199 protein-coding genes and 3 pseudogenes (2 of these 202 only partly in view) are annotated in these 230,686 nt (G+C 56.6%); 112 read left to right on the forward strand and 90 right to left on the reverse strand.

Annotation, left to right across the window (positions count from 1 at the left end):
• Both NYE85_RS15570 and zntB read left to right on the forward strand, forming a co-directional pair.
• On the forward strand, positions 1-985 hold the 3' portion of the coding sequence (locus tag NYE85_RS15570; RefSeq protein ID WP_259005639.1) for an ABC transporter substrate-binding protein. The gene continues 647 nt to the left of window position 1, outside the view; only the last 985 of its 1,632 coding nucleotides appear in the window; the start codon falls outside the window, past its left edge; the stop codon is at positions 983-985.
• Positions 986-1,042: 57 nt separating this feature from the next.
• Positions 1,043-2,026 carry a zinc transporter ZntB gene (gene zntB, locus NYE85_RS15575; RefSeq protein ID WP_259005640.1) on the forward strand — a complete coding sequence of 328 codons (984 nt, stop codon included), beginning with the start codon at positions 1,043-1,045 and terminating at the stop codon, positions 2,024-2,026.
• 244 nt (positions 2,027-2,270) lie between these two features.
• On the opposite strand, the gene NYE85_RS15580 is transcribed toward zntB, so the two are convergent.
• The 3 genes from NYE85_RS15580 to nifJ form a co-directional block, all read right to left on the reverse strand.
• Complete coding sequence (locus tag NYE85_RS15580; protein WP_259005641.1) at positions 2,271-2,669, reverse strand: VOC family protein; 399 nt, start codon at positions 2,667-2,669, stop codon at positions 2,271-2,273.
• Positions 2,670-2,812: 143 nt separating this feature from the next.
• Entirely contained in the window at positions 2,813-3,751 is a 939-nt protein-coding gene (ttcA, locus tag NYE85_RS15585) for a tRNA 2-thiocytidine(32) synthetase TtcA (protein WP_259005642.1), read from the reverse strand.
• A gap of 235 nt (positions 3,752-3,986) precedes the next feature.
• Positions 3,987-7,520: a pyruvate:ferredoxin (flavodoxin) oxidoreductase gene (nifJ, locus tag NYE85_RS15590; RefSeq protein WP_259005643.1), complete on the reverse strand. Its 3,534-nt coding sequence runs from the start codon at positions 7,518-7,520 to the stop codon at positions 3,987-3,989.
• A gap of 231 nt (positions 7,521-7,751) precedes the next feature.
• Here nifJ and NYE85_RS15595 point away from each other — a divergent pair, with 231 nt between their 5' ends.
• Positions 7,752-8,084: an SMR family transporter gene (locus NYE85_RS15595; protein ID WP_259005644.1), complete on the forward strand. Its 333-nt coding sequence runs from the start codon at positions 7,752-7,754 to the stop codon at positions 8,082-8,084.
• A gap of 342 nt (positions 8,085-8,426) precedes the next feature.
• Positions 8,427-8,687 carry a DUF333 domain-containing protein gene (locus tag NYE85_RS15600; RefSeq protein WP_004962659.1) on the forward strand — a complete coding sequence of 87 codons (261 nt, stop codon included), beginning with the start codon at positions 8,427-8,429 and terminating at the stop codon, positions 8,685-8,687.
• 35 nt (positions 8,688-8,722) lie between these two features.
• Here NYE85_RS15600 and hslJ read toward each other — a convergent pair whose 3' ends face one another.
• Together hslJ and NYE85_RS15610 are read right to left on the reverse strand one after the other, a co-directional pair.
• Positions 8,723-9,160: a heat shock protein HslJ gene (gene hslJ, locus NYE85_RS15605; RefSeq protein ID WP_259005645.1), complete on the reverse strand. Its 438-nt coding sequence runs from the start codon at positions 9,158-9,160 to the stop codon at positions 8,723-8,725.
• A gap of 11 nt (positions 9,161-9,171) precedes the next feature.
• Positions 9,172-10,164 carry a 2-hydroxyacid dehydrogenase gene (locus NYE85_RS15610; RefSeq protein WP_259005646.1) on the reverse strand — a complete coding sequence of 331 codons (993 nt, stop codon included), beginning with the start codon at positions 10,162-10,164 and terminating at the stop codon, positions 9,172-9,174.
• Positions 10,165-10,684: 520 nt separating this feature from the next.
• On the opposite strand from NYE85_RS15610, the gene NYE85_RS15615 reads away from it, so the two are divergent.
• From NYE85_RS15615 to NYE85_RS15625, 3 genes are read left to right on the forward strand one after another with little or no spacing between them, the layout of a single operon-like run.
• Positions 10,685-13,297 carry a YdbH family protein gene (locus NYE85_RS15615; RefSeq protein ID WP_259005647.1) on the forward strand — a complete coding sequence of 871 codons (2,613 nt, stop codon included), beginning with the start codon at positions 10,685-10,687 and terminating at the stop codon, positions 13,295-13,297.
• Positions 13,294-13,491, forward strand: coding sequence for a YnbE family lipoprotein (locus NYE85_RS15620; RefSeq protein ID WP_259005648.1), 198 nt, complete (start codon positions 13,294-13,296; stop codon positions 13,489-13,491). Before NYE85_RS15615 ends, NYE85_RS15620 begins: the two co-directional genes overlap by 4 nt.
• Positions 13,492-13,502: 11 nt before the next feature.
• A complete protein-coding gene (locus NYE85_RS15625) occupies positions 13,503-13,826 on the forward strand; it encodes a YdbL family protein (protein ID WP_259005649.1) in 324 nt (107 codons plus the stop codon).
• Positions 13,827-14,095: 269 nt separating this feature from the next.
• On the opposite strand, the gene azoR is transcribed toward NYE85_RS15625, so the two are convergent.
• The gene (gene azoR, locus NYE85_RS15630) at positions 14,096-14,701 is read right to left on the reverse strand and encodes an FMN-dependent NADH-azoreductase (protein WP_259005650.1); all 606 of its coding nucleotides are present in this window, start codon (positions 14,699-14,701) and stop codon (positions 14,096-14,098) included.
• Positions 14,702-14,965: 264 nt separating this feature from the next.
• Here azoR and hrpA point away from each other — a divergent pair, with 264 nt between their 5' ends.
• On the forward strand, positions 14,966-18,853 hold the full coding sequence (gene hrpA, locus NYE85_RS15635; protein ID WP_259005651.1) for an ATP-dependent RNA helicase HrpA: 3,888 nt from the start codon (positions 14,966-14,968) through the stop codon (positions 18,851-18,853).
• A 48-nt stretch (positions 18,854-18,901) separates the two neighbouring features.
• Here hrpA and NYE85_RS15640 read toward each other — a convergent pair whose 3' ends face one another.
• The 4 genes and pseudogenes from NYE85_RS15640 to NYE85_RS15655 form a co-directional block, all read right to left on the reverse strand.
• Positions 18,902-19,723: a serine protease gene (locus NYE85_RS15640; RefSeq protein WP_259005652.1), complete on the reverse strand. Its 822-nt coding sequence runs from the start codon at positions 19,721-19,723 to the stop codon at positions 18,902-18,904.
• A 270-nt stretch (positions 19,724-19,993) separates the two neighbouring features.
• Entirely contained in the window at positions 19,994-20,269 is a 276-nt protein-coding gene (asr, locus tag NYE85_RS15645; RefSeq protein ID WP_259005653.1) for an acid resistance repetitive basic protein Asr, read from the reverse strand.
• Between the two features lie 273 nt (positions 20,270-20,542).
• Complete coding sequence (locus tag NYE85_RS15650) at positions 20,543-21,577, reverse strand: DUF3472 domain-containing protein (RefSeq protein ID WP_259005654.1); 1,035 nt, start codon at positions 21,575-21,577, stop codon at positions 20,543-20,545.
• A gap of 163 nt (positions 21,578-21,740) precedes the next feature.
• Positions 21,741-21,929, reverse strand: a pseudogene (locus NYE85_RS15655) (Tn3 family transposase); the annotation flags it as partial.
• Between the two features lie 201 nt (positions 21,930-22,130).
• On the opposite strand from NYE85_RS15655, the gene NYE85_RS15660 reads away from it, so the two are divergent.
• A complete protein-coding gene (locus NYE85_RS15660; protein WP_259005655.1) occupies positions 22,131-22,493 on the forward strand; it encodes a hypothetical protein in 363 nt (120 codons plus the stop codon).
• A gap of 743 nt (positions 22,494-23,236) precedes the next feature.
• On the opposite strand, the gene NYE85_RS15665 is transcribed toward NYE85_RS15660, so the two are convergent.
• Genes NYE85_RS15665 through folM form a run of 4 tightly spaced genes read right to left on the reverse strand, consistent with a single transcriptional unit; the run spans position 23,237 to position 27,573 of the window.
• Positions 23,237-24,733, reverse strand: coding sequence for a carboxypeptidase M32 (locus NYE85_RS15665; protein WP_259005656.1), 1,497 nt, complete (start codon positions 24,731-24,733; stop codon positions 23,237-23,239).
• Positions 24,734-24,759: 26 nt separating this feature from the next.
• Positions 24,760-26,070 (reverse strand): two-component system sensor histidine kinase RstB, encoded by a 1,311-nt coding sequence (rstB, locus tag NYE85_RS15670; protein WP_259005657.1) that lies wholly within the window; start codon positions 26,068-26,070, stop codon positions 24,760-24,762.
• Positions 26,067-26,792: a two-component system response regulator RstA gene (rstA, locus tag NYE85_RS15675; RefSeq protein WP_259005658.1), complete on the reverse strand. Its 726-nt coding sequence runs from the start codon at positions 26,790-26,792 to the stop codon at positions 26,067-26,069. Before rstA ends, rstB begins: the two co-directional genes overlap by 4 nt.
• A gap of 58 nt (positions 26,793-26,850) precedes the next feature.
• Positions 26,851-27,573, reverse strand: a complete 723-nt coding sequence (gene folM / locus NYE85_RS15680; RefSeq protein ID WP_259005659.1) for a dihydromonapterin reductase — start codon at positions 27,571-27,573, stop codon at positions 26,851-26,853.
• A 131-nt stretch (positions 27,574-27,704) separates the two neighbouring features.
• Between folM and NYE85_RS15685 the strand changes: the two genes are divergently transcribed.
• Positions 27,705-28,112, forward strand: a complete 408-nt coding sequence (locus NYE85_RS15685) for a hypothetical protein (RefSeq protein ID WP_259005660.1) — start codon at positions 27,705-27,707, stop codon at positions 28,110-28,112.
• 27 nt (positions 28,113-28,139) lie between these two features.
• Here the strand turns inward: NYE85_RS15685 and NYE85_RS15690 are convergent, their stop codons facing one another.
• Entirely contained in the window at positions 28,140-29,531 is a 1,392-nt protein-coding gene (locus NYE85_RS15690) for an amino acid permease (RefSeq protein ID WP_259005661.1), read from the reverse strand.
• A 243-nt stretch (positions 29,532-29,774) separates the two neighbouring features.
• On the reverse strand, positions 29,775-30,725 hold the full coding sequence (ydgH, locus tag NYE85_RS15695) for a DUF1471 family protein YdgH (RefSeq protein ID WP_259005662.1): 951 nt from the start codon (positions 30,723-30,725) through the stop codon (positions 29,775-29,777).
• A gap of 530 nt (positions 30,726-31,255) precedes the next feature.
• Between ydgH and pntA the strand changes: the two genes are divergently transcribed.
• From pntA to fabV, 3 genes are all read left to right on the forward strand, one after another.
• On the forward strand, positions 31,256-32,785 hold the full coding sequence (gene pntA, locus NYE85_RS15700; RefSeq protein ID WP_259005663.1) for a Re/Si-specific NAD(P)(+) transhydrogenase subunit alpha: 1,530 nt from the start codon (positions 31,256-31,258) through the stop codon (positions 32,783-32,785).
• Positions 32,786-32,795: 10 nt separating this feature from the next.
• Positions 32,796-34,184, forward strand: a complete 1,389-nt coding sequence (gene pntB / locus NYE85_RS15705) for a Re/Si-specific NAD(P)(+) transhydrogenase subunit beta (RefSeq protein WP_259005664.1) — start codon at positions 32,796-32,798, stop codon at positions 34,182-34,184.
• A gap of 236 nt (positions 34,185-34,420) precedes the next feature.
• On the forward strand, positions 34,421-35,614 hold the full coding sequence (fabV, locus tag NYE85_RS15710) for an enoyl-ACP reductase FabV (RefSeq protein WP_259005665.1): 1,194 nt from the start codon (positions 34,421-34,423) through the stop codon (positions 35,612-35,614).
• Positions 35,615-35,706: 92 nt separating this feature from the next.
• Here the strand turns inward: fabV and uspE are convergent, their stop codons facing one another.
• From uspE to ogt, 3 genes are all read right to left on the reverse strand, one after another.
• The gene (uspE, locus tag NYE85_RS15715; protein ID WP_259005666.1) at positions 35,707-36,669 is read right to left on the reverse strand and encodes a universal stress protein UspE; all 963 of its coding nucleotides are present in this window, start codon (positions 36,667-36,669) and stop codon (positions 35,707-35,709) included.
• Between the two features lie 126 nt (positions 36,670-36,795).
• A complete protein-coding gene (locus tag NYE85_RS15720; RefSeq protein ID WP_004962724.1) occupies positions 36,796-37,560 on the reverse strand; it encodes an FNR family transcription factor in 765 nt (254 codons plus the stop codon).
• A gap of 350 nt (positions 37,561-37,910) precedes the next feature.
• Positions 37,911-38,435 (reverse strand): methylated-DNA--[protein]-cysteine S-methyltransferase, encoded by a 525-nt coding sequence (ogt, locus tag NYE85_RS15725; protein ID WP_259005667.1) that lies wholly within the window; start codon positions 38,433-38,435, stop codon positions 37,911-37,913.
• Positions 38,436-38,709: 274 nt separating this feature from the next.
• Here ogt and NYE85_RS15730 point away from each other — a divergent pair, with 274 nt between their 5' ends.
• From NYE85_RS15730 to NYE85_RS15740, 3 genes are all read left to right on the forward strand, one after another.
• The gene (locus NYE85_RS15730) at positions 38,710-40,431 is read left to right on the forward strand and encodes a lysophospholipid acyltransferase family protein (RefSeq protein WP_259005668.1); all 1,722 of its coding nucleotides are present in this window, start codon (positions 38,710-38,712) and stop codon (positions 40,429-40,431) included.
• A gap of 93 nt (positions 40,432-40,524) precedes the next feature.
• Positions 40,525-41,307 (forward strand): N-formylglutamate amidohydrolase, encoded by a 783-nt coding sequence (locus tag NYE85_RS15735; protein WP_259005669.1) that lies wholly within the window; start codon positions 40,525-40,527, stop codon positions 41,305-41,307.
• Between the two features lie 73 nt (positions 41,308-41,380).
• A complete protein-coding gene (locus NYE85_RS15740; protein WP_259005670.1) occupies positions 41,381-42,100 on the forward strand; it encodes a flagellar brake protein in 720 nt (239 codons plus the stop codon).
• 39 nt (positions 42,101-42,139) lie between these two features.
• Here NYE85_RS15740 and NYE85_RS15745 read toward each other — a convergent pair whose 3' ends face one another.
• From NYE85_RS15745 to NYE85_RS15755, 3 genes are read right to left on the reverse strand one after another with little or no spacing between them, the layout of a single operon-like run.
• Positions 42,140-42,979 carry a PfkB family carbohydrate kinase gene (locus NYE85_RS15745; RefSeq protein WP_259005671.1) on the reverse strand — a complete coding sequence of 280 codons (840 nt, stop codon included), beginning with the start codon at positions 42,977-42,979 and terminating at the stop codon, positions 42,140-42,142.
• 3 nt (positions 42,980-42,982) lie between these two features.
• Entirely contained in the window at positions 42,983-43,696 is a 714-nt protein-coding gene (locus NYE85_RS15750; protein WP_259005672.1) for a glutamine amidotransferase, read from the reverse strand.
• Positions 43,693-43,950: a hypothetical protein gene (locus tag NYE85_RS15755; protein WP_259005673.1), complete on the reverse strand. Its 258-nt coding sequence runs from the start codon at positions 43,948-43,950 to the stop codon at positions 43,693-43,695. The genes NYE85_RS15750 and NYE85_RS15755 overlap by 4 nt, the downstream gene beginning before the upstream one ends.
• A gap of 68 nt (positions 43,951-44,018) precedes the next feature.
• On the opposite strand from NYE85_RS15755, the gene NYE85_RS15760 reads away from it, so the two are divergent.
• The gene (locus NYE85_RS15760) at positions 44,019-45,320 is read left to right on the forward strand and encodes an aminotransferase class I/II-fold pyridoxal phosphate-dependent enzyme (RefSeq protein ID WP_259005674.1); all 1,302 of its coding nucleotides are present in this window, start codon (positions 44,019-44,021) and stop codon (positions 45,318-45,320) included.
• 37 nt (positions 45,321-45,357) lie between these two features.
• On the opposite strand, the gene pbpG is transcribed toward NYE85_RS15760, so the two are convergent.
• Positions 45,358-46,182: a D-alanyl-D-alanine endopeptidase gene (gene pbpG, locus NYE85_RS15765; RefSeq protein ID WP_259005675.1), complete on the reverse strand. Its 825-nt coding sequence runs from the start codon at positions 46,180-46,182 to the stop codon at positions 45,358-45,360.
• Positions 46,183-46,364: 182 nt separating this feature from the next.
• Positions 46,365-47,294: a LysR family transcriptional regulator gene (locus NYE85_RS15770; RefSeq protein ID WP_259006344.1), complete on the reverse strand. Its 930-nt coding sequence runs from the start codon at positions 47,292-47,294 to the stop codon at positions 46,365-46,367.
• A 99-nt stretch (positions 47,295-47,393) separates the two neighbouring features.
• On the opposite strand from NYE85_RS15770, the gene NYE85_RS15775 reads away from it, so the two are divergent.
• Positions 47,394-47,963, forward strand: coding sequence for a chromate transporter (locus NYE85_RS15775; RefSeq protein ID WP_259005676.1), 570 nt, complete (start codon positions 47,394-47,396; stop codon positions 47,961-47,963).
• Complete coding sequence (locus tag NYE85_RS15780) at positions 47,960-48,481, forward strand: chromate transporter (RefSeq protein ID WP_259006345.1); 522 nt, start codon at positions 47,960-47,962, stop codon at positions 48,479-48,481. Before NYE85_RS15775 ends, NYE85_RS15780 begins: the two co-directional genes overlap by 4 nt.
• 16 nt (positions 48,482-48,497) lie before the next feature.
• Here the strand turns inward: NYE85_RS15780 and NYE85_RS15785 are convergent, their stop codons facing one another.
• Positions 48,498-49,505: an alpha/beta fold hydrolase gene (locus tag NYE85_RS15785; RefSeq protein ID WP_259005677.1), complete on the reverse strand. Its 1,008-nt coding sequence runs from the start codon at positions 49,503-49,505 to the stop codon at positions 48,498-48,500.
• A 78-nt stretch (positions 49,506-49,583) separates the two neighbouring features.
• Positions 49,584-50,486 carry a DMT family transporter gene (locus tag NYE85_RS15790; protein WP_259005678.1) on the reverse strand — a complete coding sequence of 301 codons (903 nt, stop codon included), beginning with the start codon at positions 50,484-50,486 and terminating at the stop codon, positions 49,584-49,586.
• Positions 50,487-50,654: 168 nt separating this feature from the next.
• Between NYE85_RS15790 and NYE85_RS15795 the strand changes: the two genes are divergently transcribed.
• Positions 50,655-51,527 carry an AraC family transcriptional regulator gene (locus NYE85_RS15795; RefSeq protein WP_259005679.1) on the forward strand — a complete coding sequence of 291 codons (873 nt, stop codon included), beginning with the start codon at positions 50,655-50,657 and terminating at the stop codon, positions 51,525-51,527.
• Positions 51,528-51,529: 2 nt separating this feature from the next.
• Here NYE85_RS15795 and NYE85_RS15800 read toward each other — a convergent pair whose 3' ends face one another.
• Positions 51,530-52,744 carry a glycosyl transferase gene (locus NYE85_RS15800; protein ID WP_259005680.1) on the reverse strand — a complete coding sequence of 405 codons (1,215 nt, stop codon included), beginning with the start codon at positions 52,742-52,744 and terminating at the stop codon, positions 51,530-51,532.
• Positions 52,737-53,564, reverse strand: coding sequence for a mannosyl-3-phosphoglycerate phosphatase-related protein (locus tag NYE85_RS15805; protein WP_259005681.1), 828 nt, complete (start codon positions 53,562-53,564; stop codon positions 52,737-52,739). Before NYE85_RS15805 ends, NYE85_RS15800 begins: the two co-directional genes overlap by 8 nt.
• A gap of 491 nt (positions 53,565-54,055) precedes the next feature.
• Here NYE85_RS15805 and NYE85_RS15810 point away from each other — a divergent pair, with 491 nt between their 5' ends.
• From NYE85_RS15810 to NYE85_RS15840, 7 genes are all read left to right on the forward strand, one after another.
• Positions 54,056-54,928, forward strand: a complete 873-nt coding sequence (locus NYE85_RS15810) for a MurR/RpiR family transcriptional regulator (protein ID WP_259006346.1) — start codon at positions 54,056-54,058, stop codon at positions 54,926-54,928.
• Between the two features lie 18 nt (positions 54,929-54,946).
• The gene (gene ddpX, locus NYE85_RS15815; RefSeq protein ID WP_259005682.1) at positions 54,947-55,507 is read left to right on the forward strand and encodes a D-alanyl-D-alanine dipeptidase; all 561 of its coding nucleotides are present in this window, start codon (positions 54,947-54,949) and stop codon (positions 55,505-55,507) included.
• A 49-nt stretch (positions 55,508-55,556) separates the two neighbouring features.
• Positions 55,557-57,110, forward strand: coding sequence for an ABC transporter substrate-binding protein (locus NYE85_RS15820; protein ID WP_405050677.1), 1,554 nt, complete (start codon positions 55,557-55,559; stop codon positions 57,108-57,110).
• Positions 57,111-57,177: 67 nt separating this feature from the next.
• Positions 57,178-58,194: an ABC transporter permease gene (locus tag NYE85_RS15825; RefSeq protein ID WP_259005683.1), complete on the forward strand. Its 1,017-nt coding sequence runs from the start codon at positions 57,178-57,180 to the stop codon at positions 58,192-58,194.
• Positions 58,194-59,087, forward strand: a complete 894-nt coding sequence (ddpC, locus tag NYE85_RS15830) for a D,D-dipeptide ABC transporter permease (protein WP_259005684.1) — start codon at positions 58,194-58,196, stop codon at positions 59,085-59,087. Before NYE85_RS15825 ends, ddpC begins: the two co-directional genes overlap by 1 nt.
• Positions 59,087-60,091, forward strand: coding sequence for an ABC transporter ATP-binding protein (locus tag NYE85_RS15835; RefSeq protein ID WP_259005685.1), 1,005 nt, complete (start codon positions 59,087-59,089; stop codon positions 60,089-60,091). The genes ddpC and NYE85_RS15835 overlap by 1 nt, the downstream gene beginning before the upstream one ends.
• A complete protein-coding gene (locus NYE85_RS15840; protein WP_259005686.1) occupies positions 60,081-61,028 on the forward strand; it encodes an ABC transporter ATP-binding protein in 948 nt (315 codons plus the stop codon). The genes NYE85_RS15835 and NYE85_RS15840 overlap by 11 nt, the downstream gene beginning before the upstream one ends.
• A gap of 222 nt (positions 61,029-61,250) precedes the next feature.
• Here NYE85_RS15840 and NYE85_RS15845 read toward each other — a convergent pair whose 3' ends face one another.
• Positions 61,251-61,532: a YjcB family protein gene (locus tag NYE85_RS15845; protein WP_259005687.1), complete on the reverse strand. Its 282-nt coding sequence runs from the start codon at positions 61,530-61,532 to the stop codon at positions 61,251-61,253.
• 313 nt (positions 61,533-61,845) lie between these two features.
• On the opposite strand from NYE85_RS15845, the gene mrdA reads away from it, so the two are divergent.
• Both mrdA and NYE85_RS15855 read left to right on the forward strand, forming a co-directional pair.
• Positions 61,846-63,771, forward strand: coding sequence for a penicillin-binding protein 2 (gene mrdA, locus NYE85_RS15850; RefSeq protein WP_259005688.1), 1,926 nt, complete (start codon positions 61,846-61,848; stop codon positions 63,769-63,771).
• Between the two features lie 101 nt (positions 63,772-63,872).
• Positions 63,873-65,591, forward strand: a complete 1,719-nt coding sequence (locus NYE85_RS15855; protein WP_405050678.1) for a penicillin-binding transpeptidase domain-containing protein — start codon at positions 63,873-63,875, stop codon at positions 65,589-65,591.
• A gap of 272 nt (positions 65,592-65,863) precedes the next feature.
• On the opposite strand, the gene osmB is transcribed toward NYE85_RS15855, so the two are convergent.
• The gene (gene osmB / locus NYE85_RS15860) at positions 65,864-66,076 is read right to left on the reverse strand and encodes an osmotically-inducible lipoprotein OsmB (protein WP_259005689.1); all 213 of its coding nucleotides are present in this window, start codon (positions 66,074-66,076) and stop codon (positions 65,864-65,866) included.
• 300 nt (positions 66,077-66,376) lie between these two features.
• Between osmB and NYE85_RS15865 the strand changes: the two genes are divergently transcribed.
• From NYE85_RS15865 to NYE85_RS15890, 6 genes and pseudogenes are all read left to right on the forward strand, one after another.
• The gene (locus NYE85_RS15865) at positions 66,377-66,850 is read left to right on the forward strand and encodes an Rrf2 family transcriptional regulator (RefSeq protein ID WP_259005690.1); all 474 of its coding nucleotides are present in this window, start codon (positions 66,377-66,379) and stop codon (positions 66,848-66,850) included.
• 193 nt (positions 66,851-67,043) lie between these two features.
• Positions 67,044-67,172: pseudogene (locus tag NYE85_RS15870) on the forward strand (AcrZ family multidrug efflux pump-associated protein); the annotation flags it as partial.
• Between the two features lie 412 nt (positions 67,173-67,584).
• Positions 67,585-67,938 (forward strand): DUF1428 domain-containing protein, encoded by a 354-nt coding sequence (locus NYE85_RS15875; protein WP_259005691.1) that lies wholly within the window; start codon positions 67,585-67,587, stop codon positions 67,936-67,938.
• An 11-nt stretch (positions 67,939-67,949) separates the two neighbouring features.
• Positions 67,950-68,426 (forward strand): VOC family protein, encoded by a 477-nt coding sequence (locus tag NYE85_RS15880; RefSeq protein WP_259005692.1) that lies wholly within the window; start codon positions 67,950-67,952, stop codon positions 68,424-68,426.
• Between the two features lie 79 nt (positions 68,427-68,505).
• Positions 68,506-69,846 carry a D-serine ammonia-lyase gene (locus NYE85_RS15885; protein WP_259005693.1) on the forward strand — a complete coding sequence of 447 codons (1,341 nt, stop codon included), beginning with the start codon at positions 68,506-68,508 and terminating at the stop codon, positions 69,844-69,846.
• Between the two features lie 85 nt (positions 69,847-69,931).
• Positions 69,932-70,537: a nitroreductase family protein gene (locus NYE85_RS15890; protein WP_259005694.1), complete on the forward strand. Its 606-nt coding sequence runs from the start codon at positions 69,932-69,934 to the stop codon at positions 70,535-70,537.
• Between the two features lie 47 nt (positions 70,538-70,584).
• On the opposite strand, the gene NYE85_RS15895 is transcribed toward NYE85_RS15890, so the two are convergent.
• Genes NYE85_RS15895 through NYE85_RS15905 form a run of 3 tightly spaced genes read right to left on the reverse strand, consistent with a single transcriptional unit; the run spans position 70,585 to position 76,900 of the window.
• Positions 70,585-72,756 (reverse strand): virulence factor SrfC family protein, encoded by a 2,172-nt coding sequence (locus tag NYE85_RS15895; RefSeq protein ID WP_259005695.1) that lies wholly within the window; start codon positions 72,754-72,756, stop codon positions 70,585-70,587.
• Positions 72,753-75,686 carry a virulence factor SrfB gene (locus NYE85_RS15900; protein ID WP_259005696.1) on the reverse strand — a complete coding sequence of 978 codons (2,934 nt, stop codon included), beginning with the start codon at positions 75,684-75,686 and terminating at the stop codon, positions 72,753-72,755. Before NYE85_RS15900 ends, NYE85_RS15895 begins: the two co-directional genes overlap by 4 nt.
• A complete protein-coding gene (locus NYE85_RS15905) occupies positions 75,686-76,900 on the reverse strand; it encodes an SrfA family protein (RefSeq protein WP_259005697.1) in 1,215 nt (404 codons plus the stop codon). Before NYE85_RS15905 ends, NYE85_RS15900 begins: the two co-directional genes overlap by 1 nt.
• A gap of 184 nt (positions 76,901-77,084) precedes the next feature.
• Here NYE85_RS15905 and NYE85_RS15910 point away from each other — a divergent pair, with 184 nt between their 5' ends.
• Positions 77,085-78,050 (forward strand): diguanylate cyclase, encoded by a 966-nt coding sequence (locus NYE85_RS15910; RefSeq protein WP_259005698.1) that lies wholly within the window; start codon positions 77,085-77,087, stop codon positions 78,048-78,050.
• Positions 78,051-78,060: 10 nt separating this feature from the next.
• On the opposite strand, the gene NYE85_RS15915 is transcribed toward NYE85_RS15910, so the two are convergent.
• Positions 78,061-78,978 carry a LysR family transcriptional regulator gene (locus NYE85_RS15915; RefSeq protein ID WP_259005699.1) on the reverse strand — a complete coding sequence of 306 codons (918 nt, stop codon included), beginning with the start codon at positions 78,976-78,978 and terminating at the stop codon, positions 78,061-78,063.
• A gap of 89 nt (positions 78,979-79,067) precedes the next feature.
• Here NYE85_RS15915 and NYE85_RS15920 point away from each other — a divergent pair, with 89 nt between their 5' ends.
• Complete coding sequence (locus NYE85_RS15920) at positions 79,068-80,012, forward strand: MBL fold metallo-hydrolase (protein ID WP_259005700.1); 945 nt, start codon at positions 79,068-79,070, stop codon at positions 80,010-80,012.
• A 90-nt stretch (positions 80,013-80,102) separates the two neighbouring features.
• Here the strand turns inward: NYE85_RS15920 and NYE85_RS15925 are convergent, their stop codons facing one another.
• The 4 genes from NYE85_RS15925 to ggt all read right to left on the reverse strand — a co-directional run bounded on the left by NYE85_RS15925 (position 80,103) and on the right by ggt (position 83,790).
• Positions 80,103-81,236, reverse strand: coding sequence for a YbdK family carboxylate-amine ligase (locus tag NYE85_RS15925; RefSeq protein WP_259005701.1), 1,134 nt, complete (start codon positions 81,234-81,236; stop codon positions 80,103-80,105).
• A gap of 3 nt (positions 81,237-81,239) precedes the next feature.
• On the reverse strand, positions 81,240-81,785 hold the full coding sequence (locus tag NYE85_RS15930; RefSeq protein WP_259005702.1) for a diguanylate cyclase: 546 nt from the start codon (positions 81,783-81,785) through the stop codon (positions 81,240-81,242).
• On the reverse strand, positions 81,785-81,910 hold the full coding sequence (locus NYE85_RS15935) for a hypothetical protein (RefSeq protein ID WP_259005703.1): 126 nt from the start codon (positions 81,908-81,910) through the stop codon (positions 81,785-81,787). The genes NYE85_RS15930 and NYE85_RS15935 overlap by 1 nt, the downstream gene beginning before the upstream one ends.
• A 206-nt stretch (positions 81,911-82,116) precedes the next feature.
• Positions 82,117-83,790, reverse strand: coding sequence for a gamma-glutamyltransferase (gene ggt / locus NYE85_RS15940; protein WP_259005704.1), 1,674 nt, complete (start codon positions 83,788-83,790; stop codon positions 82,117-82,119).
• 264 nt (positions 83,791-84,054) lie between these two features.
• On the opposite strand from ggt, the gene NYE85_RS15945 reads away from it, so the two are divergent.
• The gene (locus NYE85_RS15945) at positions 84,055-85,779 is read left to right on the forward strand and encodes a sugar phosphorylase (RefSeq protein WP_259005705.1); all 1,725 of its coding nucleotides are present in this window, start codon (positions 84,055-84,057) and stop codon (positions 85,777-85,779) included.
• Positions 85,780-85,786: 7 nt separating this feature from the next.
• Here the strand turns inward: NYE85_RS15945 and aldA are convergent, their stop codons facing one another.
• The 3 genes from aldA to NYE85_RS15960 form a co-directional block, all read right to left on the reverse strand.
• Positions 85,787-87,226 (reverse strand): aldehyde dehydrogenase, encoded by a 1,440-nt coding sequence (aldA, locus tag NYE85_RS15950; RefSeq protein ID WP_259005706.1) that lies wholly within the window; start codon positions 87,224-87,226, stop codon positions 85,787-85,789.
• A gap of 344 nt (positions 87,227-87,570) precedes the next feature.
• Entirely contained in the window at positions 87,571-89,004 is a 1,434-nt protein-coding gene (locus NYE85_RS15955; RefSeq protein ID WP_259005707.1) for an NAD-dependent succinate-semialdehyde dehydrogenase, read from the reverse strand.
• A 10-nt stretch (positions 89,005-89,014) separates the two neighbouring features.
• Entirely contained in the window at positions 89,015-89,698 is a 684-nt protein-coding gene (locus NYE85_RS15960; RefSeq protein ID WP_259006349.1) for a type 1 glutamine amidotransferase domain-containing protein, read from the reverse strand.
• A 196-nt stretch (positions 89,699-89,894) separates the two neighbouring features.
• Between NYE85_RS15960 and NYE85_RS15965 the strand changes: the two genes are divergently transcribed.
• The 5 genes from NYE85_RS15965 (at position 89,895) to NYE85_RS15985 (ending at position 95,218) form a co-directional block, all read left to right on the forward strand.
• Positions 89,895-90,722, forward strand: a complete 828-nt coding sequence (locus NYE85_RS15965) for an AraC family transcriptional regulator (RefSeq protein WP_259005708.1) — start codon at positions 89,895-89,897, stop codon at positions 90,720-90,722.
• A gap of 155 nt (positions 90,723-90,877) precedes the next feature.
• On the forward strand, positions 90,878-91,615 hold the full coding sequence (locus NYE85_RS15970; protein WP_259005709.1) for a class I SAM-dependent methyltransferase: 738 nt from the start codon (positions 90,878-90,880) through the stop codon (positions 91,613-91,615).
• 81 nt (positions 91,616-91,696) lie between these two features.
• Positions 91,697-92,722: a GNAT family N-acetyltransferase gene (locus tag NYE85_RS15975; RefSeq protein WP_259005710.1), complete on the forward strand. Its 1,026-nt coding sequence runs from the start codon at positions 91,697-91,699 to the stop codon at positions 92,720-92,722.
• 46 nt (positions 92,723-92,768) lie between these two features.
• Entirely contained in the window at positions 92,769-94,133 is a 1,365-nt protein-coding gene (locus NYE85_RS15980; protein WP_259005711.1) for an FAD-binding oxidoreductase, read from the forward strand.
• A gap of 119 nt (positions 94,134-94,252) precedes the next feature.
• Positions 94,253-95,218, forward strand: a complete 966-nt coding sequence (locus NYE85_RS15985; protein ID WP_259005712.1) for a DMT family transporter — start codon at positions 94,253-94,255, stop codon at positions 95,216-95,218.
• A 30-nt stretch (positions 95,219-95,248) separates the two neighbouring features.
• Here NYE85_RS15985 and fusA read toward each other — a convergent pair whose 3' ends face one another.
• Positions 95,249-97,354: an elongation factor G gene (gene fusA / locus NYE85_RS15990; protein ID WP_259005713.1), complete on the reverse strand. Its 2,106-nt coding sequence runs from the start codon at positions 97,352-97,354 to the stop codon at positions 95,249-95,251.
• A gap of 558 nt (positions 97,355-97,912) precedes the next feature.
• On the opposite strand from fusA, the gene mgtS reads away from it, so the two are divergent.
• Complete coding sequence (gene mgtS / locus NYE85_RS15995) at positions 97,913-98,005, forward strand: protein MgtS (RefSeq protein WP_147415647.1); 93 nt, start codon at positions 97,913-97,915, stop codon at positions 98,003-98,005.
• A gap of 106 nt (positions 98,006-98,111) precedes the next feature.
• Complete coding sequence (locus tag NYE85_RS16000; RefSeq protein ID WP_259005714.1) at positions 98,112-98,303, forward strand: hypothetical protein; 192 nt, start codon at positions 98,112-98,114, stop codon at positions 98,301-98,303.
• A 213-nt stretch (positions 98,304-98,516) separates the two neighbouring features.
• On the opposite strand, the gene NYE85_RS16005 is transcribed toward NYE85_RS16000, so the two are convergent.
• Complete coding sequence (locus NYE85_RS16005; RefSeq protein WP_259005715.1) at positions 98,517-99,026, reverse strand: Rrf2 family transcriptional regulator; 510 nt, start codon at positions 99,024-99,026, stop codon at positions 98,517-98,519.
• A 130-nt stretch (positions 99,027-99,156) separates the two neighbouring features.
• Here NYE85_RS16005 and NYE85_RS16010 point away from each other — a divergent pair, with 130 nt between their 5' ends.
• Together NYE85_RS16010 and NYE85_RS16015 are read left to right on the forward strand one after the other, a co-directional pair.
• Entirely contained in the window at positions 99,157-100,359 is a 1,203-nt protein-coding gene (locus NYE85_RS16010) for an NAD(P)/FAD-dependent oxidoreductase (protein WP_259005716.1), read from the forward strand.
• A 549-nt stretch (positions 100,360-100,908) separates the two neighbouring features.
• A complete protein-coding gene (locus tag NYE85_RS16015) occupies positions 100,909-103,332 on the forward strand; it encodes a DUF3772 domain-containing protein (RefSeq protein ID WP_259005717.1) in 2,424 nt (807 codons plus the stop codon).
• A gap of 169 nt (positions 103,333-103,501) precedes the next feature.
• Here NYE85_RS16015 and NYE85_RS16020 read toward each other — a convergent pair whose 3' ends face one another.
• Positions 103,502-105,025, reverse strand: coding sequence for an aldehyde dehydrogenase family protein (locus tag NYE85_RS16020; protein WP_259006350.1), 1,524 nt, complete (start codon positions 105,023-105,025; stop codon positions 103,502-103,504).
• Between the two features lie 273 nt (positions 105,026-105,298).
• Between NYE85_RS16020 and NYE85_RS16025 the strand changes: the two genes are divergently transcribed.
• Entirely contained in the window at positions 105,299-107,107 is a 1,809-nt protein-coding gene (locus NYE85_RS16025) for a sigma-54-dependent Fis family transcriptional regulator (RefSeq protein WP_259005718.1), read from the forward strand.
• Positions 107,108-107,121: 14 nt separating this feature from the next.
• Here the strand turns inward: NYE85_RS16025 and NYE85_RS16030 are convergent, their stop codons facing one another.
• Positions 107,122-108,015 (reverse strand): LysR family transcriptional regulator, encoded by an 894-nt coding sequence (locus tag NYE85_RS16030; protein ID WP_259005719.1) that lies wholly within the window; start codon positions 108,013-108,015, stop codon positions 107,122-107,124.
• A gap of 129 nt (positions 108,016-108,144) precedes the next feature.
• Between NYE85_RS16030 and NYE85_RS16035 the strand changes: the two genes are divergently transcribed.
• Positions 108,145-109,026, forward strand: a complete 882-nt coding sequence (locus NYE85_RS16035) for an MBL fold metallo-hydrolase (RefSeq protein ID WP_259005721.1) — start codon at positions 108,145-108,147, stop codon at positions 109,024-109,026.
• Positions 109,027-109,040: 14 nt separating this feature from the next.
• Positions 109,041-110,015 carry an alpha/beta hydrolase gene (locus NYE85_RS16040; protein WP_259005722.1) on the forward strand — a complete coding sequence of 325 codons (975 nt, stop codon included), beginning with the start codon at positions 109,041-109,043 and terminating at the stop codon, positions 110,013-110,015.
• A gap of 133 nt (positions 110,016-110,148) precedes the next feature.
• On the opposite strand, the gene NYE85_RS16045 is transcribed toward NYE85_RS16040, so the two are convergent.
• From NYE85_RS16045 to NYE85_RS16085, 9 genes are all read right to left on the reverse strand, one after another.
• Positions 110,149-112,584, reverse strand: coding sequence for a glucose/quinate/shikimate family membrane-bound PQQ-dependent dehydrogenase (locus tag NYE85_RS16045; RefSeq protein ID WP_259005723.1), 2,436 nt, complete (start codon positions 112,582-112,584; stop codon positions 110,149-110,151).
• A 198-nt stretch (positions 112,585-112,782) separates the two neighbouring features.
• Positions 112,783-115,110: a pyrroloquinoline quinone biosynthesis protein PqqF gene (gene pqqF, locus NYE85_RS16050; protein WP_259005724.1), complete on the reverse strand. Its 2,328-nt coding sequence runs from the start codon at positions 115,108-115,110 to the stop codon at positions 112,783-112,785.
• Position 115,111: 1 nt separating this feature from the next.
• Entirely contained in the window at positions 115,112-116,251 is a 1,140-nt protein-coding gene (gene pqqE, locus NYE85_RS16055) for a pyrroloquinoline quinone biosynthesis protein PqqE (RefSeq protein WP_259005725.1), read from the reverse strand.
• Positions 116,244-116,522: a pyrroloquinoline quinone biosynthesis peptide chaperone PqqD gene (gene pqqD / locus NYE85_RS16060; RefSeq protein WP_259005726.1), complete on the reverse strand. Its 279-nt coding sequence runs from the start codon at positions 116,520-116,522 to the stop codon at positions 116,244-116,246. The genes pqqE and pqqD overlap by 8 nt, the downstream gene beginning before the upstream one ends.
• Positions 116,522-117,277, reverse strand: coding sequence for a pyrroloquinoline-quinone synthase PqqC (gene pqqC, locus NYE85_RS16065; RefSeq protein WP_259005727.1), 756 nt, complete (start codon positions 117,275-117,277; stop codon positions 116,522-116,524). Before pqqC ends, pqqD begins: the two co-directional genes overlap by 1 nt.
• Positions 117,278-117,286: 9 nt before the next feature.
• Complete coding sequence (gene pqqB, locus NYE85_RS16070) at positions 117,287-118,198, reverse strand: pyrroloquinoline quinone biosynthesis protein PqqB (RefSeq protein ID WP_259005728.1); 912 nt, start codon at positions 118,196-118,198, stop codon at positions 117,287-117,289.
• A 142-nt stretch (positions 118,199-118,340) separates the two neighbouring features.
• Entirely contained in the window at positions 118,341-118,418 is a 78-nt protein-coding gene (gene pqqA, locus NYE85_RS16075) for a pyrroloquinoline quinone precursor peptide PqqA (RefSeq protein WP_004937827.1), read from the reverse strand.
• 114 nt (positions 118,419-118,532) lie between these two features.
• Positions 118,533-119,582 carry a dipeptidase gene (locus tag NYE85_RS16080; RefSeq protein WP_259005729.1) on the reverse strand — a complete coding sequence of 350 codons (1,050 nt, stop codon included), beginning with the start codon at positions 119,580-119,582 and terminating at the stop codon, positions 118,533-118,535.
• 70 nt (positions 119,583-119,652) lie between these two features.
• Positions 119,653-122,040: a glucose/quinate/shikimate family membrane-bound PQQ-dependent dehydrogenase gene (locus NYE85_RS16085; protein WP_259005730.1), complete on the reverse strand. Its 2,388-nt coding sequence runs from the start codon at positions 122,038-122,040 to the stop codon at positions 119,653-119,655.
• A 539-nt stretch (positions 122,041-122,579) separates the two neighbouring features.
• Between NYE85_RS16085 and NYE85_RS16090 the strand changes: the two genes are divergently transcribed.
• The 8 genes from NYE85_RS16090 to NYE85_RS16125 all read left to right on the forward strand — a co-directional run bounded on the left by NYE85_RS16090 (position 122,580) and on the right by NYE85_RS16125 (position 130,995).
• The gene (locus NYE85_RS16090; RefSeq protein WP_259005731.1) at positions 122,580-123,020 is read left to right on the forward strand and encodes a DUF2231 domain-containing protein; all 441 of its coding nucleotides are present in this window, start codon (positions 122,580-122,582) and stop codon (positions 123,018-123,020) included.
• Positions 123,017-124,318, forward strand: a complete 1,302-nt coding sequence (locus tag NYE85_RS16095; protein ID WP_259005732.1) for a sorbosone dehydrogenase family protein — start codon at positions 123,017-123,019, stop codon at positions 124,316-124,318. The genes NYE85_RS16090 and NYE85_RS16095 overlap by 4 nt, the downstream gene beginning before the upstream one ends.
• A gap of 294 nt (positions 124,319-124,612) precedes the next feature.
• Complete coding sequence (locus NYE85_RS16100; RefSeq protein WP_259005733.1) at positions 124,613-125,767, forward strand: mandelate racemase family protein; 1,155 nt, start codon at positions 124,613-124,615, stop codon at positions 125,765-125,767.
• A 33-nt stretch (positions 125,768-125,800) separates the two neighbouring features.
• Entirely contained in the window at positions 125,801-127,432 is a 1,632-nt protein-coding gene (locus NYE85_RS16105; RefSeq protein ID WP_259005734.1) for an ABC transporter substrate-binding protein, read from the forward strand.
• The gene (locus NYE85_RS16110) at positions 127,429-128,466 is read left to right on the forward strand and encodes an ABC transporter permease (protein WP_259005735.1); all 1,038 of its coding nucleotides are present in this window, start codon (positions 127,429-127,431) and stop codon (positions 128,464-128,466) included. Before NYE85_RS16105 ends, NYE85_RS16110 begins: the two co-directional genes overlap by 4 nt.
• Positions 128,463-129,368: an ABC transporter permease gene (locus NYE85_RS16115; RefSeq protein WP_259005736.1), complete on the forward strand. Its 906-nt coding sequence runs from the start codon at positions 128,463-128,465 to the stop codon at positions 129,366-129,368. Before NYE85_RS16110 ends, NYE85_RS16115 begins: the two co-directional genes overlap by 4 nt.
• The gene (locus NYE85_RS16120) at positions 129,340-130,203 is read left to right on the forward strand and encodes an ABC transporter ATP-binding protein (protein ID WP_259005737.1); all 864 of its coding nucleotides are present in this window, start codon (positions 129,340-129,342) and stop codon (positions 130,201-130,203) included. Before NYE85_RS16115 ends, NYE85_RS16120 begins: the two co-directional genes overlap by 29 nt.
• 18 nt (positions 130,204-130,221) lie before the next feature.
• Entirely contained in the window at positions 130,222-130,995 is a 774-nt protein-coding gene (locus tag NYE85_RS16125; RefSeq protein ID WP_259006351.1) for an ABC transporter ATP-binding protein, read from the forward strand.
• 94 nt (positions 130,996-131,089) lie between these two features.
• On the opposite strand, the gene NYE85_RS16130 is transcribed toward NYE85_RS16125, so the two are convergent.
• Entirely contained in the window at positions 131,090-131,875 is a 786-nt protein-coding gene (locus NYE85_RS16130) for a helix-turn-helix domain-containing protein (protein ID WP_259005738.1), read from the reverse strand.
• A gap of 101 nt (positions 131,876-131,976) precedes the next feature.
• Here NYE85_RS16130 and NYE85_RS16135 point away from each other — a divergent pair, with 101 nt between their 5' ends.
• Positions 131,977-133,104 carry an MFS transporter gene (locus NYE85_RS16135; RefSeq protein ID WP_259005739.1) on the forward strand — a complete coding sequence of 376 codons (1,128 nt, stop codon included), beginning with the start codon at positions 131,977-131,979 and terminating at the stop codon, positions 133,102-133,104.
• 124 nt (positions 133,105-133,228) lie between these two features.
• Here NYE85_RS16135 and NYE85_RS16140 read toward each other — a convergent pair whose 3' ends face one another.
• Positions 133,229-134,116 (reverse strand): LysR family transcriptional regulator, encoded by an 888-nt coding sequence (locus tag NYE85_RS16140; RefSeq protein ID WP_259005740.1) that lies wholly within the window; start codon positions 134,114-134,116, stop codon positions 133,229-133,231.
• Positions 134,117-134,218: 102 nt separating this feature from the next.
• On the opposite strand from NYE85_RS16140, the gene NYE85_RS16145 reads away from it, so the two are divergent.
• Positions 134,219-134,815, forward strand: a complete 597-nt coding sequence (locus tag NYE85_RS16145; RefSeq protein WP_259005741.1) for a short chain dehydrogenase — start codon at positions 134,219-134,221, stop codon at positions 134,813-134,815.
• A 103-nt stretch (positions 134,816-134,918) separates the two neighbouring features.
• A complete protein-coding gene (locus NYE85_RS16150) occupies positions 134,919-136,040 on the forward strand; it encodes an ABC transporter substrate-binding protein (RefSeq protein WP_259005742.1) in 1,122 nt (373 codons plus the stop codon).
• Positions 136,041-136,098: 58 nt separating this feature from the next.
• Here the strand turns inward: NYE85_RS16150 and NYE85_RS16155 are convergent, their stop codons facing one another.
• A complete protein-coding gene (locus tag NYE85_RS16155) occupies positions 136,099-136,575 on the reverse strand; it encodes an Hsp20 family protein (protein WP_259005743.1) in 477 nt (158 codons plus the stop codon).
• 148 nt (positions 136,576-136,723) lie between these two features.
• Here NYE85_RS16155 and NYE85_RS16160 point away from each other — a divergent pair, with 148 nt between their 5' ends.
• Complete coding sequence (locus tag NYE85_RS16160; protein WP_259005744.1) at positions 136,724-137,521, forward strand: aminoglycoside adenylyltransferase family protein; 798 nt, start codon at positions 136,724-136,726, stop codon at positions 137,519-137,521.
• Positions 137,522-137,544: 23 nt separating this feature from the next.
• On the opposite strand, the gene NYE85_RS16165 is transcribed toward NYE85_RS16160, so the two are convergent.
• Together NYE85_RS16165 and NYE85_RS16170 are read right to left on the reverse strand one after the other, a co-directional pair.
• Complete coding sequence (locus NYE85_RS16165) at positions 137,545-137,832, reverse strand: DUF1330 domain-containing protein (protein ID WP_259005745.1); 288 nt, start codon at positions 137,830-137,832, stop codon at positions 137,545-137,547.
• 1 nt (position 137,833) lies between these two features.
• A complete protein-coding gene (locus NYE85_RS16170) occupies positions 137,834-138,511 on the reverse strand; it encodes a GntR family transcriptional regulator (protein ID WP_259005746.1) in 678 nt (225 codons plus the stop codon).
• Positions 138,512-138,993: 482 nt separating this feature from the next.
• Between NYE85_RS16170 and NYE85_RS16175 the strand changes: the two genes are divergently transcribed.
• The 6 genes from NYE85_RS16175 (at position 138,994) to NYE85_RS16200 (ending at position 145,476) form a co-directional block, all read left to right on the forward strand.
• Positions 138,994-139,596: an amino acid synthesis family protein gene (locus NYE85_RS16175; RefSeq protein WP_259005747.1), complete on the forward strand. Its 603-nt coding sequence runs from the start codon at positions 138,994-138,996 to the stop codon at positions 139,594-139,596.
• Entirely contained in the window at positions 139,568-140,410 is an 843-nt protein-coding gene (locus tag NYE85_RS16180) for an alpha/beta fold hydrolase (protein ID WP_259005748.1), read from the forward strand. The genes NYE85_RS16175 and NYE85_RS16180 overlap by 29 nt, the downstream gene beginning before the upstream one ends.
• Positions 140,397-141,326: a flavin reductase family protein gene (locus NYE85_RS16185; protein WP_259005749.1), complete on the forward strand. Its 930-nt coding sequence runs from the start codon at positions 140,397-140,399 to the stop codon at positions 141,324-141,326. The genes NYE85_RS16180 and NYE85_RS16185 overlap by 14 nt, the downstream gene beginning before the upstream one ends.
• A 19-nt stretch (positions 141,327-141,345) precedes the next feature.
• Positions 141,346-142,383, forward strand: a complete 1,038-nt coding sequence (locus tag NYE85_RS16190) for an LLM class flavin-dependent oxidoreductase (protein WP_259005750.1) — start codon at positions 141,346-141,348, stop codon at positions 142,381-142,383.
• Positions 142,384-142,392: 9 nt separating this feature from the next.
• Positions 142,393-143,859, forward strand: coding sequence for an aldehyde dehydrogenase (locus NYE85_RS16195; protein ID WP_259005751.1), 1,467 nt, complete (start codon positions 142,393-142,395; stop codon positions 143,857-143,859).
• Positions 143,860-144,060: 201 nt separating this feature from the next.
• Positions 144,061-145,476: a cytosine permease gene (locus tag NYE85_RS16200; RefSeq protein WP_259005752.1), complete on the forward strand. Its 1,416-nt coding sequence runs from the start codon at positions 144,061-144,063 to the stop codon at positions 145,474-145,476.
• Between the two features lie 145 nt (positions 145,477-145,621).
• Here NYE85_RS16200 and NYE85_RS16205 read toward each other — a convergent pair whose 3' ends face one another.
• Complete coding sequence (locus NYE85_RS16205; protein ID WP_259005753.1) at positions 145,622-147,124, reverse strand: 8-oxoguanine deaminase; 1,503 nt, start codon at positions 147,122-147,124, stop codon at positions 145,622-145,624.
• A 500-nt stretch (positions 147,125-147,624) separates the two neighbouring features.
• Here NYE85_RS16205 and NYE85_RS16210 point away from each other — a divergent pair, with 500 nt between their 5' ends.
• On the forward strand, positions 147,625-150,645 hold the full coding sequence (locus tag NYE85_RS16210) for an autotransporter outer membrane beta-barrel domain-containing protein (RefSeq protein WP_259005754.1): 3,021 nt from the start codon (positions 147,625-147,627) through the stop codon (positions 150,643-150,645).
• A gap of 101 nt (positions 150,646-150,746) precedes the next feature.
• Here NYE85_RS16210 and NYE85_RS16215 read toward each other — a convergent pair whose 3' ends face one another.
• Entirely contained in the window at positions 150,747-152,192 is a 1,446-nt protein-coding gene (locus tag NYE85_RS16215; protein ID WP_259005755.1) for an MFS transporter, read from the reverse strand.
• 133 nt (positions 152,193-152,325) lie between these two features.
• Between NYE85_RS16215 and NYE85_RS16220 the strand changes: the two genes are divergently transcribed.
• Positions 152,326-153,270 (forward strand): LysR family transcriptional regulator, encoded by a 945-nt coding sequence (locus NYE85_RS16220; protein ID WP_259005756.1) that lies wholly within the window; start codon positions 152,326-152,328, stop codon positions 153,268-153,270.
• Positions 153,271-153,503: 233 nt separating this feature from the next.
• Here the strand turns inward: NYE85_RS16220 and NYE85_RS16225 are convergent, their stop codons facing one another.
• Positions 153,504-154,976 (reverse strand): aspartate aminotransferase family protein, encoded by a 1,473-nt coding sequence (locus NYE85_RS16225; RefSeq protein ID WP_259005757.1) that lies wholly within the window; start codon positions 154,974-154,976, stop codon positions 153,504-153,506.
• A 16-nt stretch (positions 154,977-154,992) separates the two neighbouring features.
• Positions 154,993-156,375 (reverse strand): diaminobutyrate--2-oxoglutarate transaminase, encoded by a 1,383-nt coding sequence (locus tag NYE85_RS16230; RefSeq protein ID WP_259005758.1) that lies wholly within the window; start codon positions 156,373-156,375, stop codon positions 154,993-154,995.
• 527 nt (positions 156,376-156,902) lie between these two features.
• Here NYE85_RS16230 and NYE85_RS16235 point away from each other — a divergent pair.
• From NYE85_RS16235 to NYE85_RS16315, 17 genes are all read left to right on the forward strand, one after another.
• On the forward strand, positions 156,903-158,363 hold the full coding sequence (locus NYE85_RS16235) for an NAD-dependent succinate-semialdehyde dehydrogenase (RefSeq protein WP_259005759.1): 1,461 nt from the start codon (positions 156,903-156,905) through the stop codon (positions 158,361-158,363).
• Between the two features lie 368 nt (positions 158,364-158,731).
• Positions 158,732-160,201, forward strand: a complete 1,470-nt coding sequence (locus tag NYE85_RS16240) for an aldehyde dehydrogenase (protein WP_259005760.1) — start codon at positions 158,732-158,734, stop codon at positions 160,199-160,201.
• 21 nt (positions 160,202-160,222) lie between these two features.
• Entirely contained in the window at positions 160,223-160,891 is a 669-nt protein-coding gene (locus NYE85_RS16245; protein ID WP_259005761.1) for a haloacid dehalogenase type II, read from the forward strand.
• 19 nt (positions 160,892-160,910) lie between these two features.
• Complete coding sequence (locus NYE85_RS16250; protein WP_259005762.1) at positions 160,911-162,188, forward strand: FAD-binding oxidoreductase; 1,278 nt, start codon at positions 160,911-160,913, stop codon at positions 162,186-162,188.
• Between the two features lie 31 nt (positions 162,189-162,219).
• The gene (locus tag NYE85_RS16255) at positions 162,220-163,824 is read left to right on the forward strand and encodes an ABC transporter substrate-binding protein (RefSeq protein WP_259005763.1); all 1,605 of its coding nucleotides are present in this window, start codon (positions 162,220-162,222) and stop codon (positions 163,822-163,824) included.
• Positions 163,825-163,845: 21 nt separating this feature from the next.
• On the forward strand, positions 163,846-164,799 hold the full coding sequence (locus NYE85_RS16260; protein ID WP_259005765.1) for an ABC transporter permease: 954 nt from the start codon (positions 163,846-163,848) through the stop codon (positions 164,797-164,799).
• Positions 164,799-165,650: an ABC transporter permease gene (locus NYE85_RS16265; protein ID WP_259005766.1), complete on the forward strand. Its 852-nt coding sequence runs from the start codon at positions 164,799-164,801 to the stop codon at positions 165,648-165,650. The genes NYE85_RS16260 and NYE85_RS16265 overlap by 1 nt, the downstream gene beginning before the upstream one ends.
• Positions 165,647-167,311 (forward strand): ABC transporter ATP-binding protein, encoded by a 1,665-nt coding sequence (locus NYE85_RS16270; protein WP_259005767.1) that lies wholly within the window; start codon positions 165,647-165,649, stop codon positions 167,309-167,311. The genes NYE85_RS16265 and NYE85_RS16270 overlap by 4 nt, the downstream gene beginning before the upstream one ends.
• Positions 167,312-167,376: 65 nt before the next feature.
• The gene (locus NYE85_RS16275) at positions 167,377-168,708 is read left to right on the forward strand and encodes an FAD-binding oxidoreductase (RefSeq protein ID WP_259005768.1); all 1,332 of its coding nucleotides are present in this window, start codon (positions 167,377-167,379) and stop codon (positions 168,706-168,708) included.
• 11 nt (positions 168,709-168,719) lie between these two features.
• The gene (locus NYE85_RS16280; protein WP_259005769.1) at positions 168,720-169,562 is read left to right on the forward strand and encodes a GNAT family N-acetyltransferase; all 843 of its coding nucleotides are present in this window, start codon (positions 168,720-168,722) and stop codon (positions 169,560-169,562) included.
• The gene (locus tag NYE85_RS16285; protein WP_259005770.1) at positions 169,562-170,488 is read left to right on the forward strand and encodes a glyoxylate/hydroxypyruvate reductase A; all 927 of its coding nucleotides are present in this window, start codon (positions 169,562-169,564) and stop codon (positions 170,486-170,488) included. Before NYE85_RS16280 ends, NYE85_RS16285 begins: the two co-directional genes overlap by 1 nt.
• Entirely contained in the window at positions 170,489-171,622 is a 1,134-nt protein-coding gene (locus NYE85_RS16290) for a M20 aminoacylase family protein (protein ID WP_259005771.1), read from the forward strand.
• A gap of 118 nt (positions 171,623-171,740) precedes the next feature.
• Positions 171,741-173,057 (forward strand): 4-aminobutyrate--2-oxoglutarate transaminase, encoded by a 1,317-nt coding sequence (gene gabT, locus NYE85_RS16295; RefSeq protein WP_259005772.1) that lies wholly within the window; start codon positions 171,741-171,743, stop codon positions 173,055-173,057.
• A gap of 138 nt (positions 173,058-173,195) precedes the next feature.
• A complete protein-coding gene (locus NYE85_RS16300) occupies positions 173,196-173,702 on the forward strand; it encodes an Lrp/AsnC family transcriptional regulator (RefSeq protein WP_259005773.1) in 507 nt (168 codons plus the stop codon).
• Between the two features lie 183 nt (positions 173,703-173,885).
• Positions 173,886-174,353 (forward strand): GNAT family N-acetyltransferase, encoded by a 468-nt coding sequence (locus NYE85_RS16305; RefSeq protein ID WP_259005774.1) that lies wholly within the window; start codon positions 173,886-173,888, stop codon positions 174,351-174,353.
• The gene (locus tag NYE85_RS16310; protein ID WP_259005775.1) at positions 174,350-176,410 is read left to right on the forward strand and encodes a hydantoinase/oxoprolinase family protein; all 2,061 of its coding nucleotides are present in this window, start codon (positions 174,350-174,352) and stop codon (positions 176,408-176,410) included. The genes NYE85_RS16305 and NYE85_RS16310 overlap by 4 nt, the downstream gene beginning before the upstream one ends.
• Entirely contained in the window at positions 176,400-178,391 is a 1,992-nt protein-coding gene (locus NYE85_RS16315) for a hydantoinase B/oxoprolinase family protein (protein WP_259005776.1), read from the forward strand. Before NYE85_RS16310 ends, NYE85_RS16315 begins: the two co-directional genes overlap by 11 nt.
• Positions 178,392-178,807: 416 nt before the next feature.
• Here NYE85_RS16315 and NYE85_RS16325 read toward each other — a convergent pair whose 3' ends face one another.
• Together NYE85_RS16325 and NYE85_RS16330 are read right to left on the reverse strand one after the other, a co-directional pair.
• Entirely contained in the window at positions 178,808-179,677 is an 870-nt protein-coding gene (locus tag NYE85_RS16325) for a hypothetical protein (protein WP_259005777.1), read from the reverse strand.
• Positions 179,610-179,873, reverse strand: a complete 264-nt coding sequence (locus tag NYE85_RS16330) for a hypothetical protein (protein ID WP_259005778.1) — start codon at positions 179,871-179,873, stop codon at positions 179,610-179,612. The genes NYE85_RS16325 and NYE85_RS16330 overlap by 68 nt, the downstream gene beginning before the upstream one ends.
• A gap of 856 nt (positions 179,874-180,729) precedes the next feature.
• On the opposite strand from NYE85_RS16330, the gene NYE85_RS16335 reads away from it, so the two are divergent.
• A complete protein-coding gene (locus NYE85_RS16335; RefSeq protein WP_259005779.1) occupies positions 180,730-181,131 on the forward strand; it encodes an integrase in 402 nt (133 codons plus the stop codon).
• Between the two features lie 317 nt (positions 181,132-181,448).
• Here NYE85_RS16335 and NYE85_RS16340 read toward each other — a convergent pair whose 3' ends face one another.
• The 3 genes from NYE85_RS16340 to NYE85_RS16345 form a co-directional block, all read right to left on the reverse strand.
• The gene (locus tag NYE85_RS16340; RefSeq protein WP_259005780.1) at positions 181,449-183,683 is read right to left on the reverse strand and encodes a KAP family NTPase; all 2,235 of its coding nucleotides are present in this window, start codon (positions 183,681-183,683) and stop codon (positions 181,449-181,451) included.
• Between the two features lie 179 nt (positions 183,684-183,862).
• Complete coding sequence (locus NYE85_RS22810; RefSeq protein ID WP_405050690.1) at positions 183,863-184,054, reverse strand: GNAT family N-acetyltransferase; 192 nt, start codon at positions 184,052-184,054, stop codon at positions 183,863-183,865.
• A 279-nt stretch (positions 184,055-184,333) separates the two neighbouring features.
• A complete protein-coding gene (locus NYE85_RS16345) occupies positions 184,334-185,257 on the reverse strand; it encodes an alpha/beta hydrolase (protein WP_259005781.1) in 924 nt (307 codons plus the stop codon).
• A 137-nt stretch (positions 185,258-185,394) separates the two neighbouring features.
• On the opposite strand from NYE85_RS16345, the gene NYE85_RS16350 reads away from it, so the two are divergent.
• Positions 185,395-186,294 carry a LysR family transcriptional regulator gene (locus NYE85_RS16350; RefSeq protein WP_259005782.1) on the forward strand — a complete coding sequence of 300 codons (900 nt, stop codon included), beginning with the start codon at positions 185,395-185,397 and terminating at the stop codon, positions 186,292-186,294.
• Positions 186,291-186,390: pseudogene (locus NYE85_RS22815) on the forward strand (IS5/IS1182 family transposase); the annotation flags it as partial. The gene NYE85_RS16350 and the pseudogene NYE85_RS22815, both read left to right, overlap by 4 nt.
• A gap of 100 nt (positions 186,391-186,490) precedes the next feature.
• Here the strand turns inward: NYE85_RS22815 and NYE85_RS16355 are convergent.
• Positions 186,491-187,432 carry an MBL fold metallo-hydrolase gene (locus NYE85_RS16355; protein WP_259005783.1) on the reverse strand — a complete coding sequence of 314 codons (942 nt, stop codon included), beginning with the start codon at positions 187,430-187,432 and terminating at the stop codon, positions 186,491-186,493.
• An 84-nt stretch (positions 187,433-187,516) separates the two neighbouring features.
• Here NYE85_RS16355 and NYE85_RS16360 point away from each other — a divergent pair, with 84 nt between their 5' ends.
• On the forward strand, positions 187,517-188,416 hold the full coding sequence (locus tag NYE85_RS16360; protein ID WP_259005784.1) for an AraC family transcriptional regulator: 900 nt from the start codon (positions 187,517-187,519) through the stop codon (positions 188,414-188,416).
• Positions 188,417-188,451: 35 nt separating this feature from the next.
• On the opposite strand, the gene NYE85_RS16365 is transcribed toward NYE85_RS16360, so the two are convergent.
• From NYE85_RS16365 to NYE85_RS16380, 5 genes are all read right to left on the reverse strand, one after another.
• Positions 188,452-189,657, reverse strand: a complete 1,206-nt coding sequence (locus NYE85_RS16365; protein ID WP_259005785.1) for an NAD(P)/FAD-dependent oxidoreductase — start codon at positions 189,655-189,657, stop codon at positions 188,452-188,454.
• A 142-nt stretch (positions 189,658-189,799) separates the two neighbouring features.
• A complete protein-coding gene (locus NYE85_RS16370; RefSeq protein WP_259005786.1) occupies positions 189,800-190,552 on the reverse strand; it encodes a glucose 1-dehydrogenase in 753 nt (250 codons plus the stop codon).
• A gap of 31 nt (positions 190,553-190,583) precedes the next feature.
• Positions 190,584-190,931: a MerR family transcriptional regulator gene (locus NYE85_RS16375; protein ID WP_259005787.1), complete on the reverse strand. Its 348-nt coding sequence runs from the start codon at positions 190,929-190,931 to the stop codon at positions 190,584-190,586.
• 211 nt (positions 190,932-191,142) lie between these two features.
• On the reverse strand, positions 191,143-191,217 hold the full coding sequence (locus NYE85_RS22820) for an NUDIX domain-containing protein (RefSeq protein WP_405050691.1): 75 nt from the start codon (positions 191,215-191,217) through the stop codon (positions 191,143-191,145).
• Between the two features lie 213 nt (positions 191,218-191,430).
• Positions 191,431-192,021: a TetR/AcrR family transcriptional regulator gene (locus NYE85_RS16380; protein ID WP_259005788.1), complete on the reverse strand. Its 591-nt coding sequence runs from the start codon at positions 192,019-192,021 to the stop codon at positions 191,431-191,433.
• A gap of 142 nt (positions 192,022-192,163) precedes the next feature.
• Here NYE85_RS16380 and NYE85_RS16385 point away from each other — a divergent pair, with 142 nt between their 5' ends.
• Positions 192,164-192,565, forward strand: coding sequence for a RidA family protein (locus NYE85_RS16385; protein ID WP_259005789.1), 402 nt, complete (start codon positions 192,164-192,166; stop codon positions 192,563-192,565).
• Positions 192,566-192,596: 31 nt separating this feature from the next.
• Here NYE85_RS16385 and yghX read toward each other — a convergent pair whose 3' ends face one another.
• Positions 192,597-193,484, reverse strand: coding sequence for a YghX family hydrolase (gene yghX / locus NYE85_RS16390; RefSeq protein WP_259005790.1), 888 nt, complete (start codon positions 193,482-193,484; stop codon positions 192,597-192,599).
• A gap of 368 nt (positions 193,485-193,852) precedes the next feature.
• On the opposite strand from yghX, the gene NYE85_RS16395 reads away from it, so the two are divergent.
• The 6 genes from NYE85_RS16395 to hpxO all read left to right on the forward strand — a co-directional run bounded on the left by NYE85_RS16395 (position 193,853) and on the right by hpxO (position 197,555).
• Complete coding sequence (locus NYE85_RS16395; RefSeq protein ID WP_004963140.1) at positions 193,853-194,005, forward strand: general stress protein; 153 nt, start codon at positions 193,853-193,855, stop codon at positions 194,003-194,005.
• A gap of 98 nt (positions 194,006-194,103) precedes the next feature.
• Positions 194,104-194,301 (forward strand): hypothetical protein, encoded by a 198-nt coding sequence (locus NYE85_RS16400; RefSeq protein ID WP_259005791.1) that lies wholly within the window; start codon positions 194,104-194,106, stop codon positions 194,299-194,301.
• A gap of 19 nt (positions 194,302-194,320) precedes the next feature.
• Positions 194,321-195,082, forward strand: a complete 762-nt coding sequence (locus NYE85_RS16405; protein WP_259005793.1) for a hypothetical protein — start codon at positions 194,321-194,323, stop codon at positions 195,080-195,082.
• A gap of 179 nt (positions 195,083-195,261) precedes the next feature.
• Positions 195,262-195,609 (forward strand): helix-turn-helix transcriptional regulator, encoded by a 348-nt coding sequence (locus tag NYE85_RS16410; protein WP_259005794.1) that lies wholly within the window; start codon positions 195,262-195,264, stop codon positions 195,607-195,609.
• 3 nt (positions 195,610-195,612) lie between these two features.
• Positions 195,613-196,146: an SRPBCC family protein gene (locus tag NYE85_RS16415; RefSeq protein ID WP_259005796.1), complete on the forward strand. Its 534-nt coding sequence runs from the start codon at positions 195,613-195,615 to the stop codon at positions 196,144-196,146.
• A gap of 251 nt (positions 196,147-196,397) precedes the next feature.
• On the forward strand, positions 196,398-197,555 hold the full coding sequence (gene hpxO / locus NYE85_RS16420) for an FAD-dependent urate hydroxylase HpxO (RefSeq protein WP_259005797.1): 1,158 nt from the start codon (positions 196,398-196,400) through the stop codon (positions 197,553-197,555).
• A 29-nt stretch (positions 197,556-197,584) separates the two neighbouring features.
• Here the strand turns inward: hpxO and NYE85_RS16425 are convergent, their stop codons facing one another.
• The 4 genes from NYE85_RS16425 to NYE85_RS16440 all read right to left on the reverse strand — a co-directional run bounded on the left by NYE85_RS16425 (position 197,585) and on the right by NYE85_RS16440 (position 203,339).
• Positions 197,585-201,133: a molybdopterin-dependent oxidoreductase gene (locus NYE85_RS16425; protein ID WP_259005798.1), complete on the reverse strand. Its 3,549-nt coding sequence runs from the start codon at positions 201,131-201,133 to the stop codon at positions 197,585-197,587.
• Positions 201,126-201,659, reverse strand: coding sequence for a (2Fe-2S)-binding protein (locus NYE85_RS16430; protein ID WP_259005799.1), 534 nt, complete (start codon positions 201,657-201,659; stop codon positions 201,126-201,128). Before NYE85_RS16430 ends, NYE85_RS16425 begins: the two co-directional genes overlap by 8 nt.
• Before the next feature lie 75 nt (positions 201,660-201,734).
• Positions 201,735-202,205: a MarR family winged helix-turn-helix transcriptional regulator gene (locus NYE85_RS16435; RefSeq protein ID WP_259005800.1), complete on the reverse strand. Its 471-nt coding sequence runs from the start codon at positions 202,203-202,205 to the stop codon at positions 201,735-201,737.
• 75 nt (positions 202,206-202,280) lie between these two features.
• Positions 202,281-203,339 (reverse strand): 2,5-dihydroxypyridine 5,6-dioxygenase, encoded by a 1,059-nt coding sequence (locus tag NYE85_RS16440; RefSeq protein WP_259005801.1) that lies wholly within the window; start codon positions 203,337-203,339, stop codon positions 202,281-202,283.
• A 329-nt stretch (positions 203,340-203,668) separates the two neighbouring features.
• On the opposite strand from NYE85_RS16440, the gene NYE85_RS16445 reads away from it, so the two are divergent.
• The 5 genes from NYE85_RS16445 (at position 203,669) to NYE85_RS16465 (ending at position 208,521) form a co-directional block, all read left to right on the forward strand.
• Positions 203,669-204,820, forward strand: coding sequence for an FAD-dependent monooxygenase (locus NYE85_RS16445; protein WP_309600873.1), 1,152 nt, complete (start codon positions 203,669-203,671; stop codon positions 204,818-204,820).
• Complete coding sequence (locus NYE85_RS16450; RefSeq protein WP_259005803.1) at positions 204,817-205,611, forward strand: alpha/beta hydrolase; 795 nt, start codon at positions 204,817-204,819, stop codon at positions 205,609-205,611. Before NYE85_RS16445 ends, NYE85_RS16450 begins: the two co-directional genes overlap by 4 nt.
• 66 nt (positions 205,612-205,677) lie before the next feature.
• Positions 205,678-206,382, forward strand: coding sequence for an Asp/Glu racemase (locus NYE85_RS16455; protein WP_182646447.1), 705 nt, complete (start codon positions 205,678-205,680; stop codon positions 206,380-206,382).
• A 10-nt stretch (positions 206,383-206,392) separates the two neighbouring features.
• On the forward strand, positions 206,393-207,082 hold the full coding sequence (locus NYE85_RS16460) for an N-carbamoylsarcosine amidohydrolase (protein WP_259005804.1): 690 nt from the start codon (positions 206,393-206,395) through the stop codon (positions 207,080-207,082).
• A 128-nt stretch (positions 207,083-207,210) separates the two neighbouring features.
• Positions 207,211-208,521, forward strand: coding sequence for an MFS transporter (locus tag NYE85_RS16465; RefSeq protein WP_259005805.1), 1,311 nt, complete (start codon positions 207,211-207,213; stop codon positions 208,519-208,521).
• A gap of 33 nt (positions 208,522-208,554) precedes the next feature.
• On the opposite strand, the gene NYE85_RS16470 is transcribed toward NYE85_RS16465, so the two are convergent.
• Positions 208,555-208,773 (reverse strand): hypothetical protein, encoded by a 219-nt coding sequence (locus NYE85_RS16470; RefSeq protein ID WP_259005806.1) that lies wholly within the window; start codon positions 208,771-208,773, stop codon positions 208,555-208,557.
• 60 nt (positions 208,774-208,833) lie between these two features.
• On the reverse strand, positions 208,834-211,041 hold the full coding sequence (dcp, locus tag NYE85_RS16475; protein ID WP_259005807.1) for a peptidyl-dipeptidase Dcp: 2,208 nt from the start codon (positions 211,039-211,041) through the stop codon (positions 208,834-208,836).
• Between the two features lie 221 nt (positions 211,042-211,262).
• On the opposite strand from dcp, the gene NYE85_RS16480 reads away from it, so the two are divergent.
• Positions 211,263-211,370: a bacteriocin immunity protein gene (locus NYE85_RS16480; protein ID WP_259006352.1), complete on the forward strand. Its 108-nt coding sequence runs from the start codon at positions 211,263-211,265 to the stop codon at positions 211,368-211,370.
• A 98-nt stretch (positions 211,371-211,468) separates the two neighbouring features.
• On the opposite strand, the gene xdhC is transcribed toward NYE85_RS16480, so the two are convergent.
• The 4 genes from xdhC to guaD are packed head-to-tail and all read right to left on the reverse strand — an operon-like array spanning position 211,469 to position 217,377.
• Entirely contained in the window at positions 211,469-212,242 is a 774-nt protein-coding gene (gene xdhC, locus NYE85_RS16485) for a xanthine dehydrogenase accessory protein XdhC (protein WP_259005808.1), read from the reverse strand.
• Positions 212,242-214,629, reverse strand: coding sequence for a xanthine dehydrogenase molybdopterin binding subunit (xdhB, locus tag NYE85_RS16490; RefSeq protein WP_259005809.1), 2,388 nt, complete (start codon positions 214,627-214,629; stop codon positions 212,242-212,244). The genes xdhC and xdhB overlap by 1 nt, the downstream gene beginning before the upstream one ends.
• A complete protein-coding gene (gene xdhA / locus NYE85_RS16495; RefSeq protein WP_259005810.1) occupies positions 214,622-216,049 on the reverse strand; it encodes a xanthine dehydrogenase small subunit in 1,428 nt (475 codons plus the stop codon). Before xdhA ends, xdhB begins: the two co-directional genes overlap by 8 nt.
• On the reverse strand, positions 216,046-217,377 hold the full coding sequence (gene guaD / locus NYE85_RS16500) for a guanine deaminase (protein WP_259005811.1): 1,332 nt from the start codon (positions 217,375-217,377) through the stop codon (positions 216,046-216,048). The genes xdhA and guaD overlap by 4 nt, the downstream gene beginning before the upstream one ends.
• 673 nt (positions 217,378-218,050) lie before the next feature.
• Here guaD and NYE85_RS16505 point away from each other — a divergent pair.
• From NYE85_RS16505 to ydfG, 4 genes are all read left to right on the forward strand, one after another.
• A complete protein-coding gene (locus NYE85_RS16505) occupies positions 218,051-219,517 on the forward strand; it encodes an MFS transporter (RefSeq protein WP_259005812.1) in 1,467 nt (488 codons plus the stop codon).
• A 3-nt stretch (positions 219,518-219,520) separates the two neighbouring features.
• Positions 219,521-220,579 (forward strand): aldo/keto reductase, encoded by a 1,059-nt coding sequence (locus tag NYE85_RS16510; protein WP_259005813.1) that lies wholly within the window; start codon positions 219,521-219,523, stop codon positions 220,577-220,579.
• Positions 220,580-220,674: 95 nt separating this feature from the next.
• On the forward strand, positions 220,675-221,199 hold the full coding sequence (locus NYE85_RS16515; RefSeq protein ID WP_259005814.1) for a GNAT family N-acetyltransferase: 525 nt from the start codon (positions 220,675-220,677) through the stop codon (positions 221,197-221,199).
• Between the two features lie 72 nt (positions 221,200-221,271).
• Positions 221,272-222,021, forward strand: a complete 750-nt coding sequence (gene ydfG, locus NYE85_RS16520; protein ID WP_259005815.1) for a bifunctional NADP-dependent 3-hydroxy acid dehydrogenase/3-hydroxypropionate dehydrogenase YdfG — start codon at positions 221,272-221,274, stop codon at positions 222,019-222,021.
• A 33-nt stretch (positions 222,022-222,054) separates the two neighbouring features.
• Here the strand turns inward: ydfG and NYE85_RS16525 are convergent, their stop codons facing one another.
• Positions 222,055-222,381, reverse strand: a complete 327-nt coding sequence (locus tag NYE85_RS16525; protein ID WP_259005816.1) for a YnfA family protein — start codon at positions 222,379-222,381, stop codon at positions 222,055-222,057.
• 150 nt (positions 222,382-222,531) lie between these two features.
• On the opposite strand from NYE85_RS16525, the gene NYE85_RS16530 reads away from it, so the two are divergent.
• Together NYE85_RS16530 and NYE85_RS16535 are read left to right on the forward strand one after the other, a co-directional pair.
• Positions 222,532-222,900 carry a DUF1283 family protein gene (locus NYE85_RS16530; RefSeq protein ID WP_259005817.1) on the forward strand — a complete coding sequence of 123 codons (369 nt, stop codon included), beginning with the start codon at positions 222,532-222,534 and terminating at the stop codon, positions 222,898-222,900.
• Positions 222,901-222,988: 88 nt separating this feature from the next.
• Positions 222,989-223,288: a DUF1161 domain-containing protein gene (locus NYE85_RS16535; RefSeq protein ID WP_259005818.1), complete on the forward strand. Its 300-nt coding sequence runs from the start codon at positions 222,989-222,991 to the stop codon at positions 223,286-223,288.
• Positions 223,289-223,316: 28 nt separating this feature from the next.
• On the opposite strand, the gene NYE85_RS16540 is transcribed toward NYE85_RS16535, so the two are convergent.
• Positions 223,317-224,804: an MDR family MFS transporter gene (locus tag NYE85_RS16540; RefSeq protein WP_259005819.1), complete on the reverse strand. Its 1,488-nt coding sequence runs from the start codon at positions 224,802-224,804 to the stop codon at positions 223,317-223,319.
• Between the two features lie 304 nt (positions 224,805-225,108).
• On the opposite strand from NYE85_RS16540, the gene NYE85_RS16545 reads away from it, so the two are divergent.
• Both NYE85_RS16545 and clcB read left to right on the forward strand, forming a co-directional pair.
• Positions 225,109-226,479, forward strand: coding sequence for a cytochrome-c peroxidase (locus NYE85_RS16545; protein WP_259005820.1), 1,371 nt, complete (start codon positions 225,109-225,111; stop codon positions 226,477-226,479).
• Positions 226,480-226,590: 111 nt separating this feature from the next.
• Positions 226,591-227,871 carry a voltage-gated ClC-type chloride channel ClcB gene (gene clcB / locus NYE85_RS16550; protein WP_259005821.1) on the forward strand — a complete coding sequence of 427 codons (1,281 nt, stop codon included), beginning with the start codon at positions 226,591-226,593 and terminating at the stop codon, positions 227,869-227,871.
• On the opposite strand, the gene bioD is transcribed toward clcB, so the two are convergent.
• The 3 genes from bioD to NYE85_RS16565 all read right to left on the reverse strand — a co-directional run.
• Complete coding sequence (gene bioD, locus NYE85_RS16555) at positions 227,868-228,539, reverse strand: dethiobiotin synthase (RefSeq protein ID WP_259005822.1); 672 nt, start codon at positions 228,537-228,539, stop codon at positions 227,868-227,870. The two genes, clcB and bioD, sit on opposite strands and share 4 nt — an antisense overlap.
• A 159-nt stretch (positions 228,540-228,698) precedes the next feature.
• A complete protein-coding gene (locus NYE85_RS16560; RefSeq protein ID WP_259005823.1) occupies positions 228,699-229,916 on the reverse strand; it encodes an ROK family transcriptional regulator in 1,218 nt (405 codons plus the stop codon).
• 139 nt (positions 229,917-230,055) lie between these two features.
• Positions 230,056-230,686: the 3' portion of a LysR family transcriptional regulator gene (locus NYE85_RS16565; RefSeq protein ID WP_259005824.1), read on the reverse strand. The gene runs 290 nt beyond the window's last position; only the last 631 of its 921 coding nucleotides appear in the window; its start codon lies off the right edge, out of view; its stop codon occupies positions 230,056-230,058.

The raw sequence follows: 230,686 nt of genomic DNA on the forward strand, positions 1-230,686 counted from the left end.
CGCCTTCAAGCTACAGCAGCGGGTAGTCAATGAAAAACTGGTATTGGTGCCGAACCAGCACTATTGGGATCATGCGCATACCGTATTGAGCAAAGTCACCTTTGTGCCGATCAATCAGGAGTCCAACGCCACCAAACGTTATCTGGCGGGTGATATTGATATCACCGAGTCATTCCCGAAAAACATGTACCAAAAACTGTTAAAGGACATCCCGGAGCAGGTGTATACGCCGGATCAGCTTGGCACCTATTATTACGCCTTTAATACCCAACGCGCGCCAACCAACGATCTGCGGGTACGCAAGGCCTTGTCCTATGCCATTGACCGCAAGATCATTGCCGAGAAAGTACTGGGTACCGGTGAAAAACCGGCCTATCACTTCACGCCGGACGTCACCGCCGGGTTTAAGCCACTGCAAAGCCTGTTGCAGCAACAGTCGCAGGATGAGCTGGACGCGCAGGCTAAAGCGTTGATGCAGGCGGCAGGCTATGGCCCGGGTAAACCGCTGACGTTGAGGTTGCTGTATAACACCTCGGAAAGCCATCAGAAGATTGCTATTGCAGTGGCCTCGATGTGGAAGAAGAAGCTTGGCGTAGAGGTGAAATTGCAAAACCAGGAATGGAAAACGTATATCGACAGCCGCAATACCGGCAATTTCGATGTGGTGCGCGCATCCTGGGTTGGTGATTACAACGAAGCATCAACCTTCCTGTCGTTGCTCGGCTCCAGCCATAGCGGCAACATCGCCAAATTCCGCAACGCCGATTACGATCGTGTGCTGGAACAGGCCAGCCACCAGAGCCAACCGTCTGCGCTGAATGCCGATTACAACAAGGCAGAGCAGATTATTGCCGATCAGGCACCGATTGCACCGATATATCAATACACCAACGGTAGGCTGATCAAACCCTGGGTGAAGGGCTACCCGATCACCAACCCGGAAGACGTGGCCTACAGCCAGACGATGTACATCATCAAACACTGAGTGACCACGCGTTAATGCGCAGGTTAACGCGAGTAGCAGACAACGAGAGGACACGCAATGGATGTCATTGCCGGCAATGCGCTGCAAGTTACTGACGCGGTCTATGCTTTTCAGCTGGATGGCAAAGGCGGTGTAACGCCGATTGAACCCGACGATAATATCACCTGTGCCACGCCGAGTTGGCTGCATCTGGATTATGCGCATCCCGCCAGCGCGCAGTGGTTGGCCACCACGCCGCTGTTGCCGGATAGCGTACGCGAAGCGCTGTCGGGGGACAGCACGCGACCGCGGGTTACGCGGCAGGGGGATGGCACCATGATCACCCTGCGCGGTATCAACTTCAACGCCAATTCGCGACCGGATCAGTTGGTGACGTTTCGGGTATATATTACCGACAAAATGATTGTTTCGACGCGCCATCGCAAGGTGTATTCGATTGATGAAGTGGTAAATGATTTGCAGTCCGGCGTAGGGCCGACCAACAGCGGCAGCTGGCTGGTGGAGATCTCCGACGGCCTGACCGATCACACCAGTGAATTTATCGAAGATCTGCACGACAAGATTATCGACCTGGAAGACGCGTTGCTCGAGCAGCAAATTCCCGAACGCGGCCAACTGGCGTTGATCCGCAAGCAATTGATTGTGCTGCGCCGTTATATGGCGCCCCAGCGGGATGTGTTTTCACGCCTGGCCAGCGAACGTTTGCCGTGGATGAGTGACGACGACCGGCGGCGGATGCAGGATATCGCCGACCGTCTTGGCCGTGGGCTTGACGATTTGGATGGCAGTATTGCACGTACCGCGATCCTGTCGGATGAAATCACCACCGTTATGGCGGATGCCATGAACCGGCGCACCTATACCATGTCATTGCTGGCGATGGTGTTCCTGCCGACAACCTTCCTCACCGGTTTGTTCGGCGTCAACCTTGGCGGTATTCCGGGCGGCAGCGATCCGCTGGGCTTTGCGGCATTCTGCCTGATGCTGGTGGCGCTGGTGCTTGGCGTGGCCTGGTGGCTCAGGCGCAGCCGTTGGCTGTAGCACCAGGCCAGCTGGACGGTTTGTCTGGCAAAAAGCGAGGTAAACCCTGACAACATTGAGCGATATCAACATTTGCCGGGGCAAAGTGCGGCATGATCTCTCTCGCAGGTGAATGCAACGTCAAGCGATGGGCGTTGCGCTCCATAATTGTCTTACTTTCTTATTTTAGAATTACTGCATAGCATATTTGATTCATACCATGCCGGTTTAAACACCGGCATTTTTTTGCCTGCCGTTCGGCAAATCAGCCGGCAGCTTCATCCCAGAAGCTGGCTTCAATCTTGTGTCCGTCCAGATCGCGCACGAAACAGCCGTAATATTGTGCGCCATAATGTGGCCGAGACCCCGGTGCGCCGTCATCTTGTGCGCCGGCCTGCAGTGCCTGCCGATAAAACTCGTCAACCTGCTGTTTGCTGGTGGCGAAGAAACCGACATGAATGCCGTTGCCGATGGCGGCCGGTTTACCATCGATCGGCGTTTGCAACCAGAACTCCGGGTAATCGCGACCATAACCGATGGCTCCAGGATGTTCCAATACGCGCCGGCAACCTAGCGCGCCAAGCACCCGATCGTAAAAGTCTGCGGCCTGGTCGAAGGCGTTGGTTCCCAACGATACGTGGGACAGGCAAGGGGTGATGTTCATCGTCAATCTCCAGTTAACTGTACAAATAAACAGTATATCCGGTCGCTGATAATGTCAGGTGTTTTTTGCTGGAATTGTGAGCGGGCTCGAAAACAGAACGGCAGGAGGGGCTCCATCGACGCGCCGCCGATGGAGCAGGGTAATTATTTGATTTCCAATACGTTCAGTCGCTGTGGCGCCACGCTGGCGTCATCGGACTCTTCCGGCTGCCAGCCGATAGGCTGCATCGGCAGATCCTCACGGTCGAACGCCAGATCGCCACCGTTGATGACTTCGCTGCCGTGATGTATGCCCTTGAAATCGAAAAGTTCGGTATCACACAGGTGTGACGGCACCACGTTCTGCATGGCGCTGAACATGGTTTCGATACGGCCAGGATAACGTTTGTCCCAATCGCGCAGCATATCGCCAACCACCTGGCGTTGCAGGTTCGGTTGTGAACCGCACAGGTTGCAGGGGATAATCGGATATTCTTTGGCGATAGCGAAACGCTCGATGTCTTTCTCACGGCAATAGGCCAGCGGACGGATCACCACGTGCTTGCCGTCGTCGCTCATCAGCTTTGGCGGCATGCCTTTCATTTTCCCACCGTAGAACATATTGAGGAACAGCGTTTGCAATATGTCATCGCGGTGATGGCCAAGCGCGATTTTTGTCGCTCCGAGTTCGCTGGCGGTGCGGTACAGAATACCGCGGCGCAGGCGTGAACACAGCGAGCAGGTGGTTTTGCCTTCAGGAATTTTCTCTTTTACGATGCCGTAGGTGTTTTCTTCGACGATTTTATATTCGACGCCCAGACCGTCCAGATAGGCCGGTAAAATGTGTTCCGGGAACCCTGGCTGTTTCTGATCGAGGTTGACCGCAATCAGCGAGAAATTGATCGGCGCGCTTTGCTGGAGGTTGCGCAGAATTTCCAACATGGTGTAGCTGTCTTTACCGCCGGACAGGCAAACCATGATGCGGTCGCCTTCTTCAATCATATTGTAATCGGCAATCGCTTCGCCGACGTTGCGGCGCAGGCGTTTTTGCAACTTGTTGAGGTTGTACTGCTCTTTTTGACTAACTGATTGTTTATCTGACATTTAAATCGTGCTCGTTCTCATGTTGGGGCTCTATTGGCGCAGCGTTTTTTTCGTTGGCAAGTTTAGCATTCATCAGTGTGATTCGTTCATGATTCATTGCATCAATCAACACGCCATAGAGATGTGGCGTGTATGGTACGGATTGCACGGACGAATGCCAGCCGTTTTAACTATTGCGCTGTTTTATCCCTGTCAACGATCGGACTGACGCGCCCGGCAGCATGCCTATGCGCGGTCATTCGGCGGTGGATTTCTCCGCCTTGCCGGCCAGCAGGCTCAGAAAGTCGTATTTTGCCTTCAGTTGCTGTTCCGCTTCCTGGTACAAGGCGTCGGCGACTTCCGGTTGCTGGCTGTTCAGGCGCCGGAAGCGCTGTTCCTTGAGCAGGGTAGCGCTCAATTCGCTGTTCGGCGGGCGTGAATCTAGAGCCAGAGCTGCTTTACCGGCTTCTGCGCGCCGCGGATCGAACCGATACAGCGGCCAGAAACCGGTGGCGGTCAACTGCTTCATTTGATCGTGGCTGAGCGCCAGATCATAACCGTGTTCTTCGCACGGACTGTAGGCAATGATCAATGACGGTCCAGGATAGGCTTCAGCCTCCTGAATGGCTTTTACCGTTTGGTTGAGCTGTGCGCCGAGCGAGATTTGCGCCACGTAGACGTGGCCATACATCATCATGCTGACCCCCAGATCTTTGCGCGCCTTGCGTTTGCCATGCTCGCCGAACTTGGTTACCGCACCGAGCGGGGTGGCTTTCGACTGCTGGCCGCCGGTGTTGGAATAGCACTGGGTATCCAGCACCAGCACATTGACGTTTTCCGTCAGGCTCAGTACGTGATCCAGGCCGCCGAAGCCGATGTCATAAGCCCAGCCGTCACCGCCGATAAGCCAGATGGATTTGTCCACCAGATAATCGGCATCACAGGCCAACTGCCGTGCGTCTTCGCCCTCAATGTTAGCCAGCAGGCTGCGTAAGGTGGCAATTTGCTGGCGGCGTGGTTCTGGCGCAATGTCGGTCAGTTGTAACCCATTGACCAGTTCAACCGGCAACCGCGGCGCCAGCGTTTCCAGCAGCCGCAGTACGCGCTGGCGATGCTGGTCGACCGTCAGGCGGAAACCCAGGCCGAATTCGGCGTTGTCTTCAAATAACGAGTTGGCCCATGCCGGCCCGCGCCCTTGCGCATTGGTAGTATATGGCGTGGTCGGCAGATTGCCGCCGTAGATCGATGAGCAGCCGGTGGCGTTGGCAATCAGCAGCCGGTCGCCGTACAGCTGAGTCAGCAGTTTGATATAAGGGGTTTCGCCACATCCGGAGCAGGCACCGGAATATTCGAACAGCGGGGTAATCAGCTGAGAGGTGCGAATGTCGATACGTTCAAGCTGCGCCGGATCGATTTCCGGCAGTTGCAGGAAGAAATCATAATTGGCTTTTTCGACCGCCAGGTTGTCCAGTCGCGATGCCATATTGATCGCTTTAATCGACGGATCCTGCCGGTCTTTGGCTGGGCAGACCTCCACGCACAGATTACAGCCGGTGCAGTCTTCCGGCGCGACTTGCAAAAGATACTTCTGGCCTCGCATATCGCGCGCCTTGACGTCCAGCGATTGCAGACCGGCAGGCGCATCGGCGATGGACTCGGGCGTAACCACTTTGGCACGAATGGCCGAATGGGGGCAGGCGGCGACGCAGTGGTTGCACTGGGTGCACAGTTCGGCTTGCCAGATCGGCACCTGTTCGGCAATGTTGCGCTTTTCCCACCGGGTGGTACCGACCGGCCAGGTGCCGTCTGGCGGGAACGCGGAAACCGGCAGGCTGTCTCCCAGCCCGGCCAGCATGGCGGCGGTGACCGTTTTGACAAAATCTGGCGCGGTGTCGGCAACCACCGGCGGACGCATCGCGCTGTGCGGGTCGACCGATTGCAGCGGGATTTCCTGTAGTGCCTGACGCGTTGCCGCCAGCGCTTGCCAGTTGCGTTCGACAATATCCGCTCCCTTGCTGGCGTAGCTGTGTGCAATAGCATCTTGCAGTTGCTGCAGTGCGACATCGCTCGGCAGAATTTGTGTCAATTGGAAGAACGCCATTTGCATCACGGTATTGATACGAGCGCCGAGCCGGCATTCACGCGCCAGTCTGGCGGCGTTGACAATATAGAAACGCGCCTGGCGCTGACACAGCAGAGCCTGTACTTCCTGGGGCAGCCGCGCCCATACCTCATCGGCATCGTATGGCGTATTCAGCAGGAAAATGCCACCGGGTTTGAGCCGCTCTACCATCTGGTACTTGTCGATAAATTGCGCCTGATGGCACCCGATGAAATCGGCCTGCGCAACCAGATAAGCCGAATTTATTGGCCGTTCGCTGACCCGCAGGTGCGACACCGTCAGACCGCCAGCCTTTTTGGAGTCATAGACGAAATAGCCCTGGGCAAACAGCGGGGTCGCGTTGCCAATGATTTTGATGTTGTTTTTGGTAGCCGACACGCTACCGTCGCTGCCCAGGCCATAGAACAGTGCTTCCAGCGTGGCGTGCGAGGCAGGCTGCTGTTCGCCGATTGGCAGCGACAGGCCGCTGATGTCGTCGAAAATACCGACCGTGAAGCGCGGCCGCGGATCGGTCAGCGCCAATTCGGCAAACACCGCCAGCGCGCAGTCTGGAGCAAATTCTTTTGACGAGAGACCATAACGTCCGCCGATGACCCGCGGCAGAGCGGAGCGCTCACCACGACTGTAAGCCTCGGCCAATGCGGTCATGACGTCCAGATACAGCGGTTCGGCCAGGGCGCCTGGTTCTTTGGTGCGATCCAGTACGGCAATGTTTCGCGCGCTGACGGGCAGCGCCTCAAGCAGATCGGCAGCGTAGAATGGCCGATACAGCCGTACCTTCACCATGCCGACTTTCTCGCCGCGCGCCAACAGGATGTCGATAGCCTCTTCGCAGGTGCCGACAGCGGAACCCATCAACACCACCACGCGCTCGGCCTGAGGATGGCCGTAATAGTCAAACGGCTGATAGTGGCGGCCGGTCAGTTCGGCGAATTTTTGCATGGCGTTGCCAACGTGTTCGCGAGTTTGGCTGTACCATGGATTGGTGGCCTCGCGCGCCTGGAAATAGGTATCCGGGTTGGCGGAGGTGCCGCGTACTACCGGACGCTCCGGCGACAGCGCCCGACCACGATGGGCATCAATAGCCTTCTGCGGCAGCATCTGGCGCAGCGTATCGTCACTCAGCGGCGCAATCTTGTTGATTTCGTGGGAGGTACGGAAACCATCAAAGAAATGAATAAATGGAATACGACTATTGAGGGTCGCCGTCTGGGCAATCAGCGCAAAATCCTGCGCTTCCTGTACCGAGCTGGCGCACAGCATGGCGCAGCCGGTTTGCCGAACCGCCATTACGTCGGAATGATCGCCAAAGATCGACAGCGCGTGGGTGGCTACGGTACGGGCCGCCACGTGCAGTACAAATGGCGTGAGTTCACCGGCCAGTTTATACAGCGTAGGGATCATGAGCAGCAATCCCTGCGATGAGGTGAACGACGTCGACAATGCTCCGGTTTGCAAGGCGCCGTGTACGGTGGCAATAGCACCGCCTTCGGACTGCATTTCCACCACGCGCGGTACGTCGCCCCAAATGTTTTTGCGCCGATCGCCAGACCAGGCGTCGGCCTGTTCGGCCATGGTCGAGCTGGGGGTAATAGGGTAAATTGCGATAACTTCATTGGTGCGATAAGCCACCGACGCAACGGCATTGTTGCCATCTGTAGTGATCATTTTCATTGCCTATATCAATAACGTCGTAGTCATCGGCAAAGTCTAGCAGAGGCTATTTGGCTCGCTTTATCATGATTGTGTGACGTGGCTTTTAGTGCGTGGCCGCAGTTGTAAATTTATATTTCTCAACGCCAGAGGATTATTTTGCGGATAAATATCATCGCCGGTTAACGCCAATTTATTTAAACGCTGTCATAATAGCCAGACACCAATTAATGCAAGAGCACAACAATGAACGGATTTATCTATTTAACCATGGCGATTATCGCCGAAGTGATTGCCACTACCATGCTCAAGGCCTCTGAAGGGTTTACCCGGCTGTGGCCGTCGTTGGTGGTCGTGATCGGCTATGGCGTGGCTTTCTGGGGATTGTCGATGGTGGTAAAAACCATGCCATTGGGTATCGTTTATGCCATCTGGTCGGGAATGGGTATTGTGCTGGTGTCTATTGCGGCGGTGTTTGTGTATAACCAGAAATTGGATTGGCCGGCAATTATTGGCATGGGGTTAATAATCGCCGGGGTTTTGGTGATTAATTTGTTATCAAAAACCAGCGCGCATTGATTATTATTTTTCTATTGTCTAACGTCGTTGATTTAAGCGGGCGCTGCTGGCGCGAGTCTCGTTACCCCTGACGCTGATGGGGAGCGGGCGGAACGGCGTGAGACAGCGAACATCGGCTTGCGGCTATGAACTGGGGGCGGCAGCGGTGATGGCCACAACGGCCGGATACGCTGCCATCACCGGTTGCCGTGTGGTGAAAAATTAATCTGATAATTGCCGATTTATATTCTCATTATTTAACCAACAGGCTAGATTAAATAAGTTTGTTGCAACATTTAATATACCTGTCCACCAAGAGACTCGGTTGTTACCACGGCACAATGACGGATTCAGGAGAAAACAATGGCAATGCACAACGGGTGGCTGGCTGGCGCCGTTCTGGTATTGGCTGCATGCAGCAGCAATAACGATGAACCGCAACAGCAGGGGACTAGCGCCAAAATCAATCATTTACCTACCAGTGCGCACTGCGCGAACGTGGGCGGTACCACCACGATTGCTCATCTGCTCAATGGCGAGACGGTGAGAATGTGTCAAATGCCGGACGGCAAGCAATGTGAGGAGTGGGCGCTAGGCCAGGGAGCCTGTTCTGGCGCCGGGTGAGGCTAACCCAGGCTGAATTCAGCCTGGGTTAGCAATCATTGCACCCAGTCTTTCAGGGTATACACCAGCGTGTGCGTGCTGTCGCTCAGCGTCAATTGCTGCTGTTGCAGTGTGACCTGTGCGCCATTGTGCAGCATCTGAGTAATGATGCCGTCCCATTGGTTACGTTGCGCATCGCTGCACAGCATGCGAGTCATCGCCAGGTTTTTTACCGTCAGCGCACCGTGTTGCAATTGCCCGAAGCCTGAAAAACGGTTGCACATGGTGCCCGATACATGCAGCCGCTCACCGAATTCAATGCTGGGTCCCCGGCCCCGTGTGGCGTTGGCCGCCACACCGTCAACGCTTTGCAGCACAAAGTTGTGATGTTGCAGATCGCTGACGACCACCGTCGACGGCGCCGACTCTGTCGATGGCATGGCACAGCCGCCCAATAGCATGCTGGCCAACGCCAGTGGTAATAACCGGCTCATTCCTCTCTCCTTCAGCCATTCAACTGATTGGCGCAGGGTTCACCGCGCGACAGTTGATCGACGTTTTTAAGCGTGGTTTCAGAAATACTGGTCAGCGCTTCTTCCGTCAGGAACGCCTGATGGCCAGTAAACAGCACGTTATGGCAGGCCGAGAGACGGCGGAAAATATCATCCTGAATCACGTCGTTGGATTTGTCTTCAAAGAACAGGTCTCGCTCGTTTTCATATACGTCCATCCCCAGCGCGCCAATTTTCTGCTGTTTCAGCGCGTCGATGGCCGCCGAAGAGTCAACCAGTCCGCCGCGGCTGGTATTGATCACCATCACGCCGTCTTTCATCATCGAAAACGCCTCGGCGTCGAGCAAATGATGGTTTTCTGCGGTCAACGGGCAGTGCAGGGTAATGACGTCGGACTGGGCGTACAGCGTTTTCAGATCGACATACTCGGCGCCCAGTTCCAGCGCTTGGGCGCTGGGATAGGGATCATAGGCCAGCAGCTTCATGCCGAAGCCTTTCAGGATACGCATGGTTGCCACGCCGATTTTACCGGTACCGATCACCCCGGCGGTGCGGTTATGCATATTGAAACCGATCAGGCCTTCCAGCGAGAAGTTGGCGTCGCGGGTACGCTGGTAGGCGCGATGAATACGGCGATTCAGACACATCATCAGGCCGACGGCGTGTTCGGCCACCGCTTCTGGCGAATAGGCCGGCACGCGTACCACCTCTATGCCCAGCTCTTTCGCCGCGTCCAGATCGACATTGTTAAAACCGGCACAGCGCAGCGCAAGGATTTTGACACCCTGGGCTGCCAGCTCTTCCAGCACTTCACGGCTGCCATCGTCATTAACGAAGATGCAAACGGCTTTGCAGCCAGAGGCGGTTTTGGCGGTTTTCTTGCTGAGCAGAAAGTCAAAAAATTCCAGCTCGAAACCAAACTGCTGGTTTACCAGCTCAAGATATTTACGGTCATACTGTTTAGTGCTGTATATCGCCAGTTTCATCGTGGTTTCTCCACCGTTGATTTAGGCTAAGTTTAAAGGGATTTCCCATTTTTGACAAATACTTAGCATCATTGCGCGCCGGCGTTGAGCGGCGAGGTGCCCAATAGCGATCGCCCAGGTAAATATAAGCGTAGCAACGGCCGCGACGGATGGCACAGACGGAATGAGCCGGATGGAAGGCAAAAAAATCCCCACGTAACCGGTGGGGGCAATAGGCTTTTTCACATATATCCGCAGTAGCGAGATGCGCGAATATACAACTTACTTATAATAATCATTGCAAGCCTATTAATCATTGTGCGTAACCACAATAATAAAAGTCTGAAACAACAGTGGGCCACGCGGATAATATGTAAGAAAAATCGATCAAAGCAGAATTGCCATCGGTGGAATGCGCCGAATTCATCGCTGGAAAGAGCGGTTGCCTTTGCGCCGCCGCAAATTCGTGACATCATTATTGTCCTTTCTGGCATACACTTAACCGCGGGCGTGGCGTACTCAGGACTGAAACAATCATTTAATGACTAAGCGATTGAAAGTATTCATAGGGATTGTGGCTTGCATGGTGATCCTGCCGATGGCCATTTGGCAAACGCTGCCGCAATGGTTGCCACGGCTGGTGGCTCATTGGCTGCCGACGGGCAGCCAGCTTGTGATTAAAGGGCCGCTGCAATGGCAGCAGGCTGGTTTGTCGCTGGCAGGGGTGCAGTTGAAGGCGCAGGATTGCCTGTTGGCCGACGTCGGGCCAACACGCCTGCGTTACAACGCTGGCCGATGGCAACTGGCCAGTGACCAGGTCAGTGTCGACACCGCCTGCCTGTCCTCGCTGCCTGCCGGTGATACCAATGACGCCGCGCTGGCGCTGGATAAACTGCAACAGCAATTACCGCAGTTGGAGATGACCGTCGGCGAACTGAAGCTTCTGCCGTGGCAACGCTACGCTGGCAAATTGCAACTAGGCTCTACGGCTAATGGCCAGCGGCTGCATTACACCGGCAAAAATCTTAGCCTCGACGCCACATTGGATCGGCAACAGCGGCTCACCGTTCGTCAACTGACCGTGGTGCCCCCAAATAGCAGTGAACCGTTACGTCTAAGCGGGCAAGTTGCCATTCCTCTCGATCTGCACAGCATGCCGCAGTACGGCGCGCTACAGGGCGAAATGCAGACCGGCTACCTGGATAAACCATTGCTGATGGAAGTGCGCTGGCAACAGCGTCAGGGCGTGGTGACGCTAACCGAAAAGGGCGACGCTCGGCCGCTGGCGACGCTGCCATGGGCGGTTGATGCCCATCAGATCAGTATTTCCAAGGGGCAATGGCGTTGGCCATATATTGACCAACCGCTGAATGGTGGCATCAGCGTTGCATTGCATGACTGGAGCAAGGGGTTCGATGAAACCCAGATCAGTGCGCGACTCAATGTCATCACCGCCGGTCACAACGGCAAAGGCAATGCGGTGCTGACGCTCGGGCCGGGCACCCTCGGTCTGACGCAGAGCGATCTCGGTTTCCAGTTGACCGGCCAGGCCAATTTGGCGGATTACTCATTGACTGCATCAATCCCCGGCATCCTCAGCGGCTCGATCCTCAATCCGACCCTGGTACTGCAACCCGGTTCGCTATTGCGCGCCTGGGGCAATGCCACGCCGGAAATGCGGCTTGAAGAAGCGCGCCTGCCACTGGCCGGGCTGAAGGTGACCGCCGCCGGAATCACCGGTCGTTTGCAGGCGATCATCCGCGCCAGCGATGACTATTGGGGGCGGGTTAAGCTGCATCTGGACGGTAAGGCGCAGGAGTTCTGGCCCGATCACGGCCATTGGCAATGGCGCTATTGGGGGAGCGGCGACATGCCTCCGCTGCTGGCGGCATGGGACGTGGCCGGTAACGGCAGCTGGCATGACGGCGCGCTGACGCTTGAGCGCCTTTCCACCGGATTCGACAAGTTGAAATACGGCATGGTCACGGTCAATGCGCCGCGTTTGACGTTGAATAAACCGCTGCGCTGGCAACGTGACGAGACGCAGCCGGCATTTGATGGCGAGCTGAAACTGGTGGCCGACAGCGTCAGATTCACCGACGGCGGGCATTTACCGCCGTCGACCCTCAACCTGCAACTCAAGGGCAGCGATCCGAACAATTTCCAGTGGCAGGGCAAGCTGAATGCGCAGGAAATAGGGCCTATTGCGCTGCGCGGCCGTTGGGACGGCGAGCGACTGCGTGGCGAAGGCTGGTGGCCAAAGCAGCGATTGGCGGTGTTCCAACCGCTGATTTCACCGGATTTGAATATTGCTTTGCGCGACGGTGAGTTTTATGCCCAGACGGCGTTTTCTGCTGCTCGGGTGCAAGGCTTTGAGGCCGGCGGCCACTGGGTGGTCAGCGATGGCGGGATGTGGCTGAAAGACGGCGAAATGAGCGGGCTGGATTTTGTCATGTCGTACCGGCTTAAAAATCATCTGTGGCAGCTTGGCGCCAAACAGCCGGTGACGCTGCGGATTAAATCGCTGAGCAACCTGTTTGATATGCAGAACATTACCGCCGATCTGCAGGGAACCTATCCTTATAGCGAAGATTTGCCACTGACGCTCAGTAACCTTGGCGTTGATATGCTCAACGGCCATATCAGCCTGTCGGCGCTGCGTGTCCCACAGCATGACGCCGCGGTGCTGAAACTGGACAATGTCGATCTCAGCGCGCTGTTTACCGTATTGAAGCCTAAACAGTTTGCCATGTCCGGGCGGGTCGATGGCGAGCTGCCGTTATACCTTAACCACCCCAAATGGCTGGTGCGCGACGGCTGGATCGCCAATGCCGGCACCCTGACGCTGCGACTGGACAAGGATATGGCGGATGCCATTGCCAGTAACAATCTGGCGACCGGCGCGGCGATTGACTGGTTGCGCTATATGGAAATCAACCGTTCGCAGGCTCGGGTCGATCTGGATAACCTGGGCGAGCTGAGGCTGGAAGCGAAAATCGACGGGGTCAATCCGCTGAAAAGTGCCAAACGAGAAGTTATTCTGAACTATAGCCATCAGGAAAACGTGTTTCAGCTGTGGCGCAGCCTGCGCTTTGGCGACAATTTACAGGAGTGGCTGGAGCAGGCACTCGCAGAACCTGGGGAACAACCATGAGAATCATCACCGGGCCAGTATTGGCCGCCGTGGTCAGCACTTTTTTGCTTAACGGATGCGTGCCGCGTATTGAAGTGGCGACGCCGAAAGAACCGATTACCATCAACATGAATGTCAAAATAGAACATGAAATCCACATCAAAGTGGACAAGGACGTGGAAACCATGCTGAAAAACCGCAGCGATTTGTTCTAGGAGCCGACAAAATGAAAAAAAGAATGTTATTGCTGATGGCTATCGGTGGATTATTCAGCAGCATGGCGATGGCGTTAACGCTGGATGAAGCCAAAACCCAGGGGCGTCTGGGAGAAACGCTGAGCGGTTATGTCGCGCCGTTAAAGCAGGATGCGCAAACGCTGGAACTGGTCTCCCGCATCAATAACGGGCGTAGCGAACAGTATCAGCAGGTAGCGGAGGCCAATCACATCACCATTGACCAGGTGGCACGCATGGCCGGGCAGAAACTGGTGGCGCGTGCGCAACCAGGCGAGTATGTCCGTGGCATCAATGGCCAGTGGCTAAAAAAATAACCCAACCCGCTTATGCCGCACGCATGAGGATTGGCGGCCTGCAGCCGGCAAACCTGTCGCGTACCAATGATAAATCCGTTGGCGAACCACGCACTGGCCGACGGCGGGGCGTTAGGCAGGCAACGCACCGGTAATCCCCGGCAACGTCACGTTATGGCAGGCAAAAAAAACCGCTCAGGCTTGGCTGAACGGCATGATATTTTGCGGGCAATCTGCGGCGCTGATGTGGTCGCTATTGACACAACAGCGGCTGGCGCGCCGGGCTGATATTAGGCGGTAACCACCTGTGCCAGTAGCGCTTTGGCGTCTTCCTGCGCTTTGGTTGCCACGTCCGGGCCGTAGGCGATGCCTTCGGCAAACACGAACTCAACCTCGGTAATGCCGATAAAGCCCAGGAACAGGCGCAGGTATGGTTCAACCAGATCGGTCGGCGTACCTTTGTGAATGCCGCCGCGGCTGGTCAGGATAATGGCGCGTTTGCCTTTCACCAGGCCTTCCGGGCCGTTTTCGGTGTAACGGAAGGTCACGCCGGCACGGGCAATCAGGTCAAAATAGTTCTTCAACTGGGTCGGGATGTTGAAATTGTACATTGGCGCCGCCATAACGATGGTGTCGTTGGCCTGCAGTTCGGCGATCAGCTCGTCGGACAGTGCCAGCGCTTCCTGCTGACGTGGCGTCAACGGGGCGTCGGAAGGGCGCAGTGCGCCAACCAGTTCGCCGTCCAGCACTGGGATCGGGTTGGCCGCCAGGTCACGCACGGTGATGGTATCGCCGCCGTGGGTTTGGTTCCATTGCTCAATGAAAAAGTCGGCCAATTGGTTAGACTGAGAATAGGTCGCCAGGATGCTTGATTTGAGTACCAGTACGTTGCTCATCGGTAATTCCTTAATGACAGTGAAATCAGGACTCGGTGTCCCTCGCATGGATTACACTCTAGGCATCTTTTTCCAACAGGGATAGCGGAATATTTCGAGATCTTTGTTCGATTTTATTGAATAACTTGCCGCAGGCTAACCAGAGGAATTATGGGCAGAAAACAGCTTGTGATACCCTGTGCATCTATTGCTGAAAAATAGCTAAAATCATTCTATACCGTTACCGGCAGCGCGCCCGGCAGCGTGAAACAAGGAATACCGAACGTGAAATCTTCGCTCGCGGCATTATCATCCCAATTGGATGATCTGATGCTCCGTGATCAACAGCGTCTCCGGCGTCGGCTGCTTGGCGCACGAAAAGTCAAAAATCCCGAAGCTCTGCAGGCCATCGCCGCCGAGCTCGAACACGATATCGCCGTCGCCTTGCAGAAAGTGCAATCGCGTGCCGCCTCATGTCCAAGCATCAGCTATCCGGCGAATCTGCCGGTCAGTCAGAAAAAGCAGGAGATCCTCAAGGCGATCCGCGACCATCAGGTGGTGATCGTTGCCGGGGAAACCGGTTCGGGCAAAACCACCCAGCTACCTAAGATGTGTCTGGAACTGGGTCGTGGCGTCAAAGGGCTGATCGGCCATACTCAGCCGCGCCGGCTGGCGGCGCGCACCGTCGCCAACCGCATTGCCGACGAGCTGGACACACCGCTCGGTGGCAGCGTCGGCTATAAAGTGCGTTTTAACGATCAGGTGGGGGAGCAGTCGCTGGTCAAACTGATGACCGACGGTATCCTGCTGGCAGAAATCCAGCAGGATCGGCTGTTGATGCAATACGACACGCTGATTATCGATGAAGCGCATGAACGCAGCCTGAATATTGATTTCATACTCGGTTATCTACGCGAACTGTTGCCCAAACGCCCGGATTTAAAGGTGATCATTACCTCGGCAACCATCGATCCCCAGCGTTTTTCCCGCCACTTCAACAATGCGCCGATCGTCGAGGTTTCCGGACGTACCTATCCGGTTGAAGTGCGTTATCGACCGGTGGTTGACGACGCCGATGACGGCGAGCGCGATCAGTTACAGGCAATTTTTGATGCGGTAGACGAACTGGGGCGTGCCGGACCGGGGGATATCCTGATCTTTATGAGCGGTGAGCGTGAAATTCGCGACACCGCCGATGCGCTCAACCGACTCAATCTGCCGCACACCGAGGTGTTACCGCTGTATGCACGGCTGTCGAACAGCGAGCAGAACCGGGTCTTCCAGTCACACCATGGCCGTCGCATCGTGCTGGCGACCAACGTTGCGGAAACTTCACTCACCGTACCGGGCATCAAATACGTGATCGATCCCGGCACTGCGCGCATTAGCCGCTACAGTTTCCGTACCAAGGTGCAGCGTCTGCCGATAGAACCGATTTCTCAGGCGTCGGCCAACCAGCGTAAAGGGCGTTGCGGCCGTGTTTCGGAAGGGATTTGCATTCGCCTGTATTCGGAGCAGGATTTCTTGTCGCGGCCGGCGTTTACCGACCCGGAAATCCTGCGAACCAACCTGGCGTCGGTCATTTTGCAGATGACCTCGCTTGGGCTTGGCGATATTGCCGCATTCCCGTTCGTTGAAGCGCCGGATAAGCGCAATATTCAGGATGGTGTCCGACTGCTGGAAGAGCTCGGCGCGATCAATACGCTGGAAAACGGTCATTACCAACTGACGCAACAAGGGCGTCAGTTGGCGCAGTTACCGATCGATCCGCGTCTGGCCCGCATGGTGCTGGAGGCGCGTAACAGCGGCAGCGTACGCGAAATAATGATCATCACCGCAGCGCTGTCGATTCAGGATCCGCGTGAACGGCCGATGGACAAACAGCAGGCCTCCGACGAGAAGCACCGACGCTTTGCCGACAAGGATTCGGATTTCATCGCTTTCGTCAACCTGTGGAACTACCTGCAAGAACAGCAGAAAGCGCTGTCATCCAGCCAGTTCCGCCGGCTGTGCCGCACCGACTACCTCAACTATTTGCGGGTGCGCGAATGGCAGGACATCTATACCCAGCTTCGTCAGGTGGTGAAGGAACTGGGCTTGCCGATCAACAGCGAGCCGTCTGATTACCGCAGCGTGCATCTGGCGCTGTTGACCGGTTTACTGTCACATATCGGCCAGAAAGATGCCGACAAACAGGAGTACAGCGGAGCGCGCAATGCGCGTTTTGCCATTTTCCCCGGTTCCGGGCTGTTCAAGAAGCCGCCGAAATGGGTGATGGTGGCGGAACTGGTGGAAACCAGCAAGCTGTGGGGGCGCATTGCCGCCCGCATCGAACCGGAATGGATCGAACCGCTGGCACAGCATTTGGTCAAGCATCATTACAGTGAGCCGCATTGGTCGAAATCGCAGGGGGCGGTAATGGCCAGCGAAAAAGTGACGCTATTCGGCCTGCCGATCGTCGCCGCGCGGCAGGTCAATTACAGCAACCTCGATCCGTTGCTGTGTCGTGAGCTGTTTATTCGTCATGCGCTGGTCGAAGGGGATTGGCAGACGCGCCACGCGTTCTTCAGTGCCAACCTTAAACTGCGCGCCGAAGTAGAAGAGCTGGAACATAAATCACGCCGGCGCGATATTCTGGTGGATGACGAGACGTTATTCAGCTTCTACGACCGGCGTATTCCGTCGGACGTGGTCTCGGGGCGTCACTTTGATCGCTGGTGGAAACAGACTGCCCGGCAGCAGCCGGAGTTGCTCAACTTTGAAAAAGAGATGTTGATCAAGCAGGGGGCCAACCAGATCAGCGCGTTGGATTACCCGAACTTCTGGCATCAGGGCAATCTCAAGCTGCGGCTGACCTATCAGTTTGAACCGGGCACCGATGCGGATGGCGTCACGGTGCACATTCCGCTGGCAATCCTCAATCAGGTTGACGATGCGGGCTTTGAATGGCAAATCCCCGGCATTCGGCGCGAACTGGTGATTGCGTTGATCAAATCGCTGCCCAAGCCGGTCCGCCGTAACTTTGTTCCCGCGCCAAACTATGCCGAAGCCTTCCTTGGCCGTGCTACGCCGCTGGAAATGCCGCTGCTGGATTCACTGGAGCGTGAACTGCGGCGCATGACCGGGGTGACGGTGTCACGTGATGATTGGCAATGGGATCAGGTCGCCGAACATCTCAAGATGACTTTCCGCGTGGTGGGTGACAAACACCAGACGCTGCGTGAGGGTAAGGACCTGGCGGCGTTGAAACTGCAACTGAAAGAAAAAGTGCAGGAAACGCTGTCGGCGGTGGCGGACGACGGGCTTGAGCAAAGCGATCTGCATATCTGGAGCTTTGGTAAATTGCCCGAGTTTTATGAGCAGAAGCGCGGTGGTTATTCGGTAAAGGCCTATCCGGCGCTGGTCGATGAAAAAGACAGCGTGGCGATCCGCCTGTTTGACAGTGAACAGGAACAACGGCAGGCCATGTGGCGCGGTACACGCCGTTTGCTGCTGCTTAATGTGCCGTCGCCCATCAAGTACCTGCATGAGAAACTACCGAACAAGGCCAAACTGGGACTCTATTTTAACCCGTACGGCAAAGTACTGGATTTGATTGACGACTGCATTTCCTGCGGTATCGACAAGCTGATCGCTGAAAACGGCGGCCCGGTGTGGCAGGAGCAGGATTTTGCCCGCTTGCAGGAGCGAATTCGTGCCGATTTGAACGAAACGGTGGTTAACGTCGCCAAGCAGGTGGAACAGATCCTGACCACGGTGTTCAATATCAACAAGCGATTGAAAGGGCGGGTAGACATGTCGCTGGCCCTGGCGCTGTCGGACATTAAAACTCAGCTGGGCGGATTGATCTATCGCGGTTTCGTCACCAATAACGGCTGGAAGCGTTTGCCGGACACGCTGCGTTATCTGCAGGCCATCGAACGTCGTCTGGAGAAGCTGGCGATCGATCCGCATCGCGACCGTGCGCAGATGTTGCGGGTTGAGCAGGTGCAGCAGGCCTGGCAGCAATGGCTGAACAAACTGCCGCCAAAGCGCCGTGAGGACGACGAAGTCAAGGAGGTGCGTTGGATGATTGAAGAACTGCGCGTGAGCCTGTTTGCCCAGCAGCTAGGAACACCGTATCCGATTTCCGACAAGCGTATCTTGCAGACCATTGAGCAGCTATCGGCCTAGATAACAGGGCATATGGCCACGCAGCCGGTAGCCGTTACCGGCTGCGCGTTATTTTTTTGCCGCTAGGGTGCGTAACTGTTGATAAATGGCGGTGACCGCCAATGCCCGATTATCTGCGCGGTATCGGTCTTTCGCCGCCGGTGCCGAGCTTTGGATGGCGATCAGTCGCCAGCCGTCAGCAGTTTTCAGCAACAGCGGAGAACCGCTGTCGCCCGGCAGCGTATCGCACTGGTGCGATAACACCCCTTGCTGCGCCCAGCCGGTAACTTTGCAATTCTGATGGCTGTAAAGATCGTCCAAATGATCTTCCGGATAACCGGCCTGGGTAATCAGCCGCCTGGCCTGTTTCATCGCTTGCGTCAGGGCTTTGTTGTCACCTTGCCACAGCGGTAACGGCTTGATCGGCAGCGGTGCGGGGTCCCTCAGGCGGATAAGGGCAAAATCATAGGCTGCCGCCGAGGGGGGAACAATCCAGCCGTCACCGTCCGGTTTGAGTTTTTTACCCAGCCGCGGATCAACCAGCGTTTCGATGTTTTCGGTTTGATAAGCCCAGCCATGATGCTGAGCGATAAAGCGCAGCGCTATCGCCTTGTCCAGGGCGCCAGGCGGTGCTAGCACACAGTGTCCTGCGGTCAACGCCAAATGTGTGGATATCAGCGTAGCGGTACACAGGTTACCGCTGGCGGTTTCTAACTGGCCAATTGCCTGCCAGGGCCAGCCATTGGTATCGCTGACTTTGATGCGATCATCTTTGCCGAAAAACAGACGGGTTTGCTCGGCCATCGACGTATCGGAAGGGCTATCAGCCCGAACTGTCCAGGTCATCACAAGCGGAAATGAGCACAACAACATTAACACGGATCTGCGCATAGATCTTTCGCCTGATAAATACGGGTCATCCATAAACTTATTGAATGTTCACTATAGACTGAAATCATCATTCTGGGGATGGTCGTTAATTGATTTTTCAATAAATTCTTATGCGTTACGACAGGAAAATCACAGATAAAAAATGGTGGCGATCAGCCCGCAGACAATCAGGGCAACCAAGATGATTTCGAATAAATAACGACGCAGCATCAATGAGAACCCCTGATAAAAAACACCCGGCGAACCGGGTGTGAAACAAGGTGGCTGAGGTTAGGCTGCCGGTGCGCTGGCCGCTTTTTTATGGCTGGCTTTTTTATGCTGCTTTTTGGCTGCCTGGGCTTTCTGAGCTGGCGCTTTTTTAGCGCTGGCCTTCACCTGCTTCTTGGCGGCCTGCGCTTTCTGCTCGGTGGTTTTCTTGGCATGGTGTTTGGTGACGTGCGACGATTTAGCCGGTGCGCTATGCGCGGTGGTAGCCGCGTCGGCAGCAAACGCCACAGAAGACAAACCCATTGCAGCGGCGACAACCAGAGCTAATACTTTTTTCATTATTACATCCTCAAATGACAGTTTATCTATCAACCCACTACGGGGCCGGTGAAAAAATCATAGAGCAATGCGTCGGGGCGTTCCGTGAGTGATTGGTTTCGGCGTGTAACGGTATGTATAGCAGGGCAGGCTCGCTACGGTGCTTGATGTTCGCGGCGCGACATTGACGCCGGGGTGGAACGGCCATTACGTAATTACCTTTGTAATGAAACGAAACCGCCAACCTATCGTTGGTAATCTAACGGTTGACGGTATTCCAAGCTTAATAAAGGGCTAATTCTCTTCGTTAGGATCAATAATTTCCCAACTGCTACCATTGGACATATACATCAACTGCTGCCCCTTGTTTACCTGCGTAATACCTCCGTTGACATGAACCGATGAGCTATAACCAGCACGATGATCGACAAAAATTGATTTCCATTTGACCGCGTAGGGCGGCGGGAAATGAATATTCGGTGCCCATGAGCCGTCCTGTGAGTAAATAACTGCCAAATCATGGTTGTGTAACGTTTCAGCGAGGGTATCTGCGGCCAAATTGCTACCGTTGACAATTGATACCCTAGGCGCACTTGGCGAAGCTACAGCCCCAAGATTACTGACCGTATTGATGCAGGCGTCATCATTACATGCTGCTTGAACCACATAGGGATCATTGCAGTTTCCATAGGTATGGGTTCGCTGCTCGGCCTTTGTTTTATCGTCGCCTATGGGATTTAGAAAAATCGAGCTTTGTGCCCCCATCACATAACAGGAGGAAAGTTGGCCATTCCCTTGGGAATATTCCTCAACGAAGCCGGAAGAGGAGTGCAACTTACCGAATGAATCTGGCACTTCGATCACGCCTACCGTGGTCGTTGTGCCATCCATCAGATCGGTCACTACCCCTGTCACCAGGTTGCCATTTTTGGAAACATCCAATTTGTATTGATGTCCGACTTTCCACGAGATCTCAATTTGGCATTGTACCCCTGAACCTTCGTGACTGAAGTAGTTACATTCACCGCCTTTCCACCCTGTTGCCTGCCAGATAGAGTAATTAAAGGCGTGAACTCTATTGCCTCTATTTTGTAAACCAATATACCCACCATCTCCCTGTTTGAAAAAGAACTGGTTGGCCCAGTAATAATGAGAGTCTTTCCCCCCATCGTTATTTACCTGCTGAAAAAAAGATAATTTATTAAACTCTGCATTGTCAGGCCACGTATGTTCTACCGAAACAATGCCACCCGCTACAACGGCATGAGTTAGCGGACTTATCAACAATAATAAAGGTACTGCCGAGGCTTTGGTGATTTTATAACGCATGGCTTTTGCTCTTTATTTGATAATGGTGGTTGTTAGATGAAGTTACATTTATTCCGAGTAATATGAAAATATTGGCTCGAGCAGACAGTATTGAAATCAGTAACTAATGTACACTAAAGTTTTCTCTTTAATGAGTGATGAAATATATGAAAATTATGTACTCGAAGGAATAATGACCGAGCATATTGATATGTCTGTGGCAAAGTGGTGAGAGGTGTGCGATATCTTTATCATTCAGGGGCTCATCCTGTGCCCGGAGATGATCCAGGGCAGTCTGAATATAAATAGTGTTCCATAACACAACGGTGTTAGTAACCAGATCCAGAGCTCCCAGTTGGTCTTCCTGACTGTCGGTATCGCTCCAGAAAACTAAGCTTTGATCCATGATGCTTTATTCATTAAATATCCTTAACTTAAACTTAACGTAAACAAAAAATATATAATTATTATACCTTTCCAATCTAGGCTTGATTCTTCTCGAAAAGAGAGCTATTGATGGGTGAATTTACAAAAGCTTACACAAGGTTAACTAAATAATCAAAAGGAGTTGTTTATGAAAGTTATTGATTCTTCAATGTTAAGTTTTGTTTCTGGTGGCCGAGGCAACAATGGCGGTGACCGTGTTGATAATGGTGGCCGTAGTGCTTCAACTAACTATGGTGGCCAGGCTAATGGTTTTGTTAGCAATACGTCAGCTGCCGGCCAGGGGTTAGGCCAAGGGGATTGTTCAAACGGCGTAGCCAGTGGTGTTCTTGGTGGTATTGCTTCCAGAACTCTTGTCGGATTTGGTATAGGCCTTGCTGCTGGGACTATCGGAGGCGGCTGTTTCAAAGACGCAGGAAACAATAACAGCAGTAGCAAGGGCGGCAACAGCAATTGTGGTAATGGTGGGATCGGCGGTTCCTGTACTCGCTGATTAGATTATATGATTGTTAGAGTCACTGGCAATGACTCTAATTCTTAAGACAAAAGGTGATGATATGAATAGTGATAAGAAATGGTATTATGTGTATGCACTAATATCGCTTCTAATTATTCCTTTGCTTTATCGTAGTGTCGGGATTTTTAGCTATTGGTATTATGAGATCCCAAAAGAATTATCATTACTGATTTTGTTTTTTGTTGTACCAGTTGGAACTTATGTTTGCGTAAAAAAAATTATAGTAGCCATTAAATTCATATTGGCAACTAACAACAATGGGAATTGACGCTGCCATTCTGGCGGACTTTGGAGTGAACATATCAAAAACAGGCAATTACACAATTTTAATTACTGGCTCAACGAAAACTCACGTTAGCAATATCTTCTTCCTCTCACGCCTCTTTTAATGGCCGAAAAGGCCCTCTGGTCACCAGTATAGAGTCCAGCCCCATTATGCCGTCAACAAATCGTTAAACACCAGCGTTGCGCTGAGCCGGCGTTTGATAGATTGTTGGGATATAACGCTACCGGTACCGCCATCAGGAAACATTGCTAACGTGAGTTTTCGCTAGTGAGCGTCAAATTCCTATAAACAAAATCTATTTTAGTTACAACATACATATAAGGACGAGTTAACCACGCATCTGCAACCACAGCGATGGCAAAAACGATCGAGAGCCATGAAACTACGCGGGTCATGCAAGAGGGAATGGCGCGGAAAGCCCGCGCCAGAGGGGTTACAGGTAACGACTTTCCAGATGTTGGCGGAAATAGCGTGGATTAAGCGATTCACCGGTGGCATTGGCAATCAACGTTTGCGTCGGGAAGCGACTGCCGTGACGCCAGATATGTTGTTGCAGCCAGTGGAACAGAGCGCTGAGGTCGCCGCGCGCAATGTCATCGCTCAAATTCGGCAACGCATTGCGAATGGCGGCGAACAGCTGTGCGGCGTACATTGCCCCCAGCGTATAGGTAGGGAAGTAGCCAAACGCGCCGTCGGTCCAGTGAATGTCCTGCATACAGCCGTTGCGGTAATCGCCAACGGTGTCCAGACCAAGATACTGACGCATTTTCTCATTCCATAGCGCCGGAATGTCGTTGACCTCGATATCGCCTTCAATCAGGGCCTTTTCGATTTCGTAGCGCAAAATCACATGGGCTGGGTAACTGACTTCATCAGCATCAACGCGGATCAAGCCTTGTTTTACGCGCTGATTGAGGCGAATGAAATTGCCTTCCTCCAGTGCCGGCTGGTCGCCAAACTGGGCGACCACCAACGGCCGCAGGATCTTCAGGAAGTCGCTACTGCGCGCCAACTGCATTTCAAACAATAGGCTTTGCGATTCATGAATCGCGGTGGAACGCGCCTGCGCTACCGGTTGTCCCAGCCACTCACGCGGCAGATTTTGTTCATAACGGGCGTGACCGGTTTCATGAACGATGCCGAGCAGCGCGGTGAGGAATTCCTTGTCGTTATAGCGGGTAGTGATACGCACGTCTTCAGGCACGCCACCGCAGAAGGGGTGGGCGCTGACGTCGACCCGGCCAGCGTCAAAATTGAACCCCAGCAATTTCATGACGCTCAGGCTCAGTTTGCGTTGGGTGTCGACATCGAATGGGCCTTGCGGCATCAGGCAGGGTTCCTGCGCCTGTTTGGCGACCACTTTTTGTAGTAAATCCGGCAGCCAGGTTTTCAGGTCGCCAAAAATACGTTCGAGATCGCTGCCGCGCATGCCAGGTTCGAACAAATTGAGCAGCGCATCGTAACGACTACTGCCGTTGGCCTGGGCACGAATCTGCGCTTCTTCGCGGCTGAGTTTTACCACCTCGCGCAGATTGTCGGCAAATCCCTGCCAATCATTGGCCGGGCGCTGTGAGCGCCAGGCATGCTCGCAGCGGGCGCCGGCCAGCGACTTGGCCTCGACCAGCCATTCAGGTACCAGCACGGCGTTGTCGTAGTGGCGGCGCATTTCCAGCAGGTTGGCGCGGTCGACATCGTCCAGGGATTCCTGCTGGGCGTACTCGAGCAACTGGCCGGTTTTTTCGGCGGTCAACAGCTGATGCTGCAGTACGCTCAGTTCCGCCAGCGCTTGCGAACGCGCCTTGCTGCCCCCGGGCGGCATCATGGTTTGCATGTCCCAGCCAGCAATGGCGGAGAGGTGGCCGAAACGCGACAAACGGCTGAATAAGCCACGTAACTGGTGATAGGCGGATGAAGTCTGTGCAGATGTCATGTCTCAGCTCCTGAATAGCGATCCGGTCAGCTCAACTGCGGATCGGTCTTGAGTAATAACGGGTATTTAACTGGCCAACAGAAACGGAAACGCGCGCCGCCGAGCGGGCTGGCGTCTACCTGTACCTGGCCCTGATAGGCCAGCGCAATGGAGTGCACGATCGCCAACCCCAGACCGCAGCCGCCGGTGGCACGATCGCGGCTGGGATCGAGTCGAACAAACGGTTCGAATACCCGCAACCGCTCCTCCGGCGGGATCCCCGGGCCGTCATCCTCGACCTGCAGGCAGGCAATATCACCGTCGAACCACAGGCCAATGCGCAGCCGTTGCTGCGAATAGCGCAGCGCATTATTGACAAGATTGTCCAGCACGCGCTCCATCAGGCGCAGGTCAACGCCGCCGAAATCGCCACAATGCGGTATATCCAGCTCGATGTCGCGCTGCGGGTGTATCACGCGAATATCCTCGACCTTGTCCTGCAACCAACCGGGCAGATCCAGCGGTTCGATATTGAGGGATACCTGCGGACGATCGAGGCGCGCATAGGTCAGTAACTCGTCAATCAGCGACTCCAACTGGCTGATATCGCGGTTGAGCGCCTGTTGTTCGACCTCGGCAAGGTTATCACTCATCGCCAAGCGGTAGCGCAAGCGTACCAATGGGGTGCGCAGTTCATGGGCAATGCCGTCGATCAACTGTTTTTTGCTGGCGATCAGGGTGTTGATGTTGTCCGCCATTTGATTGAACGCCACTCCCAATCGGTTGAGACTCGATGTGGGATCGAAATGGGTACGTTCATCCAGGTGGCCGGCACCGAGCCGCTGAGCGGCATTCTCCAATTTGAGTAAATCCTGCCAGTGCGGGCGCATCCACAGGAATACCGGCAGCGCCAGCGACAGGCCGATAAACAGCAGCAATGCCAAATCGAGTAGCCGCATCTGGTGCAGGTAAAACAGATAGGGGATGGGGCCGACGACCAAGACATAGTGGCTGCGCGGGATGCGCTGCATAAAGGTGTATTGATCGTCCAGTGCGATGATCTCGCCCAGTCGCAGCCGCTTTTGCATCTCTGCACTGAGTTTTTGCTTGCCTAATGGTTCGATGTGCAGCTGGAATGACAGGTTCAAATCCAGCGTATCGATGGTTTTGTTCCAGTCCTTCAGCGGGATCTCACGCAGTTCGCTACGCATCAGATACAGCGAGCTTTTCATCAGATCATCCATCGACTGACGCCCGGCGCGTTCGGCGGTTACCTTATAGACCAGCCCGACCAGCATTGCCATCACCAGAAAGCAGACGAACAGCAGCAGAAAGAACTGAACGAAGAGTTTCCTCATTGCTGCGCCGACTCCCAGGCATTGGGGGCGAACAGATAGCCTTTGTTGCGCACCGTCTTGATACGAAACGGCTCCAGCGCGTTGTCATAAAGTTTGCGTCGCAGACGGGAAATCGCCACGTCGATGCTGCGATCCATACCGTCATAGCTTACGCCGCGCAGGTTTTTCAGCAACGCTTCGCGATCCATGATTTGCCCGGCGTGGGTTGCCAGCTCCCACAGCAAATCGAAGTCAGAGGTGGACAGGGTGACGCTTTCATTCGCCAGCGTCACCTGGCGGTTGACCGGGTCGATGCACAGCAGGCCAAAATGCAGCGCGTTATGCTGAGTCAACGGTGGCGCGCCGTCTTCTTTCGTCTGCCCGCCATGCTGGCGCAGGTGCAGGCGCAATCGCGCCAACAGTACCGCCGGCGGAGTGGTTTTAAGTATGTAATCGTTGGCACCCATTTCCAATGACAGGATATGGTTCATGTCGCTATCGAGCGAGGTGAGCAGCACGATAGGGCCAGGGAAGATCGGTCGCAGATCGCGGCACAGCGTCATGCCGTCTTTGCCGGGCAGCATGATGTCTAGCAGCACCAGATCCGGCTGCTCTTGTTCAATCCGCGCCTGGGCGGTGTCACCGCGCGCCTCCACTAGCACGTCGATGTCATGTTTACCCAGATAGGCAGCAATCAGTTTGCCGACGTCCTCGTCGTCTTCTACAAAAACAATTTTGTGCATTATTTAGGCTTATCAACAAGGCGGGCACGGCATCACGCGCCGTGCCGGACCGTAGGGTTCAACGTAGTGGACGCCCGCCATCCACGCCATGGGTGCGGCCGGTGACATAGCGACTGGCCAGCAGGTAATTTACCAGCTCGACCACTTCGCCTTCGCCAGGGGCTACCTTCATTAATGACTTTTCCAGCGCCTGCTGGCGATAGGCGTGATCGTCGCCAGGATTAAAAATGATCAACGAGGGGGCGATGGCGTTGACCTTGACTTCCGGGGCCAGCTTGCGGGCGAACGAGCGCGTCATATTATCCAGCGCCGCCTTACTGGCGGCGTAGGCAATATGTTTATCGCTGCCTTTTTCCACCACATAGTCCGTCAGGTGAATGATATCCGCCCCGGCCTGGCCTTGCCCACGCAGGCAGGACTCCAGTAACTGATTGAGCAGATAGGGGGTATATACGTGTATTTGCAGCATCGCGGCCATGGTTTGCTCCGGCGGCGTTTGCGGCGATTCGGCCAGCCAGGCGCTGGCGTTGTGGATCACCGCGCGCAATTTTGCCGTGGTTTGCTTCACCCGATCGGCAAACTGATAAATGCCATCGTGGCTGGAAAAGTCGCCCTGAATGCAAATCGCGCCCAGCGCTTTCAGCTCCGCCAACGCCGGATAATCGCTACGGTAGGCAATAATCACCGGCACATCGCGCTGCAAAAAGGATTTGGCCAGCGCCAGTCCAATCCGGCGGGCGCCGCCTGTGATCAGTACCGGCGCCGAGTGTGTATGTTCCATCGTTTAAAGCTCCTGCACAGGCTGGCAAACAATAGGGGAATTATGCCATTATACGGCAGAAAGTCGTTATAGCTTCGCATCGATTATCCATTTCAGGATGTTATACACTGGCCAAGAGAGGAATTGAGGGGATGAGCAACAGCCACCTTGCATCCGTCGCGCACAGTGAGAAAATCTGCTTTGATTACATGGATTTTCTGTCATCATCGTGCAAGAAGCACTGGCGCTTTATAGATGCAATTTATGGTGTGATGCCTATTTTTGGCATGGTATTGAAATCGCGCGTGGTAACTACGCAGACGCGGAAAGAGCATTTGAAAGAGCTGGCTTTGCAGGTGGTTTCCACGCAGGTCAGCGACGAAACCAACATCATTCGTCTTATCGATCTGGCGCAGCAACAGGGGCTGGCGGTATTTGATATCCAGTTACCGTATGCGTTAGACAAAAATCAGCTGGCGGCGATTCAGCAGGAATGTGCCGATCGGGTGGTGGTGACGCAGGTAGGCGAGCGCATTACCATTGCTGCGCAAAAAAAATGACCGGGTATTCACCCGGCCTTTTTTATCTTATTGCATCATAAACCAACCGGCGGGCACCGTGGCTATCAATAGCAGGAAAATACTGCTTTTCTCCAGCCTGCTCAGCAGCTTGACGCCATCATGCCCGCGTCTGGCATAGATAAACACCAGCAGACCCGGCGCATACAGCAGTACCGACATCAGCAGGTGCATCAGCCCCGATGCGTACAGCAGCCAGATCCCATACAGACAGGCGCCGCTGGCGGCAAATATCAGCCGCGTGTCATTACGCTTAAGCGCGACTTTAAACAGGAATGCGCCGACCAGAAAATAGGGCACCAGGATCATTTCCGAGGCGATGGTCAGCAGCGAATTGTAATTGCTGCCGGTCAGCCAGATCAGCACCAGCGCCGCCTGCACTGCACCGTTGGTCAGCCACAATGACGCCGACGGGGCATGGTTTTTGTTTTGCTTGCAAAAGATTTTTGGAAACGCGCCGTGCTGCGCCGCCAGCAGTGGCACTTCTGCCGCCATAATGGTCCAGCTCAGGTAGGCACCGCAAACGGAAATGATCAGTCCGGCGGCGATAATCACGTCGCCCCAGGGACCGATCAGATCGACCATCAGCACCGCCATTGACGGGTTGCGCATCTGCGCCAGTTCGCTGCGCGGTACCACGCCGAGCGCCAGCAAGGTTACCAGCAGGTAGACCCCCAGCGCCGAAACCACCGCCAGCATGGTGGCTAGGCCCACGTCTTTTTTATGCCGCGCCCGTGCAGAAACCACCACCGCGCCTTCTACGCCGATAAACACCCACAGGGTAATCAGCATGGTATCCTTGACCTGTTCCCATACTGGTTTGCCGAGTACGATACCGTGGAAGTCGAGAGTGAAGACGTCCATATTGAAGGCCATTGCCGCCAGTACCGCGAACAGTCCCAGCGGTAATAGCTTGGCCAAGGTTGCGGCCAGGTTGATGCTGGCCGCGGTCTGTACGCCACGCAGCACCAGGCCGTGAACCACCCACAGCAACAGTGATTCGCCAATCAGCGCTTGCCAGGTGTTGCCATCGCCGAGAATCACCTCGCCGCCGCGATCGGTGAAAATACTCAATGCGGCAAAGACGATCACCAGATAGGAGACGTTGGCGATGACCGCACACAGCCAATAACCCCAGGCGGAACAGAAGCCCACCAGCTCGCCAAAACCTTCTTTGGCATAGGTAAAAATACCGCCATCAAGATCGGGGCGCAGCCGCGTCAGCAGCAGCATGGCGAACGCCAGGAATAAAATGCCAACGCCGGTGATGCCCCAGCCAAGCAATAATGCCGCCGGGCTGGCCACCTCCGCCATATTCTGGGGCAGGCTGAACACTCCGGCGCCAAGCATTGAGCTGAGCACCAGAGCGGTTAACGCGGTTAGACCTAATTTTTTTTCCAATGACGATTCCCGAATACAGAATAAACAGCTGGCGAGCGCCTATTGAACAGCAAGAACGCAATGAGATTAATTGCGAGCAGAGACAATAGCCCTGAATTTGGCGCGAATTTTACGGATGGAAGCTGCGGGATGCAATGATTGAATATGCGCAATCGGCAAAAAATTATTCAGTTGATTCTGAAAATAGCGCTAAAAAAATCGGGCAGCGCGATGGCTGCCCGTGGTGTCCCGACGCTGCGCGGATTATTTGAACAAATCGGCACTGACGGTCAGGTTGCCGCCGCTCTTGTTCTGCCATTGGCGTGTGACGTGATAGTACTTGGCACCTTTGGCCGCTGCGCGTTTGGCGACTTCGGTCGAAACGTCGGTCATGCTGTTGAAATGGCCGGTAAAGGTCACTGAATCAAACGGCTGCATTTGCGCGGCAGTAACGTTGTTCACTTCCTGAATCTTGGTACCGTCAGGTAACGTTACAGTGTAGCGTTGTCCGGTAGACGACTGGGTTTCAAAGAAACGACCCACGTCGCGGCTTGGCGAACCGGAAGAGGCGACGCCAGGGATCTCCACCTGCGCGGCAGCGGCGCCGCCAGCGGCCAGCGCTGCCTTGCCGGCTTCAGAGTCGGCCGGAATGGCATCCGGGCTTTGCACTACGCGTTTCGGGGCGTCGGCCTTGTAAATATAGGCGGTGACGTATTGGTTGCCGCCCTGGTTGGCGTCAACCTGGCGTACGATAAAGAAGGACGCGGCGCCTTTTTTGCTGGCTGCTTTTGAAATGGCGTCGTTGACGTCAGGCTGGCTGCGGAAGAAACCGCTAACGCTGACGGTATCGTAAGGTTCCAGCAGATAAGCCTGATCTTTCGGCAGTTCTTTAACGCCGTTGAACTCGCGATAATTCTGGTCTTTGCTCACTTCCGGCGCATCTTTATGATAGATGTCTGCGGTGACGCGCCAGTTGCCGCCATTGTTGGCGTTATTGATGTCTTGAATATAGAAGGCGTCGGCGCCCAGTTTGTCTGCACGGCGGGATACTGCGTCGGCGGCTTCATTGATGGCAATAAAGCGCCCGGTAATCGTGATGCGATCAAACGGCTTGATGGCCGCTGCTTTTTCAGGTGTCAACTCTTGCGCCGCATGAGCAGAGAGCGCAGTGAGTGTAAACAAGGCTGACGCGATGATCGTGGTCTTCAGCTTCATAAAAAATCCTTTCGCCTAGCGCATTAACGTTTATAACGTGCTGAACTGTTGATGTGTCATTCAGCCGTTGATTATTACATGTATTCTTGGCAGGTGTCTCAGCAATTTATGTCATAGCGTGCGACAAATCTGTTTACTCCACCGGGGTCTGTTTGGCAAATAAATTCCATAAGTTTCGATAATAAAGCGTTTAGCGAGATAAGCGTTAATTATTCACAATTTTATAACTTTTATGCGCCAATGAGGCGCGACTGCCGAAACTGCGTCAGCCATAGCCAACAGAAACAATGCGATTTTCCACGCCCTTAAGGCCAATCTCTGACGAAAAATTGCGGTGTGTCATGGTCTGGAGTGAATTTTTATGTAAAAACTGACGGATTGGCCCAAGCAACAATGGATCATCGATTCTATTTTCAGTAGGTTATAGATAGCGCTGTCAGTTATGGCCGACAACGGCGACTCACGCCCTGACGGCCGGCGCTATCGCTATGGGTAGGACGATAAAAAAACATAATTCGGAAGGGAACATTATGCGTATTGGTGTACCAAGAGAACGGTTGGCCAATGAAGCCCGCGTTGCTGCAACGCCGAAAACGGTGGAGCAGTTGCTGAAACTGGGCTTTAGTGTCGCGATTGAACGCGATGCGGGTAAATTGGCAAGCTTTGACGATGTCGCTTATGAAGCCGCTGGGGCGACGATTACCGATAACGCCGACGTCTGGCAAGCGGATCTGATTTTGAAGGTCAACGCACCACAGGATGATGAAATCGTCCTGATGCGTGAAGGCAGCACGTTGGTGAGCTTTATCTGGCCGGCGCAAAATCCGGAACTGATCGAGAAACTCGCGGCACGCAACGTGACGGCGCTGGCGATGGATTCCGTGCCGCGTATTTCGCGCGCACAATCGATGGACGCGCTGAGTTCAATGGCCAACATTGCCGGCTATCGCGCTATTGTCGAAGCGGCACACGAATTTGGCCGTTTCTTTACCGGCCAGATCACCGCCGCCGGCAAGGTACCGCCGGCCAAGGTGATGATCATTGGTGCCGGGGTGGCCGGCCTGGCGGCGATCGGTGCGGCAGGCAGCCTGGGGGCGATCGTGCGCGCCTTCGACACCCGTCCGGAAGTCAAGGAACAGGTACAGAGCATGGGCGCCGAATTCCTTGAGCTGGATTTCGAAGAGGAAGCCGGCAGCGGGGATGGCTATGCCAAAGTGATGTCCGAGGCGTTTATCAAGGCAGAAATGGCGCTGTTCGCCGCACAGGCGGAAGAAGTCGATATCATCGTTACCACCGCACTGATCCCCGGCAAACCGGCGCCGGTGCTGATCACCAAAGAAATGGTGGCCTCGATGAAGCCCGGTAGCGTTATTGTCGATCTGGCGGCGCAAACCGGTGGCAACTGCGAGCTGACCGTGGCCGATCGGGTTACCGTGACCGACAACGGCGTGAAGATCATCGGTTATACCGACTTGCCAAGCCGCTTGCCGACCCAATCCTCGCAGCTGTACGGCACCAACCTGGTTAACCTCCTCAAGCTGCTGTCAAAAGAGAAAAACGGCGAAATCGACATCGACTTCGATGATACCGTGATTCGCGGCGTTACCGTGGTACGCGAAGGCGAAGTGACCTGGCCGGCGCCGCCAATCCAGGTTTCCGCCCAGCCGAAACAGGCACAGCCGGCGGCACCGATTGTTAAAGAAGAGAAAAAACCGCTGTCGCCGTGGCTCAAGTACGGACCGATCGCGCTGGCCATCATTCTGTTCGGCTGGTTGGCAGATGCTGCGCCAAAAGAGTTCTTGTCGCACTTTACGGTGTTTGCGCTGGCCTGCGTGGTTGGCTACTACGTAGTATGGAACGTCAGCCATGCATTACATACCCCTTTGATGTCGGTCACCAACGCGATTTCAGGGATTATCGTCGTCGGTGCGTTATTGCAGATTGACCATGGCGGCTGGGTGAGCTTCTTCTCCTTTATCGCCGTGCTGATTGCCAGCATCAATATTTTCGGTGGATTCACCGTCACTCAGCGCATGCTGAAGATGTTCCGTAAGAACTAAGGGGTAACACATGTCTGGAGGATTGGTTACAGCTGCATACATTGTTGCCGCTATCCTGTTTATTTTCAGCCTTGCCGGGCTGTCGCGTCATGAAACCTCGAAGCAGGGTAACCTGTTCGGCGTTGCCGGTATGGCGATCGCGTTGATCGCGACCATTCTCGGGCCGGATTCCGGTAACGTTGGCTGGATTATCATTGCGATGATTATCGGCGGGTCGATCGGCATCTATCTGGCGAAAAAGGTAGAAATGACCGAAATGCCCGAACTGGTGGCGATGCTGCACAGCTTCGTCGGCCTGGCGGCGGTGCTGGTTGGCTTCAACAGCTATCTGGATCATGGCACCGCGATGGAGCCGGTGATGGAAAACATCCATCTGACCGAAGTGTTCCTCGGTATCTTCATCGGTGCTGTCACCTTTACCGGCTCGATCGTGGCGTTTGGCAAACTGCGCGGCATTATCTCTTCCAAGCCGTTGATGTTACCGAATCGCCATAAATTGAACCTGGCGGCGCTGGTAATTTCCTTCCTGTTGCTGGTGGTGTTCGTGCGTACCGACAGCCTTGGGCTGGAAGTAGTGGCCTTGTTGTTGATGACGGTGATTGCCCTGGCGTTCGGCTGGCATCTGGTGGCGTCTATCGGCGGCGCCGATATGCCGGTGGTGGTGTCAATGCTCAACTCATACTCCGGTTGGGCGGCAGCGGCGGCGGGTTTCATGCTGAGCAACGATCTGCTGATCGTCACTGGCGCGCTGGTCGGTTCCTCCGGCGCCATCCTGTCTTATATCATGTGCAAGGCAATGAACCGTTCGTTTATCAGCGTGATTGCCGGCGGTTTCGGTACTGACGGTTCTTCCACCGGCGATGCCGAAGAAATGGGGGAATACCGCGAAACCACCGCGGAAGAGGTGGCCGAGATGCTGCGCAATTCTTCCTCGGTGATCATCACGCCAGGGTATGGCATGGCGGTGGCGCAGGCGCAATATCCGGTGGCGGAAATTACCGAAAAACTGCGCGCGCGCGGTATCAAGGTGCGTTTTGGCATCCATCCGGTGGCCGGTCGCTTGCCGGGTCATATGAACGTATTGCTGGCTGAGGCCAAGGTTCCGTATGACGTGGTATTGGAAATGGATGAAATCAACGATGATTTCGCTGATACCGATACCGTGCTGGTGATTGGTGCCAACGACACGGTCAACCCGGCGGCGCTGGAGGATCCTCGCAGTCCGATTGCCGGCATGCCGGTGCTGGAAGTGTGGAAAGCGCAGAATGTGATCGCCTTTAAGCGCTCGATGAATACCGGCTATGCCGGGGTTCAGAACCCGCTGTTCTTTAAAGAAAATACCCAGATGCTGTTTGGCGATGCCAAGGCCAGCGTTGAGGCAATCAAGAACGCATTGTAAAGACCTAACTGGTCTGCATGTTGCCAATGCCGTTCAGTTAACGCTGAACGGCATTTTTATTTTACTTTCGGGTGATTAATTTTAGCGCTGGCGCGTCGACTGCCGGGTAATTTGTGCGGAATATCATGCAAAATAGGCTATAAATTATGCAACCCAACACATCAGATGACAATTTGGCGCCATAATGCGGTATCTTATCTCCCGATTTCATCCATTTAACGGATCCTAGACCCACTATGATTATCAAACCTAAGGTTCGCGGTTTTATCTGCACCACCACACATCCGGTGGGCTGTGAAGCCAATGTACGTCGTCAGATTGCCTATACCAAGCAGCAAGGCACCATCGCCAATGGCCCTAAACGCGTGCTGGTTATCGGTGCTTCCACCGGTTACGGCCTGGCTTCCCGTATTGCTGCCGCTTTCGGCAGCGGCGCTGCTACCATCGGCGTCTTCTTTGAAAAGGCCGGTACCGAAAGCAAACCGGCCACCGCTGGTTGGTACAATTCCGCCGCGTTTGATAAAGCAGCCAAAGAAGAAGGTCTGTACGCCAAGAGCGTCAATGGGGATGCTTTCTCCAACGAATGTCGCGCCAAGGTTATCGAACTGATCAAACAGGATCTTGGCCAGATCGATCTGGTGGTATATTCCCTGGCATCACCGGTACGTAAAATGCCGGACACCGGCGAAGTGGTGCGCTCGGCGCTGAAACCGATTGGCGAGGTTTATACCACTACGGCGATCGACACCAATAAAGACCAAATCGTTACCGCAACGGTTGAGCCTGCCAACGAAGAAGAAATCCAGAACACCATCACCGTGATGGGCGGCCAGGACTGGGAGTTGTGGATGTCCGCTCTGGAAGAAGCCAACGTGCTGTCTGAAGGCGCCAAGTCCGTAGCATATTCCTACATTGGCACCGACTTGACCTGGCCAATTTACTGGCACGGTACGCTGGGCCGTGCCAAAGAAGATCTGGACCGCGCAGCTACCGCCATTCGTGGCGATCTGGCTGCCAAAGGCGGCACTGCCCACGTAGCGGTGTTGAAATCAGTGGTAACGCAGGCGTCTTCTGCTATCCCGGTGATGCCGCTGTATATCTCGATGGCCTTCAAAATCATGAAGGAAAAGGGCATCCACGAAGGTTGTATGGAACAGGTCTACCGCATGATGCGTACCCGCCTGTACGGCGACGACCTGGCGCTGGACGACCACGCCCGTATCCGCATGGATGATTGGGAGCTGCGCGACGACGTGCAACAGGCCTGTAAGGATCTGTGGCCGTTAATCACCTCGGAAAACCTCAGTGAGCTGACTGACTACACCGCCTACAAACAGGAGTTCCTACGTTTGTTCGGTTTCGGTCTGGAAGAGGTGGATTACGAGGCGGATGTCAATCCGGACGTGCGTTTCGACGTGGTCGAGCTGTAATTCAGCCTATCGTGACAGCAATAAAAAAACAGGGCCTTTATGGCCCTGTTTTTTATTCTTGTTGGCGAAGCGTGCTATGGCTGACCTGCGGCTCAATCTTCATCATCGTGCTCGTCGTCTTCATCGGCCTCGATGGGGCAGTTGAAGTCCTCCGGTTTGATCACCAGTAAATCGCATTTCAGATGATCGATCACATGCTCAGCCGTATTGCCGATAAAGGCAGCAGAAATACCGGTACGCCCAAGGGTGCCCAACACTACCACGCCGGCTTGCAGATGCTCGGCCAGGTCCGGGATTACCTCTTCCGGCAGGCCTTTTTCTACGTGGGTAAATTCTTCGTTGATGCCGAATTTCTGTCTGAGAGCCTTCATGGCGATCAGATGCTGGCCGCGAATGGCGTCGTTATAGACGCTGGGATCAAAATCCGGCAGTTCGATTGCAATATTGATGGGAGTAACCGGGTAGGCACCGACCAGATGGACCTCGGTTTGGTTGACGTTTTGCGCCAGTTCAACCGTTTCTTGTACCAATTTTAGATTAAGTGGGTCGTGGTAGGGTTCTTCACTAGACAGGTTAACCGCCACCACCGCTTTGCCGCCTTCCGGCCAGGGCTGGTCTTTCACCATCCACACCGGGCACGGACATTTACGTAGCAAATGCCAATCGGTCGGGGTAAAAATCACCGATTCCAGCCGATCGTGCTGGTGCGCCATTTTCAGCAACAAATCATGTTGCCCGTTTAACACTTCCTGAATAATGGCTTCAAACGGCCGGTTATGCCACACCACTTTGACTTCGATAGGAACGCCTTCTTCGAGGTAGAAGCGGCATTGTTCGTTTATCCACGCGGCACGTTGGCTAATGACGCCTTGCCGCATCGCCGTTCGTTCATCCGGGGAAAGCAGGGTGGTCATTTCGTAAGAGAAATCATAGATTGGCAGGAAGGCTTTAATCCGCCCGCCATTCCGCTTCACCAGATACACCGCACGGCGCAACGCCGGTTGGTCATCCTGGTTGGGGTCAATAGCCACCAGAAGATTCTGATACTTCGCCATAGGGCCTCCTTACAGCTGCAAATTAACAGTCTGTTAATTTACAGAGTAACCCAACATTGAAAAACAGAACAGGGCAGAGATGAGCCGGATCAATAATTTCAGTTAATTGTTGATCCGGCGAAGAGATTAGGCGCTAACGCTAACGTTGATTCGCGGCGTACCGGCCAGCACTGAAAGCGCATCGACGTTTTCAATGGTAATGTATTTACCTTTTACGCTGAGGATTTCGCTTTTTTGGAAACGCCCCAACAGACGACTGATGGTTTCAACCGTCAACCCCAGGTAATTACCTATGTCGCCACGCGTCATGGTCAGGCGGAACTCGCGTGGAGAAAAACCACGTTCGGCAAAGCGTCGGGAAAGGTTATAAACAAATGCGGCCAGACGTTCTTCTGCATTTTTCTTCGACAACAGCAAAATCATGTCCTGATCGCCTTTGATCTCACCGCTCATCAAACGCATGATTTGTTGACGTAAATTAGGCATTTTGCCTGATAGATCGTCCAGCGTTTCGAACGGGATCTCGCAAACCATCGAGGTCTCCAATGCCTGAGCAAAACTGGGGTGCTTTAAGCCACCGATGGCATCAAAGCCCACCAGATCGCCGGCCAGATGGAAACCGGTAATTTGCTCATCGCCTTGCTCGGTGATGGTGTAGCTTTTTATGGTTCCGGAGCGGATTGCGTACAGGGACTTCAATTCATCACCGGCCTTGAACAGCGTTTGGCCTTTTTGAATTGGTTTTTTCCTTTCGATAATGTTGTCGAGCTGATCGAGCTCGTGTGCATTAAGAGTGAAAGGGATACACAGTTGGCTGATGCTACAGTCCTGGCAGTGGATCGCACAGCCACCAGACTGAATACGACGTATCGCGCGTTTTTCCGGGATCATAGATTACGCTCATGCAGTAATTGATATGAGTCAATTTTAACATCTTTTGAGGCAGGTTATAAGTGTGACAATAGTAAGAATAGGGGTATTGTGTCGCTATTTTACACGCAACTGGCGATTTTTATTCTTAGGTAAATAAGAAAAAGCTTATTTATCCGTCATTCAACCTATCCGCTACGGCATACCGTGGCGAGCATCGGTCGCCGCAACCTCGGCAGAGTAAAAAGCATGCTGCGTCAATATCCGCCATTGACGGTATTTGCTGGCCGGAGAATAACGCGATGCTCTCCGGCCATGAGTAAACGGCTGCGGTTTGCCGCTCCAGGCTGTGCGTTGGCATTGTCGATGGGTTAGAGCAGCGCCGCCGGCAAATAGCCTTCATGCTGCAACAACCACTGTTTGCGTTGCACGCCGCCAGCATAGCCGGTGAGCGCCCCTTGAGAACCGATCACCCGGTGGCAGGGTACCACGATGCTGATCGGGTTGGATCCATTCGCCATGCCCACAGCGCGAGAGGCGGTGGGGCGGCCAATGCGCCTGGCCAGCTCGCCATAGGTGATAATCTCGCCGCAGGGGATCTGCCGTAGCTGGTGCCAGACGGTTCGCTGAAACTCGGTGCCAGCGGTCATCACCGGCACCTGATTAATCGCGCCGAGTTCGCCGTCGAAGTAGCGCTGCATGATGTCGGTCAGGCCACCGGGATTGCGCTGCGTCTGCAATTGGAAACGATCGGTGCGGTAGTGGGTATTCAGCAGCTTCATCAGGCGCGCCTCATGCTCGGTCCAATCAACGGCGCGCAGGCGGCCCTGTTCATCGGCTATCAACACCAACTCACCTACCGGTGTCGCCATACGGTCAATTAAAAAAGTTTGCATGTGATCACTCCTTTATGTTGATGCCCTGATTATTGCATGAAAAGTGGCGTATGGATGGCGGATTTCGGACATCAAGCTGCCGGGCTGTGGCTAGCCCATGGGCCAACATCAGGCCATATGCAGCACCTTTAACTATAATCATCGTGTCTTTGTGCTTTTGCCCTTCGGCCAACGACGTCATGCAATGAGGTTTAATCTTTCTGTCATCTGATTGACATGTCGCAGTCACGCCGCTGGCTTAAGTTTTCTGCGAATAGGCCAAGGAGAGAACACGATGTTTAGTTTGGACACCTTGTTGCAAGACGCATTTCCACATCGCAATCCCCCCGCCTGGCAGCGTAGCCTGCTGAGAAATCTGCTTTTTGAAAAAGAATTTAAACAGTTTGCCGCCGATTACCCACACTTGAAAGGCTTTGATCTGATTGAGCAAGTGGTGGACTACTTCAAGTTGAGCTGTGAACTGGTCGACGGCGATTTAGAAAACATCCCCAGCCAGGGGCCAGTGGTACTGGTTGCCAATCATCCGATTGGCTCGCTTGACGGCCTGGTACTATTGCGCGCGGTGGCGGCAGTGCGCCGCGACGTCAAGGTGGTTGCCAGCCAAATCCTCAGTTATATCGAACCGCTGCGCAGCCTGTTTGTACCGGTCGACAATGTGGAATACAAAACCAACCGTCGGCAAATCGAAGCCATGCAGGCTCAGTTGGATAATCAAGGCGTCTTGATTGTGTTTCCGGCCGGGGAAGTGTCGCGTATCAGTCCACAGGGCATCCGCGATGGTCACTGGCATACCGGATTTTTGCGGCTGGCGGCCAAGGCGCGTGCGCCTATCGTGCCAATTCATATCAGCGCACGTAACAGTAATCTGTTCTATTTTGCCTCGCTGGTTTACCGCCCATTATCGACGCTGCTGCTGGTACGCGAAATGTTTCAGCAGCAGGGCGGTCGCATAAAACTACGCATCGGCGGGCGTATTCCGTTTGCCAGTTGGCATGACGGTCATACCAGCGCCCATGAGCTGGCCGAACGCTTCCGCCGTCATGTCTATCGGCTGGGCCAGGGAAAACCGGGGCTGTTTGCCAGCGAATCGCCGATTGCATTGCCGGAAAACCGCCTGGAACTGCGCAAGGCGTTGTCGGCCTGTGAGCAACTGGGCAAGACGCCGGACGGTAAAATAATTTTCCTCTACCGTCGTCATGATGAAACCCGCTCGCCGATCCTGCGTGAACTGGGTCGCCTGCGTGAAATCGCCTTTCGTGCCGTGGGAGAAGGTTCTGGCCGGCGGCGCGATCTGGACAGTTATGACGATGACTATTATCACCTGGTGCTGTGGGATGAAGATGAGCTGGACATCGTTGGCGCCTACCGTTTTATTCCCACCGCCGAGCAGTTGGCGAACAAGGGGTTGGAAGGCATCTACAGCAACAGCCTGTTTCATTACGATCGCGATATGGCGCCGATTCTGGAACAGGGCATCGAACTGGGGCGCAGCTTCATTCAACCTGCCTATTGGGGCAAACGCGGGCTGGATTACCTATGGCTTGGGATCGGCGCCTATCTGGCAAAATATCCGCAGTATCGCTATCTGTTCGGGCCGGTATCGATTTCCGGTGGTATGCCGGTGGCGGCACGCGATCTGCTGATTGCCTTCTATCGGTTGTATTTCTCTTCCAACAGCGCGCTGGCGCAGTCTCGACAACCGTATCCGGCGTCCTTGCCGCAGGTGCTGGCGCAATTTTCCGGCGATGATTATCAGGCGGATCTGGTGCGATTGAAAAGCCTGCTGAGCAATATCGGCTGTTCAATTCCGACGCTCTACAAACAATACTCCGAATTATGCGAACCGGGCGGCGTACAGTTTATCGATTTTGGCACCGATCCGGCATTCAACAATTGTATCGACGGTCTGGTACTGGTGGATCTGCTGCGCTTGAAGCCGGCACGCTACCAGCGTTATATCGCGGTGCATCAACCTGCTGAATCCACGCTGGCCTGAATTGGTAGTTATATTATTTTGTTATAAGCCAAGATTTGGGGCTAACGGCGGGAAAACGCTACGCTTTACGTTTTGCCACCGTTGGAGATTTGCATGACACAAGCGTGTTTTCCCACCATCTTGTCCGCAGATGAGCCGCCACCGGCGGCCATTGTCAATCAACAGGGCGGGTCGCCGTTTCTATTACTCTGTGACCACGCCTGCAACTCATTGCCTCACAGCCTGGGAGATCTGGGGCTGCCACCCGGTGAAATAGAACGCCATATTGGCTGGGATATCGGCGCGCTGGGTGTCTCGACCCACCTGAGTGAATATCTGGATGCCACCTTGGTGCATCAGCGCTATTCTCGGTTGGTGATTGACTGCAACCGCTCACCGGCGGTGGAAAGTTCGATTCCCCAGATTTCCGAGCTGACACCGGTACCAGGCAATATGCACCTCGATCCAATGGACAGCCTGGCGCGGCAGCAAACGTTTTTCTTCCCTTATCATCAGGCAATTGAACAGGTTATCGATGGCCGTCTGGCGCGGCAGCAGCCGACGATTGTGATTGCCATGCACAGTTTTACGCCGGTGTATAAAGGCATCCCACGTAAATGGCAAATTGGCCTGCTGTATAATCGTCAGCCGGTATTTGCCGAACTGTTGGCCAGGGTACTGCACGACGAAGGCAACCTGCTGGTCGGGCTAAATGAGCCTTATATCATGACTGATGACACGGACTACACCTTACCGGTACACGCTGAACAGCGGGGTTTACCCTATGTCGGCATTGAGATTCGCCAGGATCTGATCGGTGATGTTTACGGTCAGCAAGCGTGGGCTGAACGCCTGGCCCGCCTGTTACCGGTGGCCAGTCGGCATCTGGGAATTTGACTTTAAGATTATTCCCAGAGATTATTGCCGCCAGGAAATTGTTAACGGCAATGGAACAAGTCAGGAGAGACGAATGGAGCACACTGATAACGGATTGTTTATCAAGCAGGAGCGGTTTGAAGTGCTGGCGATATTGCGTGATATCTATAAACAACGGACCCCGTTGCGCGTCGCCAACCAACAGCAACAGTGCTTCCACAGCCAGATATTGAGCGTTGGCGCTGACAGCATCGTATTTGATTGCACCAATGACAGCGCATGTGCGCCCGGTGAGTATCGCGTAATCATTGAAAGCCAGGACGCAAAAATAGAGTTTTTGCTCGATCAGGCGGAAATTACGCAGCATCAGCATATACAGGCTATTTCTTCACGCTTGCCCAAAGAGTTGGTTTATATCCAACGACGCCGACAATTCCGCATTACCACGCCTTATTGGCGCCAGTTCCTGTGTAGTGGCAACTATCCCGATGGTTCGCCGTTCCAGTTACGCATTCACGATCTGTCCGTTGGGGGCGTTGGGCTGCGGCTGGACGGTCCGGTGCCGCCATGCCTGGAATCCGGCGTCGTCTTCAGTAAAGTACAGCTGGATTTGGGCGATTACGGCAAATTCAAGGTGAATCTGGAGTTGATCGCCGCCGGCGATGAAAGGGTTGAATGCGAGGAGACGGGGGACGTAAAGCACTTTACCCGTCTGTCTTGCCGCTTTGTGAGCACCAGCGTGCTCACCGCGCGCAAGATCCACAGCGCGGTGATCGCCTTTGAACTGGATTTCAACAAAAAGAAGAAGCGCTGAGAGGAAGGGCGCCGTTTTAGCGCCCGGTTCTGCCTGGCATTACTGTAGCGCGCGCAGGCTGCCGATTTCCTCCCAGTCGTTGAGTGCCGCATCGGTCAGCACCTTGCAGACCTCTCCGCTGGCTGACAACACCGCGGAGCTGATATCCTCGCCGGCCAGCAGATGGCTGGTCAATAATGCAGTGAACAGATCGCCGGTGCCCTTGACGCTGGCATTGATCTTGGGGTGGGTAAAACTGCGGACTTCCTGTGGCGTGACCAGCAGCAGACCCACTTCGCCATCGTTTTGTGCAATACCCGGCGCGCTGGTCACCAATACCCAGCCGGTATGCCGATTCAGCAAACCCTGCGCGGCAGCGACGGCATGTTCGCGGCTGTGCAGCGGCTGGCCACACAGCTGTTCCAGTTCAAAACCGTTAGGCGTAATGCCGTTTGCCAAATGCAGGAACGGCGAGCGGTAACAGTCTACCAGCCGTTTGTCGACATAAACCCCTTCGCCATAATCGCCCATCACCGGGTCGATGATCAGCATGATATCCGGATTACATTCGCGGACACGCAGCAGCCAGTTTTCCAGCACCTGGCACTGCATGGCGCTGCCCAAATAGCCAACGATCACCGCTCTGGCGTGTTGCGCAACGCCGCGAGCGAGCAAATCGTCCAAAAAGCCGCTGAACCAATCGATGGGGATCGCACCGCCGCTCGGTGCACCGTAATAAGGAGGGCAACCGAAGAGCACGCTGGGCAGCTGCAATGCCTCCAGACCCTTTTTCAACAAGGCGCGATAGGCAATTCCGTTGCCGACGCTGCCATAGATCACCTGCGACTGGATGGTAATGACGTCAATCAGCGGCGGGCGCAGTTTGGAGACGTATTGCATGCGTTATTTCCTTTTTTCTATGATATCCAGCCAACGGGTAAACACCCGTTGGGCGCGCCGTTCGAGTTCGACACCGTATTGTGCGGCCTGATCGCGAATATGCTGCGGCGCGATGCCGGCAAGATCCAGTTCACAGGCGTGACCAATCAGCCAGCGCTCCAGATCGTGGCGGTCGGCTTCCAGGTGGAATTGTAAACCAAGCGCGAAATCCTGATAGCTGAACGCCTGGTGGCGGCACGCTGCGGTGCTTGCCAGACATTGCGCCCCCTCGGGGATGGTAAACATATCGCCGTGCCAATGCAGCACCGGCGTGTCAGCCAGCGGCGCCAGCAGGTTATCTTCGCCGCCGGCCAGCGACAGCGGGGCGTAGCCAATTTCTTTAATACCCAATGACACCACCTCTGCGCCCAGCGCCTTGGCCATGACCTGAGCGCCAAGGCATATGCCCAGCGTGGGCCGCCGCTGTTGCAAACGTTGGCTGGCCAGCGTCAGTTCATGGTTAAGAAAATCATGATCGTGCTGGCCGGCAAAGTGGCTGGCGCCGCTGATGGGCCCGCCGAGGATCACCAGCAGATCGGTGGTTCCATTGTCGATAGTCTGCAGATTGTCGCGTCCTGCGTCGTAATAGTCGATCTGATATCCACGCAGGGAAAGCAGATTGCCAAGGATACCGAGATTTTCAAAATGGACATGGCGAATGGCAACGGCTTTTTTCATGAGGATTGTACCTTGCTGTTGGAAACAGAGGGTTGCAGGATTAACGATTCGCCAAGCAGGGTGATGCCCTGATTACCGCTTTGATACAGCATCCGGCGTTCCTTAACCTGATTGATCTGGACCTGATAGCCTTGCTCAGCGGGGAATAGGGCGCAGGCCTGTTGTAACTGGCTGGCGGCCCATGGCGTCATCAGGTGTAACTGGGCGAACGCTTTTCCGGCGTGCTGAATATCGAGAACGAAATGTTTTTCCATTGATGCCCCTTACCCCCATGATCGGAAACTGCTACCCTTATTTGAACTAATACAAAAAGGTATTATGTATGAGTCAATTGTATGCAAAAGGCAGCAGCGCTGTCCAGATAGCCGAGCAGATCGCCGGGCAAATCAAATCCGGAGCGTTGCAAGCGGGGGATTTACTGCCGCCGGTACGCCAACTGGCGCAACAGCTGGGCGTAAACCCCAATACCGTCGCCAGCGGCTATGGCAAATTGCGTGATGCCGGGCTGGTAGCCACTCGCGGGCGTGCCGGAACGGTGGTGCTGGAACAGCCGCTGCAGGCGGTACGCCAGGCGATGGTGGTGCCACCGGGCATGCGGGACCTGGCCAGCGGCAATCTGAACGCCGACTTGCTGCCTACGCTGACGCTGTCAGCACAAGAGGTTTTCCCGCAGCGGCAGGGATATGACATGCAGGGAGATTCTCCAGCGTTGCTGCAGATAGCCGGGGAATGGATTGAACTGCAAGGAATGAAGGTCGACGATTTGGCGGTATTCTCCGGCGCGCTGGACGCAATCGAAAAAGCGTTGCGCTGTCATGCGCCGCCTGGTGCGGCGGTATGGGTCGAGGACCCGTGTTGGCCACCGTTACTCACGCTGTTGCGCCATCTACGTTTGAAGCCCTTGCCTCTGCCGCTCGACGAGCAGGGGTGCTGCCTGCCGGGATCCGCAGCGGAACGCGGTTGCGCGGTGATCTTGACGCCGCGGGCGCAAAATCCCACCGGCATTGCGCTCGGCGCGGTGCGAGCCGCCGAATGGCGGGCGTTTCTGGCACGACAACCGGATTGTCTGGCGATCGTTGACGACTTCTGGGGGCCGCTGTCCCAACAGCCGCTGCACCTGCCGTTTGACGGCCAGGACGGGCTGTATATTCACTCGGTGAGCAAGTATCTTGGCCCGGATGTGCGCATTGCGCTGGCCTGCGGCAATGTGACGCTGTTGCAGGCGATGCGCGCCGATCGGTACATTCGCGAGCGTTGGGTCAGCCATATCTTGCAGCAGATCGCCGCCAAATTGTGGCTGCAGGTACAGCAGCAGGGCGTGCTGGCGCGCGCCCAGGGCGAATACCAACGGCGGCGCGACAGGCTGACAGCGTTGTTGCAGCAACGCTGTGGCCTACGGCTGCCGCAGGGTGAGGGGCTGCACCTGTGGCTGCCGGTACGCTCCGAGGCTATCGCCAGCCAAATCATGGCACAGCGCGGCTGGCTGGTACAAAGCGGCGAGCCGTTCCGGTTGAAAAGTAGCCCGGCTATCCGCGTTAGCCTGGCTAACGTGACCGAGCAGCAACTGGAGGCGCTGGCGCAGGATCTTTGCGCTGCCGTCAATGCCCAGGCTCAGGTCAATTGAAGGTGGCCGCTATCCCTGCGGTGCGTGACCGGCTGGCTCAAGATGCCAACCACTGTTTCAGACGAATGGCATCGCTATAGTGACCGTAGCGCTGTTGCGATCCGAGCAGGATCATGATCACCGGCTGGCCTTTGATCACCGTTCTCATTATCAGACAATGGCCGGCTTCATTGGTGAATCCGGTTTTTTGCAACTGGATTTTCCAGCTTGGGTTATTGATCAAACCGTTGGAACTACGATAAACCAACTGCCCGCGGCCGGGATGCACGATTTGCCGTTTGTCGGTGCTGAAGCGCCGAATACTCTGGTAGCGGTAGGCCTTGTTGATCATTTTCAGCAGATCGCGCGCGGTCGACACGTTGCGCGGCGTTAACCCGGTCGGATCGTAAAAGCGGGTGTGCGCCATGCCGAGGGCGCGGGCTTTCTGATTCATCTTGGCGACAAACGCCTTGCGGCCGCCGGGGTAATAACGGCTCAGCGCCGCGGCGGCGCGGTTTTCCGACGACATCAGCGCGATGTGCAGCATATCGCGGCGGCTGAGTGTGGAACCTACCGTCAGCCGCGAGTGGGTATGTTTCAATAAATCACGATCGGCGGCGGTGACCTTCACCCGGTTGCCCATCGGGCGTTTGTTGTCCAGCACCACCATTGCGGTCATCAGTTTGCTCAACGAGGCGATCGGCATGCGACGGTTGGCCTGCTTCTGGTACAGCGTTTTGCCATTGTTGGCATTAACCACCAAAACGGCACGTGAATGCAGCGCCTGTGGGGCGGAGGCATGGGCAGCGCCACACAGCCACAGCTGGCTGAAGAGGGCGAAGAGAACCAATGGACGACGAAAAAGGGTGTTCAGCAATGACATGGCAACCGTAATATTCACTGTAAGTGGTTAAAACTATTGCGCCAAGAGTCTGAACAGCAAATGTGGAGAAAATACGGCGGCCACGGCAGATTCTGTGTCAAATCATGTCTGTCGCCAACCAGTCACGGAGTGGCCTGCGTCATCAGCGGCCGGCTCTGCGCTGCCGCAGCAGCCAGAGGCCCCTACGGCGCCGCCAGCCGCTGCTCCTCGCCGAGCGCCTCGGTAACCAGATCGCGAAAACGGCTGACGATCGGCGATTGCTGGTAATGGCGCAGCGCAAGGTACAACGGGGCGCACAGTTCATCTGCGTCGCTGATGGCGCGATACACTATGCCATCGCCACCCAGACGGCGCATCGACGCCGGCACAATCGATAACCCCAGTCCGGCGGCCACCAGGCTAAGTGTGGCAGGCAGGCGCGGGGCTTCCTGTACGATGCGCGGGCTGAATCCGGCGCGATGGCAAGCGGCGAGGATCGCGTCATACAAGCCTTGTCCTGCCGGGCGTCGATAGAGAATAAACGCCTCATTGGCCAGGGCCGCCAACGACAGCGGTGATTGGTCGGCCAGCGCCAGAGGGTGCCCGATCGGTAATGCCACCAGCATGCTTTCCTGCAGTACCGGTTCAATACTCAGGCCGGGAATACCGCGCAGCGGTGAGCGCACGAATGCGGCATCAAGCCGCTGGTCAATCAGCGCATCCATCAATTCGCCGCTGCCCGCTTCCTCCAGTACGGTAGCAATGCCCGGCAAAACTTCCCGATAGCGGCGCAGCAGATTGGGTACAAACGGGTGCAGCGCCGCCGAACTGGTAAAGCCGATGGCGATATGTCCCTGCTCGCCACGCGCCGCGCGGCGTACCGCCTCGCTGAGCTTTTCCGCCCGCGCCAGTAGCGCCCGGGCTTCATCGAACAGTACATTGCCGGCTTCTGTAGGGCGCACGCCACGCGGCAAACGCTGCAATAGCTGTACGCCCAGTTGTTGCTCCAGACCTTGCAATAACCGGGTCAGCGGCGGCTGCTGGATAAACAGCCGCTCCGCGGCGCGAGTAATATTGCCTTCCTCAATCACGGTAACAAACGCTTTCAGGCGGCGCAGTTCGATCATATTCATACTCATAGGGTATCGTTATGGTGTTTGAAATGCATTAGACATCATGTCATGAGCGCGCGCATCATACCAGTCAGCAAAAATGGCGCTGTGAGAATGACAATGTCCCAATCAAACCTGTTAAAAAACAATGAAGTAAGTGCAATGCCGAGCAATCTTGAACTTTTTTATGGATTTTTAACCCTTGGGTTGATCGGCTTTGGCGGCGTATTGCCACTGGCGCACCGGATGCTGGTAGAAGATCGCCGCTGGCTGAGCGGTGAGCAGTTCACTGAACTGCTGGGGCTGTGTCAGTTTTTGCCCGGCGGTAACGTAATCAATCTTTCCGTGGCGGTCGGTATGGAGTTTCGCGGCCTGCGTGGCGCCTGCTGTGCGCTGTTGGGGTTGATTTGCGCTCCCACTGCGATAGTGGTCGGGTTGGGAGTGGTTTATAGCCGTTTTCAGCATAATGCCGACGTGCAACATGTGTTCGCCGGGCTGGCAGCGGCGGCGGCCGGCCTGTTGCTGTCTACCGCACTGAAAATGCTGATACCGCTGCGCGGGCGTTGGCTGGCATTGACGGTAGTAGCGCTCTGCCTGATGGCCATTGCCTGGCTGAGATTGCCGCTGTTACCGACCATGCTGGTATTGGCGCCACTCAGCATCCTGCTGGCATGGAGAAAATGGCTATGATCCCAGTGTTGATTTCCTTGGCGCTTATCTTCACCGAGCTCTCGCTGATGGCGTTCGGTGGCGGTTTTACCATCTTGCCGGAAATGCAGCGTCAGGTGGTAGAAGTGCATCAGTGGATGGATGCGCAGGAGTTTAACGCCCTGTTTGCCATGGCGCAGGCTGCGCCCGGGCCCAACATGATGATTGTACCGCTGATCGGCTGGCACGTTGCCGGCTGGGCCGGGCTGCTGGTATCGTCGATTGCCAAGTTCGGCCCATCGTCGATAGTCACGCTGCTGGTGATGGGGGTTTGGAAACGCTTTAAGGATCGGCCATGGCGGCGCAACGTACAGGCGGGGCTGGTGCCGGTGACCGTCGGACTGGTGGCAGCCAGCGGCGTATTGATTGCCGAGTCGTCTGCCACCGACTGGCGCCTGGCCCTGCTGATCGTTATCGCCACCGCCGCCGGCATCAACAAACGTCTTCATCCGTTGTGGGTGCTGGCCGGCGGGGCGGTATTGGGCTTGCTGTTCGCCTGAACCAGGCGCGCTGCCGTCAGCGGGCGCTCAGTGCCTTCAACAGTGCCTGGTTGAATTTCTCCGGTTCCTCCATCTGCGGCGCGTGCCCCATGCCGGGGAACTCGACCAGGGTGGCATGTGGAATCAGCTGCGCTACCTGTTTGCCCAGCACGTTGTAATGGCCGAGCTGCGCCTTGACCTCCGGCGGAGCGATATCGCTGCCGATGGCGGTGGTATCGGCAGTGCCGATCATCAGCGTGGTCGGCGTCTGCAGGTCCTTGAATTCATAATAGACCGGCTGGGTAAAGATCATGTCGTAGATTAGCGCCGAGTTCCACGCCACCCGCTGTTTGCCCGGACCGTTGTTCAGGCCGGCGAGCATATCCACCCAGCGATCGTACTGCGGCTTCCAGCGACCAACGTAGTAGGTTTTCAATTCGTACTGCTTGATGCCTTCGGCCGAGGTTTTCAGTTCACGCTGGTACCATTGATCGATGCTACGCCACGGTACGCCTTTGGCTTTCCAGTCTTCCAGCCCAATAGGGTTGATCATCACCAGCCGCTGGGTGGCTTGCGGGTACATCAATGCATAACGGGTCGCCAGCATGCCGCCCGTCGAATGCCCAATCACCGTCACCTTGTCGATTTTCAGTTTTTCCAGCAGCGCGTGGGTATTTTGCGCCAGTTGCTGGAAGCTGTACTGATAATAGGAGGGCTTGGTGGAAGTGCAAAACCCTATCTGATCCGGCGCGATCACCCGGTAGCCGGCACGGCTTAGCCCCTTGATGGTGTCTTCCCAGGTTGCGCCGCAGAAATTTTTGCCGTGCATCAGCACCACCGTCTGACCGTTCGCCTCCCCGCTGGGTGCCACGTCCATATAGCCCATGCTCAACGATTGGTTTTGCGAACTGAAGGTGAATTTTTGCAGCGGATAAGGGTAGTGGAAGCCTTCCAGCTCCTGACCGTATTTTGCGGCGTCGTCGGCGGCGGCGCCAAAGGAAATCAAAGCGCCCAACAGCAGGGCGCAACGGGAAATTCTCAGCATTCTGAAGTCCTTATAAAAAAGCCAACAAGACCCTGAGTATAATGCCTCACTGCGGGTTGTCTGCCAGTATATGGCTTATCAGGCGCTTTTTCGCCGTAATAGCGCAAAGTGGCGCGGTTTTGAAAACATCACCAGGTTACCCAGCAGGATCAGGCACAGTCCAAGCACCGCGTTCGGGCGCCATTGATAGCCTTCGTACAGGGTGGAAATGGTCAATGCCACCAGTGGGAACAGCAGGGTACTGTAGGCCGCCGCGCCGGAGCCGATACGTCCCAGCAGGCTGAAATAGGCGGCGAAGGCGATCACCGAACCAAAAATGGCCAGATAGAATAACGAAGCCAGATACCGGCTATCCCAGCTAATCTGTAGCGATGATCCTTGGGCTACGGCAACCGCGCCCATCAATAGCGCGCCGTAAGTCATGGCATACGTATTGGTTGACAGTATATCCAGCCCGCGCCGCTGGTGCCGGCTGCTGATCATATTACCCAGCGAAAATCCGTAGGTGCCCAGCGCGCTCAGACCGATGCCCTTCAGCAGTTCCGGTGCCGGTTGACTGGCCGCCAGATCGTGCCAGAACAGGGCGACGATACCGGTCAGTCCCAGCAGCGCGGCGGGCAGCAGCGTCGGGCTGGGGCGTTGGCGGAAGAAGAAAATGCTGTTGAGCGCGTTGAACAGCACCGCCATGGAAAAGATCACCGACTCCAGGCCACTGCTGATATAGCCGGCTGCCTGATAAAAGCAATAAAAGTTGAAGCCGAATACACAGCCACCCTGCAACAGGCAAAACAGGTGGTCGCGCATGCTGATGCTGCGCAGCCGGCGCAGCAGCAGCAGCGCAACCCACATCGTCAGCGCGGCCAGCAGAAAGCGGTAGCTGATGGATAGCGCAATGGCGACCGCTCCTTCCTGCTGAAGGGTAATGGCAATCCAGGTAGTGCCCCAGATCAGCACCACGGCAAGGTAAAGCAACGCGTTCATGTATCGCACTCCAGAATAAAGAGTGCCGATTATCCACCGTGCCCGAGCCTGCGGCTTTCAACGGGTTGCGCCACTTGCATATTCTTGCGCATTTTTGCTCCGGGCGGCTGGTGCGCCTGAGTGGCAGGCTTTAAACTGACACGGTTTTTACTGCGTGCGGGGCAGATTATGTCGAAATACCAGGCGTTTGAAACGCTAAGGCAACACAAGGCCCGGTTGCATCATCATCTGCTGCTGGGGTCTGGCGTAGAGCTGGCGGCCTGGTCGAACTGCGACGATCGCATCACCCAGGAAAGCGCCGATCACCATACGCTGAGCCTGTACGTGGCCGACGGTTATGAATGCTACCAAAAAGTGCCCGGCGGCTGGCGCAATGGCGGTGGGCCCGATCGTTTCTGTATTATGCCGCGCCAGTATGAATCGACCTGGGACGTGCGTAGCGATCTGTCATTTGTGCATCTCTATTGCACCGATCGCCATCTGCGCCAACTGGTTGAACAAACCTGGGATCGCAGCCCGTCCTCGATCAACGTCGAACAAAGAGCCTTTGGCGAAGATGCGCAAATTACGCTGCTGTACCGCCAGTTTCTGCTTAATGCGGATTGGCAGGATCGTGCCAATCATCTGGCGTTGAGCAGCGCCAGCAGTATGCTGATGGCGCATTTGATCCAGCATTACACCCATCTGCAATGGCGGTTGCCAACGGTGCGCGGCGGGCTGGCGCCAGCGGTGCTCAAGCGGGTAACCGATTTTGTCACCAGCCATCTGGATCAACCGTTGCTGTTGGTCGATCTGGCGGCGCTGGCGGGCTTGAGCGAATTCCATTTCGCCCGGATGTTCAAGCATGATACCGGCCTGGCTCCGCATCAATATGTGATGCGGGCCAGGCTGCAGCAGGCGGAAAGGCTGCTGCGTCATAGCCCGTTGCCGTTAACGCAGATCGCGCTGGAGTGCGGTTTCAGCTCTGCCAGTCATTTCAGTAACCGCTTCAGGCAGGCCTATGGCCACACGCCGCAATCGCTGCGCCGAGCGCGCGATTAGCGTTACGCATTATCCTCTTCCACCGCAGCGTATAGCCGTTGCAGAATATCCGGAAAGGCCGATTGTACCCGGTTCCAGCTCGGTACAAACGGTTTGTTCTCGCCGGGGTTTTCAGTAAACGCCTGTCCGGCGTGGGAAATGACGTTCGAAAACAGTTCGACCGCCGACTCTTCGCTGTGACGATCGAAGGTGAGCCCGTTCATTTTTGCGTCGTGTTCAAAGGCGTCGATCATATCCAGTGCGGTGCGGTAATAGGTGGCGCGCAGCACGCGGAATGAATCCGCAGTCACGTTGACGCCTTGAATGGCCAATTTGCGATACAGCGCTTTGGTAATATCCGCTGCCATACGTTGCAGACCACCGTTCGGATCGTTTTCCGACACCGGCTGATGCTTATGGTCATAATTGTCGGCGATATCCACCTGACAAATACGGTTGGTCGCGGTATTGCGGTGTATTTCCGACAGTACGCCGATCTCCAGCCCCCAGTCGCTGGGAATACGCAGGTTATTGAGGATATGGCTACGCATGGCGAATTCGCCGGAAAGCGGGTAGCGGTAGCTGCGTAGATACTCGAGGAAATCAGAGTTGCCATACACTTTTTGCAATGATTTCAATAGCGGAAATACCAGCAAGCGACCGACCCGGCCATTCAGTTTGCCATTGGCGACGCGGGCATAATAGCCTTTGCAGAAGTCGTAGTGAAAATGGGGGTTGGCTACCGGATACAGCAGGCGAGCCAGCATCTGACGATCATAAGTGACGATGTCACAATCATGCAGCGCGACGCAGCTGCTGCGACGCGACGCCAGCGTATAGCCGACGCAGAACCAGACATTACGGCCTTTACCCGGTTCGCTGGGGGCCAGTCCTTCACTGCCCAGCTGTTTGGCAATGGCCTGCAAGCGCGGGCCATCGTTCCACAGAATTCGATGTCGTTGCGGCAGCCGCGAGAAGAACGCTTTGGCATGTTCGAACTGCTGGCGGTCGGCGCGATCCAATCCGATGACGATTTCCTCCAGATAGGGTACCTGCGCCAACGTGTTGATAATGTTGTCCAGCGCCGGTCCTTCCAGTTCCGAATACAGCGAAGGCAATATCAATCCCATGGTGTTGCGGCCGGAAAAGACTTGCAGCTCATACTCCAGCTCTGCCAAATCGCGCCGAGTGAGATTATGGAAATTGGTAATGATGCCATCCTGATAAAAGTCACTCATGTTCAATTCTCCCGTCTTCACTGCCCATCAGAAAATGATCCAGTCCTTCGCGCCAGCCTGCCGGCCCCGGTTGGCGCGTGCGGTATAGCTGACCGGGAAAATCCCCAGGCAGCGCCAGCGGCCCGGTTTGCTGCCCGCGGATCAGCACCGCGTAATCGGTCGCATGCAATAAGGAAATATCGTTTGGCCCATCGCCGAGACTGAGCGTGGTGAAAGGTTGGCACCGTTGCCATTGATAGTATTTGGTCAGCCAGCGAGCGGCATTGCCTTTGCTGACCTCGCGGCCCATCACGTGGTAAAAGCGACCGCCGCGCGTCAAGGTCAGATTGCGCAGGGCTAACAGCGTCTGGAACGTCTCCAGCTGCTGGTCGCTGCCAGACCAGCGGATAGGCTCGGAGCCGGCGCGCTGGCGCGCCAAATGTGCTTCGGACAACCTCAGTCCGGTCCACTCGGCCACGGTTGCGTCGTCGACGTCGGCAAAACCGCTGAAGGCAAAGCCGGTTTGTCGGCGCAGTTCAGCCAGTTCCGCCAGCAGGCTGGGGTACTCCGCGCCGAACAGTTGCGTGTCCTGTTGCCAGTCGGCAGGAAACACAATCTGCGCACCGTTTTCGGCAATGAACGGCAGTGCGCCCAAACCGAGTTGCTGTTGCAGTTGCAGCACCTCTGCCGCTGTTTTGCTGGTGGTGACGATCACCGGCACCTTGGCCTGCGCCAGTCGATCCAGCCACGGTTTTGCGGCATCCCAACGGTAGCTGTGATGATCCAGCAGCGATCCGTCCAGGTCGGTAAAAATAAGCAGGTCGGCAAGTGATTTACGCATTTCATCTCCATTCTATTGCGAGGCCGTCGCGAATAAATAGGCGGATTACTTTGTGATGACGTCAGGCAGGGGGCATAACAGCGGATAAACATAGCGCGAGAACGATGATGATGTTGTGCCTCCTTACCCAGATATTTGTGAATGACGTCACAATTAACCCTAACGGCTAATCATCAAATGCGCAAGTCAGCCGCCGTGGCGCTCTGTGGTTATACCGCCGGCAAATAACGTGATCGGTTACCCAATTATGCAACTGCGCGCCGTTATGGTGCATGTCGCTCCTCGCATTGTGCGATTGTTGTGCAATAGTTATCAGTTAATGGCAATTATGTTAACCATCGCTTCCAGCGCCGTGCGCCCGGTATGCCGTCTGGCGCGTTAATTCCTTGAGCTTTTTATTATTGGCACAGGCCATGCATGGTGTTTGGCACCGCCTGTTAGATAACTAACAGGAAGCCTGAAACTGACAACCAGACAACAGCGGGCGGACTCTGATGAAACATCCGGACGTTATGGCACAAATCGAAGCATCGTTTGCGCTGCAAACCCCGACCGGCAAGCGCATTGCCGGCTATTTGCTGGCGAATCTGGCGCAGATACCGTTTGAAACCGCTGACAGTATTGCGCGCAGCACTGCCACCAGCGGCATTTCGGTGGGGCGCTATTTACGCAGTCTGGGCTACCGCAATCTTGACGATTTGAAACGCACGCTACGCGAGCAGAGCAGCGCGCTACCTCAGCCGTGGGGGGTGACCGATCGGCTGGGCGCCTATCGCCAGCGCAGGGCGCTGCCCGAGCAGCAAAAGTTGCGCCAGGCGTTGACGCTGGAGCTGGAGGCGATCGAATACGTCTATCAACTGGCGGGCAGCGACGCTTTTGCCAGCGTCAGCCGCCAACTGGCGCTGGCGGAGGCGGTATTTGTTATTGGCATTCAATCGACACGCGGTATAGCCAACGCGTTCTATAGCCACCTGGAGTATCTGCGGCCGCGGGTGTATTACGCCGATGGCCAATCTGGTACCTACGTCGAGTCGCTGAACTCGGAGTTTTCTGCGCCATATCTGGTGCTGACCGATACCCGAGCCTATTCGACCATGGCGCAAAAATACTGCCAGGCGGCCAGCGCTCGGGGGCTGCGACTGGCACTTATTACCGACATTTACTGCCCGTGGGCACGAGATTATCCGGTGGATTTACTGCAGGTGAAAACCGACACCGGCCAGTTCTGGGATTCGCCGGCGCCGCTGGGCTGTCTGTTCAATCTGTTACTGTCGGCAGTGGTCGAGCTTGGTGGAACCGCCGTAGAACAACGTTTGGCGCAAAACCGCAGGCTACAGAAAGAATTGGGGCAATTCGAATCTTAATCGAAATGGAATATTTAAATGAGTGACAACGTAACTTTAATCGATCTGGCGCAGCAGTTTCCGAGCTTGGATATCGACCTCAAATACGCCAGCGCAGACAACCTGACCGGCAGACCGATTTATTGCCAGGCACGCTGCCTGCTGCACCCGGCAGCCGTGCCTGGCTTGGAACGCAGTATCAACGTTGCGCGTCTGGCAGGTTTTACCCTGCGGGTGCTGGATGCCTATCGACCGCAGCAGGCGCAGGCGCTGCTGTGGCAAGCATGCCCAGACTCGCGTTACGTCACCGATACCCACATCGGTTCGCACCACAGCCGTGGGGTGGCGCTGGACGTCACCTTGCTGGATCACGCCGGCCACGCGCTGGATATGGGCACCGCGTTTGACGAGATGAACCCGCGTTCCCATCCGTTTTATCCCGATCTGCCGCCACAGGTGCAGTGCAACCGACTGCTGCTGAATGCGGTGATGGCCGCCGGGGGATTTATCGGCATCGCCAGCGAATGGTGGCACTTTGAACTGCCTAACGCCATGGCTTTTCCGTTGCTCAGTGACCGCTTCGCCTGTTTTAGCGACTGACGGTTTACCCCATTAAAACAACGATAGACCACTTCATCAGGAGCGTTTTATGAACACCATCAACTACGCCGCTCTGGCAACCGGCATTATGCTGAGCCTGACGACGCTCGGTACGGTACAGGCGGCAGTGCCCAAAGACATGCTGGCGATCGGCAAGGCGGCGGATCCACAGACGCTCGACCCGGCGGTCACCATCGACAACAACGACTGGACGGTAACCTATCCGGCCTATCAACGGCTGGTGCAGTACAAAGCCGAAAACGGCAAAGGTTCGACAGAGGTCGAAGGGGAACTTGCAGCCAGTTGGAGCGCCTCGGACGATCGGCGTGAATGGACCTTCAAACTGAAACCTGGCAACCGTTTTGACGACGGCAGCGAAGTCACCGCCGACGCGGTGAAGTGGTCGTTTGAGCGGCTGCTGAAGATTGGGCAGGGGCCGTCAGAAGCTTTTCCCAAGGATATGCAGGTGACGGCAGTGGATCCGCTGACGGTCAAGTTCACGCTGAAAACGCCGTTCGCACCGTTCCTGTATACGCTGGCCAATGACGGTGCCGGCATCGTCAACCCGGCAATCGCCAAGGCCAACCCGGCAGACGAAGGCAAGGCGTGGTTGGCAAACCACACCGCCGGTTCCGGCGCCTATCGGCTCGAACGCTGGCAGAAAGGCCAGCAACTTATCCTGGTGCCGAACCCGCATTACGCCGGCCCAAAACCGGCCTTCAAACGGGTGGCAGTGAAAATCATCGGCGAGAGCGCAACCCGCCGCCTGCAGCTGACGCGCGGCGACCTGGACATTGCCGAGTCGCTGCCGATCGACCAGTTGGCGGCGTTGAAAAGTGAAAACAGGGTGACGGTAGCCGATTATCCTTCGCTGCGTGTGACTTATCTGTATCTGAATAATGGCAAGGCACCGCTCAATCAGGTGGATCTGCGACGGGCTATTTCCTACGCGGTGGATTATCAGGGCATGGTGAAGGGCATTCTTGGCGGCAACGGCAAGCAGATGCGTGGCCCGATCCCGGAAGGCATGTGGGGATATGACGCCAACGCGCAGCAATATTCGCTGGATGTCGACAAGGCTAAAACGCTGCTGAGTCATCTGCCGGAAAAACCGGCGTCGCTCAGTTTGCTGTACTCGGTCAATGACCCGAACTGGGAGGCGATCGCACTGTCGGTGCAGGCCAATCTGGCGGCGATTGGCTTAAACGTCAAACTGGAAAAACTGGCGAACGCCACCATGCGCGATCGCATTGGCCAGGGGAATTATGACATCGCCATCGGCAACTGGAGTCCGGATTTTGCCGACCCGTACATGTTTATGAATTACTGGTTCGAATCGGACAAGAAAGGGTTGCCGGGCAACCGCGCGTTCTACAGCAATCCACAGGTTGACGCGCTGTTGCGCAAGGCAGTGTCGGTAGCCGATCAGACCGTTCGTACCGGTGACTATCAGGCCGCGCAGAAAATCGTCATCGACCAGGCGGCGTACGTTTACCTGTTCCAAAAGAACTATCAGGTAGCGATTAACAAGCAGGTTCAGGGGTTCGTCTTCAATCCAATGCTGGAGCAGGTCTTCAACGTGGCCACCATGAGCAAGCAGTAATGCGCGTCGAGTGAATGGCAAGGCCGGGACCAACGGCCTTGCCTGTGAAAGCCGGAGGAGAATGAGCATGAACGTTTGGAGCCTTATCCGACAGCGCTGCTGGGGACTGGTGCTGGTGATGTTTGGCGTTTGCGTGATCACGTTTGTCATTTCGCACCTGATCCCCGGCGATCCGGCACGCTTGCTGGCCGGCGACCGCGCCAGCGACGAAATCGTGCAACACATACGTCAGCAACTGGGGCTGGATCGGCCGCTGTATATCCAGTTTGGCCGCTATCTGTGGGATTTACTGCACGGCGATCTGGGCAGTTCAATCCGTACCGGGCGACCGGTACTGGATGATTTACGGACCTTTTTCCCCGCCACGCTGGAATTGGCGTTCTGTGCTTTGCTGCTGGCAATAGTGGTTGGCATACCGCTTGGCGTGCTGTCGGCGGTGTATCGCAACAAGTGGCCGGATCATCTGGTGCGGCTGCTGTCGGTAACCGGGATTTCGACCCCGGCGTTCTGGCTGGGGTTAGGAGCGATCGTGGTGTTTTACGGCCAGCTTAACCTGCTACCCGGTGGCGGTCGACTGGATGACTGGCTGGAGCCACCGCGACATATCAGCGGTTTTTATCTGCTTGATTCACTGCTGACCGGCAATAGTGAGGTTTTCTGGAGCAGCCTGCAGCACCTGATCCTGCCGGCGGTCACACTGGCGTTCGTCCACCTTGGCGTGGTCGCACGGCAGATACGCTCGGCCATGCTGGAACAGTTGGGCGAAGACTATATCCGTACCGCGCGCGCCAATGGCTTGTCGCGTTGGCGGGTGATCCTGTGCCATGCGCTGCCCAACGCGCTAATCCCGTCGGTGACGGTACTGGGACTGGCGTTGGGGGATTTGCTGTACGGCGCGGTATTGACTGAAACGGTGTTCTCCTGGCCGGGCATGGGCGCCTACGTGGTCGATTCTATCCAGGCGCTGGACTTCCCGGCGGTGATGGGCTTTGCCGTGGTGGTGTCGTTCGCCTATGTGGTGGTGAATTTAATCGTCGATCTGCTGTATCTGTGGATCGACCCGAGAATGGGGCGCGAGGAATAATGACCATGACTCAATTTGGGCAGCCAGCGGCTGCCGACGCCACACCGCGCTTTGTCGGTCTGCGGCGAGGTTGGTATCGGGTGCGGCGCAGTCCGTTGACGCTGCTCGGGGCGGCGATCATGTTGACGGTAATGCTGCTGATGGTGTTTTCATCCTGGATGACGCCGTATGACCCGGATGCGGTCAACCTCACCGCACGACTGCTGCCGCCGTCGGGCCAGCATTGGTTCGGTACCGACGAGGTTGGCCGTGATTTATTCAGCCGCGTGCTGGTTGGCAGTCAGCAGTCGGTGGCGGCCGGGCTGGCAGTGGTGCTGCTGGCCGGTAGCACGGGTTCGCTGCTGGGCTGTTTTTCCGGCGTGATCGGTGGCCGCGTCGATGCCTTGATCATGCGTGGGATGGATATCATGCTGTCGGTGCCGTCGCTGGTGTTGACCATGGCGTTGGCGGCGGCGCTGGGGCCGAGCCTGTTCAACGCCATGCTGGCGATAGCGATAGTCAGGATCCCTTTCTACGTGCGGCTGGCGCGCGGCCAGACGCTGACCCTGCGCCACCAGGCCTACATGCAGGCAGCGCGCACCTTTGGCGCCTCGCGCTGGCATATGATCGGCTGGCATGTGCTGCGTAACGCATTGCCGCCGCTGGTGGTGCAGGCCTCACTGGATATCGGCACCGCGATCCTGATGGCCGCCACGCTGGGCTTTATTGGCCTCGGTGCGCAACAACCAACGGCAGAATGGGGCGCAATGGTCGCCAACGGCCGCAACTTCGTGCTTGACCAATGGTGGTATTGCGCCTTTCCCGGTACGGCGATCCTGATTACCGCCACCGGCTTCAATCTGTTCGGCGACGGTCTGCGCGATCTGCTGGATCCTAAATCTCGGGGGCGTTGATGAATGAAAGCACGGTGTTAACCATCGACCAACTGCAACTGGAGTTTCCGGTGTACGGCGGCAGCGTCAATGCATTGAACCGCGTGTCATTATCGGTCAATGCCGGCGAAATCGTTGGCGTAGTCGGCGAGTCAGGATCGGGAAAATCGGTAACGGCAATGATGATTATGCGACTGCTGGCGGATGAGAGTTACCGTGTCACTGGCGGCCGGCTCAACGTGCTTGGCACCGATGTGCTGAACGCCAGCGAGCGTGAAATGCGCCGGTTGCGCGGGGCGCGAGTCTCCATGATATTCCAGGAACCCATGAGCGCGCTGAACCCGACACGCACCATTGGCCGGCAAATGTGCGAAGTTATCCGTTTGCACCAACGCCTGTCGGCAGAGCAGGCTCGTCATAAGGCGCTGGCGTTGCTGGCTGACATGCAAATTGCCGATGCCGAACGGGTAATGGCGCGTTATCCGTTTGAACTTTCCGGCGGTATGCGTCAGCGGGTGCTAATCGCCATGGCATTCTCCTGCGAACCGCAACTGATTATCGCTGACGAACCGACCACCGCGCTGGATGTCACCGTGCAGCGCCAGGTATTGCGGCTATTACAGCAGAAAGCGCGCGCCAGCGGCACCGCAGTGTTGTTTATTACCCATGATATGGCGGTAGTTTCGCAACTGTGCGACCGGGTGTATGTGATGTACGCTGGTCATGTGATTGAAAGCGGCGCCACCGACGCGGTGATTAACCATCCCAGTCACCCTTATTCCATCGGCTTGCTGTTGGCGGCACCGGAGCGCGGTCAGCCCCGCAGCCTGTTGCAGGCGATCCCCGGCACGGTGCCGAACCTCAGCGCCTTACCGGCGGGCTGCGCCTTCAGCAACCGCTGTGCCTATGCCAGCGCGCAATGCCGCCAACCGCCACGTCTGGCACCGTTGCCCAACAGGCCGGGCCAGCAGGCGGCCTGCTGGCATCCGCAAAACGTCAATCTGGAGGTTGGTGATGAACGCTGAAGCCTTGTTGGAACTGCGCGATATACGCCTGCGTTTTCCGGCAGCATATAACTGGCGTGGTAAACCCACCGAATTCGTCCATGCGCTGAACGGCCTCGATCTGCAAATCGTGCGTGGAGAAACCTTGGGCATCGTCGGCGAGTCAGGCTGTGGCAAGAGCACCCTGGCACAGCTGCTGATGGGACTGCTGAAACCCAGCAGCGGCGAGCTGCGCCGCCAGCGGACCGGCGGCGCGTCGTTGGCAGGCGGCATGCAGATGGTCTTTCAGGATCCGCAGTCATCGCTCGATCCGCGACTACCGGTATGGCGCATCATTACCGAACCGGTGTATGTACAGCAACGCACCGGTGTTGCCCAGCGCCGGGCGTTGGCGGCAGATCTGGCGCAGCAGGTTGGCATTCGGCCGGAGTATCTCGACCGATTGCCGCATGAATTTTCCGGCGGCCAGCGTCAGCGTATTTCGATTGCTCGTGCACTATCGTCGCAGCCCGATGTGCTGGTGCTGGATGAGCCGACCTCCGCGCTGGATATTTCGGTACAGGCGCAAATCCTCAATCTGCTGGTCGAACTGCAACGTCGGCGCAATTTGACCTATGTACTGATCTCGCACAACGTGTCGGTAATACGGCATATGAGCGATCGGGTGGCAGTGATGTACCTGGGGCAAATTGTCGAACTGGGGACGGCCGAAACGGTATTGCAGCATCCACGGCATCCATACACCCGGCTATTGCTGGATTCGGTGCCGCGCGCCGGGCGTTCTCTGGCCGACAGCGCCATCGAAGATCGCAAAGGGGAATTGCCGGCTAATCGATGTCTGCCGTCGGGCTGTTATTTTCGCGAGCGTTGCCCGTTCGCCGGGGCCGGCTGCGAGCAGGCGCAGGAGCTGCGAATGCAACAGGCCGGCTCGGCGGTACGCTGCCATAAGGCGGTATAATCGGCTGATGGCACGGGGAGATGGTAGATTTTCGAATATGGCACCAGCGAGATTGAATGCCAAGCCAGGTGCTGCGGGCATCGGTAGAGCAACACCGCCGGGGAGGCTACGGTCAGCGGGCCGCATCTGGCGCCCGTCAGCGCTTTTCGGCCGTTGCCGGATGCGATAGCCTGCGGTTGATCCGATGCGCCGAAAATCCCCGCCCTTTAGGGGGGAGGATGTTCAAGGCATCGGATAATCGGTCGGCGTTTTGCTCATCACCTCAATGAAGACATCTTTGGTGACTGACCAAAAATGCGACATGCCTTCCATGGTGATGGTAATGCCCATCAGACCCATGACAAACCAGATGGCGGTAAACAGCCCCAGACTGCTGAACATGAACGCCATACCGTTGCGGCTGGCTTTACGACAAACAACGTTTAATTGACTGGCGAAAAACATCATTACGGCGCTCAGCAACTCCCAGCGCATCATGATGAAACCCGTAGCTATGGCACTCATCGAACTTATTCCTTTGCTGCAAAAGCCGCGTCCGGCCGTCTTGCTTCGCCATGGCGATAAGACAGGGCTGTGGCGGTAACCGAAGTGATTAATGTGATCTGCGTCACATTCTAGCATCGTATTTGTCTGTCGCTCAATGGCCGAACAGCAGCAAACCGCGTTGGTGGCAATATGCAAACATGCTGAAACATTTCTGCCACATCATTAGCAACCTTTTAATGGGGTCAATCGATCAATAACGTTATCCTCGGTCGCTTTTCAATCCCTTGTTTTTACTCGGGGAACCGGAAGTCAGACAGGTAACGATCCACGCATGGCCCTATTAAAAGAAAAAATTCGCGACCATTCCGCCGAGGAAATGCTGTTCATTCGCCGCGCTGCGGTGGCGCTACTGTTGGTAGTGACCTGTTTCGGCGTGCTGATCTTCAATCTGTACCGTTTGCAGGTGAAACAGCATGACTTTTACCAGACGCGTTCAAACCAGAACGACATCAAAACGCTGCCGATCGCGCCAAGCCGCGGGTTGATTTTCGACCGCAACGGTATCCCGTTGGTGCGCAACGTTACTCTGTACCAGATTCAGGTGGTACCGAGCAAAATCGCCAATATGACAGCGTTGCTCCAGTCGCTGACGCCAATCGTCGATCTGACGCCGAAAGATATCGAGGCCTTTCGCGATGAGATGCGCCACAACAGCCGCTACAAACCGGTGACGCTGAAGACTGAACTCACCGATAGCGAAGTGGCGCGTTTCGCGGTAAACCAATACCGTTTTAACGGCGTCAGCGTCGAAAGTTATCAGCAGCGGCAATATCCATACGGCGCGCAGCTGGCGCACGTGGTTGGTTATGTATCGAAAATCAACGACCGCGATGTGAAACGGCTGGAAAAAGCCGGCGAAGCCGAAAACTACGCCGCCGATCACAACATCGGCAAACAGGGTATCGAGGGCTTCTATGAGACGCAGCTGCACGGTACTACCGGCTATCAGGAAGTAGAGGTGGATAATCACGGGCGCATTATACGACTGTTGAAGGAACAGCCACCGCAGGCCGGCAAAAATATCTACCTGACGCTCGATCTGCACCTGCAGCAATACATCGAATCATTGCTGAAAGGCCAGCGGGCGGCAGTGGTGGTGGAAGATCCGCGCGACGGCGGCATATTGGCGATGGTATCCAGCCCAAGCTACGATCCCAACCCGTTCGTCAAAGGCATCAGTTATCCAGCTTATAAATCGCTGTTGGGGAACCCGGACCTGCCGCTGATCAACCGGGTTACGCAAGGGCTGTACCCGCCGGCCTCCACGGTGAAACCATATATGGCACTGTCTGCGCTGTTCAGTGGCGTTATCACGCCGTCCACCACCTATTTCGGTGCGCCGACCTGGACGTTGCCGGGTACCAAGCGCCGTTACCGCGACTGGCTGAAAAGCGGCCACGGTATGCTAAACGTCACCAAAGCGATTGAGGAGTCTGCCGATACCTTCTTTTATCAGGTCGCCTACGATCTGGGTATTGACCGTATTCATTTTTGGCTCAGCCAATTCGGCTACGGCAAATCCACCGGTATCGATCTCAACGAGGAATACGGCGGACTGTTGCCCAGCCGCGCCTGGAAGCAACGGGTGCATAAAAAAGTCTGGTATCAGGGTGACACCATTTCGGTGGGGATTGGGCAGGGCTACTGGGTGGCGACGCCAATCCAGATGGTCAAGGCGCTGACCACGCTACTCAATAACGGCAAAGTCAAAAAACCGCACCTGCTGTATGCCATGCGACGCGGCAATCGGGTAAGTCGTTATCAGCCAGAGGCGCATGCAGCGCAGGTCGGTGATGCCAATTCGCCGTACTGGGGTATCGTGCGCAACGGCATGTACGGCATGGCGAACTTGCCTAACGGTACCGGCTATAAGCTGTTTCATACCGCGCCGTATCAGATTGCGGCCAAGTCCGGTACCTCGCAGGTGTTTGGCCTGAAGGAAAACCAGACCTATAACGCCAAGATGATCCCCGTGCGGCTGCGCGACCATATTTTCTATACGCTGTTTGCCCCCTACAAAAATCCACGAGTCGCCATGGCGCTGATCCTGGAAAACGGCGGCGGCGATGGTGTGGTGGCCGGGCCGACGGCGCGCGCAATCCTTGACCATATTTTTGACCCGGCCAATGCGCCGCCGGCCGGCGAGCCGGAAAAGGCCAGAGTACCGTTAAGCGACAGTGTCGATGTGCAACAATAAACGCGTTTGCTGGTACTTTCTTACAAACTGACATTATTCGCCAGATTTTGTACGCTTAGACTGCATCGACAAATAATCCCAATAAAAACGCAGGGTTAACAGTGGCAGCATCAACCAAAAAACGGAGCAAGACCTATTCTTCAGCGCGCTTTGGCTGGATTTGCGCGGGTATTCTGGTGTGTTTATTCCTGCTGATGTTTCGGGTGGGCTATCTGCAATTGATGGAGCACCAGCAGTTGACCAATCAGGCCGACCAGCGCTCGGTACGCACGCAGGTGATCCCGACCAATCGCGCCATGATTACCGACCGTAATAATGAAGCGCTGGCGGTTAGCGTATCGTCGAAGGACATTGTGCTGGATCCGAAGCACATCATTGACAGCCAGACCAATACCGACGATGCGCGCTGGCAGAGTATGGCTAACGTGTTGAAAATGCCGCTGGCCGACATCCAGGCGCTGATCCGCCACAACGCACGCAAGCGCTTTGTCTACCTGGCTCGCAAGGTAGAGGACGAAAATGCCGCCTACATCCAAAAGCTCCATCTGACCGGCGTCAGCAGCGAACAGGACTTTAGCCGTTTTTATCCGATGGGGCAGGATGCGGCGGGGCTGATCGGCATCGTTGGCCAGGACAACCAGGGGTTGGAAGGGATTGAACTGGGATTCAACCACTTGCTGCAAGGCAAAAACGGCCTGCGGGTCTATCAGAAAGACGGCAGCGGGGCGGTGATCAACGTGCTGAAAACCGTCGATCCGGTGCCACCGCCGAACGTAACGCTGAGTATCGACAAGTTTATTCAATACGTACTGTTTGCCCAGATCCGTGATGGGGTAATCGCCAACCAGGCCGATTCCGGCTGTGCGGTACTGGTCAAGGTCAACACCGGTGAAGTGCTCGGCATGGCCAGTTATCCGACCTTCAACCCTAACAACTATGCCAATACGCCAGCAAAAGATATTCGCAATGTCTGCAGCAGCGACAGCTTTGAACCGGGGTCGACCGTGAAGCCGGTGGTGGTGATGGTAGGGCTCAATCGCCATCTGATTCAGCCGGATACCGTGCTGGACACCACGCCGTATCGGGTTAATGGCCACCTGATCCGCGACGTCGGCCATTGGTCAAAACTGACCATTACCGGCGTACTGCAAAAATCCAGCGATATCGCGGTGTCACACATTGCATTGGCGATGCCGGCCACGGTGCTGCCAGCGGTGTACCAAAGCTTTGGCCTGGGGAAACCGACCGAACTGGGCATCGGCAATGAAAGCAGTGGCTATCTGCCGCTGCACCGCACCCGCTGGGCCGATATTGAACGTGCAACATTTTCCTTTGGTTACGGGCTGCGTGTGACACCGCTGCAAATGGCGCGCGAATATGCGGCGATTGGCGCATTTGGCGTGTATCGTCCGCTGTCGATCACCAAGATCACACCGCCAGTGGTGGGGCAGCGCGTGATGCCGGAATCGGTAGTCAGATCGGTCGTGCACATGATGGAGAGTGACGCTTTGCCGGGCGGCAGCGGCGTCAGCGCCGCGGTACCGGGTTATCGTCTGGCGATTAAAACCGGCACTGCCGAAAAGATGGGTGACAACGGCAAATACGACGGCGGCTACATCAACTATACCGCCGGTGTGGCGCCGGCCAGCGATCCTCAGGTAGCGCTGGTGGTGATGGTTAACAACCCGAAGGCCGGCAAGCACTTCGGTGGCTCGGTTGCCGGCCCGGTGTTCGGCAAGATTATGGCTCAGGTGCTTGAACACATGAACATTCTGCCTGACGCCCAGCCGCTGAATGTGGTCTCGCACATCAAAGGATAGCAACGTTGAGGCCGGCAAACTGCGGTTACCGGCCTCAACATGGCAGCCCATGTCGTGACGGCCGGCAAATAACAGCGATCGGCAGGGGAATTTCAACCATTGCCGCCGAATAATTAACTTCAATAAGAATAAGCTGAGAAGAGGGTATTTATCAGGTTGTAAGCAGCAGAATGAACAGGCGAGGAATATTTATCCTCGCGTCGACTATTCTGGTACAAATAATAGCCGACACGAGGTGATTAATTAACGCCAATGGCGTATCGGTTTGGAGATTAACGGCTGGTCTGGTGACCAATGATGCCGCCCAGCGCGGCGCCACCCAGTGTACCCAGCGTGCTGCCGTCGGTGAGTACCGCACCGCCCAGTGCGCCGATACCGGCACCGACCGCGGTATTACGATCGCGATGAGACATATTGCCACACGCGGTTACGGACAGCGTTGACAGAATTAATACAGCTACGCCAGCGGTACGTTTAATGTTCATATTATTTCCTGGTTAAAGTGATGCACTGATAAACAAACTGCATCAGATTATTACTATGGTAAAAGTTGAGATGAATGTATTCCGCTGCATAGAAATAAAATAGGGAAATATTCTTAATTTTTTTGCTTTCGTTGTCTGCTGGCTGCAAGTCGGCAAAAATTGCCAGCTATCGCACGAAAAGCTAACGCAAAGCGGGCAGTTGATTGACTTTCCCTCAGCCGCTATTCACTATGTGGTCTACTCTGTCACATATATGTCATTCTTATCTGGTCATAAGAACAACTTTTAGCAGGTGCTGGCGTGTCAACTTCAACCCGTTTTGCCGTTGCGATCCACATACTTACCAATATTACGCTGTTTCGCGGCCTGGCGGTGCGTTCGGAAGATATTGCCCGCAGCGTGAATACCAATCCGACGGTAGTACGGCGTATTCTCGGTGCGCTGGCAGACGCCGGTTTGACACATTCGCAAATGGGGCAAGGCGGTGGGGCGCTGCTGGCCAAACCGGCCAGTGAGATCACCTTGCGCGACATTTATCATGCGGTAGAAGATCAACCCTATTTCCCGTTGCATCGCTCAAAACCCAACGACGAATGCTACATTGGCCATGCCATCATCCCGGTGCTCGAAGCGGAGTTCGCCCGCATCAGCCGGCAAATGGAGGCCTCGCTGGCGCAAACTTCGCTGGCGGATATCGTCGGCAAGGTCGAAGCCTGCGCAGGTTATCCGTTCGTACCGTGCGAATGCATCAATCAGCCTGATACCCACCACTAAACTTTTCTCGTCGCTACAGGTCAGAGAGCACTTTTTTGCATTGTTTTAATGTAACTGTGTAAGTTACATTGATCCACGTCAAAAGTGTGACCACTTTCGTCACAGAAAGACCTTCCCTTATTTAGCTCTAAAAGACCTCAGGGAAATCCTTCTCTGCGGGAGAGGTTTTTTGGTACATGACCAGGAGACGACGATGATTGAGATGTTAGAAAGCCTGGCGATGGTAGTTATTCTGGTGCCGGTGATGGTAGCGGTGTTGCTGGGCGCGATTTATGGCCTGGGTGAGCTGTTTAACCTGATCTCACATGCCGGCAAGAAAAAGCAAGATCGCGCCCCAGCCGTTGCGGCACAAGCCAAACCTATGGCCGCGCCGCAGGCCAAGCCGATCGATCTGGCTACCAACGCCGAAGCATAACCGGCAACGCGGTAATATCAACGCCGCTACGTCACATACGATTCTAAAAGGGCTGAACCGAGGTTCAGCCCTTTTTTATTGCCTCATCTGCGCTGGCACACTCTGACCAAAACCTGATTACGCGGTACAAGGCGCTGTGCGGCGCTGGGGCCGCATAACTGGCGTTAACGACTTGATTCTTCATGGGGCAGCATTTGCTGCGGTGCGCGGTGATAGTTTTTATCCGTTACTATTTTCATCAGCGTCTAAAATTGTAGGGGGCGTTGGCGCCGTGCCGACGCCATAACCCGATCGTCGTTGACGATCGAGGAGCCAGTCAATGAACTACGTAGACGGTTTTGTGGTGGCGGTACCTGCGGCTAACCAGGAGGCCTATCGCCAGATGGCAGCGGAAGCAGCACCCCTGTTTAAAGAGTTTGGCGCGTTGCGGGTGGTAGAGTGCTGGGGTGATGACGTGCCGGAAGGTGAAGTCACCGATTTTCGCGGCGCGGTAAAGGCCACGTCAGATGAGGTGGTGGTATTTAGCTGGATAGAATACCCGTCAAAGGAGGTGCGCGACGCTGCCAACCAGAAAATGATGTCCGATCCTCGCATGCAGGCCTTTGCCGACCGCATGCCGTTTGATGGTCAGCGTATGATTTTTGGCGGTTTCACCACGCTGTTGGATGAATAGCAGGGGGGAACATGAGCAAAATCACGCAACAATTGTGGTTTGAAAAAGACATGGAAGCTGCGCTGCACCGTTATACCACGCTGATCCCCGGTTCGGCGGTGCAATGGCGCACCACCTTGCCGGCGGATTCGCCTTCCGGCCCGGCAGGACGTGTGACGATTGCCGGTTTCACCCTGGGCGACCAGCGTTATCTGGCATTCGAAGCCGGCAAGCTGGACAGCTTCAACCACAGTTTTTCCATTAGCGTCGAGTGTACCGACCAGGCAGAGATCGACCGGTTGTGGCATGGGTTGGGCGACGACGGGGTGTTTGAGCAATGCGGCTGGTTGCGCGATCGCTGGGGGCTGAGCTGGCAAATCGTGCCCAAATGCCTTGGCGAATGGGTCTACGGAGCAGACCGCGAAAAAGCCAGACGGGTGGCTGAAGCGATGCTTGGCATGGTTAAACTGGACATCGCCGGGCTGGAAGCCGCCGCGCGTGGCGAATAACCACCGCGGGCAGTCCGCTTGCGCCACGGCGTGCTTTACGCCATGCTGATTTCCCGTGTAATGCAAGCAGGAAGCCCCGATGAAACAGTCCGAGATCAATGCGCTGATTGCCGAGTATCCGCTGGTTGCCCAACTGATGGCATTAGAGCCGGTCAGCTGGTTTAACCCACGTTCAACCACGCTGGCCGCAGGGTTACCGTTTGTTGGCCTCGGCGCGGAGGACGTTGCGCAGGCTTCCCGGCGATTGGCGCGTTTCGCACCCTATATCAGCCGGGCGTTTCCACAGACCCGCGCGGACGGCGGTATCATTGAATCGCCATTGACTGCCATTAGCGCCATGCAGCAGGCGCTGAACGCGCACTACGGGCTGACCTTGCCCGGTCGATTGTTATTGAAGCAAGACAGCCACCTGCCAATTTCCGGCTCTATCAAGGCGCGCGGCGGCATTTATGAAGTGTTGACCCATGCGGAAATGCTGGCCGTCGGTGCCGGTCTGCTAAAACCGGATGACGACTATGCCAGGCTGTTTTCCGACGATTTCCGCCATTTCTTCAGCCAATATCGTATAGCCGTTGGCTCTACCGGCAATCTGGGGCTGTCGATCGGCATTATCAGCGCCAAACTGGGCTTTGGCGTTACCGTACATATGTCGGCCGACGCCCGCGCCTGGAAGAAGCAAAAACTGCGCGAACATGGCGTCGAGGTGATCGAGTATGCGCAGGACTATGGCGTGGCGGTGGAACAGGGGCGCCGGCAGGCGGCCAACGATCCGCACTGTTTCTTTATTGACGACGAAAATTCGCAAACCCTGTTTCTCGGCTACGCGGTAGCCGGCGAACGGCTGAAACACCAGTTTATGCAGCAGGGAATTACGGTGGATCAACAACATCCGCTGTTCGTTTACCTGCCGTGCGGCGTCGGCGGTGGGCCTGGCGGGGTGGCATTTGGTTTGAAACTGGCGTTCGGCGATTACGTGCACTGCTTCTTTGCCGAGCCGACCCATTCTCCCTGCATGTTATTGGGCATCTATACCGGGCTGCACGACGGCATCGCGGTGCAGGATCTGGGGATCGACAACGTTACGGCCGCCGATGGACTGGCGGTCGGCCGCGCTTCCGGGTTTGTCGGCCGCGCCATGGAGCGCCTGCTGGACGGTTGTTATACCCTGAGCGATAGCGAAATGTACCGCCTGCTGGGGGAATTGGATCGGCAACAGCAGATCCGCCTGGAACCATCGGCGTTGGCGGGGATGCCGGGGCCGTGGCGGGTAGCGGCCGAACACCAGTGGCTGGCGCAGCGCGGTCTGGATGCTGCCAGGATGAGTCAGGCAACTCACGTGGTCTGGGCGACCGGTGGCGGCATGGTGCCAGATAGCGAAATGGCCACCTATCTGGCGCAGGCGGCCAGGCAGCTGGAATGACGAAAAGTGCCATTTAGCCCCCCAGGGCTGGACAGACGCGATCAACTGATGAAAATACTCACAGACACCAGACCTAAGGAAAATCATGAATACGCTTGATGCCATTGCCCAACGCCGGGCGACCAAACAGTTTGATAGCCAACACCAGATGACGCTGGCAGAGAAAAAAGCGCTGTTGAACATTGCACTGCAAAATGCGCCTAGCGCGTTCAATCTGCAGCATTGGCGGCCGCTGCTGGTTGAAGATGCGGCGCAGCGCGCAGCGATCCGCGAAGTTGCCTGGAACCAGGCCCAGGTTACCGATGCGTCGATGCTGGTGGTGCTGTGCGGTGATTTATCCAGTTGGCAATCACAGGTAAAAACCATTTGGGGTGGGGCGGCCGAGCCGGTGCAACAGTTTATGTATCCGGCCATCGACCAGTATTATCGCGACAAACCGCAGGTGCAGCGTGATGAAATCATGCGCAGCAGCGGTATTTTTGCCCAGACGCTGATGCTGGCAGCCAAGGCGCAGGGTTATGACTCCTGCCCGATGGACGGTTTTGATTTTGAGGCGGTCGGCGCGCTGATCAACAAACCGGATCACTACCAGATCGCGCTGATGATAGCGATCGGCAAAGGCGTCAGCGAACCGTACCCGCGCATCGGCAAACTGCCTCTCGATCAACTGGTTGGCATCGATCGTTTCTGATCGCCTATCTCAACGGTATCGGGCAATTTGCCCGATACCGCTTTACATTACGCCAACGCTTCTCTCAGCGCCGCCAGGCGTGCGCGCAGCGGGTTATCCAGCGAGTTGGCTGCATCATGACCCTCATTTTGCTCGATCAGGGTATTCAACCCCACCAGCCAGTCATAGATATAAAACGCCGCGCCGTTGACCGGCGTTGCCGGCAGCTGCGTTAAACGAGCCGGATGGGCAGCATCCATCTGGGCTGGAGAGACAAAGATCGGCTGCCCCTGATGGATGCGACTGGCCGGACGCTGTGATGCTGGCAGATGTTGGAACCCCAGCCAGGCGACAAAATCACCCAGAACGCTTAATGCCTGAGATATTTGCCGATCGGCAGTGCCTCCTGCCGCCGCCAGACTGTGGCGCAACTGGGCCGCCAGATCCAGACGAAAAGCGGCGTTAATCAGTTCATCTACCAGTAGATTCAGCGTGGTTTGCTCCAGCGCCAGCAGCTTGCGCACTGCGCCATGGAATGGCAAGGCGCGTAAATGGCAGATCCAGTCAGCGAACAGCGCATCGGCAAACGCGTGATTGTCTGGCGTAACGTTTTGGCGGTGTGAGGCGTTGGTCAACAGATCCAACTCCACGCCAATACTGAACCGATCGTCGACCGCTGGCCCGATGCTGCCCGCTTGTCGCTGCAAACGGCGTAGCCGATCGCGGTCTGGCAACAGACGCTCCAGCAGTTCGCCGTGTACGCCGGTTCTGGCTTGCAGGGCCTTGAGCAGGTACTGGGCGGTTTGTCGTTTCTGCCGCCCCTGGCTCTCGGCCGATTGATGCCAACCGCCGAGCAACGTTTCGCGCACCTCGCGTCGCAGCGCCTGCAACAGCCCGGCAATACGCTGACGCTGCATCTCTCCCTTGGCCGCTGCGGCCAGATAGGCGAGCATTCGCCGAGCGTCGCTGGCATCTAGTGCCAATAGCGATCCCCACTGGGCGCCGCTGGCACTGACATAACGCTGCACGGCGTCGTCCAGCATTTTTTGTCTGGCCGAAGCGCGCCGCTGGCTAAAGACCCACATCAGATCCGGCTTGCCGTCGCCGCACAGCGGCGGTTGCTCACCCTGCTGGCGCTGCTGCCAATCGGTTAGCGCTTTGCCGACCTCGGCAACGTCCTGATGCCGGGTGGCAGTGGAGCCTACCAGCAACAGCTGCGGTTGGCGGCGGTCGGTGCAATACTCCAGCAGACAGGCCCGTTTGGCCTGCATCAGCCGCCGTATTGGCGTCGAGGTGTCGCCGCCTGCGCCGGCAGGAATATCCAGAATATCGACCGGTTCGCTAAACGGATCGTTTTCAACCGGTTGGCTGAGACACAGTTCAATGCTCAGCAAGGCCAGTTCGGCCAATGAAAACGCCCGGCGTTCGGCATCATCGTTATCCAGCGTCTGAATCTGCACGCGTCTGTCCTGCGGGCTATTGAGATGCGCGGCCAGGTTCCCGTCAATGATGCCATTGAGGTACGGCAGTTCACCCGCAGGTAACTGGATATGCCGGCTGCCGAGGCCGTGTAACGAGTGGGCCAGTTGGCGATATAGCCCGGTCAGCTGTGGCTGACTGTTCCACAACGGAGCAAACAGCTGGGCACGCCGATCAATATCCAGATAGGGCGCCAGGGCGGTTGCGGCCAACCAGAAGGCATTGGCAGGGGGCGTTTGTGGCCGATGGCGTAACAGCGCTTCCCGCAGTGACGTTACGCAGCATGGCGACATTCCCGCCACTGGCAGCGTTTGACGCTGCGGCTTTAACGCTGCCAGTTGCTGATTGAGCCGTTGCTCGTCCAGCGCCGGCGCGCCGGCGGTAATGAACAGCAGTTTGATCAAATCGGCCTCGGCCAACAGCGTGAGGCGTGGCGCGGCGATTGTCGCACAATGACGGTAACGGAGGATCAGCGTCGGTGGTGCAACCTGCATCGCCTGGCGTCCCAGAATGCCAGCCAGTGATGCATTTTCTGCCTGAACGCGACCGTAAATGCCGATGCTGAAAACATCGCTGGCCGCCTGCGCCAGACTGCCGGCGTCGCGTTGGCTGCGGTGCAACGCCAGATGCAGACGGTCGGCCTCGATAGCCAGCCGCGTTGAGTGCTGCCGGGCGTGGTTCAACCAGTCGGCAATATTGCCAATCGTAAGTGCGGTGTGCTGTGCCTGCTGCACCAGGGTATTGGTGGTTAGTGGATTCATGTGTTGAAGACGCTCCCGCTGTCGATCCAATAGTGCGTCGCGCCGGTACCGCCGGCGGCCAGGGTATTAAGCCTGAGTTGCAACTGTTGCAAGGGAACCGGTGTGCCATCCGCCAGTACGGCATCCGCCAGTTCAAAGCGTTCACCGTCCACCACCCGCAGCCGTAGATGCAAAACGTCGTTGCTGGCCAGGCGACGTGCCAACTGCCCGTCGGCGATGCTCAGACTGTACAGTGGAGTTGCCGGCCAGCGATCGTTGTCTAACTGCCGAAACCCCAGTTGTAACGGACCTCGCAGAGCAAAACGCTCTGCGGAGAGCATAAACTCGGCCGCATCCAGATCGATGTCACGGTAATAGACGTTATCGGCGGTGAGCGCCTGCCGTGTATCAAGCATGCCGAGATAGCGAATGGTGCTATAAGGCTGAAAATCACCAGCCTTGAAGTAGAAACTGCCCAGGCGCAGATCGAGCGCCAGCAGGCAGAGCATCGCGCCAACCGCCGCGGTAGATTTTGGATTTTCAATCTTGCCCTGATGGTGGAATGGATACCAGCTGCTGGTGTGGTAACCGTCCAAGGGAACGATGCGGTTGGCCGGCAGCGGCTGCAAATGGCGCAGCAACGCCTGCACGCCCGGCAGGCGGCACGGGCGTCCGCTGAGCAGCAATACATCACAGTTGTAATGTGCGACCACTTCCGCCAACGCGCGCAGACAGGCAGCGATGCGCATCTTGCCGCTCAGGAATGCCGCGTGCAGTTGATGCAGCGGCAGCAACAGCGGCGTTTGCAGAATATCGAATGTGGCGGCGTCAGCCGGTAGCTGGCGTTGAGTTTCACCGTTGACGAAGGTCAGTACGCCGGAGGTGGGCATCTGGGGTAACAGTTCGCCAAAGGTTGCCGCCAGCTCCGCATGCCGATCCAGCGGATCGTATTGCTCATAGGCCTGTAAAATGACGTGACCGAGCGGTATAAACAGCTGCAAGGCCGTTTGCTGTCGACGGGCGGATAACCCGTCCAGACGGCCCTGGTTGCCGAACAGTTTGTCCATCAGCGCCGACGGTTGCGCGACGCCAGCCTGCTGCAGTGCCCGTTGTACCGCCGGCAGCAGGTATTGCTGGATCACATCGAGCAGAATATCGTCGCCGGCCATCTTAAAACCTTCGCGAAACAGCAGGTTTGGCACGATTTTCACGTTATGCCCCACACCGTCGTCGAGAGAAAACTGGGTAATGGCTAAATCGCTGGTACCGCCACCAATGTCAATCGAGGCGATGCGCAGCGCGTTACCGTGCTGCTGGCGGTCCGGTCGCGCCATACTGGCAAAAAACGCCGCGCTGTGGCCGGAAAAATTCAACTGTGTCTCATTGTAGAGATACACCAGTTGACCACAGGTGGCCTCATCCCAATTCATGTGCACCTGCGGCACCGGCAGTTTACCTGCGTTTTGCTGCGCCGGGCTGGTGAAGGGCGCATCCTGCGGGTGCCAGCCTTGTGCTTTCCACACCAGGCCAATGGCATCGTGCATACGGCGGCGGAACAGTTCACGCTCTGGTTTCGGCATCGCGCAGGGCAGCGTGAGAATAATATTACGCAACCGCCGCGGCGCGTTGCCGTGTGGCATTTTCAACCGTTGGCCAACGCTGTTGATTTGCATCAGCACCTGCGCCAGCAGTTCGCTGAGCATCAGCGTCATGATCGCGCTACGGCTGTAGCTGGCGCTGAACACCGGCAGCCGTTGCTCGGCCGCCAGGTTAAACAGTGGCTGCCCTTCATCGTTGATCAAATGCGCCAGCGGCGCGGCAGCGGCCATCGGTTCCTGCGGCGCATTGAAGCGCCAGCCATGGGGATAGCGTTCCTCGTCCCACAGATAACGGCGTGGACTGGAAAGGCCGGTTACGCCTTCTGTACCTTGGCGCTGGGCCGCCAGTCGACAGGCTTCTCTGCCGACGCGTATCATCGACGGCCAGCAAAATGCCTGTTCACGCCCACTCTGGAATGAAAACTGCGCTTTGCCAAACTCGGCCGGTGCAAACTCGGCACGGCTGTCAAACTGCGCCTGGTACAGGTACTGCGGTTTCGCCAGGTCGCGCAGTTGCAGTTCGTAGGTCTGTTTTAGTCCGTCACTTTCCTCTGGATGATCCTCAACCATAATGCCGCAGGTATGCGAGTTGCCGACGTCAAGGATCAGATCGACAGCTACCGCCGGCGCCTGTGCTGACGGGGCGATCAGTTTGATTTGCGGCAATGGCAGGCGTTCGCCGAGTATCGCCAGCAGGTTAAGGTAGTGTGCCTGATATTCAAACAGCTTTAGCGCATTACGTAGCGCTGCTTCGCTGCGTTGCTCGAGGGTAACGGCCTGCTGAACAAACGTTTCCCGCAGCCAGCCGTCAACCCAGGTCAGATCGAGAAACGGGTCAAGATCGCGGCCATGGTACGCCAGGGCGAAACTCAACCCGGCGTTGACGTCATGATCGGTGGGTGCCAGCGCCGCTTCGTCGGTGCTCAGCACCTGGGTGTCAAACGCCAGGGTGATACGCCAGCGGTTACCGTCACTATCGGTATCTTCCAGCCGGGTAATGCGCAGCCGCGCCCAATTATCCGGTCCTGCCAGCACGCCACTCGCAGGGTTGATGCGCAAGAACGGCAGCGGCAACCATTGGTTGTTCAGCAGGTGGAGTGAGTATTCCAGCGGAAAACGGAATTCCGGCCGTACCATTTCCGGCGCCTCTCCAGGCGCATTGGCCAGCAGATGCCTGCCATGCGCTGCGTCGAACGCCAGCCGCAGCAGTGGGCCGTTGGCGGTTTTGCGCACAAACGCGCCGGGCAGTTCCGGCAGGACGGTAGCGGCGGGCAAACCAAAATCAAGGAATTGAATGCCGCTGTCTTGAATCAGCGTGACTCGTGCGGGGTAATCGGTCAAAGTCGCCAGCATTATTTTTTCTCGCGCGTCATCATCATGGGGTAGTTGGCCTGGTCGCCATAACGGCCGATACATTGCGCAGGGGCGTCGTCGCCCATCGGCGTACAGACCAGCTCAGGCAGTTGATAGCGTGAACCGTCGCTGCACCGGGCCCGAGTACGGCTGTTGATCACCAGATTGCCGGATTGCATCAGCCCGGCCTCAACCTTGACGCTGCAACGCACTCCGTCGGCCTGCGTCAGATTGGCCGTTCCTTTGCCGTGGTACAGCCGATAGCGCAGAGTGGGCAGTTTACCGGTCAGCGGGCTGTCGACCGCCGGCCGCGCGCGCCATTTACCGTCAAGAAAACGGCTGGATCCGGCTCTGACCGCTACCGTAGGCATAACCAGCGCATTTTTATCGTGCGGCGCGGCGATCTGGGGCGCAGGCGTCATCACCGTGGCAGTTGCCAGCGGTAGTTGAAGCGGCGCTAGCACAACGGTTTTTTTGCCTGGCGACGCTGGCGCCACGCTGGCCGTCACCGTGACGGCAGCGGGCGCAGACGGCCAGTTGCGCAACGCCAGCGTTATTGCCAGCGCCAACAGGACGGCCAACGCCAGGAGCCAACGCCAAAGTCGGCTGATGCTCCTCATCCTGGGAGCGACAACCGCCGCCGTTGCCGGCGCGGACGGGATACTCTCGGATGGCGAGGGAGCCATGGCTGCTGGCTGCGGCAGGTCGGTATGTCGGATGGCCGTCTCTTGCGGCACTGGACGCAGACAGGCAAAGATATCGTCGTGCATCGAACCCTCTTGGCGGTTGAAGCCCCAAAAGGTCAGCACCGGTTTGCCATCCAGCAGAAAAACGTACTGGGCGTCGGGAACCTGCAAAACATGGTCGAGCAGGGCAGCGAACAGCCTGTGCGCCGGATTGGCGGATGCCAATGCCCGCTGGCTCAGCATCACGACCGCGCTGCGGCCGGCGTCGAGGGCCTGCAATGCAGACTGACGCTGCACCGGGCTGGCGGCTTGCCAACTGGTTACCGCCCCGGCGAAAGGGGCATACCAGTCGATGCGATCGCCGGCTTGATTAACTTGAGGAATGGCCAGCATCTGCGCTAGCGCAGGCTGATTTTGCAGGCGCAGCGCTTCGCGCAGCGGATGCGCCAGGGTATAAACCGGTTGCCCATTTTCCCCCAGGGCCACCACGTCGTGCAAACTGCCACTGCGTAAAAAGGGTTTTGTCACGCCACCAGAACCTTGGATAAACACAAACGGCGAGTATAAATACCGGCGGTGAAATCAAAGCCGGGAGCAAAGGCTAAAAGCGCCATCTGTTTTATCCATCAGCGTGATGGCATTATGTGTGGCACTACCATCAGATAGATTCTGGGGTTCTATACTTGCTTGATGACCTTACACGGAGTTTGAGATGAAAACACCCGATCTGCCAGACAATGAAGCGTTGCGGGTGCAGGCTCTACATGCCTTGAAGGTGCTGGATACCGCGGCGGAAGAACGTTTTGATCGCATTACCCGCATGGCGCGGCGTTTGTTTCGAGTACCGATTGCGCTGGTTACGCTGGTTGACGAAAATCGACAGTGGTTCAAGTCCAACTGCGGATTAAGCGCGCAGGAGACGTCGCGCGACATATCTTTTTGCGGCCACGCGATCCTTGGTGATGACATTTTGATGATCCCTGACACGTTGCAGGATCCGCGCTTTGCCGACAATCCGCTGGTGACCGCGACGCCGCACATTCGTTTTTACGCCGGCTGCCCGTTAAGCTACACGCAGGATCTCAAGCTCGGTACGCTATGCCTGATTGACGACAAGCCTCGGCAATTCGACGACGAAGACGCCAATACCTTGCGTGATTTGGCCGCCATGGTCGAGGCCGAGCTGCGTTCATTCCAGGCGTCGACCAGCGACGAACTGACCGGTATTTCCAACCGACGTGGCTTTCAGTTCCTGTCGCGCTACAGCCTGAATGATTGTCAGCGGCACCAGGTCAGCGCCAGTCTGGTGTTTATCGATCTGGATAAATTCAAACAGATCAACGATAACTACGGCCATCACGCTGGCGATCGGGCGCTGGTGACCTTTGCTGGTCTGCTGAAGAGCGTTTTCCGTGATGTTGACATCATCGCCCGCTTCGGCGGCGACGAGTTTGTAGTGCTGGTTGCCGGCAAGAAACGATTCGAAACCGAACGGGACGTTAACCGGCTGCAACAGCAGCTGGAGCAAAGCAATGCCATGCGCACGGAGCCTTACCAGCTGGGTTTTTCCTACGGTATCGTCGAGTTTGAACCGCAGCAACCGCAGGAGATTGATGCGCTGCTGGCTGCCGGTGATGCCCTGATGTATCAACTGAAAAAAACCAAAGCACATCGCTGAAGCCTGGCTGTCACTGCGCCAGTAGTTGCGCCAGACTGCTGCGCAACCATTGCAATGCCGGATCCTGCTCGCGACGACGATGCCACAGCATGGCGACCTCAAACTTTGCGATTTCCAGCGGCAGTGCGCTGGCGCAAAGGCCAAAATGCTGACGCCAACCGGGTTCCAGACCATCCGGTACGGTGGCGAAAGTTGGCGTACGTTGTAGCATCAGCGGTAATGCCGCAAAGTGCGGCGTGGTGTAACGCACCCGCCGCCGGTGACCCAACGAGGCCAGTTGACGATCAATAATGCTGCTGTTGGCGCCGCGATAGGACACCAGCAGGTGCTCACCGCGCGTGTAGTCCTCCAGCGTCAATGGCAGCCTGGGCTGCCATTGCGCCGGATGCCAGAAGGTTTTGTAGCCCATCACCGCCAATACCTGCCGCCGCAGTCCCTGTGCGGCACCGTCCGCCACCGAGATGGCCAGATCGATGCGATCCTGCTCCAGGGCTTCGCCATCCTGAAACGGATCGGTTGCCACCACGTCGAGGGTGATACCTGGGGCATGCTGATGCAGCAGTTCGAACAGCGGCGGCATCAACCAGCTTTCCACCCAGTCGGTGATACCGAGACGAAAGCTATGCTGCGAGCTGGCTGGCGAGAAGCGCGGTTGCCGAAACAGTACCTGCTGCATAGTTTCCATCAGCGGCGTCAGCTCACGCACCAGAACGTGGGCGCGCGGCGTCGGATCCATACCGTTGGCCGAACGTACGAACAGCGGATCGTCGAACATGGCACGCAGCCGCGCCAAGGCACCACTGACCGCCGGTTGACCAAGAAACAGTTTCTCAGCGGCGCGGGATACGCTGCGTTCCCGATACAGCACCAGCAGAACCGTCAATAAATTCAGGTCGATACGGCTAAAATCATTTTCTCTGATATTCATAATCAATCTAATCGATTTGAATGATGTAATTGGACAGTACGATAATCTCTGCCACCGTTAAAGTGGTATTTTTTATTAACAGGATGGCTATGAAAGCATATTTAGTACTGTCTGCCGGCTTGCTGCTGGCAATCTCGCAGACCAACGCTGCCGATACGCATCAGCAGGCGCCGGGATATTATCGTATGGCATTGGGCAAGCTGACGGTGACCGCTGTTTCCGACGGAACCATCACGCTGCCGCTGGAGAAATTGTTGCTGCCGATCGATGAGCAACGTTTAAAACAGCGAATGGCCGAAGACGCGATGACGCCGCAAGCGGAAACCTCAATCAATACCTTCGTGATCGATGACGGCAAACAGCGCGTTCTGGTCGATACCGGCGCGGGGCAGCTGTTCGGGAACAACGGTGGCCATCTGTTAGCCAACCTGAAAGCGGCCGGTTATCCGGCGGAAAGCATCAATGCCGTATTGGTGACCCACGTGCACGGCGATCATTCCGGTGGCCTGACGCTCAATGGCAAACCGGCATTCCCCAATGCCGAGGTCTATGTCGACAAACACGATCCTGATTTCTGGCTGGATAACGCCAACCAAAGCAAAGTGGAAGCGGGGCAGCGCCATACCTTTAAACAATCTGCCGATGTGTTAAAGCCGATTATCGCCGCCGGAAAATTGAAAACCTTTAGCGCGCCTGCCACCTTGCCACTGGGCATACAGGCGCAGGCGGCCTATGGGCATACCCCGGGCAGCGTAACCTACCGGGTAGAAAGCGCGGGGCAAACGCTGGTGCTGTGGGGGGATATCATCCATGCCAAGGCGGTGCAGATGCCTGAGCCGAAGGTGGCGATTCATTTCGACGTCGATCGTCAGCAGGCCATCGCGACCCGCGAGCGTATTTTGGCGCAGGCCGCCAAACAGGGCTATTGGGTGGCTGCGGCACATATTGCCTTCCCCGGTTTGGGTCATGTGCAAGCCCAGGGTCAGGGTTACCGCTGGGTGCCGGCAAATTACAGCACCCAGTTAACACCGTAATCCGCCATAGTGGCAGTGCAGCACGCAGCCTGCCCGCCGTGACGCTTCGGGGCCGTGCCGGCGGCCCCGTTTTTCCCATCCCGGCGCCTGTCAGGCACCAATCGCCACGTTCCGGTTGTCCGCACCGCTGGTCAGCAGCGCCATCATGGTCTGGATGATGCAGCTTTCGCTGTAACCCGCCTGAGCCATGCCGCGAATGCGGTCAGCATCGTTTTCGCCGTGCATGACATATTGCTTCAGGTAATCCAGTACCTCGATGTCACGACCGCTGGCGTAGTGATACAAGCGTTGCAGGGTAAACAGCAGGTGGCGCGACAGTTCGGTTTTTTCTGCTGTCTGACAGTCGATGTACGGCGCATTGAAGCCATAGCGCTGGGCGCAGAAGGTATTGCAGGTGACGGCAGAATGATAGGACTGTGGCAGCGGCCGGCGTTCATCGAGCAGATATTTCACCAACAGCTGCGCATAACCGCTGAGCATGCAGGCATGATAAATCGACAATGGCGTATCGCAGACGCGGATCTCTACCGTACCGAAGTCGGGCTTCGGCCGGATTTCCCAATAAATATCCTTCAGGCATTGTATGATCCCCAGCCGCGTTGCGGTGTCGACATACTGGTTAAACTGTTGCCAATTGTGGATATTCTCAATGTAGCCGAAGGTGTGGAACGAGTTCAGCGCACTGAAACGGGAGCTGGCAAAGCGTGTATCAACCGACTGGTAATAAGGCGACGAGGCACTCAGGGCGATAAAGTGTGGCAGGTAGGGGATCAGCGCGTGGCAGAGATAAATGGCATCATCGCCGCTTTCAACACCGACGTGAATATGTTGGCCGAAGACGCAGGACAGTTTCGCTAAAAAGCCCAGATGCTCGTACACCTCCTGATAACGTTCGGTAGGGGTAATGCATTGTTCTTTCCAATCGCTGGTTAGATGGCGCCCCCCGCCGCATAGTCCACAGTGATGACTGGCGGCTACATCCGACAGCTGGCTGGCAATGGTGCTCAATTCATCGTACAGGGTAAATGGGTTTTTATGCACCGTCGAATTAATTTCTATGGTTGACAGCGTCAGCTCTTCCTTTATATTTTTTTCATTATTCACGGCCTTTATAATTTCCAGACCTTTTTGCGAAAGATCGCAGCTGGTCAAATCAATCAGCTGTAATTCTAATTCGGTGCCCAAAGTGTAATCTGGCGAGGGATTAAACGGAATAAACGGCATGATTTACCTCTTTCGCAAGGTGCGAACAAATTCTTCGATATAGGGAATAATAACCAGCAGTAATATTGCCGTGAACAGCGTCAGCATATAACTGGTCGGCAATGGCGGTGTTTTCCAGCGCAGCGAAAAGTCGGCTGGTCTGTCGGCCATGCCAAACAGAGCGGTGAAATCCTGCCAGTTTAACGAGATCACCATCAGCATCGCCATTAACGGGATCATCTCCAGGAAACTGTGAATATGCTGTTCTAACGGTGTTACTTCCCGTTGGTCCACCGCGTAGCTTACATCCCACAGCGCCGTGGCCTCATGAACAAAAAAAGCGACTATCATCAACAAGATAATCAGACTGTTGATCTCAAGGAAAATGGCGGCCAGCAACGGAATACCGACTTCGACAAACATCATCAAATGCAGCAGCGACTCCTTGGTACCGCTGGTTTTCTCTATTTCAGTCGCGCGGTGGCATGCCCAATCGGCGATGCCAGCCAATAACCATAATGGCATAACGAAATATAGCAGCATCGCCAGCGTCGGGTCGCCCGTAGTCATTATTTCACCTGCTTGTCACCGGATTCTGGCGCGTGGTGATAATCATCCTTTTCCCGCTTTGGCGAAGCGGCTGGTGGGGTGTTTTTTTCCGGCTTCTTCTGCTGATTGGTGTGATGGTTCATCATTAACCTCCGACTAATCGATATATTAATTAGTCTTATAAGATTAGCCTAATATAAAAAATAATCTTTTGCAGACACAAAAAAATACAGATAAGCGGGGCAATGTTAATGATAGTGGACATATGTTAATTATAAATTAAATAACGATGTCTAAATATTTCAACAGCAGCGCCGGGCATTGCTCATCCCCGGCGCAATCAATCCGCAAACTAGCGCTCAACTACCCGTCCAGTGCCCCGTCCGCGCGGATCGGAAGCGGTTTCAGGCGTCGTGCCATTGACGCGGATCGCCTGAATATCCCCCATGTTCCAGCCCTGATCCTCCAGGGTATAACCCAGCGCGGTTAATTGCGCCGCAACCTGACCGGTCAACGGCGCGTAACTGTCGTAGTAGATGGTGTCTTTGGGCAGCAACTGGTGGTGCACGCGCTGCGCCGCTACCGCCTGTTGCAGGGGCAGATGATAGTCGTAGATATTGTTCAGCACCTGAAAGATTGACGTGAAGATGCGCGAACCACCCGGCGTGCCGAGTACCAGCGTCACCTTGCCGTCTCGGGTAACGATGGTCGGACTCATGGACGACAGCATGCGCTTGCCGGGTTCAATGGCATTGGCGTCGCTGCCCACAACGCCAAAGGCGTTTGCCACGCCGGGTTTGGCGCTGAAATCATCCATTTCGTCGTTCAGCAAGAAGCCGGCGCCTTTGACCACCACGCCGCTGCCAAAGTCCCAATTTAGCGTATAGGTATTACTGACCGCGTTACCTTGCGCATCGATAATCGAAAAGTGAGTGGTTTGGTGCGTTTCCAGGCCGGGACGTACTTGTTCGCTGGCGGAGATTGCCTGCGGGTTCACCTCTGCCGCACGTTTTTGCAGATAATCGGCGGCGGTCAGCTTGGCCACCGGCACATCGGTAAAGTCAGGATCGCCCAAATAGTCGGCACGATCGGCAAACACCCGTTTTTCAATTTCCGACAACAAATGGATATAACGTGCCGAGTTGAGCGTGACGCCCTTGAAATCGGCGGCGCGATACTCCTTGATTGCCAGCAACTGCGCCAGAGCGATGCCGCCGGAGCTTGGCAGCGGGGCGGTATAGACGGTATTGCCACGCCAGGCTATCTGCATCGGCTCACGCCACTTGACGCGGTAATCCTTCAGATCGTCAGCGCTGATCAAACCGCCGTCCTGTTGCATCTGTTTCACCAGCAGTTTGGCGGTTTCGCCGCGGTAAAAGTCGTTTGCCCCGCCATCGGCGATTCGTTCAAGGGTGTTTGCCAGTTCTGGCTGTTTAAACAGACTGCCTGGCTTCATGCTGCCAAAGTAGTCACCGAAGTTGGTTTTGCCGGCAAACAGTTTATTGGCATCTTCACGATACTGGTACTGTTGCCTGGCGACGGTAAAGCCCTGCCGGGCGTAGCCAATCGCCGGCGTCAACAGTTCCGCCCAGGGCAGCTTGCCGAACTTCTGGTGCGCTTCCCATAATCCCATCACCGTACCGGGAACCCCGGCGGCCTTGCTGCCAACCAGGCTGAGGTTATCGATCACCTGGCCTTTCTCATCCAGATACATGCCTTTGCTGGCGGCGCTGGGCGCGGTTTCACGATAATCCAGGAAGTAGGGCTTGCCGTCGATATACAGCGTCATAAAGCCGCCGCCACCGATGTTGCCAGCTTCGGGATAGGTTACCGCCAGGGTAAAGGCGGTTGCCACGGCGGCATCCACCGCGTTGCCACCGGCCTTGAGGATCTGTGCCGCGACGTTGGCACCATACTCGTCCGGTGCGGCCACGGCACCGGCGTTAAGTTCAGTAGCAAACAGCGGAGAACTGGCAGTCATGATGGCCGCGCTAAGCGCCATTATTTTAAACAGGCGAATCTGCATAATGGTTCCTTTCTGGTTGTTGTTTATGCTACGGCCACGTGGCTAATGCCTTGTTGCTCAATTATTTCCATCCGATTTTTGCCCCGGCCGCCATAAACAAAATAGCAGCAGTGGCCGTTGACCGCCTGACGCAGGCCGGCAATTTGCCCACCATGAGGCGTCGCTCACAAAGGCAGGCAACCAGGGAAATCTGCCGGGATGTTTTACCTGTTTACCAGAAGCGGTTATAAAGAAAGCTAATGGTTTTGCACAGAAGGAGGGTCTATGGCGTCAGACTTCGAGCAACAGCTACAACAATTGCTGCACAGTTTGTATCCTGCCGAACGACAGCCAGCCTTGATCGCCGACATTTTGGCGTTGATAGAAAAGTGGCGCTTACCTCGTGAACAACTGTCGCAATCGGTCGACGAGAAAACCATTTATCTGATTGCTTACGGCGACGGCCTGTATCAGGACGACGAAAAACCGCTGCGGGTACTGAAACAGTTCGCCGATCGCTGGCTACAAGGCTTAATCAGCGATATTCATCTGTTACCGATGTTTCCCTGGACCTCGGATGACGGTTTTAGCGTGGTGGATTATCGGCGCATCAACCCTGAACTGGGGGACTGGACAGACATCCGCGCGTTAAATCAGCACTATGATTTGATGTTCGACTGCGTAATAAACCATGTTTCCAGTGCCAGCCTGTGGTTTCAGGCTTATCTGCGCGGCGAGGAAAAATACCGGCACTATTTTATCGAGGCCGATCCACAGGCCGATTACCATTCGGTGATGCGCCCACGCGCGTTGCCGCTGCTGACGCCGTATGTCAAAGCCAATCATCAGCGCGTCTATTTGTGGACCACCTTCAGCGAAGATCAGATAGACCTTAATTTTCGGGAACCGGCCGTATTGCTGGAAAGCATCGACATACTGCTGCAATACGCCGCGTCCGGCGGACGGTCGATTCGTCTGGATGCGATAGGCTTTATCTGGAAAGCGGCAGGAACCCCGTGCATTCATTTGCCAGAAGTGCATCAGATCATCAAGCTGTGGCGACTGGTGCTCGATCGCGCCAATACCCATTGTCGCCTGATCACCGAAACCAACGTGCCGCACGGCGAAAACATTCGTTACTTTGGCAACGGTGACGAAGCGCACATGGTGTACCAGTTCCCGTTACCGCCGCTGACGCTGCATGCATTTTTACGCCAGGATACGCGCTGGCTCAATGCCTGGGCGACCCGCCTCAGCGCCGAAACGCAGCCGATCAACACCACCTTTTTCAACTTTCTGGCCAGCCATGACGGCATTGGTCTGCGGCCGACCGAAAGCCTGCTGGACGATGCCGAACGCGCGTTTCTGGTGGCCGAGGTGGAGCGTAAGGAAGGACGAATTTCCTGGCGTAACAACCCCGACGGCAGCAAGTCGCCGTATGAGCTGAACATCAATTATCTGGATGCCCTGTGCGAGCCGGATGACGAGGTCAATACCAAAGCCGACAAGTTCGTAGCCGCACAGTCCATCCTGTTAGCGTTCCGCGGCGTACCGGCGCTGTATTACCATAGTCTGCTCGGTAGCCGCAGCGATCTGGCGGGGGTAGCGCGTTCCGGCATCAACCGGCGCATCAACCGTGAAAAGCTGCAGTTGAAAAGCCTGGAACAACAGTTGGTCGAACCCGGCACGTTGCGGGCAGAAGTGTTCCATCGTCTGCGCCACCTGATTTATTGTCGCCGTACCCAGCCGGCGTTTGCCCCGCAGGCGGCGCAGCGGGTGCTTAAACTCGGCGACGCACTGTTCGGCATTGAGCGAGCCGAACAGCACGGGCAGGAACGCATCAGCTGTGTGGTGAACGTCAGTGCCAAACCTCAAGCGCTGCATTTGCCGCTACCGGGTACCGATCTGATCGCCATGACGGCGTTTGACGGCCGCATGACGTTGCGGCCGTGGCAGGCGGTATGGATCAAACATTCAGCACCTGACGGCCCGCGTTTCGCCACGCTGTAATGGTGGATTACTGCAATTGCAGATAGGCCACCTGGGTTTGCAGATATTCTTCCAGGCCGTGGCGGCCATCGGCGCCGCCGATACCGGACTTGCGCCAGCCGGCGTGGAACCCTTGCATCGCTTCAAAGTTTTCACGATTGATGTAGGTTTCGCCGAATTTCAGCTGCTTGAGCGCGCGCATCGCCACATTGAGATCGCGAGTAAAAATGGAGGAGGTGAGGCCGTATTCGCTGTCATTGGCCATGGCGATGGCCTCATCCAGCGTGTCGAAGGTCGCTACCGGCAATACCGGGCCAAACACTTCTTCTTGCATGATCTCCATATCCTGACGAACCTCCGTCAGTAAGGTGGGAGGGAAGAAATAACCGCTGCGCGCGGCACGTTGCCCGCCAAATCGCAGCGTCGCCCCCTGTTCGACGGCGCGTGCCACCTTGTCCTCCACCCGTTGTACCGCCTCTGCGCTGATCAGCGGTCCCATATCCAGCCCGGTTTGCGTATTGGGATCGCCATAGGTCACCCGTTGCAATGCCGCGCTGAGCCGCTCGATGAACTGGGGATAAATTGCCTGTTGCACATAAACGCGTTCGGCGCAGTTGCACACCTGTCCGGTGTTGATCACCCGTGAACTGACGATGGCTTTTACCGCCAAATCCAGATCGGCGTCGGCCATGACGATAGCCGGGGCTTTACCGCCCAGTTCCAGCGACACTTTGGTGACGTTGTCTGCTGCTGCGTGCATGGTGGCGATACCCGCACCGACGCTGCCGGTCAGGCTGACCATACCGACCTTGGCATTGGCCGCCAGCTCCCGACCAACCTCGGGGCCATAGCCCGTCACCAGATTGAATACCCCGCGCGGCAATCCGATCTGATGCACAATCTCGGCAAATATCACCGCGTTGCCCGGCGTCAATTCGCTGGGTTTGATCACGATGGTATTGCCGGTCAGCAGGGCTGGCGCCGCCTTGCGCGCAATCAGGAAGAACGGGAAGTTCCACGGTAAAATGCCGGTGGTGACGCCGATGGCCTTCTTGAACAGCAAAATCGTCTCGTTGGGCCGATCGCTCTGGATAATTTCGCCTTCATAACGGCGCGCCCATTCAGCCATATAATCAAGGTAATCGGCGGTGAACAGCACTTCCACCTTGGCCAGCTCCTGCGTTTTACCGCCTTCGGCGACGATGGTGGCGGTCAGCTCCTCCGCACGCTGACGAATGCCGTTGGCAATGGCGCGCAGCCACTGCCCGCGCTCGACGGCAGGTAACGCCTCCCAATCGGCCTGGGCGGCGGCGGCGGCATCAATCGCCTGTTTCGCGTGCTCGGCGCTGCCTTGAGGGATCTGCATAATGATCTGTTCGGTCGACGGATTGATGACGTCGATCCAGCGATCGTCAAGGTTGGCGATAAATTCGCCATTAATATACATGCGTTTTTGATTCAGGGTCATGGTAGCGCTCCGCAGGGTCTTGTTAATTTATTGTTATATTAACGGGGTTGCTGCGTTAAAAACCTTTCTATCACTGCCATCTGAGGCCGAAGAGTGGCAAAAAAGGAAGACAAACAAGATCACAGGTGAAGAATGCTCGGACTGGTTTCTACTTTATGGAAACGTTGTACGGTATTACGCCAATCAAGATATAAAGTAATAGCGAACGACGTAGAGCACGCTGGTTCAACCGCTAAAAAAAACGGTTGCGGCGTTTCTCCAGAGAAGGTGGCACTCAGTAAGAACAAAAAACCGGCCAGTATTCACTGGCCGGTTGCGACAGTCATGTTATCAACCGGGCTTGATTAGCGACCGGCGACGGTAACGAAACGTGTTTCGAGATAGGAGTCGATCGCTTCGCTGCCACCTTCAGTGCCATGGCCTGAGTCTTTCACGCCGCCAAATGGCGTTTCCGGCAGGCCAAAACCGATGTGGTTGATGGTCAGCATACCGCTTTCGACATCACGCCCCAGCGCGTTGACGGTAGCAATATTGCGGCTGTACGCGTAGGCGGCCAGGCCATAGGGCAGGCGGTTGGCTTCGGCGATGGCCTCGTCATAATCGTTGAACGGCCGCAGCAGCGCAAGCGGACCAAACGGTTCTTCCGACATGGCGCGCGCATTCAGCGGCACGTCACGCAATACCGTCGGCGCGAAGAAATTGCCTTTGCCCGGCAGACGTTTGCCGCCGGTGGTGACTTTTGCCCCTTGGGCTATCGCGTCTTGCACGAACGCCTCAATGGCATCGACGCTGCGGCCGAGTACCATTGGCCCCATGGTCACGCCGTCGTCCAAACCGTTGCCGACGTTGATTTCACGCACCGCCGCGGTGAATTTTTCGACAAACGCGTCATACACGCCCCGTTGGATCAGGAAACGGGTAGGCGCAATGCACACCTGGCCGGCATTGCGGAACTTGGCGGCTGCCAGTTCTTTCGCCGCCGCATCAAGATCGGCATCTTCAAAGATCAATACCGGCGCGTGTCCGCCCAGCTCCATGGTGGCTTTTTTCATGTGCTGACCAGCCAGTGCCGCCAGGTGTTTGCCGATGCGGGTTGAGCCAGTGAACGAAATCTTGCGGATGGTCGGGTGAGGGATCAGATACTCCGACACCTCCGCCGGCGTGCCGTAAACCAGCGCAATCACTCCGGCTGGGATCCCGGCATCGGCGAAGGCCTGGATCAGCGCGGCCGGCGAAGCCGGGGTCTCCTCCGGCCCCTTGATAACGATCGAGCAACCAGCAGCCAGCGCGGCCGACAGTTTGCGCACGATCTGGTTGATCGGGAAGTTCCACGGCGTAAAGGCCGCCACCGGGCCAACCGGCAGCTTCAGCGTTTGCTGCTGTACGTCCTGCTGGCGTGCCGGAATGATTTGCCCATAGGTACGGCTGGCTTCGCCGGCGAACCAGTCGATCACGTCGGCAGCGCCGAGAACTTCCACTTTGGCCTGCGCCAGCGGTTTACCCTGTTCCTGCGTCATCAGCGTGGCGATCTGCGGTGCACGTTCGCGCAGCAGGGCGGCGGCCTGGCGCATCAGGCTGGCGCGCTGATAGGCCGAGGTTTCACGCCAGATTTTAAAACCGCGCTCGGTAGCGGCCAGCGCCAGATCGAGATCTGCCTGTCCGGCATGGGCGACGTGACCGATGGTTTCGCCGGTCGCCGGGTTGGTAACCGCCAGCGTTTTGCCAGATTGGGCATCACGCCATTCACCATCGATATAAAGTTGTGTATTTGAGTACATTGCTACCTCTTTACTGCTTGTTCACTAGCGCGAGCAGGGCACGCGCCGCTTCGGCGGATGACGCCGGATTCTGTCCGGTGACCAGCAGGCCATCGGTGACGACATAGGAAGCCCAGTCCGCCCCTTTGCTGTAATTGCCGCCCTGTTGCTTGAGCACGTCTTCGACCAGGAACGGGACTACCTCGGTCAGGCCAACGGCGTCTTCTTCGCTGTTGCTAAAGCCGGTCACCGCTTTACCTTGCACCAGCGGCTGGCCGTCCGGCCCTTTAGCGTGACGCAGCACACCCGGTGCATGACAAACCGCTGCCAACGGTTTGTTGGCGGCCAGGGTGGTTTGAATCAGCCCAATGGACGATGGATCTTCCGCCAGATCCCATAAAGGCCCGTGCCCCCCCGGATAAAATACGGCATCAAACTCGCTCGCAACAATCTGCGAGAGTCTGCGGGTTGAGGACAGCGCCGCTACCGCCGGGGCATCATTGACAAAACGGCGGGTATCGTCGGTCTGCGAATCTTCTTCATTGCTTTTCGGATCCAGCGGCGGTTGACCGCCGGCAGGAGATGCCAGCACCAGTTGGGCGCCGGCATCTTTGAAGATGTAATAAGGGGCGGCAAATTCTTCCAGCCAGAATCCGGTTTTCTTGCCAGTGTTACCCAGTTGGTCGTGAGATGTCAGCACCATGAGAATTTTCATCATCGGGTTCCTTCAGTATAAATTAGACCAGTCGTCTAGAGTGACACGTTAGCCACGCTAATTCTAGCCTAGCGGCTTTTTAGCCATGTGGACCGTTCACAAGGTGAACGCGCTACGCAAATTGTGGCCGATTAACTATCATAGTGGCTGTTTATTTCACTTGGCCGCTCGTGACAAGGCAGGATGACCCTAGCCAATGCAAGGTATACCACCGCAGTTTCCGTTCGAAAAAGACAGCGCGCAGTTTCGGCATCTGCCGCAGTTGCCAGGCGTTGAGCTTTATCATGCCCATATCGATCGCTATGCGTTTGAACCGCATACCCATGCCGCCTATGGTATCGGCACGGTGGTGCAGGGCGCCGAACGCTTTCGCTATCGTGGCGTGCAACACCTTGCTGCGCCCGGTTCGCTGGTGTTAATGAACCCCGATGAACTGCATACTGGTGAATCAGCCAGCGAAGGCGGCTGGAACTATCGGATGATCTATCTTGAACCGGCAACGCTGGCACGGCTGAGCGGCGAACAGGGCCTCTGGTTTACCGACGCGGTGCGCGACGATGCGTCGGCGGCACGGCGCATGGCTGCTACCTTGGCCGCGCTGTGGCAGTCACAGGATCCGTTGGCCATCGACGGTCTGCTGCTTGAGGCGATCGCGGCGTTTCGCCCGCATGCGAAGGTGGCTCAACCGCAGCGACAGGAGGGAGCGATCCGCCTGGATAGGGTGCGAGAATACCTCTGGGAAAATCATGCCCAACCCATCACGCTGGATAGCCTGGCGGCACTGGTCGCACTCAGCCCGTATCATTTTCAGCGCAAGTTCAAGGCGCAGTTTCATGTATCCCCGCATCAAATGCTGATGGCGATCCGCCTTTATCAAGCTAAACGACTGCTGACGCAGGGTATGCCAGCCGCGCAGGTGGCCGCAGCGGTCGGTTTGACCGACCAGGCGCATTTGACACGGGCTTTCGCTAGTCGTTACGGCGTCACGCCAGGGCGTTATCAAAAACAAGTTTTCCCAGGTTAATAAGCGAGAGAGTAATACTCATCAGATGAAATAATTACATTCTCAACGAGATAACGATCTGTCATAAATATTTTTTCTTTTTGAAACTGGCAAAGTTTGCAAATTTGAACTGGCCTAACTATAAATTTATACTCATTATCCGATTCGGAGTAAAAATGGAAACCGTTAACAGTCAGAGTCAGTTTGATTCTTTGGCCATTTTTTACGAGCAGATGTTTGAATGGCCTTTTCGCAAACAAATTGAAACGCCTTCCGTAATAGAACAATTGGGGGATGTGTCTTCCCTTAGCATTCTCGATTTCGGCTGCGGCACTGGTCATTATGCCAGATTGTTAAAATCTGCCGGAGCGCGTCACGTCGTCGGATTTGATGTGGCAGGGGGAATGCTGGATTATGCGAGAAAACGCGAGGTGGAAAATCCATTAGGTATCGAGTATATATCAAAAATAACGCCAGAGATGGCGCATCAGTTTGATTTGGTATTGGCAGTGTACGTTTTGCCCTATGCCACCAATTATGAGTTCCTTAAGGAAATGATTGCGGCCATGGCGCGGATGCTTAAGCCCGGAGGGCGCTTGCTGACCTTGCCGCTAAACCCGGAATATAAGATAGAGAAAGAATATTACCTTCCTTACGGTTTCCAACTCAGCGCCAGGCAACCACTGCGGGACGGCAGTGAGGTACTGCTGTCGTTTCCCCAGCAAGCAGGAGCGCCTATCTGCGCCAACTACTGGTCGCGTGACGCAATTGATAGCGCATTGGCCCATAACGGATTTACCGTGACCCGTTGGTGTAACCCACAGGCCGCGTGCGCCACGGATGAAATACCTGAACATTTGCATGCCTATCTAGCACACCCGCATACCGTGTTGGTCGACTGCAAACTCGGCTAAAGGTCATCAAGGAATTCAAAGACCGAACGTCATATTAATTTTACACCGGGGTTGTCATCACTTATAAAGCGAGGCACTCACGTGGAATTTATTACCGACACGCTACACACCCTCACGCAATTAGATGAGGAAGAATACCGCCGTTTTCATACCCAGTGCGGTTCGCCGTTATTTTATGACTGGCGTTTTTTACAAGCGGCAGAGCTTTCCCCGTTACTGTCTGTAAAACAATTTTTTTATCTGACGGTTAGGCTCGAAGGCAAGCTGGTCGCTTTTATACCCGCTTATTTGCAACGGCTGGATGTGGTTGATCCCTTTCATGTACTGGAGCAAAAGGCCGATATACGCAACACTGGTGATGATTATGGTTTATTCAGCCATATAATGCACTGTTTTAATAGCACCGTATTAAGCTTTTCAACGCTAAAAAATATTTATGACAGTCTGTTTATGCGGCTAAAAATGACCGCGGAGCAGGTTGGTGCCCGCTATTCCGGTTTGCTGAATGTCGCCGATTCGCCGCTATTGCCGTTAGCGGCACAAGCCGATTTGAACATCAACTATATGTTCGATCGCTATTATGCCGATTTGACGCACTTCCGCGATTTTGAACATTTTCTTGAAAGCCTGCCTTATGATGGCCGCGGTGAAATGCGCAGGCAAATGCGCAAATTCAATGACAGCGGGGCGGTTGCTTCAATCGTTGCACCGCCATTCGATCAGCGCCTGGAACAGCTCACTGAGCTATGTTTTCAGACCACCGCACGTCATGGTACGCCACAGTATTTCCCGGCGGCGCCTCTGGCGCGCTTCAGCCGGCTTTGTGGCGATCTTATTCGTTTGAATATTATCGAGAAAGATGGCGAATTGCTTGCTGGCATGGTGTGCTTTGAGGAACAGGACACGCTACACCTATGGTCAGCCGGCATGAAGTATGAAGGCCTGGCGTTCAGCCCGTACACCCTGTGTTTTGCCAACGCTTATCAATATGCCTTTCAGCGGCGTCTGAAGCGCCTTGAGGCAGGGCGATTAAACGCCAAAATCAAAACCCGGCTGGGCTTGCAACCATTGCCTCTGTATGCCGTAACCCACCACCCCCATCAGTAATCAGCCCATGAAGCAGCTACTTCAATAACGCACAAAGGTTTCTACTATGACAGAGCTTTCTTTAACCTGCGCAGCAGATGATTATCGTTTATTTTGCTGCCAACTGAGTGGAAAGGTTCGCTCCCGTTATCATGCCGAATATGCTGGCTGGTATCGTCAGGCAAGCTGGAACCAGCGGGATTTTAAACGTTTTCCTGAACTGATTGTGCGCGCGGAATGTCAAGAGGACATCGTTGCCACCGTTAATCTTGCCGGTAAGTATGGCAAAGCGCTGTGTGTTCGCGCCGGGGGACACAGCTATGCCGGCGTTTTCCTGCAAAATGACAGCATCCTGCTGGATATTTCGGCTCTGAATGAGGTGCAGGTAGATACCACTACCGGCATCGCCCGTGTCGAACCCGGCACCACCGGGCGACAATTAATGCAAAAACTGGCGCCATTGGGCCTGGCGTTCCCGACCGGACATGGCGGCGATGTGGCGCTAAGCGGATTTTTACTCGGTGGCGGGCTGGGGATAAATTCTACCGCCTGGGGCGGCATGAGCGTATTCAACGTCACGGCGATTGACGTTGTTACCGCCGACGGCGAGTGCAGGCACGCCAACGCCAGCGAGAACCCCGAGTTGTGGTGGGCGGCGCGCGGTGCCGGGCCAAATGCCTTTTTTGTCATCACCGCGTTCTATCTCCAGTGCTGGCCACATCCGGCGGCGATCACCAGTCATCTCTATAGTTTGCCGGATAAGGCATTGCCGTTACTGTTCGAAATGCTCGACAGTCACCAGTGGGACAAGCAGTTGCAAATCATGATCGTATTGGGCGGCAACCACCAACAGGTGGTGGTCAATACGCTGGCCTTCGCCGATAGCGTCCGCCAGGCGGATGCGCTACAGGCTTTGTTCACCCACCGGATCCAGCGATTCAAACTGGATATTCAATGTTTGGCAACGGAAAAGATGGCGGATTTTGAAGCGATATACCGGCAAAGCGAGCAGGCTCTGGTGTGTTCCCGCTTCCGTACCGATAACCTGTTCACCAATCGGATTCTGGAGGTGAGTGCCATCCTGCGTGAGCAGTTGCCGTCTCAGCCCTCGGCCCAGGGCATGACGATGATTATCTGGCGCGGCGACCAGACGTTTCCCGACGCCGCCTATTCGGCAACCGGACGCTATTTCGTCTCCAGCTATATGCAGTGGGATGATCCGCAACAGGATGAGGCCAACCGGCAATGGTTGAGCCATTGTTATGACCGTTTGGCCCCCTATGCCTGCGGACATTATATCAACGAGTTTGATCTGGAAGGGCGCAGCCATACGGTAGAGCGCTGCTACGCGCCACAACATTGGCAACGTCTGCTGGCGCTGAGGGAACGCTACGATCCAGATGCGGTATTCCCGCGACTTGACACGCAGTAAAACAGCAACCTGATACAATCGGTTAGCGCTCGACGCTGTTAAACTGGCTCCATCAACCGCAACATTTGCCTTGCAGGGCGTGAATACCGTTACGCCCTGCGTATTTTGATGGAGTCGTAATGTTTACTGGTGTGTTATTTGCGCTATCTGCCGGCCTGATGTGGGGGCTTATCTTCGTTGGGCCACTGCTGGTGCCGGATTATCCTGCGGCGTTGCAATCCACCGGGCGCTACCTGGCATTTGGGCTGATTGCCTTACCGTTGGCCTGGCTGGATCGGCGGCGTTTGAAACGCTTGCTACGCCACGACTGGTTAGAAGCGTTGAAGCTGACGGCGATCGGTAATCTGCTGTATTACCTGTGCCTGGCCAGTGCCATTCAGCGTACCGGCGCCCCCGTGTCCACCATGATCATCGGTACCTTGCCGGTGGTGATTTCCGTGACCGCCAATCTGTTTTATGGTCAACATGATGGGCGTCTCGCCTGGCACAAGCTGATGCCGGCGCTGTTGCTGATCGCGCTTGGGCTGGTGCTGGTCAACATTGCCGAACTGCAAGGCAACGCTGTGCCGGTGGATAAATGGCGTTATGGCAGTGGATTAGCGCTGGCGTTGCTGGCGGTAGCGTGCTGGACCTGGTTCCCACTGCGTAACGCCCGCTGGCTACGCGAACACCCAGACCAGCGGCCGACCACCTGGGCGACGGCGCAAGGCCTGGTGACGTTACCGCTGGCGCTGCTGGGGTATCTGCTGATTTGCGGCCAACTGGCGCTGACGCAGCCCGAGTTTGCCTTGCCGTTCGGCCCGCGACCGGTGGTATTCGTCGGCTTGATGCTCGCTCTCGGCCTCTTCTGTTCATGGATCGGTGCATTATGTTGGAACGAAGCCAGTCAGCGACTGCCAACGGTACTGGTAGGGCCGTTGATTGTGTTCGAAATTCTGGCTGGTTTGGCGTATACCTTCATGCTGCGCCAGGCATGGCCGCCGTTGCTGACGGTCTGTGGCATTGGCTGCCTGATCGGCGGGGTGGTTTATGCGATGCGAATTCGGCCAGAGCCGATGGTGGTTTCGTTGAGCGTGGAAAAATAACGCCTGCCGCACGCGGCGGCAGGCTGAGGATCAGCGCTTGTGGTGGTTAACGATCTCTTCGGCCACGTTACGCGGCGCTTCGGCGTAATGGCTGAACTCCATGGTATAGCTAGCCCGCCCCTGTGACATCGAGCGCAGGGTGGTGGAATAGCCAAACATTTCGGACAGCGGTACTTTGGCATGGATTGCCTTACCGCCACCGCCTGGAATATCCTCCATGCCCTGCAACTGGCCGCGCCGTGACGATAAATCCCCCATCACGCCGCCGGCGTACTCTTCCGGCGTCTCGATTTCAACCTTCATGATCGGCTCCAGAATCGCCGGGTCCGCCTGGCGACAGGCGTCTTTGAAGCCGAAGATCGCCGCCATGCGAAACGCCTGCTCGGACGAATCGACATCATGATAAGAGCCAAAGGTCAGATGCACCTTGACGTCCACCACCGGATAACCGGCCAGCACGCCGCTGCCTAACGCTTCCTGAATGCCTTTCTTCACCGCCGGAATATACTCGCCGGGGATCACACCGCCCTTGATCTCATCAAAGAACTCGAAACCTTTGCCGGCATCGTTCGGCTCCACCGTCAGCACTACGTGGCCGTATTGGCCTTTACCGCCGGATTGCCGGACGAATTTGCCTTCAACATCATTGACCTTGCGGCGAATGGTTTCGCGATAGGAAACCTGCGGTTTGCCGGTGGTGGTTTCCACGCCGAACTCGCGCCGCATCCGGTCAACGATGATTTCCAGATGCAGCTCTCCCATGCCGTAAATAAGGGTCTGGCCGGATTCTTCATCGGTACGCACCCGGAACGACGGATCCTCGGAGGACAGACGTTGCAGCGCAATGCCCATTTTCTCCTGATCGCTCTTGGTCTTCGGCTCGATCGCCTGGGCGATCACCGGTTCCGGAAACACCATACGCTCCAGCGTGACAATGGCGCTCGGATCGCACAACGTATCACCAGTAGTCACGTCTTTCAGGCCGACACAGGCGGCAATGTCGCCGGCGTGCAGTTCTTCCACGTCCTTGCGATCGTTGGCGTGCATTTGCACGATGCGGCCAATGCGCTCTTTCTTGCCTTTTACCGGATTGTAAACGCTGCTGCCCTTGGCGAGTACGCCAGAGTAAACGCGCACAAAGGTCAGTTGGCCGACGAACGGATCGGTCATCAATTTAAACGCCAGCGCCGAGAATTTCTCGTTGTCGTCTGCACGGCGGCTGACGATATGGTCGTCTTCGTCGTGGCCTTCCATCGGCGGCACGTCGAGCGGCGAGGGCATCAGTTCGATCACCGCATCCAGCATGCGCTGTACGCCTTTGTTACGGAACGCCGAACCGCACAGCATCGGCTGGATCTCGCCGGCAATGGTGCGCGCACGCAGGCCGGCGGTGATTTCCGCATCACTGAGCGTTTCGCCGCCAAGGTATTTTTCCATCAGTTGCTCAGAACCTTCCGCCGCAGCTTCGACCATTTTTTCGCGCCACTCGTTGGCAGAAGCAACCAGTTCGGCCGGAACGTCTTCAAAGCGGAAGGTCATGCCCTGTGACGCTTCGTCCCAGAAAATGGCCTGCATGCGCAGCAGATCCACCACGCCGCTAAAATGGTCTTCTGCGCCAATCGGAATGACGATCGGCACGGGATTGGCCTTCAGTCGGTCAATCATCATTTGCCGCACGCGGAAGAAGTTGGCGCCAACGCGATCCATCTTGTTAACGAAAGCCAGGCGTGGCACGCGGTATTTATTCGCCTGCCGCCACACGGTTTCCGACTGTGGCTGTACGCCGCCCACCGAGTCATACACCATCACCGCACCATCCAGTACGCGCATCGAACGTTCTACCTCAATGGTGAAATCGACGTGCCCTGGGGTGTCGATGATGTTGATGCGATGTTGCGGATAATCATGTTCCATGCCGTTCCAAAAACAGGTGGTCGCCGCCGAGGTAATGGTGATCCCGCGTTCCTGTTCCTGAGCCATCCAGTCCATCGTTGCGGCGCCGTCATGGACTTCGCCCAGCTTGTGACTGACCCCGGTGTAAAACAGAATCCGCTCGGTCGTCGTGGTTTTGCCGGCATCAATGTGCGCCGAGATGCCGATGTTGCGGTAACGTTCAATAGGGGTAGTGCGTGCCATAATTAACCTTGCTTAGCCGTTTTGGCGTGAGACTCGGCCGCGCGCGGGCAATGCCGCGAACCGATTGCTCCAGTCTTGCAATAACGATAATCCTCAGTGGATTATCTGCCATGCCCGGCGGTGTTTTTGCCAGACATTCACTAATCGTAGTTTACCGCAGTGCTTTTATTAAGCGATGGCTGCAATAGGCGTGATCTGCCGGTAAGCGTGAGCAGCATATGCAGTGAGTGCAGGGCAGCGGAAGTCCTGCGCCAGCTATAGCGTGGGGATATCGCAACCTCGAGTCGTTTGGGCGCATGATAAATGCCGTCATTTGGCATGTACGCCAGAAGCTGGAGTGCTTAAATATACGGCAGAAAAAGGGATAGCATTTTTCAATTACCTCTGCGCTGAACCCTTGTCTCAATAACATCTAAACAAGTTGGCTATTTACCCGCCAAATATAATCCATCGTGCTTATAATGCTGACGCGGAATATTTACCGCGAAGATAAGGAGGCCAGATCCACTATGCGACACCGAGAGGTATTTATCGAAACTATCAACTGAGGAAATAACAATGGGAAACATGAGCGTATTTATCGGGTTCCTGGGTATCATCAGCACCCTCGGGCTGCTGGCGGCGTACCTAAGCACCAAATGGGATGACTAAATGAATCTTAACGATCCACCCAGACCTGTCCTCCCCGGCATAACTGGTTTTATATCGGGGAGGATGCCATAAACCCTCACATACTGCGGTTGCGCAGCCTGATATTATGTTTATCTCACTTCTTGTTCTACTGTACGCAATTCTGATGGTCGCGGTTGGCCTCAACGAAATCTATTGCCGCACCACCGGCAACAGCGCATTCCTGCTAATATTTCTGTTTATTCTTGCTGGCTGTCTGACATTGCTGGCCTTGTTCTGGCGCCTGACCGGCCGGCAGAACCGCAACCCTCGCCGATAATCCGTTTTAAACACTTTCCGCCTGCTGACCACGGCACCGCCGCGACAATAGTCATAGTTGTAATAATCAGCCCATCTACGAGGGCAGCATGGGGAGCAATGACAAGGCACGCAGTATAAATCAGATGCTCGGGCCTTGCCTCTGGCTTGGTACAGAGTGCGGATCCCTGTGGAATTTAAGGCGTTTTTGCAGAGGGAAAATAGCAGCGTATTTTTACGTTTTGCTACGACGCTCACTGATCCACTGTTTGACTTCGACAGTGAAAGTATCTGGCGCTTTACGAAACATACTCCGAACCAGGTCAAGCACGGTATAGCGTGCCAGTTCCTCTTCCATGCGTTTTTGCGCGCTGTCCATCAACGAACGTACGCTGCAAGGTCCGTCGCAAACCCAGGACGGCGGCGCTTCATCAAATAGCGCCAGTCGCTGGCGGATTTCGCGGCATTCGAACATTGATTTCTGCCCGTCAATGGCATGCACAATATCGAGAATGGTGATCAGTTCGCTGGCGCATGCCAGCCGGAACCCACCACCTTTGCCCTCAGTGCTTACCACCAGACCGGCACGCGATAAGCGGGTAAATATTTTTGCCAGATAGTCGTACGGTACGTTTTGCAACTCAGCCAGTTCGCGAACACTCATTTCCCGCGAGTCGCCGTTTGCATCAACCATGCTCATCAGGCTGTGAATACCGTATTCGACACCAGAACTGTAGAACGCCATTTATTACTCCTTTGCTTTCTCTGTGTCAGATGATAGCGCAGATACTCAGAAAGATCTTGTCGTAGTTAACTACGACAAGTATAGTGGCAGTTACCGGGCCGAACGGTCTAAAAATGCAAAAGGGCATAAAATGAAACAACGTATTCTTATTATTGGCAGTGGTTTTGCGGGCATGTGGTCTGCCGTCAGCGCGGCACGTCTGGCACATCTGCAGGGGAACACCTCACTAGAAATCGCCGTGCTGGCCCCGGAACCAACCCTACACGTAAGGCCACGTTTTTATGAGGCTAACGTCGACACCCTGACAGCCGACTTGCAGCCGCTTTTTACCGAGCTGAATATACGATTTATTGCCGGTCATGCCCGGTGTATTGATGACAGTAAGAAGGGCGTCTGGTACAACGCTACCGATTCAGAATCTGCATTTATTTCATACGATAAACTGATTATTGCCAGCGGAAGCCGCCTGTGTTCTCCGGGTATAAAAGGCTTTGCAGAACATGGCTTTGACATTGACCAACTGGGCAGTGCCAAGCGTCTGGAAAATCACCTCAAAACGCTGGCGAAACAGCCGGAAAGCCCGGCCCGTAATACCGTGGTGGTGTGCGGAGGCGGTTTCACCGGTATTGAACTGGCAACCGAACTACCTTCACGCCTGAAAGCGCTTTTTGGCAAAGATTCTACCACCAGAGTAGTCGTAGTTGAGCGTGGTCCTGTCATTGGTGGTCGCTACAGTCAAGCTCTTCGGGATGTCATTTCCAATGCCTCTGACCAACTGGGGATAGAATGGCATCTCAATGCCGGCGTTGAAATGATCGATGAATCCGGTGTTACGCTTCAGGACGGGACCCGTATAGAAACAGCAACCGTAGTCTGGACTGCTGGCGTAAAGGCCAGCCCGTTAGGTGAAAATCTGGTTGCCAGCCGGGACGTTTCAGGCCGTTTTATTGTCACGCAAGAACTGCAAATCCCGGGTTACAGTGATATTTTTGCGACGGGTGACATGGCGCATGCTAAAACCGATGACGACGGTAATACCGCACTGATGACCTGCCAGCACGCTATTCAGTTGGGCAAATTTGCCGGGCATAATGCTGTCGCCAGCTTGATGGGTATCGAAAGTCTACCCTACCGGCAGGTAAACTACGTGACCTGTCTGGATCTCGGAGCCTGGGGTGCCGTGTATACCGAAGGCTGGGATCAACAGGTTAAACTTTTGCGTCAGGAGGCCAAAAAGCTGAAGACAGACATCACAGGTGTGCTCATCTATCCGCCAAAAGCCGATCGCAATGTCGCGTTTGCCGCCGCCGACCCACTGGCTAAGTTCGTCTAGTTTTGCGTAAATCTTTTATTAACGGCTTCGGAACATACTGGTTCCGTTAAGTTTGGAGGGATTGGCAGCCCCCCTGACAGGTCTGCTTTTTGTTGCAGACCGATTGAACTGAAGGTGACAGGACACGCATGCTGAATCCTGACATTAGCCGGGATGCCTTTCGTGATTAATCATCAGCGGTGGTTTTGACCTGCGCGCAACCGTGTTCCGTTGCTTTTGTTGCCGGCCTTTGGCGGCGGCTCAGCCACTCCTATAAGCATGTTATTGATGGCGGTATCACGGCGCGGGTAATCGGGTCGGCCTGTGAAGGGGCTTTAACTGTCGGTGCCAGCCGATCGGCAACGCCGCCCGAGCGAGGCCTTTATCATACGCAATCCGCAAAAGCTGGCGGTGCTGACGCAGGTGTCGATCCGCCAGGCGTGCTGTTAGTGATGTTTTGTCAAGCCTGAAGCAGTTATCATAATCTCGGTTTATTGTTAATAGGCGAGGTGGTGCAAGCCGTCTCGTCTATTTTGTTTGTCTACCATTCCTATTTGAGCATCGAGACTTATGATTAGGCCGTTACAGATTTTCCTGTTGCTGTTTATGCTGATCGGATTACCGTTAACCCCTTTTTGCAGCGTTGCCGCCGAGGCTGAAAAAACCGAGCTGAGTCAGCAGGACATCGCCAGTGCCTTGAAAAACTTCCAGAAAACGCTGGACGGTATCAAACAGCAGGTCTCAAAGGCCACCACCGATAATCAGCTCAGCAAACTGTACGAAAGCACGCAACAACTGGCAGCGGGCACCGAGCGGCTGGCGACCGACCTGCAACCGGTGCAAGAGAAGCTCCAAGGGCAGTTGGAGGTATTGGGGCCGCCGCCGGCACCTGGCGGGTTGGCGGAAACCGCCGCGGTGGCACAGCAGCGCAATTCGCTGAACAACAGCAAGAAGGCGCTGGACGATGCGGTAACCCGTTTGCAGGCGTTCCGCACCGGCGCACAGGATCTGATGCAACAGATCGGCGATTTGCGGCGCGTAGCCTTCAAGACGCAGCTTGCACTCAACTCCGGCAGTATTTTAAGCACGAAATTCTGGTCGCCGGTGGTAGCACCGCAAGCGCAGGATCAACAACGCCTGGCGGAGTTCAGTGCGGAAATCACCAGCGCCTGGGATGCCAGTTGGCAACCGGAGTGGCGCTACGGCACCATCGCGCTGCTGGTTCTGGCCTTTGCCATCTGGTCCTGGGGACGCTACTTTTCGGAACAGCTGCTGGCCTGGTTCAGCATTCGCTACTTGCCGGACGGCCGTTTGCGCCGCAGCTTTACCGCCCTTGGGACGGCGTTTATTACGCTGTTTGGTACCGCGCTGGCGCTGAACCTGTTGTATCAGGCATTTGCTCGCGTACAGCCCTTGCCAACCATGATGCAGGATTTTGCCGACGGTTTTACCCGACTGGCGATTTTCAGCGCGTTGATTGCCGGCTTGGGGCGAGCATTCCTGTCAATACGTCGGCCGTCATGGCGGTTGGCGCTGCTGGATAATCACGTTGCGCAGGGGTTACGTTATTTTTCACCGCTACTGGCGATCCTGGCGCTGGCTTTCGGTACGGTGGAATTAATCAATAACGTGATTGGTGCCAGTCTGGGCACGGCAATTTTCAGCAACGGCCTGGTAGCGGCATTAATGGCGTTGGTGGTATTGGCAATGCCAGTGCGGGCGCACCGCATTCGCCAACGCAGCGAATTGCGAGGCGAACACCTCGCCGAACGCACCATGCTCGGTGGGCTGGTGCAAATCGCCACGGTGATCGCCTCGCTGATCGTGCTGTTGTCGTTGTTGATCGGTTATATCTCGTTCGCCCGCTTCCTGACCTATCAAATCATCTGGATTGCCCTGGTGCTGATGGCATTCTATTTTCTGGTGCTGTTTTCCACCGACGCCTGGAGCGCCATTTTTTCGCCCAATACCGCCAGCGGGCGGGCGCTAAAGCGGTCGTTTAATTTCAGCGATCGGCATTTGGAACAGTTGAGCATCGTTTTCATCGCCACGTTTAAATGCGCGTTGCTGCTGTTGATGATCGTTTCCCTGCTGAACGGCACCTTCGGCACCACCACGCCGAACAGTCTGGTGGAAAAGATCGTCGCCATCATGACTGGTGAAGGGCTGCAACGGTTGCATATCGTGCCCGGCAATCTGATCAATTCCCTGATTTGTCTGATTATCGGTATCTATATCCTGCGTGCTACCCGCCGCTGGCTGAACAACGAACTGTTGCCAAAGACCATCAACGACGTCGGCATTCGCGCTTCGCTGGTAACGCTGTTCAGTAACGTCGGCTACGTATTGGTGATTCTGATCACCCTGGCGGCACTCGGTATTCAGTGGAACAAACTGGCATGGATCGTCAGCGCGCTGTCAGTGGGTATCGGTTTTGGTCTGCAAGAAATCGTCAAAAACTTTATTTCCGGGCTGATCCTGTTAACCGAACGGCCGGTCAAGGTTGGCGATATGATTGGCATTGGTGGCGTAGAAGGGGACGTGCGCCGGATTAACGTGCGAGCCACCGAAATTCAGCTCAGCGACCGCTCGACGATGATTGTGCCGAACTCCCAGCTGATATCGCAAAACGTGCGCAATGCCACCATGGGTAATGCGCAAGGGGTTGTAACCATCGCGCTGACCTTCCCAACCGACATCGATCCGGAACAGGTACGTAATATTCTGCTCAGTGCCTACCACGATTACGAAGCGATACTGGATTCGCCCGCGCCGTACGTGCGTTTTAGCCAGTTGGGACCGGAGGGCATCATTCTCAGCGTTACCGGCTATGTTTCCAGCCCGCGAATTGTCGGCTCAACCAAGAGCGACCTGCTGTTTAACATTCTTAAACTGCTGCGCCAACAACAGGTGCATCTGTCCAGTCCGCAGGAAGTGGTGTTTATGAAACAACAGGCGAAGAGCCTGATCGACGAGGACCAACGCTCATCGTGACTGCATCGGTATCAGGTGGTGGGCAGCGCGTCAGGCAAGGCGGGCAGGCGCGATACGTGCTCGGCCGCCACCTGATTGGCTTGCGCCACCGCCTGAGCCAGGGAGCGGCGCACCGGCGGCCAATGCCCCCTCGCAAAAAGAGGGGGCGGATAGCGTGATCGAAACGGCGTTAAAATAGCCCGAGCGGCTTCACATCGTAGCTAACCAGCAGATTTTTCACTTGCTGGTAATGCGACAGCGCAGCTTTATGCGTTTCGCGGCCGATGCCGGAGTTTTTATAACCGCCAAAGGCGGCATGGGCAGGGTACAGATGGTAGCAGTTGGTCCAGACGCGTCCGGCCTTGATGGCACGCCCCATCCGGTAAGCCAGATTGACGTCACGCGTCCACAGACCGGCACCCAGCCCGAATTCGGTGTCGTTGGCCAATGCCAGCGCTTCGGCTTCATCCTCAAAGGTGGTAACGCCAATCACCGGGCCAAAAATTTCTTCGCGGAAGAAACGCATGCCGTTGTTGCCGGTGATTAACGTCGGCTGCAAATAGAATCCCTGTTGCAGATCTGACTCCTCCTGGCTGGCGCGTTGGCCGCCGGCGAGGATCTTGCCACCTTCGTTTTTCGCAATGTCGATATAGGAAAGGATTTTATCGAACTGCTCCCGAGAGGCCTGCGCGCCGATCATGGTGTCGGTATCAAATGGGTCGCCATGGCGAATGGTTTTCATGCGCGTCAATACCCGCTCAATAAATTCCGGATAGATCGAACGCTGAATCAGTGCACGGGAGGGACAGGTGCAGACTTCGCCCTGGTTGAAGAAACCGAGGATCAGTCCTTCAACCGCTTTATCGATGAAGTCCGGCTCCGCCTGCATGATATCGGCAAAATAGATGTTTGGCGATTTCCCGCCCAGTTCTACCGTACTCGGGATGATATTTTCTGCCGCGCACGACAGGATGTGGCGGCCGACCGGCGTTGAGCCGGTAAAGGCAATTTTTGCAATGCGCTTGCTGCGTGCCAGCGCTTCGCCGGCCTCTGCGCCAAAGCCATGTACCACGTTCAGGACGCCCGGTGGCAACAGATCGCCGATCTGTTCAAGCAACACGCAGATCCCAAGCGGAGTTTGCTCGGCGGGCTTGAGCACGATGCAGTTACCGGCAGCCAATGCCGGAGCCAGTTTCCAGGCGGCCATCAGCAACGGGAAGTTCCAGGGAATGATCTGCCCAACCACCCCCAGTGGTTCATACAGATGATAAGCCACGGTAGTGCTGTCGATTTCTGCCATGCTGCCTTCCTGCGCGCGCAAGCAGCCGGCAAAGTAGCGGAAATGATCGATTGCCAGCGGAATATCGGCGTTTAACGTTTCGCGGATCGGTTTGCCATTATCCCAGGTTTCGGCCAGCGCCAGCAGCTCGAGCTGCGACTCCATGCGGTCGGCAATCGCCAATAAGGTATTGGCACGCGCCTGAACGCTACTGTTGCCCCAATCGGCTGCGGCAGCGTGTGCCGCATCCAGCGCCATTTCGACGTCTTGCCGATTCGAACGGGGAAATTCGCCGATTATCTGTCCGGTGACCGGCGACGTATTGGTAAAATAACCACCGTCTACCGGCTCAACAAATTTGCCTCCAATATAATTGCCATACCGCTGTTTGAAAGAAACGGACGAGCCCGCCAAGCCGGGGTGAACGTATTTCATCATCAATACCTCGCTGCAAAAGTAGGGGTGGCGCTTGAGCGCACGACGTCAGGCCGCAACAGAGATAAGCATTACCTATGCCAAATTGGTGAACCAAGGAGAGGGATTCTTGATATAAACCTAAATATCAATTGGTTGTATTTATAAATGTTTTTTTAACGACGAAAGTAGCGGGCTTGTCATTGCTTAAACTGATTTTTTGTGTCGCGCATCGCAACACATGAGACACAGTCATGATACAAAAAAGCAACACACCGTCTGACGGAGAACCGCATGTTGCCAAAGCCACCGCCGGTCGATGCAGGCTTGCTCCCTGACCATAATAACCGTTGCTTGCCCAGACCGCTGTCAGATTCATGGCGGCGCAGCCAGCTGTACGGTCTGGAACGCAGTGACGATCGCATCCCGTTTGTTCGCCCGCGTATCCTTGATGAGATCCGCGATCGCAACAGCTGGGTAGCGCAACTGGCCCAGCCATTACTGGCGCGCTTTGCCGACGCCATCAATCAGCAACCCTCGGTGTTGGTGATTTCCGACGCCAGCGGCCTGGTGCTGGAAACCTGTGGTAACGGCGGTTTTTTGCATCAGGCATCGCGGTTGTCGCTGTCTCCCGGCAATCTGTGGGGCGAACGTGAACGCGGCACCAATGCCATTGGCACGGCGCTGGCGCTGGGTGAGTTCTGTGAAGTCAACGGCAGTGAGCATTACCTCCAATCCAACGCGGCACTGCGCTGTTCCGCCGTACCGATCTTTCAACCTGATGGTCAGGTTGCCGGCGTGCTGGATATTTCGACCCCGGCGCAAGCACCTTATGGCCAGGCCGGTAGCATCCTTCTTCAGGCGGCACGTCACATTGAACATCAATGGCTAAAAAGTACCGTTACCGCCGGTCACCGGGTGCTGCGATTACATAGAGATGCGCGCTTTCTCGGCAGCGACCACGAACTGGTGCTGGTATTTTGCGACGATCGGCTCAGCGGCGCCAATCGTCTGGCAATGCAGGAATTTCGGCTAACGCCGGCGGCAGTCGGCCATTGCCGCTTCGCCGACCTGTTCCCGGATCTGGCATGCCAGACGGCGGATACCCCGCGTCAGACCCTGGCAGTCAATAACCGACGCTACTACTCATTGCTGGACTCGCCGCCCCGGCAAGCATGGGTGGTGCGTTCACTGCCGCCATCACCGGATCCACAGGCGGCTGACCGGCAAAAGGCGCTGCGCATCCTGAATGCCGGTCTTGCGCTGTGCGTTACCGGGGAAACTGGCTGCGGCAAAGAGCACTTCAGCCGCCAACTGTATCAAGACAGCAAATGGCGGGGTGGGCGTTTTATCGCCATCAACTGCGCAGCATTACCCGAGCAGTTGATTGAATCCGAACTGTTTGGCTATGCACCAGGCGCCTTTACTGGCGCAAGCGCCAAGGGCTATGTTGGTAAAATTCGGGAAGCCGATGGCGGGGTGCTGTTTCTGGACGAAATAGGTGATATGCCACTCAGCGTTCAGACTCGACTGTTACGGGTTCTCCAGGAGAAAACCGTTACCCCGTTGGGCAGCCGTCAGAGGTATAAAGTGGATTTTGCGCTTATTTGTGCCACACACCGATCGCTGGAACAACTGGTTGCGACAGGCGCGTTTCGTGACGATTTACTCTACCGCATTCAGGAGTTCAGCGTGCGCGTGCCACCGCTGAGGGAACGCCCGCAGCGCAAAGTTTTTATTCAGCAGCAGTGGCGCGAGTTGGGAGCAGAACAACGCGGTATCACCTTGACGCCGGAGGTGGTAACCGCGCTGGCTGACCATCCGTGGCCGGGCAACGTGCGGCAATTACTCAGTACGCTGAAGGTGTTGCTGGCTCTGGCGGACGATAACGATGCCGTCATGCTTCATCACCTGCCGGAGCAGTTTCATGCCGCGCACCACAACGCCGAGCCGCCAGTTGCTCAGGCACAGACCGCGCCAGACCTGTTTGACGCCGTCAAACAGGCCAATGGCAACATCAGTCTGGCGGCCAGACGTTTGGGCATTGCGCGCAGCACGCTGTACCGGCAATTGCAGCGAAAGCGCCGCGGGGCGGCAGGCTGAACCAGGCGATCCGGTCAGCGATTAAACAGTTCCCTGATCCAATCGATAAAATAACGCACTTTTGACGCCAGGTGGCGGTTCTCCGGCCAGGCGATATGTACCGCCGCCGGCTCGCACTGCCAGTCGGGCAGGATCGTCACCAGCTCGCCACGGCGTAATGCCTCCTCGGCTAAAAAGCGGTAGGTCGTCACCACCCCCAGACCGGCGCGCGCGGCATGCAATGCCGCATTGGCGTCGTTGACGGCAAACAGCCAGTCGCCATCAAGCGTAACGCGCTCATCCTGCCGCAGCAGTTGGTGAATGAACGGTTTGCCGCTCTGCGGTGACACCACGTGGATCATCTGGTGATCGCGGCGCAGCGCATTGGGATGCATTGGGGTGCCATGGCGTTGCAGATAGTCTGGCGAGGCACAGGTGATCCGCTCCAGCGTGCCTAACGAACGGGCAATCAGCGCATCGTTCATCAGCGCGCCAATCCGCACCACGCAGTCCACCTGGGCTTCGATGGGGTCGATGGCATGATTGGCCAGATTCAGCGTTAACTGAATATCCGGGTAGCGTCGGTAAAAATCGGCTAAATGGGGGATCACTTTATGGTAGGCAAGAGTGTGCGGCATGCTGACATGGATCACGCCACTCGGCGCTTGCCCGGCACCGATCACGCCGCCTTCAAACTGGCGTAGCTGTTCAAGCCATTGTACCGCGCCCAGATAATAGGCGCGGCCTTGCTCGGTCAGCGTCAAACGGCGTGAGGTGCGGTGCAGCAAGGTGATGTTCAGTTGCTGTTCCAATGCCTGGATCTGCCGGGTAACGGTAGATTTTGGCAAATCCAGCAGCGTTGCCGCGCGGCTGAACGCGCCGCTTTCGACCACGCGAATAAATGTCTGCATTGCCGCCAGCTTGTCCATTCCGCGTCCTCTTAATGGATTAATCGTTGCAATTATAGCAATCATGGTTTGCAGATTAGCGGCTTGTTCATTCGCCGCCAGGGTAACAATATGGTGCCATTGTTATCGACAAACAACCACGGAGTTACTATGTCATCCTCCACAAGCTGGAATTTGGGCCGTACCCGCATCACGCGCTTAACCGAGCTGACGATTGACGATCGCCCAGCTTCATTGCTTTTTCCGCAATGGCAGCCAGACGCGGTCAACCAGTCCGCCTCTGGCTTAAGCCAGGCTCACCTCAGCCAGGATAGGCAGCGACTGACCGTCAGTTGCCACAGCTGGCTGGTGCAAACACCAGAGCATACCGTATTGATTGATACCGCCTGCGGTAACGACAAGCTTCGCCCCGACAACCCGCTGTTTGATCGCTTGCAGACCCATTGGCTACAGCAGTTGCGCCAGGCCGGCGTTGAACCGCACCAGGTGGATTACGTGCTGCTGACGCACCTGCACGTCGATCATGTGGGTTGGAATACCCAACTGGTAGAGGGGCAGTGGCGGCCGACGTTCCCCAATGCACGCTACGTATTTTCCGCTGCGGAATACGATTGGTATGCCCATCCCGACAATGTGACCGCCCCCAACCGCGGCTTATTTGACGACAGCGTACAGCCGCTGGTCGATGCCGGTCAGGATTGGCGCTGGCAGCACGGCGACCAACAGCCGATCGCCGGATTCCACTTTCACCGCACGCCGGGGCACAGCTACGACCATCTGTCCTTTTCGCTGCAAACCGATCGCGGCGTGGCGCTGTTTGCCGGCGATGTGATGCACCATCCTATGCAGGTTTATTTCCCGCAGTGGAATTCGGTGTACTGCGAATTTCCCGAACAGGCCCTGGCCTCACGCCGCTGGGCGTTGGAATTTGCCGCTGACCATAACGCCTATTACTTCAGCAGTCATTTCGCCGGAGCCTCGGTCGGGCGTATTGCACGTCAGCACGACGGTTTCATCTGGCAAGAATGTTAATCTCGGGAGAAATCATGACCACTCATTCGATGCTGTTTAGCGAGCGCCGCACCATCCCCAGCGCCAATCCGGCGGTGGCCCTGCATCTGCGACACAAACGCCTGGCCTCGCAGACGCGTTTTGATGCGGCCCATACCGTAGTGCTGATGCATGGCGCCACGTACTCTTCAGGCAGCCTGTTTGATACGCCAATCGACGGTGAATCCTTCCTGGATTATCTGGCACGGGCGGGGTTTGACGTCTGGGCGGTGGATGTCAGCGGCAGCGGCGGTTCAACGCGGCCGCCAGAAATGCAGCAACCCGCCGCGCTGAACCCGCCGCTGGTCACCACCGAACAGGGAGTGCGCGATTTTAGTGACGCCGTCACCTATGTTTTGCAGCATAACCAGCTGACGCAGGTCAACATCATCGGCATGTCATGGGGGGGCAGCGTCACCGGCAGTTTCACCACTCGCAACGCCGACAAGGTACGGCGACTGGGGCTTATCGCACCGCAGTGGTTGAACAACGGCCCCAGCCGCCTGGACAGCGGCGGCGAGTTGGGTGCCTGGCGGCTGGTGACGTTAGCACAGGTGCAACAGCACTGGTTGGCCGGCGTGCCGCAACACAAGCGTGATGACATTATTCCTGATGGGGTGTTCGACGCCTGGGTAGCCAATACCCTGAGTGAAGAGCCTGACGAGGCGCTACGCGCCAGCGGCACGATACGCGTCGCCAACGGCCCGGTACAGGACATCCGCGACTATTGGCGCGCCGACAGGCCTTTCTATCAGCCGGCGGAGATTCGTGTACCGTTGCTGCTGGTGCATGGCGAGTGGGATGTGGATGTACCGTTGCCGGTGGCGCAGGACTGGTTTTTGCACGCTACCGGCGCGCCGTGGAAGCGCTGGCTGGAAATCGGCGAGGCGACGCACATGATGGTGCTGGAAAAAAACCGACGTCAGGTTTTTGCCGCACTGGCCGGTTTTTTGCTGGAAACGCATGACTGAACGGCCAATAGGCAATGGCCAGCGGCCGCTGGCATGACGCTGCGCCTGCCGACAACGACGATGGCATAAGCGGCGCAAAGTAAAAAGCCCGCTGTGGTTGGCAGCGGGCTTTGGCAGCGTTGAACGCCGGGGCTTACTGGTCTAGCGCATAGGCAATCACGTAATCACCGCGATCGGGTGACTGTCGCGCGCCGCCGGCGGAAATCAGAATGTACTGTTTGCCGGTGGTTGGCGAAATATAACTCATCGGACTACCGCCGCTGCCAACCGGCAGGCGTGCTTTCCACAGCTCCTTGCCGGTGGAGGAGTCAAAGGCGCGCAGATAGTAATCCTGGGTGCCGGCAATGAACACCAGACCACCCTGAGTTGCCAGCGTTCCGCCCAGCGTCGGCATGCCGACCGGCATTTGCGCGCGCATTTTGATACCGAACGGTCCGGTATCCTGCACCGTACCCGCCGGTACCTGCCACACCACTTTCTGCGTTTTCAGATCGATGGCCGACAGGGTGCCAAACGGTGGCTTCTGGCATGGAATGCCCAGCGGTGACATAAAGCGGTTTTTATTGACGCCATACGGCGTGCCTTTTAACGGCACCGCGCCCATACCGGTATTGACCGATTCGCCACCGTTGCTGGCTGGGGTATCGGCGTCAGCCTTCTGCGGGATCATCTGCACCCACAGGCCCAGACGCATATCATTGACAAAGATGTAATGATTGTTCGGATCGGTAGACAAGCCGCCCCAGTTCATGCCGCCCAGCGAACCCGGGAAGCTGAGGGACACGTCGGTGTCCGGTGCGGTGAACAGACCGTCATAGCGCATCGATTTAAAGCTGATGCGACACATTAACTGGTCGAACGGCGTGGCGCCCCACATATCCGATTCGGTCAGTTTTTCTGCGCCGATCTGCGGCATGCCAACCGAAAACGGCTGAGTTGCCGAGTACTGTTCACCCGGAATGGTGCGGGTTTTCACCGGCAGTTCTTTCACTTCGGTCAACGGTTTGCCGGTATGGCGATCCAGGACAAAGATCTGCCCGGTTTTACCGCCAAATACCACCGCCGGCTTGCTACTGCCGTCCTTCATCGGGAAATCGACCAGGCTAGGCTGCATCGGCACATCAAAGTCCCACAGATCGTTATGCACGGTCTGATAGACCCATTTCTCCTTGCCGGTGGTGGCATCCAGCGCCAGAATCGACGCACCATACTTGTGATCGAGCGGGGTACGGTTGGCGCCCCACAGATCGACCGACGAACTGCCCATCGGCAGGAACACGGTGTTCATCGCCGGATCGTAGGACATTGGCGCCCACGAGTTGGGGGTACTGCGTACGAACGTCTGGCCAGGTTTCAGCGCCGAGTTCGGGTTTTCATTGCCCGGGTCGAATGCCCAGCGCATTTCACCGGTAATGACGTCAAAGCCGCGCAGTACGCCGCCCGGCATGTCGGTTTGCACGTTGTCGGCAACGCGGCCGCCCACCACCACGGTGCTGCCAGCCAGGGTCGGCGCCGAGGTCAACTGGTATTTTGGATCGGCGGCATCGCCCATGCCGGCTTTCAGATCGACCACGCCATGATTACCAAAATTTGCACAGAACTCGCCGTTATCGGCGTTAATCGCCACCAGACGTGCGTCGATGGTATTCATCAGAATACGACGCTGGCAGCTGTCGCCGGCGGCCAATACCACCGGCGCAGCCGGTGTTGAACCGGGTACCGTAGGCTGCGGCAGTGGTTTGGTGGCGTCAAAATAGGCCAGTCCACGGCAGCGGTTCCATACCTGAGACTTGGCGTTGATTTCGCGCTTCCAGATTTCCTTGCCGCTGTCGGCATCGACTGCGATCACATTGTTGTGCGGCGTACAGAGAAATACGCGGTTGCCGACCTGCAATGGCGTTTGCTGATCTTCCGCGCCGTTGCCGTCCGGGCTCAGTGGCGTATCGCCAGTGTGGAACGTCCAGGCAACTTTCAGTTCCTTGACGTTATCGCGGGTGATCTGATCGAGCGCCACGAAGCGGCTACCGCCCGGGGTATTGCCGTAGTTGTCCCAATCTTTCTGTTGATTGGCCTTATCCACCGGGATCAGCGGCAACTGCGCGTCGCTAAAGGGTACGGTCGGGTGCGGCTGGAACATCTGGATAAAAGTACCCACCATACCGACGGCCAAGACCGCCGACAGCAGATATGACGCTTTTGCCAATGGGGCTTTGCCTTCCGCCTTGCGCAGCGACGGCCAGCTAAGCAACGCCAGCAGCGTCAGGCCGGTTGGCACCATCAGACGCGAAACCAACGGCCAGAAATCGAAGCCTGCATCGAACAGCGACCAGATCAGGGTGCCGACAAACACCAGCAGGAACAGTACAACCGCCGAGGATTTGCCACGGAAGAACTGGATCGCCGCGAGCAGGGTAACCACGCCGGCGATGATAAAGTACCAACTGCCGCCAAGCGCAGCCAATTTGCCGCCGGCAATGGTGAAGAACAGGCCGGTAATCGCCAGGATTATCCCCAGCAAACAGCACCATAATTTACGTTTTATGCCCGTGCGGGCATGCGTTTCAGACATCAGACAGTCTCCGAAGAAATAATATTCATCCTTTTATGCACAACTATGCACAACGCCATGCCGGCCTGTCGATGCCGAAAAAAACGGCAACAGGCCAGACATTAAACAATGTGATGCGCAGATTGTACCATCTGATACATTTTACGGTTAACAAAATGTATCTTTTGGCCGTATGGTTGTGAATATTTCGATCGGATGTTACGGCGCGCGCGTTGACAGCCGCCGCTGCAAGTCGAGTAGCGTGGCGCCATCAATCAGCGTCAGTTCGCTGGCGGGTGGGGGATCTTCCAATAGCATGGTACACGCACGTTGCAACGGTTGCTCACTACGGCGCTGCAAGCTCGGCATCAACGCGGCTTTTGCCTGTGCCAGCTGGCTATCGCTCAGCTGCGCCAGCTCTGTCTGCATCTGCAACAAGAACTGGTCGGTCAATCGTGCCAGTTCGGTAACGCCAAAACGCGGGGATTGCAAGGCAAACAGCAGGCCTTCGCGATCGGCGCAACGGTGAAACGCGCACTGCACCACATAGCCAATATTGCGATCCACGCGCAACTGCTGAAAATAACGCGGCGCATAAAGTTGTGCCAGCAGTCGCAGCGCCAACCTTGGCGTCGCACCGGCCACTGACAGCGGGTAAAACAGCAACAGGGCGTTTTCATCGCCGCTTTCCGTCAGCATCACGCGGCGCTGAGGGGCCAGGTGATAGGGCGCCATGGCAACAATCGGCGCCGGGAAGTCGCTCAGTAAATGCGCCAGCGCATGGTGCAATGCCTGATTGCCGCCATTGAGCGTCGCCTGCCAGCATGGCGACTCCGCACCGCTGGCAGCATTGGCCAACGCCGCCGGCAGTTGCGCCAGCAGGCGCCGTATGGCCAGTTCACCGTGCAGTTGCTGCGCTCGCTGCCAACGGCGCAGCGCATCACGTTCGCTGGCGGCACTGATGGCGTGTAGTGCCTGATTCATTGCCCGCACCCCATGGCAGATCAAGCTCGGATCGCCGGCAAGTTGCAACAGCCAAACGCCATCGATCCGTTCCAGAGCCAAATGTCCCTGACGATGCGCCAGCTCGGCAGCCAGCGGACGCAATGCCGACTGCATCCGGTAGGCGGTCAGATCGTCGAGCGGCGTTTGCGGCGCAGGGCGCAGCAGCAGTACCGGATCGGCCTCGCCGGGCTGAATGTGCCGCAATGCAACGCGGCGTGACGGCAACGCTGGGGGGGATATCGCTACGTCATCGGGAAAGAAGCAAAAGCGCTGTGTCGATGCCGTGGGCCGGTGCGTCGCTGCCGTTGCCAAACGCAACGTAAATCCTTGTGTCGAGCAGTCCGGCGCCTCACCGTGCGCGGCAACCGTCAGGCGGCTGAATGGGGCAGCCAGCAATGCAGCAATGCATTGCTGCCAATCGTCAGCGTCGGTGATCAATGGCAAACCGCAGGCGGCAGCGCGTAGCTGTTCGAGCGGCGGCTGTTGCAACAATGCCTGATTGGCCAACCGGCGATAGTGTTCACGCTGCGCCCGGCGCAATGCCGGCAGCTGTTGCAACCAGGCAAACAGCGCCGCTTCCAGCCGCGCTGCGCCCGGTGGGTTATCGGGGTTGATGACGAATGCCAGCGTCAGCAACAGGCGGTCTTTGCCACAGCGCAGATGCAGCAATTGCGCATCGTCGCAGTATTCTTGCGCGCGTAACCAGGCCAGCAAACTGCCCGGCGCTTCGTCGGTCAATAGGCGATCCAACAGCCGTAACCACGCACGCCGGCTTGCCAACGGGTGATTGAGGGCGAAGCTGAAGCGCAGCTGCGGCACTCCCGGCAGGATAAGGCGCCGATCGCCATCGGCGATTAACGCCGGGCAGGGCAGCGGCGGTGGGACGGTCTGGCCGGTAAGGCTGGCACACAACCGTTCGGCGATGCCGCGCAACGCTGTCAACGGCTGCGGCCCCTGTAGCCACAACGTCATATTACCGGCCTGATAATAACGCGCATGAAACTGGCTCAAAGCGCGGCGCAGCGCCACCATATCGTCGCCAAAGGCTCCACGATGGCCAACGTGAAAGCGATGCATCGCCTCAATGCCGCTGAACGCATGCTGCTGCGCCGCCAGGCACAAGCTGGCGGCATCCGAGCACAGTAAGCGATACTCGGCGTCGATCACCCCGACCTCCTGCGCCAACGCGTCGGACGCCAGCAGAGGGGCAGACAGCATATCCATCAACCGCTCGACCCCGTCCGCCAGGCGGGGTGCATCGATTTCGAAAAAGTAGGCGGTTTGCGTGGCGAGCGTGGTGGCGTTAAGCCGGCCGCCCTGCGCCGGTATCCAGCTCATCAGCCGTTGCCGATCGGGGAAGCGGGCGCTACCCCGAAACAGCATGTGTTCCAGCAGGTGAGCCAGCCCGGGCCAGTCAACGGGAGCCTGATAACTGCCCGCTTCGATGCGCATCAGCGCTGCGGCACGGCTGTCGCCCGGGTCGCTGACCAGATTAACGCGCAGTCCGTTGGCAAGCCGCAGCGAGGCGGTCTGGCGCTGCATGTCAGCCTTTGAAAATCAGCTGGGAGTTGGCACGGTTGCGAAAACGCAGCCCATCGATGCCGATCTGGCTACGGTTGGCTTCTTCGCGCGCTGCCAGGATGGTGCCGTGATGCGCCGACTTGGAACAAACCGGATCGGCGTTGTCGGCGTCGCCGGTCAGCATAAACGCCTGACAGCGGCAGCCGCCGTAATCTTGCTCTTTTTCCGGGCAGGAGCGACACGGCTCAGGCATCCAATCATAGCCGCGATAGCGGTTAAAACCGAAAGAGTGATACCAGATATGCGCCAGATCGTGTTCCAGCACCGACGGGAACTTGACCGGCAGCTGTCGGGCGCTGTGACAGGGTAACGCCATGCCTTCCGGGGTGACGCTGAGGAAAATCGCCCCCCAGCCGCCCATGCAGCCCTTGGGGCGCTCTTCGTAATAGTCGGGGGTGACGAACAACAGATTGGCCAGATTGCCGCTGTCGGCCATTTTTTCGCGGTAGCGCTGCACCACCTGTTCCGCACGGGCGATTTGTTCACGGGTTGGCAGCAGTCCCTCACGGTTGAGATGCGCCCAACCGTAAAACTGGCAGGTAGCCAACTCGACGTCGTCGGCCTCCAGCTGAATAGCCAGTTCGATAATCCGGTCGATCTGATCGATATTGTGCCGATGCAGCACAAAGTTGAGCACCATCGGGTAGCCGAGCGCCTTGACTGCCTTGGCCATCGCCAGTTTCTGCTGGAAGGCCTTGGCTGAGCCAGCCAGCGCGGCGTTCAGCGTTTCATCGCTGGCCTGGAAACTGATTTGAATATGATCCAGACCGGCGTCGGCAAAGGTTTGCAGCTTCTTCTCGGTCAAACCGATGCCCGAGGTGATCAGATTGGTGTAAAAGCCGAGATCGCGGGCGGCGGCGATCAGCTCTGGCAGATCCTTGCGTACCAGCGGCTCACCGCCGGAAAAACCGAGTTGAACGCTACCCATCGCCCGCGCCTGGCGGAAAACCTCGATCCACTGCTCGGTGGTCAGCTCTTTTTCCTGCGCGGCGAAGTCGAGCGGGTTGGAACAGTAGGGGCATTGCAGCGGACAGCGGTACGTCAGCTCCGCCAGCAGCCAGAGCGGCGGATTGACCGCCGGTGTGGTGGTGGTATCAGTCACGGAACATCACCCATTTTTGTTCATAGGCGCGCTGGAAGAATTCCAGCACATCGTCCGCCAGCCCCGGTACGCCGGGGAAACGCGCGTTCAATTGGTCGATAATCTCATTCAACGTCGATGTACCGTTGACCAGTTGCAGGATCATGGCGGCACTCTCGTTCAGTTTGGCCATACCTTCAGGATAGAGAATAACGTGGCTGTGTTGCACCTCTTCCCATTGCAGGCGGTAACCGCGACGGAAAACCGGCGTTTGCTCTCGGCGTAGACTCATCACACCAGCCTCTGGTTATGCCACACCCGCGCGTCGGTCACGCTATGATAAGGCGGGCGGTGCAGGGTATAGGCCATACTCATGGCATCGAGCAGGCTCCACAGAATGTCCAGTTTGAACTGCAGGATTTCCAGCATGCGCTGCTGCTTTTCGGCCGTATCGCAGTATTCCAGCGCCAGCGCCAGTCCGTGCTCAACGTCGCGGTTGGCCTGGCCGAGACGGCTGCGGAAATAGTCATAGCCGTCGGCATCGATCCACGGATAATGCTGCGGCCAGCTGTCGAGACGCGATTGGTGGATTTGCGGCGCGAACAGTTCGGTCAGCGAGCTGCATGCCGCTTCCTGCCAGCAGGCGCGACGGGCAAAGTTGACGTAAGCGTCAACCGCGAAGCGTACGCCCGGCAACACCAGCTCTTCCGATAGCACGGTTTCACGCTTCAGTCCCACGGCTTCGCCAAGACGCAGCCAGGCTTCGATTCCACCCTCGCTGCCGTTATAGCCGTCATGGTCAAGAATGCGCTGTACCCATTTACGCCGGGTTTCCGGCTGTGGGCAGTTGGCCATGATCGCCGCGTCCTTGATCGGGATGCTGGTCTGGTAATAGAAGCGGTTGGCGACCCAGCCCTGGATCTGTTCGCGCGTCGCCTCGCCGTTATGCATGGCGATGTGATACGGATGATGGATATGGTAATACGCGCCTTTCGCACGCAGCGCCGCTTCAAATTCCGGCGGGGACAGCGGTTGTTGTCGTGTCATGGTGTTCACCTACAGTTCGATGTTCATCCCATCCCAGCTCACTTCAATGCCGGCTTGCGTCAGGCTGTGACGTTCCGCAGAGTCTTCGTCCAGGATAGGATTGGTATTATTAATGTGAATCAGGATCTTGCGCTTGGCCGGTAAGGTGGCGAGCAGCGCTGCCAGCCCCTGATCCTCACCCAGCGCCAGATGCCCCATGTCTTTGCCGGTATTGCGGCCGACGCCGGTATTCGCCAGCTCGTTATCGCGCCACAGCGTACCGTCAATCAGCAGGCAGTCCGCCCGTTGCAGCCACGGCAGCAATTGTTCGTCCGGCTCGCCGAGACCTGGCGCATACAGCAGGCTGCTGCCGCGCGCGCGGTCTTCGATGAACAGCGCCACGTTATGCCCCGGTAATGGGCGATGACGGTAGAGAGAATAGGGTGGCGCATTGCTCAGCAGAGGAATGGCGGTAAAACGCAGCGTCGAACACACCGCAACCTGAAAGGCCTCCAGCGGCTCAATCGGCCGGTGGATCAGACCACCGTTCCAGTGGGACAGCATCGGGAATACCGGAAAGCCGGTGCTCAGATCGTCATGGACTTCGCGGGTGCACCACACCTGATGCGGGCACCCTTCACGCAAATTGAGTAAACCCGCGCTGTGGTCAATCTGGCTATCGGTGAGAATGATCGCACCGATGCCGGTACCACGCAGTACCTCGGGGTTATTCAATTCAGGCGAGGCGCGCAGCTGATGGCAAATGTCCGGCGAAGCGTTGCACAGCACCCAATTTTTGCCGTCATCGCTGATGGCAATCGACGATTGGGTACGCGCGGAGGTTTTGATGGTGTTGTTACGCACGCCCTGACAGTTTTTGCAGTTGCAGTTCCATTGAGGAAAACCGCCGCCAGCCGCAGAGCCGAGAACTTTTATCTGCATGTGTAAACCAGAAAAGAGAAAAACAAGAGAGAAAAGGGTTGATGACAATGCCGTCGTGACATCGAGATAACCGCGGGGTGCTCTCGTTGCTACCTGACGTTGCCAGCAAGCCAAGATGCCCGCACGAAGCGGGCATGAGCGATTAGCGGTTGGAAATGTACAGCGTCACTTCCAGGCCCAGACGCAGATCGACGAACTCGGGTTTAGTCCAGGTAGTCATAGTTAGTTCTCCTCTAGTTATTAAGTGCCAAACAAAAATCATTCACATTCGGCGGCGACGATGTTGAAGAAATGTGACGGAGATCGCAACCTCAAAAGGGTAAAAGTTTTTTAGCTATGCGCCCCAGGTGGCGGATAACACCGCCAGCCAATTGCGCCATGCCAGCTTTTCCACCTGCGCCGGGGTAAAGCCGGCCTGCGCCAATGCCTGTAGCAATGAAGGCAGACCGCTCACATCCCCCAGCGTCTGTGGGACATTGACGCCGTCAAAATCGGAGCCGAACCCCACATGATCCTCTCCAAGTTTAGCGACTAAAAATTCAATGTGTTTAACAATTTCTGTTAAATCGGTAGTGGCGCTGTCGCGTTTACCGTCGGCACGCAGAAATGCGGTGCCAAAATTCACCCCGACAAAACCGCCGCTGTCGGCGATGGCCGCCAGTTGCGCATTGGTCAGGTTGCGCGGTTGCGGGCACAACGCATGCGCGTTGGAATGCGTTGCTACCAACGGTGCGGTACTCAACGCCGCGGTTTGCCAGAATGCTTTTTCATTCATGTGCGAAACGTCAATCATCATGCGGCGTCGGTTACAGGCCGCGATCAGCGCCTTGCCGGCCGGCGTCATGCCGGGGCCGCTGTCCGGCGAACCCGGAAAGGCGCCGCTGATGCCTTCACCAAACACGTTTGGCCGATTCCAGAACGGCCCGATGCTGCGCACACCCAGTGCGTAATAGCGATCCAGCTGCGTCAATTCGGCGTCCAGCGCGCCGGCGCCTTCAATGTGCAATACCGCCGCTATCTGCTGATTGCGCCGGCATTGTTCTATCTCCGCCACGCTGCGACAGATCTTCAGCTGGCCGTTGGACGCCTGCTCCAACTGAAACAGGATGGCGATTTGCGCTTCGGTAATCGCCTGTGGATCGTAATTGGCCAGCACTTCGGCTTCGCTCTGGTTACGCATCTGCGCAATATGGCTCACCGGTGGGATGAACACCGCAAACAGTCCACCGCAGAAGCCGCCGCGCTTCATGCGCGCAAAGTCCAGGTGCCCCTGTTCCACCGTGGAAAAGAACGCGGCGGCGGGATCGTCGGCATGCTTGAGCCATAGCGTGAGCAGCAGGTCGTTGTGGCCGTCAAAAACAGCCAAGGGGGTTAAGTCTGTCATACGCTTTTACGAGTAAAAATGGCCGCCCTGGGGCGGCCATCGAGTTGAGTGCGACGGTTGATCGCGCGGATTATTTGGTCGCTTCGTCCGGCAGTGCATAGGCGACGATATAGTCACCCAGTTTGGTGCCAAACGAACCGTGGCCACCCGCGGAAATCACCACATACTGTTTGCCGTTGACCTCATAGGTCATTGGCGTTGCCTGGCCACCGGCCGGCAGACGGGCTTCCCACAGTTTTTCACCGTTGCTGACGTTGAACGCGCGCAGGTAGTTGTCGGCGGTAGCACCGATGAAGAAGATGTTACCTGCTGTGGTCACCGGGCCGCCGAGCATTGGCATGCCCATTTTGAACGGCAGTGGAATCGGTGAGCTGTCACGCACGGTACCGATGCGTTTTTTCCACACGATCTGGTTGGTTTTCAAGTCGACCGCAGAGATGTAGCCCCATGCTGGTTGTTTGCACGGGAAGCCCAACGGTGACAGGAACGGGTTTAACGTCACGCCGTAAGGAATACCGTACTGCGGCTGAATACCCACTTCCGAACCGCTGCCCTTGGCGTTTTCGTCCGGCTCGATCGGGTTGCCCGGACCGCGAGGGATCAGCTTGGAAACGAACGGCAGCGCCATCGGGTTGGCAATTGCCACCTGGCGATCGGTATCTACCGCCAGGCCGCCCCATTCGAACATCCCCAGATTACCCGGGAACACCAGCGTGCCCTGCTCGGAAGGCGGGGTGAAGGTGCCTTCATAGCGCAGGCTGTGGAACATCACGCGGCAAACCAGCTGATCGTAAATGGTTGCGCCCCAGGTATCCGCACCGGTCAGTTTCTTTTCCGGACGGAAGGTCAGCTCGGAGAACGGCTGGGTAGGCGACAGGAAATCGCCTTTTGCCGGGCCTTGCGGCACCGGGCGTTCCGGCGCGGGCACGACCAGTTCACCGTTGGTGCGGTTAAGTACGAAGATGTTGCCGGTTTTGGTCGGTACGTAAATGACCGGCACTTTTTTGCCATCTTTGTCGGTAATGTCCGCCAGCGTAGGCTGAGCCGGAATGTCCATATCCCACAGGTCATGGTGCACGGTCTGGTAGAACCAGGCCAGCTTACCGGTGCTGGCATGCAGCGCCAACAGGCCGCTGGCATAACGCTCCATCTCCGGCGTACGGTTGCCGCCCCAGATGTCCGGCGTTGCCACACCCATCGGCAGATATACCATGTCCAGCTTGGCGTCATACGCCGCCGGCGCCCATGAGTTAGGCGAGTTCGGCACGAAATGGTGCTCGTCGGCCGGGATCTTGTTCGGCTCGGCGCTGCCTGGATCGAACGCCCACAGCAGTTTGCCGCTGTTGATGTCAAACCCGCGGATAACGCCCGAAGGCTCGCGGTTGGAGTAGTTATCCATTACCGCACCGGCAATCACGATCACGCTGTCGGTAATCACTGGCGGCGAGGTCGGCTCGTAGTGGCCCGGGGTAGGGTAAGGCATGTTGCTTTGCAGATTCAGTTCGCCGTTGTTGGCAAAGTCTGCACAGCGCTTGCCGGTTTCCGCGTCCACCGCGAACAGGCGGCCATCGTTCACCGGCAGGATAATGCGACGTGCGCACTGTGCCGGTGGAGTACCTGTAGCATCGGCTTGCGCCGCGGCAGGGGTTTCATGGTAAGACACGCCGCGGCAGGTGATGTGCTGGAACGACGAGTCGTACTTCAGCTGCGGATCGAACTGCCACTTCTCTTTGCCGGTCGCGGCATCCAGCGCAAACAGTTTCTGGTGCGCGGTGCACAGATACAGCGTATCGCGGATTTTGATCGGGGTGACTTCGTTGGTGATTTCCGCCGGGTCGTTGGCAGTTTTCACGTCGCCGGTACGGAAGGTCCAGGCTTCTTTCAACTGCGAAACGTTCTTGTCGTTGATTTGCTTCAACGGCGAATAACGGGTGCCTTCCTGTGTACGACCATAGGCCGGCCAGTCTGCGCCATCAGCCGCCTGATCGACCACCGCCTGGGTTTGCGCGGCGTCGAGCGTGCCGTGGATTTCCTGCGGATCGTTAAACACCGAATAGGCCAGTACCGCTACGGTAAACACCAGCACTGCACTGAGTGCGCCATACGCCAGTTTGCCGCTGGCGACCAGCTTGCGGTAAATGAATGGCAGCACCAGCCACAGACCGAAGAAGAAAGTGACGTCGAGGCGCGGCGTCAGTGCCCAGAAGTCGGTGCCGACTTCCCACAGCGCCCAGATGACGGTTGCCAACAGGAATACGGCATACAGTAATAAGGCGGTTGCTCTACGACGATAAAGCAACCACGCGGTAATCAGCATCACCAGACCGGCTACGATGTAGTAAATCGAACCGCCCAGTTTTGCCAACCAAATTCCTCCCGCTAACAGATATAAGCCGCTTACCACGGCAAATAGCGCTGTTATTAGGATGAGGAACGATGAAGTTCTGTTTTTCTGCATAGAATCAATCCACCCTGAATAAAAAACCTTCAATTTTGAGAATAAGCCAAATCCCAAAAAGCACTCTGTTTTTACCAAACTTTTTTCAACCACGGGCTCAGATTGCCGCCCGTGCATCGGCTTTATGAGCCTTGCCGCCCATAAAGGTGCGCAAGTATGAGACTTATTTCACAGATATGGTAGTGGCTTTAGTGGTATAGGCACCGGCATTGCCGCGTTGATAAGACCGCTTACCTGACGGCGAGGCCAGTAATACTGGCGTATTTACGCAAATAACCGACCATGAACTTTTAATGCTATTTTTTTTAACAGACGCATCACATGGCTTATTTATCGCCAATTAACACGCCTGCCATAGGGCTATTCCACCGCCATAACCATGCCGTTATTGCTTATATTCCGTTTGATCGAAAAAACCCACCTGGCTAATTACTTTCAGCATATTTCTTCATATTTACTAATCTATTACAGGCAGGGCAAACGGCGGGTATGTAGCATGCCGGCCGCAACCTACTTTTGGATGACCTATGGAGACGGACATGAATACGCACAATACCTCAGGACACTCGGCGCTGGCCGTCGGGTTGTATGAGCTGTTGAACCCCATACCGCTTGGCTTTTTTGTCGCGGCCTGGGTGTTTGACATTATCTATCTCAACAGCTTTGTGCTGATGTGGACACACGCTGCCAGTTGGCTGATCGCCATCGGTTTGGTGATAGCCATCATCCCACGACTGATAAATTTGGTTCAGGTATGGGTTGGACGCCGCTATCCGCAGGGTTCGCCGGTGAAATTACATTTCTGGCTGAACCTGCTGGCCATACTGCTGGCCATCTTTAACGCCTTTATTCATAGCCGTGATGCCTATGCGGTGGTGCCGATGGGCGTGATCCTCTCTACCCTGGTGGTGGTTTTGCTGCTGCTGGCCAACCTGCAACTTGCGCTACGCCAGCGCACCGCCAAGGAGCAGCCACTATGAAAAACCGTAACCACACCTTGATTGCCGTTTCGCTCGCCGTGCTGCTGGCAGGCTGTGATGATGGTGCTACGCTCGATCCGCAAAAGCAGATTGGTCCCAATCCCGAACTGCCGCAGGCGAAGAACTTTTTGATGCCACCGATGCAGGTTCCAGAAGGGGTGCCGTGGAAAGCAGGGGAAATGCCAAAGGTAGCCGAGGGGCTGAAGATTGAAAAAATCGCCGACGGATTAATGCATCCACGCCAGGTTTATGTGTTGCCGAATAATGATGTTCTGGTGGCCGAAGCCAACGGGCCGGCCAAGCCGACCACCCGACCGAAGCAGTTGATCATGGGCATGGTGCAGCAATCCTCCGGCAAGGGCGGACCGGGCGGCAACCGCATCACGCTGCTGCGCAACGTCAACGGTACCTGGGAAAAGCATCTGTTCATCGAGCATCTGCATTCACCGTTTGGCATGCAGCTTATCGGCAATACGCTGTGGGTCGCCAATGCCGATAGCCTGGTGAAGTTCCCTTATCAGGAAGGGCAAACCGAAATTCGCACTCCCGGCGAAGTGGTCACCGAACTGCCGGGCGGGCCGCTCAACCACCACTGGACCAAAGCGCTGCTGGCCAGCCCTGACGGCAGCAAACTGTACGTCGGCGTTGGCTCGAACAGCAATATCACCGAAAACGGCATCGGCGCTGAATACCGCCGCGCGGCGGTACTGGAAGTGGACGCCACCAACGGTGCCAGCCGGATCTACGCCAGCGGCCTGCGCAACCCAACCGGGCTGCAATGGGAACCACAAAGCGGTAAATTATGGGCGATTGTCAACGAACGTGATGAGATCGGCTCCGATCTGGTGCCGGATTACATGACGTCGGTGCAGGAGAACGGCTTTTACGGTTGGCCGTACAGCTACTTTGGCCAACACGTAGACGAGCGCGCCAAGCCGCCGCGACCCGACCTGGTGGCAAAAGCCATCAAGCCGGACTATGCACTCAGTTCGCATGTCGCACCGCTTGGTCTGCTGTTCTACGGCGGCGATAACATGCCGCAGTATCGCGGCGGGGCGTTTGTCAGCGAACACGGTAGTTGGAACCGCAAGCCGCTGAACGGCTACCAGGTGATGTGGGTCAAGTTCGAAAATGGCCAACCGGTTGGTACGCCCAAACCGGTGGTCACCGGTTTCCTGACCGATGACCAGAAACAGGTGCGCGGCCTGCCGGTTGGCTTGGCGATGGATAAGCAGGGCGGCGTGCTGATTGCCGACGACGCCGGCAATACCATTTGGCGTATCAGCGCGGCGCAATAATCATGCAGTAACGCGGCTCCCTGCTGGTACGGGGAGCCGATGCCAACCTCCTTTCTCTCATCATGACCCGGTTTGTGAAAACCGTCACAGGCCAATGGGCAGATGCACTAAAAATCGCCGACGTTTCGCAGAGTTTGTCTAAGGCTGGAGTAGATAATTGCGCCTACATTAATAAATGAAACGCATTTTTAAAAAAAAGAAAATTGCATTTACTCCTCATGGCGACAGACGTATCAACGCAGCGGTACGTAGCGCGTCACGGCAGTCGTGAGTTATCCGTTCAAAGGGCCTTTGATGAAAATTGAATCTGTAAACGTCACCATTTTCCACTATCCCACCCGCCGCGTGGCTGACAGCGCAGGGCATTCGCACCCCGGCGACGAAAACCTGGCAAAAATGGCGATGCTCACCATCACCGCCGACGACGGTAGCGTCGGCCATGCTTTTGCGCCTCCAGAAGTGGTGCGCCCTCATGTAGTCAATAGCTTTTTCCGCAAGGTGATGGTCGGCCAAGATCCGTTCCATCGAGAACGGATCTGGCAGGCACTGGCGCAATGGCAACGCGGTAGTGCCCATCAGTTGACCGAGCGTGCGCTGTCGTTTGTCGAACAGGCGTTGTGGGATCTGATCGGCAAGGCCTTGAACACCCCGGTCTGGCAACTGCTGGGCGGTTATCGCGACAAAGTGCCGGCATACGGTAGCACCATGTGCGGCGATGAGTTGGCCGGCGGGCTGTCGACCCCAGACGAATATGCGCAATTTGCCGAAAAACTGGTGGCGCGTGGCTATCAGGCCATCAAATTGCACACCTGGATGCCGCCGGTAGCCTTCGCGCCAGATCCGAAGATGGACATCAAAGCCTGTGCAGCGGTGCGTGAAGCGGTGGGGCCAGACATCGCGCTGATGCTGGACGGCTACCACTGGTACAGCCGCAGCGAGGCGTTAATGATCGGCAAGGCATTGGAAAAACTCGATTTTGCCTGGTTTGAAGAGCCAATGCAGGAAGAGAGCATGTCCTCCTACGCCTGGCTGGCACAGAATCTGTCGATCGACGTTATCGGCCCGGAAAGCCTCGGCGGCAAACATCACAGCCGCGCCGACTGGGTAAAGGCCGGCGCCTGCGATATTTTACGCGCCGGCGCCAACGGCGTTGGCGGCATATCGCCCTGCCTGAAAGTGGCCAATCTGGCGGAGGCCTTCGGCATGGATTGCGAAGTGCATGGCAACGGCGCCGCCAGCCTGGCGGTGGTTGGCGCAATCCGCAACTGCCGTTGGTATGAGCGCGGCCTGTTGCACCCGTTCCTCGACTATGACCAACCGGCGTCCTATCTGAACGGGTTGATCGATCCGATGGACTCGCAGGGCTTTGTGCATTTGCCAAATCGCCCGGGGTTGGGCGAAGACATTAATTTTGCGTATATCGAAGCCAATACCGTCAGCCACGACTGACGCATAATAACGTACCCTACAGGCGATATAGCGATGCAAAGAGTCTCTCTGGCGGGAGCGTACCTGCTTGCGCTCTCTCTCACGCTGGGCAGCGTCACGGCGTGGGCGAAAACCCCCGACGATCAGCTGATCGTCGGCATGAACATGAATAACCTGCTGACGCTCGATCCGGCGGCAATGACCGGTAATGAAGCGCCAGGTATCCTGGTCAATCTTTACGATTCGCTGGTTGAGCTGGATCCGCAACAGCTGACCCAGGTGCGGCCGGCACTGGCCAGTTCGTGGGATATCAGCCCCGACGGCCAGGCACTGACGTTTCACCTGCGTGACGGCGTCACATTTCACTCAGGTAATCCCTTGAGCGCGCACGACGTGGTGTGGTCGATGCGCCGCCTGCTGCACCTCAATCTGGCTCAGGCCTCGGTGTGGAAGTCCTACGGCTTTAGTCGGCAAAACATCGATAACCTGGTCAGTGCGCTCGACGATCGTACCGTGCAGATCACGCTGCCCAAGGCCAACGATCCCCTGCTGGTGATCTATTCGTTGGCGGCATTGGGCAATCTGGGGGTGCTGGACAGCAAGCTGGTGCAGCAGCATGCGCAGAACGGTGACTGGGGCAACCGCTGGTTAACCACCAACGAAGCAGGATCGGGGCCTTTTACCCTGGAAACCTGGCAAGCCAAGGATGTGCTGCGCATGAAGCGCAACCCGCATTACTGGCGGCCCGAGGCAAAGCTGACGCGCGTGGTGCTGCGGCATTTCCAGGAATCGCAGACCTTGCGCCTGATGCTGGCCAAAGGCGATCTGGATATTGCCAATAATATGGCGGTGGCCGACATCAACGCACTGCGCAAGGACCCGGCAGTTACCGTCGACACGGTACAGCGCGGCACCATGTACTACGTGGCGATGAGCATGAAGGAAGGGCATTTCGCTAATGCCAAGGTGCGCGAAGCGGTGCGTTATCTGATTGATTATCAGGGGATCAATAAAGCGCTGATGCCAGGCTACGGCGTACTGCACCAACGGCCGATCAAGGCGGGTATGCCGGCCACGCTGCCCGATCCCGGCTATCGCCTGGACGTGGCTCGCGCCAAAAAACTGTTGGCGGAAGCTGGCTATCCGGACGGTTTTTCCACCACCCTGCGGGTACTGGCCGATCAACCGTTCCTCAATATCGCCATCGCCGTTCAGTCCACGCTGATGCAAGCGGGCATCAACGCGCGCATCATCACCGGCACCGGCAATCAGATTTACGGCGCAATGCGCGAACGCCGCTTCGACATGCTGGTTGGTCGTGGCGGCAGCGGCATGGAGCCGCATCCACACTCCAGCCTGCGGGCGCTGGTCTATAACCCCGATAATCGCGATGCGGCAAAACTGACCAATTTTCAGGGCTGGCGAACCGGTTTCTATGATCCGCAGTTAAATCAGATGATCGACCAGGCGCTACTGGAACGCGACGCTCAACGGCAACAGGCTGCCTACCAGGCCATCCAGCTGCGCTACGACCAGTTGATCCCGGCGCTGATCCCGCTGTCGCAAATGGTGGATTCGGTGGCGGTGCGCAACGAGGTGCACGGCTATCAGCCGCATCCTTCCGCCACCACCTTACTGCGTGAGGTTTACAAAACACCGGCATCCGCCGGAGGAGACAACGGATGATGCTCACTTTGCTGGCGCCGGGTTCGCGCACGCGGCGGTTTTCAAATCGGTTGTTGCAAGTATTGATCACCCTGTTCGGACTGTTGGTGCTGACCTTTTTTATCGGCCGTGTCATGCCGGTCGATCCGGTGCTGGCGATCGTCGGTCCGGACGCCGACCAAAGCACCTATGAGCAGGTCTATCGGCAACTGGGGTTCGATCGCTCGCTGTTGACCCAGTTTGGCGTATACCTCGGCAATCTGCTGCACGGCGATCTGGGCAATGCGCTGCTGACCGGTAAGCCGGTCGCCGACGATATTTTGCGGGTGTTCCCGGCGACGCTGGAATTGGCCACGGTGGCGATCGTCATCGGCGCCGGACTGGGTATTCCACTTGGCGTATTGGCGGCGGCACGCCGCAATCGGCCTGCGGACTACATTGTGCGCGTCATCAGTCTGGCGGGCTATTCCACGCCGATTTTCTGGGTCGGCATGATGGGGCTGCTGCTGTTCTATGCTGCGCTCGGCTGGGTTGGCGGCGCAGGGCGGCTCGATCTGGGACTGGAAGGCCAGGTGCCGCATCGCACCGGCATGATCACCGTCGATGCACTGCTGGCGGGTAACGGCACGGTGCTGTTCAACGCGCTCAACCATCTGGTGCTACCGGCCTGCCTGCTGGGGTTCCATTCTCTGGCCTACATCAGCCGCATGACCCGCAGCTTTATGCTGGCGCAGCTTTCACAGGAGTTTGTCATCACCGCTCGCGTCAAGGGGCTAAGCGAATGGCAGGTGATTTGGAACCATGCATTTCGCAATATTCTGGTGCAGCTGCTGACCGTGGTGGCACTGGCCTACGGTTCGCTATTGGAAGGTGCGGTGCTGATTGAAACGGTATTTTCCTGGCCCGGTTTCGGCTCGTATCTCACCGGCAGTTTGCTGTTGGGGGATATGAATGCGGTGATGGGCTGCGTGTTGCTGGTCGGGGTGATTTTTGTACTGATCAACCTGCTGTCCGACATGCTGTATCAACTGTTCGATCCGAGGACCAAATCATGACGATTTCACTGGAATCGCCGCTCGGCGGCGAAGGGCGCGAATCACGCCAACGTCTGCTGCGCCGCCTGCTGCGCTGCGTCGGGTTTATCAGCCAGATGACACGCAACCCGCTGACCGCCATCGGCGGCGGTATTGTACTGCTGCTGTTGATCGTTGCGCTGTTTGCGCCGTGGATTGCACCATACCACCCGTTGGTGCAAAACCTCGATCAGGCCCTCAGTCCCCCCAGCGCCCGTTACTGGTTCGGCACCGACGAGTTCGGTCGCGACATCTTCAGCCGTCTGGTCTACGGATCGCGTATCACGATTTACATTGTGCTGCTGGTTTCGCTGACCGTGGGTCCGCTGGGGCTGTTGCTGGGCGTCACCGCCGGCTATTTTGGCGGCAAGGTCGACACCGTATTGATGCGGGTCACCGACATTTTTATCTCCTTCCCAAGCCTGGTACTGGCGTTGGCCTTCGTCGCCGCGCTGGGGCCAGGGCTGGAACATGTGGTGATCGCCATTACGCTGACCGCCTGGCCGCCGATAGCACGACTGGCGAGAGCGGAAACGCTCTCGCTGCGACAGGCCGATTTTGTTTCTGCCGTACGCCTGCAAGGGGCGTCGCCGCTGCGGGTACTGTGGCGCCACATCGTACCGCTGTGCCTGCCGTCGGTGATCATCCGCATCACCATGAATATGGCCGGCATCATTCTCACCGCGGCCGGGCTGGGGTTTCTCGGCCTCGGTGCGCAGCCACCGGAACCGGAATGGGGGGCGATGATTTCCAGCGGTCGCAGCTACATGATGGAGTGCTGGTGGGTGGTGACCATTCCGGGGTTGGCGATCCTGATCAACAGCCTGGCATTCAACTTCTTGGGAGACGGCTTACGTGACATCCTCGACCCTCGCAGCGAATAATCTGCCGCTGCTGGACGTGCGCAATCTGCACGTCGATTTTATCAACGGTAGCCTGGTCACCCAGGCGGTACGCGGCGTTTCCTTTCAGCTTGGCCGGGAAAAGCTGGCAATCGTCGGTGAGTCCGGTTCCGGCAAGTCCACCGTGGGCCGTGCGCTGTTACGCCTGCATCCCAGCAAGGCGCGCGTCAGCGCCGACCGAATGCAGTTCGGCACGCTGGATTTACGCCACCTTTCCGAGGCCGGCATGCGCCAGATCCGCGGCAAGCGCATGTCGATGATTATGCAGGATCCGAAGTATTCGCTTAACCCGGTGATCTGCGTCGGCGAACAGATTGCCGAAGCCTGGCTGACGCACCATCCCGGCCAACGCTCGCAGGCCAGGACCAAGGTGCTGGAAATGCTGGATGTGGTGCGTATTCGCGAACCAGAGCGGGTCTACCGGCTGTATCCGCACGAAATTTCAGGTGGGCAAGGGCAGCGCATCATGATCGCCATGATGCTGATCACCGAACCCGAACTGATCATTGCCGACGAGCCCACTTCGGCGCTGGACGTGTCGGTGCGTTTGCAAGTGCTGGGATTGCTCGACGATCTGGTTCAGTCTCGCGGGCTGGGGCTGATTTTTATCAGTCATGACATCAATCTGGTTCGCAGTTTCTGTGACCGGGTGCTGGTGATGTATGCCGGGCGCATCGTCGAATCGCTTGCCGCCGCAGAACTGCACCGCGCACAACACCCCTATACCCAAGGACTGATCGACGCGCTGCCGGACATGCAACGTCGCCGCGCACGGTTACCGGTATTGCAGCGTCAGGCCAGCTGGCTGGCTGAATAGGAGAGTCCGATGAAACATATGATAGATGTCAGCCAGTTGAACCTGCTGTTTGGCTCCGGCGACCAACGTACCCAGGTCTTGCATGACGTCAGCTTTGCTGTCAGGGCCGGTGAGATATACGGCCTGGTGGGGGAATCCGGTTCGGGGAAAACCACGGTACTCAAATGCCTGGCCGGGCTGTTCACCCACTGGGACGGCGAATTGACCATCGACGGACAACCGCTGACGCGGCGCATCGAAGCGCAACGCTGCCGCCGGGTGCAGATGGTGTTTCAGGATCCTTACGGTTCCCTGCACCCGCGACATACCATTGGCGATATCCTGGAAGAACCGCTACAGATTCACCGCATCGGGCAGCGCGATACCCGCATCAACGTGTTGCTGGATAAGGTTGGGCTGAACCGCGCGTTTCGCCACCGTTACCCGCACCAACTGTCCGGTGGACAGCGCCAGCGGGTGGCGATTGCCCGCGCGTTGATTCTGCAACCTCAGGTGCTGTTGCTGGATGAGCCTACTTCGGCGCTGGATGTGTCGGTGCAGGCAGAAATCCTCAACCTGCTGGCGGATTTGCAGCGCGAGTCCAATCTGACCTATTTGATGGTAACCCATGACTTGGCGGTGATCGCCCATCTGTGTCATCGGGTGGCAGTGATGCAGCACGGCAAAATCGTTGAAACACTCACCACCGACGCGCTGGTGGGCGGCGCGGCAACCACCGCCTATGCGCAAATGCTGATCAACGCCAGCCAACGCTACACGCGCGACATGGCACGCCAGGTGGCGGCCTATTAATCGATGATACGGCCGCCTACATAAAGGTTGAAAATCAACCTTTATGAAAAATAAAAAACACGTTAGCTTATTGATATTTGTTAATTTATAACTTTCAATGGGGTTGGTTTTCAGTAATGTTTTTAAGTGAATAACGTGCCGGTGTCGTACCTGTATGCTGCCGAAAAAACGTGATGAATGCACTGTCGCTGACAAATTCCAGCTGTTGTGCCACATGGCTTAACTGCCATCCGTCAGACAGCATTTCCATTGCCTTCAGTAGCCTCCACTGCTGCCGCCAGTTCTGATAATTCATTCCGGTATCTCTGATAAAGACCCGGCTTATCGTGCGCTCAGACGCACCAACCTGTTGGGCCAACTGGCCAAGGCGTGGGGGTAATTCGCCCATGCGTACCTTGTCCAGCCATAAGTTCAGGCGAGTGTCTGAGGGGAGCTGTAACGTCCAGTTTTCTCTGCGCGCAGTCTGTATTTCTTCACAAAAAACGGTGATGAGACTGGCCTGTTGCTCTGCAGGCATTCCCCATGGCCAGAATGCCATACGTTCGATGACTTCAAAAAACAGGGGATTAACCTCGACTATCTGCAGTGGCAGTACAGATAACGGCAGCGTTGTTGAAAAGTAGAGGGAACGATAGGCCAGCACGCCACGCATTATGGCGCGATGAACTGTCCCTGCCGGGATCCATGCAGCACGACGGGGTGGAAGCTGGCACAGCGTTTCTTCCAGTTCAATCGTGATGCTCCCCGACGCCGAAAAGAGCAACTGATGACGAAGGTGACTGTGTCGCCCCGAATCGTGTACGCCCATCTCGGACGCAATTCCTATTACCGGTTCATTAAAATTATCCGGATCGAAAATATCGCCGGGGTTAATCTTCATTGGTTGTCCGATATTTAATATTTAAAGTCCTTGTTATGATAATAAGTCGCTGTTGTTTCAGCAATAATATCCTTCAGTTCTCTGTTTCCCTGGATATTGTCATGAATACCATTATTCGGCCGCCCCTGTGGCTGCTGACACTGCTGATTATGTTTCCACAGGTGGTCGAAACCGTATACAGCCCTGCGTTGCCGGACATCGCCCGATCTTTTCAGGTAAGTAGTGAGCGCGCCGCTCAGACTCTTTCAGTCTATTTTGTCGCCTTTGCTGTCGGGGTGGCACTGTGGGGTTGGCTGAGTGACTTGTTCGGACGACGTCCGGCCATGATGGCCGGTCTCCTCTGCTACGGAACAGGTTCTGCAATGGCAATTGTTGCCACCGATTTCAGCGTATTACTACTGACCCGTATGGTGGCAGCCATGGGCGCCGCCGCCGGGTCTGTTGTGGTGCAGACCATGCTGAGGGACAGTTATGAATCAACCGCGCTGGCCCGGATCTTTTCCGTTATGGGCGCAGCACTGGCGCTGAGTCCGGTTTTCGGTCTGGTAAGTGGCGGCTGGCTGGTCAGTCTGTACGGCCATACCGGCGTATTTATTGCCCTGGCATCGCTGGCAGTGCTGTTGCTTGTGCTGACGGTAGTTATACTGCCGGAAACGCGGCCGGAGAGCACGCCAGGAACCCGGGGGGGCGGTCTGGCCTCCCGCATGGCGCGGGACGGTGTGCTCTGGAAAAATGCAATGCTCGTTGCCCTGCTTAATACTATGCTGTTCAGTTATTACAGCCTGGCTCCGTTTCTTTTCAGGTTGTTGGGGTGGAGTTCCAGAGCATTTGGATGGACAGGGGTCTTACTGGCACTTGCTTCACTGTCGGGCAGCCTCCTGAACCGGAAACTGTTAACGACCGGTATGACACCGGAACAGCTGGTACGTCATGCATGTACTCTGGCTTTGCTTTCCGGTGTCGCTGCCTGGTGGTTGCAACACTCGGCGTGGATACTTGTACCGGTAGCCGGGATTGTAATTGCCTATGGCATAGCGATACCCAACGTGCTGAGCCAGGCGCTGCACCGTTATCGCGAACAGGCCGGAGCCGCGGGAGCATTGTTCGGCTTGAGCTATTATCTGTTGCTGGGGATGATGCTGGGACTCGCCGGCATGGTGCAGCAACTGGGACTGGTTCTGACAGTTTGTGCGCTGATGGCGTCGTTATTAAGCATGTACCGAAGGTAAGTAAATATTGATTTTTCATATCCTGAAAAATTGTACGGACATACGGGCTATTATTTATTTGCGGCCAACAGGTCGATAGGCATGTTATTAATTGGCCGTAATCCCGCCATCGCAACGCTGGCGATTATGCCAGCGCGGCCGGGGCCTGCTCGCGCATCCAGTCAATAAAGCTGCGGTGTTTGGCACTGGCACGCAGGTCTTGTCGCCACAGCAGGTGGATCGGCCGCGGTGCAGGCAGGGCGTGCTCCAGCAGGCTGATCAATCGCCCTTGACGAATATCGTCGGCCAGCAACAGCTGCGGTTGCAGGATCAGCCCGGCGCCGGCCAATGCGGCACGCCGCAGCGCTTGGCCGTCATTACAGCTAAAAACGGTATTTTCCGGCCAGAGCGGCAGATCGCCGCTACGCCAGGCGTTACGCTTGTTCCACAATGTATTGCGCAAACAGCGGTGTGCAGGCAGATCGGCCATACTCTGCGGCGCCGGATGGCTGGACAGATAATCCGCCGAGGCGGCAATCACCATTTTATAGTCACCAAGGCGCTGGGCAACAAACGGGCTATCGTCCGGCAATTGGCCAACGCGAATGGCAAAGTCGAATCCTTCGGCGATCGGATCGACAAAACGATCGCTCAGTTCCAACTCGATATATACCTCGGGATAGCGGAGTTGAAACTCGCTGCACAACGAGGCCACCACGCAACTGCCCAGCGTGGTGGGGGCCGAAATGCGCAGACTGCCAGCAGGGAACTGCCGCAGGCTTTCAATGCGTCCTTCGGCGCTGCGCAGGGCGGCCATCACGCCAAGGCTGTCCTGATACCACGCTTTCCCGGCTTCCGTCAGGTGCTGTCGCCGCGTATTGCGTTGCAGCAACCGGGTGTCCAGCAATGTTTCAAGCTGGGCGATCATTTTTCCCACCATCACCGACGAGATATCCAGCCGCTTTGCCGCTTCGCTGAAGTTGCCGCTCTCAACCACCGCGATAAATACTTCCATACAGCGTAATTTATTCATGATTGCTAACTTTTAGTTTGGGATGAGTAAATTTTTTAGCCATTTTTCCGCTAATACAACTGTATCACTATGTAATCCTGTTTAACGCGAGTGGAGAAAAAAATGAAGATCTTGGTGATTGGTGCCAGTGGCGCGCTCGGTAGTGGCATTGTTAGCGCTTTGGAGCACGAGCATGAAATTATTCGCGTCGGCAAGACGCAGGGGGAATTGCAGGTTGATTTAACGCAGGAACAGAGCATCAGAGCAATGTTTGCCCGCATCGGTAGGGTCGATGCAATCGTGGCGGCGACCGGCAGCGTACATTTTGCACCGCTGGCAGAAATGACCAGCGCACAGTTTGCCTCCGGTCTGCATGACAAGTTGATGGGGCAGGTACAGCTGGTGTTGATCGGCAAAGATTACCTTAATCCAGGTGGATCGTTCACGCTGACCAGTGGAATTCTGGCGCAACAGCCGATCCGCACCGGCGTCAACGCTACCGCGGTCAACGCCGCGCTGGAGGGATTTGTTCTGGCGGCCGCCTGTGAATTGCCGGGACTGCGAATCAACGTGGTCAGCCCAACGGTATTGAGCGAATCATTAGAAAAATACGGCGCTTTCTTCCCGGGCTTTGACAGCGCGCCGGTAAGCAGAGTAGCCATGGCTTACCGACGCAGCATCGAGGGCATCGACAGCGGAAAAGTCTATCGCGTCTGGTGACGGTTGCATTAATTTTTGTGTCTTTTCAAACGCTGCGAGTTAGGCCATATTATCTGCGCTTTTTTGAGAAAAGAAATCATTATCATTCAATTAGGTGCAAATAATGAAAAGATGGCAACTATTTCTGGGAATGATTGGTATCAGTCTGCTGTTTTCGGCAACTGCTGCGCCAATCGTGGTCACTGACGTCAGCGGCCGGCAGGTGACGCTGCCCGGCGTGGCGCAGCGTATCATTTTAGGCGAAGGGCGGCAGATGTACCTGCTCGCAGCGTTTGATACCGAAGAGCCGTTCAAACGGGTGGTCGGTTGGCGTGACGACTTCCACAAGGCAGATTATGACGGCTATAAAGCCTACGAAGACAAATATCCACAGATCAAGAAATTGCCGACCTTTGGCGGTGCCAAAGACGGTACTTTCAACGTTGAACAGGCGCTGACGCTGAAGCCGGATCTGGTGCTGATGAACCTGGAGTCAAAAGCGGCAACCGACGAAGGCGGCTTGATCGCCAAGCTGGAAAAACTCGATATTCCCGTAGTGTTCATCGATTTTCGTGAAAAACCGTTCGAAAACGCCGAGAAAAGCATTCACATCATGGGACAGGTACTGGGCAAGCCGCAGCGCGCCGAGGAGATTATTCGCTTCCGCCAGCAGCAGATTGACATCGTCACCTCGCGACTGGCGAACTTCACCGGCCACCGCCCACGGGTGATGATTGACCGCGCCGGGGGCTATGACGACGAATGCTGCATGTCGTTCGGCGATGAGAACTTTGGTCGCATGGTGGAAGTGACCGGCGGGCAGAACATCGCCAAGGGGTTGATCCCCGGCACCTTTGGCACGCTCAATCCTGAACAGATCATTGCCAGCAACCCCGAGGTGGTGATCGTCACCGGCGCGAACTGGAAGAACTACAATACCGTGGGCAAATGGGTCGGCGTAGGGCCGGGGGCCGATGTGGAAGAAGCAACGAAACGCCTGCAAGCGCTGATGATGCGGCCAGCATTTAAAACGCTGCCGGTGGCGCACAACGGTAACGTTCATGCCATCTGGCATCAGTTTTATGACAGCCCGTACCAGTTTGTCGCCATCCAGGCAATTGCCAAGTGGCTGCACCCAGAACTGTTCAAGGATCTGGATCCGGACGCCACCTTCCGCGAGTTCCATCAAAAATTCCTGCCGCTGCCGTACAAACCGGGCTACTGGGTTTCATTGCCGGCGCAGTGATCGCCAACCTCACGTCAGCCAATATCTACGGGCCCCAAACGGGGCCCGACAGTTAATATTATTGCTGATGCTCCAGGACATTTCCCTCGCGGCCGCCGCTGCTGATGGCGATACGCTGCGGTTTTTCCTCTTCGGGAACTTCATACTCCAGACTCAACTGTAGCAAGCCGTTGGACAGATTGGCACTGCCGACCTTGATACGGTTGCTCAGGCTGAAACTCAAGGTAAAGGCAGATTGTGAAATCCCGCGATGCAGCCATTTTATCTGCTCATCGTTGCTCGATGTCTCACGCTTGCCAGAAATCGTTAATTGGGTATTTTGCACTGCAATATCCAGCTCACTTTCCTGGAATCCAGGCACGCTGACCGTCAGTTCATAATGGGTGTCGTCGCGTTGAATCAGATTGTAACTTGGCGTATCAGACAACGGAGCATCGCCGGTCAAGCGGCTGAATAACCGATCCATGCGATCAAAGCGGTCGGAGAACAGGTTGTCAGTGATAGTTGGTATCAGAGAGAAGGGACGATAGGCCATGATATTACCTCCTATATGTCAGGTTTCACTCGATAAAAAATGGCGAGTATCATTGCTCACGACGATACTCACTGCTATCAACCCACGATCAATCTGGGGATGTTCGGGAAAATTTCAAGCCCCCGTTTCCCCAGCAGAGGTACATCCAATGGATCGGCAGATCCCCATCACGATAACGCGCCAGCTGGCGCTCGCCGAGGCGGAGCTGCAACGCCACCTGGGCAACACGCTGTGCGCGATACATCTTTTTGGCTCGGCGCTCGAGGGCGGCCTGCAACCGCACAGCGATATTGACCTGCTGGTCACCGTGCACACGCCGCCGTCGGCGCAGTTGCGGCAGGGGTTGCAGCGCGCGCTGCTGGCGGTTTCGGCGCCACCGGCGGCAGACAGTGCGCTGCGGGCGCTGGAGGTCACGGTTGTCAGTCTTGCAGAGATAGTGCCTTGGCGCTACCCGGCAAAACGCGAGCTGCAGTTTGGCGAATGGTTACGGCAGGATATTTTGCACCACCAGTTCGAAATGCCGATGCAGGATCACGATCTGGCGATCCTGCTGACCAAAGTCCGGCAATGCAGTGTGCCACTGAAAGGGCCAGTAGCGCAGGAACTGTTCGACGCGATACCGCAACGGGATTTCCTTCAGGCTCTTGGTGACACGGTCATGCAATGGAATACGCCAGATGACTGGCACGGGGACGAGCGGAACATCGTTCTCGCATTGGCTCGCATCTGGTATAGCGCGGCAACCGGGCAGATTGCCCCCAAACAGCAGGCCGCCGCCTGGTTGCTGGAACGTATTGATGCCCGCCATGCACCGGTATTACGCACCGCGCAGCAGGCCTATCTGGGATTGGCTCCCGACACTCTGGCCACTCAGGCTGGCGCGACTGCCGAATTTATCGGCTTTGCCAAACGCCATATCTGCCGACTGTTGGCGCCAGCTTGCTGAATACAGGCCATAGATGCAGGGGATTAGGCCAATCCATCGACGATGGTAATCATCACCTCTGCTACACCGTCGCGCTGCTGCTTCGCCCGCTGATAGGCGTCAGAGTGGTAGCAGGCCAGCGCGGTGGCGTAATCGTCAAATTCAATGACGACATGTTTGACATACGCCGTCCCCTCCAAGGAAATAGCCTGCTCACCGCGTGCCAGAAAACGGGCGTTATACTGCTGAAAAGCCTGCGGAGCGATATGCATGTAATGTTGGTAGCGCTGCGGATCCTTTACCGTAACGTGGGCAATCCAATATGCGGGCATCTCAGGACTCCTGTTGCAATATACGTTTTGCCAGGGCAGAGGCTTCGGTCAAATGTTCCAGCACTTCCTGTTTGGCCAATTGCCCATCACCTTGCTCAATGGCGTGATAAATACGCGTCATTCGTTCAAAACCGGCCAGTTGCCGCTCCGGGCTTTTCAACGTCAGCGCGCGCAGCCGGCTGATGCGGCTGTTCAAACGCTGGACGATTTCCCAGGCAATGGCATGTTTGGCAACCTGGAAAATAGTTTCATAAAAGGCCTGCGACGCGGCAACGCGCTTAATATCATCCTGTTCAGCCGATGCCTGATTAATCGCCATTAATTTGTCGTGCAGTATTTTCTTATCCTGTTTGCTGGCATTCAGTGCACAGTCGTGAGCGGCACTTTGTTCCAGTAACAAACGAATATTATAAATTTGCTCCGCGACATCCCAGGTTAAAATAGCCACAATAGGGCCTTTCTTGGGCAAAATTTCAATTAGCCCTTCGGCTTCAAGGTAACGAATCACTTCGCGCACTACGCTGCGGCTGACGCCCAGGCTGTCGCATAAACTGCGTTCCACCAGGCGATCTCCCGCCTGGAAATATCCCGCAATAATCGCCTGCCTGACTTTTTCCAGCGCCAGTTCACGCAGCGTTACCGGGGTATTTTCTATTTTCAACGATGCCTGTTGAATCATGATTATCTCTATTTTTTAGGATTATCAGTTGTCTTTATAACAACAATTAATTGCGCCCATTCAGATTAGTATTAACATCCTTTCCTGCGCCAAATCAACGCCGGTTTTCCCTGCGACAAACGTCGTTCACTGCCCGACAGGGGTAAATTTGCGATAGCTCACAGATTCGTAATCTGGCGAATAAAAGATCGCTTTCTTGCAGCAAGGCCTTGCCAACCGGCGTTTTTCCACGCTTTGCCACGCCATCTTTCGGGATTAAAAAACGCTGAAAGCCGGTAACCCATGGGCGGCTACCCTCAGCGTTTAAACCCGCTAACTGTTTAATATTAATCATTAAAATCCACCACTCCCGGATAGGTACGCCGATAACAGAAAGAATACCGTATGATGGTATACCAAACTTTGACATACCAATCGAGCGAATGTTATACCCTCAACTCGAGACAACTCATTAACATTTGATTTACTTTCGAGGCGTTTGTATGCATCCAGATATTCGTAAGACCTTCGTTATCACCGAAACGACCTACAGCGATGGCGGCAAGGCCGCTGACACGCCGCTGGTGATGATTGCCGCGGTGGCCGTGGTCAAAAACCCGTGGGCCGGCCAGGGCTACGTACAGGATTTGGCACCAAAAATCCGTGAAATGGCGCCGGTGCTGGGGGAGTTGCTCACCGGGCTTATCGTCAATGAAGCCGGTTCAGGCGATCGTATCGAGGCCTTTGGCAAAAGCGCCGTCGTTGGCCTGGACGGCGAACTGGAACACGCCTCTGCGCTGATCCATACCCTGCATTTTGGCAATCATTATCGCTCGGCGGTGAACGGCAAAAGCTACCTGGCATTCAACAATACGCGCGGTCCGGCCAACGCGCCGATTCTGATCCCGATGATGGGTAAAAACGATGAAGGTAGCCGCGAGCATTACCTGACGTTCCAGTTCAACATCAACGACGCGCCTTTCAGCGACGAAATCGTGATTGCTTTGGGCGCGGCGTTGGGGGGCAGACCTCATCATCGTATCGGCAACCGTTACATGGACTTGAAAGAGTTAGGACATGATCAGGAAAACCCAGCAGCTGTTTAACAACATGAAGGTCAGCTACCTGGAGGCGGGCGAAGGCGCGCCACTGGTACTGATCCATGGCGTCGGCATGAACGCCGAGTGCTGGTATCCGCAGCTCGAAGCGTTCAGCCGCGATTACCGGGTCATTGCCGTCGATATGCCGGGCCATGGCCAGAGCGACGGCTTTCGACAGGCGGCGACGCTTGAAGATTACGTCCACTGGCTGGCAGAGTTTCTTGCCACCCAGCCCGAGGCCGATTTCGCTGTCGCCGGGCATTCGATGGGGGCGTTGATTACCGCCGGTTTCGCCATTGAATACCCCGAGCGCACCAACCATGCGGTGGTGATCAGCGGCGTGTTCCAGCGTTCAGCGCAGGCCAGCCAGGCGGTATTAGATCGTGCCGAACAACTGTCGCGCGGCCAGGCCCAGCTGGATTCGCCGCTGACGCGCTGGTTCAGCGCCACCCCTGGTGAGCAACGGCTGCGCGAACAGGTGGGCGATTGGCTGCAACAGGTGGATCTGCAGGGCTATGCGCGCGCCTATCAGGCGTTTGCCGCCGGCGATCGCGTCTATGCCTCACGCTGGTCATCGCTGCGCTGTCCGGTGCTGGTGATCACCGGCGAATTCGACGCCAACTCCAGTCCGGAGATGGCCAGACAAATGGCACTGGCCGCGCCAAACGGGCGGGTGGTGATTATCGACAACGCAAAACATATGGTCAGTTTGACGGATGCGCAGCGGGTGAATGCCGAGATCCGCGGTTTTCTACGGCCCACAGCGCAGCGGCAGGCCAGCCAGAACGATATTGAAGGAGTGATCAATGGACGCGGATAAACGCAGACAGCTGCGAGACGCCTTTGGCGCGTTTATGACCGGAGTCACCGTCGTGACCTCGGTGGATAAACACAATAAGCCGATTGGTTTTACCGCCAACTCGTTTTCATCGGTATCGCTGGATCCGGCGTTGCTGCTGGTGAGCATCGACAAGCGTTCGGCCAATCTGGACAACTTCACGCAATGCAGCCACTTCGCCATCAATATTCTGTCGGAGCAGCAGAAAGAGACCTCCAATATCTTTGCCCAGAGAATTGACGATCGCTTTGCGCTGATTGACTGGCGCTGGAGCGACGCAGGGGTGCCGCTGATAGACCACAGTTCGGCATGGTTTGACTGCGCGCTGCACCAGGTGGTGGACGCCGGCGATCACGCCATTTTGATCGGCCGGGTAGAACAGTTCGAATCCAATGCCACCGCCGGATTGGGCTATTACCGTGGCGCCTACTTCACGCCATATCAGAATAGCGAATCGCTGATCACCAGCCCAACGGTCGTAGTCAGTGCGTTGATTGAGTTTGATGGCCAGGCGGTGATGGTCAAGCAGAGCGATGGCAGCTATGGCTTACCGAGTTGCGAAGTGGGAGAGCGCAGCGTCAGCGAAACGCTGGATCTGCTGATGAACCAGTTGGCGATCGGCGCCACCCCCGGCTTTGTCTATTCCATCTATGACGATCGCCTACGGCACAAACAGCATATCGTGTTCCTGTGCGCCTTGCCGACCGAGGCCGGCAGCATGACGCTCGCTATGCGCCACGCCGAATGGTTCACGCTTGAGAGTCTGGTGACAATGCCGATTAAAGACACCGCCTTGCAGTCGATGATGAACCGTTTTGTGCGTGAAAACGCGGTGGGTAATTACAGCATTTATTACGGCGATGAAAACCAGGGCGCCATCAAACAATTTGCCAGCTAACCGTAATCGGGAGTGAGTGATGAAACTGTCTTTATTCGTTCATATGGAAAGGACGTTACCCGAAGAGTCCCAGCAAAAACTTTATGAGGAGATGCTGCAACTGTGTGAAATTGCCGACCGCGGAGGCATGCATGCCATCTGGACCGGTGAGCACCACGGCATGAATTTTACCATTGCGCCCAATCCTTTCATCAATCTGGTGGATATCGCCCACCGAACCTCGCGAGTGCGGCTGGGAACCGGCACCATCATCGCGCCGTTCAATCACCCGATCCGTCTGGCCGGCGAAGCGGCGATGACCGACATCATCACCGACGGCCGTCTGGAGCTGGGCATTGCCCGAGGGGCCTATTCCTACGAGTATGAGCGCCTGATGCCGGGCCTGACCGCCTGGGATGCCGGCCAGCGCATGCGCGAACTGATCCCGGCGGTGAAGCAACTGTGGCAGGGCGATTATGCCCATCAGGGCGAATACTGGTCGTTCCCGTCAACCACCTCGTCACCGCTGCCGAAACAGCAGCCGCACCCGCCAATCTGGGTGGCGGCACGTGACCCAAACAGCCACGAATTTGCGGTTAAAAACGGCTGTAACGTGCAGGTGACGCCGCTGCATCAGGGAGAAGAAGAGATCGTGCGGCTGGTCAACTGTTTCAAAGAAACCTGTGAGCGTATCAAACCGGAGAAACCGCTGAAAATCATGCTGTTGCAGCACGGCTATGTTGCCGAGGACGAAGCGGACGCCCAGCAGGCCGCCGTGGAGTTCAATCGCTTCTACAACTATTTCGGCGCCTGGTTCAAGAATCAGCGTCCGGTTTCGCAGGGGATGCTGCAACCGCTGAGCGATGAAGAGATTGCCGCCAATAGCTACTATTCGCCGCAGGCGATGCGCCAGAACCTGGCGATCGGCACCGCCAATGAAGTGATCGCCCGACTGAGGAAATACCAGGATCTGGGCTATGAAGAGTTTGCGCTGTGGATCGACAGCGGCATGAGCTTCGAGCGCAAGAAAGCCTCGCTTGAACGCTTTATCAACGGCGTGATGCCTGAGTTTCACTAGGGGGACGGCATGGAATTTTTCGAACTCTACATCAACGGCCAGTTTGACGCCGGGGCGACACGCTTTCCCTCGCTCAATCCGGCGACCAACACGCCGTGGGCCGAGATAGCGGAAGCGCGCAGCGCCGAGGTAAACCGCGCGGTGGAGGCTGCCCATCAGGCTTTCTACAGCGATCAATGGCGCAATATGACCGCCAGCGCCCGCGGCAAACTCTTGCTGCGGCTGGCGGATCTACTGGAGCAGCATGCGCCGGAGCTGGCGCGGCTTGAAACCCTGGACACCGGCAAGATCATCCGCGAAACGCAGGCGCAGATTGCTTACGTTGCCGAGTATTACCGCTATTACGCCGGTATTGCCGATAAAATGTCCGGTAGCGTACTGGCCATCGACAAACCGGATATGGAAACCTGGGTGCGGCGCGAGCCGATTGGCGTCGTTGCCGCCATCATTCCCTGGAATAGCCAGCTGTTTCTGTCGGCGGTAAAAATCGGTCCGGCGATTGCGGCGGGCTGCACGCTGGTGGTTAAAGCCTCCGAAGCGGCACCGGCACCGATGCTGGCATTTGCTCGCCTGATCGATCAGGCCGGCTTTCCTCCCGGCGTGTGCAATATCATCACCGGCTTCGCCGAACAATGTGGATCGGTGCTGACTGCGCACCCGCTGGTCGATCATATCGCCTTTACCGGCGGCGCCGACACCGCCAGGCACATAGTCCGCAACAGCGCAGACAACCTGGCCAGCACCTCGCTGGAGCTGGGGGGCAAATCGCCGTTTATGGTGTTTGAAGATGCCGATCTGGACAGCGCAGCCAATGCGCAGGTGGCGGCAATCTTTTCCGCCTCAGGGCAGAGCTGCGTCGCCGGATCGCGTTTGCTGGTAGCGGAAAGCATTAAATCGGCGTTCTTGGCCAAGCTGACCGAAAAGGCGCGCAGTATCGTTATTGGCGCGCCGCAGCAGCCGGAAACGCAGTTTGGCCCCTTGTGTACGCTACAGCAGAAAACGCGCATTCAGGCCATCGTTAGCCGCTCTCTGGCGCAGGGGGCGGAATTGGTGACCGGGCATCACGAGATCGACCTGCCAGGGTTTTACTATCCGCCAACCATCATCGATTGCAGCCGGAATCCGCAAGCAGACTGCGTATCGCAAGAGTTGTTCGGTCCGGTGTTGTCGGTACTGAGCTTTAAAGATGAGGCCGATGCGCTGCGCCTGGCCAATGCGACTGCGTACGGGCTGGCCGCTGGCATCTTCACCCGCAACCTCACGCGCGCCCATCGCGTCACACGCCAATTGCGTGCCGGCGTGGTGTGGCTCAACACCTACCGCGCGGTATCGCCGCTGGCGCCGTTTGGCGGTTACGGCCAATCCGGTTTTGGTCGGGAAGGCGGATTCGACGCGGCGCTGGAGTATACCACCAGCAAAACGGTGTGGCTGCGCACCAGTGATGATCCTATCGACGATCCTTTCATCATGCGCTAACCGTTGGCCGTGACGGGCAGCCCAATGCCCGCCATGGCAGAGGAAAATCCGCTGTGACACCAGCTCGCGCCGGCGTCAGGAGACACACATTCGGCTAATCAGGCTCTGATGACACGCGCTGTTGTCCGGTTGGTTGCGCGTTTTTTTCAGCAGCAACCCTACAACCGTTAAAAATAATAATTCACTCCACGCGGAGGATATATGCATTCTCAGCCAGACCAGACAACGCTTATTGAAGACAAATCAATCGACTATGTGCCCGCCAACGAGCGCCACGGCCATGCCCGCAGTCTGTTTACCCTGTGGTTTTGCACCAACATCGCGCCGCTGGCGGTGGTGACCGGTGCGATTGCTACTCACACTTTCCATCTGAACGTATTTTCAGCACTGACGGCCATTATTGCCGGCCATCTGTTTGGTGGGATTTTTCTGGCGCTCACCTCTGCCCAGGGGCCACAGGTCGGTATCCCGCAGATGGTACAAAGCCGCGCGCAGTTCGGCCGCTACGGTTCGCTGCTGGTCATTGTTTTCACCACGGTGATTTACCTCGGCTTTTTCATTTCGAACATCACGTTGTCGGGCAAGGTGATCAATAACGTGATCCCGGCGCTGGAGATCCGTAGCGCAACCATTATCGGCGCGATAGTAGCGACGCTGATTGGCGTGGTCGGCTATAACTTCATTCACAAGATCAACAAGGTAGGTGCCTGGATCATGGGCAGTGCCTTGCTGCTCGGGCTGTGGCTGATGCTGACGCAGCCGTTGCCGGCCGACTTTTGGCTGCGGGGCAGTTTTAGCCTGACCGGCTGGTTCGCCACCTTTTGCATCTGCGCCGTGTGGCAGGTGAGCTTCTCGCCGTACACCTCGGACTATTCGCGTTATCTGCCCAAAAGCGTGGGTATCTTCCAACCCTTTATCTACACCTATCTGGGAGCCTGCTGCGGTACCATCCTGGCATTCGTCTTCGGCATGGTGGCCGTCAATCTGGTGGGTGGCACCGACGATGCCATGGTGGCGGTACGTCAGGCGACCGGCTGGCTAGGGCCGATTCTGATGGTACTGTTTCTGGTCAACATCATCTGTCACAACTCGATGAATCTGTATGGTGCGGTGCTGTCGTTGATCACCTCGGTACAAACCTTTATGCCGCAATGGTTGCCCAATGCGCGCATGCGCATTCTGTTTTCACTGCTGGTGTTGGTGAGCTCGGTACTGGTAGCGCTGGTGGCCTCGGCCAACTTTGTCCAGGTGTTCCTCAACCTGATTTTTGCCCTGATTTCGGTGCTGATCCCCTGGTGCATGATCAACCTGATCGACTTCTACCTGATTAACCGGCAACGCTATGATACCGAATCGATTTTTAGCGCCGACGGCGGTCGTTACGGTCTGATCAACGGCCGGGCGCTGCTGGTGTACTTTGGCGGCATTGTGGTGCAATTGCCGTTTGTCGATAACGCCTTCTTTGCCGGTCCATATGCCAATCTGTTGCCAGGGACCGATATTTCCTGGGTAATCAGCCTGGTGGTTACCGGCATCGCCTATCCGCTGCTGTATCGCAAACCGCCGGTATGGGCGGTAAAGGGCATGCGGGTAAACGCCAACGGCATCGATCGCTAAACGGCCAGCCCGCCTGGTACACCGGGCCGGTGGTTAAATCAAGGGTATGCCACCGCACGGCAGAGTCGACCATCATTGCGCGAGATTGAAATATTTCCTGCGCCTCCTTGGCAGCGGCCAAGGAGGCTGTGCGGCGCCAGAGGGCTTAGCCGTTCACTAGTTGATGAGCCAGGCGATTGTGTTGCTCAACGATCACCGGCACATCGACGCTAGTCACCTTACCTTTATCCACCACCACACGACCGTTGATGATGTTGTAAGCAACCTTACCTGGGTTACAGAACACCAGTGCAGAAACCGGATCGTGCTGCGCCCCGGCAAGTCCCACGCCTTCCAGGTTAAACACCGCAATATCCGCCATCATGCCCGGTGCCAGCGCACCAATGTCGTCGCGATTGAGGTTTTTTGCGCCACCAAGGGTGGCAATTTCCAGCGCTTCACGTGCGGTCAGCGCTTGCGGGCCGAAACCAACACGTTGCAGCAGCAGAGCCTGGCGCACTTCGCCAATCATATCGGAGCTGTCGTTAGAGGCAGAACCATCCACTCCGAGGCCCACGTGCATACCTGCATCCAGCATATGGCGCACTGGCGCGATACCAGAACCAAGACGCATGTTGGAGCAAGGGCAGTGCGCAACACCGGTACCGGTGCGGGCAAACAGCTTAATGCCATAATCGTCAAGCTTCACGCAATGCGCATGCCATACGTCGTGCCCGATCCACTCCAGGTCTTCCACATACTGCGCAGGCGTTTTGTTGAAAGTCTTTTTACTGTATTCGATATCGCTGACGTTTTCTGCCAGGTGGGTATGCAGGGAGACACCGTGTGCCCGGGCGAGTTTCGCGGAATCGCGCATCAGCCCTTCGCTGACCGAGAACGGCGAACAGGGTGCAACCACGATGCGGAGCATCGCACCGCGTTTAGCGTCGTGGAACTGCTCAATCAAGCGCTGAGTATCGTTGAGAATGAACTTTTCATCTTCAACGATAGAGTCCGGCGGTAGTCCACCCTGTTTTTTGCCTACGCTCATGCTACCGCGACAGGCATGGAAGCGCATCCCCATCTCCTGCGCCGCTTCAATGCTGTGATCGAGCTTGATGCCGTTCGGGTAAACGTACTGGTGATCGCTGGAAGTGGTACAACCTGAAAGCATCAGCTCCGCCATTGCAGTTTTGGTAGCAACTTTCATCATTTCAGGGGTCAGCTTTTCCCAGATAGGATACAGCGTGGTCAGCCAGGTAAAGAGTTCTCCGTCCTGAGCCGCAGGTACTACACGGGTCAGGCTTTGATACATATGGTGGTGAGTGTTAATCAGACCTGGAATAACGATATGACCTTTCAGATCGATAATTCTGTCTGCCGTTTGCGGCACTTCGCTTTCGGAACCCACGGCAATAATCGTATTGCCTTTGATAAAAACGCAGCCATTTTTAATTTCGCGCCGGTCTTTATCCATGGTCACGACCATATTTGCGTTTTTCAGCAACAGCGACTGGCCCTGAAACGGGATAGCATCTGTCACCTTGTCTTCAGTAAGGGAATATAACAGTTTCTCTTTGGCTGTCGCCGGTAGCGTTGTTAATAATGGAGCCAGCAAAGGTGCTTTAACCAATAACCGACGTAGCTGATCTGGTTTTTTATCCTTCATGACTACTCCTTGTTAAAATAACCCCATATACACACCAGTGATTTTCATGAAAATTTCCAATACTCAAAATTGTCCATTCGAAATATCAATGATGGCAATTGATTATGAGAAAAACGTTTATTTTAAATGCTTCTGCATGTCGATACGTGCCTGGATGCGCTAGCCCTGCAAAGGGCAGCGTTCTGTTGCATCCGCTGTTTCAAGGATAGTCAGTTTCTTTACTTACCGCTAACAAAGGGCTTTCTGATGTCGTTTTTATCACTTAATCCGCTCTCGGACCAACGACTACCAGCATATCTTTTATCCGATCGTCAAACCGAGCGTTCGTTGGTCAGCTCAGACATAACATAAGGATTATCTTAGAAAAAATGGCTTTTCAGGGGGTTAGCTCAACGGTTCATCAACAGCCTGCGCGTCCTTATTTTAACCGTTTGCCAAAACCTGAAAAAAATAGCAAAACTTCATTCCCAGCAACGGATAGCAACAGGGAGCAGGTTGAAATGAAACGTTTACCTTTTAAACCATCTGGTTTGTATTTGCTTATTTTCATGTCGTGCCACGCCATGGCCACCGAAGGATACCGTGAGACCGCACAGGCTGGCGTGCCCGACAGTTGGCGCAGCATGGAATTTACCAAACAATGGGGGCTGGAGGCGATCGGTGCGCAGCATGCCTATGCCAGAGGTTATAACGGCAACGGTGTCAGTATTGGCATATTTGATGAGTCTGTATTTACACATCCTGAATTTAACGGGAGATTAAATAAGGTTGATGCGAACGATGCGTATAATTTCGACGCGCTTGATGGTTTTCCGCAGCTGGGCGATATCATGTTTGGCGACCATGGTACCCATGTGGCCGGTATTGCCGCAGCGGCGCGTGATGGCAACGAGATGCATGGCGTCGCCTTTAACGCAGGGCTGGTTTCAGCAAAATTTATTGACAATGACAATAATTACTTTGAGAAGCTAATCCAAAGCGACACCCGCATCTTTAACAATAGCTGGGGGGACGATATCCCCATCCAGCAGGACGAGGCGGGAAATGACATCTTTTTAGCCGATGGCAGACCGCTGTACCAAGCAATAACCGAAGCAGAGGTTTTCGCCCGGATAACCCCGCAGCAGATCGCCAGTATTAACGAACTGGCCGGCCAACCGGTGCCAGGACAAGGGCTTGAGAATGAAAGCCAGATCTATGCCGCACTGCTGCGCGCGGTGCGTTTTGACAAGCTGGTGGTGTTTGCTGCCGGCAATGAGAACAATTACAATCTGCCGGTAGGCGCACCGTCCTTGCCTTACTTTTTCCCGCAGGCATTAACCAACTTTATTATCGTGACCAATCTGGACCAGGACGACGCGCTGCATCTGAGTTCCACCCGTTGCGGCTATACGGCAAGTTACTGCCTTTCCGCACCGGGCAGCGATATTTATAGCACCTCCGCACAAACCGACTATCAGCACTACGGCAAGACCGGCGAAAAGCTGATCCAACCCGGCTACGCTGTCGAAACCGGTACCTCAATGGCTGCGCCGATGGTGTCTGGAGCGGCGGCGGTGCTGATGCAGCGCTTCCCGTATATGACGGCGTCGCAAATCGCCACGGTACTGTTCACCACCGCCAGCGACCTTGGCGACAAAGGGCTGGATGCGGTATACGGTTGGGGGAAACTCAATCTGGCCAGCGCCATTGGCGGCCCTAAAATGTTTGTCACCGCCGCTGATATCCCCAAAGAGTTGTATATCGAGGGTTCCTATCAAGATAGCCAGTTTGTCGCCAACCTGCCGGGCATTGGCGGCGTGATTGATGCGGAGAACGGTAACCGGCGCGTCTGCGGCAATATCGAATGCGGCTACGACAACTGGACCAATAACATTGGCGGCCACGGCGGCTTGACCAAAACCGGCGCCGGCACGCTGGAATTATCCGGCACCAATAGCTATCTCGGGCCAACGCAGGTTAATCAGGGCGTGCTGCTGGTTAATGGATCCGTGTCTTCAGACGTCAGCGTCGAGGGCAGCGGCACGCTGGCCGGCACCGGCAGCGTCGGCTCGCTGACGATTGGGCGTGGTGGCAACGTCGCGCCCGGCAACCCGATAGCCGCGCTGCGGGTAGCCGGCGATGTCAGTTTCGCCCCCGGTTCCCGCTACGCTGTCGAGGTCGACGCCAACGGACACAGCAATCGTATCCTCAGCGACGGCGCCGCCACTATCGGCGGCGGCCAGGTCAGCGTCAGGCTGGAAAACCAGGGTAATCGGCTTTCCCGACGAGAGGCTCACAGCCTGCTGGGGCAGCAATACGCTATCCTGAACGCGCAGCAGGGCGTCAGCGGGCAATTTGACGCGCTGGCGTCTGATTACCTGTTCATCGCTACCGATTTAAGCTACCAACCGAGCCAGGTGACACTCAACGTCGGGCGCAACGCTACCCGCTTCGCCAGCGTAGCGCAGACGCGGAATGAACGCGAGGTGGCGACGGCGGCGGAGGCGTTGAACGCCGGTAACCCGGTATATGAAAGCATCCTCGGCAGCGGGACGGCAGAAGCTGCACGTCAGGCCTACCGTCAGCTGTCGGGCCAGATCCATGCCGATATCGCCACCACGCTGGTCAACAACAGCCGCTATCTGCGCGATACGTTAAACGGCCGGCTGCGCCAGGCGCAAGGGCTGTCGCCAAGCTCCGAGATCAAGGCGGATGCCGGCGGCGCCTGGGTGAAGCCAATTGGCGCCTGGCATCATGCATCGGGTGATGGCAATGCCGCCGGTTTTCAGGCGTCGACCTACGGGGTATTGCTCGGCGTCGACACGGCGCTTACCGGGCAAGGGCGCATCGGGATGGCCACGGGCTATACCCGAACCTCGCTGCACGGCGGCTACGGTTCTAACGCCAGCAGCGATAACTACCATTTGGCAACGTATGGCGGGACAAGCTTCGGCGCGTTGGCGCTGAGAGCCGGTGCCGGCTATAGCTGGCACCGCATCGACAGCTCCCGTACGATCGGCTACGGTGCCAATGCGGATCGTGCAACGGCGAAATATGGCGCGCGCAGCGGGCAACTGTTCGCCGAGGCAGGGTACGGCATCAACGCCGGCTGGCTGGCGCTGGAGCCGTTCGCCAATCTGGCCTATGTCAATGTCGCCGGTGACGACATTCAGGAAAAAGGTGGCGCGGCGGCGCTGCGCGGCGATAAACAGCATACCGAGGCCATGTTGACAACCCTGGGGCTGCGTACTCGCCTCGGTTGGACGCTGAGTAATAACGCCACGGTTGCGCTGCACAACGCGTTGGGCTGGCAACATCAGTATGGCAAATCGGAACGGGCAATCGGGCTACGGTTTAACGATGGCGCCGTGCCGATGACCGTAAACAGCGTGCCGGCATCGCGTGATGGCCTGGTGCTGAAGGTCGGCGTCGAGGCGGCATTGAACAGCAATAGCTCGCTGTCGCTGGGTTATGCTGGGGTGTTGTCAAATAACTATCAGGACAACAGCATCAACGCCGGTTTGAGCTGGCATTTCTGACCGTTGAATAACCGGCGCATCGCCTCCCGCCAACCACCGTTAGCGGCAACTGGCGGTTGGCGATAAATCGACAGGCCAGCCCGCAACGCCGGGCTGGTCGCTTACGCCCGGTTTTTCCGTTGAACGCCGACGCTGCGCAAGCGGCTGACGCTGAACGCGCCCGCCAGCAGCGTGGCGGCCACCGCCAGCCACAGGCTCAAACGTACCGCCTGCGCCTCCAGCGCGATTATTCCCATGCTCGTGGCGCCTGGATGCGCGGTAACCGACAGCATCACGCCTACCATCGCCGCGCCGAGGCACTGGCCGAAAGTACGCACAATCGCCAGCACGCCGGAGGCATAGCCGCTGTTTTCCCGCGACGCGTTTGACAGCATTTCGCGATTGTTGGGGCTCTGAAAGCAACCAAACCCGATGCCGCACACCAGGCTACGCATGCTGATATCCCACGTAGAGGCCGCCTCGGGCAATAACGCCAACAGACTCAAACCGAGGGCAAACACTGCCAGACCCAGAGTAGAAATCATCACCGGTGAATAGCGGTCGGCCAGGCGACCGGCGTGAGGCGCAGCCAGCATGATACCCAACGGCCAGGGGGTGAACAGCAGCGCCGAAAACAGCGCGCTATAGCCGTAAACCTGCTGAAACAAAAACGGCAGGGCAACAAAGGTAATACCCTGGCTGACAAACGATGCCAACGAGGTTAACGCCGCTAATGAAAAGCGTGCCGAGGTGAACATCGTCAGCGGCAACAGCGGTTTGGGCGCCCGGCGCTGTCGGTGGATAAAGGCCAGTCCGGCGATCGACGCGCCCAATGCGTAAGTCAGCGCGGTAAACAGCATATTGGCGCTAAACGCTGCCCCATAAGAAAAGCTGTTCGCCAACATGATCAGCGCCCCCAGACTTGCAGCGGACAGCAGCGCGCCCGCCACGTCAAACGGTTCTCGCGAGGTCGCAGAGCCGGGGATGGCGCGCCAGGCCAGCGTCAGAGCCACCATGCCCAGCGGAAGATTGATGGCGAATAGCCACTGCCAGCTCAGACCCGACAGCAGGGTGCCGCCAACAATCGGCGCAATGGCGGTAATGCTGGCGATCAGTAGCGCGTTGATGCCGAGTATGCGTCCCAGCAGGCGGTTGGGGAAAATCGAGCGCAGGATCGCCGGCGCAATGCTCAACGTAGCGGCACCGCCAACGCCCTGCAACAGACGCATGGCAATCAGCATCTTCAGCGAACTCGATAGTACACACCCCAAAGACGCGAGGGTGAACACGCCAAGACCAAACAGAAACAGGCTGCGAAAACCGACCCGGTTGGCGAGTGCGGCAAAGATTGCCAGCGTCATGGCAGCAGACAGCAAATAACCGTTGGCCACCCACACCGTAGCGGCGGCAGAAACGCCCAGTGCCTTGGCTATTTGCGGCAACGCGATATTAACCATGGTGCCGTCAAAAACCACCATAGTGGTGGTGGCCATGACCGCTAACATTGCCAGACCGCGTTCGCGCCCCGGCAGGCCTTCATCGTTTGGCTGGTTGGAGAAGAGTTCCATCGGCAGCACTCCGTGGTAGTGATAGTTGGTAGCGCCAAGATAACCCTGTAGGATAAGAGGCGGAAGGCGCAGCATTTGCAGTTATAACCTGCACCAAACGCCTTATCTTGCCACCCACTGCGAGCGTCCACCGATGGCTGAACCCGATCTCAATTTGCTGATTGCGCTAAATGCGTTGCTGGCTGAAGGTAGCGTAGCGAGGGCGGCGCGCCGGCTTGGCCTGAGCGCTTCGGCGATGAGTCGAACCTTGGGCCGCCTGCGCAGCGTTACCGGCGATCCGTTATTGGTACGGGCAGGGCGCAACATGGTGCTGACACCACACGCCGAACAAATCCGCGCACGAACGCAGCATGCCGTCAGCGAGGCGCTGGCACTGCTGCGGCCGACCAGTTCGGCGCTGGATCTGGCGCTATTGGATCGCACCTTCGTCATTCGTGCCAATGACGGCTTTGTCGAGGCGCTAGGGCCGGCGCTGATTGCCGCAGCGGCCAAGGCCGCGCCGCGAGTGCGGCTGCGCTTTGCGCCAAAACCGCAAAAGACCGCTCGCTACCTGCGCGAAGGGCTGGTTGACTTGGAAATCGGCGTGCTGGGCGATATGGGGCCGGAAATCCGCATTCAGCGGCTGTTCGACGATCGTTTTGTTGCCGTGGTCAGGCGCGGACATCCGTTGACTGCGGCTGAAACCCTTAACGCCATAGACTATGCCGCATGCGACCACGTGGTCGCGTCGCGGCGCGGCCTGCCTTATGGGCCGGTCGACGAAGCATTGGCCGAACAGGGGCTGACGCGCAACATTGCCGCCGTGGTGCCAAGCTTCCCGGCGGCGCTGGCGGTAGCACAGGCCTCCGATCTGGTGGCGCTGGTGCCAGCGTCCTATCTGCGTAACACCTCAATGCATGCTGAATCCGGCACCTCGGCGCTACGGGCGTTTGAACTGCCAGTAAAAACTGGCGGCATAACCGTATCGCAAATGTGGCACCCGCGCATGGAGATGGAACCTGCCCACCGCTGGCTGCGACAGCTGGTTTTGCACACCTGCGGTCGCCGCTCCGGCACGCATAACATAAGAAAAACGTAATTAATTGCCTATACTTCGAGCTGCGCCATTGCACCGGCCCAGCCTTGGCCTTGAGCCAATTCGGCATTCATTGCCAGCGACTCATCGACACACGGGTATCTGGCGGCCATCAAGCCAACGGGGGTTGATGCCGGTTTTTCACCCTGTAACCACGCTGACGCCCGTCGACATACGCTGACAAAAAAGCCACCCGTAACAACGGGTGGCTTTTTAAGTGGTGCGGAACCGGCAGATTACGCCGCCAGGATTTCCTGAGCGGTACGTTCAACCAGCGCCAACAGCACCTTGATGTCTTCCAGCGTCACCGTCGGGTTCAACAGCGTCAGCTTCAGGCAGGTTACGCCGGCAAACTCGGTAACGCCGACGTTGGCACGCCCTGATTCCAGTAGCACATCGCCAATTTTCTGGTTGTGCAACGCCACCGCCGCATCGCCGGCCGTTGCCAGCTGGGCAGGGCGATGGCGGAACAGCACGCTGGCCAACTGCGGCTGCATCACCAGTTCCAGCGCCGGCTGCTCGCTGACATACTGTGCGACCTGCTGCGCCAGGGTCACGCCGTGATCGATGATCGCCGCGTATTGCTTCTGCCCCAGCGCTTCCAGCCCCATCCACAGCTTCAAGGCATCAAAGCGGCGGGTAGTCTGCAACGACTTGGATACCAGGTTAGGTACGCCCTGGGCCTCGTCGAACTCGGAGTTCAGATAAGCCGCCTGGTAACGCATCAGTTCATAATGGCGCGCCTCTTTTAACAGGAAGGCGCCACAGCTGATGGTCTGGAAGAACTGCTTGTGGAAGTCCAGAGTAATGGAATCCACCAGTTCAATGCCGTCCAGATAGTCACGATACTTTTCCGACAACAGCAGCGCGCCGCCCCAGGCCGCATCAACGTGCAACCAGACCTGATACTCGGCCGCCAGCGCGGCAATCGCCCGCAGCGGGTCAATGGCGCCGGCGTCGGTGGTGCCGGCGGTGGCGACAATCGCCAGCACCTGCTCACCGTTGGCCTGCGCCTGCGCCAGTTTGTCGGCCAGATCGTTGACGTTCATGCGGGCAAAGCGATCGGTTTTAACCAGCGTAACCGACTGATAGCCGAGACCAAGCAACGCCATGTTCTTCTGCACCGAGAAGTGGGCGTTTTCGGAGCAGAATACCTTAATCTTGCGCAGGTCGCCGATCAGGCCATCCTGCTGGACAGAGTGTCCCTGACGCGCAAAGAACGCGTCACGCGCCAGCATCAACCCCATCAGATTGCTCTGGGTGCCGCCGCTGGTGAACACCCCGGCATCGCCAGCCTGATAGCCTACCTGGCTACGCAACCATTCGATCAGCTTCATCTCGATGATGGTGGCCGACGGACTTTGATCCCAGGAGTCCATGCTCTGGTTGGTGGCATTGATCAGCACTTCGGCGGCCTGGCTTACCACCAGACTCGGGCAGTGCAGGTGCGCAACGCACTGCGGATGATGCACCGACAGGCTGTCTTTTAAAAAATACTCAATCGCACGCTCAATCGCGGCCTGGTTACCCAGGCCCTGAGGGTTAAAATCAAGCCGGATACGTTCGCGCAGTTCGGCAACGGTTTTGCCCTGATACATCTCGGGCTGTTGCAGCCATTGCACCACCGCCTGACTGGTCTGCGCGATCGCTTGCTGGTAGGCTTCGGTGCTGTGCGCAGACGCCGCCAGAATCGGGTTTGACTCGGACATTACCAATTTACTCCACTCAAACCGGTCGGACGCCAGCGGACAGCAGGGCGTTCTCGAACTTGTCCAGGAAAATGTTCAGTTCATCGTTAGTGATCAACAACGAAGGCAGCAGGCGCAGTACGCAACCGTTGCGACCGCCACGCTCCAGGATCAACCCGGCTTCGAAGCATTTTTTCTGCAACAGGGCGGACAGCTCGCCATCGGCAGGGTAGCAACCCATATGATCCTGCGGTTGATCCGGCTTGACGATCTCGATACCGATCATCAGGCCCAGACCGCGCACGTGGCCAATCACCGGATAACGTTTTTGCAGCTCGGCCAGTTGGCCTTTCAGCCATTCGCCTTGCTCGGCCACTTTGGCCGCCACCTGATTTTCCTTCAGGAATTTCAGGGTAGTCAGGCCGGTCGCCATCGCCAGCTGGTTGCCACGGAAGGTACCGGTGTGATGGCCAGGTTCCCAGGCATCGAACTGTTTCTTGATACCCAGCACTGCCAACGGCAGACCGCCGCCAACCGCCTTAGACATGACGATGATGTCTGGCTCAATGCCGGCATGTTCAAAGGCAAACAGCTTGCCGGTACGGGCGAAACCAGCCTGAACCTCATCGATAATCAGCAGAATGCCGTGCTCCTGCGTCACCTTGCGAATGCGTTGCAGCCATTCAACCGGCGCCGGGTTAACGCCGCCTTCGCCTTGCACCGCTTCCAGGATCACCGCAGCCGGCTTGCGCACGCCGCTTTCAACGTCGTTGATCAGGTTTTCAAAGTAGTAGGTCAGCGCCTTCACCCCGGCGTCACCGCCGATACCCAACGGGCAGCGGTACTGGTGTGGGTAAGGCATAAACTGGACTTCCGGCATCATGCCATTGATTGCCGCCTTCGGCGACAGGTTACCCGTTACCGCCAGCGCGCCATGGGTCATGCCGTGATAGCCGCCGGAGAAGCTGATCACGCCGCTACGGCCGGTATGTTTCTTGGCAAGTTTCAGTGCGGCTTCAACGGCGTCAGCGCCAGAAGGACCGCAAAATTGCAGGCAATACTCTTCGCCAGCGCCTGGCAATAAAGACAACAGATAATCTGAGAACTGGTCTTTCAACGGCGTAGTCAGATCGAGGGTATGTAACGGCAAGCCGCTAGTAATGACATTTTGGATGCTTTGCAGAACATCAGGGTGGTTATGACCCAGCGCCAGCGTACCGGCGCCTGCCAGACAATCAAGATATTGGTTGTTTTCAACATCAGTAATCCAGACGCCTTGTGCTTTGGCAATCGCCAACGGCAGCTTACGTGGATAACTCCTAACGTTCGACTCAAATTCAGCTTGTCGCGCCAAATAGGTTTCGTTGTTTCCGTTTAATGTATTCGCACCTAAAGTATCAATACGGACTTTATCCGTCATCATATCTCTCCTACAACCGGGGTTATCAGCACGCCGCAGTTGAATAAACAGGTTAAAAAGTAAATGGGCCATGTAAAAGCGCGGCCAATATATGGCTTTTTAAGGTTGTACTCAATAATTAATTGTATTTAGATTTGTTAATTGTTTTCCCCATGTTAATCAACGGGTTATTTGGTTTGAAAATTCCCCTTTTCGCGGAGGTTTTAACCGCTGGCAACCAGCCTGAAGGGGGTGACGGCGTCACTATGAAACATAAATGTAATAAATGGCATTTGCCGGCGCATAATGATGATGCCGCTACAATAAATCTGCCGGGTAACGCCAGGCCAACGTCTACAGATTTCACGTAGCGCGATCGCAATTATCCGCTCCTGGGGTTCGCCGGCTCGGTAGCGAGATTATCCACGGCATAAAATGTTGTTCCATACTGAAAAACCGTTGCACGATTTCACCGCGAGCCGGCATTACGCAGCAATCGCTCCCCGTACTTCGCTAGAGTAAAAACTACGCTGAAAAAAGGGGACACCATGCTTGCTCAACGTTTGAACGATCGACAACTGCTGCGCCAACAGGCTTTCTTTGCCGGTGGCTGGTCCAGCGCCGACGGTGGGGAAACGCTGCCGGTAATCAATCCTGCCAACGGCAAGATATTGGCCACGGTGCCGGCGCTCGGCACCGCCGAGACCACCCGCGCCATTGCCTTTGCCGATGCCATCCGCCATGAGTGGGGGCAAACCAGTAACGCCCAGCGCGCTCAGCTGTTGGAGAACTGGCATCAACTGATCCTCGCCAACGCCGACGATCTGGCCACGCTGATGACTGCCGAGCAGGGAAAACCGCTGGCCGAGGCCAAGGGTGAAGTGCTGTACGGCGCCGGCTTTGTAAAATGGTTTGCGGAAGAGGCACGCCGCATCTACGGCGAAACCATTCCCGCCCCCAGCGGCGATCGACGCATTTTGGTGCTCAAACAGCCGGTGGGGGTGGCTGCGGCAATAACACCGTGGAATTTCCCCATTGCAATGATCACCCGTAAAGTGGCGCCGGCGCTAGCGGCCGGTTGCCCAATCTTGGTGAAACCATCGGAACTGACGCCGCTCTGCGCGCTGGCACTGATGGAACTGGCTACTCGCGCCGGCTTCCCGCCAGGGGTATTGCAAATCCTCACCGGTCTGCCGCAGGAGATTGGCGCGACCCTGACCGCCAGCCGCACGGTGCGTAAAATCTCCTTTACCGGTTCCACCCGCGTGGGGCAATTGCTCATGCAGCAAAGTGCCGACAGCATCAAACGTCTCAGTCTGGAATTGGGCGGTAATGCACCACTGATTGTCTTTGACGATGCCGATCTGGAGATCGCCATTGCCGGCGTGATGACCAGTAAATTCCGCAATGCCGGGCAAACCTGCGTGTGTGCCAACCGCATTCTGGTTCAGCGCGGCATCTATCCGCGTTTTGTCGAACGACTGCTGGCAGAAGTGGCGAAACTGTCCGTTGGCGATGGTTTTAGTGCTGATAGCACCATTGGCCCGCTGATCAACGCGGCAGCGGTGACCAAGGTCAATGGACATATCGATGATGCGCTCAGCCACGGTGCAACGCTATTGGCCGGCGGTATCATGCAGGGAGAAGGCTGCTTTGTAACGCCCACGGTGTTGGGTGAGGTTACCGCCGCAATGCGTATTGCTCATGAGGAGACGTTCGGACCGGTAGTGCCACTGTTCGTGTTTGACAGCGAACAACAGGCGATCGCCATGGCCAACGATACTCCTTATGGGCTGGGAGCCTATTTCTTTACCGAAGACGTACGCCGCGCGTGGCGGGTCGGCGAAGCGTTGGAGTTTGGCATGGTTGGGTACAACACCGGCGCCATCTCGTTGGAAGTCGCGCCATTTGGCGGCATAAAAATGTCCGGCGTCGGGCGAGAGGGCTCCCATTACGGCATTGATGAATACCTTGAAATTAAAGCATTCCATTTTGGCAGTCTGCGCTGAAATTAATCGCAGCCAGTCATTTAACACGCCCGTGCGGATTAATTCTCACGGGCGTTCCGCTATTTTACGCCGCGCCGGTCAACGCTCGATCTGACTTATTTGGTGCAGCATTATAACAACTCTGCCCTGCAATGGTGCGCTTATATTGTGATGTAAATCATCTATTTACCATTGCGGTTTATCGGTGAAATTTCGCCCTGGATTACGGCATAAAATTTTTTTCAGCCCCTTTTTACGCATTTTTATTTTTCCACTGGCTGGCATACTTTCTGCATTAAGTGAATAAGCGCGTGAAAATGCCAGTGCGGATATTTACCCCTGTGTCGTACAAGATTATTCCACCAGCCGATAAATTTAAGGATTCAACGATGTTAAGTTTCGATCCCGATAACATTGATCTTCCTGTTGGCCACTTTATCAACGGCCGGCAACTGAGCGGCAAAGGAACCGATCTGGCGGTAAAGCGGCCTTCCGACGGACGCCTGGCCAGCGAACTGACACAGGCAGATGCCGCACTGGTTGATGACGCGGTCTGCAACGCCGATCGGGCAGTCAAAGAGAGCGGCTGGTCACATTGCCCACCGCGTCAGCGTGCGGCGGTACTGATGCGCTGGGCCGAGTTGATCCAGCACGACAAACGGTTGGCGCAGTTGGAAGCGTTGGCTTCGACCCGACCGATCCACGACGTAGTCAACCACGAAATCCCGTTTACCGCCGACGCCATCCGCTTTTATGCCGAGTGCGCGGACAAATACAGCGGTGACGTTTTCCCCACGCAAGATGCCAGTCTTGGCATGCTGGTTCCCGAGCCCTATGGCGTGATAGGCGCCATTACGCCATGGAACTTTCCACTGTCGATGGCCTCATGGAAATGCGGCCCGGCGCTGGCCGCCGGCAATGCGGTGGTGCTAAAACCGTCAGAACTGACGCCTTATTCCACCGTTCGTCTGGCAGAGCTGGCGGTGCAGGCAGGGCTGCCGGCAGGGGTATTGAATATTGTTCAAGGCAGCGGTGCGCTGACCGGAAGCGCCTTGGTGGCACATCCGCTGGTGCGCAAAGTGTCGTTTACCGGATCGACACAAACCGGCGCACGCATCATGAGCGACGCGGCGTTTAACGGCATGAAACCGGTAACGCTGGAGCTGGGCGGTAAAAGTCCGCAATTGGTGTTTGACGATGCCGGAGAGGTAAACGAGGTCGCCAAACGCATAGTGCGCGGATTTACCGCCAATGGCGGTCAGGCCTGTGTCGCCGGCACCCGGCTGATTGTGCAGCGCGGCATCGCCGACGCGCTGATTGCCCGTCTGGTGGCGCTGTGTCAGGGGTTTCGCCCGGGCGTGACCTGGGACCAAAACAGTCGCTATGCGCCGATGATCGACGGCCGCCAGGCCGATAAGGTACAGCAGATCGTCGATGCCGCGCGTCAGCAAGGAGGGGAGATCCTGGTCGGCGGTCATCGCTTTGATGCGACCGGCGACGGTTATTTCTGGCAACCGACGCTGATCGCCAACCTCACGGCCGACAGCCCGGCGCTACAGGAAGAGATTTTCGGACCGGTGCTGACCGTACAGATTTTTGATGACGAAACCGAAGGGCTGGCGCTGGCCGCCCATCCTACCTACGGCCTGTGTGCCGGCGTACACACCCTGAGTCTCGAGCGCGCGCTACGCGCCATGCGCGGCATCGCGGCGGGCACGGTGTGGATCAATCGCTACGGCCGTTCAGGCGATTTTATCATTCCTACCGGCGGCTTCCACGGCTCCGGTATCGGCAAGGATCTGGGACGGCAGGCGTTCGAGGCCTGTCGACGTTACAAAAGCGTCCTGATCGATTTTTAACTCATCCCAAGAGGAAACGTCATGGCTGTGTTTAAACCGAAATTTATCACTTTTGACTGTTACGGCACCCTGATCAACTTCGATATGGCCGGTGCTGCGGCCAGCGTTTTTGCCGATCGCATCAGCGTGGACAACATGCAGGCATTTACTACCGACTTTGCCCGCTACCGTCTGGATGAAGTGCTGGGCGCCTTCAAGCTTTACCCGCAGGTAGTGAGCAATGCATTGCAGCGCACCTGTAACAAATGGCGCGTGACCTGTACCGCTGAAGATAGCGCGGCCATCATGACCGCCTGCACCGGTTGGGGGCCACATCCGGACGTGCCGGCAGGACTGGCCAGAGTGGCGAGCGAGTTCCCGTTGGTTCTGCTGACCAATTCCACCGACCAGTTGATCGCCCACCATGTGCCACGGCTCGGCGCGCCAATCCATATGACCATCACCGCCGAAGAGGTCGGTGCCTATAAACCGCAGATGAAGGGTTTCGAATACATGCTGGACAAACTCGGCTGTGGCCCGGACGAAATCCTGCACGTCTCATCCAGCCTGCGCTACGACCTGATGACCGCGCACGATCTGGGCATCGCCCACAAGGTATTCGTCAACCGTGGCCACGAACCGGGCACGCCGTACTACGGCTATAGCGAAATCCGCGACATTGGCGGCCTTCCGGCCGTGGTGGGTCTGTAACCCGCACAGGAGCAGGGTGATGAAACTGGAATCTTTCTGGCAGGCAACGGCACCGGCGTTTACCGGTGCGGCGCAAGGTGAACTGCCTGCTACCGCCGATGTGGTAGTGATCGGCGGTGGGTTTACCGGCATCTCCGCGGCGCTGAGTCTGGCCCGCAGCGGACTGAAGGTAGTGGTGCTGGAAGCTGCCAAGGTGATGAGTCAGGCTTCGGCGCGTAACGGCGGGCACTGCAATACCGGCGTAGCGCAGGATTTTGCCTCGCTGGTCGCCAGCCGTGGTATCGAACAGGCCAGCCGCTACTATCGCTCGTTCGCCGACGCGGTGGACTATGTGGAACAACTGGTGCGGCAAGAAGAGATTGATTGTGACTTCCTGCGCACCGGCAAGATCAAGCTGGCCAGCAAGGCGTCTCACTTTCCGGCGCTAAAAGCGACATATCAGGCGCTGCGCAGTAGCGTCGATCGCGAGGTAGAGCTGGTGGGTGCCGATCGGATCCGCCACGAAGTTGACTCGACCGCCTTTTACGGTGGGCTGATCCAGCGGCGCGGTGGCCAGATGCACATGGGCAAGTTTGGCGTCGGTCTGGCGCAAGCGGCAGCCGGCAGTGGGGCGGTTATTTTCGAAGACACTCCCGTCACTCGCCTGACACGCCTGGCGGGCTATCGCCATCGGGTAGCGACGCCGCAGGGCGAGATTGTCGCCGAAAAGGTGCTGATGGCCACCGGCTGCTCCAATAGGGGGCCTTTCGGCTGGTTCCAGCGGCGCATCGTACCGGTAGGCAGTTTTATCATCGTTACCGCGCCGCTGCCGGCGGAACGCCTGGCGGCGCTGTTGCCCAACAACCGCACCTGCGTTACTTCGTTGAACGTTGGCAACTATTTCCGCACCACTACCGATCACCGTCTGGTGTTTGGCGGGAGGGCTCGCTTTGCCATCAGCAACCCGACCTCGGACGCCCGCAGCGGCAGCGTGTTGCAGGCGGGGATGAGCAAGTTGTTCCCGATTTTGGCTACGGCGAAGATTGACTACTGCTGGGGCGGGCTGGTGGATATGACCGCCGATCGCCTGCCGCACGCCGGCGAACAGGACGGGGTGTTTTACTCGCTGGGCTACAGCGGGCACGGCACGCAGATGTCGGTGTGGATGGGACGGGTGATGGCCGATCTGCTGGCGGAAAAACCGGCCGACAATCCGTGGCTGCGTGACGGCTGGCCGGCGCTGCCCGGTTATTTTGGCAAACCGTGGTTTTTGCCCGTTGCGGGCTGGTATTACAAGGCTAAGGACCGGCTCTCCTGACTATCTAACGTTCCATTTTGAGGGTGTACAGATGAGTAAATTTCGTAAAGAATTTAGCCGCGTTCCCCCATCGTTAACCCAGGCGATCGCCGACGTGGCGATATCACGCCGCAGCATGATGAAACTGCTGTCGGCCGGCGCGCTGATGAGCACCGGTCTGGTGGGTTTCCCTCAGCTTGGGCTGGCGGCAGAAACGCCGATCAAAGGCGGCAGACTGCGCGCCGCCGTGGCCAACGCCTCGGCCACCGATACGCTGGATCCGGCCAAAGGCAATAACAGCGGCGACTACACGCGCCAGTTCATGTTTTACAACGGCCTGACCGAGCTGGATGGTAAACTGCTGCCGCAGCCGGCGCTGGCGGAATCGATCGACAGCAGCGACGGCATCACCTGGCACATCAAACTGCGTCCGGGGGTGGTTTTCCATGACGGCAAGTCATTGACCGCCCAGGACGTGGTGTTCTCTCTCAGCCGCCATCAGGATCCGGCCGTCGCCTCAACCGCCATTTCACAGGCAAAGCAGTTCGCCAGCATCACCGCCGCCAGCCCGACGCAAGTCACGCTGGTGCTGACCCAACCCAACTTCGACATTCCCACCGTGCTGGCGACCAGTCCATTCCTGATCCTGCAGGACGGCACCAAAGACTTCAGTAAAGCCGTCGGCACCGGCCCGTACGTCTGCACGTCGTTTACTCCCGGCGTCAGCACCGTCGGCGTAAAGAACCCCAACTACTGGAAACCGGGTCTGCCGCATCTGGATCAGGTCGAACTGATGGGGGTCACCGATCAGGCCGCCCGCGTCAATGCGTTGATGTCCGGCGATCTGCATATGGTGGCCACGCTGACCTCCAACGACGTCAAGCGGCTACGCCAGTCCGGGCAGTTTGGCGTGCTGGAAAGCAAATCCGGCATGTACACCAACCTGATCCTGCGCACCGACATGAAGCCCGGCAGCAACGAGGATTTCGTGTTGGGCATGAAGTACCTGCAACCCCGCGAGATCATGGTGAAAACGGTGATGCAGGGCTTTGGCCAGGTGGCCAACGATACCCCGGTACCGCCGTGGCATCCGATGTTCAATCAGGATATTGCGCAGCGGCCGCTGGACGTGGAAAAGGCCGGATACCACTTCAAAAAGGCCGGCATGGCGGGCGCCAGCGTGGAAATCATCACGACCCAGAATATTGAAGGCTCGGTGGAAGGCGGCCAGTTGATCCAGCAGTTCGGTCGCGCGGCGGGGGTCAAATTCCAGGTGCGGCGCGTGCCGTATGACGGCTACTGGTCAACCCACTGGACCAAGGATCCCCTGGGTTACGGCTCGATCAATCCGCGGCCGACCCTCGATCTGCTGTTTTCGCAGTTCTATCTGTCAGACGCGCCCAACAACGAATCCGGCTGGAAAAATCCCCAGTTCGATCAACTGGTGGTCGCAGCTCGCGGTGAACGTGACCAGGGCAAGCGCAAACAGATGTACGGCGATATGCAGCAGCTGATCCATGATCACAGCGGCACCATCATCCCCGCCTTTATCAGCTCGCTGGACGGGCACAGCAACAAGGTGAAGGGGGTAGAAGCCTGGCCATCCGGCATGATGATGGGCTACCGCTTTCATGAATTTGCCTGGTTGGCATCCTGATACCCGATAAGGAGAACGGCGATGAACCGCTACATGCTCCTCCTGATTGCCCGGCGCTGCGGTGCCGGCATCCTGACCCTGCTGATTGTCTCGGCGGTGGTGTTTTTCGTTACCAGCATGCTGCCGGGCGATGCGGCACAAATGATGCTTGGCCAGAGTGCCACGCCGGAAACGGTAGCGGCGCTGCGCCAGCAGCTCGGGCTGGATCAGCCACTGATGATTCGCTATCTGGACTGGCTGAGCGGCATGCTGCGTGGCGACTTCGGCACCTCGTTCGCCAGTCATCTGCCGGTATCCCAACTGGTTGCGCAGCGCATTCCGGCCACCTTCGAACTGGCTGGGATCACCACACTGGTGTCGGTACCGCTGGCGCTGGTGATTGGGCTGGCGGCGGCGATGAAACGCGGTTCGCTGTTCGATCGCGGACTGATGATGACCACCATGGCGGTGGTTGCCGTGCCGGAGTTTCTGGTGGCTACCGTGGCAGTGATGATCTTTGCGGTGAAACTGCACTGGGTGCCGGCCATGTCGCTGGGCGCACCGGCGCTAGATCTGGTCAGTTACCTGAAAGCCTACGCCTTGCCGGTGCTGACGCTGTGCTGCGTATTGGTGGCGCAGATGGCGCGCATGACCCGCTCGGCGCTGATCAATCAGATGGACAGTCCATATCTTGAAATGACTCGTCTCAAGGGGGTATCGCCACTGCGCGCCATGCTGCGCCACGCGCTGCCAAACGCGGTCGGGCCGATCGCCAACGCCATCTCGCTGAGCCTGTCCTACCTGTTCGGCGGGGTGATTATCATCGAAAGCATCTTCAGCTATCCGGGGCTGGCCAGCCAACTGGTGGATGCGGTCAGCAACCGCGATCTGCCGTTGGTACAGCTGTGCGTCATGCTGTTTGCCGTCTGCTATCTGCTACTGCTGCTGTTGGCGGACATCCTGACCATTGCCTTCAATCCAAAAGGGAGGGGCTAATGAATGTGCTAACGCTACCCTGGCGCTTTTTTCTCTCGCTGACTACCAGCGGACGAGTCGGCCTGCTGATTACCCTGGTGTGGATCTTGCTGGCTCTGTTTGGCGCATCGCTGGCGCCGTATAGCCTGGACGATATCGGCGTCGGCCCGATGCTCGGCGGCCTGAGCAAAGAATTCTGGCTGGGCACCGATTATCTTGGCCGCGATATGTTCAGTCGCATTCTGTACGGCGCGCGTTACTCTATCGGGCTGGCGCTGAGCGCCGCGCTGCTGGCCAGTCTGGCTGGTACGCTGCTGGCCCTGCTGGCGGCGGTGGCAGGCCGCTGGCTTGAGGAAATCCTCGGGCGCATCAACGATGCGATGCTGGTACTGCCCGGCAAGATCCTGGCGCTGATGATCGTGGCGGTGTTTGGTTCTTCGCTGCCAATGCTGATCGTCACTGCGGTATTCACCTACTGGCCGGGCGCTTACCGAATCGCCTATGCCATGGCGGCCAACCTGCGCTCAATGGACTATGTTCAGGCGTCGCGGTTGCGCGGCGAGAGCCGTTTTTATATCGCCATCCACGATATCTTGCCCAACATGCTGCACCCGATGCTCACCGATTTCGGCTTGCGCTTTGTGTACATCGTGTTGCTGCTCAGCGGCCTGAGTTTCCTTGGGCTGGGTGTCCAGCCGCCGTACGCCGACTGGGGCACGCTGGTGCGCGAAAATCTGCAGGGGCTGTTTGACGGCTCCCCGGCGGTGCTGATGCCAGCGTTGGCGATTGCCAGTCTGACCATTGGTGCCAATCTGTTTATCGACAGCCTGCAGGCGATGCGTCCGCTGAGCCCGGCCAAGGGGGTTGCATGAATATTACCGCACACGGCGCCCGCCCCATGGTGGCGGTGGACAATCTGCGCGTTATCGCCCACGCGGATGACGGCAGTGAAATTCCACTGGTGTCCGACATCCGTTTTAGCGTCCAGCAGGGCGAGGTGCTGGCGCTGATAGGCGAGTCGGGTTCCGGCAAGACGACCATCGCCCTGGCGCTGATGGGCTATGCGCGCCACGGCTGCCGTATTGCCAGCGGTAACATCCACGTTGCCGGAACCGACGTTACCGCGCTGTCGCCCAGACAACTGTGCCAGTTTCGCGGCAATAAAGTGGCCTATATCGCGCAAAGCGCCGCCGCCTCGTTTAACCCGGCAATGAAAATTATCGATCAGGTGGTGGAACCGGTGGTGATTCATCATGTGATGAGCCGTGCCGCCGCAGAAAAAAAAGCCGTGGCGCTGTTTCGCGAACTGGCGCTACCCAATCCGGACACCATCGGTCAGCGTTATCCGCACCAGGTATCCGGTGGCCAACTGCAGCGGCTGATGACCGCGATGGCGTTAATCAGCGATCCCGAGGTGGTGATCCTGGATGAACCGACCACCGCGCTCGATGTCACCACCCAGGTCGAAGTGTTGAAGGCATTTCGACGCGTGGTGCGCCAGCGCGGCATGACGGCGATTTACGTCAGCCACGATCTGGCCGTGGTGGCGCAGATGGCCGACCGCATCCTGGTGCTGCTGAAAGGGACGATGGCGGAATACGGTGCCACCGAAGATCTGCTGCGCGCGCCGCAGGCACAATACAGCCACCAACTGTTGGACGCTGCGCGGCAGAAGGTACGCCCAAGCCCCTGGCTTGCGGAAGAAGACAACGCTCAACCGTTACTGGAAGTACGCGATCTGTCGGCTGGTTACGGACCACGGGACGCCAGCGGGCAGCCGAAGATCCCGATCCTGCATGACATCAACTTCCGGCTGTATCGTGGGCAGGCGATCGGCATTATCGGTGAATCCGGGTCAGGGAAAACCACGCTGGCACACGCCATTGCCGGTATCAATACGCCGTCGAAAGGGCATATTCTGTTCAACGGGCATTACATTGCCAATGCGATGCAGCAGCGGCCGGAGAACGAGCTGCGGCGCATCCAGTATGTATTCCAGATGGCCGATACCGCGCTGAACCCGGCGCACTGCATAGAAAAAATCCTTACTCGGCCGCTGACGCTGTTTCACGGTCTGCGCGGTTCGGCGCTGCAAAGACGACTCTTCGAGCTGCTGGAACTGGTGAGGCTGCCGCGCAGCGTACTGGATCGTCAGCCGTGGACGCTATCCGGCGGTCAGAAACAGCGTGTCAATCTGGCGCGGGCGCTGGCCGCCGAACCCGATCTGATACTGTGCGATGAAGTGACTTCCGCCCTGGATACCGTGGTGGCGGCGGCGATCCTCGATCTGATTACCGATCTGCGCCGTGAACTGGGACTCTCGGTGCTGTTTATCAGCCATGATTTGCACGCGGTACGCTCGGTGTGCGATGAAATCATCGTGGTGAAAAATGGGCACATGGTGACGCAGGTGGCGCGGGCAGACTACGATAAACCGTCCAGCGAACTGTATTATGAGCGTCTCAAGCGTGCCGTGCCGGAATTGCGCCAGGGCTGGCTGGACGAACACGAAGCCAACAACATTGCGCTTTAACGCCGATTGATCGTGGGTTAATCGCCGCTATCCAACAAAACGCCAATAACGAGATTGAGGACAATATGCCCGCACCGATTCGATACGTACAGGACAGCCGATTCTTCCCCGAGTCGGCGGATGTGGTGGTGATTGGCGCCGGCATTGCCGGATCCGCCGCCGCCTATGAGCTGGCAAAACAGGGCGTCAGCGTGGTGCTGATTGAAAAGGGTCTGGTGGGTGGCGAACAGTCAAGCCGCAACTGGGGCTGGTGTCGCCAGCAAAATCGCGACGAGCGGGAACTGCCGCTGATCATCCATGCGCTGCGGCGCTGGGAGGAACTCGGCAAAGAAACCGGCGAAGAACTGGGCTTTCGTCGTACCGGCCTGGTATATGCCACCGGTAACCAGGAGGATATCAACGCCTGGGACAACTGGGGAAAAATGGCCCGCACCTATGGCGTGCGTAGCGACATTTTGACCGCCGCTCAGGCCAAGGCAATGACGCCAGGCAGCACCAGCCGGTGGCTGGGCGGGGTGTCTTCCCCCACAGACGGGCACGCCGAGCCCAGGCTGGCCGCCGCCGGACTGGCGATTGCGGCACAGCGGCTGGGAGCCGAAGTGTTCCAGCAATGCGCGGTGCGTGGACTGGATATTTCTGCCGGCCGGGTCAGCGGGGTGGTCACCGAGCGTGGTCTGATCAAGACCAGCCGCGTCATCTGCGCCGGCGGTGCCTGGACATCGATGTTCTGCCGCCGTCATGGTATCGATCTGCCTCTGGGCAACGTGATTGGTACCGCATTTCGTACCGCTCCGATCGAACAGGCGATTGCCGTACCGCTGTATACGCCGTCGTTCGCCTGCCGCCCACAGTTGGATGGCAGTTACACCGTGTCGGTATCCGGTCGTGGCCGCCTGTCGCCGGGGGTGCAGGGGCTGCGTTACGCCCGCCAGTTCTATCCGACGTTCAAGGCACGACGCAGGAATCTGACCATTCGACTGGGGTTGGACGCCTTTATCAACGGTCCCGAATCACCGGCACGTTGGCAGTTTGACGGCCGGTCGCCGTTTGAAAAGGTGCGCATTCTCGATCCCGCCGCCGACATGGCGATGGTGCAGGAGGGTATTGCGGCAATGAGTCGAGAGTTCCCGGCACTGGGGAATATTCGCGTAGAGCAAGCCTGGGGGGGCATGATCGACAGCACGCCGGATGCGATCCCGGTGATTTCGCCGGTGGCTAAACTGCCGGGTCTGATCGTGTCTGCCGGTTACAGCGGACACGGTTTTGGCATTGGCCCCGGCGCGGGTCGTCTGGCGGCTGACCTGGCCACCGATGCCACCCCGATTGTCGATCCGACGCCGTTCCGCTATGCGCGGCTGGTGGACGGTTCCGGCCTGGCCGCGCCGGGTATGATGTAAAGGAGAAAGGCATGACCATTGAGATAAACGCCATCAACGAAAACCATCTGGAAGCCGCACTGGCGCTGACCCAGCGCTTGCAGTGGCCACATCGCCGAGCAGACTGGCAACAGGCGCTGCAATTGGGGGAAGGGCTGGTTGCCGAACAGGATGGTACGCTGCTGGGCACCATTCTCTATTGGCGCTGGGGCCATGACTATGCCTCGCTGGGGTTGGTGATCGTCGCAGACCATGCACAGGGCAAGGGCATTGGCAAACGCCTGATGCAGACCGCGCTGGCTCGACTGGAAGGGCACAGCGTACGGTTGCACGCCACCGAAGCGGGCAAGGGGCTGTATGAAAAACTGGGCTTTGTTGCCACCGGTAGCATCGAGCAGCACCAGTGCCGTAGTCTGGGCAAGATCGGCCCGCTGCCGCCGGCTGCCGGGCAGAGACTGCGCCCGGCGCGCCATGACGACGCCGCCGTGCTGACCGCGCTGGATGGTCAGGCTCACGGTTATCATCGTCCACGGCTGATGGCGGTGCTGCTGGAGCAGGCCGAGCGGGTGCTGGTACTGGAAGAGCATGGCGCAGTGAGCGGCTTTGCCTGCCTGCGGCGCTTTGGTCACGGTTACGTGGTCGGGCCGATTGTCTGCGGCGATCTGCCACGCGCCCAGTTGCTGGTTAGCGCTTTGCTGAGCGGACTGCCGGGCCAGTTCGTGCGCATTGATACCGATGCCGACTCCGGCCTTGGCCCATGGCTGAACACCCTTGGCGTACCGCAGGTCGACGCGCCCACCACCATGATCCGCGGGCGGCGACACCACCCCGAGCGCATACTGGCGTTCGGGCTGACGACCCAGGCAATGGTCTGATGAATATCGTCTACAAATCCGAGCCGGCACGCGGCCGCCAGTGGGCCCAATTGCTGGCGCAACTGGCACCGGAAGCAACCTTTAGCCAATGGCCCGAGGTCGGCGACCCGCAACAGGTCGATTATCTGGTTGCCTGGCAACCGCCGCAAAATATCATGCAGACCTTTCCCAACCTCAAGGTGCTGTTTTCGGTCGGTGCCGGCGTCGACCAGTTTGACTATACCAATCTACCGCCTGACCTGCCGGTGGTGCGCATGATCGAACCCGGTCTGACCCAGGGCATGGTGGAATACGTCACGTTCTCCGTACTGGGATTGCACCGTGGCATGCCGCGTTATCTGCAGCAACAGCGCCAACAGCGCTGGCAGGAACACCCAACGCCGGTCGCCGGCGCATGCCGGATTGGCGTCATGGGCGCCGGCACGCTGGGTGAAGCAGTGTTGCGGCCGCTGGTGGCGTTCGGCTATCCCTGCGCCGCCTGGAGCCGTTCAGCCAAAACCATCAGCGGCGTGCGCTGCTACGCTGGCAATGCGCAGTTGGGGGCATTTCTCGCCCGCAGCGATATTCTGATCTGCCTGCTGCCGCTGACTGCCAGCACCGAGGGTATCCTCAATGCCGAGCTGTTCAGCCAACTGCCGCCAGGAGCGGCGCTGGTGCAGGTCGGTCGCGGCCGGCAGCTCAATCATCCGCATCTGCTGGACGCGCTGGACAGCGGCCAACTGTCCGCCGCGGTGATTGACGTGACATCGCCGGAACCGCTGCCGGATGGGCATCCGTTTTGGCAGCATCCGGCCATCTGGCTTACGCCGCACATCGCCAGCCAGACACGCCCAGAGAGTGCGGTACGGGCGCTGCTGGACAATATTCGCCGCTTTGAGCGCGGTGAGCCGATGATCGGCACGATCGAACGCACAAGAGGCTATTGAATGGATAACCAGCAATTGATCGCGCTGCGGCGCGATCTGCACGCGCACCCCGAATTGGGGTTCGAAGAGCAGCGTACCGCGGCCATCGTGGCAGACTTCCTGCGCCAACTGGATATCGAGGTGCACTGCGGGGTCGGCAAAACCGGCGTGGTCGGCGTTCTGCGACGCGGTACCAGCCCACGCACCGTTGGCCTGCGTGCCGATATGGACGCACTGCCGATGGACGACGCCGGGCCACAGGCGTGGCACAGCCGCCATCCGGGGCGTTGTCACGCCTGTGGTCATGACGGCCACACCGCGATACTGCTGGGCGCTGCGGCGCAGCTGGCCCGCTCGACCACCTTCGACGGCAGCGTGGTGTTTATCTTCCAGCCTGCTGAAGAAGGGCTGGCGGGCGCGCAGGCAATGATTGACGACGGGTTGTTCAGCCGCTTTCCCTGTGACGCAGTCTATGCATTGCACAACTGGCCCGAACTGCCGCTGGGCACTGCACAGACCCTTCCAGGACCGATCATGGCCGCCGCCGATCGCTTCGACATCATCGTTAAAGGCGGTGGAGGCCACGCGGCTCAGCCTCATCTCACCCCAGATACGCTGCTGGCGACCAGCGAACTGGTGGTGCAGTTGAATACCATCGTTGCTCGCGCCGTCGATCCTTGCGAACCGGCATTGCTGACGGTAACCCGCGTCCAGGGCGGCTTTTCGCACAATATGATCCCGGCCAGCGCCAGCATTACCGGTACGGTGCGCACCTTCAATCCGCAGGTGCAAGACATCATCGAGCAGCGCCTGCATGCCATGGCGCAGTACGTTACCGCCGCGCACCACCTGACGGCGGAAGTCAGCTACCAGCGCTATTATCCGGCCACTGTCAATGCGCCGCAGCAGGCGGAGATTGCGCTGCGAGCGGCGCACAATGCCGGCCTTGCCGCATCGCTGGCAGTGAAACCGGCGCTGACCTCGGAGGACTTCGCCTTTATGTTGCAGGCGCGGCCAGGCGCCTACCTGTGGCTGGGATCGGCCGACAGCCGACCGCTGCACCATTCCGCTTACGATTTTAACGACGACGTCATCCCTTACGGTATTCGCTGGTTCTGCGAAGTGGTGCGTGAAACGCTGCCGATGAAAATTTAGTTCATGTATTTGCCCGCATTTCGACAGTTAATGCTGCTGCCATTCCGATTTCGGCAGCGAGACGAAAAGGCTTATTGCGATACTTGATCTCAATATTGTCATGCGATGAGGAAGAGAGATGGATAATTTACTGGCTGAGCAGCAGACATTTTCTGACAACGGGTTATTCCTGGACACGCGGGAAGAACACGTGGCACGTGGCGTGGTCACGGCACACCCGCTGGTGATTGCCAAGGGAAAGGGGGCCGAAGTATGGGACGTCGAGGGCAACCGCTATCTGGACTTTGTCGCCGGCATTGGCGTCTTGAACGTCGGGCACAGCCACCCGGCGGTGGTGGCCGCGGTCACCGAACAGCTGCAACAGCTCTCGCACGCCTGCTTCCAGGTGGCGGCTTACCCCGGCTATATCGAACTGGCCAAGCGCTTGAATAACGCCGTGGGCGCCGGTGAAAAATTCAAGAGCGTCTTTTTTACCAGCGGCGCTGAAGCGGTGGAAAACGCGGTTAAAATCGCCCGCGCTTACACTAACCGTTCCGGGATCATTGCCTTTGACGGCGCGTTTCACGGCCGCACGCTGTTAGGCTGCACGCTGACCGGCATGAGCCAACCCTATAAACAGAACTTCGGGCCATTCCCCGGCGAAATATACCGCGTGCCGTTCCCCAATGCGTTTAACGGCATTTCTGACGCTGACTGCCTGCAGGCACTGGATACGCTGTTTGCCGTGCAGATAGCGGCGGAACGCGTGGCGGCGATCATTATCGAGCCGGTGCAGGGCGATGGCGGCTTCCTGCCCGCATCGCCAGGGTTTATGCAGGCATTGCGCGAACTGACTCACCGTCACGGCATCGTACTGATCTGCGATGAGATACAAACCGGCTTTGGCCGCACCGGTAAAATGTTCGGCTTCCAGCACGCCGGCATCGTGCCGGATTTGGTGACCGTGGCAAAAAGCCTCGGAGGCGGTCTACCGATCTCTGGCGTAGCGGGCAAGGCGGAAATCATGGAAGCGCCAACCCCTGGGGGCCTGGGTGGCACCTACGGCGGAAATGCGCTGGCCTGTGCGGCGGCGTTGGCGGTGTTTGACTTGTTGGCCGACGGCTCGCTGCTGGCGCGCGCCAATCAGTTGGGCGCCGAACTTAATGCTCGTCTGCATCAATTGGCCGACAAGTATGTCTGCATCGGCGAGGTGCGCGGTATCGGCTTTATGCAAGCGGTGGAAATTATCGACGTCGAAAGCGGCTTGCCCGATGCGGCGCTGACCCAACGTATTCTCGACTGCGCCAGTCAGGAAGGTCTACTGTTGATCAAGTGCGGTATCAAGCGCAATACCGTTCGCTTCCTCGCACCGTTGGTCACCAGCGACTCGCAGTTGGAAGAGGCGCTTCACATCTTTGATATTGCACTGGCCCGCGCCACCGGCAGGCTGGGCTAAACGGCTTCCTCATTGATATTCTTATGTTTGTTTGCTTTGCAAGACGACGGTATGGCACGGTAAAACGCTGGCGCCGCTGGCAGAAAGCGTGCTATACCATCGACATCAGATAACAATTTGGTAACAATGAGGGGTGTTATGAATGGCTTAATGAAACTAGACCGCATTGACATCAACATTCTGGTACAGCTGCAAAAAGACGGCCGCATCAGCAATGTCAATCTTGCCGATGCCGTGGGTCTTTCTCCCAGCCCCTGCCTGCAACGCGTCAAGCGCCTGGAGACTGCCGGCTTTATCACCGGCTACGAAGCGCATATCAACCTGACAAAAATCACCGATTCGGTGACGGTGTTCACCGAAGTTACGTTGGCCGGTCATCGGCGCGAAGATTTTATGCGTTTCGAAAACGCCATCCGCGAAGTGGACGAACTGATGGAATGCCACCTGATCACCGGTGGTTACGATTATCTGTTGCGCTTTATTACCCGCAGCATCGAACACTATCAGGAAGTGATTGAACAGTTGCTGGACGCCAAGGTCGGTATCGACAAGTACTTCAGCTATATCGTGATCAAATCGCCGATCATCAAAAGCAGCGTTCCGCTGCGTTCGCTGATTTCCCGCCATACCCCGGTGGAATACTGATCGTTCATTGTGCGCCAGGGGTGAAGGACCCTACCTCTGGGCTCGCCGTTGTCTCGGCACAAAATTTCATTTTCCCGCCAATTTCGCCATAAATACGCTATTATCGCCGAAATTTTGCGAAAACTGCGGCTGATTAACGCCATAAACTCAAGTTATGCCACGTTAATTCAACCAGGAGTTCGCATGCTTTCGCCATTTGTTCCGCCCGCTGCCCGTTGGCAGCGTAACGATTATCTGCTGAGTACCGATCCCGCGTTGCTCGACGTGGAGTGGGTGCATCGGCAGCTCACGCAGCACAGCTACTGGGCCAAGGGGCAGTCGCGAGAAACCACCCTGCGGGCGCTGGCTTGTTCGCTGCCGTTCGGTCTTTATCAGCAACAGCGCCAGGTCGGCTTTGGCCGGCTGATCACCGACTATTGCCGTTTTGCCTACCTGAGCGACGTGATAGTGGATAGCGCTCACCGTGGACGAGGGCTGGGAGGGTGGCTGGCCGCCTGCGTGACGCAGCATCCAGCGCTACACCAGGTCAAACGCTGGCTGCTGGCCACCGATGATGCCCATCAGATCTATCAACGTGCTGGCTGGCAGGCGGTAGCACGGCCGGAAAGGCTGATGGAATATACCCGCCCAGCCGGGGAGAAACGGCCATGAGCTACCGTGTTGGCGTGGATATTGGCGGCTCGTTCACCGATTTTGCGGTATTGGACGAACGTGACAACAGCATTCGTACCTTGAAAGTGCTGTCGCGGCCCGACAGTCCGGGCAGCGAAATTACCACCGGACTGGCGGCATTACAGCAGCGGGACGGCATCGATCCCCGGCAGATCGCCTATTTTACCCACGGCACTACGGTGGGAGTTAACGCGGTGATCCAGCGCAAGGGCGTCAAACTGGCGCTGTTCACCACCCACGGCTTTAGTGACGTGCTGGAATTGGCGCGACTGAAGATCCCGCATATCCATGATTTATTTTCCCGCAGACCGACACCGCTGATTTCTCGCGATCGGGTGTTCGGCATCAACGAACGCACCGACAGTGATGGCCGCATTCTGGTGACGCCCGACCGCCACAGCGTAGAGCAGGCGGTGGCGGCGGCAATCGCGGCAGGTTGTGCCGGCATCGTGATTTCGCTGCTGCACAGTTACCGTAACCCCGACAATGAACAGGCGGTGCGCCGGATCATCGCCGAGATTGCGCCCGATATGCAGGTCTGCTGTTCGGCTGATATCTGGCCCATTATTCGCGAGTACGAACGCACCATCACTGCGGTGATTAATGCCTATGTGCAGCCGCAGGTGATTGACTATCTGCAGGCCTTTGAGCAGGCACTGGGCGAGATGGGCGTGACGGTACCGCCACGTATCGCCAAGTCCAACGGCGGCGTGATGAGCATGACGCAGGCCAAGACGGAATGCGTACAGATGGTGCTGTCCGGCACCGCTTCCGGGGTGATCGGTGCCAGCTATATTGCACAGCGCTGCGGTTTTGAGCGGTTGCTGAGTCTGGATATTGGCGGCACCAGCGCCGACGTGGCGGTAATCGTCAACGGCATGCCTGAGTATGGCAGCGGTGAAATCATCGGCGAGTTTCCAATCTATATTCCGTCGGTTTCCGTGACCTCGGTCGGCCAGGGCGGCGGCTCCATCGCCTGGCTCGACCCGCAAGGGGTATTACACGTTGGCCCTGACAGCGCCGGTTCACTGCCCGGACCGGTATGCTTTCAGCGCGGGGGAACGGCAGCCACCGCCACAGATGCCTTTGCCGCCTGTGGCCTGATCGGCCATGGCGATCTGGGTTACCACGCGGTACAGGTCGACGTAGCAGCCGCCCGCGCGGCGGTACAGGCATTGGCGGATCCATTGGGGATCACCCAGGAACAAACGGCGGAGAATATCATCGCACTGGCCATTTCCGGCATGTACAGCGACTCCAGCGGGCTGCTGTCGCGTTTTGGCATCGATCCGCGCGAGTTCTGGTTCCTGGCTTTTGGCGGTGCCGGACCGATGATGGGCTGTTTCCTGGCGCGTGAATTGAACATGAAAGGCGTGGTGGTGCCGCCAACGCCGGGGGTATTGTCCGCACTCGGTGGGTTGGTGGCCGATGTAAAGAATGATTTTATCCGCACGATGTACTGCGATGTTACCGATGACATAGCTGCCGAACTGGCGCGCCAGGCCGATCGGTTGTGCAGTGAGGCACAGGGCTGGCTGGCGCGGGAATACGGCGACGGACTGGCGCAGACGCTGAGTTTTTCGGCGGACATGCGCTATCGCGGCCAGTCGTTCGAAATCGAGGTGGCGCTTGAGCAGCATGCCTTGGCACAGGGGGATATCGCCGCGCTGCAAGCGGCATTTAACGCCCAGCATCAGCGGCTGTTCGGCCACCACGATCCACAGGCGATGGTGCAGATTATCGCTCTGCGACTGGTGATCGTTTCGCCAACCCCCAAACCGGCGCTAATGACGCTGGCTGCGTGCGATGGCCCGGTTGAAGTGCTGCGCCAGGTGGACGCCTGGATCGACGGGCGCTGGTGGCGGGTTGATGCCGTGTCCCGCGCCACGTTGCGCGCCGGGCATCAGTTCGCAGGTCCGGCCATTGTGCTGCAAGACGACTGCACCACCTGTGTACCGCCGGGTATGGAGGTCAACGTTGACTCATTCGGCAATCTGCTTATCACTCCACTGACCGAGGTTAATCATGGCAATTGACGGACGTAACCTGCAAATTCTGGCCAACTACTGTGCGGCAGCGGCGGATGCAATGGCCTTTACCCTGATGCGCACCGCACATTCGACCTTTGTCAAAGAAACCGAGGATTTCTCCTGTCAGATTGTCAGTCGCAGCGGTCTGGCTTTCGCGTCGCCGCGCAGTTTTGGCGCCCCCTGGTACAGCGGTATTGACTATGGCCCTGTGCTGGCGCTGATTGATGACTACCAGCCGGGAGATATCTGCATCACCAACGACGCCTATGCTGGCAATGTGGCTACGCATTCACCAGATATTCACATCTGGAAGCCGGTATTCCATCAGGGCGAAATCGCCTGCTTTGTGGTCGGGCATATTCATAATACCGACGTTGGCGGCGCGGTGCCGGCGTCGCTGTCGCGCTCACTGACGGAGATTGTGCAAGAGGGGCTACGGCTGCCACCGTTGAAAATCGTCAGCGGCGGCAAGCTGAATCAGGAGGTCGCCCGTATCATGCGGCTCAACGTGCGTGCCCCCGAACAGAACTGGGGCGACTTCAAGGCACAGCTTGCCTCGGTGAATATCGGCGAAAGCAAAATCCGGCAGATCATCGCACGTTTCGGCATCGCCGACTTTCTGCACGGGGTGGAGGCGTTGCTTGACTATGCCGAACGTCAGGCACGGGCGGTCATTGCCACCATCCCGGACGGTGAGTATTTTTATGCCGATTACGCCGATGAAGACGGCGAGGGGGGATATCCTTGTCGCATCGCCGTGACGTTGAAGGTCAAGGGCGATGCGCTTGAGCTGGATTACAGCGGTAGCGATCCACAGTTGGCTTCGTCACTCAATATGCCCACCGGCGGGCGCGAACGTCATCCGCTGGCACTGGTGGGGGTCACCTATGTACTCGCCACGCTGGATAACCAGTTGCTGCTCAACGCCGGTACGTTGCGAGCAACGCGGGCCGTACTACCGCCGGGCACCATTATGAACTGCGAAGCGCCGGCCGCCGTCGGCATGCGCTCGCTAACCTGCGCGATGGCACAGATCGCCACGCTAGGGGCGTTTTCACTGGCCATGCCGCAGCGGTTACCAGCCAATTCGCCGGGCGGCAATTCGATCGTCAATATTCGTACCGTGGATAGCCAGAACCGTACCGTGGTTGCCTCGCTGGGACCGGTCGGTGGTGGATCCGGTGGCACCCCGCGCCACGACGGCCCGGAAGGCTCCGGCGGGCTGTCGGCATTTTTGAAGAACACGCCGATTGAAATCAGCGAAGCCGAGGTACCCGTGCGTTTTCTGCGTTATCGACTGGTGCCGGACAGCGCCGGTGCCGGGGCATTCCGCGGTGGGCTGGCAACCGAAATGGCGTTTGAGGTGTTCGCCCCCAATACCGTGATCACAGCGCGCAACCGCAACCGTTCGGTGTTCGCATCGGCCGGTGCTGCCGGCGGCCAGGCCGGGTCGACCTCGTGGTTTCGAACCACCACGCCAGCGGGGCAGATCACCGAGCATGGCAATACCGATGTCATCCACTGTGGGCCGGGCGACGTGGTGAGTTTAAAAGGCCCCGGTGCCGGCGGTTACGGCCCGGCAAAGCAGCGCCCGCCGGCCGCCGTGCTGCGCGACGTCATTTGCGGCTTTGTTTCCGAACGGGAGGCGCGCGATCGGTACGGTGTGGCGATTGAACAGGGCGAAATCGATCTGCCGACAACCACCCGCCTGCGCGCGGCAATGGCAGATGCGGGCGCACAACATTTTGATGTCGGCCCGGCAAGAAGGGCATTCGAGGCGCTCTGGACGCCGGCACGTTATCAACTGCTGACGGAATTTCTGTCCGACATGCCGGTAGTTTGGCGGCATTTTCTGAAACATCAGGTATTTGCCGCCGTACAGGCCGGGGAGTGTGCCGATTTACCGTTGTCGGCACAAATGGAGACGATTTTCAGCCGGCTATTGCAGCGCTTCCCTTCGCTGGCGCAAAAAGCTGTCGTCAGCTGAAATCACCGAGGCAGGAGATTGCCAATGCTGACGAGCAGGCTGAGCGCCTGGTCAACCTGCCAGCGGCAGCAATGACTGTCGACGGGCCCAGCCACGTGAGGCATGCAAACGGACAACCGGAGCGCTTGTTCCTCAGTAGCCAGCAGATCGATCATCGCCCGCGTCGCCGATGATTGGCGACAATGGGGGATGATGGGGGACGTAAACCATAGAAAATTGCCGGGTGCGCCCCCTAACAGCGGCCGCGAGTCATATCGGCTCCGGTGAGAGCGCATCGGCAAATCATGCTGAGCCTAGTGCATGATCTCAATAAAGATTGGTCGGTGACGGGCGATCGCGAGTGGCAGCACTGGAGCCAGTTTGGCAGTGCGCAGGGTTCGAACGCAGGAGGACATTGACCGGGACTTTATCCTCCGCTAAATGAATTTAAGCAAAAACCTTACCGGTTTTATTTCCAGTATCTTATGCCAGATTGCGGCCAAATCAACAATGCCGGCCATCCCCAGAAGCACAAGTATAATCAGTAACGTTGCGATAGTAATAATAAACATAAAGCGCACTATATTTTTGTGCATTTTAAGTTGTTGCGTAATGCGTTTTTCTTCTTTTTCAAACTCAACGATTGTGGTGATCGCCTGTCCCTGGACGAAATAGGCGGCATTTATCTCTTTTAAATCACCGGATATCACGAGTGACTCCAGCAATAGGTTGAGACGCCGACTATAAGCCTCATTCTTGATATGTTTATACCAAAGCGTTCCATAGACTAACGTGACGATCTCCTCAAGGTGGAATCCTGAGATCGTGCGGGAAGGGCGCTGATTAATATAGTGCGTGACCAGCAGTTTAAGCAGATTGACGCGGTCCCGGCTAATGGTCTCTTGCTCTGCGTTGAAGCCAGAAGTTAACTTCCCTTTTTGGCGCGCCAACCATGTTTTTACGGTTATTATTTTTAGGCGCCGGTCGAGAACAAAGGTGAAGATACTGGCATAATGAATCTGGAAATCTTTTTTATAATGTATGATTTCCGCCGCCATATCCGCAAGTGTATCAATTTCTAGCTCAATGTGTTCCCCCTGTGAAAGCGAGGATAAGCATACGCGGTCAATGTCGCCGTTCTCATCCAATGCAAGAGAGGACAATTTGTATCTGGCATTTTCGGCATTCTTAAAGAAAACAGCATAATAATCGTGTGGCTTATCGCTTACTTCGCCGTGTTCAATCAACCAAGGCAGATTTTTGCGCCACAGGTTTGTCTGGGTTTTCTGAAGATCGATAATGCGCATTTTCGTTCCTTAAAAGCTGAATACAGCGCGTAATAATAAAACTAGAACATAATCCAAATTCGGCATGCTCAATTGGCCCGATGCGAGCATTGCCTGAACCATCATGATGGGCAAGATTAACGTTGTCGTTCACTGTATTGGCTTGATTATCAAAACCTTGCTGTAAGTTCAAGGTTGGTTGAAAGCGCGGTTCCATAGTGCGAAACCGGCTGCGTGGCATGGCCGTCAAGATCGTTATTGTTGTGCTACTGCCGGGCAACCAGTGGCTAAGCGGAACGCGTGACCGGCGTGACGCTAAAAGTGCCGACTGACAACTGACGCTAAGGTAAATGCATAGCTCGTGGTGCAGCCTTGAGTTTTATGACCACATACGCTATCTCGCAGTGAATAATAAACATTGCAATGTTAACAAAAAGCCATCGACATCCAAATCGTAAAAGTATTTAAAAATAAATTTGGTGAAGGGGAAATCATTGAGGAGATGCGTGGGCGCTGCTGACTAAGCATTTTAACAGAAAAACAGTATCCTGCATCGGTGTCCATTTTTATATTTGAAATGCTCCTGGTTAATCCCTTGGTTAAGCCGGCGAGCTTCAAACGGGTGACATATCCTGGTTAGATATGGTTTTGTGGGATTGTGGGATTGTGGGATTGTGGGATTATCATGCCCAGAGAGTGCCCGCAGATTTTGCTTTTCACATGTATGAAACGCGCTGGGCCTTTATTGAGTAAAAACAACTGATGACTGATGATAAAGAACGCGCTCTTATAGCTGCATTGACAAATCTCTATGGGAGCGGCATTTTCATGGGGAAGCGTAAAGTAACTTTGTTTAGAATGACCGCGCCAGTTAGCCAGATTCCATGTACCGTTACCTAGGTGCGCATAATGTATATTATGTTAAATAGCCTACATTGATAAATAACTTCATGAGTACCTCTACCACTGCTATAAATCAGACAGTTACCTTTTATGATGATGCTCGCGTTTTTGTTGTTATGTTCATAGTAGACTTTGGTTCATGTTTGTTATGTTGTCAGGACTGATCATTCATGTTCTCACTTACCCAGCTCGATGTGCCTGGTCACCGACGCCAGTGGATGTTAATGGATATGGTAACCTGCTTGCCTCTTCTCTATCCATTGCGTTACTGCGTTGATCATCTTGGCTTTCGTTCGTTATCAACCCAGTCAGCATCACTCCAGGCTATCAAGTTTTTCTATGAGTTCTGGTTGCAGAAACACAGTGTGACGTTTTGCCACAGTTTCAATGTATCCATGCACAATCCACAGATTGCCATTGAAGAAATGACAGCATTTTTTCACTACCTGGAATCTGGACGCTCCACGCCCCCTGGTGTAATAGCTTTACCTCTGTCAGTTACAGCAAGTCGGACAACCAATGCTTATAAATCGGTTGCTGTTACCGATGCGTTCGAGGCCGCGTACGTTTAGACTGCGTGCATACAATGTAGCAATGTTATATCCTTAGGGTGCCATTCACCGCGCATTGAGTCGACAGCTGCTAGATAGGCAGTAATGGTGTCGTGAAAGACTGACTCACTCAACTGAGTATAGTCTCCAGCCAGCAACTGCTCATCCCACAGAATACTATCGATCAGAGCCGGTAAATTATTGTACATATATCCCCTCTTTCACAAAACGCCTCATCAGCATGTTGGTCAGCAATTCAGTTCGAATACCATCGGCAAACTACATGCCAGCAAGATACACAATAGTACAGCTCGCTCAGGGGCGGCTATGCGGTAACTTCAGAATGATTTACTGAGAGTGATAGCGCCCCTGATCTCTCCTGTCTGGTTAGAAAATAGTCCTTTTGACTCGATACACTCGAGTCTTCCAAGGAGTACCTCCTCGCCTCCAAACAGATGAGCTATATCACTTACTTTTAGTGCCAAATAGTGTCCCCTCGAGCTGGATATAATGTGGGATCGCAGACTAAGTATTAACGCCAAAAACGCTTCATCATTGGCACAGTGTTGTACGATCCAAGCTTTCAGTGACTCAAGACCTGCAATATCGTGCCAAGCCCAGATAAACCCGCCCAACGCACGTTCTTCCGGTAGCTGGGATTTTAGTTCACCGTCATTAATAATGCGTTCGCAAAAATGATTACGAACATCGTTCAGCTCTACATCCGTCAGCACCCGCTCGTGCTCCGGAACTACCCGGTTCCCGACCAACCCATTCTGCCACAGCAAATCGCGAATGTAGTTTGCTATCCAGACCCAAGATGTACCTTTAATTGTCAGCGAAAGCAGAGTTTCCATAGACTTCGGACGGTCAACAATTAGCATCCTTCTTAAAAGTCGATCAGCTACTTTATTTAAATCAAGATCATACCGGGAAAACCAGCGATTCCTCCGCTGGTAACTCGCGATTATCTGATCCCCCTCACTGAAAAAGAATGTCAGCAAACCAGTACATTCGGCAGCAGTATGTCTGTTTATCATCGGCCATGTCAGTTGGCTCAGAATATGTTCAAACCAGGTGCGGGAAGATACGCCATTGCTGCTGATTTTCTCTAGTAACTCTTTAGTCAGAGCAGAATGCATTTCTTGGTTGCCGGCTTTATCGAATAGGTCATCGAAGTAAGCTGGCGGCAGGATATTCTGTGGAGACGAAAAGGCAAAGTAATATCGCCAGTATGCTCCACTTCCCAGACGACGATTTGCTGTCATTTCAGCCTTTTCATCATCTGGAGTCTGTCCGAACAATGTCAGATTTTCGGCCTTATATCCCGAAATACCCGGAATAAAGTAGCGAATTGAGCTAGCTGACTTCGCTTCAGAAGACCTGAATTGTGAAAGACATTCCCCGAGAGTTTGTACTAGCGCCTTTTGCTCCTCTTCACTGACACTACCGTCCCCGGACTCAACTACGGACCGCTCAGTTAGGTATTCTTCTGTCCAGTTATAAAGTGCGGTATGGGTCGTATGGAGTAGCAACAGGAAGCACAAATCGGGCAGATAAGTATAGTCACGTATTCCACGGTATCGGAAGGTCAGTCCGTTGAGGGCCAGTTGTACTTCACGGGGCGTTTTCAGGCTGGCGCCGTAGATATCCGTCACCCTGACCAGGTCGCTTATTATGCCTTCATCCGGAGCCGAATTATTGACGGTTTCGTATAATTGGACAGCACCTGACAAAAACTCCCGACGGAGATCGAAAGATTCAGGGCGCGGCAGGCTGAAAGAAATCTGCACGATTTTCTGCAGATATAACTCTCCGTCAGCCACCCCGAGCCCATTTTTGATGGCCTGGGCCAATACGGCCTTGTCATAGCACAGTAGATAACGGAAGTGCGGAAAATCGGCGACTGATTTAACCAAGCGGATTACTTCGACCGCCTGGGCTGGCTCCAGACGATCCAGGTCATCCAGCAACACAATGAAGCTTAGGTTGAGAGCAACAATTTTCTCCGCAATTTCAGTTCGCAACTCTGCGGTGGTTTTTCTTTTTCCTGTAAGGCTGGCTTCCGATAAGGCTTTCAGCGCCCCGCCTGCATTAGGCATCCCGGGGATTATCGCGGCTATTTCGGCTGCTGGGGCCAAATGCCGGGCAGTCGCCTGTGTATATCGCAGAATGGTTCCGGCAGTTTCCGTCAGCCCCTTTTTGGCTTTCAGGCGGCGACGCTGTGTAGCGGAAAGACGTTTTTCTTCTTCACCGGCAATGATAGCGGCTACAGGAATTAGAAGAGATTCAACGGGACTGTTACTAGCCCCATCAAGCCAGGGAGAAATGGTTAGCACAAACGTATTATTTTCGCGCCCATCTTCCAGTTCTGATCTAAGTAGATTGAGTAAACTGGTTTTTCCTGAACCCCATGCCCCCTCGATACCAATAACGGCACTGCCATGCCGTCCAATCCCCCTGACAGAATGGGCCAGTTGTTGTGCAACATGGCGAAAACCATAGCGGTCTTGATCAGGGTGGCTAACCGACTTGTCCAAAATCATGGGGTTAGCGGCCTGTTTATCATTCATATTCATAAATTCCCGTGAAATTTTATAAAATAACTCTCAATGATATTCTTTCTAAGCCCTGTCAAAGGGAAAAATCAGTCATGAAAATCAGCGGAAATCGCTATTCATCTAAATTATTCTAAAGCTACTAACTCCAGTTTGTTCTTAATCAGTGAGGTGATGTTCAGAATAAAGCTGGGTTAGGTTAAGTTCAATGTTTTTCCTATAATAGAAACCCCAAAAGACTTATAAAAAATTGTTAGCCTCTCATTTTCTCCAACCATAACGCCAAAGATTTTTTCAACACCTAATGAAGCAGCTAACTCAATGGATTTTTTTAAAAGCTCGGTGCCAACACCTAAATTCCTATAGTTTTCAAAAATAAAAAATATCGGCCAATTTTAAATTAGTCCCATCTTATGCGTAAGGAAGAATTTATCGGACAACACCGAGATGGCGTGGCTCAGTTATTCTGCTTATAATGTTCGCTCTTGGCACGCAGCGGACATTGTTGACTGAGCTGAAGGTCCGCTGTGAGTCAGGAGCGGACCTTCTAATGCTGTGCTGTACTACGGTCAGTACCAGTGTAATAACATCATTGACTTACATAAAATACGGCTTGTCACCATCGGCCCCGGGCTGGTTAACACCGATATTTTACCCAATATGTTTCATTGCAGCGTTTCTTCAAAGAACGGGGCTAATACAGAAATCGCTTCAGCGACATATGCTTTACCGTCATACATATCCATATGGTTAGCACCTTCAACAATGTGGTACCGCTTGTCCTGGCTTGAGGCGCGATCGAACAAATCGTCGCTCATCCATTTACTGCCTGCCTCGCTTCCTGCCACAATCTGAACCGGCTGGGTCAGGTACACTTCCGCCATGTGATAAGCATCATAGATAATGATCTGGTTGAGGCTTCTCAGCGTGGCGTATCCGGGCGCTGTCGCATACTGCGCGCGCGGGGTGTGGTAATACTCCCACGCCTGACGCAGCTCCTCGTTCGGCGCATCAGACTCCTTCATGGGGGCCAGCGGCATGGTGGCATACTCACCGCTGCTGATATCACCGGTACGGGCACTGGAACCTGCTTCAACATACGGCAGTGCATCAATAGACTTCACATTGTTTTCCCAGCCATTACGGAACATTGAACCGATATTAACGGCGCTGACCGTTCCGATGGCCTTGATGCGACGATCCTGAATCGCGGCATTGGCGGTATAGCCTGCACCGGCGCAAATTCCCATCGCACCAATTCGCGCGGTGTCGACATAAGGCAGTGTGGTCAGGTAATCAATCACCGCGCTGACATCTTCAGTACGGATGTACGGGTTTTCCAGCTGGCGTGGTTCGCCGCCACTTTCGCCCTGATAAGACGCATCATAAGCTACGGTCACAAACCCTTTTTCTGCCAACTTTTCGGCATATGTTCCGGCGGTTTGTTCCTTAACTCCGCCCCCTGGATGAGAAACCACAATAGCCGGGTAATTGCAGCTTTTATCAAATGCGGGTGGGAAATAAAGTACAGCGGACAAAGAAATTGACGTGATATTGCTGTTTGTGAAGCTGATTTTCTGGTTCATCATCCGGTTCCTCATTGGGCTGTTGGTTATCTGTCGTGCTTGATGGGCTAACTATAGCTATTGATTATTAATATGATTAGACCCAAGATTATGATTGGACTTATCATTTAAATGATTAATTGTTGGGTGGAACCACAGAGATGAAACGCGATGAGATAGCAGATCTGATGGCATTCGTGGCCGTCGCCGAAGAGCGCAGTTTCACCCGGGCTGCTGCCCGTCTGGGCATGGCCCAGTCAGCGTTAAGTCAGATAGTTCGTCGCACGGAAGAGCGGTTAGGGTTACGGCTTTTAACGCGAACCACACGCAGCGTGGTACCGACGGAAGCTGGTGAACAACTTTTGTCTGTCCTTGGTCCAATGCTTCACGACATAGACTCGACTCTGACCTCATTAGGTGATCTGCGTGACCGCCCCTCAGGTACAATACGCATCACCACAGTTGAACATGCCGCAAAGACCATATTGTTGCCCGCAATGCGCACGCTGTTGAAATCTCACCCTGACATTAATGTGCAGCTCCTTATCGATTACGGACTGACTGATGTCGTCTCTGAGCGCTTTGATGCCGGAGTTCGCCTGGGGGGGGAGATGGATAAGGATATGATTGCTGTGCGAATCGGACCTGATATTCCGATGGCGATTGTTGGCGCACCGGATTATTTATCCCGACATGGAGTACCAACATCTGTAGCACATTTAGTCGATCATAAGGCAATCAATTTGTATCTACCCTCATCGGGTTCCGCAAATCGCTGGAGATTAATACGAGGAGGCCGTGAAGTCAGGGTCCGCATGGTAGGACAACTTCTTTTAAATACGATAGATCTTATCCTCGATGCTGCTATTGACGGGCATGGCCTCGCGTATCTGCCTTATGACCAGGTTCAGCAGGCAATTCAAGAAAAAAAACTGACCCGAGTTCTGGAGAAATTTACACCAGACTTACCAGGGTATCATCTGTACTACCCACACCGCCGCCATGCGGGTTCGGCATTTTCTCTGTTAATTGATGTGCTGAAGTATAATGGGGCTGTCTAACATGCGCTGCCGGAAGCCCCAAAAAACATCCCGATATCGCCGGAGATAACGGCCTGGGGGGCTCTTAAGGCCAAAATCCATCTGGCGATAGACGGGCATCAGGCTGCCCGCCCTTCTTTACCTGGTGGCGCTCAGCCGCCGAGCTGGTGATTTTCCATATCGCACCCGGCAAACCAGCCCTGTTTCATAGCAATTTTTAGTACACCCAGGGACCCGGAACCCAACGGAAGGCATTACCGTCGACAGCAACATGGCAAACGGACGGAAATGAGAGGTGGGTTGCCACCAGAGATTCCCGATTGGCGGCCAGTTCCTGCAAAAGTTGAACCCTCACCCGCGCTGCCTCTTCAGGATAGTGGTCGAAGCCGTTATACCAGTCAGGATGATCGAAGCCGACCGGGAACACCGCGTCGCCAGCAAAGGTCAAGCGGTCGCCTCGTGAGGCCAGACGCACCACGCTGTGCCCTGGCGTATGGCCTCCAATGCGCGTTACCAGAACGCCCGGCGCTACCTCATAGCGATCCTCAAAGGTATGCAGCTGGTTACGGTATTCCTGCAAGAAGCGCGAGGCGGTTTGCCGAAGCGCATCCGGAAAGCCCGGAGGCATCGAAACCTGAGAAAAATCGGGTGACTCCCAGAATTTAACTTCAGCGTCTGCCACGTGAATACGCAGGTCTGGGCGCAAACGAGCCTTCACGCCGTCGATGAGCAGCCCCCCGATATGATCCATATGCAGATGAGTGATCACTACATCAGTGACAGAGGCAAGATCGATCCCGGCGGCTTCAAGCCGCTGGACCGTCTGTCCGGCGCGTGGCAAATCAGGAAAGGCCGCCCCCATGCCGGCATCGATCAGAAGGGTTTGCTGGCCACTTTTCACCACAATCACATTCAGCGCCCACTCCAGTTCATCGGACGGTAGAAACTTATCCTCAAACCAGGCTGTTCTGATGGCCGGATCGGCATTATGACCGAGCATCTGCCCCGGCAGCGACAGCACCCCATCGCTGACGACGATGACATCAATATCACCAATCTTCAGAGGGTAACGCGACGGGACGAATTCGGGCGCAGGTTCAGCGGCCTGTGCGCGATAATCGGGACTCATTGGAGCAACAGCGGATTTAGACGATTCCATAATATCTCCGGAAAATAGTTATATAGCCGTATAAAAATTCACCTATACTCTGAAAACCTTCTGTTTCGGCATGCGAAAATTGTCATGAAAAATGATGAAATTACACTTAACGATACCGTCAAGGAGATGACCAGAGTCCTGAAAAACCAGCCACAATTAAGCGTTCAAAGCAGCAATCTCATATCCGGATGCTGTTATCGTTGGCCGCATGGGCCACTGCATGAAACCATTGCCCCGATGGATCAACACGTCGTTATCGCCCATTTCGGAAATATGCAACGCGTTGAACGAAGAACGGGAACGCAGGTTGTTAAAGAGACCATCAGAGAAGGCACAATCTCGACCATTCCCCTCGGCAGCACTTCTCGCTGGGATATGGCGGGCACCGTTGATGTTATTCATTTTTATATCCCTGACCAGACGTTTGACGCGCTGTTATTGCAGGCCGAAGCGCCTCCTGGAGAACTCCTGCTGCGCACGGCGCATCATGATAAAACCACGGCCAAAATCATTTCAGCCATCAACGAAACCCTTGCTGATAACAACCGGATAGGTCAGTTACTTTGCGAACACCTAATGCTGGCGCTGATACTTCAACTGATGCAAAACCACTCATCTGCCACTAAGTCTGTTCGGCAGTCGAACACTGTTTTGTCTGCACGCGCGCTGAAAAACTCACTGGAAATCCTCGACAGCCGCCCCGTCGGGGAAGTCACTATTCAGGCTTTGGCGGCAGAGCTGGGTATTTCATCCGCCCATTTTTGCCGCGCATTTAAAAACAGTACCGGCCTGACGCCCTACGGCTGGCTCAAACAACGTGTAATGGAACGTGCGTTTTTACAGTTACAATCCTCTGACAAACAGGTGGCTGAAATTGCGTTTGACAGCGGTTACGGTTCGCAAAATGCGTTTACCAGCGCCTTCAGAAAAATGACGGGGTTAACCCCCAGCCAGTGGCGTAAAAAACACAGCGTCACAAAATAGCGGCCCGCGATGCGCTACACCGCAGGCGTTGAGCGTTACGGCACGATGATATAGTCGGGGTTGGCGACCGCGAACATTTTATCCCGATCGGGTTCCGGTGGGTAAATCCACAGGGTATTGATTTCCTGCTTGATTTTTTTTGCTTCAGCCCCCTGATACATCACCTGATGATCCCAGCCTTCGGTATAAACGGCTCCCCATTTGCCAAGATCGAGGCAGGTAACGTACTTAGGCTGGCTGTATGGGTGCAGCGGCAGCCCCAGCAGCTCAGCCGCGGCGTTGTGCCCGGCCACGCGGCCCAGGCTCATGGCATGCTGGCAGGACATGACATTGTAATTGCCATCGTTGTCAGTCGGCACTTTTACCGTATCGCCGGTCACATAAATACCGTTGGCTTCAGGCGCCCGTAAGCAGGAATCTCCGATTACCCGCCCCAGCGAATCGTGTTCACCGGGAATGAAACGGGTTAATGGATTGGCGCGCATACCGGCGGTCCAAATGACGGTTTTGCTGGGAATAAACTCGCCGTCAGAAAGCGTGACGCCACCAGCTTCAATAGCAGAGACCCTCACGCCGGTACGCACCGAGATCCCACTGCTGGCCAACGCCTGATTGATAATTTCGCAGGCCTTTTCTCCCATTGCCTGGCCAATTCTGGCCGCATTATCAACGATAATGACCTGCGGTTTACATTCTGCGCCGAACAGTGACTTCAGCCGTTCCGGCATTTCCGTCACCGTCTCCAGCCCCGTTAACCCTCCCCCGGCAACCACAACGGTATTCCTCGCCGTCGAATCTGGTTCTTTGGCGAGATCCTGTAAATGTTGCTCAAGCTCCCGGGCTTTTTCCAACGAGCTGACATCAAAACTGTATTCTTTTAATCCCTGAAGATCAGGATGGAAGACCTGACTTCCCGCAGCCAGCACAAAGCTGTCAAAATTGACCTGCGCCTCTTCATCAGGCTTTTTGACCGTTATTGTTTTATTTTGAGGATCAATATCAATAACGCGCCCCCGTATATATTTCACATTCGCTGCCTGAAGCACTTCCAGAATAGAAGGATCCATACTTTCAAGGATCGCCTCATACAGTCTCGGGCGTATTGTTAATTTCGGCTCAGGTGACACAAGGAATATATCAACCTGATCATCAGCTTTTTTCAAATGCACCAGTCTGGCCGCAGAGATTGCTGCCCACATACCTGCAAAACCAGCCCCAGCAACAATAATACGTTTGTTCATATAGATACCTGTGATAGACATCGGATAATGTTCTGTGCAACACCGCAATAAACATAGAGGAATACCGCAGTTAAGGCTTCATCAAAATTGACAGGATTTAATCGATTTTGATTTTATTTTCGTCTGTGGAGTAAATATCCTTTTAAATCTGCCCCATACCACCATCAACACTGAGATCGATACCTGAAATAAAGCTACTTTCATCGGACGCAAGGAAAAGCGCGGCGGCGGCGACTTCTTCCGGCAGGCCTAATCGCCCTGCTGGTATCTGGCTTGCCATCTTGATATCAAACAGTTCGCGTTCTGCCACTGAAACCCCCATTTTGCTGATGATTGGCGTGGCGACAGGGCCTGGGCTCAGACAGTTCACCCGAATGCCTCTGCCTTTGAGATCTGTCGTCCAGCTGCGGGCGAAAGAGCGCAGCGCGGCTTTGGTCGCGGCATAGATATTGTGCCCGTCCAGCCCCTTATAGTGCGCAATGGAGGAGGTCAGGATTATTGAACCGCCTTGCGACATCAGCGGTAGCGCCTTCTGTACGGTAAAGAATGTCCCTTTCACATTGATATCAAACTGGCGGTCAAAATCATGCTCAGTTGACCCGGGGAAATCGGAAAGTAAAATAATTCCCGCGTTAGCGAATAAAATATCCAGCGTGCCGTACCGCTTTTCGATTACCGAGAACAGTTCATCATGATGATTTAAATCACTGACGTCTGACTGTATAGCGATGGCATTGTCATCACCAAGCTGAAGCATGGCCTGGTTCAGCGCCTCTTCATTTCTACCGGTAATAACAACTTTCGCACCTTCATTAATAAATAATTTTGCGGTTGCCAGACCGATACCACTACTGCCGCCGGTAATTAAGGCAACCTTATTTTCTAAGCGTTTCATATATCATCTCACTTGCGATAACGGATACCATTCATTCCCAGGAAAGAATGCGTGCAGCGAGGGCATTGCGGCGTTCATTCAATAAGTCAATCAGCACATTCAACGCATGTAATTTGTCCCGATGCTGGGCCAGACACATAATAAAACGCTCATCATCCATATCGCTGACCTGAGAAAATTTCTCCAGTTCAGCAATTTGTCGGGTACTGAATCCGCATTTGATTAACGAGGTTATCCACCTCACTTTTTCCACTTCCTTCGCATCAAAATCGCGGTAGCCATTATCCAGTCGCCGTGAAACGATCAGCCCTTTAAGTTCATAATGACGCAGCACCCTGGTACTTACGCCGGTGATTTTTGCCAAATCGGATGGACGCATGCTCTTTTCCTCGCTGTGGACTTAATCTACAACATTGACACTAGTGTCAATGTAAAGACAGTGCTCGCGAGATGAGTGTAAAAAAATGTTTCTGAAAGGGATTGGATCTTGCCAACCAACATGCGCACCAGATAACCCTCCTCCGGCCTTTAGCCGCTCGCCGCAGGATAAACTCGTGGTGAAATTGCGTTGCGCTACGTACGTCATTTCATTAGGTTTCTTCTTGCCGTTCTCGGCTTGCTGCTTGCTCGACTGTTTCAACTGACTCAACGTCGCCGCCTGGCATCGGCTCCCTGCCTGCGCCCTGGTTCGATGCCTAAACCGAAACGGCAACCCTTTCCCGTCGAGTCAATGAAACAGCCCGGCTGCCGGTCGCGATCGCATAGCATCGCCAGATTGCGCCAGGTGAATTCTGCATGTCGTTTCGTTGGCTTCTATTTGCTCAGAACGCGTCATTTCATCGCGTAAAAAACAGCCACAGCCAGGATTGTGTACCTATTTAATCCGCCTTAAATCCCGCCGCCAGATAATGGAATGCCTCGATAGCCTTGGGCAAGGTGGCTTCCGGTACTTCACTGGCCGCGACCCACAGCGCGGCATTCAGCGCGGCACCATTGAGCAGTCTGGCCGCCGCTTCGACATCAACCGGTTTTAGAATACCGTCCGCAGCCATCGTCGCGATGGCTTGCCGGGTAGCATCCAGGCAGGCATTCTGACTGGGCCAACGTGACGGATCGCCAAGAAACGCCGGGCCGTCCAGCAGCACAATGCGTTGTATTTCAGGATCTAACGCCATCTTGATATACGCGACGCCTTCGGCCAGCATTTTGCCCCAGTCATCCTCGGCACTGCTGGCCATCTGTTTTGCCCGCGCCGCCATTTCGCCGTCTACCTGCGCCACAACCGCAGCCAGCAAGCCTTTTTTATCACCAAAGTTATGATAAATCGCCCCGCGGGTCAGCCCGACGCTGGCGGTTAATTCGTCCATTGACGCGGCGGCAAATCCGTTGATGGCAAAGGCTTTACGCGCCGCTGCAATCAGTTTGACGCGATTTTCTTCCATGGTTTCTGCTCTACGTCTGGCTGCCATTGGTGCTCCTTTTTCATATACGTCTCGTATCTCATTTGACATACGCACCGTATGTGTGATTAGTTTACATACGGAGAGTATATGAAATTATACCGCCACCTGTGTAGTCCTAGCGAAATCCATATGATGAGAGGATAAGAACATGACCCAACGCGAAGCCGTTTTTCCCGCCAATCGGCACGCTCTATATCAACAACACGGCTATTCGGCAGCCATCCGCTCCGGCGATTTGCTGTTTGTTTCCGGACAAGTCGGCAGCCGGGTAGACGGTTCGCCAGAGCCAGACTTTGAACGCCAGGTCAGACTCGCTTTCGACAACCTGCGCGCGGTTCTCGCTGCGGCAGGCTGTCGCCTTGATGACATCATTGATATAACCAGTTTTCACACCGATCCGGAAAATCAGTTCGCCACCATTATGGCGGTGAAAAGTGAAACCTTCCCACAAGCCCCCTATCCCAACTGGACGGCAATCGGCGTGAACTGGCTGGCAGGCTTTGATTTCGAAATTAAGGTAATAGCCAGAATCCCCGCGTCACCCCATTAATGCCCTATCGGCTGCTCTGGCCTGGCGCTCATCAGGAAAGATAACGTTTGAACCACGCGAGCGTTCGCGCCCAGGCCAGATTAGCCGCAGCCTCGTCATAACGCGGCGTGGTGTCGTTGTGAAATCCGTGGTTTACCCCTGGATAGACATAGGCTTGATACACCTTGTCATTGGCCTTCAAGGCTGCTTTATAAGCTGGCCAGCCTTCATTGATACGGGTATCCAGGTCGGCATAATGAATAAGTAGCGGAGCCTTGATGCGTGGCACATCATCGGCCTTGGGTTGACGGCCATAAAACGGTACCGCTGCCGCCAGCTCCGGATAAGCCACCGCGGCGGCATTGGCTACGCCACCACCGTAACAAAAACCGGTGATGCCCACCTTGCCGTTAACCGCCTCGTTTTTCATTAGAAACTCTATTGCCGCAAAAAAGTCGTTCATCAACTTTTGCGGATCAACCTGCTGCTGTAACTCACGCCCTTTATCGTCATCGCCCGGATAGCCGCCAAGCGAGCTCAATCCGTCCGGCGCCAGCGCGATATAACCTGCCTTTGCCACCCGTCGCGCCACATCCTCGATATAAGGATTCAAACCACGATTCTCATGCGCCACCACAATAGCCGGTAACGGCCCACTCGCCGCGCTCGGCGTGACCTGGTAGGCTCGCACCTCGCCATGGCCGTTTGGTGAAGGATAGGTTATGTAACCGGCGTTAATCTGTGGATCGCTGGTTGCCACCTGCTGTGCCAGCGCGTAATTCGGGCTAAGCGAGTTCAACAGCATCATCGCCGTCACGCCGCCAACCGCGTATTTTGCGGCGCGTTCGAGAAACTCGCGGCGCGAAATGGTACCGTGCGCGTAGTAGTCGTACAGCTCGAGTAATTCCGGTGGAAAATCTTTGGCAGTGAGACGAGACATTGGCTGTTTTCCTCAAGGTGATTAGGCACAAACTGTATTAATCCTAGCGACAACTTCGATAAAAAGCGTACCGGCGACAACAAAAGGCAGTCACGCTGCCAACGGCGGCAATGCAGAGAGATTGCCGTCTGGCCGCATTCATCGCTGAGCCGCCCCGCTCGCCATTTTTGTTAAAAAAACTAGTCATATGTTAATAACAAATTAAATAAATATCAGAAAATATGAATAAGCGTGAAAGTGAATTTATCACGACAAATTAGGCTTGCAGCAATGGCAATATTTACTAAGGTTAAAAGCGTGAGGTAAATATTGTTACCGCCGGTGGCAATAACCTTACTGTCATATTAATTTATCTGTAGGAGGAAATTATGGCTGAACATCGTGGTGGCTCAGGTAATTTTGCCGAAGATAGACAACGCGCTTCTGAAGCGGGCAAAAAAGGTGGCCGCGAAAGTGGAGGTAATTTTAAAAACGACCCAGAGCGTGCCTCTGAAGCAGGCCGTAAAGGCGGTAAGCACTAACCATTAAACATTGTTGATTAATGGCTAGGCGCATTAATTAATATCGCCACAGGCTGTGATCTCAAGATCGCAGCCTGGCTCAGTGTTCAGGAGGCATGATGAAACATTACTTGACAGCGTTATTTTCCAGCCCGGAAAAATTTCTATCACTGTTTAGCGATATCACCGGCCGAGGTGAACATGACAAAGAGGAACATATCTGGATTGACGAGAACGGCAATGCCTTCGTCAATACCGAAAACGAAAAATTTATGCAGGCTTTTGAAGAACATGTAAAAAAAATGAGTCAGTATTGATATGGGTACGGCAATCTTTATGGTGCTGCTGGTCTGCGGCTATTGGTATACCACTCGTGACCTGTCTTCCCGCTTTAAGTTAAAACGTACCTACGGTTGGGAAGTTTACTTTCTGGTCGCACTGTATGGCTGTATTTTTGTCTTGCAGGGTATTATCGTGGTGTTTATTATCTGGCTGGTTTTGTTGATATTCTCTCAACTCGCCAACCTGATTGCTGCACTCAACCAACATCCGCTTAACCTTCATTATCATGCGGACTTTTTAAACTGGAGTTTTCTGGAAATTAAAACCCCGGTGGTGGTAATGTTGGCCACGGCCATATTATTATGTTTATTGCATACCTCACGTTCACCCAATATCCGTTTAAAAACCACTGAACGTAAAGACCTGTATAAGAAACTTACCAAGACCAATGGTCTGGAAGGCATTTTATATCAGAGCATGGAGCAGGGAAGCATGGTTTTAGTGACATTGGCATCGCAGCGAATATATATCGGTTTGGTTTATACCGCATTGAATGAATCAACCGCTTCCGACAATTTGGTGCTGCTGCCGCTACTGAGTGGCAAGCGAGACCAGAACTCTTTGCAAATCAACGTGGAGAACAATTATGCCGCCTATTATCAACGTAATGAGATCGATCTGAGCAGCAAGCCGGATTCGGTATTCTGCTTTCGCAAGATTATTTTTCTGCATCAGATTGAATCGCTCTCCCTGTTTGACCCGTTAATGCTGGGTGAAACAGCCGCACCGTCCAAGGTGCTGGATACGCCCCGCTAGCCTGCCGGTTACGGGGCGTAACCGTCTTCCAGCGTGGCCTTCACGGGATTCTTCCCCTCCGCTTAACTGTTCCACCGGCGTCTTCCTGTGGTGGTTGTTTTTGCCAGTGCCATCACAGCCTCGGTAATTTATTAAACGAAATGGTTGAATATTACCCACTCCGTTCTATATTCAACCATATGGTTAAATTATCTTCCTCTCAGTTGGACGCCATTTTTCATGCGCTGTCCGACCCGACGCGGCGAACCATTCTGCATACGCTGGCAACGGGCGAACACAGCATCGGCGAGCTGGCCGCGCCGTTTGACATGTCATTTTCTGGCGCCTCCAAGCACATCAAAGCCCTGGAACAGGCGGGCCTGGTGCAGCGAACCGTGCAAGGAAGAAACCATATTTGCCGGCTCGCCCCCGAGCCGATGGCGCAGGCCATGCGATGGCTGCAAACCTATGAACATTTCTGGGCCGATCGGCTCGACGCGTTGGAGCAGGCATTGCGTCAGCCAGAACCGCCCCCTCCCGAGGAGTGAAGCATGAACGATTATGGCATGGTTATTGAAACGGGCACCTTGCGCATCCAGCGCCTGCTGCCCGGCCCGATAGAACGCGTCTGGGCCTATTTGACCGAGTCCGACAAACGCGCCACCTGGCTGGCGGCCGGAGAAATGACGCTGGAAGTCGGAGCGCCGCTGGCGTTGCTATTCAACAATGGTCAGTTGGCCGGGGCCAGTGAACCGGCGCCGCCGGAGTTCCGACAATACAGTGGCAGCGTTACCAACCCTGGCCATATTACCTGCCTGTTTCCGCCACGGGTGCTGAGCTTCACCTGGGCCGAGGAAGATAAAGACCGTCCTTCCGAGGTCACGTTTGAACTGTCCGAGCAAGGTAGCGACGTCTTGCTCACCGTCACCCACCGCCGCCTGGCCAATCGCGAGCAAATGCTCAGCGTTGCCGGTGGCTGGCATACGCATCTGGATATTCTGGTCGATCGCCTCAACCACCAGCCGCCACGTCCGTTCTGGGCCACGCTGGCACGGGTGCAGGAGGAGTATCGCGCCAGACTGTAACGAGGCCGCGACGAGGGCTATCCGCAACACCCTTGTCGCATCCCCCAGCCCCTTTCAACATCGCACTGACCTTCCCTTGCCTATCCGCGCGGTTACCTGCCATGGTGCAGCCCGTGCACCGTTTGGTTGCAGTGGCGCTGAGCCTTGACACGCAAATATCAGCCAGCCAGCCCCATATGACAGCTATCGCCAACCGCATTGATTGGTACGGAAATTGCTTTTCCTCTTTATCACGACAGGAGAAGCATACGATGAAAGCAATCATTATTGGTGGTGGTATCGGCGGCTTGTGCACCGCCATTGCACTAAAACGCATTGGCATCGACGCCGAGGTGTTTGAAGCGGTCAAGCAAATCAAGCCGGTCGGCGCCGCCATTTCCATCTGGCCGAACGGCGTAAAATGCCTTAATTACCTCGGCATGAAAGAACCGCTACGCCAGCTTGGCGGTCCGATGCAGTACATGGCGTATCAGGAGTATCTGCACGGCCAGACGCTCACGCGCTTTAGCCTCGATCCTCTGGTCGCCAGCGTTGGCGAACGGCCCTATCCGGTAGCGCGTGCCGAATTGCAGGCGATGCTGCTGGCCACCTACGGTGACCATCGCGTGCAGTTCGGTAAACGGGTCAGCGGCGTGGAAGAAACGCCTGACGGCGTCAGCGCCTGGTTTGAGGACGGTTCGCAGGCACAAGGTGACTTCCTGATCGCCGCCGACGGCACCCATTCGGTTATTCGGCCCTACGTGCTGGGTCACCAGGTTGAACGTCGTTATGCCGGCTACGTCAATTGGAACGGACTGGTTACCATTGACGAAACGATTGCCCCAGCCAATCAATGGACCACCTTCGTCGGCGAAGGCAAACGCGTGTCACTGATGCCGGTCTCGGGCAACCGTTTCTATTTCTTCTTCGATGTACCGCTGCCCATCGGGCTGCCGGAAGATCGCACCACCGCCCGCGCTGACCTGCAACGTTACTTCAGCGGCTGGGCTGAACCGGTGCAAAAACTGATTGCCGCTATCGACCCCACCGCCACCAACCGCATCGAGATCCACGACATCGAGCCGTTTGAACGCCTGGTGCGCGGCCGCGTGGCGTTATTGGGCGATGCCGGCCACAGCACCACACCGGACATCGGCCAGGGCGGCTGTGCGGCGATGGAAGACGCGGTGGTGCTGGCAATTGCGCTGCAAACCAACTCGCTTGGCGTGGAAGATGCGCTGCTGCGTTATCAGGAAAAACGCAGCTACCGCGTCAGGGATCTGGTGTTGAAAGCCCGCAAACGCTGCGACGTCACCCACGGTAAAGAAATGGCCGTCACCCACGATTGGTACGAAGAGCTAAAAACCGAAACCGGCGACCGCATCCTGTCAGGCATGAAAGAAACCATTCTCGGCGGGCCGCTGGCATAACCGACGCGGCGCTGTGCAGCAAGCGCCGTTCAGTGCGTTCCCGGATTGGCACGCAAACGCGCAACCTGCGCCTCAACGTCTTGCCAGGCCGGCTTTTGCCCGGCATAGCGCTGGCGCAGATAGTTCACCAGATCCGCCACCTGCCGATCGGAAAAACTGTCTTTAAAGCCCGGCATATAGCCGAGTTCGGCGGTAGCCGGTTGCGCAATACCTTGCAGGATCACTTTTATCAGGTTGTCGGGCCTGTCGCTGAAGATATTGGTGTTATTGGCCAAATCGGGGCTGACACCGAACAGCTGCGGCCCGCCGCTGCTGGCGCTATGGCATGCCTGACAGGCCCCCTGGAACAACCGTTCACCGGCCTGCTGCGACACCTGCGGTGCGCCGGCCTGCGGTTGCGTATTTAGCCTGGCGGGCTCGCTCAGCGAGATCAGATAGTTGGCCATCGCACGCAGATCGCTTTGCGGCAACGTGGCCAGCTCGCTGACCACCGGCCCCATCGGCCCGGTGGCAACCCCATGTTCCGCCGAATGACCGCTGCTCAGGTACTGAAACAGCTGCTCCTCACTCCAGGGTTTATCGGCATTCGCCAGATTGTTCAGCGCTGGTGCTTGCCAACCGTCTACCATCGCACCGGCCAGGAAGCTGGCGCCGCCCTTTTCCGCCCCCAGCAGGTTACGCGGCGAATGACAGGCCGCGCAATGCCCCAGGCCGTTGACCAGATACGCTCCCCGGTTCCACTGCGCGGATTGCGTCACGTCCGGTTTGAATTCCCCCTGTCTGAGGAACAGCGCGTTCCAACCGGCCAGCAACGGCCGTACGGAAAACGGGAAACGCATGTCATTGGCCTGATTGGTCTGGCTCACCGCCGGTTGCGACATCATATAGGCATACAGCGCCTGCATATCACTCTCGGTCATTTTGCTAAAGGCGGTATAGGGAAATGCCGGATAAAGATGGCGTCCATCGCGGCTGATGCCCTGGCGCATCGCCCGGTCGAAGGCGCTGAACGACCAGTTGCCGATGCCGGTGGCAACGTCCGGGGTAATATTGGTGCTGTACAGCGTGCCGAACGGCGTTTCCATCGCCAATCCGCCGGCATTGGTTACCCCGTCGGGGGCTGTATGGCATACCGCGCAGTCACCCGCCGCCGCCAGTTGACGACCGCGCTCCAGGGTTGCCGCAGACCAGGTGCCGGCTCCCGGTGCGCTGACCGGGGCAATTTCCGCCCGCCACGGCAAGGCGCTGCCGGCAATGCCAAGCAATGCGCCAATCACCCCCGCCGCGCCGCCAAACCACCATTTTCGGCGTTTTTGGTTCGGCTTGCTGGGCGCCGGCGGCCTGTCAGGGCCGTTAAGCGCTTCACGCAGCCGATCGGCGGTAATCGGCAGTTCGCGAAAACGAATGCCGGTAGCATCGAACACGGCATTGGCGATCGCCGCGGCACTCGGCACCGAAGCCGACTCACCGGCTCCCAGCGGGGGTTCCTGCTGGCGCGGCATCATCATCACCTCGACCTCCGGCACCTCCGGGAAGGTCAGGATCGGATAACCGCCCCATTCCTTGCTGGACACCGTCGATTGTTCGAAGGTGACTCGCTCCTTTAACACCCGGCTGGTCGACTGGATCACGTTGCCGTGGATCTGGTGACGCACGCCGTCCGGATTGACCATCATGCCGGCATCGTGGCCAACAACGATGCGCGTGACGGCCACTTCGCCGCTGGTTTTGTCAATCGCGACGTCGGCAACCCACGCCGCCCATGCCGCACCAAAGCCGGGAAACTTACTGTGAATGTAGCGCGCATAAGCAAAACCCCGGCCGCGCAGCACGCCGTCTTCGGCGGCCGTTTGCATCGGTACGGTGTGCGGTTGCCAACCGGCACGTTCGGCGGTGTTGCGCATCAGTTCGATGGCTCGCGGATCCTTGATATAACGCAGGCGGTATTCCAGCGGATCGACGCCGGCGGCAACCGCCAGTTCATCAATATAGGACTCGTGGGCGAAGGTATTGGGCATCGCCGACACGCCGCGCAGCCATGAGGCTCTGACAATGGGCGCCATGTCCTCGATACTGATGCGCATCGCCGGATAGTCATACGGCGGGATCGAGGTGCGGTCACCCATTTCGTAGGCCACCGGCACCGGCTCAACCCGCCCGGTCAGCAGCAGCGCCAGCGTTGGCGCGCCGTTGGACGGATAATAGGTGCGGAAATCATAGGCGGCCAACTGGCCGTCGGCGTCTAGCCCACCGTCCACCTCCATCAGTTGGGCGGTGCCTTTTGGCTCCCACAGGTGTTCCTGCTCGCGGGTCAACTGCACGCGCACCGGGCGGCCCACCGCCCGCGACAGCAACGCCGCATCGGCGCAGACATCATCGGCACAGTTGCGGCCATAACAGCCGGCCGCTTCCATACGAATAATGTCGATCTGTTGCTCCGGGTACTCCAGCAACCAGGCCAGATCGGCACGCAGCAGATGCGGGTTCTGGCTGCCGGACCACACGCGCAGCCGCTCGGGCTGATAGTCTGCCAGCGCGCAGGAGGGGCCGATCGAGGCATGCAGCTGATACGGCCACAAATAGCGGCGAGTAAAACGCTGGTCAAGCGCCGCCAGCGCCGCGTCAACGTTGCCGGTATCATGCACCACCCGCGTACTGTGCGGGTTATCATGCAGCGCCTGCGTCAGATCGGTCATTTGCGGCAGATTGCGCCGCCAGTCCTTCCAACTGACCTGCAACGCCTGCGCGGCTTTCATTGCCTGATCTTCGCGCTCGGCAACGATACCGATAAAGTCTTCGATCACCACCAGCTTGACGATCCCCGGAATATGCGCGATCGACCGTTCATCCACCGCCAGCAGGCTGGTGCCGACAAATTCGCCGCTGTCATAACCGGCATACGGCGGACGCACTACGCGGCCATGCAGCATATTCGGCAGACGCATGTCATGCACAAAGGTCGTTTCACCGGTCGCCTTGGCGGGAATATCTACCCGCGCAGCGCTGGTGCCGACCAGGCGATATTCGCTGTGCGGTTTGAGCGGCGCATCGCCGCTAAGGCCGAGCTCTACGTGCAGGCCCGCCACCAGTTGGCTATAACTGAACGTTTGCCCCTCTGCGGCATGCACCACGCCATCGTCCAGACGCAGCGAATCCAGCGGCTGCGCCAAACGTTGTGCCGCCTGCTGTAGCAGCCAGCGGCGCGCTTCGGCGGCGGCATTACGCAGCGGTACCGCAGAAATTTGCAGCGTGGCGCTGGCAATGGTCGCCCCCTGGTTAGGCGCACGCGCGGTATCACCGAGCACCACCTGCACCTGATCGAGGCGCAGAGACAGCTCTTCGGCAACGATTTGCCCCAGCGCGGTGCGTACACCGGTGCCCAAATCGACGTGGCCATTAAAGGCGTAAACCTGCCCATCGTCGCAAATGGCAATAAATATGGCCTGCTCTTTGGGTTTTAGCGTCGGCGTTTGGCCTTTCGGCACCAGCCCCGGCGGCGGCTGGATCTGATCGATAACCAGCAAGACGCCGTTACGCTGTAACAATTCCGTCTGGGTCGGTACGCTGCGCTCAGTCATCACGCACCTCGCCACCACAGAGTACAACGGCGCGTTTTACCGCGTTGAGGATTTCAATATGGGTACCGCAACGGCATAGGTTGCCTGACAGCGCACGGCGGATCTCCGCGTCGCTGGGATTGGGATTGCGATCCAGCAATGCCTTGGTGGTCATGATCATGCCGTTCAGGCAATAGCCGCATTGCGCCGCCTGCTGTTCAATAAACGCGCGTTGCACCGGATGCAGGCAATCCCGGCTGCCAAGCCCTTCCAGCGTGGTGATGGCGCGTTGCGCCACTCCCCGAGCCGGGATCACGCAGGCGCGGGCGGCAAGACCATCAATCAGCACGGTACAGGCGCCGCATTCCCCCAAACCGCAGCCGAACTTGGGGCCATTAAGCGCCAGATCGTTACGTAATACCAATAACAGCGAGGTGTCCGCCATTACCCGGACCTGCACCTGCTGCCCGTTCACCGACAGCATCAATGGATGCTCCGTCAGCGTTGTCACCGCTCCTTCCCTGGGCGAATCAACAGTCATCGCCATGGTTTGCGTCTCTCCTGCGCGTGGGTTGTTTTTGTTTTAATGCCAGCCACCCGGCCCGGAGACGCGCTGCACGCCTCAGCCGGTTGGCTGATCTTCCAGCATTTTATTCAGCAGGAATATCAACGCGATTCGTTCGGCCGGGTTAAGGGTGCCGAACGTCAGCTCGGTAATTTTTTCTGCATGTGGCACGGTTTCCGCCAACAGCGTTGCCCCCGCGTCGGTCAAGCCGACCACCACCTTGCGACGGTCGATTGGATCCGGCGATACGGTAATCAGCTCACGCGCCTTCAAGCGCTCGATAATGCCGCGGATCGTTGCCTGATCCACCGCCGTTACCTGCACCAACTCGGTCAGCGAGCTTGGCCCCATATCCCGCACCGCGCAAAGCGTAATAAACTGCACCGCAGTCAGTTGCGAATCACCGACGTTGTGCTGAAATATCGCCACATGGCGTTGATAAACCTTACGCAGCAAGTGCCCGACCTGTTCGGTAAAATGATAGTTGTCGGGCTTGCCTGTTGCTTCCACCTGCTTGTCATGGGGCATGATTGCGTTATTCTCACCGTCAATGGAAAGCACCGAGAATAGTATAAAAACCCCAACTTTGGCAGCCGCCACGCATCAACGATGCGCCACGCAAGAGGCGGCCGGTGCCACCACTTCCCCTTCTGCCACCACCGTTTTGCCATCCAGCAACACGTCGCAACGACGCAGCGCGATATCCATATGACATGGCGTCTTGCGCGTACCGCCCACTTCGGTATTCGGCCCGGTCGAAAACAGGAAGTTGCCATAAAACGCACGCGCGTCCATGCACATGCCGTCATTTTTGTCATGCAGCCCCATCGCTGTCCACTGGGCGCGCGGTTGCAGGCCCCAACCGATATGGGAAATGCCGTACACTTCAGGATCGTTGAAATACTTCATGTATTCACGCAGATACTCCGCCTCGAAGCCGCCATGGATCCCGGTGACAAAGCCCTGCTCAATTTCCAGCGTTATGCGTTCGCGGGCATAGCTCTTGAACGGCAGCAAAATATCGCCGACGTCCAGTACCAGCACACCTTCTGCCTGCAGTTCATTTGGCCAGGTAAACAAGAAGCCGCTCGGCCAATGGTCCCAACGCCCAGGTTCATCGGCATAGCCGTATTCAGTCACCGTCGGATACTGGCCCAGCGGCGCGCGAAAATCGCTGCCGGCGGCCGACTTCACCTGCATCACCCCGGCCTTTTCCAGCAGCGCAGCGGCGGCCAGCACCCGCGCCTTGTCTTCTTCAGTAGGCAACATGCGTGCCAATACCTCAGGCGGCTCGACTGCCAACAATATACGTGTACCGGTCTTGAGGATCTGTTCCTGCTCCGGCGAATGTAGCAGCATCATGGTGTCAACCACCAGATCCGCCGCTTCCAGCGCCCGCTGCGCCGCCAGGTTGCCGGTCAGCGCGGTGTCACCGCAGTAGGCAGTCATATCATTGCCCATCGCGCGAGGATGATTGAACGACGGTAATTCGACGGCGTAAACCCTGGCCCCCAGGCGCAATGCCGCATCGGTGGCGGCCTGCACGGTACGTGCATCCGAATAATGGCTCTTCAGGATCGCCACGCTCTGTGAAGCATCGACCTTCGACAGCGCGAGCACCCGCTCAAAAAGCTGGACCAGCTGACTCTGATTAACCGCCATGGCACCTCTCCTGTTGATGAATGAATGACCGACAGATCACGCGCCCACTGACGATGAATTACACAAATTAAAGTGAACACGCTCTTTTAACTATCTAAGACCAAAAAACAACTAGCTGCAAGCGACCTGAGTCACACATAAGCAAATCCTATTTCACCTGCGCCATTACTTGCAATTAACATCAACATAACAGCATTTCGCCGATAATTAGCGTGAGCCAGATCTAATTTAACAGTTATGTAACTTTGCGTTATTCAGTGCATACACTATAAATCGATCGTCCAGCCTCTACCCGGATGACACGCTGAAACACCACAAACAGGGGAAAAATGATGAGCAAACAACCTCGCATCGCCGTCGTAGGCGCAGGCCTGGGTGGCGCTGCCGCTACCGCACTGTTGCAAAAGGCCGGCTTTACCGTCGATTTGTACGAACAGAGCCCGGCCTTTTCGCGCCTGGGCGCCGGCATCCACATGGGACCGAACGTCCTCAAGATCTTCCGCCGTATCGGTATCGAACAACCGCTGGAACAAATGGCCTCGCATCCCGATTTCTGGTTCAGCCGCGACGCCGAGAGTGGTGACTATCTGTCACGCATACCGCTCGGCGATTTTGCCCGTAAAGAGTACGGCGCAGCCTATGTGACGGTGCACCGCGGCGATTTGCAGGCCTTGCAACTGGAAGCATTGCAGCCCGGTACGCTGCACTTCGGCAAATGCCTGAGCGGCATTGAAGAGCGCGACAATGATGTGGAGCTGCGCTTTGTCGATGGCACTGTCACCCATGCCGACATCGTTATTGGCGCAGACGGTATCAACTCGCGCATTCGCGAACATTTGCTGGGTGTGGAAGCACCGACCTACAGCGGTTGGGTAGCGCACCGCGCGCTGATCCGCGGCGAAAAGCTGGCGAAATACAACCTGACGTTTGAAGACTGTGTGAAATGGTGGTCCGAAGACCGCCATCTGATGGTCTATTACACCACCAAACGGCGCGATGAATATTATTACGTCAGCGGCGTGCCGCACCCGGCATGGGATTTCAAGGGCAGCTTTATCGACAGCAGTCGAGAAGAGATGTTTGCCACCTTCGCCAACTACCACCCGATCGTGCAGGCGCTGATCGAATCCAGCGAACAGGTCACCAAATGGCCGCTGCTCAATCGCAAACCGCTGCCGTTGTGGAGCGAGGGCCGTATGGTGCTGTTGGGCGACGCCTGTCACCCGATGAAGCCGCATATGGCGCAAGGGGCGGCGATGGCGATTGAAGACGCCGCCATGCTGGCACGTTGCCTGCAAGAAACCGGCCTCGGGGATTACCGTACCGCCTTCCAGCTGTATGAGGCCAACCGCAAAGAGCGCGCCTCACGCGTGCAGGCGGTCTCCAATGCCAATACCTTCCTGCGCAGCCAGGAAGATCCGGCCTGGGTATACGGCTATGACCTGTACTCGCAGGCATTGAAATCGGAGAACGCCGCATGAGCACTTACCTCTATGGCGCCCAGGTGCAGGCTAACGGCATCCGCCAGCATTACCTGCGCTACGGCGGCCGCGGTCCGGTGCTGATCCTGATCCCGGGGATTACCAGTCCGGCAATCACCTGGGGCTTCGTTGCCGAACGGCTGGGCGAAAGATACGACACCTACGTACTGGACGTGCGCGGGCGCGGCCTGTCTGCCAGCGGCCCCGATTTGGCGTACGACGCCGAAACCTGTGCGCAGGACGTTACCGCGTTCGCGACTGCGCTGGGCCTGAGTCGCTACTCGCTGCTGGGGCATTCGATGGGCGCGCGCTTTGCCCTGCGCGCTGCGGCGCAGCATCCACAGGGTGTGCAGCGGGTGGTGCTGGTTGATCCACCGGTATCCGGTCCTGGCCGACGTGCCTATCCGGGCAAATGGCCGTGGTACGTCGACTCGATTCGCGCCGCCGAGGCCGGCATCAGCGCCGAGCAGATGCGCGCCTACTGCCCGACCTGGAGCGAAGAGCAACGCCAGTTACGCGCCGAGTGGCTACATACCTGTTATGAACCGGCGATCGAACGGGCCTACGCCGATTTTCACCAGGTTGACAGCCACCAGGATTACCCGCGTCTGACCATGCCGACGCTGTTGATGGTGGCCGGCAAAGGCGAAGTGATCCTGCCGGAAGATCGCGCCGAAATTTGCGCCTTGCAACCAGAAATCAGCGTGGTGGTGGTCGAAAACGCCGGCCATATGATCCCGTGGGACGACGAGGAGGGTTTCTTCCAGGCCCTCGGCGATTTTCTTGGCTAATTAAGGAGTCATGTCATGAGCAAAAACTACCGTATCGGCCAGATTGTGCCCAGTTCCAACACCACCATGGAAACCGAAATCCCGGCGATGCTGCTCGCACGCCAGCTGATCCGTCCCGAAGAGCGCTTTACCTTCCATTCCAGCCGCATGCGCATGAAGCACGTACGCAAAGAGGAGCTGGCGGCGATGGATGGCGAGTCCGATCGCTGTGCGCTGGAACTGTCCGACGCGCGGGTTGATGTGCTCGGCTATGCCTGTCTGGTAGCGATCATGTCGATGGGTCTTGGCTATCACCGAGAGTCGCAGGCGCGGCTGGCGCAGGTTACCCGGGACAACGACGCCGCCGCGCCGGTGATCAGCAGCGCCGGTGCCCTGGTTAATGCGCTGAAGGTGCTGGGCGCCAAACGCATCGCGCTGGTGGCTCCGTACATGAAACCGCTGACACAGCTGGTGGTGGACTATATCGAGCATGAAGGCGTCGAAGTCAGCGTATGGCATGCGCTGGAAATCGCCGACAATCTGGCGGTCGGCCGTCACGATCCGGCCAAACTGCCGGCCATCGTCGCACAGCTTGACGTCAGCGGCGTGGATGCAATTGTGCTTTCCGCCTGTGTGCAAATGCCCTCGCTGTCGGCAGTGGCGACCGTCGAGGCGCAGACCGGCAAGCCGGTGGTGACCGCAGCCATCGCCACCACTTACGCCATGCTGACTGCCCTGGAACTGGAGCCGATCGTTCCCGGCGCCGGTGCCCTGCTATCCGGTGCGTATTGAGGAGCCGCTGATGGAAACGGAAACCACAGATAACGCCGCCAGCGATAACTACCGTGGCGTATGGGGGCAGCGCATCGGCTTCGGCCAGCGTCCGGCGCTGCTGATGATCGATTTTATGCAGGGTTATACCACCGAGGGCGCGCCGCTATACGCCCCCGGCGTGGTCAGCGCGGTAGCCGAAAGCGTGGCGCTGTTGGCGACGGCGCGGCAGCACGGGATCCCTGTTATTCATACCAATATCCGCTATCATGCTGCCCGTTTTGCCGACGGCGGCATGTGGGTGAAAAAGGCACCGGTAATGAAGGACATGGTAGAGGGTAATCCGCTAGCGGCATTCTGCCCACAGGTCCAGCCGTTGCCACAGGAAGTGGTGCTGAGCAAGCAGTACGCCAGCGCCTTCTTTGGTACCGCGCTGGCGCCAATGCTGGTTACGCTGGGGGTTGATACCCTGCTGCTGGCGGGATGTTCAACCAGCGGCTGTATTCGTGCCAGCGCGGTGGATGCGGTACAGCACGGTTTTCGCACCATCGTGGTACGCCAATGCGTCGGCGATCGTCACCCTGGTCCGCACGAAGCCAATCTGTTTGATATCGACAGCAAATACGGTGACGTAGTCAATAAAGAACAGGCCATCGATTACCTGGCCACCTATGCAACGCTGCAAATGCCGAGCGACGATCCACCGCGTCATCACAGGTAACACTACGGAGATACCACCTGCACGGAGAGCTTAATAACAACGACCGCCCGCATCAGGGCGGCAGCAGTCAGACACACCAAGCTCCTCCTCTCCGGAGGCCACAACGCACCACCTGGAGACACAACATCATGGCCATTGTTGACACCCCGCTGGCGGGGAAAGCGGGCGCAGAATCGCTGCTGCTGTACCGCAAAATCACCTGGAAACTGATCCCGTTCCTGTGCCTGTGCTACCTGGCAGCCTACCTCGATCGCATCAATGTCGGGCTGGCCAAATTGCAGATGGCAGACGACCTGCAGCTGAGCGAAGCCGCGTTCGGCCTGGGGGCCGGGCTGTTCTTCGTCGGTTATATCCTGTTTGAAGTGCCCAGTAATCTGATATTGCAGCGCGTCGGTGCCAAAGTGTGGATAGCCCGTATCATGATCACCTGGGGGCTGCTGTCCGCCTGCACCATGTTCGTCACCACGCCCACCCAGTTCTATGGGCTGCGTTTCCTGCTCGGCGTGGCTGAAGCGGGTTTCCTGCCCGGCGTACTGTACTATCTGACCCTGTGGTTTCCGACCTATCGACGCGGCCGCATCATCGCGCTGTTCATGATCGGGCTACCGCTGTCCAGCGTGATAGGCGGCCCGCTGTCCGGCTGGATCATGGGCCATTTCGATCAAGCTCACGGACTGCATGGTTGGCAGTGGCTGTTTTTGCTGGAAGGTATTCCCAGCGTGCTGCTCGGAGTCATGACGTTTTGGCTATTACCGAACACCTATCAGCAAGCCAAATGGCTAAGTAGTGAAGAAAAACAGCGCATTGCCGACGATCTGGCGCTGGACGATGCCGAGGTCGACCACGCCAAGCACAGCTTTCGCGACGGTTTCCTCAATCTGAAGGTGTGGATGCTTGGCGGCATAGATTTCGCCATTCTGCTCAGCGCCTATGCGATGGGATTCTGGATGCCGACCTTTATTAAAACCGCCGGCGTTACCGACATTACCCTGATTGGTTATCTCACCGCGGTGCCAAGCGTCGCCGCGCTGCTCGGCATGCTGCTGATCGGTGCCAGTTCGGACCGGATGCGCGAGCGGCGTTGGCATATCATCGTGCCATTTATCATTGGCGCAATGGCGATGGCCGGCAGTACCTTCTTCACCCATAACGTGGTGGCGACGGTGTTGCTGTTTTCGATAGCGCAGGCGGCGATTATCGGCGCCGTACCGGTGTTCTTCAGCCTGCCGGCCACCTTCCTGAAAGGTACGGCGGCGGCAACCGGCTTCGCACTGGCCTGTTCGCTGGCCAACATCGCCGGGCTGGTGAGCAATTCGCTGATGGGGCTGGCGCTGGATCTGACCGGTAAAAGCGGCGGTGCGCTGTGGGCGTTTGCTGGCTGTTTACTGCTCAGTTCGCTGCTGGTGGTGGCGTTACCCGCCAAGTTGGTGAATCGCTAGTCATCGGATCCCCTCTCCGCGCCGGAGGGGGGATCAACGCGCGGCTTGGCAGGTAAAATGTCCGCCCGCCACTTTATGGCGCAGAACCAGCCCGATATAGCTGGAATAGCCGCCGATAAAGGCGTGGTCGACCACCGTCGGTGCGGTAAAGGTGGCCAGATAGTCGTGGAAGTCGGCATCATCCAGAGACTGATAGAAATTATCGCCGGTAAACAGATAGTTGATAAAGGCGCTGAACATATCCGGCGTCATGAAAAACGCCGGTCAATGTCGGTTGACCGGCGTTTTAGCCACTCTCAGGGCAAACCGCGATTATTTGGTTTCGTCTTTCAAACCCCGATTAATCAGCATCGGCTCGATACTCGGCTCTTTACCGCGCCAGTCAACATACAGTTTTTCCAGATCCTGACTGTTGCCGCGCGACAATACCTGGTCGCGGAAACGCTGGCCATTTTCGGCCGTCAGGCCGCCATGTTCGCTAAACCACTGGAACGCATCGTCCGCCAGCATTTCGGTCCACAGATAGGCGTAATAGCCGGCGGCGTAGCCGTTGCCCCAGATGTGCTGGAAGTAGCTGGAGCGATAGCGCGGCGGCACATAGCCGAGATCGATATGATCCTTTTGCAGCGATTGCGCTTCAAACTTGTCGACATCCTGCTGCGGCTGGTCGGCGGTCAACATGTGCCAGTGCATGTCCAGCAGTGCTGCCGCCAGCAGTTCGGTCATGTCATAGCCTTTGTTGAACTTGTCGGCCTTGCCGATTTTGTCCACCAGCGCCTGCGGCATCGCTTCACCGGTTTGATAGTGCTTGGCAAAGTGGGCAAAAACCTTCGGATCGCGCGCCCAATGCTCGTTGAACTGCGACGGGAACTCGACGAAGTCTCGCGCGGTATTGGTGCCCGACAGGCTGGCGTATTGCTGATCGGCAAACATGCCGTGCAGCGCGTGGCCAAATTCGTGGAACATGGTGATCACATCGTCGTACGACAGCAACGCCGGCTGGCCCGGCGCCGGCTTGCTGAAGTTGGCGACGTTGTAAATCACCGGTTTGGTGCCGTTGAGTTTGGACTGTTCGACGAAATTGCTCATCCAGGCGCCACCGCCCTTGTTATCGCGCTTAAAGAAGTCGGTATAGAACAGCGCCAGTGATTTACCGTCTTTATCAAAGACTTCATAAACCCGCACGTCCGGCTGATACACCGGAATATCCTTGCGTTGTTTAAAGCTGATGCCGTACAGCAAATTGGCGGCGTAAAATACGCCATTGTTCAGCACGTTATTCAGTTCGAAGTACGGCTTGATCTGCGATTCGTCCAGGTCGTATTTGGCCTTGCGCACCTGTTCGGCGTAGAACTGCCAGTCCCAGGCGGCCAGCTTGAAGCCTCCTTTCTGGCTATCGATCACGGCCTGTATGTCCTTGGCTTCGCGTTGCGCACGCGCCGTAGCGGCAGGCACGATATCGCGCATAAAGCTCAGCGCCGCCTTCGGCGTTTTGGCCATCTGGTTTTGCAGCTTCCACGACGCGTAGTCCGGGAAGCCGAGCAGCCTGGCCTGTTCTGAACGGATTTTCGCCAAACGCGCAATGGTCTGGCGAGTGTCGTTGGCGTCGCCCTTTTCGGCGCGTGTCCAGGAAGCATCAAACAGCGCCTGGCGAGTTTCCCGATCCTTCAGGCTTTGCAGGCTGGGCTGTTGGGTGGTGTTTTGCAACGCCAGCAGCCACTGCTTGTCCAGCTTGCGTTCGCTGGCTGCCTGCGCTGCGGCGGCGATCTCCCCTTCGGACAGGCCGTCCAGCTTGCTGTTGTCACTCAGCGCCAACGCGCCGTTTTTGCTCGCAGCCAGCAGCTTGTTGGTGAATTGGGTGCTGAGGGTTGCCGCTTCCTGGTTCAGCGCCTTTAATTTGGTTTTGTCGGCGTCGGACAGGTTGGCGCCGGCCAGCACAAAGTCCTGATAGGTCACCTCCACCAACCGGCGTGATTCGTCATCCAGCTTCAACGCTTCACGTTGCTGGTAAATCGCCTTGATACGGGCGAACAGCTTGCTGTTGAGCATGATGGCGTCATCAAGCGCGGCCAGCTTGGGCGATGTTGCTTCATCCAGTTTTTGCAGCGCATCGTTGGTATTGGCCGAAGTCATGGCGCTGAACACGTTCATTACCCGTGTCAGTAACGCGCCGGATTTTTCCAACGCAATAAAGGTATTGTTAAAACTCGGCTTGGCCGGGTTATTGGCGATCTTCTCGACCTCCTCGAGTTTCTGTTTAATCCCCGCGTCGATAGCCGGCGCGTAGTCCGTTTCCTTGATCTGATCAAACGGCGGCGCCTGGAACGGCAGACGGCTCTGGTAGAAGAACGGGTTGGCGTTCTTTTTCGGCATATCCTGATTGGCTTCACCGGTCACATTAACCTCCTTCACCTGGCCGCTTGGCACGCCGGTGTGGTCGGAATCCAGTCTGGTTTCTTCGGCTTGCGCCTGGCTGGCTAGCGCAACGCCAATTGCCAGTACTAAGGTGGATAAACGCATCTCTCGAAACTCCTCCATGTTTAATCAGGGAAACTCGTGTTCCCATGCCATCACCAAGCTTAGGCGCAGTTGGCAGATTGAGCAAAAACAACCGCATAGGCGTAGGCGCTGGCAATCGTAAACGGCCAACGTGGCAATCTGCCGCCCCTGCCCACATTAGGTGCATTACGTGCGAGCCACACCGGCTTTCAAAAACAGCAACTGAGCATTCAGGGTAAAACCTGAGCTACGGCCCAGCCGTTGGTGCGGATAACTCAGCGAAAGGGGTAACCAGGGCCGTCAAACAATGGCGTGCCAAAAACGGCAAACCTGGCTTTAAGCAAGGATGAACAGCTTTATGACCGTTGAGTATTATATAACGTCCAGCAAACATAGCCTTGTTGAACGTTTTTGCCCTGATTGCCGGCGCCTGCCCGTAGCCGCTTAGCTAGACCGCCAGCGCGCCGTAACAGGCGATCAGTTCCCCAGCCACCGCCACCGCAATTTCGGCCGGCAGCTTGCCTTTCACCTCCGGCAAGCCCAGGGGACAGCGCATGCTGACCATCGCCGTGGCGTCGATGCCGCGCTGGCCAAGCTGGTATTCGAAGCGCCTGCGCTTGGTGGCGGAGCCTATCAACCCAAAGTAGCCGGCGTCGCCCCGTTGCAGGATCCGCGCAGCCAACGCCAGATCGAGCGCATGATCGTGGGTCATTACCACGTAAAAAGCGCCGGGCGGCATCTCGTCCACCGCGTCCAGCGGATCGTCGATCACCTGCGGGCGAACGTTGTCAGGCAGCGTGGCTGGAAACTGTTCGGCACGGCTGTCTACCCAGCACACTCGCAGCGGCAGCGTCGCCAGGATCTGCACCAGCGCCCGACCGACGTGGCCAGCACCGAACAGCGCAAGCTGTGGCCTGGCGTTGATTAGCGGCTCAAACAGCAGACGCGTGGAGCCGCCACAGCATTGGCCTAGCCTCGCCGCCAGCGGAAAACGTTCTATCCGCATCGTTGCACTACCGGATTGCAGCATCTGCTGAGCAATCGCCAGCGCCCGGTATTCAAGATGTCCACCGCCGATGGTATCCACCACCCGCTCGGCGCTCACCAGCATCTTGCTACCTCGGTCGCGTGGCGTAGAACCCAGCTCGTCAAGCACCGTCACCAGCACGCAAGGTTCTCCGCGCCGCCGCAGCTCGGCCAGCGCGTCAATCCAGTCGTCCATTATTGCCCTCCGGCCGGTTTTTTAGTGACCGCGTCACCTTCAAGCAGCCGTTGAACGCCCCACAGCACGCGTTCAGGGGTTGCCGGTGCGTCAATCAGCGGCTGGACGCGATAGTCCGCCAGGCTGGCTACCGCGTCCTTGATCGCGCACCATACCGAAATCCCCAGCATGAATGGCGGTTCGCCTACCGCTTTGGAATGGAACACCGTATCCTGCGGATTCTGGCGATTCTCCAACAGCCTGACCCGCAGATCCGCCGGTACATCGCCAATCGCCGGGATTTTATAGCTGGCCGGGCCGTTGGTCAGCAGTCTGCCCTGCTCATCCCACACCAGTTCCTCGCTGGTCAGCCAGCCCATCCCCTGGACAAAACCGCCCTCCACCTGACCGATGTCGATGGCCGGGTTCAGCGAGTCGCCGACGTCATGCAGAATGTCGGCGCGCAGCAGGCGGTATTCACCGGTCAGCGTATCGATCAGCACTTCGGCACAGGCGGCGCCGTAGGCGAAATAATAGAATGGGTGGCCCGCCGCCTTGTCGCGGTCATAGAAGATCTTTGGCGTGCGGTAATAACCGGTGCTGGTCAGCGACACCTGATTAAAATAGGCCTGCTGCACCACCTGTTCAAAACTGAAGTAACGCTCGCCGACCCGCACCTGACCGTTGTTGAAGATAATCTGTTCGGCGGCAACGCCGTGCTGGCTCGTCAGCATGGCGATTAACCGCTGTTTGATGATCAAGGCAGCATTTTCGGCGGCTTTGCCGTTCAGATCGGTGCCCGACGAGGCCGCCGTGGGCGAGGTATTCGGCACTTTTCCGGTATCGGTGGCAGTGATCTGGATGCGCTCGATGTCCACCTGAAACACCTCGGCCACGATCTGCGCCACTTTGGTATTCAGCCCCTGGCCCATTTCGGTACCGCCGTGGTTGAGCTGAATGCTGCCGTCAGTGTAAATCAGCACCAACGCGCCGGCCTGGTTGAGGAAACTGGCGGTAAACGAAATGCCAAACTTGACCGGGGTCAACGCCAGCCCTTTTTTGAGTAGCGGGCTGCGGGCATTGTAGTCACGGATCGCCGCGCGCCGCGCCTGATAATCGGCGCTTTGCTCCAGCTCGGCGGTGATCTCAGCCAGCAGGTTCTGTTCGATCGGCTGCTGATAATGCGTGACATTGCGACTGTGCTTGCCGTAATAGTTGATTTTTCGCACCGCCAGCGGGTCGAGCGCCAGATAACGGGCGATGTGATCCATGATCTGCTCGATCGCCATCATCCCCTGCGGACCACCAAAGCCGCGGTAAGCGGTGTTCGACGCGGTGTGGGTCTTGCAACGGTGGCCGGTTATCACTACGTCCTGCAAAAAATAGGCGTTATCGGCATGAAACATCGCGCGATCGACAATCGAACCGGACAGATCCAGCGAATAGCCGCAGTTGCCGACCAACTCGATATTAACGCCGCACAGCAGGCCGTTATCGTCAAACCCCACCTCATAGCGAATGTAGAACGGGTGACGCTTACCGGTAATCAGCATATCGTCGTGGCGGTTAAGACGCATTTTGGCCGGTCGCCCGGTGAGACATGCCGCCAGCGCGCACAGGCAGGCCGGGCCTGCCGCCTGCGTCTCTTTGCCGCCGAAGCCGCCGCCCATGCGACGCATGTCAATCACCACTTTGTGCATCGGCACTCCCAGTACCGAGGCCACCAGTTTTTGTACTTCGGTAGGATTCTGCGTTGAGGAGTACACTCGCATACTGCCGTCCTCCTCCGGCATTACCGAGGCAATCTGCGTTTCCAGATAAAAATGCTCCTGGCCGCCGACCTGCAACTCGCCCTGTAGCCGGTGCCTGGCCCGTGCCAATGCCGCCGCAGCGTCGCCGCGTCGATGGCAATGGCTTTCCTGCACCACATCCCCCTGCGCCAACGCGTTGCGCACATCCAACTGCGCCGGCAACGGCTGATAGCTCACTTTTATCGCCTGTGCGGCACGCCAGGCGGTTTCCGCATCGTTTGCCGCCACCACCGCCACTATCTGGCCGACATATTCCACCTTGTCTTGCGCCAGCAGCGGATCGCCTTCGGTGAGCGCGGCAATATCCAGCGTCCCCGGCACGTCCTGCCAGGTCATCACCCGCACCACGCCGGGCAAGGCATAACAGGCGGAAACGTCCAGTGCGACGATCTGCGCATGGGCGCACTCGCTCAGTTTGGCCGCCAGATGCAGCTGGTTCGGAAACTCCAGCCGGTCGTCGATATACAGTGCTTCGCCGCTGACGTGTTTGTCTGCGCTTTCATGCTTGCGCGCCTGGCCGACGCCGCTGGTGAGCGGTTGGTGAAAACGTGCGGCCAATGCCGCCTGGCTGGCCTGGTGTTGCGGGGTATTACTCATGGCAGACAACCTCGATGGCAGTTTGCGGCGCGGTGAGCGCAATGAAATAGCGGCGCAGCAGGTTCTGCGCCACCAGCATGCGGTAAGCGCTGCTGGCGCGGAAATCGCTCAACGGCGTAAAGTCCTGAATTAACGCCTGCGTGGCGCGCTCCATCGTAGTGCGATCCCACGATTGGCCGACCAGCGCCTGTTCACAGGCCGATGCGCGTTTGGGGGTGGCCGCCATGCCGCCGTAGGCCACGTACGCCGCGCGCACCATGCCTTGTTCAATCGTCAGGTTGAAAGCGCCGCATACCGCGGAGATGTCATCCTCCAGGCGTTTCGACACTTTCCAGGCGCGGAAATCCCGTGGCGCCTGCGCCGGCAGCAGGATGCTGTCAATAAACTCGCCCGGTTGCAGCGCCGTCTGGCGGTAAGCAAGGAAAAAGTCACGCAGCGGCAGCTCACGCTGTTGTGTACCGTGACGCAGCAGCAGCGCGGCATCCAGCGCCAACAACAGCGGCGCGGCATCACCGATCGGCGAGGCATTGGCCAGATTGCCGCCCAGCGTGCCCTGGTTGCGGATTTGCTGAGCGGCGAAACGCTGCAACAACTCGCCGAACGCCGGGTGGTAATCCATCAGCAGCGGATAAATCTCGCTCAAAGTGGCGGCGGCGCCGATGCGCAACCGTTCGCCACGTTCAACCTGGCGCAGCGCGGCTATCTGGCCGATGGCAATCATCAACGGCAAATCCTGATGACGCTGCGTCACTTCCAGCGCCAGATCGCTACCGCCGGCCAGCAGCCTGGCCTGTGGGTATTGCTGATACAGCGTCGCCAACCGATCGACGCTCTGCGGCAGCAGACAACGCTTGCCAGCGGCGCTCAGCTCACTGGCTGGCGCGATCTGCCGCAGTCGCTGCACGGTGTGCCGTTGCTGGCGGTCAAAGTCGTCGGCCTCGCGGTTTTCGCAGGCCTGCTGCGCCGCGTCGATAATCGGCCGGTAACCGGTGCAGCGACACAGATTGCCGGCCAGCGCCTGCTGGGCCTGCTGTCGTTGATAATGCGTGCTGTTCTTTTGCAAGCAGAACAACGACATCACGAAACCTGGGGTACAAAAACCGCACTGCGAGCCGTGGCAGTCGACCATTGCCTGCTGCACGCTGTGCAACTGGCCGTGGTGCTTGAGATCCTCGACGCTGATCAATTGCTTGCCGTGCAGCGCGGTGACAAACGTCAGGCAGGCGTTGACGCTACGATAACGCAGCGTTTCGCCCTCTGCCTCCGCCAGTACCACGGTGCAGGCACCGCAATCGCCCGACGCGCAGCCCTCTTTGGTGCCGCAACGGCCCTGATGACGACGCAGGTAATGCAACAGCGTGGTGTTCGGATCGAGATCGGTCTCACGGGTTAACGTCTGGTTGAGCAGAAACTCGATCATGCGGCCTCCTGACGAGTCGACGGCTGATAAACGATCTTGCCATCGACATACGTGCGGTAAATGTTGCGATCGTCGCCCAGGGTCAGCAGCACAAACAGCTGTTCGGCCAGGTCGTGACAGTTGGCATTGCGCAGTTTCTGCAACGGTGACACTGCCGGATCGAGCACCACGAAGTCGGCCTCTTTACCGACGCTAAAGTTGCCGATCTGTTTATCCAGCGACAAGGCGCGAGCGCCGCCCAGCGTCGCGTGATAAAACGCCTCACAGGCCGCCAGTTTGTAGCTTTGCAGTTGCGCCACCTTGTAGGCCTCGCCCAGCGTTTGCAGCATATTGAAGGTAGTACCGGCCCCTACGTCGGTGCCAATACCCACCTTCACCCGTTTCTGCCAGGCCTTGCCGAGGTTGAACAGCCCGCTGCCGAGGAACAGATTGGAGGTCGGGCAAAAGGCGATCGACGAATGGGTGTCACACAGACAGTCCCATTCCTGTTCTTCGAGGTGCAGACAATGGGCAAAGACGCTTTTGCTGCCGGTCAGCCCGTAATGATGATAGACATCCAGGTAGTTACGCCGCTGCGGAAACAGTTGCTTGACCCACGCCACTTCGTCATGGTTTTCGCTCAGATGGGTATGCAGCCAGACGTCGGGAAACTCGTTGCGCAGGCGCTGAACCTGCTCGAGCAGCGCCGGCGAGCTGGTGGGTGCAAAACGCGGCGTAATGGCGTAACCCAGACGCTGCCTACCGTGCCAACGCTCAATCAGCCCGCGAGTCTGCTGATAGCTCTGCTGCGGCGTTTCCAGCAGCGCGGCTGGCGCGTGGCGATCCATCATCACCTTGCCGGCGATCAGGCGCATATTGAGCGCCGCGGCCTGGCCAAACAGCGCCTCGACTGACTGCGGGTGCACGGTGCCGAACACCAGCGCCGTGGTCGTGCCGTTGCTCAACAATTGTTGCAGAAAGAACGCCGACATTTTCTCGGCATGCTCGGCGCAACCGAACTGGCTTTCGGTAGGAAAGGTGTAATGTTTCAGCCACGCCAGCAGTTGATCGCCATAGGCGCCGATCATTTCGGTTTGCGGATAATGAATATGGGTATCGACAAACCCCGGCACGATCAACTTGTCGCGATAGTCGGTTACCACAGTATCCGGCGCCAGCAGTGACGCCCCCTGCCGCCAACTGCCGTGCCAGACGATGGTGCCGTGATCCAGCAGCAGCAGGCCATCGGCAGTGTGCCGCAACTGTGCGTCAAGTTGTTCTGGCCGATCGACGCAGGCGGCGATATCGAAAAAGTTGCCACGAATGGCCGTGGTAAATTGCATGCTCATAATGCCGTTCCTATTTTTGCGACCAGCTCACCAGCAGCGGTTGAGATAACTCAACCTGGGAAAATGGCGGTCTTATATTCCATTGCAGGCGTTGATTTAAAGATAGCAAGCGGCATGCCAGAGTGAGCATTTATCTATTTATCCATTAATAAACAATTGGTTATAAATAAAAGCTTTGTGAGTTTGATTTGGTGGAAATATATTGTCAAAAAGCAATCGGTTGCTATTTCAGGCAATCGTTTGCTGTTTTTTAATAAAATGAAACATTGCACCATCATCGAGCCAAAATAATTTTTCATGTCTACGCTGATAACGGCGCGCAAGTCGCTCCAAGCGCAATCAGCCGACATGTGCACCAAAACCATGCAAGCGTTGCCACGGACCAACGGCGTACAGCACAAGCCAACGGATGTGCACCACCCGCTATGCCTACCAGGATGCAGCACAGACGCGCGCCTGGCCTCCTGCCGCCCTCACGCAGGCGAAATCATCCGTCATGGTAGCTGTTGCTAATTTTGCTACGTTAATTCTGAAATACTTCTTATAGTTCTTAACCACTTTTTAACAACCCCGCATTGCGCTATGCTCAAAAACCTGCCCGACTCGCCTGTATCTGTGAAGAGATTTCTGTTATGCCTGTAGCCAGTCCGCATTCTGTTTCGAGCGTTCGCTTATGAGTTGGTTTTCACGCGTAGGCGCCTTGCCGCTGCTGGTCGCTGGCGCATTCTTTATGGAAAATCTCGACGGCACGGTGATTGTCACCGCGATGCCGCAAATGGCTGCGGCGTTCGGCGTGCAGCCGGTCGACATGAATGTCGGCATTGCCGCCTATATTCTGACCCTGACGGTGTTTATCCCGGCCAGTGGCTGGATCGCCAACCGTTTTGGCGCCCGCAATGTATTTTCTGCCGCCGTGCTGATTTTCACCCTGGCGTCGGTGCTGTGCGCCTTTAGCATCAGTCTGCCGACCTTTACCGCTGCGCGTATCCTGCAGGGATTCGGCGGTGCGCTGATGGTACCGGTTGGTCGGCTGGTAGTGCTGCGCAATACCGAGAAAAGCGGCTTGATCAAGGCGATTGCCACCATTACCTGGCCCGGTTTGGTAGCGCCGATCCTCGGGCCGCCGGTCGGCGGCTTCATTACCACTTACGCCTCCTGGCACTGGATTTTCATTCTCAATGTGCCGCTGGGCATTATCGCCCTGCTGTTGGCCTGGCGGCTGATCCCGCAGGAGGAGGCGCAAACCGGGGTGCCATTTGACGGCCTCGGCTTTCTGCTGACCGGCGTCGCCTGCTTCGGGCTGATGTTTGGCCTCGATCTGATCAATCATCCACAACTCTCCTGGCTGGTGCCGTTGGCCTGCATTGTCGCTAGCCTGGCGCTGGGCATGCTGGCCATTCGTCATGCCAGGCGTAGCCCCCATCCGTTAATCAACCTGTGGGCGATGCGGGTAAAAAGTTACGCCGTCACAATATGGGGAGGTACGCTGTTCCGCGTGGCGATCGGCGCCGTGCCCTTCCTGTTGCCGCTGCTGTTCCAGATAGGCTTCGGACTGAACGCTTTTGACGCCGGGCTGCTGGTGCTGGCGGTGTTTGCCGGCAATTTGGCGATGAAGCCTTTTACTTCGGCGATCCTCTATCGCTTTCGTTTTCGCAGCACCCTGATGGTCAACGGCCTGCTGAACGCCGCGACCATCTTCGCCTGCGCGTTCCTGACGCCGCAAACGCCGGTATGGCTGATCGTCACGCTGTTATTCATCAGCGGCCTGACGCGCTCGATGCAGTTCACCGCACTGAATACCCTGGCCTTTTCCGAAGTGCCGCAAACGCAGATGAACGGCGCCAATGCGCTATTTACCATGGCGCAGCAAATGGGCGGTGGTCTGGGCATTGCCATTGGCGCACTGGCGCTGCGGCTGGCTGACGTCTGGTTCCCCACCGTCGGCGACGCTATCCCGCTGGTCAATTTCCAAATGGCGTTTGTGGTTATTGGCGGTATCGCCTTGCTGTCGGTGGTCGACAGTTTTGGACTGGATGCCGAGGCAGGCAACGAAATCCGTCAGAAAAAACCGGCCAATCTGCTCCCTACGGCGTCGCAAGACGCCAAGGGAAGGCTGTCATCAACCAAGGTAAGGAGTTAAACGATGGAATACCGTCAACTGGGGCATTCCGGCCTGAAGGTGTCGGTGCTAAGTCTCGGCACCATGACCTTTGGCGGCGAAGGCAAATTTGCCAAAACCGGCGATACCAACGTCAGCGAGGCGCGTGAACAAATCGCCATGTGCATAGACGCCGGCATCAACCTGTTCGATACCGCCGACGTCTATTCCGCCGGTAAATCTGAAGAAATACTGGGACAGGCGCTGGGCGATAAGCGTCACCAGGTATTGGTGGCCAGCAAGGCGCGTTTTCCGATGGGCAACGGACCTAACGACGCCGGGCTATCACGCCACCACCTGATCCGCGCCTGCGAGGCCAGCCTGCGGCGGCTAAATACCGATTATCTCGATTTGTATCAGTTACACGAATGGGATGGCATTACCCCGGTAGAGGAAACCCTGCGCGCGCTGGAGCACCTGGTCGATAGCGGCAAGGTACGCTACGTCGGCGTATCCAACTTTTCCGGCTGGCATATCATGAAGCATCTGGGCACTTCGGCACTGACCGGCTGCGTGCGGCCAGTCAGCCAACAGATCCACTACAGCCTGCAGGCTCGCGAGGCAGAATATGAACTGCTGCCGATAGCGCAGGATCAGGGATTGGGCGTGCTGGTATGGAGCCCGTTGGCCGGCGGCCTGCTCTCCGGCAAGTATCGTCGCAATCAAGGCACGCCGGAAGGTACGCGCCATATGGCGGAATGGGGCGAACCACCGGTGCGTGACCAGGACAAACTGTACGATATCATTGACGTGCTGGTGGCAATTGCCGATGCGCGCGGCCTGTCGGCCGCACAGGTGGCCCTCGCCTGGCTGCTACAGCGCCCCACCGTGACGTCAGTGGTGGTTGGCGCACGCAATCGCCAGCAACTGGCCGATAACCTCAAAGCTGCCAGCCTGACGCTTGAGCAGAATGAGCTTCGCCAACTGGAAGATGTCAGCCGCCTGCCGCTGCTTTATCCCTATTGGCATCAGGCCCGTACCGCACCCGATCGCCTGTCCGCCGCCGATCGGCTGTTAATCGAGCCGCACCTGTCGCAAAAATAATTCGCATCTGTCGGCAATCAACGTAGTATCAACGATCCGCCCTGGTTTAACCGGGCGGATTTTTGCCGTTAGGCCTGAAAAGTGAGGTAATAATAATGAAATACAGTGACCTTTCTCAGTGCCGGGTGAACACCGATCGGTTGTTGATTGCCCCTTTTACCGCAGCTGACGCCGATGATGTTTACCAGGCGATTACCCCTACGCTAACCCGTTTCATGAATTTTGAACCGGAGCCGTCGCCCGAAGCGTTTGCCAACGTCTGGCAAGGCTGGCTGCCGCTGATCCGCGAAGGTGAAGAAGTCTTTTTCGTCGCTCGACTGCGCGACAGCAAACAGTTTATCGGCATGAGCGGCGTGCACGATCTGCATAGCCATACACCCGAACTCGGCATCTGGGTAAAGGAAAACCAGCACGGCCACGGCTATGGCCGCGAAATCGTCCATGCCGTTGCCGCCTGGGCCAGCGAGCGTTATCGCCCGCAGTACTTTATTTACCCGGTTGCCGAGCAGAACGCTCCCAGCCGCCGGCTGGTCGAGTCGCTGGGTGGCGTGGTGAGCGGCCGTCGCGACCATATCAAGTATGACTGCCTGGTCTATCACCTGCCGGCGTTTGGCGAGTGATATGTTTTGTGCCAGCGAAATATGTTAATCATAGAGTACGGTATTGGCTAAAAAACCTTGAGGAACAGCAAGATGATCATTTTTGTTACCGGCGTAACGTCCGGTTTTGGTGAGGCTATAGCGCGTAAATTTATTGCCGAAGGACACCAGGTCATTGGCGCCGGCCGCCGAGCGGAACGCTTGCAGGCGCTGCAAGGCGAATTGGGCGATGCGCTGCACACCGTGCAGTTGGACGTGCGCAATCGCGCCGCCATTCAGCAAGCCATCGAGTCATTGCCGGCCGCGCTGAGCAACGTGGACGTGCTGGTCAACAACGCCGGGTTGGCGCTGGGACTGGAACCGGCGCACAAGGCCAACGCCGATGACTGGGAAACCATGATCGACACCAACAACAAAGGCCTGGTCAATATGACCCGCGCACTGCTGCCGGCAATGGTGGAACGCAACGTCGGCCATGTGATCAATATTGGCTCTACCGCCGCCAACTGGCCTTATGCCGGCGGCAATGTGTACGGCGCAACCAAAGCGTTCGTCAAACAGTTCAGCCTTGGCCTGCGCGCCGACCTGCACGGCACGCGCCTGCGCGTAACCGATATCGAGCCAGGTCTGGTCGGCGGAACGGAGTTTTCCAACGTTCGCTTCAAGGGCGACGACGGCAAGGTCAACAAAACCTATGACGGTGCCGACGCGCTGACGCCGGAAGACATTGCCGACGCGGTATTTTGGGTGGCCACCCTGCCGGCGCGGGTAAATATCAACACGCTGGAAATGATGCCGGTCAGTCAGAGTTTTGCCGGGCTAAGCATTCATCGCGAGGCCTGACAGGACGGCGGCGGGTATATCCCGCCGCCCTGTTTATGATGTGCGCCAGCCGGCGACGATAATCAGCATGCCCGCCAGCGCCACGCCGGCTCCCAGCCAGTCAAATGCCGTCAACTTCACCCCGTCCACCACCCGCAGCCATAACAGCGCCGTTGCTACATACACGCCACCATACGCCGCGTACACTCTGCCGCTGGCCGCCGGATGCAGGGTCAGCAGCCAGACAAAAACCGCCAGACTGACGGCAGCCGGTAGCAGAAGCCACGCGCCTGCGCCTTTTTTCAGCCACAGGTAAGGCAAAAAGCAGCCGATGATTTCAGCCAGCGCAGTGGCAAAGAACAATAAGGTCGTCTTAAGCATCAGGGCAGTTTTCTCTCCGAAATATAAACGAAAGCGGTGCTTGGCTGGCACCTGGTAAGCAGGCGGTGGTATATTGATCTTATGCCCTGACAAGAGCACCCAAGTCGGTGTTGCCGCCAGCGAGCAACACTTTCTCAGAAGGATGAACCCATGAAATTACTTTCTCGCCAACGACTGCTGCGCAGTCTGCTGCCGGCCGCAGCGCTATTGGCTATGAGCGCCTGGCAATTGCCGGCCATGGCCGCCAGCTGCACGCAAGGCAGCACCTGTATCACCGTTGACGGCAAAGGTAGCGGCGCAATGTCTACCGAAGAAGCTCGTCAGAGCAAGGAGCAGTGGAATGATACCCGCACCTTGCGCCATAAGGTCAACACCCGGGTCGAAAAAGATTTCGACAAGCTCGACAAAGCCGCCGACGACCAGGATCGCTGTAACGACAGCCTTAACGTTAACGCCTATTGGGAGCCGTCGACGCTGAAATGCCTTGACCGCACCACGGGGCGTAAGATTTATCCTTAATCTGGCGCCGCCGCGCCGCCAGCGTTAATTTTAACCGCGCGAGCTGCTATCCTGATAAGGAAATGGGCTCTTAACCAAGGACTGAATGATGAGAAAAGCGTTTGTACTCGGCGCTTTGCTGATGGGCACGGCGCCGCTGGCGGCCTTCGCCTCATGCGAAAGCGTGAAGGCGGAAATTTCGCAGAAGATCATCAGCAACGGCGTACCAGAATCCGGCTTCAGGCTGGATATCGTGCCAAACGATCAGGCTGAGCAAGCCGGCGGCCAAGTGGTTGGCCACTGCGAAAACGACACACAGAAAATTGTCTACACTCGCCTGAATAATGGCGATGACGGCGGTGACCCGGCGCAAACCGGCACCAGCCAGGATATGACCTCTCCGCAATAACCTTCCCGGGCGTGGTTCGCTGCGCCCGTTACGTCTGTTCCACTTCCTCGCCTTCCCCTTGTGGCCGATGCCGTGCCGGCACCAGCATCGCCGCTGCCAACGCAAACAGCGACACCAGCGCCGAGGCCAGGAACACCCAGTGCAGCGACGCCGCTACCTGTTGAATCAGATTGGCCAGTACATCGGGCGCCAGGGCGCTGCGCCGCGCAGGTTCCATCAGTTGCTGTACCGGATCGGCGGTTTGCGGCAGACGCAATTCCAGGTTGATGTTCAGCGTCGCCCCGAGAATTGCCGTGCCGATCGCCGATCCCATCATGCGGGTAAATACCGTGCAGGCAGTAGCAATGCCACGAATGCTGTGATGAGCGGCGTTCTGTACCGAAACCAGAAACGTGGTATTGCACAGCCCCATGCCGGCGCCGACCATAAAGGCCGCCGTTCTACCCCATAGCAAACCACCGTGCGGTTCGAGCAGCAACAGGATAAGCCCACCGGCAACCAGCAATCCCGCACCCAGCAATGCGGTGGTGCGGTAGGACGTCCACAGCATCAGACGGCCACTTAAGGTACTGGCTAGCGGCCAGCCGATAGACATCAGTGCCAACGTGGTTCCGGCCTGTAACGGCGTTCCGCCCATCGCCCCCTGAATAAACGTTGGCAAAAAGGCGCTGATGCCCATCATCGCCGCGCCAATTGCCAGGCCGCCGATGTTGCCGGCGACAATTACCCGACTGCGCCACAGCGCCAGCGGGAATAACGGCTCCGGCGCGCGGCGCTCCTGGCGCACCAGCATAATCAGCGAGACCGTTGCCAGCAGCAGCATCGGTATCACCCACCACCCCATAGTTTCGGCCTGCAATAATGCCAGTAACAGACTGGCGACAAACAGCGTCAACCAACCGGTACCGGCCAGATCCAGCGCGTGCCGACGCACTTGGCTGCCAGCCGGCAAATAACGCCCGAGCAGCAGCATGGCTAACAGGCCGATCGGCAGATTGACCCAAAACACCAACGCCCACGGCAGGTGCTGCACGATAAACGCGCCCAGCAACGGACCGATGATCGCCGAAAAGCCCCATACGCTGGACAGATAGCCCATCACCTTTGGCCGTTCCCGCGGACTATAGACATCGCCGATAATGGTAGTGGCAATTGGCATTACCGCACCGGCACCCAACCCCTGCAATAACCGAAAACCGATCAGCCAGTACATGTTGGGTGAAAAGCCGCACAGCACCGAGCCCAGCAGAAACAGCGACGCGCCAAAAAAGAAGATGCGCTTACGGCCATACAGATCGGCCAATCGCCCGTAGATCGGGATGGTGATGGCCTGCGCCAACAGATAGACCGCAAAGACCCACCCCAACAGCGAGAATCCCCCCAGATCGGCAATAATGGTCGGCATGGCGGTGGCAACAATTGTCGCTTCAATCGCCGACATGAACATCGCCAGCATACAGGCGATAAGGATCAGCGGGCGCTGTGCCACTGGCAGCGCGTCATTGTCATTCGTCATTGATAATCCAATCTTGTCCCGCACAAGTGTAATGAGATGAAGTATACCAGCCTTGGTATTTGCGGCTGAACTGTCTGCTCGGATCGCGATCCCGGTTACAGCCTGGCGCACCAATTGAACATTTTGTTACGTCGTAACCTATCGTTGCTGCCTATACCAATGATAGGTCAGCCCGCTCTCCTGCCTTGATTTCAATCAACTACCGTCACGCCCCCCGACTGGACAATCAGCTAGCCGTTCCCTCACCGCGTCACTGGCGGGCTGAATGGCTGTTGGAATGCAAACTCAATGGAGCGAGAACACAATGAAAAAGATCATATTGGGCTGTGCAATCGTGGCGATTGCCGGCTATCTGAGCGTGGTCGGTTATATCTACCACTTCGATCAACAACGCCAACCGCTGCTGGTCGGCAATACCATTAGCACTATCCTTACCCGGCACGGTTGTGATTATTGCCATACCGCGTCTGCCGAATTGCCGTTCTATGCCTCGTTGCCAATCAGCAGGCAACTGATGCAGTACGACATAAAAACCGGATTGCGCCATTTTTCGCTCGCGCCGACGCTTATCGCCCTACAACAAGGCGGCGCGGTTCCCGAGGCCGACCTCGCCAAGCTGGAATCGGTGCTGCAATATCAACAAATGCCGCCAGTACGCTACAAGGCGCTGCACTGGGCCGGGGAACTCGACGACGCCAATCGGCAAACGCTGCTGGCGTGGATCCGCCAACAGCGTACACAATATTACACCTTGCCGGGCACCCCGGCGGCGTTGCTCGGCCAGGCATTACAACCATTGCCGAAAGCGCTGCCAACCGATGCGCGCAAAGTAGCCCTGGGGTTCAGGCTGTTCCACGATCCACGTCTATCGGCCGACAACAGTATCTCCTGCGCGCATTGCCATATGTTGGGCGCCGGCGGCGTGGATGCCCGCGTCACTTCACTGGGCGTTAACGGTCAGCAGGGGCCGATTAACGCGCCAACGGTATTCAATGCGGTGTTCAATATTGCGCAATTCTGGGACGGTCGCGCACAGGATCTGCAGGAACAGGCCGGCGGGCCACCGCTTAACCCGATCGAAATGGCCTCCACCTCATGGCAGCAAATCATCGATAAACTGGATCAGGATGCGCAATTGAAGGCGGACTTTCGCCGCGTCTATGCCGACGGCTTTTCCGCTACCAACATTACCCATGCCATTGCCGAATTCGAAAAAACGCTGCTGACCCCAGACAGCCCGTTCGACCGCTATTTGGCCGGCGATCGCCAGGCGCTTACGGCACAGCAGCTGCGTGGTTATCAACTGTTCCGCGATAACAAGTGCGGTACCTGTCACACCGGCGTCAACCTGGGCGGCCAGTCCTATGAAATCATGGGGTTGAAGGCAGATTACTTTGCCGACCGCGGTAATCCCACCGTCGCCGATCTCGGGCGTTACAATGTCACAAAACTGGATACTGACCGCCACCGTTTCAAAACGCCCACCCTGCGCAATGTGGCATTAACCACGCCGTACTTCCATGACGGCAGCGTTACCACGCTGCATCAGGCGGTGCGCGACATGCTGAAATATCAGGTCGGTACCACGCTGCCAGAAAGCGACGTTGACGATCTGGTGGCGTTGTTGCACGCGATGACCGGGAAATACTCACCGGCAGCGCTTGCCCCTCAATAAATCGTTCGCCATCACACCCCCGGCGAATCTGCAAAGATTCGCTGGTTTTCCCAACGCCAGACAAGCACAATGCCCCTGACCCTTTCATTTTATTCACCATTTTACTGACGCATGAAAAGACTGGTCCATCTTCGCCATTATCGCGCCCTGCTGCGCCGCCTGTTTATCGCGGTATTCCTCGGCATATGTGCCGCGTTGGTGGTATGGCTGTTCCATCGCGCCATGCTGGGGTTGGAGTGGTTGCTGCTCGATCATGAAGATGGCAGTCTGGTAGCCGCTGCCGCAGCGCTACCGGCCTGGCGTCGCGCACTGACGCCAGCATTGGGCGGACTGGCAGCCGGCCTGTTGTTATGGATGTATCAACGTTACCGTCATCAGCGCCCCGCCGCGCCTACCGACTATATGGAAGCGATTGAAACCGGTGACGGTCGGCTGGACGTCAGCGCCAGTCTGGTTAAGTGTCTGGCCTCGCTGCTGGTGGTTTCCAGCGGCAGCGCCATCGGTCGTGAAGGAGCGATGATCCTGCTGGCGGCATTGGTGGGATCGGTGTTTGCCCAGCGCTTTACGCGCGAGAAAGAGTGGAAGCTGTGGGTGGCCTGCGGCGCGGCGGCCGGTATGGCCAGCGCCTACCACGCGCCATTGGCGGGCAGCCTGTTCATCGCCGAAATTCTGTTCGGCACCTTGATGCTCGCCTCGCTTGGCCCGGTGGTGATTGCTGCCGTCAGCGCGCTGTTGGTAACCAATCTGTTGAACGGCGGCCAGGCGCCGCTGTATCTGGTTACGCCGTTACCGTCACCATGGCCGGTGCAATATCTGCTGATGGCATTGCTTGGCGTATTGGCAGGCGTCTGCGGCCCACTGTTTTTATCGGCAATGTCGGCCAGCGGGCGGGCTTTTCGCTATTTACGCCTGACGCCGCCGCTGCAATTGGCGCTCGGCGGGCTGATCGTCGGTTTGCTTTCGCTGCTGTTCCCCGAAGTCTGGGGCAATGGTTATAGCGTGGTGCAGGCGCTGCTCAGCGCACCACCGGGCATATTGCTGGTGGGGGCCATTCTGATCTGCAAGCTATTGGCGGTGTTGGCCAGCAGCGGCTCCGGTGCACCTGGCGGCGTCTTTACCCCTACGCTGTTCGTCGGCGCGGCGCTCGGTTCGGCGATCGGCCAGATATGCGCCCTGTGGCCGGAGCTAGGCAGCGCGATCCCGCTACTGATGGCGTTGACCGGCATGGCGACACTACTGGCCGCCACCACCCATGCGCCGATAATGGCCGCGCTGATGGTGTTTGAAATGACCGGGGAATATACCTTGTTGCCCGGCATTTTGCTGTCTTGCGTCATCGCTACCACCGTTTCGCGTGGCCTGCGTTCGGTTTCGGTCTACCACAATGCCTAACGTTGCAGCAGGGACGAAATGTCCAGATAGTGCGCCAGATCGCGCTGTTCAGGTCGCGGCAGGTACGGTATTTCGCCCAGCATCGGTGCCGGGATGCGCTGTTGCAGCGCGTCGATAGTTTCGGCGTAATGTGCCAGCCCGGGGTTAATGCGGTTGGCAACCCACCCCAACAGCGGCAGGCCGTCATTGATTATCGACTGCGCCGTCAACAACGCATGGCTGACGCAGCCTAACTTGATGCCAACCACCAGAACCACCGGTAGCTGCTCCTGTATCACCCATTCGGCATAGGGCCGCAGGTCGCTCATCAGCACTCGCCAGCCGCCACTGCCTTCCACCACCACGGTTTCTGCCTTGTCGGCCAAATGGTGCAAACCGCTGCTCATCATGCCGTAATTGATATCGTCGTTGGCATGAACGTGAAACACTTCATCGGGACAGGTAATTGGGTTGATTTCTTGATAACTCAGCGACACGCTGGAAGAAGCCTGCAAAACCAAAGCGTCTTTATTGCGCATGCCTTCGCTGGTTTCGTAACACCCCGCCGCAATCGGCTTATACCCCACCGCCGTACGACCCTGTGCGGCAAATGCCTGCAACAGAGCGCGGGAAATCACGGTCTTACCCACATCGGTATCCGTACCTGTAACAAATAAACGCTTTAGCATGAATGGATTGCCCCGGAATGCTCCGTTAAACCAAATAACGCCTTATAGGCGGAGAGTGTCGAACGGGAAAATTCTAGGGGATGCCGAACCAGGATGGCTTGAGGTAGCGCAATATTTTGTCGTTAAAGAATAAGAATCGCTGATATGAGTGGCCAAGCCTCAGCCTTGCAACAGCTTGACCAACAGTGAACCGTTGTACAGCGCTTCTTTTACCAGGGCCGCGCCGGGCATGGTGCCCTGGTTGAAAAACTGGGTGGATTCCACTTGAAGATGCTGGCTGTAGATCGGCAGCGCCTGCTGGTTAATGCATGATGCAATCGCTGGATGCAGAATTTCCGCTGCTCGATTGAGCGGCGAACCAACCAGGATCTTTTCCGGGTTGAACAGATTGACCATAATCGCCAGAATGCGCCCGACGCTATGGCCAACGCCAAGAATGATGTCTTTTGCCAGTTGGTCACCGGCCAAGGCGGCATCGCACAGCGATTCAACGCTCAACGGCGCGTTGTGCAGCGTCGACGTCATCGAGGCGCTCAGGCGTTGCTGGGCGATTTCCAGCATGTTTTCCACGCTGGCCACGGTTTCCAGGCAACCGTGGTTACCGCAATAACACCGTTTGCCATAGGGATCGACCTGAGTATGGCCGATTTCCACCACTCGCTGGCTGCCGGAATGCAACACTCGCCCGCCGGTGATAACCCCAGCACCGACGTTATGGTCAATCACCACCTGAATCACGTTTTGGTTGCCACGCGAGGCGCCATACAACGCCTCGGCCATGGTCCAGGCGCAGATATCATGTTGCAGAAACACCGGCAAACCGGTGCGCGACGCCAGTACCGGACCGAGCGGCATATCTTCGACCTGGTAAAACGGCATGCGGTGCACAATGCCATTAGCAACGTCGATCATGCCTGGTAGGGTAATGGCGATGGCGGTCAAACGTTCCAGGCGTTGCTGATGGCGAATAAAGAATCGATCGACTTCGGCAACGATTCGCGCCAGTAGCGGTTCCGGGTGGTCAGCCGCCAGCGGTAGCTGTTCTTCGACCACCAGTTTGCTGCTGATATCACGCAGTGCCAGCGTAATGCTACCGCGACTGATACGCGCGGAAAGATAATGCCAGGCCTCGGTATCCAGCACCAATCCCACCGCCGGACGACCGCGGCTGCCCACTTCCTGGAACTCGGTTTCCCTGACCAGATGCGCTTCCAGCAATTCACGCACGATTTTGGTGATACTGGCCGGCGCCAGTTGGGCACGCTTTGACAGTTCGATACGCGAAATCGGCCCGAGCTGATCGATCAACCGATACACTGCCCCTGCATTTATTTGCTTTATCTGATCAATATGCCCAGGCTGCCCATCCGCAATCACGCCCCTGCTCCTACAATTTTTCGCGCTTCTAAATAAAGACTATGGGCTATGGTGGGGCTTTTGTAATACAGCGTCAACTATTTGATTCGTTATGTGATTCGCTGCACAAATTCGCCGGCATTTGCTGCAAAATCGCCTTTTATTTGCGCTGATGTGCGTCGTTACATGAGGGCGCCAATAGCAAACTCATCAGCGATTTTGCGGCGGCTGTCAAAGGCCGCTGGCGGTGATTTACCAGCCAGACTTCGGTCACCGCATCCGGCTCCGCCAACGGTAGATAGCTGACCCCATCAAGTTTGACGCGACCAAACGACGCCGGCAGGATCGAAATACCCAGCCCGGCGGAAACCAGCCCGATAATGGTCATCGCTTCGCCTACCTCCTGCGTAATGTAAGGGGTGATGCCGGCGCGTTCCAGCAACAGCAGCGTTTCGTCATACAGCGCGGTACCCACCTCGCGCGAGAAAAAAACAAACGGCTCATCCGCCAAATGCGCAAAGCGCAGCGTACCGGGGGCCAGATAGGTCAAGGGATGTCCTTCCGGCACCACCGCCAGCATCGGCTCTTGCAGCAGCAGCCGGTGCTGCAACGCCTCCGGCAACCTGGTGTTGCGCATCACGCCCAGATCCAGTTCGCCATTAAGCAGCGGTTCAAGCTGCTGTTTGGTGTTGATTTCGCGCATTTTGATGTGCACATCCGGATGATGCAGGCGAAAAGCCCGTAAGTTGCGCGATACCTGGCTGATAAACGGCGCCGATGAGGTAAAACCA

The sequence above is a fragment of the Serratia sp. AKBS12 genome (assembly GCF_024793895.1).
GTDB lineage: Bacteria > Pseudomonadota > Gammaproteobacteria > Enterobacterales > Enterobacteriaceae > Serratia_F.

Coding starts and splice junctions, on each gene's coding strand:
- zntB (WP_259005640.1), top strand. CDS start 1,043: ATGGATGTCATTGCCGGCAATGCGCTGCAAGTTACTGACGCGGTCTAT.
- NYE85_RS15580 (WP_259005641.1), bottom strand. CDS start 2,669: ATGAACATCACCCCTTGCCTGTCCCACGTATCGTTGGGAACCAACGCC.
- ttcA (WP_259005642.1), bottom strand. CDS start 3,751: ATGTCAGATAAACAATCAGTTAGTCAAAAAGAGCAGTACAACCTCAAC.
- nifJ (WP_259005643.1), bottom strand. CDS start 7,520: ATGATCACTACAGATGGCAACAATGCCGTTGCGTCGGTGGCTTATCGC.
- NYE85_RS15595 (WP_259005644.1), top strand. CDS start 7,752: ATGAACGGATTTATCTATTTAACCATGGCGATTATCGCCGAAGTGATT.
- NYE85_RS15600 (WP_004962659.1), top strand. CDS start 8,427: ATGGCAATGCACAACGGGTGGCTGGCTGGCGCCGTTCTGGTATTGGCT.
- hslJ (WP_259005645.1), bottom strand. CDS start 9,160: ATGAGCCGGTTATTACCACTGGCGTTGGCCAGCATGCTATTGGGCGGC.
- NYE85_RS15610 (WP_259005646.1), bottom strand. CDS start 10,164: ATGAAACTGGCGATATACAGCACTAAACAGTATGACCGTAAATATCTT.
- NYE85_RS15615 (WP_259005647.1), top strand. CDS start 10,685: ATGACTAAGCGATTGAAAGTATTCATAGGGATTGTGGCTTGCATGGTG.
- NYE85_RS15620 (WP_259005648.1), top strand. CDS start 13,294: ATGAGAATCATCACCGGGCCAGTATTGGCCGCCGTGGTCAGCACTTTT.
- NYE85_RS15625 (WP_259005649.1), top strand. CDS start 13,503: ATGAAAAAAAGAATGTTATTGCTGATGGCTATCGGTGGATTATTCAGC.
- azoR (WP_259005650.1), bottom strand. CDS start 14,701: ATGAGCAACGTACTGGTACTCAAATCAAGCATCCTGGCGACCTATTCT.
- NYE85_RS15640 (WP_259005652.1), bottom strand. CDS start 19,723: ATGCGCAGATCCGTGTTAATGTTGTTGTGCTCATTTCCGCTTGTGATG.
- asr (WP_259005653.1), bottom strand. CDS start 20,269: ATGAAAAAAGTATTAGCTCTGGTTGTCGCCGCTGCAATGGGTTTGTCT.
- NYE85_RS15650 (WP_259005654.1), bottom strand. CDS start 21,577: ATGCGTTATAAAATCACCAAAGCCTCGGCAGTACCTTTATTATTGTTG.
- NYE85_RS15660 (WP_259005655.1), top strand. CDS start 22,131: ATGAAAGTTATTGATTCTTCAATGTTAAGTTTTGTTTCTGGTGGCCGA.
- NYE85_RS15665 (WP_259005656.1), bottom strand. CDS start 24,733: ATGACATCTGCACAGACTTCATCCGCCTATCACCAGTTACGTGGCTTA.
- rstB (WP_259005657.1), bottom strand. CDS start 26,070: ATGAGGAAACTCTTCGTTCAGTTCTTTCTGCTGCTGTTCGTCTGCTTT.
- rstA (WP_259005658.1), bottom strand. CDS start 26,792: ATGCACAAAATTGTTTTTGTAGAAGACGACGAGGACGTCGGCAAACTG.
- folM (WP_259005659.1), bottom strand. CDS start 27,573: ATGGAACATACACACTCGGCGCCGGTACTGATCACAGGCGGCGCCCGC.
- NYE85_RS15685 (WP_259005660.1), top strand. CDS start 27,705: ATGAGCAACAGCCACCTTGCATCCGTCGCGCACAGTGAGAAAATCTGC.
- ydgH (WP_259005662.1), bottom strand. CDS start 30,725: ATGAAGCTGAAGACCACGATCATCGCGTCAGCCTTGTTTACACTCACT.
- pntA (WP_259005663.1), top strand. CDS start 31,256: ATGCGTATTGGTGTACCAAGAGAACGGTTGGCCAATGAAGCCCGCGTT.
- pntB (WP_259005664.1), top strand. CDS start 32,796: ATGTCTGGAGGATTGGTTACAGCTGCATACATTGTTGCCGCTATCCTG.
- fabV (WP_259005665.1), top strand. CDS start 34,421: ATGATTATCAAACCTAAGGTTCGCGGTTTTATCTGCACCACCACACAT.
- uspE (WP_259005666.1), bottom strand. CDS start 36,669: ATGGCGAAGTATCAGAATCTTCTGGTGGCTATTGACCCCAACCAGGAT.
- NYE85_RS15720 (WP_004962724.1), bottom strand. CDS start 37,560: ATGATCCCGGAAAAACGCGCGATACGTCGTATTCAGTCTGGTGGCTGT.
- ogt (WP_259005667.1), bottom strand. CDS start 38,435: ATGCAAACTTTTTTAATTGACCGTATGGCGACACCGGTAGGTGAGTTG.
- NYE85_RS15730 (WP_259005668.1), top strand. CDS start 38,710: ATGTTTAGTTTGGACACCTTGTTGCAAGACGCATTTCCACATCGCAAT.
- NYE85_RS15735 (WP_259005669.1), top strand. CDS start 40,525: ATGACACAAGCGTGTTTTCCCACCATCTTGTCCGCAGATGAGCCGCCA.
- NYE85_RS15740 (WP_259005670.1), top strand. CDS start 41,381: ATGGAGCACACTGATAACGGATTGTTTATCAAGCAGGAGCGGTTTGAA.
- NYE85_RS15745 (WP_259005671.1), bottom strand. CDS start 42,979: ATGCAATACGTCTCCAAACTGCGCCCGCCGCTGATTGACGTCATTACC.
- NYE85_RS15750 (WP_259005672.1), bottom strand. CDS start 43,696: ATGAAAAAAGCCGTTGCCATTCGCCATGTCCATTTTGAAAATCTCGGT.
- NYE85_RS15755 (WP_259005673.1), bottom strand. CDS start 43,950: ATGGAAAAACATTTCGTTCTCGATATTCAGCACGCCGGAAAAGCGTTC.
- NYE85_RS15760 (WP_259005674.1), top strand. CDS start 44,019: ATGAGTCAATTGTATGCAAAAGGCAGCAGCGCTGTCCAGATAGCCGAG.
- pbpG (WP_259005675.1), bottom strand. CDS start 46,182: ATGTCATTGCTGAACACCCTTTTTCGTCGTCCATTGGTTCTCTTCGCC.
- NYE85_RS15770 (WP_259006344.1), bottom strand. CDS start 47,294: ATGAATATGATCGAACTGCGCCGCCTGAAAGCGTTTGTTACCGTGATT.
- NYE85_RS15775 (WP_259005676.1), top strand. CDS start 47,394: ATGTCCCAATCAAACCTGTTAAAAAACAATGAAGTAAGTGCAATGCCG.
- NYE85_RS15780 (WP_259006345.1), top strand. CDS start 47,960: ATGATCCCAGTGTTGATTTCCTTGGCGCTTATCTTCACCGAGCTCTCG.
- NYE85_RS15785 (WP_259005677.1), bottom strand. CDS start 49,505: ATGCTGAGAATTTCCCGTTGCGCCCTGCTGTTGGGCGCTTTGATTTCC.
- NYE85_RS15790 (WP_259005678.1), bottom strand. CDS start 50,486: ATGAACGCGTTGCTTTACCTTGCCGTGGTGCTGATCTGGGGCACTACC.
- NYE85_RS15795 (WP_259005679.1), top strand. CDS start 50,655: ATGTCGAAATACCAGGCGTTTGAAACGCTAAGGCAACACAAGGCCCGG.
- NYE85_RS15800 (WP_259005680.1), bottom strand. CDS start 52,744: ATGAGTGACTTTTATCAGGATGGCATCATTACCAATTTCCATAATCTC.
- NYE85_RS15805 (WP_259005681.1), bottom strand. CDS start 53,564: ATGCGTAAATCACTTGCCGACCTGCTTATTTTTACCGACCTGGACGGA.
- ddpX (WP_259005682.1), top strand. CDS start 54,947: ATGAGTGACAACGTAACTTTAATCGATCTGGCGCAGCAGTTTCCGAGC.
- NYE85_RS15820 (WP_405050677.1), top strand. CDS start 55,557: ATGAACACCATCAACTACGCCGCTCTGGCAACCGGCATTATGCTGAGC.
- NYE85_RS15825 (WP_259005683.1), top strand. CDS start 57,178: ATGAACGTTTGGAGCCTTATCCGACAGCGCTGCTGGGGACTGGTGCTG.
- ddpC (WP_259005684.1), top strand. CDS start 58,194: ATGACCATGACTCAATTTGGGCAGCCAGCGGCTGCCGACGCCACACCG.
- NYE85_RS15835 (WP_259005685.1), top strand. CDS start 59,087: ATGAATGAAAGCACGGTGTTAACCATCGACCAACTGCAACTGGAGTTT.
- NYE85_RS15840 (WP_259005686.1), top strand. CDS start 60,081: ATGAACGCTGAAGCCTTGTTGGAACTGCGCGATATACGCCTGCGTTTT.
- NYE85_RS15845 (WP_259005687.1), bottom strand. CDS start 61,532: ATGAGTGCCATAGCTACGGGTTTCATCATGATGCGCTGGGAGTTGCTG.
- mrdA (WP_259005688.1), top strand. CDS start 61,846: ATGGCCCTATTAAAAGAAAAAATTCGCGACCATTCCGCCGAGGAAATG.
- osmB (WP_259005689.1), bottom strand. CDS start 66,076: ATGAACATTAAACGTACCGCTGGCGTAGCTGTATTAATTCTGTCAACG.
- NYE85_RS15875 (WP_259005691.1), top strand. CDS start 67,585: ATGAACTACGTAGACGGTTTTGTGGTGGCGGTACCTGCGGCTAACCAG.
- NYE85_RS15880 (WP_259005692.1), top strand. CDS start 67,950: ATGAGCAAAATCACGCAACAATTGTGGTTTGAAAAAGACATGGAAGCT.
- NYE85_RS15885 (WP_259005693.1), top strand. CDS start 68,506: ATGAAACAGTCCGAGATCAATGCGCTGATTGCCGAGTATCCGCTGGTT.
- NYE85_RS15890 (WP_259005694.1), top strand. CDS start 69,932: ATGAATACGCTTGATGCCATTGCCCAACGCCGGGCGACCAAACAGTTT.
- NYE85_RS15895 (WP_259005695.1), bottom strand. CDS start 72,756: ATGAATCCACTAACCACCAATACCCTGGTGCAGCAGGCACAGCACACC.
- NYE85_RS15900 (WP_259005696.1), bottom strand. CDS start 75,686: ATGCTGGCGACTTTGACCGATTACCCCGCACGAGTCACGCTGATTCAA.
- NYE85_RS15910 (WP_259005698.1), top strand. CDS start 77,085: ATGAAAACACCCGATCTGCCAGACAATGAAGCGTTGCGGGTGCAGGCT.
- NYE85_RS15915 (WP_259005699.1), bottom strand. CDS start 78,978: ATGAATATCAGAGAAAATGATTTTAGCCGTATCGACCTGAATTTATTG.
- NYE85_RS15920 (WP_259005700.1), top strand. CDS start 79,068: ATGAAAGCATATTTAGTACTGTCTGCCGGCTTGCTGCTGGCAATCTCG.
- NYE85_RS15925 (WP_259005701.1), bottom strand. CDS start 81,236: ATGCCGTTTATTCCGTTTAATCCCTCGCCAGATTACACTTTGGGCACC.
- NYE85_RS15930 (WP_259005702.1), bottom strand. CDS start 81,785: ATGACTACGGGCGACCCGACGCTGGCGATGCTGCTATATTTCGTTATG.
- NYE85_RS15935 (WP_259005703.1), bottom strand. CDS start 81,910: ATGATGAACCATCACACCAATCAGCAGAAGAAGCCGGAAAAAAACACC.
- ggt (WP_259005704.1), bottom strand. CDS start 83,790: ATGCAGATTCGCCTGTTTAAAATAATGGCGCTTAGCGCGGCCATCATG.
- NYE85_RS15945 (WP_259005705.1), top strand. CDS start 84,055: ATGGCGTCAGACTTCGAGCAACAGCTACAACAATTGCTGCACAGTTTG.
- aldA (WP_259005706.1), bottom strand. CDS start 87,226: ATGACCCTGAATCAAAAACGCATGTATATTAATGGCGAATTTATCGCC.
- NYE85_RS15955 (WP_259005707.1), bottom strand. CDS start 89,004: ATGTACTCAAATACACAACTTTATATCGATGGTGAATGGCGTGATGCC.
- NYE85_RS15960 (WP_259006349.1), bottom strand. CDS start 89,698: ATGAAAATTCTCATGGTGCTGACATCTCACGACCAACTGGGTAACACT.
- NYE85_RS15965 (WP_259005708.1), top strand. CDS start 89,895: ATGCAAGGTATACCACCGCAGTTTCCGTTCGAAAAAGACAGCGCGCAG.
- NYE85_RS15970 (WP_259005709.1), top strand. CDS start 90,878: ATGGAAACCGTTAACAGTCAGAGTCAGTTTGATTCTTTGGCCATTTTT.
- NYE85_RS15980 (WP_259005711.1), top strand. CDS start 92,769: ATGACAGAGCTTTCTTTAACCTGCGCAGCAGATGATTATCGTTTATTT.
- NYE85_RS15985 (WP_259005712.1), top strand. CDS start 94,253: ATGTTTACTGGTGTGTTATTTGCGCTATCTGCCGGCCTGATGTGGGGG.
- fusA (WP_259005713.1), bottom strand. CDS start 97,354: ATGGCACGCACTACCCCTATTGAACGTTACCGCAACATCGGCATCTCG.
- mgtS (WP_147415647.1), top strand. CDS start 97,913: ATGGGAAACATGAGCGTATTTATCGGGTTCCTGGGTATCATCAGCACC.
- NYE85_RS16000 (WP_259005714.1), top strand. CDS start 98,112: ATGTTTATCTCACTTCTTGTTCTACTGTACGCAATTCTGATGGTCGCG.
- NYE85_RS16005 (WP_259005715.1), bottom strand. CDS start 99,026: ATGGCGTTCTACAGTTCTGGTGTCGAATACGGTATTCACAGCCTGATG.
- NYE85_RS16010 (WP_259005716.1), top strand. CDS start 99,157: ATGAAACAACGTATTCTTATTATTGGCAGTGGTTTTGCGGGCATGTGG.
- NYE85_RS16015 (WP_259005717.1), top strand. CDS start 100,909: ATGATTAGGCCGTTACAGATTTTCCTGTTGCTGTTTATGCTGATCGGA.
- NYE85_RS16020 (WP_259006350.1), bottom strand. CDS start 105,025: ATGAAATACGTTCACCCCGGCTTGGCGGGCTCGTCCGTTTCTTTCAAA.
- NYE85_RS16025 (WP_259005718.1), top strand. CDS start 105,299: ATGTTGCCAAAGCCACCGCCGGTCGATGCAGGCTTGCTCCCTGACCAT.
- NYE85_RS16030 (WP_259005719.1), bottom strand. CDS start 108,015: ATGGACAAGCTGGCGGCAATGCAGACATTTATTCGCGTGGTCGAAAGC.
- NYE85_RS16035 (WP_259005721.1), top strand. CDS start 108,145: ATGTCATCCTCCACAAGCTGGAATTTGGGCCGTACCCGCATCACGCGC.
- NYE85_RS16040 (WP_259005722.1), top strand. CDS start 109,041: ATGACCACTCATTCGATGCTGTTTAGCGAGCGCCGCACCATCCCCAGC.
- NYE85_RS16045 (WP_259005723.1), bottom strand. CDS start 112,584: ATGTCTGAAACGCATGCCCGCACGGGCATAAAACGTAAATTATGGTGC.
- pqqF (WP_259005724.1), bottom strand. CDS start 115,110: ATGCAGCGCCAGACCGCCTCGCTGCGGCTTGCCAACGGACTGCGCGTT.
- pqqD (WP_259005726.1), bottom strand. CDS start 116,522: ATGAGTCTACGCCGAGAGCAAACGCCGGTTTTCCGTCGCGGTTACCGC.
- pqqC (WP_259005727.1), bottom strand. CDS start 117,277: ATGACACGACAACAACCGCTGTCCCCGCCGGAATTTGAAGCGGCGCTG.
- pqqB (WP_259005728.1), bottom strand. CDS start 118,198: ATGCAGATAAAAGTTCTCGGCTCTGCGGCTGGCGGCGGTTTTCCTCAA.
- pqqA (WP_004937827.1), bottom strand. CDS start 118,418: ATGACTACCTGGACTAAACCCGAGTTCGTCGATCTGCGTCTGGGCCTG.
- NYE85_RS16080 (WP_259005729.1), bottom strand. CDS start 119,582: ATGACAGACTTAACCCCCTTGGCTGTTTTTGACGGCCACAACGACCTG.
- NYE85_RS16085 (WP_259005730.1), bottom strand. CDS start 122,040: ATGCAGAAAAACAGAACTTCATCGTTCCTCATCCTAATAACAGCGCTA.
- NYE85_RS16090 (WP_259005731.1), top strand. CDS start 122,580: ATGAATACGCACAATACCTCAGGACACTCGGCGCTGGCCGTCGGGTTG.
- NYE85_RS16095 (WP_259005732.1), top strand. CDS start 123,017: ATGAAAAACCGTAACCACACCTTGATTGCCGTTTCGCTCGCCGTGCTG.
- NYE85_RS16100 (WP_259005733.1), top strand. CDS start 124,613: ATGAAAATTGAATCTGTAAACGTCACCATTTTCCACTATCCCACCCGC.
- NYE85_RS16105 (WP_259005734.1), top strand. CDS start 125,801: ATGCAAAGAGTCTCTCTGGCGGGAGCGTACCTGCTTGCGCTCTCTCTC.
- NYE85_RS16110 (WP_259005735.1), top strand. CDS start 127,429: ATGATGCTCACTTTGCTGGCGCCGGGTTCGCGCACGCGGCGGTTTTCA.
- NYE85_RS16115 (WP_259005736.1), top strand. CDS start 128,463: ATGACGATTTCACTGGAATCGCCGCTCGGCGGCGAAGGGCGCGAATCA.
- NYE85_RS16125 (WP_259006351.1), top strand. CDS start 130,222: ATGATAGATGTCAGCCAGTTGAACCTGCTGTTTGGCTCCGGCGACCAA.
- NYE85_RS16130 (WP_259005738.1), bottom strand. CDS start 131,875: ATGAAGATTAACCCCGGCGATATTTTCGATCCGGATAATTTTAATGAA.
- NYE85_RS16135 (WP_259005739.1), top strand. CDS start 131,977: ATGAATACCATTATTCGGCCGCCCCTGTGGCTGCTGACACTGCTGATT.
- NYE85_RS16140 (WP_259005740.1), bottom strand. CDS start 134,116: ATGAATAAATTACGCTGTATGGAAGTATTTATCGCGGTGGTTGAGAGC.
- NYE85_RS16145 (WP_259005741.1), top strand. CDS start 134,219: ATGAAGATCTTGGTGATTGGTGCCAGTGGCGCGCTCGGTAGTGGCATT.
- NYE85_RS16150 (WP_259005742.1), top strand. CDS start 134,919: ATGAAAAGATGGCAACTATTTCTGGGAATGATTGGTATCAGTCTGCTG.
- NYE85_RS16155 (WP_259005743.1), bottom strand. CDS start 136,575: ATGGCCTATCGTCCCTTCTCTCTGATACCAACTATCACTGACAACCTG.
- NYE85_RS16160 (WP_259005744.1), top strand. CDS start 136,724: ATGGATCGGCAGATCCCCATCACGATAACGCGCCAGCTGGCGCTCGCC.
- NYE85_RS16165 (WP_259005745.1), bottom strand. CDS start 137,832: ATGCCCGCATATTGGATTGCCCACGTTACGGTAAAGGATCCGCAGCGC.
- NYE85_RS16170 (WP_259005746.1), bottom strand. CDS start 138,511: ATGATTCAACAGGCATCGTTGAAAATAGAAAATACCCCGGTAACGCTG.
- NYE85_RS16175 (WP_259005747.1), top strand. CDS start 138,994: ATGCATCCAGATATTCGTAAGACCTTCGTTATCACCGAAACGACCTAC.
- NYE85_RS16180 (WP_259005748.1), top strand. CDS start 139,568: ATGATCAGGAAAACCCAGCAGCTGTTTAACAACATGAAGGTCAGCTAC.
- NYE85_RS16185 (WP_259005749.1), top strand. CDS start 140,397: ATGGACGCGGATAAACGCAGACAGCTGCGAGACGCCTTTGGCGCGTTT.
- NYE85_RS16190 (WP_259005750.1), top strand. CDS start 141,346: ATGAAACTGTCTTTATTCGTTCATATGGAAAGGACGTTACCCGAAGAG.
- NYE85_RS16195 (WP_259005751.1), top strand. CDS start 142,393: ATGGAATTTTTCGAACTCTACATCAACGGCCAGTTTGACGCCGGGGCG.
- NYE85_RS16200 (WP_259005752.1), top strand. CDS start 144,061: ATGCATTCTCAGCCAGACCAGACAACGCTTATTGAAGACAAATCAATC.
- NYE85_RS16205 (WP_259005753.1), bottom strand. CDS start 147,124: ATGAAGGATAAAAAACCAGATCAGCTACGTCGGTTATTGGTTAAAGCA.
- NYE85_RS16210 (WP_259005754.1), top strand. CDS start 147,625: ATGAAACGTTTACCTTTTAAACCATCTGGTTTGTATTTGCTTATTTTC.
- NYE85_RS16215 (WP_259005755.1), bottom strand. CDS start 152,192: ATGGAACTCTTCTCCAACCAGCCAAACGATGAAGGCCTGCCGGGGCGC.
- NYE85_RS16220 (WP_259005756.1), top strand. CDS start 152,326: ATGGCTGAACCCGATCTCAATTTGCTGATTGCGCTAAATGCGTTGCTG.
- NYE85_RS16225 (WP_259005757.1), bottom strand. CDS start 154,976: ATGTCCGAGTCAAACCCGATTCTGGCGGCGTCTGCGCACAGCACCGAA.
- NYE85_RS16230 (WP_259005758.1), bottom strand. CDS start 156,375: ATGACGGATAAAGTCCGTATTGATACTTTAGGTGCGAATACATTAAAC.
- NYE85_RS16235 (WP_259005759.1), top strand. CDS start 156,903: ATGCTTGCTCAACGTTTGAACGATCGACAACTGCTGCGCCAACAGGCT.
- NYE85_RS16240 (WP_259005760.1), top strand. CDS start 158,732: ATGTTAAGTTTCGATCCCGATAACATTGATCTTCCTGTTGGCCACTTT.
- NYE85_RS16245 (WP_259005761.1), top strand. CDS start 160,223: ATGGCTGTGTTTAAACCGAAATTTATCACTTTTGACTGTTACGGCACC.
- NYE85_RS16250 (WP_259005762.1), top strand. CDS start 160,911: ATGAAACTGGAATCTTTCTGGCAGGCAACGGCACCGGCGTTTACCGGT.
- NYE85_RS16255 (WP_259005763.1), top strand. CDS start 162,220: ATGAGTAAATTTCGTAAAGAATTTAGCCGCGTTCCCCCATCGTTAACC.
- NYE85_RS16260 (WP_259005765.1), top strand. CDS start 163,846: ATGAACCGCTACATGCTCCTCCTGATTGCCCGGCGCTGCGGTGCCGGC.
- NYE85_RS16265 (WP_259005766.1), top strand. CDS start 164,799: ATGAATGTGCTAACGCTACCCTGGCGCTTTTTTCTCTCGCTGACTACC.
- NYE85_RS16270 (WP_259005767.1), top strand. CDS start 165,647: ATGAATATTACCGCACACGGCGCCCGCCCCATGGTGGCGGTGGACAAT.
- NYE85_RS16275 (WP_259005768.1), top strand. CDS start 167,377: ATGCCCGCACCGATTCGATACGTACAGGACAGCCGATTCTTCCCCGAG.
- NYE85_RS16280 (WP_259005769.1), top strand. CDS start 168,720: ATGACCATTGAGATAAACGCCATCAACGAAAACCATCTGGAAGCCGCA.
- NYE85_RS16285 (WP_259005770.1), top strand. CDS start 169,562: ATGAATATCGTCTACAAATCCGAGCCGGCACGCGGCCGCCAGTGGGCC.
- NYE85_RS16290 (WP_259005771.1), top strand. CDS start 170,489: ATGGATAACCAGCAATTGATCGCGCTGCGGCGCGATCTGCACGCGCAC.
- gabT (WP_259005772.1), top strand. CDS start 171,741: ATGGATAATTTACTGGCTGAGCAGCAGACATTTTCTGACAACGGGTTA.
- NYE85_RS16300 (WP_259005773.1), top strand. CDS start 173,196: ATGAATGGCTTAATGAAACTAGACCGCATTGACATCAACATTCTGGTA.
- NYE85_RS16305 (WP_259005774.1), top strand. CDS start 173,886: ATGCTTTCGCCATTTGTTCCGCCCGCTGCCCGTTGGCAGCGTAACGAT.
- NYE85_RS16310 (WP_259005775.1), top strand. CDS start 174,350: ATGAGCTACCGTGTTGGCGTGGATATTGGCGGCTCGTTCACCGATTTT.
- NYE85_RS16315 (WP_259005776.1), top strand. CDS start 176,400: ATGGCAATTGACGGACGTAACCTGCAAATTCTGGCCAACTACTGTGCG.
- NYE85_RS16325 (WP_259005777.1), bottom strand. CDS start 179,677: ATGCGCATTATCGATCTTCAGAAAACCCAGACAAACCTGTGGCGCAAA.
- NYE85_RS16330 (WP_259005778.1), bottom strand. CDS start 179,873: ATGGAACCGCGCTTTCAACCAACCTTGAACTTACAGCAAGGTTTTGAT.
- NYE85_RS16335 (WP_259005779.1), top strand. CDS start 180,730: ATGTTCTCACTTACCCAGCTCGATGTGCCTGGTCACCGACGCCAGTGG.
- NYE85_RS16340 (WP_259005780.1), bottom strand. CDS start 183,683: ATGAATGATAAACAGGCCGCTAACCCCATGATTTTGGACAAGTCGGTT.
- NYE85_RS16345 (WP_259005781.1), bottom strand. CDS start 185,257: ATGATGAACCAGAAAATCAGCTTCACAAACAGCAATATCACGTCAATT.
- NYE85_RS16350 (WP_259005782.1), top strand. CDS start 185,395: ATGAAACGCGATGAGATAGCAGATCTGATGGCATTCGTGGCCGTCGCC.
- NYE85_RS16355 (WP_259005783.1), bottom strand. CDS start 187,432: ATGGAATCGTCTAAATCCGCTGTTGCTCCAATGAGTCCCGATTATCGC.
- NYE85_RS16360 (WP_259005784.1), top strand. CDS start 187,517: ATGAAAAATGATGAAATTACACTTAACGATACCGTCAAGGAGATGACC.
- NYE85_RS16365 (WP_259005785.1), bottom strand. CDS start 189,657: ATGAACAAACGTATTATTGTTGCTGGGGCTGGTTTTGCAGGTATGTGG.
- NYE85_RS16370 (WP_259005786.1), bottom strand. CDS start 190,552: ATGAAACGCTTAGAAAATAAGGTTGCCTTAATTACCGGCGGCAGTAGT.
- NYE85_RS16375 (WP_259005787.1), bottom strand. CDS start 190,931: ATGCGTCCATCCGATTTGGCAAAAATCACCGGCGTAAGTACCAGGGTG.
- NYE85_RS16380 (WP_259005788.1), bottom strand. CDS start 192,021: ATGGCAGCCAGACGTAGAGCAGAAACCATGGAAGAAAATCGCGTCAAA.
- NYE85_RS16385 (WP_259005789.1), top strand. CDS start 192,164: ATGACCCAACGCGAAGCCGTTTTTCCCGCCAATCGGCACGCTCTATAT.
- yghX (WP_259005790.1), bottom strand. CDS start 193,484: ATGTCTCGTCTCACTGCCAAAGATTTTCCACCGGAATTACTCGAGCTG.
- NYE85_RS16395 (WP_004963140.1), top strand. CDS start 193,853: ATGGCTGAACATCGTGGTGGCTCAGGTAATTTTGCCGAAGATAGACAA.
- NYE85_RS16400 (WP_259005791.1), top strand. CDS start 194,104: ATGAAACATTACTTGACAGCGTTATTTTCCAGCCCGGAAAAATTTCTA.
- NYE85_RS16405 (WP_259005793.1), top strand. CDS start 194,321: ATGGTGCTGCTGGTCTGCGGCTATTGGTATACCACTCGTGACCTGTCT.
- NYE85_RS16410 (WP_259005794.1), top strand. CDS start 195,262: ATGGTTAAATTATCTTCCTCTCAGTTGGACGCCATTTTTCATGCGCTG.
- NYE85_RS16415 (WP_259005796.1), top strand. CDS start 195,613: ATGAACGATTATGGCATGGTTATTGAAACGGGCACCTTGCGCATCCAG.
- hpxO (WP_259005797.1), top strand. CDS start 196,398: ATGAAAGCAATCATTATTGGTGGTGGTATCGGCGGCTTGTGCACCGCC.
- NYE85_RS16425 (WP_259005798.1), bottom strand. CDS start 201,133: ATGACTGAGCGCAGCGTACCGACCCAGACGGAATTGTTACAGCGTAAC.
- NYE85_RS16430 (WP_259005799.1), bottom strand. CDS start 201,659: ATGGCGATGACTGTTGATTCGCCCAGGGAAGGAGCGGTGACAACGCTG.
- NYE85_RS16435 (WP_259005800.1), bottom strand. CDS start 202,205: ATGCCCCATGACAAGCAGGTGGAAGCAACAGGCAAGCCCGACAACTAT.
- NYE85_RS16440 (WP_259005801.1), bottom strand. CDS start 203,339: ATGGCGGTTAATCAGAGTCAGCTGGTCCAGCTTTTTGAGCGGGTGCTC.
- NYE85_RS16445 (WP_309600873.1), top strand. CDS start 203,669: ATGATGAGCAAACAACCTCGCATCGCCGTCGTAGGCGCAGGCCTGGGT.
- NYE85_RS16450 (WP_259005803.1), top strand. CDS start 204,817: ATGAGCACTTACCTCTATGGCGCCCAGGTGCAGGCTAACGGCATCCGC.
- NYE85_RS16455 (WP_182646447.1), top strand. CDS start 205,678: ATGGAAACCGAAATCCCGGCGATGCTGCTCGCACGCCAGCTGATCCGT.
- NYE85_RS16460 (WP_259005804.1), top strand. CDS start 206,393: ATGGAAACGGAAACCACAGATAACGCCGCCAGCGATAACTACCGTGGC.
- NYE85_RS16465 (WP_259005805.1), top strand. CDS start 207,211: ATGGCCATTGTTGACACCCCGCTGGCGGGGAAAGCGGGCGCAGAATCG.
- NYE85_RS16470 (WP_259005806.1), bottom strand. CDS start 208,773: ATGACGCCGGATATGTTCAGCGCCTTTATCAACTATCTGTTTACCGGC.
- dcp (WP_259005807.1), bottom strand. CDS start 211,041: ATGCGTTTATCCACCTTAGTACTGGCAATTGGCGTTGCGCTAGCCAGC.
- xdhC (WP_259005808.1), bottom strand. CDS start 212,242: ATGGACGACTGGATTGACGCGCTGGCCGAGCTGCGGCGGCGCGGAGAA.
- xdhB (WP_259005809.1), bottom strand. CDS start 214,629: ATGAGTAATACCCCGCAACACCAGGCCAGCCAGGCGGCATTGGCCGCA.
- xdhA (WP_259005810.1), bottom strand. CDS start 216,049: ATGATCGAGTTTCTGCTCAACCAGACGTTAACCCGTGAGACCGATCTC.
- guaD (WP_259005811.1), bottom strand. CDS start 217,377: ATGAGCATGCAATTTACCACGGCCATTCGTGGCAACTTTTTCGATATC.
- NYE85_RS16505 (WP_259005812.1), top strand. CDS start 218,051: ATGAGTTGGTTTTCACGCGTAGGCGCCTTGCCGCTGCTGGTCGCTGGC.
- NYE85_RS16510 (WP_259005813.1), top strand. CDS start 219,521: ATGGAATACCGTCAACTGGGGCATTCCGGCCTGAAGGTGTCGGTGCTA.
- NYE85_RS16515 (WP_259005814.1), top strand. CDS start 220,675: ATGAAATACAGTGACCTTTCTCAGTGCCGGGTGAACACCGATCGGTTG.
- ydfG (WP_259005815.1), top strand. CDS start 221,272: ATGATCATTTTTGTTACCGGCGTAACGTCCGGTTTTGGTGAGGCTATA.
- NYE85_RS16525 (WP_259005816.1), bottom strand. CDS start 222,381: ATGCTTAAGACGACCTTATTGTTCTTTGCCACTGCGCTGGCTGAAATC.
- NYE85_RS16530 (WP_259005817.1), top strand. CDS start 222,532: ATGAAATTACTTTCTCGCCAACGACTGCTGCGCAGTCTGCTGCCGGCC.
- NYE85_RS16535 (WP_259005818.1), top strand. CDS start 222,989: ATGAGAAAAGCGTTTGTACTCGGCGCTTTGCTGATGGGCACGGCGCCG.
- NYE85_RS16540 (WP_259005819.1), bottom strand. CDS start 224,804: ATGACGAATGACAATGACGCGCTGCCAGTGGCACAGCGCCCGCTGATC.
- NYE85_RS16545 (WP_259005820.1), top strand. CDS start 225,109: ATGAAAAAGATCATATTGGGCTGTGCAATCGTGGCGATTGCCGGCTAT.
- clcB (WP_259005821.1), top strand. CDS start 226,591: ATGAAAAGACTGGTCCATCTTCGCCATTATCGCGCCCTGCTGCGCCGC.
- bioD (WP_259005822.1), bottom strand. CDS start 228,539: ATGCTAAAGCGTTTATTTGTTACAGGTACGGATACCGATGTGGGTAAG.